The sequence below is a fragment of the Bradyrhizobium sp. CB1717 genome (genome assembly GCF_029714325.1).
Taxonomy (GTDB): domain Bacteria; phylum Pseudomonadota; class Alphaproteobacteria; order Rhizobiales; family Xanthobacteraceae; genus Bradyrhizobium.
In genome coordinates this window covers 225,807-450,630 of the sequence record NZ_CP121666.1, presented here as the reverse complement: position 1 = coordinate 450,630, position 224,824 = coordinate 225,807, and the positions used below count along the sequence as shown (strand labels likewise).

Below are 224,824 nucleotides of genomic sequence, written 5' to 3'. Positions count from 1 at the left end.
AGGATGCGCTGGAACTGCTTGGCGATCTCGCCGTCCATGCCGGGCAGAATGCGATCGAGGAATTCGACCACCATGACTTCGGCTCCGAGCCGGCGCCACACAGAGCCAAGTTCGAGCCCGATCACGCCGGCGCCAATGACCAGCAATCGGCCGGGCACCTTCTCCAGCGACAGCGCGCCGGTCGAGGACACGATGCGCTTCTCGTCGATCTCGATGCCCTTGAGGCGCGCGATGTCGGAGCCGGTGGCGATCACGATGTTCTTGGTCTCGACCACCTGCGACTTGCCGTCGGCGGAGACCTCGACCTTGCCGGTGCCGAGGATCTTGCCGGTGCCCTTGAGCACGTCGATCTTGTTCTTCTTCATCAGGAACTCGACGCCCTTGACGTTGCCGTCGATGCCCTGCTGCTTGAAATTCATCATCGACGGCAGATCGAGCTTCGGCGAGGAGACCGACACGCCCATCTTGGCAAAGGAATGCCCGGCTTCCTCGAACATCTCGGACGCATGCAGCAGCGCCTTGGAGGGCATGCAGCCGACATTGAGGCAGGTGCCGCCGAGCGTTGCGTTCTTTTCGACCACGGCGACTTTCATGCCGAGCTGGCTGGCGCGCACAGCGCAGACATAACCGCCCGGTCCGGTGCCGATGACGACGAGATCGTAGGTAGCCATGAGAGGAAGTCCCGTAGGTTTAGCGTGATGAGGATGTGTCAGCGTCCGCGCGGCGCGTCAGCGTCCGCCGGACACATCGAGAATGGCTGAGGTGACGTAGGAGGCCTCGTCCGACATCAGCCAGACGATGGCATTGGCGATTTCGTCGGCAGTGCCGACGCGCTTCATCGGCACCAGATGGGCCAGGCGATGGGCGCGGTCCGGCTCGCCGCCGGCAGCGTGGATTTCGGTGTCGATCAGGCCGGGGCGAATGCCGGCGACACGGATGCCTTCGTTTGCAACCTCGTAGCCGAGGCCGACGGTGAAGGAATCGATCGCGCCCTTGGACGCGGCGTAATCGACATAGGTGTTGGGTGCGCCGAGCCTCGCAGCAACCGATGACAGGTTGACGATGACGCCACCCTTGCCGCCATGCTTGGTCGACATCCGCTTCACGGCTTCGCGCGCGCAGAGGATGGAGCCGGTGACGTTGACCGCCATCACGCGCTGGATGCGCTCGGCCGACATCTCGTCGACGCGCACGCCGCTCTTGCCGACGATGCCGCCATTGTTGACGAGCGCGCCAAGCGTACCGAACTTGTCGGCTTCCTTGAACAGCGCGAGGATGTCGCTTTCCTCGGCGACGTCGCATTTCACCGCGATGGCCTTGCCGTTGCTGGCCTCGATCTGCGCGACCACCTCGTCGGCCGCGGTCTTGTTGCTGGCATAGCCGACCACGACGCGAAAGCCGCGCGCGGCCGCCGCAATGGCGGTCGCCCGCCCGATGCCGCGGCTGCCGCCGGTGATGACAACGACCTTATCCGTCACGCGCGCCTCCATGGTTCGACATGCGCCGTCGCGATTGGCGACGGCGCTCGCAGAGCGTCAGGGATCAGAGGTCCAGCACCAGGCGCGCCGGATCTTCCAGGCTCTCCTTGACGCGAACCAGGAAGGTGACCGCTTCCTTGCCGTCGATCACGCGGTGATCGTAGGACAGCGCCAGATACATCATCGGGCGGACCTCGATCTTGCCGCCGACGACCATCGGCCGCTCCTGGATCTTGTGCATGCCGAGAATGCCGGACTGCGGCGCGTTCAGGATCGGGGTCGACATCAGCGAGCCGTAGATGCCGCCATTGGTGATGGTGAAGGTGCCGCCCTGCATCTCGTCGATCTTGAGCTGGCCGTCACGGGCGCGGCGACCGAAATCGGCGATGCCCTTCTCGATGTCGGAGATCGACTTGTGGTCGCAGTCGCGCACCACGGGCACGACGAGGCCCTTGTCGGTGCCGACGGCGACGCCGATGTGATAGTAGTTCTTGTAGATCAGGTCGCTGCCGTCGATCTCGGCGTTGACCGCCGGGATGTCCTTGAGCGCCTGCACGACGGCCTTGGTGAAGAAGCCCATGAAGCCGAGCTTGGCGCCGTGCTTCTTCTCGAACGCGTCCTTGTAGTGGGCGCGCAGGGCCATGACGTTGGTCATGTCGACCTCGTTGAAGGTCGTCAGCATGGCCGCGGTGTTCTGCACGTCCTTGAGGCGGCGCGCGATGGTCTGGCGCAGGCGGGTCATCTTGACGCGCTCTTCGCGGGCGGCGTCATCGGCCGGCGACGGCGCGCGGACCTGCACGGCGGCGGCGGGCTGGTTGACCGGGGTCGGCGCGGACGCGGCGCGCTCGATCGCAGCGAGCATGTCGCCCTTGGTGACGCGGCCGTCCTTGCCGGAGCCCGGAACGGTCGAAGCGTCGATGCCGGTCTCGGCCGACAGTTTTCGCACGGAAGGCGCGAGCGGGGCGTCGGCCGGCGGAGCCTTCGCGGCAGCCGGAGCCGGCGCGGGAGCAGCCGCAGCAGCAGGAGCAGCAGCCTTGGCCGGCGCAGCGGCGGGCTTGGCAGCGCCGGCACCGTCGGTGATCTGGCCGAGCAGCGCGCCGACCGCAACGGTCGCGCCATCGGCGGCGATGATCTCGCTCAGCGTGCCGGCGGAGGGTGCGGGGACCTCGATGGTGACCTTGTCGGTCTCGAGCTCCACCAAGGGCTCGTCGACGGCGACGGGATCGCCGGCCTTCTTGAACCAGCGGCCGATGGTGGCCTCGGTGACGGATTCGCCGAGCGTCGGCACACGAATTTCAGTCATGGTCTCTTCCTTAAGGGATCGCCAGTAGCGGTCATGAATTCAGGTGTCATCGGCCTGCGAAAAGCAGGCCATCCAGCAAGCCGGGACGCTCGCATTCACGTCACGGCGACTGGATGCCCCGCCCCGGTGCGCTGGTTGCGCACAAGGCGGGACATGACGCAGTTCAAAAAGTTCAGCTCAGTGCTTCGTCCAGGAACGCCTTCAGCTGAGCCTGATGCTTGGACATCAGACCCGTGGCGGTCGCGGCGGAAGCGGCGCGGCCGACATAACGCGGACGCCGGCTCACGCCGTTCACCTGGTTCAGCACCCATTCCAGATAGGGCTCGATGAAGTGCCAGGCACCCATGTTGCGGGGCTCTTCCTGGCACCACACCATCTCGGCCTTCTTGAAGCGCGACAGCTCGGCCACCAGCGCCTTCAGCGGCACCGGATAGAGCTGCTCGACGCGCATCAGGTAGATGTCGTCGATGCCGCGCTTCTCGCGCTCCTCGTAGAGGTCGTAATAGACCTTGCCGGAGCACAGCACGATGCGGCGGATCTTCTCGTCCGGAACGAGCTTGATGGCCTCGTTCGGCAGCATCTGGGCGTCATCATAGAGGATGCGGTGGAAGGTCGTTCCCTTCGCCAGCTCCTCGAGACGCGACACCGCCCGCTTGTGACGCAGCAGCGACTTCGGCGTCATCATGATCAGGGGCTTGCGGATCTCGCGGTGCAGCTGCCGGCGCAGCGCGTGGAAGTAGTTCGCCGGCGTGGTCGGGTAGACCACCTGCATGTTGTCTTCCGCGCACATCTGCAGGTAACGCTCGAGGCGCGCCGAGGAGTGCTCCGGACCCTGGCCCTCATAGCCATGCGGCAAGAGGCAGACGAGGCCGGACATGCGCAGCCATTTGCGCTCGCCCGAGGAGATGAACTGGTCGAACACGACCTGCGCACCGTTGGCGAAGTCGCCGAACTGCGCTTCCCACAGGGTCAGCGTGTTCGGCTCGGCGAGCGAATAGCCGTATTCGAAGCCGAGCACGGCTTCTTCCGACAGCAGCGAGTTGATCACCTCGTAATGGCCCTGCTCGTGGCCGAGATGGTTGAACGGCGTGTAGCGGCTCTCGTCTTCCTGGTCGATCAGGACCGAATGGCGCTGCGAGAAGGTGCCGCGCTCCGAATCCTGTCCGGACAGGCGAACGTGATGGTTTTCGTTGAGCAGCGAACAGAACGCCAGCGCCTCGCCGGTCGCCCAGTCGATGCCGGCGCCGGTGTCGATCGCCTTGGAGCGGTTATCGAGGAAGCGCTGGATGGTGCGGTGGACGCGGAAGCCGTCCGGCACCTTGGTGATCTTGCGGCCGATATCCTTCAGCGTGGCAATGTCGACGCCGGTGACGCCGCGCCGTGCATCCTCTTCCTGGTCGGCGATCTTGAAGCCGGACCACTTGCCGTCGAGCCAGTCGGCCTTGTTCGGCTTGTAGGAGGTGCCGGCCTCGAACTCGGCATCGAGCCGCGAGCGCCAGTCGGCCTTCATCTTGTCGACCTCGCCCTCCGTGACCACGCCTTCGGCAATCAGGCGCTTGGAGTAGAGAGTGAGGGTCGAGGGATGGGCCGCGATCCGCTTGTACATGACCGGCTGGGTGAATGCCGGCTCGTCGCCCTCGTTGTGGCCGTAGCGGCGATAGCACCACATGTCGATGACGACGGGCTTGTGGAACTTCTGGCGGAATTCGGTCGCGACCTTGGCCGCGAACACGACGGCTTCCGGATCGTCGCCGTTCACGTGGAAGATCGGCGCGTCGATCATCTTCGCCACATCCGACGGATAGGGCGAGGAGCGCGAGTAACGCGGATAGGTGGTGAAGCCGATCTGGTTGTTGACGATGAAGTGCACGGAGCCGCCGGTGCGGTAGCCCTTGAGGTCGGAGAGACCGAAGCACTCCGCGACCACGCCCTGGCCGGCGAACGCGGCGTCGCCGTGCATCAGCAGCGGCATCACCGAGATGCGCATGTCAGGCGGATCGCCGTGCTGGTCCTGCTTGGCGCGGACCTTGCCGAGCACCACGGGATCGACGATCTCGAGATGCGAGGGGTTGGCGGTCAGCGACAGATGGATGCGGTTGCCGTCGAACTCGCGGTCCGAGGAGGCGCCGAGGTGGTACTTGACGTCGCCCGAGCCTTCGACCGCGTCGGGATTGGCCGAGCCGCCCTTGAACTCGTGGAACAGCGCGCGATGGGCCTTGCCCAACACCTGGGTCAGCACGTTGAGGCGGCCGCGATGCGGCATGCCGAGCACGATCTCCTTCACGCCGAGATTGCCGCCGCGCTTGATGATCTGCTCGAGCGCGGGGATCAGCGCTTCACCGCCATCGAGGCCGAAGCGCTTGGTGCCGGTGAACTTGGTGTCGCAGAACTTTTCGAAACCCTCGGCTTCGACCAGCTTCGTCAGGATGGCGCGACGACCTTCAGGCGTGAACGAGATCTCCTTGTCGGGTCCCTCGATGCGCTCCTGGATCCAGGCCTTCTGCGCGGCATTGCTGATATGCATGAACTCGACGCCGAGCGTCTGGCAGTAGGTGCGCTCGCAGATCGCGGTGATCTCACGCAGCGTGCCGTATTCGAGGCCGAGCACGTGGTCGAGGAAGATCTTGCGGTCGAAATCGGCTTCGCTGAAGCCGTAGGTACGCGGGTCGAGCTCTTCGCGGTTGCGCTGGGCTTCGATGCCGAGCGGATCGAGCTTGGCGTGGAAGTGGCCGCGCATGCGGTAGGAGCGGATCAGCATCAAGGCGCGGACCGAGTCGCGCGTGGCCTGAAGCACGTCGGTGGAGGAGATGTCGGCGCCCTTGGTCTGCGCCTTGGCGGCGATCTTGGCGCCGACCGCCCTCTCGACTTCGGCCCAGTTGCCGTCGAGCGCGGAGGTCAGATCATCCTTGGGCGTCAGCGGCCAGTTGTCCCGCTCCCAGGACGGGCCTTCCGCGTTCTTCCGGACGTCGGCGGGCTGGTCATTGAGGCTCTTGAAGAACTCCTGCCACTCGGCGTCGACCGAGGACGGGTCCTTCTCGTAGCGGGCGTAGATTTCGTCGATGTAGGTGGCGTTGGTGCCCTGCAAAAAGGATGACAGGGCAAAGGCTGCGTTCGCGTCCTGGCGAGACATACTTGAGTTCCTGGCGATTTCGGTTCGCGCATAACAAACGGCGCTGGCGCCGAGCTCCCCCGACAGGGCTCGACGCGACAGGCACCCTTTACCCTATTTGCTGCGAAACTTCGCCCGGAAAAGCACGAAGAAGTGAATTAGCCCTTCAATTTTTCGGCAAGCGTATGACCGAGGCGGGCGGGCGACGGGGACACTGTAATCCCTGCCGATTTCATCGCCTCGGTCTTGGAACCGGCGTCGCCCTTGCCGCCCGAGATGATCGCGCCGGCATGGCCCATGCGGCGGCCGGGAGGGGCGGTGACGCCGGCGATGAAGCCGACCATCGGCTTCTTGCGGCCGCGCTTGGCCTCGTCCTTGAGGAACTGGGCGGCGTCCTCCTCGGCGGAACCGCCGATCTCGCCGATCATGATGATCGATTCGGTCTTGGGGTCGGCCAGGAGCATTTCGAGGACGTCGATGAATTCGGTGCCCTTGACCGGGTCGCCGCCGATGCCGACCGCGGTGGTCTGGCCGAGGCCTTCCTGGGAGGTCTGGAACACGGCTTCATAGGTCAGCGTGCCCGAGCGGGAGACGATGCCGACCGAGCCGGTCTTGAAGATGTTGGCGGGCATGATGCCGATCTTGCACTCGCCGGCGGTCATGACGCCCGGGCAGTTCGGCCCGATCAGGCGCGACTTGGAGCCGGCCAGCGAACGCTTCACGCGGACCATGTCGATGACGGGAATGCCCTCGGTGATGCAGACGATCAGCGGGATCTCGGCGTCGATGGCTTCGCAGATCGCGTCCGCCGCGCCCGGCGGCGGCACGTAGATCACCGAGGCATCGGCGCCGGTCTTCTCACGCGCATCGCGCACGGTGTCGAATACCGGCAGGCCCAGATGCGTCGAGCCGCCTTTGCCCGGCGAGGTGCCGCCGACCATCTTGGTGCCGTAGGCGATCGCGGCCTCGGAGTGGAAGGTGCCGTTCTTGCCGGTGAAGCCCTGGCAGATGACCTTGGTGTTCTTGTCGATCAGGATGGACATGAGGTCTGCTTTCGCGAAACTAACAGAGTGAAGGGGTCAGTGGATGCGGCGGTAGACGCCGGTGAGGACGTCAGCCCAGCCTTCCGCGTCCGGCGAGAACTGGATCTTCAACGAGTAGGAATCCTCATTGAGGATCTCGTAGACGTGGCGCGCATTGCCGCGGAGCGAGCCGCGCACCAGCGTCAGGGTCTGGCCGACCCAACCGCCGGAGGCGGGCGAGGGCGGCGTGTAACCGAGCGAGTCGTACCAGAACAATTTGTAGGTCCGGTCGTCGCGGTCGAAGGTGAAGAGGCCGTGGGTGGCAAAGCTCTGCTTGCCGTCGCGGATCTGGACCGCGTCCTGGATCAGATAAAATCCATTGAGGTCCATGCGCGCGACGACGTGCGACGTTGCCGGCCCGCCCGCCGTCCAGCGCGACGGGAAGACCATCTCCTCACCATCCCATTCGCCGGCGAACGCGGCGAGGCGCGCGTGCTCGGGGAGCGGAGATGATGCGGCGAGATGGTCCTGGGTCATGGCCTTAGCCTCCCTTGACGGCCTTCACGATCTTCTGCGCGGCGTCGTCGAGATTGTCGGCCGGCACCACGTTCAGTCCGGACTCACGGATGATCTTCTTGCCGAGCTCGACATTGGTGCCTTCGAGGCGAACCACCAGCGGCACGCTGAGGCCGACCTCACGAACCGCAGCGGTGACGCCCTCGGCGATCACGTCGCATTTCATGATGCCGCCGAAGATGTTGACCAAAATGCCCTTCACGTTGGGATCGGCGGTGATGATCTTGAACGCGGCCGCAACCTTCTCCTTGCTGGCGCTGCCGCCGACGTCGAGGAAGTTCGCCGGCGCCATGCCGTAGAGCTTGATGATGTCCATCGTCGCCATGGCAAGACCGGCGCCGTTGACCATGCAGCCGATGTTGCCGTCGAGGGTGACGTAGTTGAGGTCGTACTTGGACGCCTCGATTTCCTTGGCGTCTTCCTCGGTCTCGTCGCGCAGCGCGAGCACCTCGGGATGACGGAACAGCGCGTTGTCGTCGAACGACACCTTGGCGTCGAGCACGCGGAGCTGGCCCTGCTTGGTCACGACCAGCGGGTTGATCTCCAGCATCGACATGTCCTTGGCGACGAAAGCGGCGTAGAGCTGCGCGGTGAGCTTTTCCGCCTGCTTGGCGAGATCACCGGAGAGCTTCAGCGCGTTCGCAACCGTGCGGCCGTGATGGCCCATGATGCCGGTCGCGGGATCGACCGAGAAGGTCACGATCTTCTCGGGCGTGTTGTGCGCGACGTCCTCGATGTTGACGCCGCCTTCGGTCGAAACGACGAAGGAGACGCGCGAGGTCTCGCGGTCGACCAGGAGCGAGAGATAGAACTCCTTGTCGATGTCCGAGCCGTCCTCGATGTAGAGGCGGTTGACCTGCTTGCCGGCGGGGCCGGTCTGGATCGTCACGAGCGTGGCGCCGAGCATCTGCTTGGCGAATTCGGAAACCTCCGCGGCCGACTTGGCGATGCGCACGCCGCCCTTGTCGCCGGCCGAGGCTTCCTTGAACTTGCCCTTGCCGCGGCCGCCGGCATGGATCTGGCTCTTCACCACATAGACCGGACCGGGCAGCGCCTTGGCGGCGGCTTCCGCGTCTGCGGCTTTAAGGACCGGGACGCCCTTGGAGATCGGCACGCCGAACTCACCCAGCAGCGCTTTGGCCTGATATTCATGGATATTCATATGGTCGCTCCCTGAACCCGCGGGCGGTGACCTCTTGGGCCCACCTCAGTCTTGTGGCTGGCATACCATATACCACAGGAACTGCAACCCGGATTCTTTGACTACGAGATCTCTGGACTATCGAGCCGGAACCCGTCCCGGCAACGGGGTCCCGGAAGTGAAACCGCCGAAGACCGGTTTTCGATCTTCGGCGGGGGTCTTGTTGGCGCCTTAGCGGCCGAGAAGATCGGGGGCGATCTTCTTGCAGGCGTCGACCAGGCCCTGCACGGCACCGACCGACTTGTCGAAGGCTTCGCGGTCCTTGCCGGCGAGCTCGATCTCGACGACGCGCTCGACACCCTTGGAGCCGATCACGACGGGCACGCCGACATACATGTCCTTCACGCCGTATTCGCCGTTGAGGTAGGCGGCCGAGGGCAGCACGCGCTTCTTGTCACGCAGATAGCTCTCGGCCATCGCGATCGCGGACGCGGCCGGGGCGTAGAAGGCCGAGCCGGTCTTGAGCAAATTGACGATCTCGGCGCCGCCGTTGCGGGTGCGGTCGACGATCTCGTCGAGGCGCGCCTGCGAGGTCCAGCCCATCTTCACGAGGTCGGGCAGCGGGATGCCGGCGACTGTGGAGTACTTCACCAGCGGCACCATGGTGTCGCCATGGCCGCCGAGCACGAAGGCGGTGACGTCTTCAACGGAGACGTTGAATTCGTCGGCCAGGAAGTAGCGGAAGCGCGCGGAGTCGAGCACGCCGGCCATGCCGACGACCTTCTTGTGCGGCAGGCCCGAAGCCTTCTGCAGCGCCCAGACCATCGCGTCGAGCGGGTTGGTGATGCAGATGACGAAGGCGTCGGGGGCGTACTTCTTGATGCCGGCACCGACCTGCTCCATGACCTTGAGGTTGATGGAGAGGAGGTCGTCGCGGCTCATGCCGGGCTTGCGCGGCACGCCGGCGGTGACGATGCAGACCTTGGCGTTGTCGAGCGCCTCGTAGGAGTTGGCGCCGGTGTAGTGGGCGTCGAAACCGTCGACCGGCGAGGACTGCGCGATGTCGAGCGCCTTGCCCTGCGGCACGCCCTCGGCGATGTCGAACATCACGACGTCGCCCAGTTCTTTCAGGCCGATGAGGTGAGCCAGCGTTCCGCCGATCTGACCGGAGCCAATCAAAGCAATCTTGTCGCGCGCCATGTGAACCTGTCCTTTAGACATCCGAAGGAGGGAAAACTGATGGGTGGTTATCCCTTTCGCTTCGCCCGTTCAAGTCGGTGGATGCCCATTTGTCGGGCTTGGCGATGCGCGGGGCAGGCAGCCCCGTCATTCCGGGGCGCGACGAGAGTCGCGAGCCCCGGAATGACACCGGATAGGACTTAAGTCTCCACCAGGCCCTTGGTGGAGCCGCTCGCGGTGGAATCCTTGCGGCCGTGAGGCAGTGCCAGATAGGATTCCGAGCTCATCTCGATCAGGCGTGATGCGGTCCGCTTGAACTCCATGGCCTCGTTGCCTTCGGTGGCGAGGTAGAGCGAGATCGGGTTGGCGTCGGCCGAGGCCATCAGCTTCACGGCATTGTCATAGAGCGTATCGATCAGCGTGATGAAGCGCTTGGCAGCGTTGCGCTGGGAGAAGTCCATCACTGGAATATGGTCGACCAGGATGGTGTGATAGTCGTGCGCCAGCCTGAGGTAGTCGGATGCACCGAGCGGCTTCTCGCAGAGATCGGCGAAGGAGAACCGCGCCACGCCGTGCGCCGAGCACGGCACGTGCAGGATGCGGCCCTTGATCGAGATGTCGCGCGGCCTGCATTTGGCGCCGCCCGACATTTTCGACCAGGCGCGGTCGAGCGCGGCATCCGCATCGCCATCGGCCGGCGTCAGCCACATCGGCACGCCCTGCAGCTTCTCCAGCCGGAAGTCGGTGCGCGCGTCGAGCCGCGCGACGTCCATGTGGTCGGTGATCTGCTTGATGAAGGGCAGGAACAGGGAGCGGTTGAGGCCGCCCTTGTAGAGATCGTCGGGCGCAACGTTGGAGGTCGCGACCACCACGGTGCCGAGCTCGAACAGCTTTGCGAACAGGCGTCCCAGGATCATCGCGTCCGCGATGTCGGTGACGTGGAATTCGTCGAAGCAGAGCAGCCAGCTCTCCTCGAAGATCGCCGTCGCCGTCAGCGCGATGACGTCGCCGTCGGCGATCTCGCCGCGCGCGATGCCCTGGCGATAGTCGTAGATGCGCTCATGCACATCCGCCATGAATTCGTGGAAATGCGCGCGGCGCTTGTGCTCGACGCTAGAGTGCTGAAAGAACAGATCCATCAGCATGGTCTTGCCGCGGCCGACCTCGCCATGGATGTAGAGCCCGCGCGGCGCGTCGTCCTTGTCGCTGCTGCTGAACAGGCGGCTGAGCAGCCCTTGCTTGCGCGCGGGCTTGTAACTTGCGAGCCGCTGGTCGAGCGCCGCATAGGCCTCGGCGACCTCGGCCTGCGCGGCATCCGGCTCGATCGCGCCGGACGCGATCTCGGCCTGGTATGCCTCGCGGAATGAGGAATTTTGGGTGGAGAGCATGGCCCCTTACGGCCAGAGATGGGCGGAAATTGCAAGCCGTGAAATGAGGTCAGAGCTATGCGCTTTCGTGTCCCGGACGCGCTGCAGCGCGTAACGCTGCTGCGCAGAGCCGGGACCCACTATTTCGTTCATCGCGGAACGCTGCGCCCCGGCTCTACGGCCGGGGCACGAGAGCGGAGCTACTCACACAGCTCGTAGGCGTCCTCGACGACATAGGGGCCGCCGCCCGTCGATGCGCGCGAGGAGAACAGCACGAAGCGTTCGGCCATGAACGCCTTGCTTGGAAAATAGCCGCGCAGCGACAGATAGTCGGCGACGTCGCGGTCGGAAGCGTCGTGCAAGCGCGCCAGCGTCACATGCGGGATGAACTTGCGTCCCTCGGGGTCGAGACCGATCCGCTGCATCATGCGCTCGAGCTCGGCCTGCAATTCCATCAGCGGCTTGCTCGGTGCAATCGTCGCAACGACCGCCCTCGGTTTGCGGCCGCCAAAACTGGTCAGCCCCTGCACCTTCACCTCGAACGGCTTGCGGTCGACGCGAAACAGCATCGAGGCGATCTCGTTGGCGTAGAGGCCGTCGATGTCGCCGATGAAGCGCAGGGTGACGTGATAATTTTCGGGATCGATCCACCGGGCGCCGGGAAGGCCGCCCCTGAGATTGGAAAGCGACTGGCCGATCTCGGCCGGAATTTCCAGACCAGTGAACAAACGCGGCATCGTTTCGCACTCCCGATGCTTGGGTACAGCCCTGAAGCAGAACCATATCCAAATTAGAGCCGGCGACGAATCACCGGTACCCTGATTCCTATCGCAGTTGTGTGACTCTGCGAAGCATCGCGCGGCCCACCCCGTGAAAACCCTGGGAATTAGGGTTAGCGTTGCCTGCTTTTCAACGCCGTTGCTCGGTTATCGTGCCAATGAATGCCTCCACCGTGGGCATGATGTTGCCGACGATGATGTCGACGCCGGCCGCGGTCGGATGGATGCCGTCGGCCTGGTTGAGCTTGGCGTCGGCCGCAACGCCCTCGAGGAAGAACGGATAGAGCGGCACGCCGAATTGCTTGGCCAGATCCGGATAGATCGAATTGAAGCGCGCCGCGTAGTCGGCGCCGTAATTCGGCGGCGCCAGCATGCCGCACAGCATCACTGGAATCTTCCGCGCCTTGAGCCGCTGCACGATGTCGGTCAGCGCCGTGCGCGTCAGGGCGGGATCGATGCCGCGCAGCGCGTCGTTGGCGCCGAGCTCGACGATGACGCCGTCGGTTCCGTCAGGCACAGACCAGTCGAGCCGGTCGCGGCCGCCGGAGGTGGTGTCGCCGGACACGCCGGCATTGGTCATGTCGACCGCTATGCCTTTGGCCTGCAAGGCTTTTTGGAGTTTTTGGGGGAACGCCTCCTGGGCCGGGAGGCCAAGGCCCGCGCTCAAGGAATCGCCGAGAACGACAAGCTTGACCGGCTTTGTCGCGTCCGCCCAAGCCGGGTTCGCAATTGTCATCAAGACGAGCATCAACACGGCTATGTGCATGAACAATCCGTAACGCCTCTCGACCGCGCTATCGGAGTTGCCATATGACCGGACCATGGACACCTATTCCTCTTCGCTCGCCACGACCGCGATGGACACCATCGCCATCTCCAACGTCAATCTCTCATTGGGCACGGGCGCGGCACGCGTTCACATCCTCAAGGATATCAGCCTGCGCGTCGCCTCGGGCGAGACGATCGGCCTGATCGGCCCGTCAGGCTCGGGCAAATCCACGCTGCTGATGGTGATGGCTGGGCTGGAGCGTCCTGATAGCGGAGAGGTGGTGGTCAATGGCACGCCTTTCAATGCCCTCGACGAGGACGCGCTAGCCCGCTTCCGCGGCCGCCAGGTCGGCATCGTCTTCCAGTCCTTCCATCTGATCCCGACCATGACGGCGCTGGAGAACGTCGCCGTGCCGCTCGAGCTTGCCGGCAATCCCGACGCCGCCAAGCGCGCGGCAGAGGAGCTGCGATCGGTCGGCCTCGGCGATCGCCTGCATCATTATCCGACGCAGCTCTCCGGCGGCGAGCAGCAGCGCGTTGCGCTTGCGCGCGCGCTGGCGCCCGATCCCGCCATCCTCGTCGCCGACGAGCCGACCGGCAATCTCGATGAGGCCACCGGAAAGCAGATCGTCGACCTGCTCTTCACCAAGCATGCCGAGCGCGGCATGACCTTGGTGCTGGTGACGCACGATTCCTCGCTGGCGCATCGCTGCGATCGCGTCATCCGTCTGCGCTCCGGGCGCATCGATACGCAGTCTGCGCCCGCATGAGCGCTGCTGCCGAACCGTTCGCGAAGCCGAACGCCGTCGCACTGTCGCTGCGCTACGCGCTGCGCGAATTGCGCGGCGGCCTGCGCGGCTTCTACGTCTTCATCGCCTGCATCGCGCTCGGCGTGATGGCGATCGCCGGCGTCGGCTCGGTCTCGGCGAGCCTGTCCGACGGGCTCGCCCGCGAAGGCCGCACGCTGCTCGGCGGCGACGTGTCGTTCGTGCTGTTCCAGCGCGAGGCCAAGCCCGACGAGGTCGCCTTCCTGCGCTCGCGCGGCACCGTCTCGACCGCCGCAACGCTGCGCGGCATGGCGCGCTCGGCCGATGGCAAGCTCGCACTGGTCGAGATGAAGGCCGTCGACGACACCTACCCGATGCTGGGACAGCTGACGCTGGCGCCACCACTGCCGATGGCCGACCTGCTCGCGATGCGCGACGGCGCGTTCGGCGCCGCCGCCGATCCGACGCTGCTGGCGCGGCTCTCGCTGAAGACCGGCGATCGCGTCACCATTGGATCTGCGACCTTCCAGATCCGCTCGACCGTCGAGGCCGAGCCGGACAAGCTCGCCGGCGGCATCGGCTTCGGCCCGCGCTTCCTGATCAGCGAGGAGGCCTTGCGCGCCACCGGGCTGATCCAGCCCGGCAGCCTGGTGCGCTGGGTGTACCGGGTGAAGCTGCCCGACAGCGCCAACAACGAGCGCGCCACCGAAGCCTTCATCGCGGACGCGCGTAATGCGGCGCCGCAGGCCGGCTGGGAGATCCGCAGCCGTTCCAACGCCTCGCCGCAGCTGGAGCGCAACATCAGCCGCTTCACCCAGTTCCTGACGCTGGTCGGCCTCGCCGCGCTGCTGGTCGGCGGCGTCGGCGTCGCCAACGCCGTCAAGAGCCATATCGACCGCAAGCTCGAGGTGATCGCGGCCTTCAAGGCCGTCGGCGCCACGGGCCGCGATGTGTTCGGGATTTATCTGGCGCAGGTTCTCCTGCTCGCCGCGATCGGCTCGGTGATTGGCCTCGCGCTCGGCGCCGCCATGCCCTTCGCCATCGTCGGGCTGTTCGGAAAACTGCTGCCGCTGCCGGTGGTGCCGGCCGTGCATGCCGACGAGCTCGCACTGTCCTTCGTCTATGGCCTGCTGACCGCGCTCGCCTTCGGCCTGTGGCCGCTCGGGCGCGTGCACGACGTGCCGGTGGCGGCGCTGTTCCGCGACACCATCAGCTCCGAATGGCACCGGCCGCGCCTCGGCTATCTCGTGTTCATGGGCGTCGTGATCGCCCTCCTCGTCGCGGTCGTGATCGGGCTCTCCTTCGACAAGCGCATCGCCGCGGTGTTCGTGGCCTCCTCCGTCGTCGTGTTCGCCCTGCTGCGCGGCATCGCCGCCCTGCTGATGACAGTCGCGCGGCGGTTGCCGCGGTCGCGGCTGCCGATGCTGCGGCTTGCGATCGCCAACATCCACCGGCCGGGCGCGTTGACGCCCTCGGTCGTGCTGTCGCTGGGCCTTGGGCTCGCCGTGCTCGTCACCATCACCCAGATTGACGGCAATCTGCGCCGGCAGTTCCTCGCGGCGCTGCCCGACCGCGCTCCGTCGTTCTTCTTCATCGACATCCCGAGCACGCAGGCCGAGCAATTCGACGTCTATCTGCGCCAGATCGCCCCTAGCGCGAAGGTCGAGGACGTGCCGATGCTGCGCGGGCGCATCGTCGCCGCGCGCGGCGTGCGCGCCGAGGAGCTCAAGCCCACCACCGATTCCGAATGGGTGCTGCAGAGCGACCGCGGCCTGACCTACACGGCCGAGATGCCGAAGGGGTCCAAGGTGGTCGAGGGCGAGTGGTGGAGCGCGGACTATGCCGGCCCGCCGCTGGTCTCGATGGAGAAGAAGATCGCCGACGGGCTCGGCCTCAAGCTCGGCGACGAGGTGGTGGTCAACGTGCTCGGCCGCGACATCCCGGCGAAGATCAGCAATCTGCGCAACATCGACTGGCAGGGGATGGGCATCAATTTCGTGCTGGTGTTCTCGCCCAACGCGTTCAAGGGCGCGCCCCACACCCATATCGCGACGCTGACGGAGACGGGCGGCGATGCCGCCGGCGACGGCAAGATCATCAAGCAGGTGGCCGACGCCTACCCCATGGTGACGAGCGTGCGCGTGCGCGAGGTGATGGAGACGGTCGGCTCGGTCGTGACCAATCTGGCGCTGGCGATCCGCGGCGCCAGCGCGGTGACCCTGATCTCGGCGATCCTGGTGCTGGGCGGGGCGCTCGCCGCCGGCCACCGTCACCGGGTCTATGATGCGGTAATCCTTAAGACCCTGGGCGCGACGCGGCTGCGGCTGCTCGGCGCCTATGCGCTCGAATACCTCCTGATCGGGCTCGCCACCGCCGTGTTCGGCGTGATCGCCGGCAGCATCGCGGCCTGGATGATCGTGACGCGGCTGATGACGCTCAGCTTCGTCTGGCAGGCCGGCAGCGCGGCCGGCGTGGTGGTGGCCGCCCTGATCGTCACGGTCGGGCTCGGGCTCGCCGGCACGCTGCTGGCGTTGAACAAAAAGCCCGCCACGGTGTTGCGGAATTTGTGACAAATGGTAGCGGGCAGCCGTGCGGTAGCGAAATCGCACGATTCCTGCGATTAACCACGCCCGCCCGTCTGGATTGCAGCCAAGGGCGACATTCAGCCGCGCGTGGACGGTTGCAGCGAATGTGTTAGTTTCCCACATATCGAATGGGTTCGGAGCCCCGATTGTTAGCCAAAATTTAGTCGGCAGGCAGCGGTATCCGAGATAGAGTTTGACGAACCGGCGGCATGGCGACCCTCGTGCCGGACCGGCCAACCAACGGGAATTCGACCATGTCGGACCTAGACCGTAACTACGCTTCTCCTTTCGGCAGGGCCGCCGGGCGTGTCGACGCCGCGACGGTCGATGCCGGCCTGCGCGCTTATATGCTGCGCATCTACAATTACATGAGCATTGGCCTCGCCATCACGGGCCTTGCCGCGCTCGGCGTCTACATGGCCGCCGTGACCGACGTCCCGACGGCGGACGCCGTCCGCGTCGGCAAGCTGTTCCTGACGCCGTTCGGCTACGCGATGTTCGTCAGCCCCCTGAAGTGGCTGTTCATGCTCGCGCCGCTCGCGATGGTGTTCGTGATCTCGGCGGGCATCAACCGCCTCGCCCCCTCGACCGCCCAGATCCTGTTCTGGGTGTTCTCGGCGCTGATGGGCATCTCGCTGTCGTCGATCTTCCTGGTGTTCACCCACACCTCGATCGTGCGGGTGTTCTTCATCACCGCGGCGACCTTCGGTGCGCTCAGCCTCTACGGCTACACCACCAAGCGTGACCTGACCGGCATGGGCTCGTTCCTGTTCATGGGCCTGATCGGCATCATCATCGCGAGCCTTGTGAACCTGTTCCTGGCGAGCTCGATGCTGCAGTTCATCGTGTCGGTGGTCGGCGTGCTGGTGTTCGCGGGCCTCACCGCCTGGGATACGCAGCGGCTGAAGAACGACTACATCTACGGCTACGCCTCGGCCGGCGGTGACATCGCAGAGCGTGCGGCCATCACCGGCGCGCTGTCGCTGTACCTGAACTTCATCAACCTGTTCACGCTGCTCCTGCAGCTCCTCGGCCAGCGCGACTGAGCTCCGAGACGAGAGAACGGACACGAACCCTGGCCGAGGGGCCGGGGTTTTTGTTTGGGGCGGGAGCGTCCCGTAGCCCGGATGGAGCGCAGCGCAATCCGGGAACGTCGGGTCCGCGGATAGACCTGCCCCGGATTTCGCTTCGCTCCATCCGGGCTACAAGGGCGGCCTCTCCTCGTCATTGCGAGGAGCCCTTGCGACGAAGCAATCCAGAGTCCTTCCGCGGATGCATTTCTGGATTGCTTCGCTGCGCTCGCAATGACGGGTGTGGAAGCGGAACAGCCTCTTCCAGCAGTCTCCGGAAGGCTCTAATCTTCCCCCATGTCCGCACCTGAAATCAGGCCCACCATCGAGGCCGACCTTCCCGCCATCACCGCCATCTACCAGCAGGCCGTCCGCGAGGGCACGGCGACGTTCGAGCTGGATCCGCCCGACCTCGCCGAGATGACGCGCCGCTATCGCGCGCTGGTCGACGGCGGCTATCCCTATTTCGTCGCGATCCTCGACGGGCGCGTGGCCGGATACGCCTATGCCGGCGCCTACCGGCCGCGGCCGGCCTACCGCTTCACCGTGGAGAACTCGATCTATCTCGATCCCTCCTTCCACCGCCGCGGCGTCGGCTCAAAGCTGCTGGAGCGGCTGATCACCGAATGCGAGGCGCGCGGCTTCCGCCAGATGATCGCGGTGATCGGCGATTCCGCCAACGCCGGCTCGATCGGCGTGCATACCAGGGGCGGCTTCAAGATGATCGGCACGCATCCCAATGTCGGGCTGAAATTCGGCCGCTGGCTTGATACGGTGATGATGCAGCGCGACCTCGGCGAGGGCGCGAAGACGGTGCCAACAAAGTAGGTCTCGTAGGGTGGGCAAAGCGATAGCGTGCCCACCATCTGCGGCGATCGAGGAAGGGCGTGGGCACGGCGCTGCGCGCCTTTGCCCACCCTACGGCGCCGTTCGTGCCGCTACACCACCGCCAGCTTGCGGTCGATCACCAGCAACACGCGGTCGAGCTCGTGGCCGCGGCGCAGGATCAGGCCCGTCGCCGAGATCACGCTGTACATGCCCTGCTTGCGTGCGAGGCGCGGGTCCTTCTCGATGCGATAGATCGGCACTTCCGAGGCGCGGCGATAGACCGAGAACACCGCGCGATCCCTGAGGAAGTCGATGGCGTAGTCGCGCCACTCGCCCTCGGCAACCATGCGGCCATAGAGATTGAGAATACGATGCAGCTCGAGCCGGTCGAAGGTGACCCGGTTCGACTGCGCGTTCGCAGCGGCGGGGCGCGCCGCCGCGCGCTGCCCGCTCGGATCGGCATCCTCCGGCGTCAGGCTCATGGGAAGCGCCTCCTCGTCGCACAACATGACCGCGTCCGCGAAAACCGTCCCCGGAGCCGCGGATCATGACAGTTGCATGATCGCGCCAACCGCTGTCCTCCGCAAGGGCTCTCGATGGAACTCGGGACAAAGCCCCAAAGAGTCTCCAAAGGGTCTTATGGCTCAACCGGTGGAATCGGGTACGAACCGGGCCACACGCAGGGGTGGAACTCTGTCGCGACGAACCGTCACGGGATCGTGCTCAAGAATCTTAGTCTCGCCGCTTTTCCGCCCAGCGCCTGCCGCCCTGCATTGCGAAAAGACTGATGTGCGTTGACCCGGTCCTTTCGGTTCCGGATTCCTCAGCCCCCAGCCCCCCGGGGTCGAACAGGATCGGGTCTGTACGCGCGACAAGGAGGGCCAACGCGAGTTGGTCCTTTTTTGTTTGTGCCCGGATGTTTCCGGCGCGACGCCGCTCCCTTCCACCGCTGCGCAAACTCTCTCCCATCATCCTGAGGGCCGCGCTCTTCGCGCGGCGTCTCGAAGGATCGAGGCCTGAGCTGCATCAGCGGGGCCCTTCATGGTTCGAGACGCGCGCAAGAGCGCGCTCCTCACCATGAGGAGCGAAAGCGAGTGCGACGCTAGAAAGAATCAGTGCAGCGACGTGTACGCCGCACCTAACATCGGGCCCGGCTTCTCGCGGCTGCCGTCCTGCACGTAGACCACTGCGCCGTCGACGCCGTCGCGCGTGAGGTTCTCGATCGGCACGGTCCAGCTTTCGGCACGGCCGTTCCAATCGCCGACCTTGAGCAGGTTGCGCACCACGTTGTGGTAGGTGATCTGCTGCCCGCGATTTTCGCCCTTGGCGATCGCGATCGGGACCGACTTGGCGATCGAGCAGATCCAGACCTCGCCATGCGAGACAGCCGGCTCATTGCTCGCGGCGACCGAGACGTTGATCTGCTTGCCCGCGAGCGACATCGTCACCGGAACGCTCATCACGCCGGTGCCCTTGTCGGTCTTGCCGATCGCGCTCTCGATGCCGGCGCGATCGCTGCCGATGACATGCGTCGAGCCGTTCACCACGACCTGCGGCGTGTAGACCTCGCGGTCACCGCGCATGCGTGAATAGGCACGCTGCCGTGCAGAGAAACGCGAATCCGCCAGCGTGTCCTTCCAGCCGAGATAGTCCCAATAATCGATCGGCATGCTCAGCGCGATGATCGAGGGATCGCTGGAGAGGTCGCCGATGATCTTGTCGGCGGGTGGGCAGGACGAGCAGCCCTGCGAGGTAAACAATTCGACAACGGCGCGGGGATCGGCGTGTGCGGGACGGATGACGGCGACGATTGCACAGATGCCGAGTGCTCCCGACCAGAGGGCACCGGACCAACGTGAAATCAGATGGGAAGCCGTCATTGTTGTCATGTCGAACGCCGCACACCAAAGCTCGTGGGAGGGGGAATCTTATCGATTGATGGTCACCGTAGTCTTACGGGGCGCGGCATGCTCAACCATCCAGGAAACCGTGCCAAGCCGATTTTCCGCCGGATGGGCCCATCCAAAACATGCCGCAAACGCGCGAAGGCGGCCTTGTGATAGGCCGCCTTCGTTTAACCTTCTACTCACGTCGCAGTGAGCCACCGTTCACAAATTCGCGCTTAGGCCGCGAGCTTGCGCAGCACGTAGTGCAGAATGCCGCCGTTCCGGTAGTAGTCGAGCTCGTCCAGCGTATCGATGCGGCAGAGCAGCGAAACGCGCTGCAACGAACCGTCGCCGGAGACGATCTCCGCAGTCAGCTTCTGGCGCGGCTTGAGGTCGCCGACGAGGCCGCGCAGCGTGACCTTCTCGTCGCCCTTGAGGCCGAGCGACGACCATGAGGTGCCTTCCTCGAAGGTCAGCGGCAGCACGCCCATGCCGACCAGGTTGGAGCGGTGGATGCGCTCGAAGCTCTGGCAGATCACGGCGCGAACGCCGAGCAGACGGGTGCCCTTCGCAGCCCAGTCGCGCGAGGAACCGTTGCCGTATTCGGCGCCGGCGAACACCACCAGCGGCACCTGCTCCTGCTGGTACTTCATCGCGGCGTCGTAGATCGACATCTGCTCGCCGTCCGGCCAGTGCTTGGTGAGGCCGCCTTCCGGAATGTTGCCGTCAGCGCCCTTGAGCATGAAGTTCTTGATGCGGATGTTGGCGAAGGTGCCGCGCATCATGACTTCATGGTTGCCGCGACGCGTGCCGTACTGGTTGAAGTCGGCCGGACGCACCTGGTGCTCGCTGAGATACTTGCCCGCGGGCGAGGTGAGCTTGATCGAACCGGCCGGCGAGATGTGGTCGGTGGTGATCTTGTCGCCGAACATGGCGAGGACGCGCGCCTCGACGATGTCGGTGACCGGCTCCGGCTCCTTCTTCATCCCTTCGAAATAGGGCGGGTTCTGCACGTAGGTCGAAGACATGTTCCAGCGATAGGTCTCGCTCTCGACCGTCTTGATCTTGCGCCAGTTGGTATCGCCCTTGAACACGTCGGCATACTTTTTCTTGAAGATCGACGCGGTCACGAACTTCTTCATGAAGGCGTTGATCTCCTTCGTCGTCGGCCAGATGTCCTTGAGGTACACCGGCTTGCCGTCCTTGCCTTCGCCGAGCGGCTCGACGGCGAGATTCTTCGTCACGCTGCCCGCGAGCGCGTGGGCGACGACGAGCGGCGGCGAGGCCAGGTAGTTCGCCTGCACGTCCGGCGAGACGCGGCCTTCGAAGTTGCGGTTACCGGAGAGCACGGCGGCGGCGACGATGCCGTTGTCGTTGATCGACTTCGAGATCTCCTCCGGCAGCGGACCGGAATTGCCGATGCAGGTGGTGCAGCCGAAGCCGACCAGGTTGAAGCCGACCTTGTCGAGATCCTTCTGCAGACCGGAATCGGCGAGATAGCCCGCGACCACCTGGCTGCCCGGGGCGAGCGAGGTCTTCACCCACGGTTTTGCCTTCAGGCCCTTGGCAGCCGCGTTGCGCGCCAGCAGGCCGGCACCGATCAGCACGCTCGGGTTCGAGGTGTTGGTGCAGGAGGTGATGGCCGCGATCACGACGTCGCCATGGCCGATCTCGAAATCCTTGCCCTCGACGGCGAAGCGCTTCGTCGGCTCCTCGGCCTTCTTGTACTCGGTGCCGAGCGCGACCGAGAAGCCTTCGGCGACCGACGGCAGCGCGATGCGGCCTTCGGGACGCTTCGGGCCGGCCATCGAGGGCACCACGTCGGCGAGGTCGAGCGTCAACGTCTCCGTGAACACGGGGTCGGCCGACTTGGCGGTGCGGAAGAGCCCTTGCGCCTTGGCATAGGCCTGCACCAGCGCGACGCGCGGTGCAGCGCGGCCGGAGGTCTTGAGGTAGTCGATCGCGGCGGCGTCGACCGGGAAGAAGCCGCAGGTCGCGCCGTATTCGGGCGCCATGTTGGCGATGGTCGCCTTGTCGGCGACCGAGAGATTGTCGAGGCCGGGGCCGAAGAACTCGACGAACTTGCCGACGACGCCGAGCTTGCGCAGCATCTGCGTCACGGTCAGCACGAGGTCGGTGGCGGTGACGCCTTCCTTCATCGCGCCCTTCAGCTTGAAGCCGACGACGTTGGGCAGCAGCATCGACAGCGGCTGGCCGAGCATGCAGGCTTCCGCCTCGATGCCGCCGACGCCCCAGCCGAGCACGGCGAGACCGTTGACCATGGTGGTGTGGGAGTCGGTGCCGACCAGCGAGTCGGGATAGGCGACCTCGAAGGTGCCGGTCTTCTTGCCGACCGTCATCTTCTCCTTCTTGGTCCACACCGTCTGGGAGAGATATTCGAGATTGACCTGGTGGCAGATGCCGGTGCCGGGCGGCACGACGGAGAAGTTCGAGAACGCCTTCTGGCCCCACTTCAGGAACTCGTAGCGCTCCTGGTTCTGCTTGTATTCCTCGGTGACGTTCTTGGCGAAAGCCTTGTTGTCGCCGAAGAAGTTCACGATCACGGAGTGGTCGATGACGAGATCGACCGGCACCAGCGGGTTGATCTTCTCGGCGTCACCACCGAGCTTCTGCATGGCGTTGCGCATTGCAGCCAGGTCGACCACGGCCGGAACGCCCGTAAAATCCTGCATCAGCACGCGGGCCGGGCGGAAGGCGATCTCATGCTCCAGCGACTTCTTGCGCAGCCACTTCGACACCGCGACGATGTCTTCCTTCTTGACCGAGCGGCCGTCCTCGTTGCGCAGGAGGTTCTCGAGCAGGACCTTCATCGAATAGGGGAGTTTCGAAATTCCCTTCAGACCATTCTTCTCGGCCGTGGGCAGGCTGTAATAGACATAGGTCTTGGCGCCGACCTTGAGGGTCTTTTTGCATTTGAAGCTGTCGAGCGAGGTCATGTAGGAAATCCCAATTGTTAGTTATACCCGGCAGGGTATTTTAACACCGTCAGCGTAGCAGGCTGGGTCGCTTGCAGGGGCAGGTTGAGTTGCTGCATCAAGTAGTTCCGGGCTTATAGAAGCTTTCTAACCGCACCGCCACAGCCACAATCGTGCCGCAGCAATTGCCGAGCCAAAAATTCCCATGCGCTACCCCAAGATTTCCTGAGGCCTGGCTTTGAGCGGACTGGATCAAGCCAAGATGCAACTGTCCGGACGCGGGGTCGCCTGCGTACGCGGCGGGCGCGAGGTGTTTTCCGGGCTCGATTTCGAGGCCGTCTCCGGCGAAGCCGTGGCGGTGACGGGTCGCAACGGGTCGGGCAAGACCTCGCTGCTGCGGCTGATCGCCGGTCTGCTCATTCCGGCTGGCGGCAGAATCATACTGGACGGGGGCGACGCCGAAATGACGCTACCCGAACAGTGCCACTATCTCGGCCATCGCGACGCCCTGAAGCCGGCGCTGAGCGTGGCCGAAAATCTGGCATTCTGGGCTGATTTTCTGGGCGGGGAGCGGGGCGACGGCGCCGCGAGCCTCGAGGCCGTCGGCCTCGACCACGCCACCCATCTGCCCGCCGCCTTCCTGTCCGCCGGCCAGCGCCGCCGGCTCTCGCTGGCCCGGCTGCTCACGATCAGGCGCCGGATCTGGTTGCTGGACGAGCCGACCGCCGCACTGGACGTGGCCGGCCAGGACATGTTCGGCGGCCTGATGCGGGAGCACCTCGCCCGCGGCGGCATGATCATCGCGGCGACCCATGCGCCGCTGGGGATCGATTCGCGGGAGCTGCGGATCGGGGGAATAGCATGAAGTTCGGGCACCCTCAGTTTTCCAAGCGGCCAGACTCGGCTCTCTCCGTTCCCTCCCCCCTTGTGGGGGAGGGGCAGGGAGGGGGTGCCACACGGCGTGCTCTATCGGCTCTAGCGTCTTGGAGAGGAGAGCTCCGTTGCTGGCGGCTCGCCTCGAACGAGCATCTCGCCCGGGGCTACCCCCCTCCCGCCCTCCCCCACAGGGGGGGAGGGAGCACAGTTTGCCTGGCGCGCGAGCCGGGCCCTCAAAGCCGCGTCGCCCCCGAAAGCGCCACCCCATGACCGCCCTCTCCGCTCTCATCCGCCGGGACATCCGGATCGCGCTCCGCGTCGGCGGCGGGGCGCTGATCGGGGTGCTGTTCTTCCTGACCGTGGTGGTGCTGATGCCGTTCGCGGTCGGGCCGGACCTGGCGCTGCTGTCGCGGCTGGGGCCGGCGATCCTCTGGCTCGGCGCGCTGCTGGCGAGCCTGCTCACCCTGGACCGGCTGTTCATGGCCGACCATGAGGACGGCTCGCTCGACCTGATCACGATGAGCCGGACCCCGCTGGAACTCGCCTGCGCCGCCAAGGCGCTGGCGCATTGGCTGGCCGCCGGCCTGCCGCTGATTGTCGCAACCCCCGTACTCGGCCTGTTGCTGAATCTCGACATGGTCGCGACCGGCGCGGTGGCGCTGACGCTGCTGGCGGGCACGCCGGCGCTGACGTTTACCGGCATGATCGGCGCGGGGCTGGCGGTGACGCTGCATCGCGGCGGGCTGCTCATGGCCGTACTGGTGCTGCCGCTGTCGATTCCCGTGCTGATCTTCGGCGTCGCGGCCTCGCAGGCCGCGATCGTCGGTCCCATGACGTTCGGAGCGCCGTTCTCGATCCTGTGCGCGCTGTCGCTGGTCAGCCTCGTGGTCGGCCCCTTCGCGGCGGCGGCGAGCCTGCGGCATGGACTGGATTGAGTTGGACTGGACTGACCTTGACCCCGATCAACTTTCGTGGCGCGCTTTTATGCTGATTGCGTGAGCATCAACCGGTGATTATCAGGATACCATGACGCTGATCGACCTCGCCAACCCCACGCGGTTCCTCGCGCTGACAGCGCGGGTGTTGCCATGGCTTGCGGGTGCGACCGTCATCCTGCTCGCCATCGGCCTCTATCAATCGGCGCTTGCGCCCGACGACTACCAGCAGGGCGCGACCGTCAAGATCATGTTCATCCACGTGCCCAATGCCTGGCTGTCGATGTTCGTCTGGGGCGTGATGAGCATCGCCTCGCTCGGCACGCTGGTGTGGCGGCATCCGCTCGCCGACGTCGCCGCGAAAGCCGCAGCACCGATCGGTGCCAGCTTCACTTTCCTCGCGCTGCTCACGGGCTCGCTGTGGGGCCGGCCAATGTGGGGCACCTATTGGGAATGGGACGCGCGGCTGACCTCGGTGCTGATCCTGTTCCTGATGTATCTCGGCCTGATGGCGCTGTGGCGTGCGGTCGACGATCCCTCGCGCGCGGCGCGCGCCGCGGCGGTGCTGACACTGGTCGGGGCGATCAACCTGCCGATCATCAAGTTCTCGGTCGACTGGTGGAACACGCTGCACCAGCCAGCCTCGGTGATGCGCGTGGGCGGCTCGACGCTCGACAAATCCTTCCTGATTCCGCTTTTGGTGATGGCGATCGGATTCACGCTGCTGTTCGTCACGCTGCATCTGGCGGCGATGCGCAACGAGATTTTGCGCCGCCGGGTCCGCTCGCTGCAGATGATGCAGGCGAGCCGCGTCGCGTTTTCGAACGAGGTGGGCACCGGTTCGCGTCAGGAAAACACGTCAAAAGGGGCGGCGTGATGATGTCGCTCGGTCCCTACGCCTCCTTCATCGTGACGTCCTATGCCGCTGCGGCCCTCGTGATCGTGATCCTGATCGGCTGGATCGTGCTCGACTATCGCAACCAGACCCGGCGCCTGCACGAGCTCGACCGTAGCGGCGTCACCCGCCGCTCGGGCCGCAGCGCGATGGACGCATCATGAGCGATCAATCGACCTCCGGCGCGCCGCAGCGCCGCACCTTCCTGATGGTGCTGCCGCTGATCGCCTTCATTGGATTGGCGCTGCTGTTCTGGTTCCGGCTCGGCAGCGGCGATATCTCCCGGATTCCCTCCGCGCTGATCGGCCGGCCCGCACCGCAGACCGCGCTGCCGGAGCTGGAGGGATTACAGGACAATGGCGCACAGGTGCCGGGGCTCGATCCCGCCGCCTTCAAGGGCAAGGTCAGCCTCGTCAATGTCTGGGCGTCCTGGTGCGTGCCGTGTCACGACGAAGCACCGCTGCTGACCGAGCTCGCCAAGGACAAGCGCTTCCAGCTCGTCGGCATCAACTACAAGGACGCAGCCGACAACGCGCGCCGCTTCCTGGGGCGCTACGGCAACCCGTTCAGCCGCGTCGGCGTCGACGCCAACGGCCGCGCCTCGATCGAATGGGGCGTCTACGGCGTGCCGGAGACGTTCGTCGTCGGGCGCGAAGGCACCATCGTCTACAAGCTGGTGGGGCCGATCACGCCGGACAATCTGCGGACGGTGTTGCTGCCGCAGATGGAGAAGGCGTTGAAATAGTCACCGTCATTCCGGGGCACGCGAAGCGTGAACCCGGAATCTCGAGATTCCGGGTTCGATGCTGTCGCATCGCCCCGGAATGACTCCAACAGCTACCCCTTCCTCACGTCCCCGGCCTCAGCCTCGCTGGTCTCCAGCGACGCGGGCTCGATCCCGTAGCGCTTGGTCAGCGGCATCTGGGCGACCGCGAAGATCATCGTGATCGGGGTGACGCCGAACACCTTGAAGTTCACCCAGAAATCCGTGCTCTGGGTGCGCCAGACGATCTCGTTCAGCACCGCCATGCCGGCGAAGAACAGCGCCCAGCGCAGCGTGAGGATGCGCCAGCCCTGCGGCGTCAAATTGAACATCTGGTCGAACATCACGGCGATGAACGAGCGGCCGAACAACAGGCCGCCGCCGAGGATCGCGGCGAACAGGCCGTAGATGATGGTCGGCTTGACCTTGATGAAGGTCTCGTCGTGCAGCACCAGGGTCAGCGTGCCGAACACCAGCACGATCACGCCCGTCACGATCGCCATGATCGGGATGTGGCGCGTCACCACGTAGGAGGCGGCCATCGCCACGACGATCGCGACCATGAAGGCGCCGGTCGCGGCGAACAGGTTGAACTTCGCATTGACGAAGAAGAACACGAGCAGCGGACCGAGCTCGGTCGCAAGCTTGAACAGCGGATGCGGCTGGGTCTTGTCCATCTCTAGCTTTCGATTCCGGCGATGGCGCGGGCGAAATCGCGCGCGGTGAACGGCGCGAGATCGTCGACGCCTTCGCCGACGCCGATGAAATGCACCGGCAGTTTGAACTTCTCCGCGAGCGCCACCAAAATGCCGCCGCGGGCGGTGCCGTCGAGCTTGGTCATCACGAGGCCGGTGACCCCGGCGGTGCGATGGAACGCCTCGACCTGCGACAGCGCGTTCTGGCCGACAGTAGCATCCAGCACCAGCAGCACGGCATGCGGCGCAGTGTCATCCACCTTGCGGATCACGCGCACGACCTTTTCGAGCTCGTTCATCAGCTCGGCCTTGTTCTGCAGGCGGCCGGCGGTGTCGATCAGCAGCACGTCGATGTTCTGCTCCTTCGCCGCGGTGAGCGCGTTGAAGGCAAGGCTCGCCGAATCCGAGCCTTGCGCGCCGGCGATGACGGGCGTCTTGGTCCGCTCGCCCCAGACCTTGAGCTGCTCGATCGCGGCGGCGCGAAACGTGTCGCCGGCGGCGAGCATCACCTTGCGGCCCTCGGATGCGAATTTTTGCGAGAGCTTTCCGATGGTGGTGGTCTTGCCGGAGCCGTTGACGCCGACGACGAGAATGACGAACGGCTTCCTGGCCGCGTCGATCTCGAGCGGCTTTGCCACCGGCGACAGCACCTTCTCGACCTCGGTCGCGACGACGTCCTTGACCTCGTCCGCCGAGATCGCCTTGTCGTAGCGCCCAGCGCCGACGGCATCCGCAATCCGCACCGCGACGGAGGTCCCGAGGTCGGCGCGCAACAGCACGTCCTCGATGTCGTCGAGCATGGCGCGGTCGAGCTTGCGCTTGGTGACGAGGTCGGCGACCGCGGTCCCGAGCGAGGACGAGGTGCGCTTCAGCCCGTTGGACAGGCGGCGCCACCAGCTCAGCTTGGGGGTTTCGGAGGTGGTATCGTTCATGGTGGCGTGTTAGCCGTTCCGGCTCGCAAACGAAAGCCTTGACCGAAAGTCTTGCAATTGCTCGATGTTCCCCAATTGACGGCCGATGAAATCCTGGCCCGCGTGCTCCATCGCGACGGGCTGATGCTGATCATCGACAAGCCGGCCGGCCTGCCGGTGCATCGCGGCCCCAAGGGCGGCGCCAATCTGGAGGATTCCTTCGACGCGCTCCGCTTCGGCCTGCCGCGGCCGCCGGTGCTGGCCCACCGGCTGGACAAGGACACCTCCGGTTGCCTCGTGCTCGGCCGCCATCGCAAGGCGACCGCATCGCTGGGCCTGCTGTTCAAGCATGGCAAGATCGGCAAGACCTACTGGACCGTGGTCGAGGGCGGCCCTGCCGAGGATGAAGGCACCATCGACATGCCGCTCGGCCGGCTCAATGCCGAGCGCGGCTGGTGGCAGAAGCCGGATCCGGACGGGCAGAAGGCCATCACCAACTGGAAGGTGATGGGCCGGGGCGACGGTTTCACCTGGCTCGCGATGGAACCGGTGACCGGGCGAACCCATCAATTGCGGGTGCATTCGGCCGAGAGCGGCTGGCCGATCTTCGGCGATAACATTTACGGCAACGGCCCGCGCTTCGGCGAGCCGCGGCTGCACCTGCACTCCCGCGAGATCGTGGTGCCGATCTCCCGGAACAAGGAGCCGGTTCGCGTGGTCGCACCGGCCCCGCTCCACATGCACGAGAAGCTCCGCGCCTGCGGGTGGAGCGGGGAGTAGTGGCGGCCCGGAGGCATGGTTTACGAAACGTTCAGTGCTCGCCTCTAATGATCACGGTTGCTTAGAACAAGCTTCCGTCAATCCGCTCAGGACGAGCCGCGCGTCATGCCCAAGGCCGAGCTATCGATCATCGACGAGGTCGAATCCGCACTTCGGATCGGCTCGCCAGAAAAGGGCCTGGAAACGGCGCGGCGCGTCACCGACCTGTTCCTGTCCTCCGCCGGCAGTTTCAGCGACAAGCAGATCGCGCTGTTCGACGACGTGCTCGAGCGCCTGATCGGCTCTATCGAGCTGCGCGCGATTGCCGACATGGGTGCGCGCGTGGCGCTGGCCGAGATCAGCATGCAGCTGGCGCCGATCGCGCAGGCGCCGCCGTCCGTGATCCGTCGCCTCGCCAACAATGACGAGATCCGCATCGCCGGCCCCGTGCTGCAGGATTCCGCGCGTCTCGACGATGGCGAGCTGGTGAGGATCGCCTCCAGCAAAAGCGAGCCGCATCTGCTCGCGGTCGCCGGCCGCTGGTGGCTGAAGGAGATCGTCACCGACGCGCTGCTGGCGCGGCGCTATCCCAGCGTCAGCCGGCGGCTCGCCGCCAATCCCGGCGCGCGCGTCTCCGGAAATGGATTCGCCGTCATCGTCGGCCAGGCCGAAAGCGATCCCGAGCTCGCCGTCAGCGTCGGCGTCCGTATCGACCTGCCGTCGGAGCTGCGCCGGCAGTTGCTGCGCTCGGCGACGGATGTGGTGCGCACGCGCCTGTTGTCGCGCGCGCCGCCGCATCTGTTCGAGGAGATCCAGAGCGCGATCGCCGCCGTCACCGTCGGCGTCGAGCGCGAGATGTCGGGCGTCCGCGATTTCGAAGGCGCCAAGCGCGCCATCGCGGGCCTCAAGGCCACCGGCCAGCTCAACGAGGCAACGCTGCTCGGCTTTGCCAGACAGCGGCGCTATGAAGAGACCGCCGCTGCCCTGGCGGCATTATCGGGATCGACCGTCGAGGTGATCCGTCCGCTGATGCAGAGCCTGCGCGAGGACGGCCTGCTGGTACCGTGCAAGGCGGCCCAGCTCAGCTGGGAAACAACAGTCGCCGTGCTCGAAAGCCGTTTTGCAACAGGCGCGATGAAGCCGGCCGACCTTGCCAAAGCGCAGGGCCATTACGCGCGCATGACGCCGGAGAACGCAGGGCGGACGCTGCGGTTCTGGCAGGTGCGGGCGTCGTAGGGCTACGCTGCGCACCAAGCTAACGGTGTCATCACCCGCGAAAGCGGGTGATCCAGTATTCCAGAGACTTTAGTGGAATACGGAAAAGCCGCGGCGTACTGGATCGCCCGGTCAAGCCGGGCGACGACACCTATCGTGTGACTAGCCGCTCACCATCGCTGCCGGCAATCATCAGCGGCACGACGCTTCCGACCCGCTCGCCCGCAATCGCCACCGGCAGATAATGCTCGGTGCGGCCCTGCCCCTCGCTCTCGATCAGCACTTCGCGCGTTGCGCCGATCTCGGCTTGCAGCCGCTGCCGTAGCGCCGCGTCTCCGGCTGCGCGCAGCCGCTTCGCGCGCTCCTTGATCACGCCGCCCGCCACCTGCGGCATGCGCGCGGCGGGCGTGCCGGGGCGCGGGGAATAGGGGAAGACGTGCAGGAAGGTCAGGCCGCATTCCTCGACCAGATCGAGCGAGCGCGAGAACATTTCTTCGGTCTCGGTCGGGAAGCCCGCGATGATGTCGGCGCCGAAGGCGACATCGGGACGCAAGCGGCGCACCTGATTGCAGAAGGTGATCGCATCCTGCCGCAAGTGCCGCCGCTTCATGCGCTTCAGGATCATGTCGTCGCCTGACTGCAGCGACAGGTGCAGATGCGGCATCAGGCGCGCATCCTCAGTGATGGCATCGAGCAGGTCGTTGTCGGCCTCGATCGAATCGATCGAGGATATGCGCAGCCGCTTCAACTCCGGCACATGCCGCAAAATCTGCTTCGTCAGCATGCCGAGTTTTGGTGCGCCGGGCAGGTCCGCACCGTAGCTGGTGAGATCGACGCCGGTCAGAACGATCTCGGCATGGCCGCGCGCCACGAGCGCGCGCACCTGCTCGACCACTGCACCCATCGGCACCGAGCGCGAATTGCCACGACCGAACGGGATGATGCAGAAGGTGCAACGGTGATCGCAGCCGTTCTGCACCTGCACGAACACGCGCGGCAGGCCGCTGGCATAGCCGTCGATCAGATGCGGCGCCATCTCCCTGACCGCCATGATATCGCTGACGGCGATCTTTTCGCTGGCGCCGATGTCGAACGCATCGCGCGTCTCGTGCCACACTTCGCTGCGCATCTTGTCGTCATTGCCGACGACGCGATCGACCTCGGCCATGTCGGCGAACATCTGGCTTTGCGTCTGCGCCGCGCAGCCGGTGACGACGATGCGCGCCTCGGGGCGCTCGCGCTTCAGCTTGCGGATCGACTGACGCGCCTGCGCCACCGCCTCGTTGGTGACGGCGCAGCTGTTGATGACGATGGTATCGGAAAGGCCGGCGCCTTCCGCTTTGCTGCGGATCACCTCGGCCTCGAAGGCGTTGAGGCGGCAGCCGAAGGTGACGATGTCGACGGCCATCAGCCGACCGGCGCAAACAGCGCCGGATCGAAATTGCCTTCATATTCGAAGGTCGCCGTGCCCGTCATCAGCACATGGTCGTCGCGCTCGCGCCATTCGATGCCGAGCTTGCCGCCAGGCAGCGTGATCTCGACCTTGCGCTCGGCGCGCTTCAGCCGCGCGGCCGCAACCGCCGTCGCACAGGCCGCCGAACCGCAGGCCCGGGTCAGGCCCGCGCCGCGCTCCCAGGTGCGGATCGTGATGTGCTGGGGATCAACGATATGGGCGAGCGTGATGTTGGCGCGCTCGGGGAAGATCGGATGATTTTCCAGCAGCGGACCGAAGCGGCCGAGATCATAGGCGTTGACGTCGTCCACCCAGAACACCGCGTGCGGATTGCCCATGCTCACCGCCGACGGCGAATGCAGGATCGGATTGTCGATCGGCCCGATCTGCAGTTCGATGTAGCGGGTGTCGCGAAACTCTTCCGCCAGCGGAATGTCCTGCCAGCCGAACTTTGGCGCACCCATGTCGACGGTGTAGAGATCGGGTGCAGGGCCTTGCCAGGCATTGAGCAGGCCCGCGGCGGTCTCGAAGGTCGCCGTGGTCTGTCCGGTCTTCTCGAAGATGCGGCGGACCACGCAGCGCATGCCATTGCCGCAGGCGCCGGCTTCGGAGCCGTCATTGTTGTAGATGCTGATGAAGGCCTCGGTGCCGTCGAGCCGCGGCTTCTGCAGCACCATGAGCTGGTCGTAGGGCACGCCGCCCTGCGCGGACGCCACGGCGCGGGCGTCGTCCGGCGTCACCTTTGCCGCGGAGTCGCGCATGTCGACAACGACGATCTCGTTGCCGATGCCGTTCATCTTGGCAAATGCGTGGTGGGCCAGCGCGCTCATGAAAATTCCCGAATTTCGCCCGCCTTATATGGTGATCCCAGGCTGCTTGGCCAGTGATTTGCCGCCGCGAGCAGGACATCTGCCATGACGCATCTGTCATGGGACGAATTCGGCGCTCGCGTGTTAGAACGGCGCGGTTCGCGCGAACCGGGACGCGCGGCCGGGTTAAGGCCTTGGTGGGTAAGGTCTTGATGAATTGAGGCCCTGGCGGACCGGGGGCCTTGGGGAGAATAAAATGACCAGTTTTCGTCGTCTCGCTCTGGCCGCGCTGATCCCGGCAGCGGCCTTGTCGCTTGGGCTATCAGGCGCTCTGGCGCAGTCCCCGAGCCCGGCGCCGGCTGCCTCGGCGAGCCCTTCAGCGACAAGCCCGGCGCCTGCACCGTCGGCCTCGCCCTCTCCGGCCGCGAGCGCGTCGCCCGCCCCTGTCGCGACGCCGTCGCCGGCGGCCAGCGCGTCACCCGCGCCGGCAGCTTCGCCATCGCCCGCAGCCAGCGCCTCACCCAGCCCGACGGCTCCGCCGGCTGCGGCCGCCACCCCGGCCCCGGTGCAGACCGCCGATCCCTTTGGCCTCGAGACCACGCTCGAGCCGAAGAAGGTCGTGATGGTCAAGGGCACTGCCAATTGGGATTCCGCCTTCGACACGCTGATCGACGCCTTCAAGGCGCTCAACACGCTGCTGGACAAGCAGGGCATCAAGCACGCCGGCAACTCGATGATCGTCTACACCTCGACGGATGACACCGGCTTCACCTTCCTCGCCGAGATCCCGGTCGAGCAGGATCCCAAGAACCTGCCCAAGGACATGAGCGTCGGCAAATCGCCGGAGGGCAAGGCGCTGAAATTCGTCCATCGTGGCTCGTACGACAACATGGACAACACCTACGAGGCGATCACCAATCACCTCGACGACAAGAGACTGGAAGCCAAGGACACCTTCATCGAGGAATACCTCACCGATCCCCTGAAGACGGCTGAGGACAAGCTCGTGATCAATGTTTTCGTGCCGCTGAAGTGAGAGTGATGAAAAAGTCTGCAGTACTCGCCGCCGTCCTTGCCACCACGCTGCTGGCCGCGCCCGCGCGCGCCGACGATTTTCCCGCCGCGATCTCAGTGAGCGGCGAAGCCACTGTGTCGGTGGCGCCTGATCTCGCGCAGATCGATGCGGGTGTCGCCAATGACGCCAAGACGGCGAAGGAAGCCTCCGATGCCAACAATGCCGCGATGGGCAAGGTGCTGCTGGCGCTGAAGGGTGCCGGCATCGCCGAGAAGGACTACCAGACCTCGCGCCTGTCGCTGCAGCCGCAATACGGCCAGAACAAATCCACCGGCGCCTCGCCCGTGGTCGGCTTCCGTGCCTCCAACCGCGTCACCGTGAAGATCCGCGACGTGACCAAGGTGCCAACCATCATCGACACGCTGGTCAGCGCCGGCGCGAACGACATCGGCAACATTTCGTTCGAGGTGACGCAGGCCTCGAAGCTGCTCGATGACGCACGCGAGCAGGCGGTGGCCGATGCGCGCCGCAAGGCCGAGATCTATGCCAAGGCCACCGGCGTCACGCTGGGCGCTCCGCTCAGTGTGTCGGAGGGTGGTGCGCCCGTGCCGCTGTTCAAGTCGCGGATGGCGACAGCACCGATGGCGGCTCCTGCGGCGGTCGCGCCGGGCGAGGAGACGCTGTCGGTAACGGTGAATGTGAGCTGGGCGATCAAGCAGGGGCAGTAAGAGGCACGCTGTTCGCCACAACAACGGTGTCGTCCCGGCCTAGTGCGCAATTGCGCACTAGGCCGGGACGACAGCGGAGGATGGAGCTAAATCTCCACCACCTGCCCCGGCTTCATCGCCACGAACCGCTCCTGCGGAATCTTCGCCGCATCGAGCGCTTCGACGAGTGCTTTCGCCGGCGCGTCGATCGCCTCGTCCGTGAGCTGGAATGTGCCGTGGTGATGCCCGAGCGCGGCCTCGGCGCCGCAATCGGCCAGCGCCTTCACCGCATCCTCCGGGTTCATGTGCTGGTCGCGCATGAACCAGCGCGGCTCGTAGGCGCCGATGGGGAGGATGGCGAGGCGCAGCTTCCCGTGCTTCTCGGCGACGCGGCGGAAATGCCGGCCGTCGCCATAGCCGGAATCGCAGACCACGTAGATTTTCCCTGCCGGCGTCTCCAACACGAAGCTCGCCCACAGCGCCTTGTTGCGATCGAACAGGCCGCGCGCGGTCCAGTGCCGGGTGGGCACCAGATGAACGGCGACACCTTCGCCGAGCTCGACGCGGTCGTGCCAGTCGAACGCTTCCGCCCTGATCGTGGGATCGACGCCGCGCATCGTGACGTCATTGCCGAGCGGGGTCACCACGCGCGGGCCAAAATTCTTGGCGAGGCGCGACAGCGTCGCCATGTCCAGATGATCGTAATGGCCGTGCGAAACCAGCACGACGTCGACCTTCGGCAGCTTCTCGAAGGCGATGCCGGGATCGTTGTGCCGTTTCGGTCCGGCCCAGCCGACCGGCGAGACCCGCGAGGACCAGACGGGATCAACCAGGATGTTGAGGCCGCCGGCCTGGATCAGCCAGCTGGCGTGACCGACGAAGGAGAGCCGCACCTTGTCGCCGTCGACCCGCTCCGGCGGCGTGTCGGCATGCGGGCTCGGAACCCACACGGGCCAGGCCGCCCGCTGGCGCTTGCCGCTGAACTGCCAGCGCAGCACCTCGCGAAGCGATTTCGGCGGCGCCCCGTCCGGATCGAAGAAGTGCAGGCCGTTGAAATGGTCGGAGGCGGGGCCGTCATAGGTCTTCATGCGGGACATCCAGAGGGAGGGGACGCCGACCAGAGCACCGGCTCCGGCAAGCAGTCCGAAAAGGCGGCGGCGGGTGACCGGCACGGGCGGGCTTCTAGGGTTGGTCGGGGCGGTAGGACATCACCGCCTATATGGGCGGGGCCGGCGGAAAAGGAACCCGCTGCAAAAAAGATCATACTTTCAGAGCCTTGCCCTCCGAAAGGTATGCCGGCGCCCTAACTTTCCTTGACTTTTGGGCGGGAGCGGCGTTTAACCCCGCCACTTTCTCGGAAAGGCTTTCTTTTCGACCCGCCGACCGGTCCTCGAGGCCGGAGGTCAACGCCCGACAGCGCTGTGCGCCCTCGGGCGTAAAGGTGTTTGGTTTTCTGCTCCCTCGCCCCGCTCTTGCGGGGAGAGGGTCGGGGTGAGGGGCTCGCTCCGCGCGTGGTGCGCGCAGTTGGTCCCGTACCCCCTCACCCGGATCGCAAAGGCGATCCGACCTCTCCCCGCAGGCGGGGAGAGGTAAAGAAGGACAACGGCATTGTTCGACAATCTGTCGGAACGGCTTGGTGGCATTCTCGATCGTCTGACGGGGCGCGGTGCGCTGACCGAAAAGGACGTCGACGCCGCGATGCGCGAGGTGCGCCGCGCGCTGCTGGAGGCCGACGTCGCGCTCGAAGTGGTGCGCAGCTTCACCGAGCGCGTGCGCGAGCAGGCGATCGGCGCCACCGTCGTCAAGTCGGTCACCCCCGGCCAGATGGTGGTCAAGATCGTCCATGACGAGCTGATCAACACGCTCGGCGCCGAAAGCCAGACCATCGACGTCAATTCCGTGCCGCCGGTGCCGATCATGATGGTCGGCCTGCAGGGCTCCGGTAAAACGACGACCACCGCAAAGCTCGCCCGCCGCCTGGTCCAGCGCGACAAGCGCAAGGTGCTGATGGCCTCGCTCGACGTCTACCGTCCGGCGGCGATGGAGCAGCTGGCCGTGCTCGGCCGCGACCTCGACATTCCGACCCTGCCGATCGTGGCGGGCCAGCAGCCGCCGCAGATTGCGAAGCGCGCGCTGGAAGCCGGCAAGCTCGGCGGCTACGACATCGTGCTGCTCGACACCGCCGGCCGCACCACGCTCGACGAAGAGATGATGGCGGAAGCCGCGGCGATCAAAGCCGCCGCCAATCCGCACGAAGTGCTGCTGGTGGCGGACTCACTCACCGGCCAGGACGCGGTGAACCTCGCGCGCTCGTTCGATCAGCGCGTCGGCCTTACCGGCATCGTGCTGACACGAGTTGACGGCGACGGCCGCGGCGGCGCCGCGCTGTCGATGCGCGCCGTCACCGGCAAGCCGATCAAGCTGATCGGCACCGGTGAAAAGACCGACGCGCTGGAGGATTTCCACCCCGATCGTATCGCCGGCCGCATTCTCGGCATGGGCGACGTGGTCTCGCTGGTCGAACGCGCTGCCGCCAATATCGACGCCGAAAAGGCCGCGCGCACCGCCGAGCGCATGCGCAAGGGTCAGTTCGACCTCAACGACATGCGCGAGCAGCTTTTGCAGATGTCCAACATGGGCGGCATCAGCGGCCTGATGGGCATGATGCCCGGCATCTCCAAGATGAAGAACCAGATCGCGGCGGCCGGCATCGACGACAAGATCTTGAAGCGCCAGGTCGCGATCATCGATTCCATGACGCGCGACGAGCGCCGTCATCCGGACCTGCTGAAAGCGAGCCGCAAGAAGCGCATCGCCGCCGGCTCCGGCCAGAGCGTCGAGCACGTCAACAAGTTGCTGAAGATGCACCGGAACATGGCCGATGTGATGAAGGCCATGGGCTCGGGCAAGCGCGGCCCGCTCGCCGGCATCGCGCAGGCGATGGGCTTTGGCGGCGGCATGAAGATGCCTTCGCCCGAAGAGATGAAGGCGATGCAGGAAAAGATGCAGGCCGGCGGCGGTGGCCTTCCGAATCTGCCGAAGGATCTGCCGGCGGGTCTTCGCCAAGGTCTGCCGAACCTTCCTGGACTGACCGGGCTGAGCGGCAAGCCGACGCTGCCGGGCCTCGGCGGGTTCCCGGGCAAGAAGAAATGAGGAATTCGTCGCACGGGATCGTAAGCGGTCTCGCGCGACGCGGAATACCAATCAACCGAACAAAACGTACTTTGCAAACCGTACTTCGAAGGAGAACTGAATGTCCGTCGTTATCCGCCTCGCCCGCGCAGGCACCAAGAAGCGTCCCGTCTATCACGTCGTCGTCGCCGACTCGCGCTTCCCCCGCGATGGCCGCTTCATCGAGCGTCTCGGCTATTTCAACCCGCTGCTGCCGAAGGACAACGAGACCCGCCTGAAGCTCGACATGGACAAGGTGAAGTCCTGGCTCGCCAAGGGCGCGCAGCCGTCGGACCGCGTGATGCGTTTCCTCGACGCCGCCGGCGTCAAGAAGCGCGAAGCGCGCAACAACCCCGAGAAGGCCGTGCCGCGCAAGGAGCGCAAGGCGCAGGCCGAAGCCGCCGCCAAGGGCTAAGGCTAGGACATGTCGGCGCTGGTCTGCGTCGCGCGGATCGGCGCCGCGCATGGGGTGCGCGGTGCGGTCAAGCTATGGACCTTCACCGAGGATCCGTTCGCCGTCAGGCGCTACGGTCCGCTTCTCGCCAGGGACGGCAAGCGCCAGTTCGAGGTCGCGACGGCGCGCGAGGCGAAAGATCATCTGGTCGCGACGTTCAAGGGCGTCACGACCCGCGATGAAGCCGAGCGCCTCAACGGCATCGAGCTCTACGTCCCGCGCGAAAAACTGCCCGCGACGGACGAGGACGAATATTACCACACCGACCTGATCGGACTCGCCGCCGTCACCACGGACGGCGAGCCGCTCGGCCGCGTGCTCGCGATCCATAATTTCGGCGCCGGCGACATCATCGAGATCGCACCGCTCAAGGGCGCGACGATACTGCTGCCGTTCTCCAACGCGGTGGTGCCGGAGGTCGACCTCAAGGGCGGCCGTGTCGTGATCGTGCTGCCGCAGGAGATCGAGGGCGACCGTGACCGGGACGAGGCTTCGTCGTCATAGCGGCGCGATAACAGCTCGCCAACACATCTCGCGAAATCTTCACTTGCCTCAAACGTCCGGCTGGTTCACGCTTGGGTTGCATCGCCCTCCCAAGCTGCTTCCGACCACCGGAGATTTAAATGCTGCGCCGCTGTCTTCTGGCAACGATGAGCCTGCTCGTGTCCATGAGCGTCCTCCACGCGCAGACGCCGCCGAGCCCGCCGCCAGCAGCCGAGGCGCCAACCGTCGAAGCCATGGAAGAGCCGCAGCTCGGCGACCATTGGACTTACGAGCTCCGCGACGAGATCACGGGCGATCTCAAATCGACGATGACGCACACCATTACGGATGTCACCGCCTCCGAGATCGGCATCCGCATTGCGCTGGTCGGCAAGAATGACACCGGCTTCCAGACCTATAATCGCTCCTGGGACATGATCGGCGGCCTCTGGCGTTTCACGCCGAACGACGGGATGGGTATTCGCGCCCCTCTGGAGGTCGGCAAGAGCTGGCCAGTGAAATCGACCGCGTTCAACAGCTCGAATGGCGCCAGCCTCAAGATCTCGGGGACCTCGAAGGTCATGGCCAAGGAGACCGTCACTACGCGTGCCGGCACGTTCGAGGTCTACAAGATCGAGACGTCGATCGAATCGCGAAACGGCAATGACGCGACCAAGAAATTCCTGACCGAGCAACAGACCTGGTACGCGCCGGCGATCGATCATTGGGTGAAGCGCTCGACCGTCAACCGCTTCGAAGGCCGGGTTCGCGACCGGGCCCAGATCGAGTTGGTGGAATACGGCCGCCGCTGAGCAGCCGGGCTGAGAACAAAGACATGTGGGGGACGTTCTGATGCTTCGTCAATCGATGATGGCGGCTGTTTGCCTGCTTGCTGCGAGCACAGCGACCTGGGCGGCCGGCGATGCGCCGGCCACGCCCGCCGCGCCTGCCGCCGCAAAGCCGGTCATCGCAATGGAGGAGCCTCAGCAGGGCGACTTCTGGACCTACGAGGTGCACGACGAGATCAGCGGAAAGGTGAACGCGGTCCGCAAGAACATCGTCACAGACGTCAGTCCGACGGAGATCGGCATCCGCTTTACGATCGACGGCAAGGACGGACAGGGCCTGCAGGTGTTCGACCGGACCTGGAATCTGAAGAATGCGGGTGAGTGGAAATTCCAGCCGGGCGACGGCAGCGGCGTTCGCTTGCCGTTGAAGGTCGGCACCAGCTGGAATTTCTCCGGCGACGACGTTAACAACAGCAAGGGCAACATCTGGAAGCGGTCCGGCCAGTCGAAGGTGGTGGGTCAGGAGACGATCACCACCAGGGCCGGCACGTTCGAGACCTACAAGATCGAAACGACACTCGTGAGGCGCCCGACCAACGATCCGACGCGCAAGAACGACATCACGTCCGTGACCTGGTACGCCCCCGCGATCGACCATTGGGTGAAGCGCACCTTTGTCTCACGGGGCAACGGGCATCTGCTCATCAGCAACACCCACGAGCTTGTCGAATACGGCCGCAAGAACTAGGCCTGCGGCCCCTCGACCTCCCGGCCGCAATGCCCTAACCAGCGGCCATGACCAATCCCTCACCCTGGCGCGCGACGGTGCTGACGCTGTTTCCGGAGATGTTTCCGGGGCCGCTCGGCGTGAGCCTGGCCGGCCGGGCGCTGGCTTCGGGGCTGTGGGAGATCGAGGCGCGGGACATCCGGGCCTCCGCCACCGATCGCCACCGCAGCGTCGACGACACGCCGGCCGGCGGCGGCCCGGGCATGGTGCTGCGAGCGGACGTTCTGGCCGCCGCCATCGATGCTGCCGAGATTGCCCCCGAACGGCCGCGCCTGCTGATGAGCCCCCGCGGTCGGCCATTGACCCAGGCCCGCGTCACCGAGCTCGCCCAGGGTCCCGGTCCGCTGATCGTCTGCGGGCGGTTCGAGGGGATCGACCAGCGAGTGATCGACGCGCGGGGGCTGGAGGAGGTCTCGATCGGCGATTACGTGCTCTCCGGGGGCGAAATCGCCGCTTTAGCCCTGATCGACGCCTGCGTCCGGCTGCTGCCGGGGGTGATGGGCAAGGAAGCCTCGGGAACCGAGGAGAGCTTTTCGGACGGCCTGCTCGAATACCCCCAGTACACCCGCCCCCAGCTGTTCGAGGGGGTTCCGATCCCGGACATCCTGACCTCGGGCGACCACGCCAAGGTTGCTAGCTGGCGGCGGGCGCAATCCGAGAGCCTGACAGAGGCCCGGCGGCCGGATTTATGGGCCCAAATCCCGCCCAAGCCCCCGAATCGGCCCCGTCGCCAAAAAACGCCAAAAAACAAGACAGACGGGTGACAAACGCTCCGGCTTGCCTTATAGGAGCGCCCACATCCGCAATAGCTGGATAGACGAATTTCGCGCAGCCCCCGATCTGCGGCTGGGCGCGCCGATGGAGATTACCCCATGAACCTGATCCAACAGCTTGAAAAAGAGCAGTTCGAGAAGCTCTCCGCCACCAAGGAGATTCCGGAATTCGCCCCTGGCGACACCGTGATCGTCAACGTGAAGGTCGTCGAAGGCGACCGCACCCGCGTGCAGGCCTATGAAGGCGTCTGCATCGGCCGTTCCGGCGGTGGCCTCAACGAGAGCTTCACCGTCCGCAAGATCTCCTATGGCGAGGGCGTCGAGCGCGTGTTCCCGCTGCTCTCCCCGATGATCGACTCGATCAAGGTGGTGCGCCGCGGCAAGGTGCGTCGCGCGAAGCTCTATTACCTCCGCAACCTTCGCGGCAAGTCGGCCCGCATCGTCGAGAAGCAGGACCGCCAGGCTGCCGTCGGCGAGTAAGCTTCGCCACCAGGCAAGTTACGAAAAGCGCGGGGCTCGGCTCCGCGCTTTTTTGTTTGGCCGGACGCCCTCCCCGACCTCGTCATTGCGAGCGCAGCGAAGCAATCCAGAGTCTTTCCGAAAAGGCAGTCTGGATTGCTTCGTCGCAAGAGCTCCTCGCAATGACGAGCTGAAACTCTCGCGCTTTTACCGCTGCATGCTATATAGCTTCTAGAATGTTTCCAGATCTGACCAGCTTCGCACCCGTCCAGCGCATCGTCATCGACGATCGCTCGCGGCTGCCTGGACGGTTCTTCGGACGCTTCGCGACCTCGGCAACGTCAGAACTTACGCGCGCAGCCTAAAAGCTGCGCTGACGATTTTGTTGCCCGCGCGCGAGGCGCGCTATCCGCTGACACAACATTCCCGGAGCTCAAGCTCATGTCCAAGCCGACCACCCTGTACGACAAGATCTGGAACGACCATCTGGTGCACGAAGCCGACGACGGCACCTGCCTGCTCTATATCGACCGCCATCTGGTGCACGAGGTGACTTCGCCGCAGGCGTTCGAAGGCCTGCGCACCACGGGCCGCAAGGTCCACGCCCCCGAGAAGACGCTCGCGGTCGTCGACCACAACGTACCGACCACCGACCGCACCAAGCCGAATCCCGATCCCGAGAGCATCGAGCAGATCAAGGCGCTGGCCGAGAACGCCAAGGAATTCGGCATCGAATATTACAACGAGTTCGACAAGCGTCAGGGCATCGTCCACGTCATCGGCCCCGAGCAGGGCTTTACCCTGCCCGGCACCACTATCGTCTGCGGTGACAGCCACACCTCGACGCATGGCGCGTTCGGCGCGCTCGCGCACGGCATCGGCACCTCCGAGGTCGAGCACGTGCTGGCGACGCAGACGCTGATCCAGAAGAAGGCCAAGAACATGCGTGTCACCGTCGACGGCCAATTGCCGGACGGCGTGACCGGCAAGGACATCATCCTGGCCATCATCGGCGAGATCGGCACCGCGGGCGGCACCGGCTACGTGCTGGAATATGCCGGCGATGCGATCCGCGCGCTCTCGATGGAAGGCCGCATGACGGTCTGCAACATGTCGATCGAAGGCGGCGCCCGCGCCGGCCTGGTTGCGCCCGACCAGAAGGCTTACGACTTCCTGCGCGATCGGCCGAAGTCGCCGAAGGGCGCGGCCTGGGACGCGGCGATGCGCTACTGGGAGAAGCTGCGCTCCGACGAAGGCGCGCATTTCGACCACGAGCTGCGCCTCGATGCGGCAAAACTGCCGCCGATCGTGACATGGGGCACCTCGCCTGAAGACGTGATCTCGGTCACCGGCATCGTGCCCGATCCCGACAAGATCGCGGACGAGGCCAAGCGTCTCTCCAAGCATCGCGCGCTGAAATATATGGGCCTGACCGCGGGCACGAAGATCACCGACATCAAGCTCGACCGCGTCTTCATCGGCTCCTGCACCAACGGCCGCATCGAGGATCTGCGCGCCGCTGCCAAGATTGCTGAAGGCAAGACCGTTTCGGCGAACGTCAACGCCATGGTCGTGCCGGGCTCCGGCATCGTGAAGGAGCAGGCCGAGGCTGAAGGTCTCGACAAGATCTTCATCAAGGCCGGCTTCGAATGGCGCGAGCCGGGCTGCTCGATGTGCCTCGCGATGAACCCGGACAAGTTGAAGCCGGAAGAGCGCTGCGCCTCGACCTCGAACCGCAATTTTGAAGGCCGCCAGGGCTTCAAGGGAAGGACGCATCTGGTGTCGCCGGCGATGGCGGCGGCAGCGGCGATCGCGGGTCACTTCGTCGACGTCCGGGACTGGCGCTAAGCCGGTTCCTGCAATTGTAGCGATCACGGCAAACCGCCGTTAATCGCCCACGACGACACTGCGTCCTCGCGACGGTTCGCGGGGACGCAAGCGATGGCCAACAAGCCCGAATATGTCGATCTGATCAGCGAAGCGACGCGCCAGCACAGGCGGCGCGCCCCACGCTTGCGCGTCGTCGCCAAGCCCGAGGTCGAGGAGACCTCGAAGCTCAGCCGCTGGCCGCCGGCGATGTTTCGACAATGGAAGGTCGAGAATTTGATGCGGTGGAAGTCGGCTTCGTGGAAGCTGAAGGATTGGCTTTAGGCCAATTGCACAAGGGGCGCCTTTGAGGCGCCCTTTTCATTTCGATCGTGCTCACCAATAGCGATACGGATAATGCCAGCGGTGCCAGCGGCAGATGCGGCGCGGGCCGTAATAGGTCCAGATGATCCGGCAGCGGCGCGGATAGTGGTAGTAGGGATAGTAGCCGCCGTAATAATAGCGCCGGTGGAAGTGGCGATAGCCGTAATGGGGACGATAGCCCCAGTGGCGGTGATAGCCGCCGTAATGACGAAATCCGCCGTAGCGAATGCCGCCGCCGTGAAAGGCCGGTGCGGCGCGGAAGCCGCCGCCATGAAAGCCGCCGCCGCGGAAGCCGCCGAAATGTCCGCCGCCACCGCGGAAGCCACCGCCGCCGTGAAAATGTCCGCCACCACCATGTCCGCCGCCGCCATGCCGGACCTGCGTGACGAGGTCATCGGCCGCAGCTTTCGTCGCGGGTGACGTCGCTGGATTGATCAAGGTGAGCGCTTCAGCGCGATGCGCGCTCCCGGCCGACAGCATCAGCGTCGTAGCGGCCGCAATCCCGAGCAAGCGCATCGGGCCTGCCCTGAGACGCAAACTCCTCAGCATGGATTCCTCCCTGTATGTGAACAGCGGCATTGTGGCGCAGTGTGTCGCGCCGCCGCTGTTCATTTGCAGTCGCTCCCGAGATTAAGTTACGGACAGCGGCGTGAATGCCTCATGAATGGGCGAGGTTTCCGAGCGGCACTACGGCGTAGCCCGGATGAAGCGCAGCGCAATCCGGGAACGGTGTCACACGCCGCACGAATCCCGGATTTCGCTACGCTCCATCCGGGCTACAGGATTGCGAAGGAATATTCGAAATGACCGTCTACGCGATTGCGCAATTGAAGATGACTGACCGCGCGGCCTATGACCGCTATCAGGCGCGGTTCTTCGACGTGTTCAGGAAGCACAACGGGCGGCTGCTCGCCGCGGATGAACATCCGCGCGTGCTCGAAGGCACTTGGCCGCACGACAAGCTCGTCATGATGTCGTTCCCGGACGAGGCCGCATTCCTCGCCTTCTCGAGCTCACCCGAATACGAAGACATCTCGCGCGATCGCAAGGCGGGCGCACAAGCGACGGTGCTGCTGGTGAAAGGATTTGCGCCCGGCTAGCGGATCACCAGAACGGCCCGTAGCCGAATACGAAGGGTGCGGGCACGCCGTAAGGATAAGGACGGTAGTAGACGGGCCGCGCGTAATAGCGTGGATCACGGCGCACGGCAGGCCGCACGATGTCAGGGGTTCGCGCGTGTCGCCGCGCATCGAAAACCGCGATTCCCGCCGAGGCCTCAGGTATCGCCACCCTGTGTGCAGCGGAAGCGCGAGGCAGGCCCGCGGCAAGCGCGACGGAAACGGCGGCCAGTGCAATCCATCTCGCCATGACGCCCCTCACGAGGTCTCCCCGCTGCCGGCGTCAGCCCCGGCGCCAGAAGCAGTGCATATGCGGCACGATCACCGTGCCGCTCGGCCGGTATTCCTGCACATAGGTGGCGTTGCACTCGCGGACCGCGTCGGGGCCTGGATTGTAGCGAGGATAGACGCCATCAGGGGTGTAATAGGGCGTGACGCGCAGACGCGCCGGGGGCCGCCTGCGCGGCGGGGGGACATCATCGGGCGAGGCCGCCTGGGCCAGCCGGATTTCGGGGGCAGCCATCTGCGCCTGGGCATTGGCCTCAGCGCCGACAAAAAAAGTCGAAAACAACCCCATGCACAGTAGAACCGGTACTGCTGTTCCCGCCCGCATCACATCACCACCGACCTCTGCCAACCCCTTGATGCGCCGTACGCTCCCCGTTTTCGCGCGCGACGTCAACGCTCCTTCTTGGCCCTATCCTATAAAGCCGGATGCATCGCCGCGGAACCCGCGTTAAGAGAGACCCATGTGGACAGAACTGAAAGCGCCCTCGCTCGCCGAGATGGAAGCGACGGCACATGACATCTTCGAGCGCCTGCCCGCGGAGTTTCGAAAGCTCTGCGAGGGCGTGATCCTCCGTGTCGACGACTTCCCGACCGAGGAGGTCCTCGACGAGATGGACTGCGAGAGCGAGTTCGACCTGCTCGGCCTGTTCCAGGGCGTCGGCCTGCCCCAGCAGAGTTTTGGCGACGTGGCGCGGCTGCCCAACATGGTCTGGCTCTACCGGCGGCCGATCCTCGACTACTGGGCCGAGCACGACGAAAGCCTCGGCCATATCGTCCGTCACGTCCTGATCCACGAGATAGGCCACCATTTTGGTCTTTCGGACGACGATATGGCGGCGATTGAGGCCAAGGCGGATCAGGACGCGGACTGATCCAGGCGCGGTGCAGAGACAAGCATCGTCAGCCGATAGTCGGACCATCCCGCGAGAGACAGTGACACCTGCTGATAGTGCAGCAGCCCCATGGTCGGATGATTGAACGCACGCTCGCCGCCTTCGCGCGCCAAAACCCCCTGCGTATCCCAGCAGCGTTCGAAGTCGGGGCTTCCCAGTCTGAGCTCCTCCACCAGTCGGCGAATCTCCGGATCATTGGAATACGCTGTCACCGCGGCGCGGAACTCTGCGACGACGCGACGGGCGCGAGAGGTCCAGTCAAGGATCAGGCTTCGCGCCTCAGGCCTGAGGAAGATGTAGCGCAGGAGATTCTTCTCGCCGTCGGCATCGAGCCATCCTGGAAACAGGACGGACGCTTTCGCATTCCATCGACGCGCACGCCACGTGCGATCGAGGATGTAGGCCGGTCCATCGATCGCATCGACGCAGGCCAGGATCTCGTCGGGCGGATCATCCCGGGTGCCGGGGCGTTCGGGATCGCGCTTGCCGGCGACCTCAAACAAATAGCTGCGCTCGGCCCGTGACAGGCGCAACCCGCTGGCGAGGCGCGCAAGCGCCGATGCAGAGACGGACACATCGCGGCCCTGCTCGATCCACGTGTACCAGGTGACGCTCAATCCGCAGAGCTGAGCGACCTCCTCACGCCGGAGGCCGGGCGTGCGCCGTCGCGGTCCGGCGACGAGGCCGAACTCCGCCGGAGACTGACGCTCCCGGAGCGCGCGCAGGAACGCACTGAGCGAGAGGGCCGGGGCGTCCAGGTCTTGTCCGATCATGGTGGTTTTTATACCAGCATAAGTTAGGCCATTAAACCGGTATTAGGCGCGTGCTAGCTTCCTGTCCAGACTTCGTCGCTGCGCAAAGGACGCACGGACATGGGCAAGCAATTCGCGAGCATCGAGCCCGAGCACAGGGCTTTCATCGAACGGCAGAAGATCTTCTTCGTTGCGAGCGCCCCGCCGAAGGGACGTATCAACGTGTCGCCGAAGGGCCTGTCCTCATTCCGGGTCCTCGGAGACAGCGATGTCGCCTACCTCGACTGCACCGGCAGCGGCAGCGAGACCCGCGCGCACCTGATCGCCTCCGACGACAAGCGGTTGACCATCATGTTTTGCGCCTTCGATGGCCCACCGATGATCCTGCGGCTCTATGGCCAGGGCCGCTCGCTGATGCGCGGCACGCCTGAGTACGCCGATCTCGCCCCGGAGTTCGAGGATATGACCGGGGCACGCCAGATCGTGCGCCTCTCGGTCGATCTCGTGCAGACGTCGTGCGGCATGGGCGTGCCCCTGTTCGACTACAAGCAGGAGCGCGGCAGCCTCGTGCGCTACTGGACGAAGCAGGGCGTCAACAATTTGCGAAAATATTGGGGCCTGAAGAACAGCAAGAGCATCGACGGCCTGCCGACCGGCTTTGTCCCCGACAGCATGGCTCCGCCAGTCTGACAGACCAAGATTGCCGAATCCGGCCTAGGATTTGAGCGCCAACCGGGCTAAACAGCCCTTCCCTGACTTCGAACCGGGAAGCCTGAAATGGACAAGTTCACCACGCTGGAAGGCGTCGCGGCGCCGCTGAAGATCATCAATGTCGACACCGACATGATCATTCCGAAGCAGTACCTCAAGACCATCAAGCGCACCGGCCTTGGCAAGGGGCTCTTCTCCGAGCAGCGCTACAAGGACGACGGCAGCGAGAACCCGGATTTCGTCCTCAACCAGCCCGCCTATCGCAACACGAAGGTGCTGGTCGCCGGCGACAATTTCGGCTGCGGCTCGAGCCGCGAGCATGCGCCCTGGGCGCTGCTCGACTTCGGCATCCGCTGCGTGATCTCGACCTCGTTCGGCGACATCTTCTACAACAACTGCTTCAAGAACGGCATTCTGCCGATCCGCGTTTCGCAGGAAGACCTCGACAAGCTGTTCGACGACGCCGAGCGCGGCGCCAATGCGACGCTGACGATCGACCTGCCGAACCAGGAGATCCGCGGCCCCGACGGCGGCAAGGTCAAGTTCGAGATCGACCCGTTCCGCAAGCACTGCCTGATCAACGGCCTCGACGACATCGGTCTCACGATGGAGAAGAAGGCCTCGATCGACAGCTACGAAGACAAGCTGAAGCGCGAACGCGCCTGGGCCTGATCGTAAGTTTTCGTCCGAGCCCCGGCGTTGCAAGCGCCGGGGCTTTTTCTTTGTCCGGCTAATCTCCTAGTTTGTGCGCATGCTGCCCGAGATCGTCACCTTCTGGCATGGCCCGATGGACGCACTGCGTCAGACCTGCCTGCGCTCGCAGTTAGCTGCCGGCCACAAGGTCACGGTCTACAGCTTCGACCCCATCCCCGGCCTGCCGGCGGGCGTCGAGAATGCCGAGGCCGAGGCCATCCTGCCGCATGCGTTCTCCGAGCGGCTGCGGCCGCCGCAGCCGGACGGTACCTGGCGCGACTGGACCACGCTGCAGTTCAGCGACTTCTTCCGCATGAAGCTGATGGCGAAGGGCCTCGGCCTCTGGCTCGACGCCGACGTGCTGCTCTTGAAGTCCGTCGAGATCGATCCGGCAAAACCCTACTTCGCCTGGGAGCGGCCGCGCCAGCTCGGCAATTCCGTGATCTACCTGCCGGCCGAGCACGGCATCGTCGCCGCCTTTGAAGAGCTGATGGAGCAGGAGGAGCTGACGCCGAACTGGCTGTCGGTGCGCCACCGCATCACCTTCATGATGCGCCGCCTGCGCGGCGGCTCGAATCGTCTCTCCGATATTCGCGTCGCGATCTACGGGCCCGCGGCACTCACCGCGCTCGCGCGCCGCACCGGCGAGTTGCAGAACGCGCTGCCGAAGCAGTCGTTCTACGCCGTGCACGCCGAGCCAAAGCTGTTCTTCGATCCCTCGAGCTATCTCGGCCTCGTCACCAACCCCGAGATCATCGGCCTGCACATCTCGCCCAAGGGGCGCGGCGGCGAGAAGCCGATTCCCGGCAGCCTGTATGCCTGGGCGGCGGAGAGGTTTAGCTGAGCTCTCTCTGCTGTCGTCCCGGCGACGGCTGCGATTGTCGCGACACTGTCGCACGCCTTTGGGGCACGAGACCGGTCTCCTCGACCCATTCTCAATTTGATCCAGCGCAACGCGCTCCTGCACCATTGTGCCTAATCTGGCTTCAATTCCACGACCCCAACGGAGCCTCGCATGAGCACCGCAAGCAGGCCTTATCCCATCGTTCAGGACCTCATCGAGTCCTTCGCAAACTGGCTGAAGCATCGCCGCGAGATCAACGAGATGCGGCAGCTCGATCGCGCCGATTTCGACCGCATCGCGAGCGATCTCAGGATCGCGCCTGATGATCTCGAAGAGCTGGTCCGTCACGGCAAGCACGCCGCCGACGAGCTGCCGAAGATGCTGGAGCAGCTCGGCATCAGCGCCGAAGGGCTCGGCCGCGCACAGCCGCTGCTGCTGCGCGACATGGAGCGGGTCTGCGCGCTCTGCAATCACAAGGGAGAGTGCGACCGCGATCTCGCCGAGGGCACCGCCGCGGAGAACTACCGCGGCTATTGCGGCAACGCCGCGACGCTGGAGTCGCTCGACCGCGCCGACCTCGCGCCGCGGTAATGCGCGTCCTTACTCGATCCAGCCCGGCGCGTGAGCCAGCTCCTCGCTCTGTGCCGTATCGTGATTGATCCAGATCTCGGCGTTCTCGACGCGAAGCAGATCGACCACCTTGGCCATGGATGCGACCGTTGCCTGCTGGTCGGCATTGAAGGACGGCACGCGCATGTGCCGGAGGTTCTCTCGATTGTGCGCGACGTCGCCGCTCAGCAGCACGGCGCCGCGCCGAGGCAGCTTCACCATCAGCGAGCAATGCCCGAGCGTATGGCCGGGCGTGAAGATCATGCGCACTGCGCCGTCGCCGAATATGTCGTGGTCACCATCGACGATCTCGTAAGGCCGCTCCTTCAACATCCTGTAGTGCTGAAGCGAGTAGCCGAATTCTTCGGGCTCCGGTCCGAACATGGCCTCGAACTCGGCCCGCTGAGCGATCCATCTTGCATTTTCGAACAGATCGACATTTCCGATATGATCGAAATGCGCATGGGATAGGAGGATCGTACTGACATCGCGGGGCCGCACCCCGATTTCATCCAATTGGTCCGCGATGGGACGGCGCACGATGCCGCGTATGCCATGCGCGATGATGCGCCCTTCCGGATGCTTCGCCAGTTCATCCTCTATGCCGGTGTCCCAGATCAGCCACTCGCCGCGATGACGGATGAGATAGGCATTGCAGCTCAACGTCATGGGGACGCCGACATTGATGCCCGGAGAATAGATCGAACCGTCTTCGACCTCCGCAATTCCTCCGTCGAGGATGTAGATCTTGTCAATCGTCGCCATTGGAGAACTCTTCAAGCCGCCGATTCAATACGCCGCTTCGTCTCGCGCATGTCACGCCCGGGCGGCATGCCGAACAGCCGGCAATATTCCCGCGTGAACTGCGTGACGCTTTCGTAGCCGACCAGATGCGCCGCCGTCGCGATCTGCGCGCCATCGGCCAGCATCGCGCGACGGGCTTCGATCAGGCGAAGCTGTTTCTGGAACTGGAGCGGGGTCAGTGACGTGACGCAGCGGAAATGCAGGTGAAACGCCGATTGGCTCATGCCTGCAGCCTTGGCGAGCCGGTCGATGCGCAGGGGTTTGGCATAGCCGGCGCGAATGATCGCGACCGCACGGCCGATCCGCTGCGCATGGCTGTCGGCAATGCCGAGCGCCCTGATGGCGCCGCCGTGCCGGCCGGCCAGCAGCCAGTAGTGCAGCTCTCGCACCAGCTGGCGTTGCAGGATCGGCAGGGATGAGGGACGGTCGATCAGGCGCAACAGCCGCAGCGCCGCGTCTGCAACCTCCTGCTCCGTCGGCTCGACGCGCAGCGGTTGGGACGGAACGAACGGGACCGAGCCCATCTCGACGACCAACCCCTCGATGACGACAGGATCGAGTTCGACGACGAGCGCCAGATAAGGCGCAGCGACTGTGGCGCGCGTGATCTGGCTGACCGTCGGCACGTCGCCCGCGATCACCAGTGAATCGCCTGCACCAAAGTCGAAGGACGTGGAGCCGGTCGCAACACGCTTGGCACCTTGCAGCACCAATGCGACCAGAGGCTTGGAGATCGCAAATTGAAGTGCGCTCGGCGCGGTCTCACGGATGATCGAGATGCCGGCGAAAGGCGTGGACGCAAGGCCTTTGTCGTCGGCGTGAGTTGCGGAATGACGGCTGGCGATCTGGAGCAGCGTTTCGGTCACCCGCCAATTCTAGGCCGGGCTCGGTGCGCGGGCAATCCGGGTCGGCGGATCGGGCCAAAAAACAGGAATTCTGGGCAAGCCGCCCGCGTCCGCATTCGGGAGGGTTGGGCAAGGCAATCCGAGAATCCGGCAACACCGGATGATCGATCGCCGGCAGAAGGACCTCACCGTAACTCTTCGAGGACCTACCGATGCCCACCATTTCCCTCGTCACCGGCGCCGGTCGCGGCCTTGGCCGCAACACCGCGATCGCCATCGCGCGTCATGGCGGCGATGTGATCGTGACCTATCGCAGCGGGGCTGCAGCTGCCCGCGACGTCGTCGCCGAGATCGAGGCGCTCGGCCGAAAGGCGGTCGCGCTCGAGCTCGACGTCACCTCCGTCTCGACGTTTCCCGCGTTCGCTGCAAGCGTTCGATCCGCGCTCGCCGAGCGTTGGGATACGGAGAGGTTCGATCACCTCGTCAACAATGCCGGTCAGGGTGAAATGGCAGGGATTGCCGAAACGACGGAGCAGCAATTCGACGCCCTGTTCGACACGCACGTCAAAGGGCCTTTCTTCCTGACGCAGGCCTTGCTGCCACTGCTTGCCGACAAGGGCCGGATCATCAACTTCTCGAGCGGGCTGACGCGCGTGTCCTTCCCCGGCTTCTCGGCCTACGCTGCCGCGAAGGGTGCCGTCGAGGTTCTGACCATCTACATGGCCAGGGAATTCGGCGGACGCGGCATCACCGCCAACGTCGTCGCACCGGGCGCGATCGAGACCGACTTCCTCGGCGGAGCCGTTCGGGACATGCCGGATTTGAACAAGCAGTTTGCGCAGATGACGGCGCTCGGCCGCGTCGGCCTGCCCGACGACATCGGGCCGATGGTCGCGAGCCTGCTCGGTCCCGACAACCGCTGGGTCACGGCACAGCGGATCGAGGTGTCCGGCGGACAGACGATCTGAGCGAGGCGGCGCTTGCGCACGTCGTCGTGATGCGGCGGGGTGCGCGAGCCCTCAGCCCTTCCCCATCACCGCGATCTCGCCGACGGCACCGGCGCCGCTAAATCGTGCCATTTCGCGCACAAGCATCACGCTGGGCAAATCCTTTCACGAGCTTTCGGCAGGCACGATAACGCTCTTCCATGCTCGTCCCACTGGCATTGCTCGGCGGGCTCGGTTCGGCCGCGCTTTCCTTTTTGGCGGCACGAGGCTGCGAGACTTTCTCGCGTTTGGTCGAAGGCTCGGCCTGCTCTGGTGCCGGCACAAGCTGCCAGACCGGACGAAGCTCGATGCTCGCGGTCTCTGACGGATCCTCCTTTTTGAAGGAAGACAGGGCCAAGACGTTCTTGTCCAGCTTGACCGTGACCGGCGTTCCATTGATGGAGAATTTATCGTTCTCGATATACTCCGCGAATACTTTGTACCCCGCCGCATCCTTCGCCCACGATTGTTTCGTGGGCGGCCCCCAGAGATAGTATCCCTTGGCCAAGCCCGTCGCGGAGACCTGCGTGACGATCAGCATGGCGTAGCGTCCCATGCCATTGGTCCACCCACGCTTGTTGGACCACACGCCGACAAACTTGGAATTGGCGTTGAGCGGATCGTTCTGATCGGGCGAGATGGTGAAGCTCGGCAATTCGAGTTTCTGAGCTGCCGCGATGGCAATGACTTTCTGGTTATCCTCCGGCGCAAATAGATTTCGGACGGCGGTCTTTACGTCAGCCCCTTTTGCGTCAGACCCTTTTGCGTCAGACCCTTTTACATCATATCCCTTTACATCAGATCCTTGGCGCCCGGTTGCGTCCGATTTCGGAGGGGCAGCCGGAGATGCGAGCGCCGCAACTTCGTTGGCCTTGAAATTCTTGATCCGCCGGCGCGCTTCTTCGGCATGACTGCTGCGGGGATATCTGGCCAGAAAATCCTCATAGAGACCTGCGACTGTCGACGTCTGGATCGCCAGCCAAAACTTCTCGTCTTCTGCGGGATTTGCCGGCGCCGGAGCCGACGCGGCCGGCGCCGGGGCGAACGCGACTGGCGCCGGAGCGCTCGCGGCAGGCGCCTTCAGGTAAATCTCGTCCTTCGACAGGGAGCCGTACACGAAGGGCTGCTGTTCGCGTTTGGTCGCTGCCATCACGTCGTCGCGGACCCGGCGAAACAGAAACGATATCTCGAGGCCCGGCGTTTCGATGTGGCGAAGCAGCGACGCGGTAAATGGGCTGTTCCGGCCATCACCGTCGCTCGCCGTGGTTCCGTCTCGGGCGGCGTACGCGATCAGGACGTTGTCGGACGGTTCGGTCGGCGCCAGTCCGCGAGCCACGGCCCTCGTGCTGATCGACCGCTTCATCTTCGCGGCAAAGGGATTGTTGCGGCATGCGTCGAGGATGACGAGACCCAGTTTCCGTGCCTTCGAGACCTGAAGGCTCACCGAACGCAGGCTGATGGCCTCGCTCTCGATGTCGGTGTCGCTGCGCAGCTCTGCGCTGATCGGAATCAACCAGTTCTCGCCGCCGACTTCCATGCCGTGCCCGGCGTAAAACACGACGGCGAGATCGGCCGCCTCGGCAGACCGGCCGAACTCGACGACGGCCTTTCTCATCTCTTGCGCGGTCACGTTCTTGACCTGGGTAACCTTGAAATCCAGCCGCTCCAGCGCGCGGCCGATATCGGCCGCATCGCGAGTCGGGTTCGGCAGCTCGGGCACCTTCTCGTAGGCGCCATTGCCGATGACAAGAGCAACCCGAGACTGCGCAAGGACCGGCTGAGTGAACAAAAGCGACGTGACGAGAAGGACGGCTGCCCCAAAAAACCGCATCAATGAATTGCCCGGACCTAATGATCTAATAACGGCTTGAGGGTAGCATCCCTGTTCACCACCGCAACGGGAAAAGACCCGACCATCTGCCGGACCGCTGATGGCAGCGTACAGCAGAGCACCCACCTTGCGCGCATCGCGGGTGGCAACGGGCGTTAATAGTATGACTGTTTGCGCGGCGAGGATGCGGGAAAGCTCACCGCAATTATCCGTGCTTGATCTCGACTATTAGCTCTGTTTGGATCGTTATCGTTCCGCAATTCGCATTTCGGATAATCATGGCGAATGAAACAGATGGTTCCCGTCGTTCATTGGGGGCTCGTTCAACAGAGGACACCGTGACTGCCCACCGCAAGGGCATCGGGAATCGGCTATTGGCGGCGCTGCCGCCGGCGGATCTCGCTTTACTTGCGCCCCACTTCCAGAAGGTCTCGTTCGAACCCGATGCCGTCCTGGTGCGATCGGGCGACGAGCTCGACCCGGTCTATTTTCCCCATAGCGGCGCCATCGCCTTCATGCTCGATATGCCGGACGGACAAACGGTCGCGACCACCTTGATGGGACGGGAAGGCGCTTTGGCCTCGTTCTCCGTGCTCGGTCCGTCGCCTTCATCCGTAACCGCGATCGCCCGCATAGCCGGCACTGCATCGGTGATCTCCGCCGCCAAATTTCGCGCTGCCCATGCGCAAAGCGCAGCCATCAGGAATGTCGTGCAGGTCCACGCCCGCGCCGTGCTGTTGCAGCTTCAGCACGTTGCCGCCTGCAACGCGCTGCACCGGGTGGATGGCCGCATGGCGCGGTGGCTCCTGCAGCTTCACGACCGCGTTCCCGAGAACCTGCTTCCGGTGACGCAGGAGGCGCTGGCGCAATTGGTTGGGGTGCGGCGGCCGACAGTGACTCTGACGATGAGCAAGCTGCGCGAGGCCGGCGCCATCCCGTCCGAGCGGCGCGGGTTTGTCGAGATCCATCGGACGCGGCTCGAGAGGATCGCATGCGATTGCTATGCGCTCATGCAGCGCAAGATCGATCGGATGTATTGCCAGGAATTGGCGGCGCCGCAGCCGACCCGTGCGCCGCTCCGGGAAAGCGCGATGACCGCCTGATCCTCCACTTGGACGGACAGAATATTTCCGCTTGGCGCGGAAAAGCGAAAATCGCGTTTTCGAGTTGTCGCCTCAGCCCTTCCCCATCGCGGCGATCGCATCCGCGATCTCGATCGTACGCCGCGCCATGTCGGCGTGCAGGCGTTCGACCATCGCACCATCGAGACGGATCGCGCCGCGCGAGGCGTTCTCCGGCAATTCGAACGCCGCAATGATCTTGCGCGCACGCGCGACTTCCTCCTCGGGCGGGGTGAAGATCGCGTTGCAGGCTTCGATCTGCGAGGGATGGATCAGCGTCTTGCCGTCGAAGCCGAGGTCGCGGCCCTGCGCGCATTCGGTGGCGAAGCCGTCGGAATTGGCGATGTCGCTGTAGGGGCCGTCGAGGATCTCGAGGCCGTGGGCGCGCGTCGCCAGGATGCAATGGGTGATCATCGGGATCATCGCGGCGCGGCCGGGCAGCATCCGGATGCGCGTCTCGCGCGAAATGTCGTTCGGGCCGAACACGAAACCGGACAGGCGGGTTTTCGGATCGCGGCCGGCGGCGGCGAGCTCCTCGGCATGCAGCACCGCGCGCGCGGTCTCGATCATGGCCCAGACCTTGACGGTGGGCGCGGCACCGAGCTCGGCGAGGCGGCGGCCGATGGCATCGAGATCTTCGATGCTTGAAACTTTTGGAACCAGGATGCCGTCGGGCGAGGCCTTGGCGGCCATGGCGACGTCATCGGCCCACCAGGGCGTATCGAGACCATTGGTGCGAATCAGGACCTCGCGCTTGCCGAACCCCTTGGCCGCGATCGCCGCGGCGATGCCGTCGCGGGCCACTGCCTTGGCCTCGGGGGCGACGGAGTCTTCCAGATCGAGGATCAGGCCGTCGGCGGAGAGATTTTTGGCCTTTTCCAGCGCGCGGGGGTTGGAGCCGGGCATGAACAGGTGGCTGCGGCGCGGGCGGGTCATGCGGTCGTTCCTTCCTGTTTCCTCGTCTGTCTTCTGACCGAAGCCGATAGCATCTGGCCTGCTCATTCGAAAGGCTTGTTCGCTCCCGGGCTCTATGGTTAGGCATAGGCCATGATCACATTCCCTGAGCATTTGCTGGAAGGCTACAAGGCCTTCGCCACCCAGCGGCTGCCGACCGAGCAGACCCGCTACCGTGAGCTGTCGGTGAAGGGGCAGTCGCCGGAAGTGATGGTGATCGGCTGCTGCGACAGCCGCGTCTCGCCCGAGGTGATCTTCGACGTCGGCCCGGGCGAATTGTTCGTCGTCCGCAACATCGCCAACCTCGTGCCGGTGTATCAGCCCGACGGCAACGCCCATGGCGTCTCGGCCGCACTGGAATATGCGGTGACGGTGCTGAAGGTGAAGCACATCGTGGTGCTCGGCCATGCGCAATGCGGCGGCATCCGCGCCTTCGTCGACAAGATCGAGCCGCTCACGCCCGGCGACTTCATCGGCAAATGGATGCAGATGTTCATCAAGCCCGGCGAGGTGGTCGAGCAGCGCGACCACGAGTCGATGGCGCAGTTCGTCGAGCGCATCGAGAAGGCCGCGGTGTTCCGCAGCCTGGAAAACCTGATGACCTTCCCGTTCGTCCGCAAGGCCGTGGATGCCGGCCAGATGCAGACCCACGGCGCCTATTTCGGCGTCGCGGAGGGATCGCTGTTCGTGCTGGACAAGGTCGCGAAGGAATTTCGGAACGCGCGCGGCGTGGCTTAGGCCGCTGCTCTCGTAGGGTGGGCAAAGGCGCGCAGCGCCGTGCCCACCATCTTTCCCGATTCAAACGCAGGTGGTGGGCACGCTCCGCTTTGCCCACCCTACGAGACCGAGTTCGTCGCTAGTAGGGCGGATTGGCGAAGCGTAATCCGCCACTGTTCATATCCGCAGAGGCAGAACAGGTGGATTACGCCTTCGGCTAATCCACCCTACGGCAGCGGAGTTACGCCGCCTTCTTCTTCGCGGTGATCAGCTTGCGGTTGATCAGCACTTCCGCGATCTGGATGGCGTTGAGGGCTGCGCCCTTGCGCAAATTGTCTGACACGCACCAGAGCACGAGACCGTTCTCCACGGTCGCGTCCTCGCGGATGCGGCTGATATAGGTGGCGTCCTCGCCGGCCGCCTCGTAGGGCGTCGCGTAGCCGCCGGGCTCCTGCTTGTCGATGACGAGGCAGCCGGGCGCCTTGCGCAGGATATCACGCGCTTCGTCCGCGGTGATCGGATTCTCGAACTCGATGTTGACAGCCTCGGAGTGGCCGACGAACACCGGCACGCGCACGCAGGTCGCGGAGAGCTTGATCTTGGGATCCAGGATCTTCTTGGTCTCCGCCATCATCTTCCACTCTTCCTTGGTGTAGCCGTCCTCCATGAAGACGTCGATGTGGGGGATGACGTTGAAGGCGATGCGCTTGGGGAATTTCTTCGCGACCAGCTCGTCATTGGTGTAGACGGCCTTGGTCTGCGAGAACAATTCGTCCATCGCGGACTTGCCGGCGCCCGACACCGATTGATAGGTCGAGACCACGACGCGCTTGATCGTCGCCTTGTCGTGCAGCGGCTTGAGCGCGACCACGAGCTGCGCGGTCGAGCAGTTCGGGTTGGCGATGATGTTCTTCTTGAAGCCTTCGGTCGCGGCCGCGTTCACCTCGGGCACGATCAGCGGCACGTCCGGGTCCATGCGCCAGGCCGAGGAATTGTCGATCACGACCGCGCCGGCGGCGCCGATCTGCGGCGACCATTCCTTCGACACCGAGCCACCCGCCGACATCAGGCAGATGTCGACGTCGGAGAAGTCGTAATGCTCGAGCGCTTTGACCTTCAGGGTGCGGTCGCCATAGGAGACCTCGACACCGACGCTGCGGCGCGACGCCAGGGCCACGACCTCGTCCGCGGGGAATTTGCGCTCGTCGAGGATGTTGAGCATTTCCCGTCCGACATTGCCGGTCGCGCCGACGACTGCGACTTTGTAACCCATCGTTCACTCTCCGATGAAAAAGCCCGTTCCTGAAGCTGACGCTTAAACAGGAAGAGCAGCGCTTCTATGCGAGAACCGGCCTCAAGACAACGTTGGACCATGCCCGAAGGCCGTGGATGCAGTCGCCTGAGGCCAGGACGGCCGTTAGCCCTACCCAGATCCATCTGACGCTCGCAGCCTTCGCCGACGAGGTCGTCGGCACGCTGGCGCGCCTGTTCGCCTATGTAGGGGCGCTGCTCCTGTTTGCCATCCTGGGCCTCGCGGCCCTCGGCCAGCTGCCTGAGCTGCACGACAACGAGCCCGCTTCGAAGCCGGGCTGGAGCATGGCCGACCGCTCGCATCCGGCCTTCGCCCTCAGCCGGCTCGATTCATCCGAGAAAACAGCATCTTACGCCATCCTCCGGCATCCCGATGGGGGCCGCAAGGACGTGATGCGCTGGACCGGCGAGGCGGACAAGCCGCTGGCCCAGCTCGAGATCTACCGGGAGGGCGGCGAATTCGACGTGGCCCGCCCGGCGACGGCCGACCTCGCCGTCCAGATGGGCCTGGCTACGGACGCTCCGTTCGAGCACGGCGGCCTGATCGACACAAAATTCGGCCCCGTTGCCCTGTTCCGGCCAACCGGCACGGCGCAGTCGGCCTGCCTTGCCTTTCTCAAGCGCAGCGAGGAGCCGGCGCTGCAGATCTCCGGCTTCTCCTGCCAGGGCGATACGCTGCCGGCCCGGCGCGCGGCGATCGCCTGCACGCTCAACCGGCTGACGCTGCTCACCTCCGGCAATGAGCCGAAGCTGGCGGAATTGTTCGCCCGCGCCGAGCTGAAGCGCCGGGGGTGCGAGCCCCAAGGATCGTCTCAGAACTCGCCGGACTGGCTGCTCGGCGCCGCGAACGCTCAATTGCGCGGGGCGCTTTGACCTGCATCAAGGATCTGCATCAAGCTCAAGTGGCTGGTTTGCATGCAACTTTTGCCGATCCGCCCGATTATTCCGGGCTGGTGTGACCCAATAGACCTAGTTGCAACCACCCCGGCCGGGCTAGTATGGGGCGAAATCGACTGGCGGCGTGCCGCCTGAAGGGGACGTGATGAGCTCGAATTTCTCTGCCGCGAACAAACTGGCGACGCTGCTTGCGGCGGGCGCCGCGATTGCCATTGCGTTCGCGACGCCGGCTGCGGCCGACACCAAGACCAAGCGCTATGACGAGCGCGGCCGGCCCTATTACGGCCCGAGCGGCCCCAACGCGGTCTATCAGCAGGGCCGCACCCGCATCTATGTGAGCAAGCGCTCCTGGCTCGACGGCGGCACCGAGGTCAATCCTGGCGACCGCAAGTTTACCGACTACGCCTTCCCGCCGGCGGTCGGCTATCCGTCCTTCGCCCGCGAGAACCTCAACCGCCCGATCGATCGCCAGCCGCTCTCCACGCCGGCCGATGTCGGCGGCTATCCGCAGAATTTCCCGCTGTACTGAGCGGGCGTCACGACCGAATCAAAAGGCCGGGCTCGCGCCCGGCCTTTTTGTTTCAGGGCTGGGCAAAGGCGCCCCTCGCGCCGTGCCCACCATCTCTCTCGGTCGGAAAAAAAAGCGTGGGCACGCTTCGCTTTGCCCACCCTACGATTCCTGTTGCTTGGATGAGATGCGTGCGCCTCACGCGTTCGCAGCCGGATCATACCGCCGGCAAAACTCCTCGATCGCTTCGGAGCGGAAATCGCCGAGCCGCTCGAAAATGAGCGCATCCGGCCAATCCCACCAGGCGATGCGGCGCAGGCTTGCCGCAACGGCATCCGGAAAACGCTTGCGAATGGGGCGCGCGGGAACGCCGCCGACGATGGTGTAGGGCTCGACGTCGCGGCTGACGACAGCGCCGGCGCCGATCACCGCGCCGTCGCCGACGCTCACGCCCGGCAGCAGAATCGCGGCGTGGCCGATCCAGACATCGTTACCGACGATCACGCGGTCGCCGCGGCGGTCGGCGAAGAAGTCGCGGTCGCGCGTCGCACTCGCCTCGTAATATTCAGGGCAATAGGTGAAGCGATGCTGGGACGGACGGCCCATCGGATGATTGGGCGCGCCGATCCGCACCGAATTGGCGATGGCCGTGAACTTGCCGATGGCCGCATCGGCGACCTCGCAATTCTCGCCGAGATAGGAATAGTCGCCGAGCGAGGCATATTCGATGCGGGTGTTGGCGAGGACTTCGCAACGCCGCCCGATCTGCGCCTCGCGCCGGCGCACCGTCTCATGGATGATGGTTTCCGCGATCTTGGGGCGGGGCGAGGCATCCATGAGGGAGCTCCGATGAAGGTGCCGTAGGGTGGGCAAAGGCGCTTTGCGCCGTGCCCACCATCTCTCTCTGATCGCAATCGATCGGTGGGCACGCTTCGCTTTGCCCACCCTACAAGAGCGGTGCGAGCCTTACGCGTGCAGCTTCTGCAATTCCTTCAAAATCGCTTCGCCCATCTGCGTGGTCGAGGCAGCCGTGGTGCCTTCCGACTTGATGTCGGCGGTGCGCAGGCCGCTCGCCAGCACGGCGGCGATCGCGGCGTCGACCTTGTCGGCGAGATCGCCCATGTCGAAGGAGTAGCGCAGCGCCATGCCGAAGGACGAGATCATCGCGATCGGGTTGGCGAGGCCCTTGCCGGCGATATCAGGCGCCGAGCCGTGCACCGGCTCGTACAGCGCCTTGCGCTTCTTGGTCTTGACGTCGACCTCGCCGAGCGAGGCCGAGGGCAGCATGCCGAGCGAGCCCGTGAGCATCGCCGCGATGTCGGACAGCATGTCGCCGAACAGATTGTCGGTGACGATGACGTCGAACTGCTTCGGCCACTTCACCAGCATCATGCCGCCGGAATCGGCGAGCTGATGCTCGAGCGTGACGTCGGGATATTCGCGCTTGTGGACCTGGGTCATGACCTCGTTCCAGAGCACGCCCGACTTCATGACGTTGCGCTTCTCCATCGACGTCACCTTGTTCTTGCGCTTCCGGGCAAGCTCGAAGGCAACGCGGCCGATGCGCTCGATCTCATAGGTGTCGTAGACCTGGGTATCGATGGCGCGCTTCTGGCCGTTCCCGAGATCGGTGATGGTCTTGGGCTCGCCGAAATAAACGCCGCCGGTGAGCTCGCGCACGATGACGATGTCGAGGCCTTCGACCGCCTCGCGCTTCAGGCTCGAGGCATCCGCCAGCGCCGGGTAGCACACCGCGGGGCGGAGATTGGCGAACAAAGCGAGATCCTTGCGCAGGCGCAGCAGGCCGGCTTCCGGGCGCACTTCGTAAGGCACCGCATCCCATTTCGGGCCGCCGACCGCGCCGAAGATGATGGCGTCGGCGGCGAGCGCCTTGGCCATGTCGCCCTCGGAGATCGACACCTTGTGGGCGTCATAGGCCGAGCCGCCAACAAGGCCGGTGTCTGTCTCGAACTTGGCGATCCCGGCCGAATTCAGCCAGTCGATCAGCCGCTTCACCTCGCCCATCACCTCCGGGCCGATACCGTCGCCGGGGAGCAGCAGCAATTTGTGGGTCGCCATGGTCGGATCCTCTCAATCTACGTCCGTCATTCCGGGGCGCGAGCACGGCGAGCGAACCCGGAATCCATCAGGCCACAGCGCAAGCGGGAAAATGGATTCCGGGCTCGCGCTTCGCGCGCCCCGGAATGACGGTTCGGCCGGAGTGCTAGAGCGGCGTTGCGCGCTTGGCAAGACACCATTGCCGGGGTGCGGCTGTGCAAGGCGGACGGGGCCTGCCACACTGCATAGGCCGGAGTTACCCCTTGCACGCCCCTGACCGCCCCCCGCTAGAGGCGCATCCCGCGCGGCTGATCCTGACCCTGTCGCTGGCCGCGACGGTCGGGCTCGGTATCGGCCGTTTTGCCTATGCGCTGGTGCTGCCCGATATGCGGGAGGACCTCGGCTGGTCCTACTCGGCGGCCGGTTTCATGAACACCATCAATGCCGTCGGCTATCTCGTGGGCGCCCTGGTGGCGTCCCGGCTGATCCGGCGCGTCGGCTGGTCGGCCGCGATCCGCGGCGGAACCCTGGCCTGCGTCGCCGCCCTCGCCACCTGCGCACTGACGGGCAATTTCGTCGCGCTGAGCCTTGCCCGCCTGGTGCTGGGCCTCGGGGCCGCGGCCGGCTTCGTCGCCGGCGGCGCGCTGGCCGCGGCGATCGCGCAGTCGCGCCCCGAACGGGCCAATTTCCTGCTCAGCCTGTTCTATGCCGGTCCCGGGACCGGCATTCTCGCCTCTGGGCTGATCGCCCCGTTCACGCTGCAATATTTCGGGCCGGGCTCGTGGTGGCTGGTGTGGTGGGCGCTGACGCTGCTGTCGGTCGCCATGACGATCCCGCTGTTCCTGATCCGCATCGAAAGCGGTGTGCGTTTCTCGGAAGGCGGCCACGCCGCCTTCGCGCTTCCGCCCGTGCTGATTTATCTGGCCGGCTATTTCCTGTTCGGCGCCGGCTACATCGCCTACATGACCTTCATGATCGCCTATGTGCGCGACGGCGGCGGCGGCGCCGCGGCGCAGGCGGCGTTCTGGAGCCTGATCGGCCTGTCCGCCTTCGTCACGCCCTGGGCCTGGCGCGGCGTGCTGGCGCTCGATCGCGGCGGCCTCGCCACCGCCATCATCCTCGGCACCAACGCGCTCGGTGCGGCCCTGCCGATGCTCGGCCATTCGCCGGCCTGGCTCGCGGTGTCGGCAATCGTGTTCGGCGTCGCCTTCTTCGCCGTGGTCGGCTCGACTACCGCCTTCGTCCGCTTCAACTACCCGCCGGAGGTGTGGCCGACCGCGATCGCGGCAATGACGATCTCGTTCGGAGTCGGCCAGACGCTCGGCCCGATCGTGGTCGGCGCGATCACCGATGCGCTGGGGAGCTTGAGTTACGCGCTGAATGTCTCGGCCGCGCTGCTGGCGCTGGGCGCGGTGGCGGCGCTGTGTCAGCGGAAGGTGGGACCAGCCAAATAACCGGTGCCGTAGGGTGGGCAAAGCGAAGCGTGCCCACCAACGCTGTATCCGTGGGCACGGCGCTGCGCGCCTTTGCCCACCCTACGGCAGCGGAGTTCGTCTCAGCTCCCGCTGAACGAATTATACCCCTGGTCTTCCCAGTAGCCGCCCTTGTAGTCGTTGGTGACTTCCATCGAGACCACGTATTTCGGGTTCTTGAAGCCGAGTTTCGTGGGCACGCGGATCTTCATTGGGAAGCCGTAGGCACGCGGCAGAATCTCGTTCGCGTATTTGAACGTCATCTGGGTCTGCGGATGCAGCGCGCTGCGCATGTCCAAGGGCGAGTTGTAGCCGTCCTTGTCGGCGCACTGGAACCAGACATATTTCGCTCGCGTGTCGGCGCCGATCAGTTTTAAGAAATCGCGCAAAGGCGTGCCGGTCCAGCTGCCGATCGCGCTCCAGCCCTCGACGCAGATGTGACGCGTGATCTGCGTCACCTGCGGCAGCTTGTAGAGTTCGTCGAGCGTCCAGGACTTCTTGTTGTCGACGAGGCCGCGCACTTCGAGCTTCCAGTCTTTGCCGTCGACATCAGGCGCGTCGTCGAGATCGTAATAGGCGTTGAACGGGAACGGCTTTGTGATCGCGCTTTCGGGGAAGGTCGGCGCCAGCGCGTCGGGATTGAAGATAAAGGCCTGCACCGCGTCGTTGAACTTCGAGACCTGCGACAGCAGCGTATCGGCCGAGGACGAGTCCACGACGTCGCAGCCGGTCAGCAGCGTCAGCGCACCTAAGCTGGCGCCGCCCGCAATGAAGCGGCGACGGGTAAAGTCCGGCATCGTCTTGATGGCGTCCTTGATGAGCAGACGCTTGTCGACGCCGGGGATCAGGAATGAGCGCTTGGCCATGATAATTCTCCTAATCAGCGGCCAATGATCATCGCACGCAGGCTCTTGGGCACCAGCAGCGCGAGCAGGACGTGAATGACGAGGAAGGCGCAGATCGCGGCCATGCAGAAGAAGTGCACGTAGCGCGCGGTCGGATAATCGCCGAACAGCATCACGAGATAATAGAGCTGCACCGGCTTCCACATCCCGAGGCCGGAGAGCACGATCAGCACGCCGACCACGATGATGCCGGCATAAAGCAGGCGCTGCACGTAATTGTAGACGGTGAGGTCGTCATGGCCGAGCTTGAAGGTCAGCGCTGCCCTGACGTCGTGCAGCACGCCGGACGGCGTGATCGGCAGCAGTTTTTTCCGGAAGCGGCCGGTGGCGAAGCCGGTGATGAGATAGGCGAGGCCGTTGACCATCAGCAGCCACATCGCCGCAAAGTGCCAGAGCAGGCCGCCGCCGAGCCAGCCGCCGAGCGTGTACTCGCGCGGGAAGCTGAAGCCGAACAGCGGCGAAGCGTTGTAGATCTGCCAGCCCGACAGGATCATCAGGATCATGGCGAGGGCGTTGATCCAATGCATGACGCGGACCCAGGCCGGCTGGATCACTTTGGTCGGGGTGGACCTGACCTGCTCGTCGGTGACTGTGAGGCTCGACATGGTGGTTCCGTCCTGAACGTCCTGTGACACCGAATATACGCCGATGCGCCGGCTTTCGTTACGCCTTCGCACGGCATCGACTCGATGCCCGCAGCCTATCATGGTCACAATAAAGCGAGCCGGGTGCCCCCGGCTCGCCGTCTCTGAGCACCCGGTCCGGGGATGAAACCGGGCTGCGCGGTGTTACGTCGCCGGCATCAGCACGGTGTCGACCACATGGATGACGCCGTTCGACTGGTTGACGTTGGAGATCGTCACCATCGAGGTGCCGCCCTTGGCGTCGACGATCCAGGTCTTGCCGTCCATCTTCTTGACCGTCAGCTCCTCGCCCTCGGCGGTCTTCAGCTTCTTGCCGTCGGTGAGGTCGGAGGCCTCGAGCTTGCCGGGCACGACATGGTAGGTGAGGATCTTGGTCAGGGTCGCCTTGTTCTCGGGCTTGACCAGGCTGTCGACGGTGCCGGCCGGCAGCTTGCCGAAGGCGGCGTTGGTCGGCGCGAACACCGTGAACGGACCCTTGCTTTCCAAGGTCGGCACGAGGCCGGCCGCCTTCACCGCCGCCACCAGCGTGGTGTGATCCTTCGAGTTGACCGCGTTCTGGACGATGTTCTTCGACGGGAACATCGCGGCGCCGCCGACCATCACGGTCTTTTCCTCGGCACGCACGGGTGCGACGACGGTCGCGGTGATGGCGAGGGCGCTGAAGGCGGCGGCAGCGAGATAGGCAATGCGCTTCGACATGGAGAGTCTCCCGATTGAATTTGACCGGCAATGGCCGGCGCTTGAGTTGGGCAACAACGGTGCTTGCGACCCCATGGCGTGAAGCAGCAGCGCCGTCGTTGGACCGAACTACGGGAGGGTTTGCGATGCGGTTTCGGAGAAAAATTCTTTGTGATGCGTGAAACTATGTGGGGGTGTGTTCGTGTGCTGACTCAGCCGTCATTGCGAGGAGCGAAGCGACGAAGCAATCCAGACTGTCTCCGCGGACACATTTCTGGATTGCTTCGCTTCGCTCGCAATGACGAGCTCGCGGCTACAACCTTGGCTAATCCCTGCTCAGCGGCGTCTGGATGAACCCGCGATTATGCGTCGGGCTGATCAGCAGCTCGTTGATGCAGACGCGCGGCGGCATCGAGGCGATGAAGGCGATGGTGCGTCCCAAATCTTCGGGTTGCAGCATCCTGGCCTGCTCCGCCTCGCTCGGCACCACCGGGCGCAGCTTCAGGATCGGTGTCGCCACCTCGCCCGGCATCAGGCAGCAGGCGCGCAGGCCGTTGACGCATTCGTCCATGTTGAAGGAATGAGTCAGCGCCAGCACCGCATGCTTGGTGGTGGTGTAGGCCGGACCCGGCATCTTCGAGACGTGGCGGCCGGCCCAGGAGGAGACGTTGATGATCGATCCGTCCTGCTGCTTGCGCATCGTCGGCAGCACCGCACGCATGCAGTAGAGCACACCGTTGAGATTGACCTGGACCAGCTTGTCCCAGCCCTCCTGTTCCATGTCGTTCCAGCTGCGCTTGGGAACATTGATGCCGGCGTTGTTGACCAGAAGGTCGATGCGGCCGTGCTTGGCGACGATCTGATCGGCCGCCTTCTGGGCTTCAGCCGCATTGGACACGTCCAGTGCAATGGCCTCGGCTGCCCCGCCCGCCCCCGTGATCTTCGCAACCACGGTATCCAGGGCGTCCTTGCGGCGGCCCGACACCACCACTGTCCAGCCGTCAGCAGCAAGCGCCTCGGCGCCGGCTTCCCCGATCCCGCTGCCGCCGCCCGTCACCCAGGCCACGCGTTTCCCGTTTTTTGACATGCAAACTGTCTCCGTTGCTTCATTGGGGCGGTTTTTGCTAATCCAGACCTCGGTTTTGACCGGCCTTGTCAGTCTTGCGGTCGAGGAAATCTTGCATGAACCACGCAGCCAACGCCAACCTGTTTTCCCGCCTGTTCGACGGCCTGGACGATCCCAAACGCCTCGCGATCGAGACGCAGGACGGCGCCCATATCAGCTATGGCGATCTGGTCGCGCGGGCAGGCCAAATGGCGAACGTGCTGGTTGCGCGCGGCGTGAAGCCGGGTGACCGCGTCGCCGTGCAGGTGGAGAAGTCGGTCGCCAACATCGTGCTGTATCTGGCGACGGTGCGGGCCGGCGCGGTCTATCTGCCGCTGAACACCGCCTATACGCTGAACGAGCTCGACTACTTCATCGGCGATGCCGAGCCGTCGCTGGTGGTCTGCGATCCCTCCAAGGCCGAGGGGCTCGCCCCGATCGCCGCCAAGGTGAAGGCCAAGGTCGAGACGCTCGGCGCTGACGGCAAGGGTTCGCTGACGGAGGCCGCCGACAAGGCGGGCAGCGAGTTCACGACCGTGCCGCGCGCCAGCGACGATCTCGCCGCGATCCTTTACACCTCGGGCACGACCGGCCGCTCCAAGGGCGCGATGCTGACGCACGACAATCTCGCGTCGAACTCGCTCTCGCTCGTCGGCTACTGGCGCTTCACCGACAAGGACGTCTTGATCCACGCGCTGCCGATCTACCACACCCACGGCCTGTTCGTGGCGACCAACGTGACGCTGTTCTCGCGCGCGTCGATGATCTTCCTGCCCAAGCTCGATCCGGACCTCATCATCAAGCTGATGGCCCGCGCCACGGTGCTGATGGGCGTGCCGACCTTCTATACCCGCCTGCTGCAGAACGCGGCGCTGTCGCACGAGACCACCAAGCACATGCGGCTGTTCATCTCCGGCTCGGCGCCGCTGCTCGCCGACACCCATCGCGAATGGTCGGCGCGCACGGGTCATGCGGTGCTCGAGCGCTACGGCATGACCGAAACCAACATGAACACGTCGAATCCTTACGACGGCGAGCGCGTGCCCGGCGCGGTCGGCTTTCCGCTGCCCGGCGTTTCCGTGCGCGTCACCGAGCCCGAGACCGGCAAGGAGCTGCCGCGCGAGGAGATCGGCATGATCGAGGTCAAGGGCCCGAACGTCTTCAAGGGCTACTGGCGCATGCCGGAGAAGACCAAGTCGGAATTCCGGCCCGACGGCTTCTTCATCACCGGCGATCTCGGCAAGATCGACGACAAGGGCTACGTCCACATTCTCGGCCGCGGCAAGGATCTCGTGATCTCCGGCGGCTTCAACGTCTACCCCAAGGAGATCGAGAGCGAGATCGACGCCATGCCAGGCGTGGTGGAATCCGCCGTGATCGGTGTGCCGCACGCCGATTTCGGCGAGGGCGTCACCGCGGTGCTGGTCTGCAACAAGGGCGCCGACGTCAGCGAGGCCTCGGTGCTGAAGGCGCTCGACGGGCGCCTGGCAAAATTCAAGATGCCCAAGCGGGTGTTCGTCGTCGACGAACTGCCGCGCAATACGATGGGCAAGGTGCAGAAGAACGTGCTGCGCGATACGTACAAGGATATTTACGCGAAGAAATAGATATCGCGTAGCTTCAAACGGCGCCACACACTCACCGTCGTCCTGGCGAAAGCCAGGACCCATTACCCCAGGGAGAAGTTGCAGCGCAAAGCTGGCAACCACGAGTCTTCGCCAAACCACTCCCTGGGGTAATGGGTCCTGGATCGGCGCTCGCTTCGCGAGCTTGTCCAGGACGACGATGGAGTTGGCATTGCGCGCTCTCTCAACAACGTCATTGCGAGGAGCTCTTGCGACGAAGCAATCCAGACTGCCTCTGCGGAGAGATTCTGGATTGCTTCGCTGCGCTCGCAATGACGGAGGGTGTGGCGTCTACTGCCCGCCCAGCAGGCTCAGCACAAACCGGCTGCCGACGATGAACAGATAGCACCCGAACGCGGCTTCCAGCGTCCGCTTCGACATCGCATGCGCGGCTCGCACACCGAGCGGCGCGGTGACGAGGCTCATCGGCATCACCAGCACGGCGCCGATCAGCGAGACGTAGCCGAGCGCGAAGGGCACTTGCAGCGCTGCGACGGCGGGATAGTTCGCCGCCGCCGGCCAGCCGGCATAGATGTAGCCGAGCGCGCCGGGGATCGAGATCAGCACGGCGAGGGCCGACGAGGTCGCGACCGCCTGGTGGATCGGACGGCTATAGAAGGTCATCAGCAGGTTCGAGAACAGGCCGCCGCCGATGCCCATCAGGGTCGACAGGATGCCGACGCAGAAGCCGTAGACGCGCATCAACGGCCCCTTCGGCAGATCGTCGCCGAACTTCCAGCCTTCGCGCGCGAAGATGAGACGAGCCGCCGCCGACCAGGCGACGCAGACGAACACGATCTTGAACAGCCGCTCCGGCGCGTAGCGCGCGACGACGCTCCCCGAGACGACGCCGATCACGATCGGCACCCACCAGACGCGCAGGATCGACATGTCCACGGCACCGCGCTTGTAATGCGCCTGGAACGAGCGGATGGAGGTCGGGATGATCACGGCGAGCGAAGTGCCGACGCAGAGCGGCATCCGCACCTCGAGCGGCACACCGGCGATACGGAAGCATTCGTAGAACACCGGCACCAGGATCGCGCCGCCGCCGATGCCGAACACGCCGGCCAGAAATCCCGAGAGCGCGCCGGTTGCGATCAGCAGCAGCGCGAGCTCGACGATCTCCTTGATATCAAGACCTGCAATCACCCCTGACCCGCCCCGGCGACCGGTCGCAGCGCCTCCGAAACGTGCGCTCGGAGTTTGCTGCGTGCCAAGCTGTAAGCGATCTGATTCCCGCGGTCGACACGCCGTGCCCCGCGGCTGGGGTGGAATGCAGGGTGCGCATATCCGGAGCGGATGAAAATTGGCTCGTGAAGAGGAGGTTTGCCGTGGGGAGAATTAAGGCCGGCAGCGCCTTTGGCCGATCTTTGCCCGGTTTGGACGGCATGGTCCGTTTAGAGGTGTTCCAATAGCAATTTCAACGCACCTAGGCCCTTTCGAAAACGATGAATCATTATTCTTTTCTTCGTTGGCAGACCGAGGGTCTGGTATACCAAGCCCCTGATTGGCCTTGTTTCATCAAGGCTGTAGAGCTGAACCCGGGTTCGATTTATGGCGATTTGGTGATTGCGCAGGCGAAATCGACTCCGTAAATAGAGCCGACCTCTCGCGATCCCCGCGCGCGCCCTCAAGGGCCGCCATACAACATCAAAAGCCCATGACCGCACGGATCGAACGACCGCTTTCACCACACATGCAAGTCTACCGCTGGACGCTGACGATGGCGCTGTCCATCGTCCATCGCGCCACCGGTATCGCCCTTTACGTCGGAACCCTGCTGCTGGCCTGGTGGCTGATCGCGGCGGCCTCCGGCCCCGCCGCCTATGCCCATGTCCAGGCCTTCACCGGCAGCATCATCGGCCGCCTGATCGTGTTCGGCTACACCTGGGCGCTGATGCACCATATGCTGAGCGGCATCCGGCACTTCGTCTGGGACCTCGGCTACGGCTTCAAGGCCAATGAGCGCGAAGCGCTGACCTGGGGCGCAGCGATCGGCGGCATCGCCCTGACGGTGCTGATCTGGATCATCGCCTACGCGATCGGAGGCGGACGATGAGCACTGCTGATACGCCCAAGCGCAGCATGCGCACCCCGCTCGGCCGCGTCCGCAATCTCGGCGCGGCGCATTCCGGCACGTCCGACTTCTGGCGCCAGCGCCTCACGGCGGTGGCGATGACGCTGCTGATGATCCCGGTGCTGGTGATCATCATGATGACGCTCGGCCGCAACCAGGCCGGCGCCAAGCAGATCCTCGGCTCGCTGCCGATCGCCGTCATCATGATGCTCTTCATCGTCGCCAGCGCCTGGCACATGAAGATCGGCATGCAGGTCGTGATCGAGGACTACGTTCACAACGAGAAGCTGAAGCTCACCGCGATCATGCTCAACAATTTCTTCTCGATCGCGGTCGCGCTCGCCTCGATCTACGCGATTCTCCAACTGTCATCCGGAGTGTAACCCATGGCCAATGCGACCAATGGCACGGGCAACAGCGCTCCCGCCACCAACGGCAAAGCCTATCCGATCGAAGACCACACCTATGACGTCGTCGTGGTCGGCGCCGGCGGCGCAGGCCTGCGCGCCGTCGTCGGCTGCAGCGAGGCCGGCCTCCGCACCGCCTGCATCACCAAGGTTTTCCCGACCCGCTCGCACACGGTCGCGGCGCAGGGCGGCATCTCGGCTTCGCTCGGCAACATGCACAAGGACGACTGGCGCTGGCACATGTACGACACCGTGAAGGGGTCGGACTGGCTCGGCGACCAGGACGCGATCGAATACATGGTGCGCAACGCGCCCGACGCGGTCTACGAGCTCGAGCATTGGGGCGTGCCGTTCTCGCGCACCGAGGACGGCAAGATCTACCAGCGTCCGTTCGGCGGCATGACCACCGAGTTCGGCAAGAGCCAGGCGCAGCGCACCTGCGCCGCCGCCGACCGAACCGGCCACGCCATGCTGCACACGATGTATGGCCAGTCGCTGCGCCACGCGGCCGAGTTCTTCATCGAATTCTTCGCCATCGACCTGATCATGGACGACCAGGGCACCTGCCGCGGCGTCATCGCGCTCAAGCTCGACGACGGCACGCTGCACCGCTTCCGCGCCCAGACCGTGATTCTCGCCACCGGCGGCTATGGCCGCGCCTACGCCTCCTGCACCTCGGCGCACACCTGCACCGGCGACGGCGGTGGCATGGTGCTGCGCGCAGGCCTGCCGATGCAGGACATGGAGTTCGTGCAGTTCCACCCGACCGGCATCTACGGCTCGGGCTGTCTCGTCACCGAGGGCGCCCGCGGCGAGGGCGGTTATCTCGTCAACTCCGAGGGCGAGCGCTTCATGGAGCGCTACGCGCCTTCAGCAAAGGATCTGGCCTCGCGCGACGTCGTCTCGCGCGCGATGACCATCGAGATCCGCGAAGGACGCGGCGTCGGCAAGAAGAAGGACCACATCTTCCTTCATCTCGACCATCTCGATCCTGCGGTGCTCGCCGAGCGCCTGCCGGGCATCTCCGAATCCGCCAAGATCTTCGCCAATGTCGACGTGACGCGCGAGCCGATCCCGATCGTGCCGACCGTGCACTACAACATGGGCGGCATCCCGACGAATTATCACGGCGAAGTCCTGACCAAGAAGGACGGCGACGACAACGCCATCATTCCGGGTCTGATGGCGATCGGCGAAGCCGCCTGCGTCTCCGTGCACGGCGCCAACCGCCTCGGCTCCAACTCGCTGATCGATCTCGTCGTGTTCGGCCGCGCCGCCGCGCTCCGTCTCGCCGAGAAGCTGACGCCCAACGCCAAGCAGCCGGAGCTGCCGGCGAACTCGGCCGAGCTCGCGCTCGGCCGCCTCGACCATTATCGCTACGCCTCCGGCGGCACGCCGACCGCGAAGCTGCGCGAAGGCATGCAGCACGTGATGCAGAACAACTGCGCGGTGTTCCGCACCGGCGAAGTCTTGAGCGAAGGCCAGAACCTGATCCAGAAGGTCCACAGCGGCATCACCGACATCGCCGTGTCCGACCGCTCGCTGGTGTGGAATTCGGACCTCGTCGAGACGCTGGAGTTCGACAATCTGATCTCGCAGGCGGTGGTGACGATGAACTCGGCCGCCAACCGCACCGAGAGCCGCGGCGCGCATGCCCGCGAGGACTTCTCCGAGCGTGACGACAAGAACTGGATGAAGCACACGCTGGCCTGGCTGGACGATGCCGGCAAGGTCAAGATCGAGTATCGCCCGGTTCACAACTACACCATGACCAACGACGTGCAGTACATCCCGCCGAAGGCGCGCGTGTACTGATCGAACAGCGAAGGCCCTATCGAAATGGTTGAATTCGCACTTCCGAAGAACTCCAAGATCACCGGCGGCAAGACCTGGCCGAAGCCCGCGGGCGCGACCGAGCTCCGCGAGTTCAGGGTTTATCGCTGGAATCCTGATGACGGCAAGAATCCGAGCGTCGACACCTATTACGTCGACACCCATGATTGCGGTCCGATGGTGCTGGACGGCCTGATCTGGATCAAGAACCACATCGATCCGTCGCTGACCTTCCGCCGCTCCTGCCGCGAAGGCGTCTGCGGCTCCTGCGCAATGAACATCGACGGCCAGAACACGCTGGCCTGCACCCGCTCGATGCACGACGTCAAGGACGGCGCGGTGAAGATCAACCCGTTGCCGCACCAGCCGGTCGTGAAGGACCTCGTCCCCGATCTGACGAACTTCTACGCGCAGTACGCCTCCGTCGAGCCGTGGCTGAAGACGACCTCGCCGACGCCGCAGAAGGAATGGCGCCAGAGCCACGAGGACCGCGAGAAGCTCGACGGCCTCTACGAGTGCATCCTGTGCGCCTGCTGCTCGACCTCGTGCCCGAGCTATTGGTGGAACAGTGACCGCTATCTCGGCCCCGCCGCGCTGCTCCAGGCCAACCGCTGGGTCTCCGACTCCCGCGACGAGGCCACCGGCGAGCGCCTCGACAATCTCGAGGACCCGTTCCGCCTCTATCGCTGCCACACCATCATGAACTGCGCCAAGGCGTGCCCGAAGGGCCTCAACCCGGCGGAAGCCATCGCCGAGCTGAAGCTCAAGATGGTCGAGCGGCAGATCTAGCATCGTCCATGCGATGAGCCCCGGCCGGTGTGTGAAGACAATATAGTTCTTTTTAGACAATAGAGTTCTTCTTAGACAAAATAGTTCTTCCACAGCTGCGGTCTGACGGAAAGCGGCGGTTGGAAGATCGCCGAGAAGGGCCGGGCGGTGCTGGAATTCCTTGAGGCTCGCCCTGGGACCCACCAGTTGCTCGAGGCGACCTCGGTCGAGACCGTTGCTGCGCCGGTGCCTGCCCTCCCGCAACCGGCGGATCGGGCCAAGCGGCGGCGCGAACGCCGCGAGCGTCGGCGCGAGGCGCGCGAATGAGCTCGGGCAAGCCCTTCCTGAACGGGTACGGCCAACGCATCTTGCGTTCGGACGACACTGCCAGGTCAAGGCCGGCCGTCGTCACGGCTTCCTCGGCTCCCCGCAGGAAACAAGAGGAACGAAGCGCACCTCCTCTATCCTGTCCTCGACGAAACGACCCTCCGGCCCGCGTGTCAGCTTCGTCAGCCACTGCACATCGTCAGGATCGCCGAGCGGGATGAGAAGTCTTCCCGACGGAGCCAGTTGAGCCTTGAGAGCCGCGGGTATCTGCGCGCCGGCGGCCGACACCACGATCACGTCGAACTCGCCGCCATCCGGCCATCCTGCAGTCCCGTCGCCCTGACGCAGATCCACGTTGCGGCAGCCGAGATGCCGAAGGCGAGATCGGGCGCGCTGCACCAATGCTTCATGGCGCTCGAGCGCGCAAACCTCCCGCCCGAGCTTGGCGGCGAGTGCCGCCAGATAACCCGAACCCGCGCCGATCTCCAGAACCCGGTCCGACTTGGCGATTGCGGCAGCCTCGAGCATCCTGGCGACGATGTAGGGCTGAGAGATGGTCTGCCCTTTCGGGATCGGTACCGCGCTGTCTTCGTACGCGGCTTCCGCGAACCGACGATCAAGGAAGATTTCGCGGGGGACCTGCCGCATCGCCAGCAGGACCCGCCTGCTGCGAATGCCGCGGCCGGCAATCTGCACGTCGACCATCGCGTCGCGGAGGAAGCGGGACCTCCTGGACCGTTTGCTCTCCTTGACCGCGCGCACGACCTCTCCATGCATGAACGATTTCGCTCCAGCAGATGGAAACTCGGAGGCCAGCGACTTGCTCCTTGACGCGAGGGTGGGTGCCGCTCGCGCCGACGACGAGGCCGGCTCCGCTGCCGAGCGAGATCGCGGAGCTGTAGTCAGAAACGCGCTTGCAGCGGAACGACCGCCTCCGGATCGAATTGAGCTCGCGGAAACCAGTCCGAAGAAAGCTCATGAAGTCGCTCGTCGGGTCTTCATGATTCCTGGGAGGAGACCCTATGAAATGGGTTGTGTCGGTGCTAGTTTTTGCACTTGTCGCCTCGACCTCCGCGGTTTCGGCTCAACCGGTGAGATGGACGACCTATTCCATCCCGCAGACCGGTACCTCAGTCGATTTCCCGGCCTCGATCTTTACCGAAGAAGTCGGCCGGCCGGATGGCTACGGACAGCGATTTCGGACGGCTGACGGCCGAGCCGACCTTACGATACAGGCCGCACCCAACGTCTCCAACGATTCGCCCGCTGCATTTCTCGCAAAGAAGCATCCGCCCGCGCGCATCCAGTACAAGCGAACGACGCCTCGGTTCTTTGCTGTTTCCAGCTACAAGGCCGACAAGGTCTGGTACAACCGCTGCAACTTCTCGAGTGGATTGATTCACTGCGTCCTGATCAACTACCCGGCGAGCGAAGAGCGCGAGTGGGACGACGTCGTAACGCGGATCAGTCTGTCGCTGCGCGGCAAATAAGTCGTGCGGGTGCGGGATGGAGATCGCGCCTGCCGGCGAAGGCGCGACACGAACGGCAACGGCCCGGGGACCTTGAGGCCGGCAAAGGCGCGTAGCTGCGAGAATACCGAGGTTGCGGAGAGACCGCCGCCTTTGGCTATCCTCGCGAGCGCTAGTTCTGAATAGCGGGTCGTGAGACCTTTGGCTATCCGCGACAGGCGCCGTAGTTCAACGGCGGGCGACAGTCCCTCCAGTTCAATAGTGTCGCAAGGCTATCGTTCCTCCGATCTGCCGCGGCTCGCCGATCCGTGGTTCACGCGGTAGCCGCTGCCCGCCCGGCGTCGGTGATGCGATACTTGATATCTCCGGATGGAAGCGGTTCGGTTTCCACCAGACCCAGTTACACCAGCCGCGCCACGATTTCGTGGTCGAACGTCGGCGGGCTGACCAGGATTCGCCGAGGAGCTTCCTCAGAAAATCGCGCTCCAATCGGTCAGCTCTATCCTCGAACTCCGCTCGCCGACTTCTTCCGGCGGGCATTGCGGCGCGTCATCCGACCCGGCCGCTCCATCCCTGGGAGATCAACATTTCGCCGCGGTCGCTGCCGGGAACGGAGGCATCGTGGCACCGTTGATTTCCGGAGACAACATCCAGGAGGTCAACCATGGCCATGGAAGATCGCGAGACGTTCAGCCTGATCGGCAGCGACAAGGTGGAGGGTACGAACGTGTACGGGGCCGACGGGGAAAAGGTCGGCTACATCGAGCGCGTCATGATCGACAAGGTCAGCGGCAAGGTGTCGTACGCGGTGCTCAGCTTCGGCGGGCTGCTCGGCATCGGCGACGATCATTATCCGCTGCCCTGGCAGGCGTTGAAATACGACACCAACCTCGGCGGCTACGTCACCGGTATCACCCAGGACCAGCTCCGCGGCGCCCCCAAATACGCCGACGAGAGCAGTTGGAATTGGAGCGACCCGGCGACCACGCGCTCCGTGAACGCCTACTACGGCGTGCCGGTGGCCTGAGGCAGGACGACACTCTGGCGTCTGGCTGCTCGACGCACCACGACCCGGTCGACGATCAGGCCTGATCGCCGAGGAGACTTGAAAGTGAGTGATTCCGTTCGAGTTCTGGTTGTGGAGGATGAGGCTCTCATCGCAAGCTTCGTCGAGGACGCGTTGTCCGACGTCGGTTTCGAGGCCTGCTCGGTCCATTCGGGGGAGGAGGCCATGTCCACTTTTTGCGATGGCCGCGAGGGATGTCGGGTCCTGGTGACGGACATCAACCTGGGTGACGGCATCAGCGGCTGGGAACTGGCGCGGCAGATCAGGGAAATCATCCCGGGCTTTCCTGTGGTCTACATGACGAGCGCCAGCGCGCCTGACTGGCAATCGCAGGGCGTCGACGGCAGCGTCCTGATTCAGAAGCCCTTTGCCCCGGCGCAATTGGCTGCCGTCGTCTCGCAGCTACTCGATACCGGGGCCTCACCGGCTTGAACCGGGACCGCCGTGAGTTTCGGATCCTTCGATCGAGCCCGTAAGGATGGCAGCGGATCGTCGCTTGCTCGCGCTATCCTTTAGCCGCGCGTTGTGGCCGCGGCGCGGCCAGCGGCGACCGTCATCCAGTCCCGCAGCAGGCCTCTGTCCTCTCTCGAAAAGGACGCTCGCCGCTTGAGATCGTCCAGTGTCTCACCGGGATGGCATCGCTCGAAATCCTCCTTGATCAGCGACTCGAGGTAGGTTCGATCCTCGGTGCTGCCTGAATCCAATTGCTGGCGCGAATCGGTCCTCATGGTTGTCCCCTCCGCGCACGCAGTCGAAGGCGGCCCGGATGCGGCACAACGGCAAGAGCGATCGTTAGTTCACGAACAGATTGGTCCGGATCGACCCGAGGGCTGCTCGGCGATCCCGCGGCCGCCGTGAGGGTGGTCGGCCGCTGAATCCGGCGCGGTCACTCCGGCTCCCGTATCCGCCCCTTGCCGCCGCACTTCGTGCAACGGCCCGGAAAGATCCTGCGACCAAGTTCGGTCTCGCGCGCTGGCTGGTGCCCAGCGCCATTGCAAGCGTCGCACTTGGCGTCGGCGGAGCCGCCTTTCCTCATGCCTCGCCCGGGCCGGCGAAGAGTGTCGCCGGCGGCGTGGTGCGCGGCGGCGGCAGGGGCCGGGCGCTCCCGCCGGGTTTGCTCTTGGCGTCGTACCTCTTGGCCAAGTCGAGCAGCCGTCTTCGTGTGAATGGGTCCGCTCTTTCCGCAAGATCGCGCGCCCGTTGCGCGAAGCCGCTGTAGAACTCTTCCATGACGCCACCCCACAACATCACCGAAGCTGGATTAGATTGGGTGGCGCGGTTCGCGTCAAGAGCTCGCTTGTGTCCGCGCGGCGATCGGGAATAGGCTAAGCGCGGCGGGGGAAGCCAGATGTCGTTGCAGCACCAAATCCGGAAGCCGTGCCCTCACTGCGGGCGGCCCATGAAGCTCGTCCGCGACGAGGTCACCAGAGGCGGGGAGCGCTACGTCTGCCCCGATTGCGACGACGATCCGCTGCACGATCCCGCCGCCCGGAAGTGGGTGGAGGGCCCGCTGCGGCCGCCGGCGAAGTAGTGGTCCGAAAGAAGTCGGCCCGGGGTGGTCCGGGCCACACGCACGGCCAGGACTGGCAAGTTCGTCGCGGGCGCACCAACTCCTTTGTAGATGCCAACATGGGGAGGCGCGATGTCGACCGTCGCAAAGCTGCTCGCGCGGAAGCAGGCGCTCCTGGAGCGACTGGAGAGCGATCCTGGGCCGAACGAGCGGGACGAAATCCAGGCATTGCTCGCCCAGATCGAGACCGCGCTGAACTTGCTCGAGCCGAGAGATGTTGTCGGTCCAAGCGACGAGTGAAGCGAAATCGCCGCCCGTCAGAGCGCGCTCAGATCGTCCGGCACCTCGCCGAACTTCCGGATCAGCTTGGCGTCGCCGAATTCGCCGCTGGACGGATCGCCGGTCCCCTAGAAGGCGACCGCGCCGGCGCAGCCGGGTTTTCGCGACAGCGCCTCGGCGAGCATGACGGCGGCGTTGGCGCTCAGGCATTCGACCGCCTCGCCGGGCGCGACGCCGTCGTCCGCCATCACGAACGGCAGTGCGACGTAGTAGGTGACGTCCATCGCAGTCACTCCTTGCGCTCATGCAGCAGGCCATGCCGCCCGCGCGAATATCCTTTCGACACCGCCGCGCGCAGTTCGTTGGCCTCGGCCTCGAGAAAATCGATGGCGACCAACAACGCCTTCACGGCCTCGCGGGCGTCCCCGCCGCAGGTCTGGATGGCTTGGTCGGCGGCCAGCTCGAGGTCGCGCTCAGCGGGCGTAGCGGGGTCGGGCGCAGCGGGCATGGCCTATGTTCCCTATTCGTTCCCAACGAGTCAAGCGGCCGTCCGCAGGTTTAATCTCCGATCGACCCGGGCTGGGGTAGGCTCGCGGGATGGACCTGCTGATGGCGCGACGACACCTCTCGGAAGCGGAGCGTCACGTCGCGCTTAGCGAAGGTCACGTCGCCCGGCAGCTCGCAATCGTCGAAGGGCTGGAACGCGCGGGACACCCGATAGGGCTGGCCAGCGACGTGCTGGACACGTTCCGGATGCTGTTGGCCTCGCACATCGACCACCGCGACCTGATCCGCCGGGAAATCGATGGCTAGTAGGCCATCTCGGAATGTCGGAACCTAGGCGTCCCGATCGTCTTGAATCCACGAGGTCCCGCGTATCTGGAGTTCTGCGTATCATGGCCCCGCGCGCCAACTGGAAAGGCTTCCTGCGTCTGTCCCTGGTGACGTGCCCCGTGGCGCTCTACCCGGCGACCTCGGAGAGCGAAAAGATCAGCTTCAACCAGCTCAACCGACAGACCGGACACCGCATCAAGTACCTGAAGGTCGATGCGGATACCGGCGACGAGGTCCCGAACGAGGACATCGTGAAGGGTTACGAACTCGACAAGGGCCAGTACATCGAGGTCTCGAAAGAAGAGCTCGAGGAGATCGCGCTGGAGTCGACGCGCACCATCGAGATCGACGAGTTTGTCGACAGGGCGGACATCGACCCGAGGTATCTCATCAGGCCCTACTACCTGCGTCCGGATGGCAAGGTCGGGCACGACGCCTTCGCCGTGATCCGTGAGACCATCCGCGAGATGAACAAGGTAGCGATCGGACGGGTGGTGCTGACCAACCCGAGCACATCATTGGGCTCGAGCCGTTGGACAAGGGGCTCGTCGGCACCCTGCTGCGCTACCCCTACGAAGTTCGGAGCGAGCAGGAGTATTTCGAGGACATCCAGCAGGTGAAGCTGACCAAGGACATGCTCGACCTCGCAAAGCACATCGTGAACCAGAAGGCGGGACGGTTCGATCCCGAGAAGTTCGAGGATCACTATGAGAGCGCGCTGGTGGAGCTCATCAACCAGAAGCGCGCCGGCAAACCGATCACGCGGAAGGAGTGGCCCGCTGCGAGAAACGTCGTCGACCTGATGGAGGCGCTGCGGCGGAGCGTCGGCGGCGCTGCGGCTGAGGCTCCGAAGAAGGCGACGAAGAAGCCTCGCAAGGCGGCAGCCGGACAGAAGGAAATGCTGATGCCGATCGTCGGCAAGAAGCCGGCAAAGGAGTCTGCGGCGAAGAAGCCGGCAGCGAGGCCGCAGCGGAAGTCCGCCTGACACAAGATTAGGAGAGCCGCATGGATATGAAAGAAGCTGCGGCGATGACGGAAGCCTCCGGGCTGATCGACGAACAGGGCGGCATTGAGCAAAGTCCCGATGCGCGCCGGGGACCGCTCCAATCGCCTTCGCAGGATGCAGCGATCCGGTGGGCCGATCGGCTGCGCGAGGTGACCGTAAAGGCCCCGTTGCAGTCGCTCCTCGTCGCGTTCCTGTTGGGGATCTGGGTCGCGCGTCGGCGCTAGGAGACCTGAGAGACTGAGAAGCGTCCGCGGCGCTTCGGCTGATGCCGCGGCTCCGAAGAGCGGCCGCAGCGGAGTCCGCCTAGCCATCGCGACGTTCCTTCCGGCGTTCCTGCGCCGAATGTCCATCGGGAAAATCTGGAAACTTTCGCTGCGAAGGTGAGTTGCCACCGGACAATGTCTTGTCGGAGCTTGAGCATGGCCGACGAAGTGCCGCTGCGAAAGGCGGTAGACACGGCATGGTCCGTCTACAGGGCGACCCACCGCGACGTCGATGCGGCGGACGGCCGTCGCTGCCTCCTCGAGCGCCACCTGCACAGGAAATGGGACTCGCGCGAAAGCGATGCCAAAGAGCTCGGACTCGCCTACCTCGAACGACTTCCTGAAGACGAATGTTGAGGCGGGTGGAAGGACTGGTCTGGCGGGTAGCTGCCGATAGCACCAATCCCGATTTGACGCTGCTCGCCATTTCATACCTCTTTTCGGCGGTGATCGTGCTGGCGTTGCGATCGGTCTCCGGGGCGTAGCGGACGGCCCCCATGCGCATCGCCCAACTTGCTCCTTTGGCCGAGAGCGTTCCCCCAAAATTCTACGGCGGCACGGAGCGGGTGGTCGCCTGGCTGGTGGATGAGCTGGTCGAACTGGGTCATGACGTGACGCTCTTTGCGACCGGGGATTCGCGGACGCGCGGCAAGCTTCATCCGGTGTGGCCTCGCGCGCTTCGCCTCGGACGAAAGGGTGTCGACCCGAATGCCGCGTGTACCCTCCTGCTGGAAGCGATTGCGAGAGGTGCAGCCGACTTCGACGTGATTCATTCCCACATCGACTGGCTGCCGCTTCCGCTGCTCAGCCGACTGGGAGTCCCCTTCCTCACGACGGTGCACGGGCGGCTCGACCTGGCAGGACTGCCCAACGTGGTTCGCCAATTTCCAGACGCCGGCTTCGTCTCGATTTCCGACCACCAGCGCCGGCCCCTTCCGGACGCGAATTGGTGCGGCACGATCCAGCACGGGCTGCCCATCGACCTGTTTCGGCCGTCGTACGGACCAGGATCGTACCTGGCGTTTCTAGGGCGCCTCGCGGCGGAGAAGGGACCGGAAGACGCCATCCGCATCGCCCGCGCCGCCGGAAAGCCGCTGCGCATCGCCGCGAAGATCCCGCGTGCCGAGACCGCCTACTTCAAGAAGCGCCTGGAGCCTCATATCGACGGCGAGAAGGTGCAGCTCGTCGGCGAGGTCGACGAAGGGAGGAAACAGCCGTTCCTCGCGGAGGCCGCGGCCCTGCTGTTTCCAATCGATTGGCCGGAGCCCTTTGGCCTGGTGCGGGACGCCCGTGATCGCTTATCGCTCGGGCTCCGTGCCGGAAGTGGTCGACGACGGCGTGACCGGATTCATCGTGGACAGCGAGGAGGAGGCCGTCAGCGCGGTCAGCGAAGTGGCTCGACTCGATCGAAAGCTTGTGCGCGCGCGGTTGGAGGAGCGCTTCTCCGCGCACCGTATGGGGCGGGAATACGAAGGTCTGTACCGGAAGATGATCGCCGCCGCCGGGGGCGTCGAGCGCGAGCAGGATCTGCAACCGTCGGCGCCATGAAGGGAAGCGGGACAGATTGGAACCAACCGGTTCGTCGGGCGTCGAATCCATGCCCCCGGCCCCCCAAAAGCCCCGCCGGCGGAAAACCTAACCCCTAGGTTGGCGGTCCGAATGCGCAACATAGCGCAAGGACCGTTTGCGCCCGAAGGAGGGAGCAATGAGCAATCGCACATCGGACCGGAGGATGCCGACCGCTGCCGAACGGGAAGCGCGAAAGGTGTTTCGCGACACGAGCGCGAAGGCGCCGGTCTCCGAGCATGAACGCGACCAGCAGGCATTCCATGCAAACCGGGAGCGCCTGAAGGCGGAGCGGCTGGCTCGCGAGGCTGCGGCTGCCAAAAGGGGTGCCGGAGTCACGCGCGACAAGCCAGGAAAACCATCCAAGGAAGCCGGCCGTCCGTAGTCCCGAAGTCGGCAATCTCAGGCCACGTTTTCGCCCGCGAGAAGGAGCATTGCGGGGTGGCCAGAGGAGCCGACGCCGAACGATGCTGACCCAGATCTACGAAGTTGCAACGCCCGCCGAAGCCGACGCGATATCCGCGATCGGCGTGGATCATGTCGGCGTGCTCGTCGGGGACGGCGCCTTCCCCCGCGAGCTTCCGGTCCATAAAGCAGCCGCTGTCATGAAAGCGATTCGCGCGCCGTCAGTGCCTTCAGCCCTGTTTCTTTCGGCGGACGTGGCTCTCATCGAACAGATGGCCAGCGAGCTTAACCCACCCATCGTGCACCTTGGCGCTTCGAGCGAATTGCTCACTCCCGATCACGTCGGGGCGCTCCGAAAGTCTCTGCCGAACATCAAGTTCATGCGCAGCGTACCCGTGACGGGACCAGAGGCGCTGCAGGTGGCGCGCGCATACGATGGGATCGTCGAATGGATCCTGCTCGACAGTCATCGCGTTGGCGATCCGCAAATCGGTGCGCAGGGCGTGACGCATGACTGGAGCATCAGTCGAATGATCGTCGAGACTGTTCGGACCCCGGTGATACTCGCTGGCGGACTAGGGCCTGACAACGTCAAGGAGGCCATCCGGTCCGTGCAACCTGCCGGAGTGGACTCAAAGACCAAGACAGACCGCGAGGACACCCACTCGAAAGACCTGGTGAGGGTCGAAGCTTTCTATCGCGCGGCCAAGAGCGGCTAGATCGCGTTCGCTTTTGCGGGCTAGTGCCCTGCAACGCCGGTCATCCGCTTAGCGAGACGCTCTCGTCTCGGATGCCCGAAGCCTCTCCAGCAGAGACTGCAGGGAAGATGGAAGTTCTCTCTCGACGCGCATCAGCGGCGCAGCCGTTCACCGATCTCCGCCGCAATGGCGCGGCTCTGGTTGGCATCGATCGAGACCGGGTTCCGCATGCTGTCTTCCTCGATCTTGCCAACATTCCGGCGCCGGATTGGTTGCGGCTCTGGCCAAAAGTTCACTTTTGAACATTTCCACGGAACGAATCGCTAAGGTTGTACTTTCTGCTTGGGGCCTGAATTTCCTGACAGCGCCTGTTGGAAGCGAGATGTGGCGGGACGCGAATATCTGAATCGACAGGCGGCCACCCTGCTCAAGTTCGCGAAGACGACCACCGATCCGATGGTCGCCTTGGGCTTGGTCGAGAAGGCCGCCGATCTCAAGGAGCAAGCCGAGGAGCCGCGAGCCGACGGCGGCGACGAGGCGTCCGATCTTGCCGGCGAGAGCTAGTCATCTTGGGGCCGCCCCCGAGCGAGTGCGAGCGAGCGCGTCGGCTGAAGTGGCGGAGGATGAATTTCGGGCCGTCGCTTTTGAACGCGGAAAGGTGCCCGTCTGACACGCCCAGACGGCTGGGGCGGAACTCAGAGCAACGCTAGGATCGCGACCACCGCGAGCAGACCCGTCGCGGTCACGCACCAGCACGACAGTTCAAGCACTCGCATAACCTGCCCTGGTTAGAGGGCCTGCCCTGCCGTCGACGCTATAGCGGGAACTCGGCGGGCGGAACCGCAACTTTTCATGGCCTCATATGTTCACGGCAGGGGCGCAGGATACGCGAGGCGTGCCGATGCCCCTGATGCCGATAGGTGATGTGTTTCTCACGGTGGCGATCATGACCCTTGCCTTCCTCGGCGAGGTCGCAGTGTTCGCTCTTCTCGGAATCTTCTGAGCGCTCCGGACGCGGCTCGCGCGAGAATCGCAGGGATCCGGAGTGCGTAGCGCACCGGATTGCTACGGACATCACTTCGCGGGATTCTTTACGATTTCGGCTTAAATTTCGGCTCGATGGACAGCGACTATGACCCCGAGCGCGAAGCCGAAGCGGCGATGAAGCTGGCCGCGGCAACCGATGGATTGGAGCGGCAACGCTGGATCAGCTTGGCGATGGCGTGGCAGGAAATCGCCCGCATGCGGCAGCCCTCGATGTTCGGCGCCGGCAGCGAAGAGGCCGCCTAGTCGGACTCCGGCGGGCACTCCGGGCAGGTGTCGCCGATGGAATTCAGGACATCGCGAATTTCAGCGGCGGCTTCGTCCGGAGAGAACCCGGTCGGGGGATACTGCGTGGCGATATCGAAGGCGCGCTCGCGGGCATGCGGGTCGGCCCGGTCCTGGGCCCAGCCGTGCTCCTCGCATTCCTTGATGGCGCCGGCCTCCTTCAGCACGCTGATCGCCCAACCACGCTGCGTCCGGATCGCCGGCTGTCTTTCCTTCGTCATCAGCATCGAGATCGCTCCTGCCGGGACGCATCCTACCGCCCGCCTGCTCGTTCCGAGCGCTTAGCACGCAGCAGGGATTCGCAATCGGCAGAGCTGGAGCTGTCCACGTGTTCCACCCGGCTCTGCTGGCTTGGAGTATTCGAGACGCCTTCCCGCGCGCTTCGCTTCAGATGTGCCGCTTTGGCCAATGATCAGCGAACATGCCGTTCAAGCTTTCCAGTTTCATCGGAAGAGCGGGACCCTCTGTTGTGAGGCCGAGATAGTAGGCGGCACGCGTGGCGCCGACGTACAGGTATTTGTCGAAAAGATCGGGCGCCCGCTCGGCGAGCCTGTCCACCCCAACAAAGAATACACCCTCGAACTCGAGTCCTTTGATGTGCTGGACGTCGAAGACCCGAACGTCGTTTTCCTGGCCTACGGACTGACCGCGAACACAAGCTACGGCGTGGAGATTCTTGTCGGCAAGTGCCGCATCGAGGGTTTCCGCAAGCGGTTCCACCTCAGCTTCTTCATTTACCAGCACCGCGATTGATGGCAGCGATCCCGTGAGGTTTTCGATTTCGCCGATACGATCGGCCAGCCAGACGCAAACGGCGCGACGATCGCGCAATCCGTTCGCGAGGACTGGACGCACGCCATCGTTGATTACATGTGCAGGGAGTTGAGTGTCGGGCGAAGTCCCAGAAAGCTGGGCGATACGGTTCGCGAACTCGTTGAGTTCTTTGCTGTGACGGTAACTGATGTTGATGGTCCGGACGTCGATGTCAGGGAAAACCCATTTCAGTTCGTCGATAGAACGACTGCCCCAGCTTGTTACACGTTGATTGAAGTCGCCGCACGCCAGAAATGACCGCGTCACCGGATCGCACAGGTTGGCCATGCATGCCAACTGCAACGGGGAGAAGTCCGTCGCCTCGTCGATCACGATCTGGTTGCGCAAAGCGTCTCGGAATGATTGTAAGGCCGGATGCTTTCCGGCGGCAACCTCGGCAGCAATCGTTCTGTTCGCGAAAAGTCCGTTGGCTGCACGCAACGTCGCGAGCAAAAGGACGTCGGCTTCCAGAGGAGAAAGGTCAGTCGCGGCGAATGGCTCCGAGCGATACCACCGATTTTCAGCCTGCCGTTCGCGACGGAATCGACGGTAGCGCGCCGGAACGCCAGAGATCAGACGCCGCATGGGGTTCGCGAACCGGCGAGCCGACGACTGGACCTGGAGACTTACGCCGATCGAGCGCAACTGGTCTGCGGCGGGCATCTTGCTGCCGAGCCAGTCGATGATCTTCCTGTTGCGGCTCTGTGCCGGGAGCGACCGGCCGACGGCCAAGGCGCGCGAGTGAGCTCGAATTGCCCGCATGTAGGCCTCGAAAGCGGCATTGCGAGCATCGGCCGGCGGCGTGGCGTCTTCATCCTCGTCCCCATCTGCATCGTCGGGCTCATCCGTCGTCTCGGTCATCGTCGCGAGGAACGCGATGAGCTGCGTGAGCAAGGTCGGATCCCGCCTCAATTCAACGGAGAACGCGTTCCTGATTGTGAGATCGGTCTGGGCCTTGATCTTGGCGATCAAGGCGCGGACGTCGTCCGCAGCTTCGCCGATCTCAATGAACTGTGCGGACGATGTATCCCCCGTTCCGTCCAGCGTCCGCGTCAAGCGCTTCCCGACCCGCGATGCCTCGGGATCGCGGTTGTCCGCGAGTATCTTTGCGTGTTGCGTGACCTCTGCCCAGAACGTCTGGATGTGCCAGTTCTCGAAATCCTCGAACCATGCGGTTTGGCGGCCGACGGTCTCCGTCAGCAGAGGGTCGAAAGCGGATTTGAGAACGAAGGTGCCCGACCCGAGGCCAGCGCGCAGAATGCCGAACCTGTTGCGCGCAAGTTCGCGCCGATAGTCGTCCCATGTCTGCAATCGCGCATCGGGCGCCGCGATACCTTCTCGCGCAAATGCCTCCTTGAGATAGAGTTTCAACAATTCCGTGGGAGTGAACATCAGCCAGCTTCCGGTATGACCGGCGGCTCCAGCGAACGAGCGCGCAATAAGCGCCTCTTCCTCCGCTTGCAGAAATTCGCGATCCAGCTTCAGTCCAAGCCTCTTGATCAGCGTGGTGGTCTTGCCGGTGCCGGGCGGCCCCAATATCACCAGCCGGCTGTCCAGCGGCAGGCGGAAGATCTCGTCCTGGTACTGATCGAGCAGGGGTTGATCCCGCAAACCCATCTTGAGGATGGCATTGCGGCGCAGGCCTTCCAGTACGTTGTCGGCTTCCCTGCCTTCGGCCAGAAGCGCATCGAGGATATCGGCGATTTCCGCCGCACCCGTGGACTTCAGAAGCTCGCGGAGAGAAGTAACCGTGATGGGACCATAGTTGGCACCTTGAAGTACAGTATCGTGAGAATCCCACTTCTTGTCTTTGATGTCCGGTTGCAAGACCGCGCGTTCGGCCACCTCGAAATTGCGCATGCCCTTCGACGTGCGCACATCCTGGTCGCCTCCGACGGGCAGCGACGCCATTCGTCCGATCGGTGAGCGATAGCTCGCCATGGTATGGCGGTCGTGGGGGAGCGTCCCGGCGCGCGCAATGAAGTAGACCTTCTCCTCGCCTTCCTCGTCACGGAGGACGAGACGCGCGATCGCAGGCTCCCGTGCGAGCTCGACGAGCTGCTGCCGCTGTTCCGACGTGATGTCGCTCATGTTTTGAACGGCATTGGCCCCGGTCAGCGTGTTGACAACAGCGAATGATTCCGCACCGGAAGCGCGGGCTTCGCCGAGCTTTGCGTTGGCGGCATCGGCGATGTCCGAAAAGAATCCGAGGGTGTCGTCGGCGATGGTCGAGAGTTGTTCTTTTTGGCTAGTTTTCCCGGTCCCCGACCTAACCGCCTTCGTCTTCACCGATGATTGCGCCATTCTCCCCCCGATTGTCGGCGATGGGCCGGCTCCGCCCGACCCGGTCATTTTGCCCGTCCAAGATATCGGCTTTCGGAGCAGAAACCGAACGAAAATTGCGGTTTTGGGCACCTGCTCGCCTTGATTGTGCAGAACTTTCCTTCGGGCGGCCATCAGTGCAGGGTCAGATCGGCCTGCCGAGTTGCAGGCCTTCAAGGGAGTCGTGCTGCAGAGACGAGAGCGAACCGCCGCGACCGTCGCCTCGCCTGCCAGTCACGTCACCAGTCCGGCTGGATCCTCCTTCACACCCCGCGCGACGATCCGGAGCGTCCCGTCCGGAAGGGGCCGCTGTAGCTTCAGGGCTTCCTCGAGGGGCGCGGTCATCCAAGTTTCAACCTCGTCGGGCGTCGTCAGGATCACTGGCATCGCCTTCGGATGGATCGCCCCGACTTCGGCGTTCGGCTCCGTGGTCAGGAATGCGTAGAGGTCGTTCGTCGTCTCGCCTTCCTTGACCTTCCTGACCGAGGTCCAGTTGGTCCAGATGCCGGCGAAGCACGCCAGCGGCCGGGTCTCGTCGAGCGCGAACCAGATGTCGCCGCCTTCGGCCTTGTTGAATTCTGAGAAGCTGTTGAACGGCACCACACAGCGGTTCTCCGGACCCAGCCACCTCGTCCAGTGCTTGGACTTCACGTTGCGGATATTGGTCGTGCCGCCGTCCGGCTCCATCCGCAGCAATTCCTTGAAATCAACCTCCTTGCCCTTGGCTTGCAGCTTCTCGGCCCGCTTTTTCGTCGCGTCCATCAGCGCCTTCGACGACGACGGCATGCCCCAGCGCGCCGGCGCGAGCTCGCGCCCATCCGGTCCTGTCCGGACGATCGGGGCCCGGTAGTCCGGAAACACGCCGGGCATCGGCTCCAGGTTGCCGACGTAGCGGTTGACGACTCGGAACAGCGCGCTGATGGCGGCCTGGTTGGTCGTGATCGAGTACAGATTGCAGATGTGGACGGCCCCCCCGCTTGTCAGGATTTTAGCAGACTTCTGGCCAGATCGCTTGCTATCAGATGTCCGGCCTGTTTGCGCGGACAAAGCCCGCTGGCCAAGATGGTGTTCGCTACGCACGCTCCAAGCACATAGGCGACATTCGTGATGCCAGTGTAATCTACGGAAGCTCGCGCGTATTGACCGATCGGTCCTTCCATCTACTGCGTCCTGCAAGTTCGTGGGTCATCCGGCGAGCAATCTCGGCCGGTACACTGAGTTCAGATCAGATGGGCATGGCGGCTACCGGCCGGTTGTACACGCCACCCGATATCATCAAGCGCCAGGCGATACGGGCGAACTTGTTGGCTAAGGCCACCGCGACTAACTTCGGCGGCTTTCGCTCCAGCAGCGAAGTGAGCCAGGGTGTCGGCTTATGACGGCCCTTTCGAATGTGCCTCAGCAGCGCGGTCGCGCCGACAATCAACGTCGATCGGAGCATTGAATCTCCGGCCTTTGTGATACCGCCATATCGTTGCCGGCCGCCAGTTGAGTGATCCTTGGGGGTCAGTCCGAGCCAAGCCGCGAAGTCGCGGCCTGATCTGAACGTCTCCGGCGGGGGCGCCTTCATGCTTAGCATGGACGACCCAATCGGACCGACGCCAGGAATCGTCGCGATCCGCCTGCTGACATCATCCTCACGATGCCACTTCATCAGCTTGGCTTCGATCTTTGCCAGGCGGGCTTCGACCGCGGCATACTCCTCCGCCTGAAGGCGGAAGAGATCCCGCGCCATTTCCGGTAAGTTGTCATCCTCGAGCACCCGCTTGATAAGTGCCGTGACGTTCTGCCGACCGGCGGGGCCAACGATGCCAAACTCAGCCGCATAACTCCTGAAGGCATTAGAAAGCTGCGACTTCACGCTGACCAGGCGTTCCCGCACGGTCATCAACATGCAGGCCGCTTGCCGTTCTTTTGACTTCACCGGTACAAACCGCATACTCGGCCGGGTGACCGCCTCGCACAGCGCCTCGGCATCGGCCGCGTCGTTCTTGCCGCGCTTTACGTAAGCCTTCACATATTGGGGCGGGATCAGCTTCACTTCATGACCAAACGACTGCAGCAGGCGCGCCCAGTGATGCGAACTGCCGCAGGACTCAATGGCGACGAGGACCGGCGGAAGGCGCTCGAAGTAGCGGATCATCTCGGCTCGCCGAAACTGCCGCCGGACGACTACTGCCTCGTTCTCGTCAACACCGTGAAGCTGGAAGACCGACTTGGAAGTGTCCATACCGATACGAATGGGAAGATTCATCAGACTTTCCTCTCATCTAGCTATGACGCCAGAGCGCCATAGAACCGTGGGGATGAGAGGCCGTCCACACCAGCACAAGGTCCTCAGGTCTCCGGATCCGGATGCCGGGCCCGCTGGGCCAGCTGCTGGACGACCTGTTCGAGACCAACTGGGAGATCTCGCGCGATGCCATCGCCAAGACGATGCGCCGAGATCTGCCCCCGGCGCCGGCGGTCGCAGTTGCCTGAAACCGAAAACCTCACGTTCGCTGCGCTCGACGGCATCGCTTTCGCCGCCGCGCGAAGCCGACTCGGCGACATGCCGGAATACGTCGCCGGCGACCTTGGTCCGCTGATCGAGATGGTCCAGCTTGCACGGACGGGGCTCCTGCCTCCTCCAAGCTCGGCGCCGTGGCTCCGCTTGAACGGGACCGAGACGGTCTTGCGCGCGGCCGGCGGCGGTTCTGAAGGATGGCCGTCTCCGCACGGCAGCGGCTCAGGCTTCTTCCGATGCGACGTGCTGCAGACCGAAGCGGCGAGATGGACCTCGTTCAAACTCGAAGCGCACAAGGCAGCGCTTGCCGCGGGCTTTCCCTCGCAAGCCGTCAGCCGTCTCATGGGCGCGATGGGGGAGATCGCGGACAACGTCCTGGAGCACTCCAACGCCGCTGCAACGGGCTTCGTCGTGTTCAGCGGCCGTCCGGGATCCTTCGAATTCGCAATCGCCGATGACGGTATCGGAGCGCTCGCCAGCCTGCGGTCGAATCCGGAGTACGCCCACCTGACCGACGAGGGCGACGCGCTGCAATGCGCCCTGACCGACGGCGAGTCGCGGTTCGGCAAGGCGGCGCAGCGGGGTACCGGATTCAGCACGCTGTTCCGAAGCCTAGTGAACATGAACGCCTCGCTTCGATTCCGGTCGGGCGATCATGCCCTCAGCATGCAAGGTACGTCGCCTACATTGGTCAATGCTCACGTCGCCAGGAAACCACGCGCATCCGGATTCATGGTCTCGGTGCACTGCGCTATTCGAGAGCCCAATGATGTACCGGGCGCCATCTGAAGGCACGCTCACACGACCTCGACCAACCCGATCAGTTCTGCAGAAAAGCTTCCTCCCTCGTCCAGCAGACCTTTCATCTTGAGTTCGCGCTCTAGCGCAGGCTCCAGAAACTCATGGAACACCTGGGAACGGGTTGAGATGGATAGCGCAGGACAGCCTTGTTCGGTTCTGAAGGTCTCTTCGACCTGCCGCTCAATCGATGGAATACGGGTCCCTGTAATAGCGTCTACTGCGATCGATTGAATCGAGGTCTTACGCTCGTTCTTCGCATTCGACGCTTCGACGACCCACATGGCCAGGAGCGCTGTATTCTCCCGTCCCTTCTTGACGCAGCTACCCACGTTAGCGGGATTCAGGTCGCGCCACTTCGCGAGTTCTGCTTCGACCAAAGGATGATCCAGGCCGACGAGTTCCAGATCTTCGCGATCGGCCGCCTTCGCACGGTCGGTCGTTAAGAAAGAAGTGCGCTTGCCGGCGTTGTCGACTACTTCGTAGAGGTCTTCCTCTTTGCGAACCAGTCGTCGCCCTTGATCTGGTAACGACGCCGCAAGGAAGTCGATCAGCCGCCTGAATCCATCGCTCACGTCTTCGAACGGGCGGTAGTCGTCGAGGCTGAACCCGTCCAAATCCTGGAAGAGATCGAACACGACCTCACGCGCCTCTTCGGCATTGGCCAATGCGATGTCGAGTTCGACCTGAGTACGCCGCAATTCGGGGTCCGACAGCGCTTCATGGTAGAGCTTCTCATAATTGAGACGCTCGGAGAGTTGTCCAAGAATCTGCGCGCGCAAGTCTTCGGCGACATTGCCTTGCTCGTCTAGCTTGCCCAGCGTGCGAGCAATTTCCTTCAGCTTGGCGTCGAGCAGCAGGAAGATGCGCCCCTCGATCGTGTCGGAAAGCACAAGGTTGAAGACCTGAGCTGTGTGGTTCTGCCCATACCGATGGATGCGACCGATGCGCTGTTCGAGATCCATCGGATTCCAAGGCAAGTCGAAATTGAACAGCACCCGTGCGAATTGCAGATTGATTCCTTCGCGACCCGCTGCTGTGCAAACCAGCACGCGCGGTCCATCCTTTTGTTTGAAACGCCTTTCAGCTGCCAGTTTGGCTCCGTGATCTCCCCCGCGAAGAACGACCACTCCCTGACCCGGATAGACCTTCTCGATTTCGCACGCGATCGCGTCGACGGTCCCGAGATACGTCGCGAACACAACGACCTTCTCCGACGAATTGTGGCGCCAAAGCGACCCAAGTCCATCGAGCAACTTTTGCACTTTGGTTTCACGCTTGACCGGGAAAACGGACAGGAGTTCTTTGATCCGGGTCCGCTCCTCCGGCAGAAATATCTTTACCGCGGTCGCGGCGGCATCTTCGGCAGCGGGCGAAGCGACCTCGGACGCGTATTCGTCGGCGAGATCCTCAAGCGCATCCTTGTCGAGAGACTTGACCAGGCGGAATTTGAGATCGGCGAGGACGCGATCCACTTCCGATCGGCCGATCGAATCGTGCGAGATCCCGACGTCGTCGTGGATCAGCGCACGCGCCTCTTCGAATAGCCTCTCGCGTCCGTCGATGTCCAACGCGCGGTCGCAAAGCAGAGCTTCATGGACCGTCAGGGTGAGCAAGCGACGCCGAAGAGTCCGTCGGACCGCCGCGAAACTGGATGCCGCGATCTTCTGGAATATGGCCATCAGGAAACCCAGCCCGCGTCCTTGGTTTCCCTGTCGCTTTGCCAGGTCGAATCCGTCCTCGAGGTAAGTCCGGAGCCCTTCGTAGAACTTCCGTTCATCGTCCTGCATGATGAACGATTCCGTGTGAACCCAACGGCGCGCAAAAAGGGGCGAGCCGTCCGGACGGCACGCGTCGGCCTTCGTCCTGCGGAACACCACGGCGTTTAGCCTATGGCGTTGCGCCACCATCTGATCCGCGCCGTCGAATAGCGTCGGATTCAGCAAGCGGATCAACATCCAGAAGCGGAAATGGTCTCCCTGATGTGGGGTTGCCGAGAGGAGCAGAAGATCACGGGTATGATCCCGCAGCGCCTCGGCGAGTTTGTAATTCTCCGTCTTCCGGACCTTACCTCCGGACCGCATGGCGGTGAGGTGGTGGGCTTCGTCGAAGACGACCAGATCCCATTCGGGCGCTTCGAGCAACTTCTTGATCCGGGACGGTCGCTTCAGCGTATCGACGCTCGCGATCAACCGATCATGCTTGGCGAAGGCGTTCGATCTTTTGTCGGTGACGTCACCTTCGCTTCCGAATACTTCGAAATTTAGATTGAAGACCTCGTTCAGTTCGCGCGCCCAATTGTTCACCAACCCGGCCGGCACGATCATCAAGGCTCGATTTAGTTCGCCGCGGCTGGCGAGCTCCCTCAAGGCCAAGGCCGTTTCGATGGTCTTACCGAGACCCACCTCGTCGGCGATTAAGAACCGCCTCGAAACGCTGCTCGCTATCCGATGGGTAAGAACGACCTGGTGCGGCAACAGGTCGATCTTCGCCGATGTGAGAGCCGGTGCGCTTGCGATGATAGGCAATGCATAGGATTCATAATGGAGCCACGCGTCCCGAAGGCGTGTGGCTTCGCCCGACAGCCCGCCAATCACGGCCTCGGCGCTCCACAATCCGGCGCTGACGGTCTCGATTGAAACACGACGTTCGCCCGTAGCGAAAAAAGCGCGGACGAATCCGTCTACGGGCGCCTCAATAACGACGCCGGCCCCGAATTGGGGATGCGTGATGCGCTGCCCCGGTCCGATCTGCGCTTGTGCCATCTATGCGATCCGGGACAGATGGAGTCCGATCCAAGCCTGCTTTCGATGGCCGCGGTCATCCTGCTCGGAAGCGACGATCTTGCCGGCATCCTTGTGAGCACCGCCAAACAGAGCCCGGGAAATCGAGAACGGCTCCTTTTTGAACGGCGGAGCAAACTCCCAGGAAAACGTATCGTCCAGGTTCACCAACTCGACGCGCTTTTCTCCGGTCGGCATCCAGAAGATCAAGGCGGCATCATCCGAATACTGCCTCTGGAATCTCAGCATCAATGGCTGCACCACCTCATCAAGCCAAGCTTCGGCGTCCGGAGGACTTATCCGATCAAGACATCCTTCGAGGCCTGTGACGACCAAAGCGTTTCCGTTGCTCGTTGGGAGCGTGTCAGGCCAGTTCGTGCAAACACGGAAGAGTTCCCGCATCGAGATTATCTCGGTTGTCGATCCACAGAGAAGACCGAGTGCAGTTGGACTCCAGAGGACCGTGAAACCCCGCCGCCTCCACACCTCATCTTCGATCTGGCGCATCACATCATCCAGTTCAAGCGAACATTTCTATTTGTTTTGCCACGACATCCTGATTCGTGTCGGCCCAAGCGTTGTAAATCGTTCCTGCGCGAACTGCAGCCTGCCTGGTCGCTGCGTCGACTCCGTTCCGGGAAAACCATTCCAACAGGGGCTTGAGCGCCGGATGGGGCTTGAAATTGTCGTTTCGAAGTTGCTCGGCGGCGTTGATTCCTGAACCGTCGTGGCATGCTCCGATGAGAAACCAAGCTTGGTCGTAATCATACGTGAGTGCTTTGCGCTGTCGTCCCTTCCAAAGAAGGGCAAATTCTGGTGGCGAGACCAGACTGAACCGTTTGGACTTCTCGACCGTCCAATTGTTGTCCGCGAACACCTCTGGGGAGACCCCTGTTCCCCTTAGAAATTTCTGCAATTGGTCGCGGTCGACCTCCCTCTTGCCTCGAAAGATGCGCAGTAGTTGCCTGGTCAACGGCTCTGAGTTCGGCGGGGGAAGGTCCGCCGCGACGTCGCTTTCTTCCTCGATCAGCTGATTGATGCCGACGAGCGCTTCAGAGACGGTAAGCGGCCTACCCTCCTCGACGAGAACTTTGCCGTAGTGTTGCGAGAAATACTCAAGCGCTTTCCCTCTCCGGATGACCTGAATGTCGGCCGCAGGTAGGCCTTCCTTGGCGTGGTTGGCCAGCAAGGACTCGATTTGCCTGACGTCCTGCAATACCTCACGGCGCATGCGCGCCCAACTCACCGCAGTCGGTTCGGCGGTGCGCTTACGGCAAACGTGGATGATGTCGTATTCGATCTTCTTCGATCCGAATTCGCCCTCTCCCTTAGTCTCGTCCGACCGTATGGGGAACGTCGCCTCGAGATAGAACCCGGCGTCGAATAGGGACTCCAGGACAGCTACCCACGGCTCGTCTTCGCTATGATGGAACGTGAAGGCCAGAATGCCGCCGGGTTTTAATACCCGAAATGCTTCGCGCCAACAAAGAGTCAGCAAGCGCTGATAGAAGCCATCGGAATCGTTTGGCTCCCGGGCCTTGTTCGCCACCACTTCGAGCGCCTTCGGAGCGAGATCCGGCTCGAAAACTTCTGGATAGCGCTCCTTGAGAACAAGCCGCAACCACACATAGAAGAAGTCCGACAGTTCGGAATAATGGAGTAGCCCCCCGAACGGAGGGTCTGTAATTACCAAGTCTTGAGATTGCGGGCCGACATTCGAAAGGTCGGTCGACGACCTTTGCACTATTTGAGCGCCCGACACGCGGTCGTTGGGTCGGACCTTCTCGCTCTTGCCGTTTAGTTGCTCAGCCAATTTTGGCGACGTGGACTTGAGATTGGCCCCGGTCACAATTTCCCAAGGGCTGGCTGCCCACTCCAGTCCATCCAGTATCCAGTTCTGTAAAGTCGTGAAATTGCCCGCTCCGACTTGAGAGAAAAGGTTACCTTCGAGCATGTTACTCTTCGGATAAAAGTTGTTGTTGGAGAAGTGCGGAATCAGCTTGTCGTATTGAGCCTGATAGATTGCGAACATGCAGTGATAGCGCAGAATCTGGATGTACGATCCGATTACGGCATCAATTGCGTCGCTCGAAAAGCCGCGTTGCTGAGCGGCAGCCAGCGCCTTGAACACCAAGCTATGGACCAAGAGCTGCCGCGGGTTGAACATCGTCCACCAGTGGGTGAAACCGTAGTTCGATCGGATGTCGCTATTGGCGATCGCCGTCATGAATCCGTACGGCACCTCCGACCGCGGCCAGAAAGGCGCCAAATCAGCATCTTTTCTTGCCTCCCACTCCGCCACGGCAGCGGAGTACTGTCGGGCAACAGGCTCGTCAAAAGGGGCAAAGAAACGCCCGCCGTACGGAGCATCATTGGCGGCACGATTTCGGGAAAATCCCTGGATCGCGTACGCCGCTGATTGGCCGCTCTTCCCGGTCGACTTGATAGAGGTCATGACGTCTTGGACGGTGCCGCAAGCTGCGCACGCGAACGCAGATCGCTTGGGAACGGTACCTCCGGCTTTTCCGGTATGGAATTGTCGTTTCGTTTCCGGGCAAACGACGGAGTCGGGCAGGGCACCTCTGGCTTCGAGCAGCTTAGATTTCTTCGCTCTATCGGCATTCCACCGCGCCGTCGAAACTGCGTCGTCCTGCGCTGCGCCGCCGAACGTTTCGCCATCGTCACCGCTTTTGGAGCTTCCCTTCAACCAGTCGGGGTGAACAAGAATGGTCAGCACGACCTTTTTGCTTTTCGCTTTTCCAAGTTTCTTGTTTTCGGACTTTTTGCAATGGGGGCAAATCACTCCGCTCTTCGGGTCCATTACCGCAAACGGCGGTTCTGAAGGCGCAACGTACAATGGTACGTCTGGCGCGATACGTGCTGAATTGGCTTCGATGTCGAAATTGCGTCCGCACTTGCTGCAGGTGTGCTCCCAGCATTTTACGGCGAGGATTTTCTCCGCGACGACGGGACTGCCCATGATCGGCGTACGATGCCCGCAGCCAGTGACTTGGCAGGGCCCGTGCTTGGCCCAAAACGTGTAGACTATCTCCGGGCCGACGTATTCGTATTCAGAACGCTCCGAAATGGCGATCGAAAGAGGGTCGAAGTCGGATTCCATGACTTCTCCGGACGGCTTGTGCGTCCATTGACCTTTCTCGCCATCTGGCCCGTCGCAATGGTAGAACGGGATTATCTGCGGCTTCACCTCGCTTTGAACGTAATCCAGCAGACGCTTGACCTCGTCGGCGTCCACCTTCGCGAACTCCTGCTTCACGACAAACCACGCGACGGGATTCAAATCATTCCCGGACATCTGCATGCCGAGACGAGATCCCTCCACGAGGGTCGTCCCCCCGCCCATAAAGATGTCGGTGACAGCTAGATCTTTGAATGCCCCCTTCTTTTGATGATTGCTGTAGTAATTGTCCCAGACCAACTTGGCGGCATGGGCGGGATCATCCGGCGCTTTTGTGGCCGCGGCTATCAACATCGAGCGGAATACGCTGGATCGGCGGCGAGCCCACCACTTGGACATCTGATATATCGGTTTTCCGGCGTTGCCTTCGACCATCGCAATCTGATTCACCGGCAAGATCGGAAAATCGATCTCGAGGCACGTTTTTGCTCGATTCGGATCGTCGAAGTTCACTGTTTCCAGTGCGACGGCTTTCCCAGCTCCGACTGCTCGCGACACGTCCTGCGCAAGCAATTCCTTTTTCGTAGCCACTGGCGTGTTCCTACTGAGTGATTTCGACGAAGGGAGACAAGACCTCGAACAGGGTCAGCCCGCCGTGGGTGAGCTTGGGAAAGCCGCCGGAGACCTTCCATTTGCGTCGACCAAGAGCCAGCCGGTATGGACCGCGCGGAGTGTCGAAGCGCATCACCAGTGGAGGAGATGCTTCGCCCAGTTCGCCGTCGCCCGCCAGGCTCCTTCGTGCCTTGAAATTATCGCGCAGAAATCCTGTCGGTCCATCGGGCAGTTCGTAGAACTCTCCCCCGGCGGCGTATCCGTGGTCGGACGTGATGATCAGTGAGCGACCCGTCGTCAGCTTTTTCACCAAACCCCAGAAATCGACCCCTTGGAAGGCGCTTGCCAGCTCCGTCGCTAGACGCCCGAGGGCGTCGCCGTCGTTTTCCAAAGAATGGATCCGATCGTCCGGCATCTGATGCCAGAGGATTATGTTCGGATCCGGCATCACCGCTTGAGCGCAGGACAGCCAATCCATGTCGGTCACGGTCGTTTTGGCGCCTGGAAAGAATTTCGACGTCGGCGCGTTCCGAAGGCTGCTGCGCGAGGCGAATCCGAGAGCGGCCGCGAACGGATCGGTTTCCGGCGGAAACTCCGACGCCGTCACGGTCTCCGATATCAGCTTCAACCCATGTGCTTCGGCACCCGAAATCAAATGCGGCAACTCGCGCAACGACAATCCGTCGAGGATCAAAATCGCCTTTCCATGCGCCGGCTTTTGCCAGAAGGTCTGGAGCAGGGCCGACGTTCGGGGGACGCCATCCTGAAACGTGTCCCAGAGATCCCATGCGCTTGTCGAAATCAGATCGTCGAGCTCTCCGACTTCACGCTCCCGTTCCCGGACGCTTCGGATCAGATCCTTATCGAACGGAGCGCGACAGATACTGTGAACGCGCTCGACAATTGCGCTCCAGGCGACGGAAGGAGTCTGCGTAAGAATTGTCGCCAGGACATCTCGATCGAGGGTCAATTGTCATCCTCCGCATCAAGTTGGAGTCCATACACCATGCCGTCAGGAAGCTTCTTTAGCAGGGCTTCGACCTGGGCGCCGGTCGCATCGGAAATGGTGACCGTGACGTTCTTGACGCGCGTGGCTGCCTTGACCTGCCACGTTTCGAGTTGCCCGACGAGGTTCAGGCTCGAAGTCGGGCTCTCGACGGCGCGAGGCCGGTACGGCTTCCCGACCGGCTGATCGGTCCCGAAGATGTTGACCGGGGGAGAGCTGGAGGCCGGTGCGGGCGTCGGCGACGTCCCGAACGTCGTCGGCGTTACAGCGGGCTGAGGAGCGGCCGGCTTGGGGGTCGTTTGAGCGCCCGGCGAAGCCTGCGGCATCGACAGAATCACGTTTTCCGGATTTTGGTGCGCGGTGCTGCTGACACGCGACTGAATGCGACGAAGAACGTCTTCCTCGCTTTCGCCGGCATTCGCCTGCAGCAGATCGCCGCGCACGTTGAGGGCGATATCGCCCTTGGCACAGATGTTCACGATGCGATCGATCATCTCGGTTTTGCCGAGCCAGATCACGCATTGCGCGCCGGCGGGCCGTGGGTTCATGAGATCGTCGAGCGCGCCCTTGAGCGTTTTGGACTCGGCGGCGGCGGTCAGCACGAAGGCATGCAGCGTCTCGGGCTCGAAGAGATCGCGTTTCACCTTTTCAGCGATCACCTCGGCGGCAGGCTTGCCGTTGAGCTCGATGACTTCCGTGGTAAATTCCGCTTCGTCGGCCTTCTGGAAATCCCATTTGGACAGAACCAGAACTTTGTTGATCAACTTCTTGATGCGAGGCTTCAGCTCCTTTTCGCGGTGGCGCTCGGCGAGACGCTTGTATTCGCCGTCCCATTTCACGCCCAGGACGTCCATGCGGGCGTAGAAGAGCATCTCCGGATCCGCGTAGATGTTTCCCGCGTCCTTCCTCGGCAAAAGGTACCGCGGCACGTTTCGGCCTGCCTTGAGATGATCTTTGATCCACGTACCCATAGTCGCATCAGGATCGCGCGGCGTTTCTGGCACCATCAAAATGGGAATCCTGTCGCCCCACCCCGTCGGCTGGTCATCAGGAGCCAGCGACGCCCAAGGGTCGCTGTTCCAGCTCTCCGGGAGCACGACCACGCGGTGCGTGCCACCGGCATCGTTTCCGGTGAGCACATGACGGATGATTTCCGCCAGGCGGAGCTTCTCCTCCCCATCCGCAAAGTTTTTGACGTTCCGAGCGCCGGCCTTGAGTTTGGCGTCCGGATTTTCCTCCTCCTTGAAGAGAAGGCGTCCGCCGACGTCGTGGAGGTTGAAGCTGTTTTCGACGATTAGCGCCATTTCCGCCGCGAAGGCGTTGTCGTCGATGGCTTTGCTCTTGGTGACATCGGCCTGAAGTAGCGAACTCAAGGCGCCCGGCTGATTGCCGGCCGAGATCGAGCGAAGCCAGATCGAGCTCATGATGTCGCGAAAATGAGGAACTTGGTTCGCGACCTCGGTCGATCCGATCGCATTCCTGACCGATTCGACGTTTCGCAGCGCGACGTCACGCAGGATGCGGTGTCTCTGGCTCGAAACGGAATCGAGGAGCGCGCCGATGCCCGTCTTCTCGTCGTCGATCCGGACGTCGCCGGCCGTCAGGATCTCGGTGTACTCGCCGCGACTCTTGAACAGGTTGGCTAGAATCCGAATTAAGTCGCGCGTCTCTTGGGCTTCGGTCGCGACGAGAATTTGATCCTCCAGTAGCCGGAGGAGCTCTGGGGAGTATGGCCAAGCCTCGAGATATAGAGCCCGACGCGTCGATTGCTCTGCCGCTGGCACATCGGTCAGGCGAACGAACTCGGAAAAGTGCGTGGCGATAAGATTGTCGATCGCGTGCGGATCGATGTTCCTCCGGTTCGAGAACAGCCGATGCAAAAGCATGCGCCGGCGATCCGCCTGAATCCGATCCGGAGTGCCCCCCGCTTTGAAGTCTATCTGTACCGGATTGACTCGATGGACCTGCCGGTACGATTCGGTGTCTCCGTTGCGGACCGAAACCACTAGGACGAGCAGTTCCGGATGCGAAGCGGCCACCTCCGATAGCATCTGAATGAAGTTGAAATTCCAAATCTGGCGAGGCGCCGCCTTCGTGTTCGTCAGGCCGTCGAACCATGTCTGGAATTCGTCGAGGATAAGCGCTGTCGGACACTTCTTCAGCGTCTCGATCACGGTTTCCTTCGGCGGAACGTCCGTCCGGCCGCCCCACGACCCCTCGAAGAACTGCGACGCCGGATGACCGCTGGTGAACAGGTCCCAAAGGTTTTTGATGCGGTGATTATGCAAGCTCTCCGTGACGACATGCATCTTCGCCGAGCGAAGCTTTATCGCGTCGAGTGTGGGCGGGTCGATCGTATCCTTCCAGCTTGCCAGCCACGACCGTACCGCTGCCGGGTCGTTCAGGGCATGATGAAGAACCGCGAGGATGTGGGACTTGCCCAGACCGCGCTCGCCGATAACCACGACGGGTCGGCCCTGACCTTCGTTCACGGCTTCGATAGCTTTCAGAACGTCGTGCGTGGGATACGTTATGTCGAGAAACGCCGGGGGCGCGACCTGAACGGCACCGGTGCTGCGCTCGTCGGTCAATTCAACGACGGTTCCCCTCAATCGCGCGGATCTAAACTCCTCGCGCAACGACAAATTCAGCATTCCGACCCTCCGCCCAAAATCTATCCCGCTGCGTTCGCGACGTCCCCGTCCCCTCGGGGCTTCAATTGCCGCTCGCCTCGCTACTTCTTTCCGTCCTGATGCCGGTCGAGCCACTCCCGGGAGATCTCTTCCAGCAACATCGACGCCGTCTTGTCGCGCAACGCCGCCGCGGCTTTTATCCGACGGATGACGTCCGGATCCATGCTCGTCAGGAATTGCTTTTTCTCGCCCTCCGGAGGCTTTCTGCCCCTGATGGCCCGCTTCCTGTCCGCCATTACCCCGACCCTGCCCGCGCGTTGTGCGACGGTTCGAATCGTCCCATGGGTTGCGGATGGGGGCAAGGGATTGGTCCGGCCGCTCGACTATTTTCCCCCGCAATCGGCCGCCTTTTGCTTGCTTTCAAACGCAGCATGCCTCTGAAATATTGGTAGATTCGCCGTAATGGAAGCTACCAAATATATCTATCCAATATAGGTCTACGTACGCCATTGACTTAGGTTATTCATATCCATTCAGAGTGCGATCACCTGCGCACCTCGACGAGAGGTAAGTTGCTTGCCAGCACCGCTCCGAAAGCAGAGGCCTGATGGATCGCTCTACTTCCGCCCGCCGGAGGTAGAGGCACAGCTAACGGCGTTGGAGCATTTGTCCCGTGATGAGCTCCTGAGGAGATGTCAGATCAGGGACCGGACGCACACGGATTATGTCAGAACCGAGTGCCTCGTTCATTTCATGCGGGCCTGCCATCGTGACAACAGCGAAGCTCGATTTGCGAGCCTATACAGGGTCCTCCTCGAACGCGCTGCGCGTTGCTTGCCGCGGTCCCAGAACACCGACCAAATCTCATCGGGCAAGGCCGAGATCACCGAGCTGGTCCTGGACGCGTTGAACATTCTTCTCTCCTGCGATCGGAACGAATACTCGGAGAAGCTCGATTTTTTCGAGATACGGTTCGACGGAGCGATGGCCAAGCTCCGCCTCGACGCGCAGCGGGCGGTATGGCGTCGACAGAACCGCAATATCTCCCCCGAGGACGCGGAAACCGGCGAAATCCGGCCAGACGTGGAGAAGGCGATCGGGAACTATAACCCCTTCGAGAACGCAAAAATCGAGACCCGGGATTACCGGTCAAGTCTGGACGCAGCGATTGATACTCTGCCCACCCTGCAACAGAGGATCGTTCAGATGCTCCGAAAGGATGTCCCGATCGACTCCAAGGACCCCTATGCCGTGACGATCTCGAAGACGTTGGGCAAGGTCGAAAAGACGATCAGGCTCAACCGGAACAAGGCGTATGCCGTACTGAAGCGCATCCTGGAAGGAGATCAGACATGAACTCCGTTCCTACTGAGGAAGACGTTCTCGACGCCTTCGCCGCCGAGCCGAACCACGACGCCGCGACCTTCCAAAGGTACCTAGAGGAGTACCCGCAGTTCGCGATCGCCCTTGTCGACCTTTCACGGGAGTTGTCGCGCGAGATCGCAGAAGATGAAACTCTCTCCGACAGAGAGATTGCCTGGATCGAAAAAGCTACGCGAAAGTATTCTGAAGGCTGGGTGTCCGCAGCTTTCGCCGACCCGACGCTTGAGCAACGACGTGCTGCGGCCAAGGAGCTCCGTGTTCCACGCCAGGTCATCACCGCGATACTCGAGTGCAAGGTGGCGGTCGAGACGATTTCACGACGCACCCGCCGAAGGCTGGCGCTTCAGTTCAACGCGACCGTCGATGGCCTCGTTCAGGCGCTTTCTGGGCCGCAATTGTCTGCCTCGAGAAGCTACAAGGCCAATGTCAGGCCCTCGACAGGAGAGAAGGTCTCTCTTGAGCAGGTCCTGCGGGAGGCCGGCGTATCCGAGGACATCATCGCCGACCTCGTCTCAGAGGATGATTGATCATGGATGCGGTCGAGCTCGGAAGGCAGAGGGCGGCTGCTCTTCACCGAGAGGCCGTGCAAGCCGGGAAAGATCCTTGGCGACCGTACGACTTCGCCGTGGCGGAGGCCAACCGCCGCGGCCTGGACGTCGAGAGGACCGCGCCTGGCGCTGCGGTTCTGGACGGCAGTCGCGCGACGCTTGTCGCGAAGGATGCCCTCATTCTGCACGAAAACGGTGGAAGCCTTTTCGAGCAGGCCTTCCTTGTGGTGCATGAAATCGCCCACGCCGATCTCGGCGATGCTCCCGAAGACGAAGTCCCGACCGAAATCGATCTGGCGCGCCCCGCGGAGGCCTCTCCGATGGGAGTCGACCGCGTGGTCGATTATGGACGGCGGCAGCGTCGCGAGGTCCAGATGGACCTCTTTGCGCGAGAATTCCTTCTTCCCAGGCCCGTGGCGCGGAAGCTGCACGTCGAAGACGGGATGACTGCTTCGGCGATCGCCGAAAAACTCGGCGCCCCGTTCGATGTGGTCGCGCAGCAGCTCCTGGATGCGCTGTTCTTGCCGTCGGTTGAAATATTACCGGAGGAAGCAAGACCGGATAGACCTCTGAACAAGGAGCAGGCCGATGCCGCCGCCAATCGCGGAGCGGCCTACTTGCTCGAGGCGGGACCGGGGACGGGAAAAACCCAAACCCTGACCGGCAGGATCGAGCTGCTTCTGGGAGACGGGGTGGACCCGCGGCGGATCCTGGTCCTCACGTTCTCGAACAAGGCCGCGGGCGAGATGGCGGGCCGACTGGCCCGCAAACATCCGACCGAAGCCTCGGCTATGTGGATCGGTACCTTCCACGCATTCGGCCTGGACATCATCCGACGCTTTCATCAGGAGCTCGGCCTTCCGCCCAACCCCAGGCTCATGGACAGGACCGAGGCGGTGGAGCTCCTCGAGAACGAGTTTCCCAAGCTGGGCCTTCGGTACTACCGCGACCTGTACGATCCCACGCAGAAGATCGCGGACATTCTGGCTGCGATCTCGCGCGCCAAGGACGAGGTGGTCGATGCCGAGGAATACGCCCGGCTCGCCGAGACCATGAAGAGCAGCGTCCCCGCAGCGCGTGCCGAAGAGGCGGAAAAGGCGCTAGAGGTTGCCGAGGTCTATCGCTGCTATGAGCGGCTGAAGCGGGACTCGCAGTGCGTGGACTTCGGAGACTTGGTCTCCTTGCCGGTCCGTCTTCTCGAGCGCAATGCCGCCCTCCGGGAGCACCTGAGGGTTACATACGATCACGTGCTGGTCGACGAATACCAGGACGTAAATCGAAGCAGCGTCCTTCTTCTGAAGGCGCTGTGCGGCGACGGCGAGAATCTCTGGGCCGTTGGCGATGCCAAACAATCGATCTACCGGTTCCGGGGCGCTTCGTCGTTCAACATGCGGCGCTTCGGAGGCGAGGATTTCCCGGGCGGCATGAGAGGCCGGCTGAGAAAGAACTATCGGTCCACGCCCGAGATCGTTGAATGTTGTTCGCGGTTCGCAGCGGATATGATCGCGGGCGGCTCCGGAAGCGCCTTGGAGTCGACTCGGGACTCCGTTGGCAGCGAGCCGGAGTTCCGGACGGTGAAAACGGCCGATCGGCAACCCACCGCCTTGGCGGACGCCATCCGCGAAATGACTGCCCTCGGATATGGCTTCAGAGCCCAAGCCGTATTGTGCACCGGCAACGAGAAGCTATCCGAGACGGGCCGGGATCTCGAGCGGCTCGGCATACCGGTGCTTTTCCTCGGCAGCCTATTCGAACGCCCGGAGGTCAAGGACCTTCTCGCGTTTCTCTCCCTCCTGACTGACCGTCGTGCGATGGGCCTGCTGCGCGTGGCGTGCTGGCCCGAGTTCGGGATGTCTATGGCCGATGTCGCGGGGCTACTGGGCGCGCTGCGGGAGGACGAGTGGGAGCCGCTAACGTGGCTCCGGGATCGCGCGATCACGACTTGCGTGTCGACGAAAGCAAGGGAGGCAACGAGCCGGCTGGCGGCCGCCCTCGATGGGTTCGAGATCGGGTCCAGTCCATGGGAGGTTCTCGCCAAGCTCCTCCTCGACCGGACAGGGATGGGAGCACGGCTCGCGTCGTCCTCGTCCGTGTCCGATCGCAGCGCCGCGATCGCGATATGGCAGTTCATGAATTTTGTGCGCGTCCAGCCCGCGGCGCAGGGCTTACCCGTCCGTCGGCTTCTGGACCGTGTCAGGAGGCTTCTCCGGCTCGGCGACGACCGGGACCTGCGCCAACTTCCCGCAGCGGCCCAGGGCATCGATGCGGTCCGCCTGATGACCATTCACGGATCCAAAGGTCTCGAATTCCCGGTCGTGCACCTGCCGGGAATGAACAGGAATACGCTGCCGCGGACCCCGCGGGCGCCGACCTGTCTGCCTCCGGACGGGATGATTGAGGGAGCGCGCGGGACCGCCCTGGACAATTTCCGGACGGGACAGGACGAAGAGCAGGAGTGCCTCTTCTATGTGGCCCTTTCGAGGGCGGAAGAGCGCCTCTTCATCTATGCCGCGACCGAAAACGCGAAGGGGCATCGACGGGAGCCTTCGGAGTTTGTCGAGCGGATTGGCCTCGCCCCGCGTCATCTGGGCGAACTGGCGGCGTGCCCAACGGCACCGGAGAAGAAGCCCATTCCTATCGAGATTGACGGCGCCGTCAGCGTGAGCGGCTTCCAGATCGGCCTGTATAACTCCTGCCAGCGGCGCTTCTTCTACACCCATATCCTGAACGTCGGCGGCCGACGCACCCAAACGCCGTTCCTGCAGGTGCACGAATCCGTCCGTGCCGTCCTCAAGGAAATCGTCTCGCGGGGAGCTTCGGCGCCGAGTCCGTCTGAGGTCGAAGCGCTCGTTGACCAGGCCCTCGCTGCGCGAGGCCTGACCGCGCACGGCTACGCCACGGGTTTCCGCGAGATGGCCCTGGGAATGCTCGACTACTTCGTGTCGCAGCGCGCTGGCTATTCGCCGGAGCAGCCCAGGCTACTTCGGTTGGCCATCGGCACCGGAGAGATCACGATCGCCCCCGACGATGTCCTCAACGGAAAGGACGGCAAACGGGTCTTATGGAGAATCCAGACCGGTCACTACCGTGAAGACGACGTCGACGAGATCGAGGCGGGAGCGTTCGCGCTGGCGGTGCAGCAGCACTTTCCCGGCGCGGAGCCGCAGGTCCTGCATCTGTCCGACGAGCGGACATCCCCGATCTCGATAAAGGGCAAGTCGCTGCAAACCAAGAGGAAGCACCTGGAGGCGGCGATCTCTGGAATCCGCGCCGGCGCCTTCGCGCCCGACGAGTCCCAGTACACCTGCCCGAATTGCCCGGCCTTCTTCGTCTGCGGCCCGGTGCCCCCGGGCCGCTTCCAAAAAAAGTTCGGCTGAGAATTACCGGTCAAGCTTTGCCGCACCGATTAGTGGGGTGAGGGCCGCAAGGCTCACCCAACCAATAGGTGAAAGCATGACGATCGACGACCCCTCCCGCTCGCCGGAGCACGGTAATCCGGTGGAACGTGCTCTGGAACACATCCACCACGCCGAACACGGCCTCGAAGAAGCGCACCAGCAAGAGCGGCGCGCCGAGCATGAGCTCACCGAAGCCGAACGCGAACTCGGGGAAGCGCTCCATCCGCGCCAGACCGTGATCATCGTGAACGCGCGCAAGCGGATCGTGAAGGGCGACGAGGTCAGCTTCGAAGAGATCGTGCAGCTCGCCTTCCCCGGCTCTCACGATCCGAACGTGGCGTTCTCGATGACTTTCCGCCACGCCGCCTCCGAACCCCATGCCGGCGAGCTCGGTCCCGGCGGTCATGTCACGGTGAAGAACGGGACGATCTTCAATGTCACAAAAACTATTCGATCGTAATCCCGACCTCCGCAGGCTGCGCGAGGAAGGCTACGCGGTGCGGATCCGCAGCGGCTTTCTCGTCATGCAGGTGCCTTACGTCGACGGGAAGGGTGAGGTCAGGTTGGGAAGCCTGATCTCGTCCCTTACCTTGGCCGGCGACGTCACCCAGCGCCCCGACACCCACGTCGTCCAATGGGACGGCGGCTATCCCTGCGGCAAGGACGGCAAGGAGATCGAGGCGCTTCGGCACGGTAGCGGCGACTTCAATCTCGGCAGCGGGTTGACGGCAAAGTTCACCTTCTCGTGCAAGCCATCCGAAGGCTACGCCGATTACCATGGCAAGATGACTACTTACGCCGGCGTCATCGCCGGCGCGGCCGCGGTGCTCAAACCGGAGCTCAAACTGCGTTCGTACGCGGCGCCGGAACCAGAAGAGACGACCGTCTTCAACTACACCGAGACCGCCTCGGATCGCGCCGGGATCGGCACCCTGGCGGACCTGCTCAGGAACGAACGCGTGGTCTTCATCGGCTTGGGAGGGACCGGCGCCTACGCCTTGGACCTCGTCGCGAAGACGCCAGTACCGGAGATCCGGCTGATCGACGGCGACGACTTCCTAACGCACAACGCCTTCCGGGCACCGGGCGCGGCGTCGTTGGATGAGCTGCGGCAGGTGCAGAAGAAGGTCGACTACCTCGCCGGTATCTATTCCAAGATGCACCGTAACATCGTTCCGCACCCGGTCGCCCTGGATCAGACCAACCTCCACCTGCTGGACGGCGCGACGTTCGCGTTCATCTGCATGGACGCGGGAGAGGCCAAGAAGCTTGCGATCGGGAAGTGCGAGGAGATGGGCATTCCCTTCGTCGACGTCGGTATGGGCCTGGAGCTCGTCGACGGTTCGCTCGGCGGCATCCTGCGGGTGACCGCGAGCACGCCCGAGATGAGGACGCACGTCCACGACGGCAGGATCTCTTTCGGCACCAGCGGCGACGAGCTCAACCCGTACTCCACCAACATCCAGGTGGCCGACCTCAACGCGCTGAACGCCGCCATGGCCGTCGTGAAATGGAAGAAGATCCGCGGCTTCTACCGCGATCTGGAGCGCGAACATCACTCCACCTACACCACCGACGGCAACATGCTGCTGAACGGAGATCAATCATGATCAAGATGAAGCAGCTTCGGCATCGATTCGTCGAGACGATGCCCGAAAAGATCGACCCTGGCACCCTGTACATCTCGATGGAATACGCGACCGCAGCACATCGTTGCTGCTGCGGTTGCGGCGAGGAGGTCGTCACTCCGTTCAGTCCCGCGCAATGGAAGATGACTTTCGACGGCGACGCTGTCTCGCTGTACCCCTCGATCGGCAACTGGAACCTGCGCTGTCGTTCGCACTACGTCGTCCGAGACGGGCGCGTGATCGACGCTGGCGGTTGGACCGACGAGGAGATCGAGGTCGGACGCGGGCGGGACAAGGAAGCAAGGACGAAGTATCTGGCCGACAAGACCGGAACGAAGACCATGCCGTCCACTTCACCTCCGGCCGGGCGGCGACGCAGTCGACTGGGCCGCCTGATCGACCTGTTCAAGTTGACGTTCGTGTGAACCTGGCGCGACCGGTTGCCGAATCTCTTCCGCTCTTCGGGTGGCGCGATCTCCGCCACCCCATTCAGATGAAGATCAAACACAGCAGAGAGTCCGAATGCTCGAGAGCCGTGCACACGAACCTCACATCACCTGTCCGAAATGCAACCATCGGATCCGGCTGACCGAGTCGCTGGCCGCTCCGCTACTTGAGGCAGAGCGCAGGCTCTTTCGGAGCCAGTTGGATTCCAAGGATGCCGAGTACCAGCAGAAGGCTGAGGAGCTGCGGCGCAAGGACGAAGCGCTAGACCGCGCACGCAGCGCCATGGACGCCGAAATCGCCCAAAGGGTTCAGGCAACGAGCGGACAGATCCGCGCGGTCGAGCAGAGGAGAGCGCAGGAAGCGGCCTCGGCCGAACTGGACGCCTCAAAGGCCCAGGTCGAAGAGATGCGGCAGACGTTGACGGTCTACAATGCCAAACTGGCCGAGGCTCAACAGGCGCAGGCGGAGGTGCTGCGCCGGCAGCGCGAGCTCGCCGAGCAGAAGCGCGAACTCGATCTCCTGATCGAGAAGCGGGTACAGGCGACGCAGACGGAAATCCACATCAAGGCGCGCCAACAGGCGGAAGACGAGCTCATGGCGCAGGTATCCCAGAAGGATGCTCAGATCGAATCCATGAGCAGAACCATCGAGGACCTGAAACGGAAGGCCTTGCAAGGATCGCAACAGACCCAAGGCGAGGCCCTGGAGCTCCAGCTCGAGGCGCTTCTGAGGAGCAATTTTCCGAATGACCTGGTCGAGCCCGTCGGAAAGGGCGAGTTGGGAGGCGACATCGTCCAGACGGTGAACGGGCAGCTTGGGAATGTGGCCGGAACGATCCTTTGGGAGCTCAAGGCGACGAAGAAGTGGAACGACGGCTGGCTCGCCAAGCTGCGAGAGGATCAGCGGAACGCGAAGGCCGACATCGCCCTCATCATTTCGCATGCCTTGCCGAAGGAAGTTGAGACTTTCGGTCTCGTCGATGGTGTGTGGGTTGCGCATCCGCGCTGCGCGATACCCGTCGCGATCGCGCTACGCCATTCGCTGACCGAGCTCGCTTCCCTGCGGAAGGCCCAGGTTGGGCAGCAGACGAAGATGGAGCACATCTACCAATACCTAGTGGGGCCGCGCTTCCGCCAGCGCGTGGAAGGACTCATCGAGAGGTTCGAGGAGCTCAAAAATGATCTCAGCAAGGAGCGCAAGTTCATGAACCGCATCTGGGCGAAGCGCGAAAGCCAGATACATGGCGTCATCGCAGCAACGGCGGGCATGTACGGCGATCTGCAGGGCATCGCTGGAACGGCATTGCCCGAGATCGACAGTCTGGACAGGCCGCTGCTGGAGGCGCAGATGGAGGGCGACGAAGATTGATGGCGGTGCTGAAAGACGCCTTCCCTGGATTGGCAGGTGATTCTTGACGCGAGTCCTTGCTTGGATTCAGATGGCCATGGTCGGCGTGCGCGGCGACCGTGGCAGACTGCTTCCCTGATTCCCGCCTCGCCTTGCTTTTTGTCGCCTGGAAATGGCAAGGATTCGCGGAGGAGCCGTGGCTGAGTCACTTACAAGAGCTCAGAAGCGAACGAGGGTCACTCTCGGCCGCAAGGTCAAGGACCTGAGACTTTCGCTCGAGATGACCCAGACCGATCTGGCTGAGGAGGCCGAAGTCCGCCGGGCGTTGGTCAGCGAGGTCGAACGAGGCGAGGCTAACCCGACGTTGGACACTATCGTGCGGATTGCAATAGCTCTGGGCGTCGACGCGGCTGAGCTACTTGGCTCGGACCACTGAGGCTGACGCGATCGAAAGACGTAGAGCTTTAGCGCGTTCGGGCAAACTTTCGATGAGTCCGAAGAGAGCTATGAGAGCCATAGCGCCGACGCAATTCTTTTGTACGCTATATAGTACGCAGAACGCGAGCCGAGCTGGCCCGATTGGCTGTTCAAGGCCGATTTCACATCAAAAGCAACCAAGAACTGCGGTCCCAAGCGAACGTTTGAAGCCATCTCGAGGATCGGCTTACCAAACGAGTGAGCACGCGTGCCCAATGCTGACGGCGAACCTCGCCCCAGTGAATGACGATTGTTTATCTAGGACAGAGAAAGGGATGCACATGATCGCGATGAGCACTGCCCAATTTCCAAAAGCTCGCTATCCTGTCGCGCGGCCGCTCCTTTTCACAAGTTGCAAATGCCGCGTCGCGATACCGGTGTACGACGCGCTTCTTCGCTATGCCTTAGAACAAGCTTCGTTGGATCCTTCAGTCCGCGAGATCCGCTATCGGACGGGAACCCAGATAGAGTGTCCACCCATGTCGTTGGCCGGTGTGGTGCTTCGTAGGGAAGACGGTACGTTTCTTCTTAGGGTCCATCAAGCACGTCCCGAGCGAAGCGATGAAGAGGACGCCCGCCTCCACTTCGTCTTGCAGCAACACGGCCTTCGCTTACTCGAGTGGGATACGAAACATATCCACCGCCAGCCGCTGTTTTCGAACGCGCGCACGGTTTGGTCACATGCAGGACGCCACGTGTCGCTGATTGACCGGTTGAGGCTCGCGGTATCACTCGAGCAGGGACCGCAGACCATCCACGAACTCGAGGAGCGTGCACGTCCCGGCTGCGACGTTGTTGCCGCGGTCTGTGCTCTCGCCTGCCAAAATTTGCTGCGGCTGGATATAGAAGGCACGCATCTTGGTCCCCAAACAATTGTGCTTGGGCCTTAAACATTGCTGTTCGCCTTTGGTACGGCCGGTTGGCACGCGACGTCCATTTGAACCCTTGGAATCGGGGAGAAGAGGGCTGCATATTTTCGCCAGGATCGGCGCGACGACGCTGGTTGACTCTTGCCCTCTGGGAGGCCGCCTTCGGCAAGATCTTTAAAGCTAACAGGAGGCGGAATGTTGAGAGTCACTGTTGAGCTGATACCTAGTGGATTCGAACCGATGCGACGACGCATCGCTATGATGCGCATCTCCAACACCAGCGACTTGACGGACATCTCGGATTATTTGGTCCAGGCGGCAGAAGGGGCCAACAAGCTGACCGGGGCTCCTGCACGCTTCGGCGAGTGCATGGTGCGCGGCCACGCGCGCAGGCAGCCGGTCTGGGTGCTGTTGGCGAAAGCGTGCGAGGAGATCATGAAGGCGGATTTCGTCGAGTTGTAGCGTGCAGACCTGGTGATTGGTCTGCGCTAAGGCGGCTGCATCACCAAACCGAATCCTTTCCGCCGCCGAGGGCGACGCGTTTCGTACACCGGACGTAACGCCGGCCGACGGTCCGATTTGGATCCGCCGCCCGCCCGGCGACGAGGCACGTCTCCTCAATTGATGTGTTTTGCTTTGATGCGCCGACACGCTGCCTGTCGTGAGGAGTAGTCGGATAAACCTCTTCGAAGATCCCGAATGGATTGTCTGCGGGCTAGTCCCGTAGCGCCTCTCGCTCCCAAATGCAGTTCGGAGCCAGCCGCCGAATCCCCCCCGAAACGCCCGAAGAAACCCTTCGCAGCCCCGAGACAACATATGGCCTGGGCATTTCAGTCCGTCTTAGTGACGAAACCTATTCCGATCGACAGCGCCGAAACTGAAAAGGCGCTTATCCACCTTACGCTTGACCGCAACGTCACGGCGATAGACCACTTCGACCAAATTCAGACGGGCGACACCATCATCAAAGCCGACGCCATCTTCGTCAGAGACCACAGGGGGCGTCACCTTCTAGATATCGAGTCCAAGCGACCCTCCGAACAGGTCGCCGAGGTTGCGAAGGAGTTCTTGATCCCTCTTTGGACAATATCGACGGCCTCCCTTCTGGAGGAGCCGCGCTCCGGCAACGAAAGCGAAGTATGGTCGCATCGCGACCATGCCGTGCCCGTGCATCTCCGCATGCAGATAGTAGCGGAGCTCGGCCGCAAGCGAGCGCTGGGCATGAGCGAGCTCAAGGCAGCAATCATCGGCTTCAAATCCATTAGACGATCGATACTGGCCCTCGCGTGCGCGCGTGTCGTTCAGATTGATCTCGAGGCGGCTCCCCTCGGACCCGGCTCGATAGTTCGTAAAGGACACTGGTGACAGGCAGAAACGGCTAACTCCCCGCATCTCGTTATAGCATTGGAAACCAATGAAGAGCGTGGAGGTCACCCCCGCAAGAAGATCAACCGTAAGTTTACGGTCCAACACTAGGCCTAAGATAGCACTTCGTTCGGCGGAATGACCCTGGGTGATTGTGTCGGTTGTCTTGCCTGGGGATCTTGATGGCTCGTGGACGCTACACTTGGACTGAGCAGCGCATCGCAAGATTTAAACGCGAAGGCCGAGGGATAGGAACCGGCGCCACGTACATCCCGTGGCTCAAGGTTTCTGATGTTCCATCCCTTGGCAGAAGTCGACGAGTATTCTGGTCGACTTCAGGTCGCAAGCACCACCTCCTCTCGGACATCGAATTTTACGCGTTTCTCCGCAAGTGTTACGACGACGCGACCTTGGACATCCGCGAGCAATTTCCTCTTCCGCGAGATGAAACATTAAAGATCGCTGAGCAGATCGGGGTCCGACATCCGCGTGCGAACGGTATCAACATCGTAATGACCACCGACCTGTTGGTCACGCAGACTTCGACTTACGGCCCCGTCGACCTCGCCTATGCAGTCAAACAGGATGCTGATCTCCGCGACAAGCGAACATTGGAGAAGTTGGAAATCGAACGACTTTTTTGGGAAAGCAGAAGCACGCGGTGGAACATCATCGTGGAGTCCAGCGTCCACGACAACGTTAGCTTTAATCTCGAATGGATGTTCGATTGCCAGCGCGATCCCGAAACGGAGGACGAACCGACCATTCGCGAGGCCCTCGTCGAGGCCCTTGATGACCTGAAGTCCTTTCCATTGCGTGCTGTTTGCAGCGTGATTGATTCGCGATTGGGACTTCGCGCTGGCCGCACTCTAAGGGTTGCTCGGAGGATGCTCAGCGAAAAGAAGCTCCGGGTCGATCTGAGGGCGCGCAGCCTTCAGGATCTTCCGGTTTCCAACTTCGCGGTTGCTGAGGCAATTTAGTGCCGGATTCTCCAGTTAAGAAACCTATCCTACTCGAGCGCATGCTTCTCAGAGAGCCTGGTCCTGAGGGCGCGCTGTTTCGCATCGTGCATGTGGACGATGATGGCGGAGGATTTTGGCTCTTTAACGTGGCGGAGATGGGTTGGCCAGAGCGTGTCCAGCGAGACCTCTTGGTAGACCGATTTGTCACAACTCCGCCCAGCTTCGCCATCGAATATGTCGGACCGTATCAGTTAAATTTGTCGGAGGAGGTGCAGGATAGTGCGGCAGCCCAAACCTCCGCACGCTACTGGAAAATCGTACTCCAACTGCAGGGCGACGATCGCGGCCGAGGTCTACTGTTTAAAATTCAGCGGAAGGCCAGAATAAAGAAGGCCGCCGAAGACGTGGGCGTCACGCGGCCGACGGTGGTCACCGCTATCATGCGATTTTGGCAACGTGGCATGAACCGCGAAGCGGTGCGGTCGGACTACGACAATTGCGGCGCACCAGGCAAGACAAGGAGTATCGAGAGTGGACGGAAGGTCGGGAGGCCGAGAACCATCGCAACCGGCGTTGGTATTTCGGTCAATGACGACCTACGGAGAAAGATGCGGGTCGGGGCCGACTATTACCTTAGCCTGCGAAAGCCTTCCCAAAAGCGTGCCCTGAACTACGTCGTTGAACTCTTCTTTTCACACCGTCAAGACGAGGCGGGTCGACCGAAGATCGTGCTGGACGATGATCGACCGACTCTAAAACAATTCAGCCATTACCTCTGCACCCACTTTCCCGAGAACGATAGATTCAAAGCTCGTCACGGTCAAAAGCGATATGACCTCGAAACGCGCGAGCTCCTCGGCAAGGCTGATCAGAATACAAAGGGGCCCGGAGACGAATTTCAAGTCGATGCCACTGTCGCCGACGTTTACCTGCGATCGCAGTTTGATCGGCGACGCATCGTTGGCCGACCGGTCATCTACTTCGTAATAGACGTTTGGAGTCGTTTGATCGTCGGCGTCTACGTCGGATTCGAGGGGCCGTCGTGGATCGGTGCGATGATGGCTCTGACCAACATGGTTACTCCGAAAGTGGAGTACTGTCGGCAGTACGGCATAGAAATCGATCACGAAGAATGGCCTGCACATCACGCTCCTCGTTCTATTCTAGCCGACCGAGGCGAACTGATGAGCGAAAAATTGGGGTCTCGCATCGTCGACACCCTCCGGATCCAGATTGGAAATACGACATCAGGACGTGGTGATCTCAAGGCGATCGTTGAATCGCGGTTCAAGATCGTTCCGATGCTATTCAAGCCGTTCATGCCGGGTTATGTCGAGCCGGATTTCGGAACCAGAGGAGCTCGCGACTACCGACTTGAATCCGCGATGGACCTTAATGATTTTACAGCGGCGGTCATACGCGCGGTCCTTCAGCACAATCGATCGAAGATTACCGGCATTTATACTCCCACCGAAATGACGACCGACGGCATGTCCGCCACTCCGCTGGCTCGTTGGACCTGGGGTATCGAGAATCGAAGCGGAGCATTGAGAGAGCTTAGTTATGACGAAGTTGCGTTGGCAGTCATGCCGCGTGACTCGGCTCGCATCACTGGTAACGGCATAAAATTCAGAGGCGGCTTCTATACGTGCGATCAAGCCGAAGAAGGTCGTTGGTTCTGGACGGCACGCAACAAAGGAGGATGGTCTGTCGAGGTATCGTACGATCCGCGAAGCTTAGACAAACTGTATCTTTGGAATCCAAAGGCGCCACGCGGATATGAAGCCTGTCGTCTGCTGCCCCCCTACCAAGAACTCGTTGGTAAAACACTGTTCGAATATGAGGAGAAGGAGCTCGCCGAGAAGTGCCTTGCTGCTTCCCAAGCGGGAAAACTTCAAGCGCAGGAAATTGAGACTGATGTCGCGCTGAGAGCGATCCAGGAAGGAGCACTCGCTAAGACGCGCGACGTGCAGGAGCGCAATACATCCAAGAGGGCTGAGGTGGCAGGCATAGGACGCAATCGAGCCGACGAGAAGGCGTTCCAGCGACCGATCGAGACAATCGATTTGGCCCCTCTCGCCGAGCCGCGCGCGAACTCTCCTGCGGTAGCGCCAACCATTGAGGACCCGCCGGATGCTTATGAAGATGACATGTTATCCAGGCTCGAGTCTCTTGAAGAAGCTGGTAACGCAGGCAAGTAGGAAACTCCGCAATGTACTCTTACCTCATTCCGGCCGACTACTTGCCAACCGCGCGACCCGAGGCCGCAGGAAATCCTCTTCTCGAGGCACTACCACCGTTGATGTCGGCCGATGATACGAATCTGCTTTTATCATTTGGTCGTCGGCCGACGTATTCGGATGACGAGCGCATGCTTTCCGCAGGCGAAAGGATGCTATGTGTCGGCCGCCTCAACGACTATCTGCTCATGATGGCCTCTCACGGGGAGATAATTGAGCAGATCGGCCTTATTCTCGATAGCGGCTACGTGCATCGCAACCCAGCACTCCCAGAGTTCCAAAGGTCCCTTGTCGAATTCTATCGTCAGCGATTGCAGGGTCGAATCACGCCGATCGAATCTTCCGGACCGTCGACGGCGCCGTCGTTCGCTCTCTTCGGCGTTTCCGGAATGGGAAAGAGTACTGTGGTCGAGCGGACGCTCTCATTTTATCCGAGAGCTCTAAGCCATGAAAAGTACGGCTTCTACCAGATTGTGTGGATGAAGATTGATTGCCCGATGGATGGCAGCCTAAAGCAACTGCTGCTTTCTATAGTCGCGAAGGTCGATTCGACTCTAGGCACCAATCACTCTAAGTCCGTCAATGGTCGCGTCCCGACCGACAAATTGATTCTTGATGTCGCGAAGATCGCCGCCCAGCACCATCTTGGCGTCCTTGTGATTGATGAAGTCCAACACTTGTTGGCCGCCAAGGGAGTCGGCATGGAGAAGTTGCTAAATTTCTTCGTGACGTTCACCAATGACGTGAAGGTGCCCATCATCGTTCTCGGCACTCCGAAGGCGAAGGTGCATCTGGAACAGCTTTTCCGAGAGGCTCGCCGCGTTGGTCAGTATGGCTCAGCGCTCTGGGACCGTATGGCTCTGGGACGCGAGTGGGACTATTTCCTTAAGGTGCTTTGGAAATATCAGTGGCTACAGAAGGCGGAAGACCTCTCTCCTGAGGTCTCGGAAGCGATGTACCACCAGACTCAGGGGATTACCGCCCTGGTCATCCGGCTCTTTCAGCTTGTCCAGTTGCAGGCAATTCGCGGGAAAAGCGAAAGGATAACGGTCAGCCTTATCAACAAAGTAGCGAAGGAGAAGTTCTCTCTCTTGCGGCCCGCACTCGATGCACTCAGGAGTGGCGATAATGATAGGATCGCCAAATTTGAAGATCTTATCTCGTCGGGCGTAACCACATTGAAGACTTTGACCACCCAACAGCAGGCGGTCCAGTCGATCAAGGTCGCAGAGAAGCGACTCAACGAAAGGCGCATCCAACTTACTTCAAACCTGCTTCATGCAGGAGCAAGTCCAAGCATTGTGGGCGCCTTGGTCGATGAAGTTCTGACGCCGTCGGGCACCACGACACCAGCGAAGAAAAGTCCGCCGAAGGTACCGAATAAGCTTATTGAAGCTCTTAGGAAAGCTGAAGCAGAGAATGCAGATCCCGTCGACGCGTTGAGAAGCGCCGGTCTGATAGACGATCTAGTTGGGCAGTAACATGCATCTGATGCTCCCGAAGCCGTATCAGGATGAATTGATATACTCAGTTATCGCGCGGCACTTCGCTTATATGCAGCCGATCGTCATCAAGAGCGCCCAAGAGACGATTGACGGCACCTCATGGTTCTCGACAAGATATGTAAGAAATGCGAACCGCCTTGCGGAAAAAACCCGGCCTATCTGGGGCCTATCAGGCCTGGAGATCCTCGACCGTCACACCCTCCTTCCGTTCAACGGTGCATTCCTTAAACCGGACGCACATTTGAAATGCACGGAATGCTTTCTAGAAACGAATCCCCATGGAGGATCGGTTGCCCTGGGCATGGGCAATTCCAGCGTCATTGAGCCGAAGCTCTTCAGGTTTTGCGTTCTTTGTCTTGAAGAGGATATGGACAGATTCGGTGAAACTTATTGGCGTCGGCAGCACCAGCTGTCTGGCACTCTCTTTTGCGTCAAGCATGGAGAGTTGCTGCGCAATTCGATGGCTCCAATGTCCCCTCTCGACAGGGCAACGATGGATGCGACGCATTATTGTAGAGCAGATGCCGAGCCAGTGGCAGTTCTGAGTGGCCGCGAAACTTCGTTAGCGCGGGAGATTGCGACAAGGTCCGCAGACATTTTGCATGGAATGCCTTCCCGTTGGCTAAGCCCAGATCCAAGCGAGCAGTATCAGACTGCTGCTGTTGAAGTGGGATACGGCTTCGGTATCACGATGCTTCAGACCCGTGCTTTTGGGGCGGATCTCATCGATTATTTTGGTGGTGAGTTGCTGGTTAAGCTTGGATGTCGGCTGAACGAGCGATCGCGATCAATCCGCAAAATATTCTACAAGGACGGCGCCAATCATCCCTTGTTGCATGTCTTGGTTCAACACTTTCTTGGAGAGCGGCAGAAGGCAACCCGCTCGACCTTGGAACGCCAAGGGCTGGACAACTCATTTAGGCAAGAGTGGAAGTGCCCGAACACATTTGCAAAGCATGAGGTAGGGTTCAGAATCCCTCAAGTTTATCTAAGACGAGCAAAAAGGGGCATGCGCGAGCATTATTTCCATGCCCGATGCACTTGTGGGTACGTATTCTGTTTCGAAAGACCCCGCGAGGGTGATCCTGCCATGCCGCTCGTCAAGATCGTAAACAACTACGGTCCCGCGGTAGAGACGGAGGTCAAGCGGTTATACGCGCAACACGGTTTCATAAAAAAAGTCTGCACCGAGCTAAAGATGCAGCACAAAACCGTGAGGCGGATTCTCGACGGCATCCGAGCTGGCTTTGAACCTTCGCCCGAGAAGATAGCTGCTCTGAGGAAGACCTGGCTGGAGAATGGCCGAGTAAAAAGAGGAACCACGTACCAAACTCTATTGAAATATGATCGAAAGTGGCTGGATAGCTTTCCTAGCCGTCGGGGAACTCGATCGCGAGTGCCCAAGCCCCAACCCAGGCACGCAGACGACGTCGCTTTGGCGAGTCAGATTGAGGCATCTGCGCGAGAGCTCCGTGAACAGGGCGGGTTGGTGACCGTGAATGGGCTTAGCCGCGTTTTGGGACGAAAGCTCAATGTGCGGGGTCTGAAACTGATGCCAAACGCAGCCTATATCCTCTGCAAGGAGATCGACGTTCCGAGCCAGGCGCTAGATCAAGTACGCCAGTACATCGCTAAGGCAAGAGGAGCACCGAGGGCGGAATAGTTCTGAAAGAACTTTATTGGATGAGCTTTTGGGTTACGCTCGAACCCTGAAAGAACTTTATTTTTAGCCGCCGATACTGCCGCACGAAAGACAAAGCAATTTTCTCGACTTTCCAAAGAACTTTGTTGTCTCAATACAGCCGGCGCGGCCGGGGCATGCCACGATCTGCATCAGTTTGAGTAGAATTTGCCACAACGCGCGTGGCGGGCGATTCGCCGGATCACAACCCAAGATTATCCCCACAAGCCGCTTCCTTCCCGGCGGGAAATTCAAGTAAGCTCACCGGTCAGGGACCGGAGCGACCGTGCAGGGAGCGCAACGCAATTCGCTGAGGCTTTTGCAGTGGATGATGGTTGCATCCCTGGCCCTGCCGATTGCGCTGTTCGCGATCGCCTCCACGATCTCCTACACCTCGACCAGGGACATCGCCGACCGCGAGATCGAGCGCACGCTCGATGTGGCGCATGAACATGCGCTCAAGGTGTTCGAGACCATCGATCGCAGCCTGTCCGAGCTCAACGAGGTCGTGCGCGGCCTTCCCGACGACGTCATCCGCGCACGCGAAGCCGCGCTGCACCGCCGCCTGAAGCGGCTGACCGATTCGCTGCCGCAGCTCAAATCGGCCTGGATCTTCGACGCGGATGGAAAAGCACTGGTCAACAGCCTGGTTTCGCCGCCGCCTGGTTTGGCCTTCGCGGACCGCGACTATTTCTACGTCCATGTCGACCAGGCCATCGGCACCGTCATCGGCATGCCGCTGACGCCGCGTCCGCCCTATCAGGGCGCGCGCTTCTTCGGCATGAGCCGCCGGCGCGACGCCGACGACGGCAGCTTCATCGGCGTGATCCAGGCCTCCGTGCTGCCGGAATATTTCGAGAGCTTCTATGCCAGGATCGGCTCGGATCCCGGCAGCTTCTTCGCGATGGGTCGCACCGACGGCGTGGTGCTGGCGCATTTCCCGCGGCTCGACCGCGACCTCCGGCTCGATCCGGGCGGACCGGTCGGCCGCGAGATCGCCGCGCACCCCGCGCAGGGGCTCATGACCATCGCCTGGCCCTCGGACGGGATCGAGCGCCGCATCGGCTACAGGCGCGTCGCCGAATATCCGATCTATGTCAGCGCCGGCTTCGAGACGTCGGCGATCCGCGCGCGCTGGTACGCCACCATCGGGCAGCATCTGGTGTTCGGCGTTCCCGCCACCGCGCTGCTGTTCCTGCTGCTGGCATTCGCCTTCCGGCGCACCCAGCATCTGCAGATGGAAGCCGCAAGGCGGCGCGAGGCCGAGGAGGCGCTCAAGCACAGCCAGCGCCTGGAAGCGCTCGGCCAGCTCACCGGCGGCGTCGCCCACGACTTCAACAACCTGCTGACCGTGATCCGCGCCTCGGTCGATCTGTTGAACCGTCCGCAGCTGAGCGAAGAGCGACGGCAGCGCTACATCACGGCGATTGCGGACGCAGTGGCGCGCGCGGCCAAGCTGACCTCGCAGCTGCTCGCCTTTGCGCGGCGCCAGACCCTGAAACCGGAAGTGTTCGACGTCGGCGAGCGATTGCAGTCGCTGCACGACATGCTCGCCACGCTGCTCGGACCTGCCATCGAGATCGCGATGCGGCTGCCGGCGGAGCCGTGTCTCGTCAATGCCGATGCCAGCCAGTTCGAGACCGCGCTGATCAACATGGCGACCAATGCGCGCGATGCCATGCAGGGCAAGGGCAGGATCAGCTTCACCGTCGAGAGGGCGACAACCCTTCCCGACACGCCGACGCAGGTCTCGCACAGTCATATCCCGGGACACCTCGGCTTCGTCGGCGTGATCGTCAGCGACACCGGCGTCGGCATTCCGGCCGCGCGGCTCGGGCGGATCTTCGAGCCGTTCTTCACCACCAAGCAGGTCGGCCACGGCACGGGTCTCGGCCTGTCCCAGGTGTTCGGTTTCGCCCGGCAATCCGGCGGCGAGGTGACGGTGACGAGCGAAGTCGGCCAGGGCAGCACCTTCTCGCTCTATCTCCCACGCGTGCCCGCGGACCTCTTGCCACAGCAGCAGGCGCCGAACACCGCGCCTGCGGTGGCCGGCAGCGGCATGTCGGTGCTACTGGTCGAGGACAATATCGAGCTCGCCAATTTCGCCGCCGATGGCCTCACCGCGCTCGGCTACAGCATCACGCTGGTCGACAATGCCGCCGATGCGCTGGCCGAGCTCGTCGTGGACGCCGATCGTTTCGACGTCGTGTTCTCCGACATCGTGATGCCCGGCATGACCGGGCTCGATCTGGCGCGGGCGATCCGCGATCGCGGCATCAAGGTGCCGGTCGTGCTGACCACCGGCTACAGCCAGGCGCTGTCGCAGGAAGGCAGCCTCGGCTTCGACCTCGTGCAAAAGCCCTATTCGATCGAGGAGCTGTCGCGCGTGCTGCACCGGGCTGCGCGGCTGCGGCGGGTGCGCGGCGGCGCCGCCGAATAGGGTATTCGGGAACCGACCGGAACCGGCTGATTTGTCTCGCGTTATCCGGCCATGCAAAAGGCAGCCGGGAAGCGCGACCAGGGCAAGACGCCACCCATTGTCGAGATCAAAGGCGAGAACGGCGACGAGGTGGCTGCGCCGCCGCCCGAGGTGCTCGAACCCGATCCCGAGCTCTCTCCCGAAGAGGCCGAGCAGGCCCGCAAGGATTATCTGCTGACCCGCTTCTGGATCAGCGCGCGCGGCTTCTGGGGCCGCAACGGCGATCGCCTCGCCTGGCCGTTCTCGATCGGTCTCGGCGCGTTGATCGTCCTCACTGTCGGGTTTCAATACGGCATCAATGTCTGGAATCGCGCGATCTTCGACGCGATCGAGAAGCGCGACGCGACGAGCGTCTTCCATCTCACCGCCATGTTCTTCCCGCTCGCGCTCGGCAGCATCGTGCTCGGCGTGGCGCAGGTGTTCGCGCGCATGGGCATCCAGCGGCGCTGGCGGGCCTGGCTCACCAGCAGCGTGCTGACGCGCTGGCTCACGAACGGGCGCTACTACCAGCTCAACCTCGTCGGCGGCGACCACCAGAATCCGGAATACCGGATCGCGGAAGACCTGCGCATCGCGACCGATGCGCCGGTCGATTTCCTCGCCGGCGTCAGTTCGGCGCTGCTGTCGGCCGCGACCTTCATCGTCGTGCTCTGGACCATCGGCGGCGCGCTTACCGTCACGCTCGGCGGCTCATCCATCACCATTCCCGGCTTCCTCGTGATCGCCGCCATCCTCTACGCCGCGATCGCATCCGGCTCGATCATGGTGATCGGCCGGCGCTTCGTGCAGGTCTCGGAGGACAAGAACCAGGCCGAGGCCGATTTCCGCTATACGCTGACACGCGTGCGCGAGAACGGCGAAAGCATCGCACTGCTCGGCGGCGAAGAGGAGGAGCGCGACGGCCTCGACCGCAACTTCGCCAGCGTCTTGCGGCAATGGGCGCGGCTCGCCGGCCAGCACATGCGCACCACGCTGGTGTCGCAAGGGTCGAGCCTCGTCGCACCGGTCGTGCCGCTGCTGCTCTGCGCGCCGAAATTCCTCGACGGCAGCATGACGCTGGGGCAGGTGATGCAGGCGGCCTCCGCCTTCACCATCGTGCAGAGCGCGTTCGGCTGGCTGGTCGACAATTATCCGCGGCTCGCCGACTGGAACGCCTGCGCGCGCCGCATCGCCTCGCTGATGATGTCGCTCGACGGCCTCGAACGCGCCGAGCAGGGCGACGGCCTCGGCCGCATCCAGCGCGGCGAGACGCACAACGAGGCGATGCTGGAGCTGCGCGATCTCTCCGTCACGCTCGACGACGGCACCGCGGTGGTCGGCGAGACCGAGGTGGTGATCGAGCCCGGCGAGCGGCTGCTGGTCGCCGGCGAATCCGGCACCGGCAAGAGCACGCTGGTGCGCGCCATTGCGGGGCTGTGGCCGTGGGGCGGCGGCAGCGTCAACTTCCATCCCGACCGGCGGCTGTTCATGCTGCCGCAGCGGCCTTACGTGCCCTCGGGATCGTTGCGCCGCGCCGTCGCCTATCCCGGGGCCGAAGAGGATTGGACCATCGGAGAGATCGGGGAGGCCCTGCACAAGGTCGGCCTCGACCATCTCAAGGAGAAGATCGAGGAAGAAGGCCCGTGGGACCAGACGCTGTCGGGCGGCGAGAAGCAGCGCCTCGCCTTCGCGCGGCTGCTGCTGCACAGCCCTGATATCGTCGTGCTCGATGAGGCGACCTCGGCGCTCGACGAGAAGAGCCAGGACAAGATGATGAAGATGGTCACCGACGAGCTGCCGAAAGCGACCATCGTCAGCGTCGCGCATCGCGTCGAGCTGGAAGCCTTTCACAGCCGCAAGATCGTGCTGGAACGCCGCAAGGGCGGCGCCAAGCTCGTCAGCGACGTCGACCTCATCCCGCGCAAGGGCCGGCGCAGGCTGCTCGGGCGATTCCTGAGGCAGCGGAAGAAGGCGGCGTGAGGCCCGCCGCTGCGTAGCCCGGATGGAGCGCAGCGTAATCCGGGAAGGTCGGTCCGTAGGGCAAGAACCCCGGATTTCGCTGCGCTCCATCCGGGCTACATTCTCTTCCCGCAGCGTTGGAGTCCCCGCCAAAACCGGCTATGCATGCGCCGCCTGCAACGAGGACCTGCTGCTTGACGCCCGACAATGCCCCTTCGTCCGCGCCGTTTGGCGCGTTTGCGCCGAATGCGGCGCAGGCCGCGATCATCCGCCTTGCGACGCGATCGGGGCTGAAGCGCGGCGCGTTCCGGCCCTGGCTGTCGCGGCTGGTCAATCTACTGCGCGGCGGCCCGATCGATGTACAGTATCAGGGCGCCTCGTTCCGCTTCTATCATCAAGGCAGCGCGACCGAGCGCGGCGCCCTGTTCAATCCCGACTACAATCTCGACGAGCTCGATTTCCTGCGACAGCACACGCCTGCGGGCGGCGTGTTCGTCGACGTCGGCGCCAATGTCGGCACGTTTGCGCTGGTGATGGCGCGGCAGGTCGGCACCCAAGGCAAGGTGGTCGCAATCGAGCCGCATCCGCTGACCTTCGGACGGCTCTCCTTCAACCACGCCGCATCGCAGGCAACGCAGGTGCGCCTGGTTCAGGCCGCCGCGGGCGACAGCGACGGCGAGCTGATGATCGAGAGCGGTGGCGGCAATCTCGGCGCGACGCATGTCGTGACCGGCGCGGCCAGCGCTGACGCCATCAAGGTGCCGTCGCTGCGCTTGACGCGCATTCTCGATGAGGCCGGCGTCGGCCAAGTCGATTCGCTCAAGATCGACGTCGAGGGCTTTGAGGACCGCGTGCTGATCGGCTTCTTCCGCGACGCACCGCAATCGCTGTGGCCGCGCGCAGTGGTGATCGAACATCTGTCACAAAACGAATGGCAGCAGGATTGTATTGCCGACATGGTCGCGCGCGGCTTTGCGGTCGCGCGCAAGACACGAAGCAATACGTTCCTGTCGCGCTGACAGGGACGAGCAAGGGAGGTTAGCGATGATCGACCATCTGGGTTTCTCCGTCTCCGATTACGAGCGCGCGAAAGCGTTCTATGCGAAGGCGCTGGCTCCGCTCGGCTACGGCCTGATCATGGAGGTCACGGCGGAGCAGACCGGTCACGCTGCGGCGGCCGGCTTCGGCGCCGACGGCAAGCCGGATTTATGGTTCGGCGGCGAAGGCGCGATGAACAAGCCGGTGCATATCGCGATCGCCGCCAAGGACCGCGCCACCGTGGATGCCTTCTACAAGGCGGCGATGGCAGCCGGAGGACGCGACAACGGGCCCCCCGGGCTCCGTCCGCATTATCATGCGAACTATTATGGCGCGTTCGTGCTTGATCCCGACGGCCACAACATCGAGGCCGTCTGCCATCTGCCCGAATAGGGCGCACTTCGAAACGATGCGAGGCGGAACATCGGCACGGCATCGTCGTTATCGTTCTCTGGACAACGATCTCGATGATGCCGATGCCGATCGAACCGCCCGAGATTCCACCGTCGACACCGGGCACTCCGACCGAGCCGCCGCCGGGAATTCCGCCGGGCAATCCGCAACCCGATATCACGCCGCCGGTGCGCGAGCCCGGCGAATCACCGCGGCCCGACGAACTGCCGGGCCACGTGCCTGAGGAGATTCCATCGCGCGGGCCGAACGGTCCGCTCACGCCCAATCCTGCGACGGACGCAATGCCGCCGCGCAATCGCATATGAGGCGAAGCATCACATGTGAGGCGATTGCAAGGAGCGTCTGAATGCGCAATGAACGTCGCCATAGTGAGATGATTTGCGTGCACAAATAAATCGGGCCGCGACCGCTTCGCCCGCCACAATGCGGCCTAACGCGTAGCTGTTCATCCCAACCACTTCGTCAAAGAACCTTCCGGGGAAGTTCACCACCATGACCAACCTTCGTTTCGTGCTGCTTGCGACGACGGCTCTCACCGCGATGCAATTGGCCAACACTGCATCGCATGCGCAAAGCGCTTCGCCGCTCGTGGTCGCGCAGGCGCAGCCGGCTCCGTCGCAAGAGACCGGCCCTGACGGAAAACCGAAGCAGCCGCCGAAGGGCCCGCCTGCGGCCACGCCGCCTGCCGCGCCCGCGCGCCCGGCTGCACCGCCGCCCGCCGCTGCTCCGCCCCACCCGCCCGCTGCGCCTCCGCCGGCTGCTGCGCCGCCGCGACCGGCAGCACCGCCTCCACCGCCGCCGCCTCCTGCGGCCCGTCCGGCTCCGCCGCCGCCACCCCCGCCGCCTGCCGCTCCGAAGCAGCCGTCGCCGCCTCCGGCCGCGGCCCCGCAGCAGCACGCCCCGACACCGCCGCCGCCAGCGCCGCCCGCGGCACGTCCGGCGCCCACGCCGCCGGCACCGCCTCCGGCCCCACCTGCGGCACGACCGACGCCGCCGGCACCGCCTCCGGCTGCCGCGCACCCGACTCCAACTCCTCCTCCGCCGCCTCCTGCAGCGGCACCCTCGGTGCGGCCCGCGCCTGCGCCTACGGCGACGCCCGCAGCCCCTCCACCCGGTGCACCTTCGGCCCGCCCGGGCTCGCCCGCGCCGGCAGCCACTCCTGCTCCGACTGCGACACCCGCACCGACCGCGACACCTGCGCCGACCGCAACGCCGGCTCCGGGCAGCACGCCCGGCGCACCGCCGGCTGGCCGCCCCGGCGCACTGCCGCCCGGCACCCGTCCCGGCGCGCCTCCGGCGGCGGGAACGCCAGCCCCCGGTGCTACGCCCGCTCCAACGGCAACGCCGGCCCCAGGTGGCGCCGCTGCGCCGCCGGCCGGACGTCCGGGATCGGCGACTCCGGCTCCCGGCACGACCCCTGCCCCCGGCGCGACTCCAGCCCCGACGGCGACGCCAACTCCCGGCCAACAGGGTGGAACGCCTCCTGCCGGCGCACCTGCTGCCGGAGCTCCGGCCGCGCCGCCCCAGGCCGGCACCCTGCCGCCCCGGCCCGCGGCGCCCGCCGGTGCTGCAGCTCCGACGGTCGTCCCCGGCTCCGCGGCTGCTACGCCGCCGCCCAACCGGGCCCAATACCGTCCGCCGACGGTTGCGCCGGCCTTCCAGGCCGCGCCGACGGTCGCGGCACCCTTGCCGCCGCCGCCGCGCCCGCCGCAGCGTGACCTGACGCCGCTCGCGATCGGTGCCGGTGTGGTGGCCGGTGCCGTGATCGGCGCGACCATCGCCGACCTCCACAACCAGCGGCGCGAGGTCGTCGAAGGCGGCCGCACCATCTACAACGAGCCGGACCGCATCATCATCCGCGATCCCGGCGGGCAGGCCTATGTCCGCGGCAACGATCTCTATCGCTTCCGCTACGGCGCCCGCGACATCCGCACTGACACGATCGGCGGCGAAACCCGCACCGTCGTGATCCGTCCCGATGGCAGCGAGGTGATCACCGTGGTCGGCCCGGACGGCTCGCTGCTGCGTCGAATTCGCCGGGACCCCGGCGGGCGCGAGATCGTCATCATCGACAACAGCTACCGCGATCCGCGGTCGGTCGGCGGCTTCTATGTCGACGTGCCGCCGCCGGTCGTGAACATCCCCTACGATCGCTACATCGTCGACGCGCAGGAGGCGTCGCCGGACGTGATCTACGCGACCATGCAGGCACCGCCGGTGCAGCGGATCGATCGCCGTTACTCGCTCGACGAGATCCGCTACAGCCCGAATGTTCGCATGCAGATGCCGAGCATCGACGTCAACACGATCAACTTCGAGACGGGATCGTGGACCATCCCGCCGGACCAGGCGGCCCGGCTGCAGGTGATCGCCGACGGCCTCAACCAGGCGATCCAGCGCAACCCGCGCGAGGTGTTCCTGATCGAGGGCCACACCGACGCGGTCGGCAACGAGGTCGACAATCTGTCGCTCTCGGATCGCCGGGCGCAGTCCGCGGCCGAATTGCTGACGCAGCAGTTCAATGTGCCGGCGGAGAACCTGACGTCGCAGGGCTATGGCGAGCAGTACCTGAAGGAGCAGACGCAGGGACCGAGCCTGATCAACCGGCGCGTCACGGTCCGCCGCATCACGCCGCTGCTCAACGGCGGCCAGGCCTCGCTGCCGCCGCCCCCGCCCGGCACCGCGCCGCCGCGGTAACGGCACGCACAAACGCAAATGGCCGGGAGCGATCCCGGCCATTTTTGTTTTCGGTGTTACACGCGACGTTGCGGCATATCGCGCAATCGTAGGGTGGGCAAAGGCGCGTGAGCGCCGTGCCCACCAATCATCTCGGTCGTGGAAGGATGGTGGGCACGCTTCGCTTTGCCCACCCTACGAGATTAGCCCTTGTCGCTCTCCAGGCGGAAGATCTGCGAGCCTTCGCTGCCCGACAGCAGGCCGGTGTCGCTATAGAGCTTCAGCTTCGTCCGCGTATCGGCGATGTCGAGATTGCGCATGGTGAGCTGACCGATGCGGTCGGCCGGCGTGAAGGCGGCGTCCTCCACCTTCTCCATGCTGAGCCGTTCCGGCGCATAGGTGAGGTTGGGGCTCTCGGTGTTGAGGATCGAATAGTCGTTGCCGCGGCGCAGCTCCAGCGTCACCTCGCCGGTAACGGCGCGCGCGACCCAGCGCTGCGCGGTCTCGCGCAGCATCAAGGCCTGCGAATCGAACCAGCGACCCTGATAGAGCAGGCGTCCCAAACGCATGCCGCTGATGCGGTACTGCTCGATGGTGTCCTCGTTGTGGATGCCGGTGACGAGGCGCTCATAGGCGATGTGCAGCAGCGCCATGCCCGGCGCCTCGTAGATGCCGCGGCTCTTGGCCTCGATGATGCGGTTCTCGATCTGGTCGCTCATGCCGAGACCATGACGGCCGCCGATCGCGTTGGCTTCGAGGAACAGCGCGACGGGATCGGAGAAGGTCTGGCCGTTCAGCGCCGTGGGCTGGCCTTCCTCGAAACGCACCACGACCTTCTCGGCCTTGACGGCGCAATCGTCGCGCCAGAACGGCACGCCCATGATCGGGTTGACGATCTTGATGCCGCTGTCGAGGCTCTCGAGATCTTTCGCTTCATGCGTGGCGCCGAGCAAATTGCTGTCGGTCGAGTACGCCTTCTCGGCACTCATCTTGTAGGCAAAGCCCTGCGCGGTCATGAACGCCGACATCTCGGCACGGCCGCCGAGCTCGTCGATGAACTGCTGGTCGAGCCAGGGCTTGTAGATCTTCAGGCCCGGATTGGTGAGCAGGCCGTAGCGGTAGAAGCGCTCGATGTCGTTGCCCTTGAAGGTCGAGCCGTCGCCCCAGATGTTGACGCCGTCTTCCTTCATGGCCGCGACCAGCATCGTGCCGGTGACGGCGCGCCCGAGCGGCGTGGTGTTGAAATAGGTGATGCCGCCGGTCGAGATGTGGAAGGCGCCGGACTGGATCGCGGCGATGCCTTCATGGACCAGCTGCGTGCGGCAATCGACGAGGCGCGCCTTCTCGGCGCCGAACTCCATCGCCTTGCGCGGGATCTCGTTGTAATCGGCCTCGTCGGGCTGGCCGAGATTGGCGGTGTAGGCGTAGCAGCGCGCGCCCTTCTGCTTCATCCAGAGCAGCGCCGCGCTGGTGTCGAGACCGCCCGAAAAAGCGATGCCGACTTTCTCACCCTTGGGCAGGCTTTTCAGGATCGTGGTCATGGGGCTTCCAATCGGGTCTCAAAGGGGTCTGATTTCGGGGCGAACCTGACCGCGCGAATATCAAATTTCGCAGGGCTCGGCACGCATTTAATGGCTCAAATCGACGGTGCGGGGTTGGTCTTGCGGCCGAACAGGCGCTGGCGGAGCCGGTAGGCGGGCATGTTCAGCCGGGTCAGGGCGGCATCCACCGCCTCGTCCGAGAACCGGGTCCGCGGCCAGCGGTAGATCAGCGCATAGGCGAACCAGATCACGACGAAGGTGACGAGGCCGGCGATCGAGACATCGGTAAAGAAGTGCCCGCCGAAGGCCATGCGGAGCCCTGACGTCACGGCGCCGAAGATAAGCGCGCCGGCATAAGCGAGCGGCCGCCATGCCGGCGGGGCCAATGCGGCGGGGGCCAGCGTCCAGAACGCGGTCGCGCCCTCGCCCGAGAAGAACGAGCAATTGCGCGCGCAGCCGCCGCGCGGATCCCACCACGGCACGAATTGCTGGTCGCCGGCAAACTCGGTCACCACCACCGGGCGCGGCCGGCCCCAATAAGTCTTGAAGGTGAGATTGGTGAGGATGCCGGCCGACAGGATGATCGTCACCAGCAGGAACACGATCGCGCGCCCCGACACCAGCAGCGGACGGTCCGGCCGGATCATCTTGACCACCAGCGCCACCAGCGAGGGCAGCACGAACGCCCAGGCGATCCACATCGCCGCGTCGCGCGCGAAGCCGGCCCAATCGATCAGCTTGAGCGGAAACGTCTTCGTCGCGGGGTCGAAGAACAGCGAGGCCAGCTTGAGATCGAGCTCGGGATAGAGGCCGAAAACGACGCCGATCACGAGCCACAGTGCCAGGGCAATGAAGAGTCCAGTCCGGTTCATGGCGCGCGGTTTAGCGGAGTGGGGCGGGGATGGAAACCCCGGAGACGGTCCCGGCGAGCGATGCGGGCGGGCATGACTTTGTTGAAACGCAATGCCTCCACACAGTCGTCCCGGCGAAGGCCGGGACCCGTACCTCCAGGGAGGAGTTTGGCGAAGACCCGTCATTCGGTACTCCTACCGATAGCCATCGATAGATTCCGCGGTATGGGTCCCGGCCCCCGTGCGCAATTGCGCACTAGGCCGCGACGACACCGAGTATGTGGCGAATTACTTCACCTCGCATCCGGCCGCGAATTCGCCGGCAACGGTGGAGGCGGCTTGCGCGGGGGCGGCGGGTTGCGCCAGGCGCCGGCGCTGCGGCCGGCGATCAGCCAGTAGACGACGCCGGCGACGATGCCGGCCCCCGTCATGATTTCCAGGTGACGCCGCACGATGCCTTCGAACTGCAGCGTGTCAGAATGGAAGGGAACGAGGCCGAGATAGCAGGCGAGCCCGACAAGGCCGCCGCCGACGGCATAAGCGAGTGCGCTGCGGATATAGAGCGCTTCGGTGATGGCGACGATCACCGCCGCCGGCACCAGCGCGAAGCCCGAGACGAAGATGAAGCCAAAGCCGAGCAGGATATCGATCGCGCCTTGATCGACGGGACCGGCGCCGAGATCGGCGAACTCCGGAAACAGCAGCGCCATGACCACGATCATGCCGCCGACGAAACAGGCGGCGAGAAAGCCGATGAAGATGACGATGAGGCGGCCGATCAGGGACATCTGGAAGAAGCCACCGTTGCCGTCATTGCGAGCGAAGCGAAGCAATCCAGAAATGCATCCGCTGAGGCAGTCTGGATTGCGTCGTCGCTACGCTCCTCGCAATGACGAAGCTGCGAGAGCGCGGGCATGACAAGCTAATCCGTCATCGCCATGGCGCGGAGCGCCTGGCGCTCGCGAGCGCTGAGCTTTTCAGTCTCCGACTTGAGCTGGCCGCAGGCGGCGAGGATGTCGCGGCCGCGCGGGGTGCGCACCGGCGAGGAATAGCCGGCGTTGAAGATGTATTCGGAGAACTTTTCGATCTGGTCCCAGTCCGAACACTCATAGGCGGTGCCGGGCCAGGGATTGAACGGGATCAGATTGATTTTTGCGTGAATGCCCTTGAGCATCTTCACCAGCAGCTTCGCATCGTCGAGCGAATCGTTGACGCCCTTGAGCATCACATATTCGAAGGTGATGCGGCGCGCGTTCGAGGCGCCGGGATAGTCGCGGCAGGCCTGCAAGAGCTCCTTGATCGGATATTTGCGATTGAGCGGTACCAGCTCGTTGCGAAGCTCGTCACGCACCGCATGCAGCGAGATCGCGAGCATGACGCCGATCTCCTCGCCGGCGCGCACGATGTTCGGCACCACGCCCGAGGTCGACAGCGTGATGCGGCGGCGGGAGATGCCGATGCCTTCATTGTCGCCGACGATCAGCAGCGCATCGCGCACCGCGTCGAAATTGTAGAGCGGCTCGCCCATGCCCATCATCACGATGTTGGTGACGCGGCGCGTGCCGTCCTCGCGATCGGCCCAGTCGTTCAGGCGATCGCGCGCGACCATCACCTGGCCGACGATCTCGCCGGCGGTGAGGTTGCGCACCAGGCGCTGCGTGCCGGTGTGGCAGAACGAGCAGTTCAGCGTGCAGCCGACCTGCGAGGAGACGCAGAGCGTGCCGCGGTCGGTCTCGGGGATGTAGACGCACTCGACTTCATGCGCCTTCTCGACATTGTCGCCGCTCGGCAGCCGCAGCAGCCATTTGCGGGTGCCGTCGTTGGAAATCTGCTCGGCCACGACTTCGGGACGGTCGACGGTGAAGTGCTGCGCGAGGTCGGCGCGGATGCCCTTCGAGATCGAGGTCATGTCGTCGAAGCTCTGGGCGCCGCGGAAATAGAGCCAGTGCCAGAGCTGCTGCACGCGCATCTTGCGCTGCGCCGGCGCGACCCCGATCTCGCCGAGGCGGTCGGCAAGCTCGCTGCGCGACAGGCCGATCAGCGACGGTTTGGCCGGCGGCACGTAGGTTTCGAGCGGAGTCTTCTCCACCAGGATTGCGTTGTGCGGCTCGGTCGTCGGTTGCATCTATGGGCCTAATTGCTGTGGTCGTTCCGGGGCAGCTCGAAGAGCCGAACCGGGAACCTCGAGATTCTCAAGGTGCCCAACTGGGCACCATAGTTCGATGCTGCGCATCGCCCCGGAATGACGAAAGAAATCTGGAACCGCCCCTATATAGCAACCGGAACCGCCGATTGCGACCTTATCGCCCTCAGCCTTAACGACTAGGCGTTATCGCCTACAATCCTGGGCGATCTTGTCGAGCGCCTGGGCGAGGCCCTTCAGCGAGAAGGTGTCGGTCGTCTCCGTCCCCTTGGCCGAGACGCCCTTGACCACGAGATCGGCGGATTTGCGCATGGCTTCGACCATCCGCTCCTCCTCGGCCGCGTTCTTGATCCAGAGGCCATCGCCCTGCGTATACATCGCAAAGGCGGCGCCGCCGACCTCGACCGAGGATTCCGAGCCCGGCTTCAGCGCGTAGCCGATCATGACCGAGACTTCGTTGTTCACCTTCTCCGCCGGCCGGGTCGAGACGAAGGCATAGGCGGGATCGCGCGGCCGATTCGGCGGGTTCGTCTTCGACGACGAGGGCTTTGCCAGCGCGAAGCAGACCTTCTTGCCGTTGGGTGTCGCCGAATAGGCGCCCCAGGTGCCGAACTGGCCGATCAGGGTCGGCTCCGCGCCGCCCGCAACCGCCGCGGCCGGGCCCGCCGGTTTGCTCTCGGGCTTTGCAGCGGTCTTTGCGGCCGTATTGGCCGCCGGCGCAGCCGCTTTCGGTGCAGCCTCTTTTGGTGCGGCCTCTTTTGGTGCGGCCTTGGGCGCCGGTTGCGCCCGCGCGGAATCAGGGATTCCCCACGCCACCCCGCCAGTCGTCAAAGCCAATAATAGCACCCGCCACATGCTGGAGTGGTTCCCTCAATATTGTGACTGGAAGATGGCCCGGCCGCGCTTTGTCCCCGGGTAGGGATAGCCGGGAAAGTTCAATTTGGGAAGGCAGTTAGCGGCAGCGGCGCGATCAGGCTTTGGATCGCGCGGCGCGCTGGGCGACCCATTGCGCGTCGGTCCAGCCGAGCAAATCCTCGGCGCCGGAACTGCGTAAATGCGCGCCGCCGTCGATCACCACCATCTCGCCGTTGATGTAGCCGGCACGGTCGGAGACCAGGAAGCTCGCGAGATCGGCGAACTCGCCGTGCTCACCGGTGCGGCCGAGCGGATTGCGCGCGGTCCAGCCCTCGTCGCGGCCCTCCGGGCGAAGCTGCCCCGATGCGCCGGCGGTGGGGAACGGCCCCGGCGCGATCGCGACGCAGCGGATGCCCTTCGGGCCCCATTCGACCGCGAGGCTCCTGGTCATTGCCAGCACCGCCGATTTCGCCATCGCCGACGGCACGGTGAAGGCGCGGCCGGTGATGGTCGAGGTCGAGAGGATCGAGAGCACCACGCCGCCATGCCTGCCCTCGATCCAGCGCCTGCCGGCGGCGAGCGTGCAATACATCGCGCCATGCAGCGTCGGCGCCAGGATCGCATCCGCGGCGCGGAAGGAGAGATGCTCACTCTGCGCGATGAACGTGGCAGCGGCGTTGTTGACGAGGATGTCGAGCGGCGCCTCGCGCCAGATTTGATCCATCATGCCGTCGACGGCGGCGCCGTCGCGGATGTCGCACGCAATGGTGGAGACCTTGCCACCGATCTGCGCGCGCATCTCGCTCGCCATCGCCTCGAGCCGGTCGAGCTTGCGGCCGCAGATCACGAGCTCGGCGCCGAGCGCGAGGAAACGGCGTCCCATCGCAGCACCGAGGCCCGAGCCGCCGCCGGTGACGAGGATGCGCTTGTCCTTGAGCAGACCCGTTTCAAACATCGTTTGAATCCTTCTTTTTGCTCTTGCTCCGTCATTGCGAGCGCAGCGAAGCAATCCGGACTTTTTCCGCGGCGCGGACTCTGGATTGCTTCGCTGCGCTCGCAATGACGAGGATAGGCCAGTGCATGGCTTCGGACAAAGAATCCGGATTGTCGCCCGTGCCTAAATCCGGCAAAACCGACCCAACTATAATTCCACTCGAAACGCCTCAAGGTGCTGCCATGAAAGCCATCCTCTGCTCGCAATATTGCCAGCCCGACGATCTCGTTCTGGCCGAGGTGCCGGATCCGGTGGCGGGCCCCGGCGAAGCCGTGATCGCGATCAAGGCGGCGGCGCTGAACTTCTTCGACATCCTGATGATCCAGGGCAAGTATCAGATCAAGCCGCCGTTCCCGTTCTCGCCGGCCGCGGAGGTCGCTGGCGTGATCGAGAGCATCGGCCCCGGCGTGACTGATCTGAAAGTCGGCGATCGCGTCGTCGCCTCCTGCGGCCACAACGGCGCGCGCGAGAAGATCGCGCTGCCGGCGGCGTCGATCGTGAAGATCCCCGACAATCTCGACTATGACCGCGCGGCCGGCATCATCATCATCTACGGCACCGCGCTGCATGCGCTGGAGGATCGCGCCAGCCCGAAGCCGGGCGAGACGCTCGCGGTGCTCGGCGCCGCCGGCGGCACCGGTTTAGCTGCCTGCGAGCTTGGCAAGCTGATGGGCCTGAAGGTGATCGCCTGCGCCTCGTCGGACGAGAAGCTCGAATTCGCGAAAGCGCATGGCGCCGAGCTCACGTTGAACTACGGCAAGGAGGATTTGAAGGAAGGCCTGCGCAAGCTGACGGGCGGCAAGGGCGTCGACATCATCTTCGATCCCGTGGGTGGTGCTTACGCCGAGCAGGCGCTGCGCTCGATCGCCTGGGAAGGCCGCTTCCTCGTGATCGGCTTTGCCGCCGGCGACATTCCGAAGATGCCGCTGAACCTCGCGCTGTTGAAGGGCTGCGATATCCGCGGCGTGTTCTGGGGTGCCTGGACCCGGCTCAACCCGGCGAAGAACCGCGCCAATCTCGAGAAGCTCGTGAAGTGGACCGCGGAAGGAAAGATTTCATCGCATGTCGACCGCACCTTCCCGCTGGCGCAAACGGCGGATGCGCTGAAGGTGCTGGCGGGCCGTCAGGCCATGGGCAAGGTGATCCTGCATCCGTGATCGCGATGTCATCGCGACGCTGTTTCAGCATGCTCAACTGTCGTCGCCCGGCTCGACCGGGCGATCCACTATTCCAGAGACGCCAGTGATTTAGCCGAGAAGCCGCGGCGTACTGGATGCCCGGTCGAGCCGGGGCATGACGGCGGCGGGCGTGGCAGACGGCGTCGATAACCGCGACATCGTAAGGTTGCGCACACCGGCCGCCCGGAAAAAAATCCCTCAACCAACGCGGGCAAAATTGCGGTGCATTTCGCCGCGCCGCCGCAATCAAACCCAAATATATCCAGATTCGCGCAAACCGCCGTCGTTTTTTGGGCTGAATCGGACGGCGATTTACCGGTTCCAGTTTGCGGGGCGCTTCTGGACAAAAACAAGAAGACTGAAGCCGGGACGGCCCCTGCGTTGCGTCAGTAATGGGGAGCATCACACCATGGAGACGACGGCCTACCGTCCGTCGAAGGAGTCGCACGCGCTCGACTCCAATCGATCTGCATCACATTCGTCCACCGCGGACTACATCCGTGCGCGGGCCAAACGTGCCGAACTTCCACAGGACGATCCAATTCCGCTGTTTCTGTCCGATCCGCGCGGAGCACCAGACCCACAGGAATATACGCCGCTGGCGCTCCGGCCCAGAACCAGGATCGCGCCGCTTGTCGCTGCCGGGCTTGCGATATCCGCCGCGGCGATCGCGGCCGTGCTGTTTCAGTCCGAGCTGCGTAGTCTCCTCGCCGACTATGCCGGCAGCGTGACAAGTGCAGCTCAGGCCAGTCTGCCGGCCGTACGCCAGGTCCCGCTCAAGGACCCCGGCCGCGTGACCGACACGACGCCGGCGAGCGCCGACAAGCAAGAGCTTCCGGTGCCCTCGACGCCAAGCCGTGAAGCGATTGCGACCGCTTACCAGACCGCGCTGCAAGCGCAAAGCCAAGTCCAAGGTCAAGTCCAAGGTCAAGTCCAAGGCCAAGTCCAAAGCCAAGTCGAAGCGCCAGCTCCGGCGCCCGTCGCGGCGCAGCCTGCGCCGCCCGAGCCTGCCAAAACGCTCGATGCCGACACGCTGGCGGGACTGATGACGCGCGCCAGACGCCTGATCAGCGTCGGCGACATCGCTGCCGCGCGCCTGCTGCTCGAACGCGCCGCCAACGCGAAGGACGCAACGGCCGCGCTGCTGCTGGCGCAGACCTACGACCCCGCGGTGCTCGGCACCAGCGACGCGCGGAGCATCATTCCCGACGCAGCCGCCGCGCGCGACTGGTACCAGCGCGCCGCCAGCCTTGGATCGGCTGAAGCGCGCAAGCGCCTCGCCCAGCTCTCGAACTAGACCATTTCAGAGGACATCATGCGCAACGTTTTAAAAATGGCGCTTGCCGCCATCACGACCATCTGCGCCTTCGCGGCTCATGCCGAGCAGGGCGAATACGATCCGGCCAAGGTCTCTGACAGCCTGAAGGCCATCTTCCAGTTCGGCTCGAACTCGACCAAGCAGTCGCTGAACGCCAACACCGTCACGCTGATCACGGGCACGATCGGCGGCACCTATGTGCAGTTCGGCGCCGACCTCGCCTCGGTGCTCGACGACGGCAACAAGATCCGCGTGCTGCCGATCGTCGGCCGCGGCTCGGTGCAGAGCGTCGCCGACATCCTGTTCCTGCAAGGTGTCGATCTCGGCGTCGTGCGCGCCGACACGCTCGACTATCTCGAGCGCAAGGGCTTTGCCAAGGACATCAAGAAACAGTTCACTTACGTGACCAAGCTCTACAATGAAGAGATGCAGGTCATCGCGCCGAAGTCGGTCGCGACGCTGAAGGATCTCGAGGGCAAGAAGGTCAGCGTCGATCTGCCCAATGGCGGGACCTTCGTCACTGCACTGACGGTGTTCGAGCGGCTCGGGATCAAGGCGAACTTCGTCTATGTCGAGCAGCGCATCGCCATGGAGAAGCTGAAGGCCGGCGAGATCGACGCCGTCATCGTGGTCGGCGGCAAGCCGTACAAGTCGGTCTCGACCTTCGGCAATGACGGCCGCTTCCATCTCGCCAAGGTCGACTACGCCAAGCCGCTGCAGAGCGACTATCTGCCGGCGACGCTGACGGCGAAGGACTATCCGAACCTGATCAAGGAGGGCGAGAGCGTCGACACCATCGCGGTGCCCGCGGTGCTCGCGGCCTATAATTGGGCGCCCAACACCGAGCGCTATCGCAAGCTTGCGCTGTTCGTGGACGCGTTCTTCACGAAATTCCCGGCGCTGCAGAACCCGCCCTTCCATCCCAAGTGGAAGGAGGTCTCGCTCGCGGCGCCGCTGTCCGGCTGGAACAGATTGCCGGTGGCGCAGCAATGGCTCGACAAGCACGGCGTCGAGCCGGTGACGCGACAGCGCTTCGAAGCGTTCCTGAAGCAGACCCCGACCGCCGCAAACGTGTCCGATGCGGACAAGGAAACGCTGTTCAAGCAATTCCAGGTATGGGACGCGGAGAAAGCGCGGGCGGAGGCGGGGAAGAAGTAGCTCTCCGGATGTCGTCCTGGCGAAAGCCAGGACCCATAACCACAGGGAGAGGTTTGACGAAGACTTGGAGTGAGCACCGCCCGCAACCATTGCCGGACGGGGTAATGGGTCCTGGCTTTCGCCAGGACGACATTAGTGGGTGTGGCTACGGCCGTGCCGCCAACGGCTACTCCGCCGCTTCCCCCTCCTCCACGCCGCGCTTCAGCGCGGCGCGGGCGGCTTCGCGGTGCTCGGTCGTGATGTGGGTGGCGACCATGCGGATGGCGGTGGCGAGCACGGCGGCGTCATCGGTGAAGCCGAGGATCGGCATCACGTCGGGAACGAAGTCGAACGGCAGGATGAAATAGGCGATCGCCCCAAGCAGCGACGCCTGGACATGGCGCGGCGTCTGCCGGTCGAAGGCGCAGTAATAGGCCGCGAGGAGATCCTCGGCGAACGGCAGTTGCGCGGCGACGCGCTTCAGCTTGCGCCAGAAGCGGCGGCGGACGCTCTCACGATCTTCCGCAAGCCGATCGGCCGGCTCGAAGCCGACGCTGTGCTCGGCAGCCATGCTCCAACTCCCCGTTCAGCGAGGGGCGGCGGATCGCCGCATGCCCTGCTGATCACAAGATGGGGATGCGGCCGGCCGCTGCAAGATGTCAGCCTGGTGTCAGCTAAGCCGTCAGCTTGGCGATCGCATTCATCGCCTTGGCGAGCTCGATGTCGAGCGCCGTGACGCCGCCGGCATCATGGGTCGACAGCACCACCTCCACGGTCTTGTAGACGTTCCGCCATTCGGGGTGATGGTCCATCTTCTCGGCGACCAGGGCCGCGCGGGTCATGAAGCCGAAGGCCTCGTTGAAATCCTTGAAGACAAAGGTTTTCGCGATTGCGTCGCGACCCCCGACCTCGCTCCAGCCGGGAATACCACCCAGTGCCTGCTTGCGTGCTTCCGCCGCCAGCCGTTCTGCCATGATCGTCTCCATGCTTCAGGGGAACTTTACCCTAACACCGTGCTTACGGTCAGGGTTCACATTGGGATTTCCTCCATCCGCTAACCATGACGGAGATGTAACCCCGCCGGACAAGAAATTTGCTACAATTGCGGGCCTAAATCGCCGGCCGAGATGAAGCTGAGCCTGAAACGCCTGTTTGGGAGATCGATGACCGGGGGTCTGGACCTGGCCGAAGCGCCCACTCCGCCTTCGCCGCGATCAGCGGCGCGGAAGACCGCGCTCGTGTCCCTCGCGCTGGTGCTTGCGATCATCGGCGCGCTCGTCGGCGGCTATTATTTCGCGATGCGTCCGGTGACGCTGAAGGTTGCGGTCGGCCCCGCCAACAGCGACGACGTCAAGGTCGTGCAGGCGCTGTCGCAGGCCTTCTCGCAGAACAAGAGTTATGTGCGGCTGCGTCCGATCCAGACCGACGGCGCCACCGCCAGCGCCGAGGCGCTCGCGGAGGGCAAGGTCGATCTCGCCATCGTGCGCGGCGACGTCGACGTGCCGAAGAACGCGCAGGCGGTCGCGACCCTGCGCAAGAACGTCGTGGTGCTGTGGTCCGTCCAGGGCAAGGGCAAGAAGAAGGGCGCCAAGATCACCAAGATCGCGCAGCTCGCCGGCCATCGCGTCGGCGTGGTCGGCCGCACCCAGGCCAACGTCAATCTGCTCAAGGTGATCCTGCAGCAATACGGCGTCGATCCCGCCAAGGTCGAGATCATCCAGTTTCCGGCCAACGAAGCCGCCGAGGCGATCAAGGCCCAGAAGGCCGATGCCTATCTCGCCGCCGGCCCCGTCAACAGCAAGATCACGGCGGAGGCCATCGCTGCCTCCACCAAGGATTTCGGCACGCCGACCTTCCTTGCCATCGATTCCGCCGACGCGATCGCGCAGAATCATCCGGTCTATGAAGCCTCCGAGATTCCCGCCGGCACCTATGGAGGCTCGCCCGATCGTCCCGACGACGAGGTCAAGACCATCAGCTTCTCGCACCACATCGTGGCGCGCAAAGCCGTGTCCGACACCACCATCGCGGCGTTCACGCGACAGCTGTTCGCCGTGCGGCAGCAGCTGGTGACGGAATTCCCGCTGGCGGCCAAGATCGAGACGCCCGACACCGACAAGGACGCGGTGATCCCCGTGCATCCCGGCGCCGCCGCCTTCGTCGACGGCGAGGAGAAGACCTTCCTCGACAAATACAGCGATTACATCTGGTGGGGCCTGATGGCGCTCTCCGCCATGGGCTCGATCGGCGCCTGGTTCGCCGGCTACCTGAAGAAGGACGAGCGCGACAACAACAGCCATCTGCGCGAGCGCCTGCTCGACATGATCGCGGCCGCACGCAAGAGCGAGACGACGGAAGAGCTCGACCAGATGCAGACCGAGGCCGACGAGATCCTGCGCGACACGCTGCACTGCTTCGATCACGGCGCGATCGAGGAAGGAGGGCTCACTGCCTTCAACATCGCGCTCGATCAGTTCCACGCCGCCGTCGCCGACCGCAAGGCGGTGCTGATGAGCCTGCCGCAAAACCTGCAACGCGCGGGTGCGCAATTCAGGGCCGCCGGCAACGCGTAAGGGTTTGCCCGCGTTATTGCTGCGTCACATTGTCTCAATATAGCTTCCACCGTCATTCCGGGGCGCGCAGGGCGCGTACCCGGAATCTCGAGATTCCGGGTCTGGTCCTTCGGACCATCCCGGAACGACAGCGCAAGATCGCCAGCCCGCGAGCCAGCCATGAACATCAAATTCTCCCGCCGCCGTTTCCTCACGACCGGCGCTGGCTCGCTCGGCGCCATCGCAATGCCCTATCTGTCGCGTGCAGCCGACCGGCCGGCGGTCACTCACGGCGTGCAGTCGGGCGACGTCACCGTCGACGGCGGGGTGGTGTGGGCGCGCGCCGACCGTCCATCGCAGATGCTGGTCGAGGTGGCGACGACCGAGTCCTTCAAGGACGTCCGCGCGCTGCCGCCGATCGCGGCGCTGCCCGAGAGCGACTTCACCGCGAAGATGCTGATCGAGAACCTGCCGGGCGGACAGGACATCTTCTATCGCGTCCGCTTCCGCGATCTCTCGCACAGCGCGGTCGAGGGCGAGTCCGTCGTCGGCCGCTTCCGCACCGCGCCGGCCGACCGCCGCGACGTCAGCTTCGTCTGGGGCGGCGACGTCGCAGGCCAGGGCTGGGGCATCAACCCTGACGACGGCGGCATGTTCACCTTCGCGGCGATGCGCAAGCACCGTCCCGACTTCTTCCTGCACTCGGGCGACACGATCTATGCCGACGGTCCCATTGCATCCGAGGTGAAGCTCGCCGACGGCAAGATCTGGAAGAACGTCACGGCTCCCGAGAAGGCCAAGGTCGCCGAGACGCTGGACGAGTACCGCGCCGCGCACAAATACAATCTCACCGATGACAATCTCCGTGCCTTCAATGCCGAGGTGCCGATCTTCGTGCAGTGGGACGACCACGAGGTGACCAACAACTGGTCGCTGTCGAAAGAGCTGCCCGCCGCCTACAAGGTGCGCGACATCGAGCTGCTCGCAGCTCGCGCGGGCCGCGCCTTCCATGAGATGTACCCGATGCGGGAAAGCATCAATGAGCCAGGCCGCGTCTACCGCCAGATCTCTTACGGACCGCATCTCGACGTGTTCGTGCTCGACGAGCGCAGCTATCGCGGCCCGAACGGCGCCAATCTCGAAACTGCCTACGGTCCCGCCAGCTACTTCCTCGGCCCGAACCAGATCGCCTGGCTCAAGCGCGGCCTTTTGAATTCGCGCGCGACATGGAAGGTGATCGCGTCCGACATGCCTATCAGCCTGATCGTCTCGGACACGCCGCAGGGCGGCTCGGAAGCCATTGCGCAGGGCGACGGACCGGTGCGCGGCCGCGAGTTCGAGATCGCCGACATCCTCCGCTTCATCAAGACGGCACCGATCAGCAACACGGTGTGGCTGACGGCGGACGTGCATTACGCCGCCGCGCATTATTACGATCCGAACAAGGCGCAATTCCAGGAGTTCGAGCCGTTCTGGGAATTCGTCTCGGGTCCGCTGCACGCCGGCACGTTCGGACCCAACGCGCTCGACAACACCTTTGGGCCCGAGGTGCGCTTCGTCAAGGCGCCGGGCAAGGACAGCCAGAACCTACCGCCGTCAGCGGGCATGCAGTTCTTCGGTCACGTCAGGATCGACGGCGCGTCCGGCCAGATGACGGTGACCTTGCGCGACCGCGCCGACGTCGCGCTGTGGTCGACCACGCTCGATCCAAAGCTTGCCTGACGGCCAATTTGAAGCCGGATGGCCGTGAACCATCCGGCCGGCCCGGACGACAATTGCAGGCGCCCGCGCATTTTCGAGGGCCTGATGCCGTCCGAGCCATTTTCGAGTTGCAGCCGTGCCGTTCAGCCGCCGAACGTTCGTGATCGCGCTCCTGCTGGGCGCAGCGTCCCCGACATGGGCGCAGAGCCAGGACAAGGCAACGCTGGTGCGCGAAGCCTTCGCCTCGCCCTATGGCAAGGCGCTGACCGCCGAACTTGGCAAGTCACTGCGCGCGAGCGCCGATCCGGCATGCCTGACGGACAAGGGGTTAGCTGCCGATCAGCTCGGACCGCGCGGCCGCGACATCGTCATCACATGGGGCACGCGCATGCTGGAAGGCGCATCGGCGTTCATCGACCGGCAGAACTCCGACAATCCATTTGCCGGCGCAGCCGAATTGGAAAGCCTTAAGAGCAATCCGGACGTGAAGCGCTATCTCGCGATGGAGGAGCCGATACGTCAGGCGAAGATCCTGGATTTGATCTTCGAGCATTTCGACCGCTACAACGTGATCGCGCGCGTGAAGCTTGGAGCGGTCTATCCATTGGAGACCGGCAACGAAGCCCTGCTCCGTCTCAATCCGACCGATGCAACTGAAGAACGGTTGGAGAGGTTCGCCGGCAAGGGTCGTTCGAAGGCGCTGAAACGTTTCCTGCAATTGTCCGATCAACAGGCGATTGCGCAGAGTGCGGCGATCAAGAAGGCCTCATCGCCGCCGCCGCTTCCGCACACATTCTTCAAGGGCGTCGAGAGTGACCTCGCCGAGCTCTGCATTCGCTCCGGCAAATAGGCCGTCAGGTACCCCGCACCTGTAGCGCCGCCTCCAGCGCGTCGCTCGAGCACGGCTTTTGCAGGCGCGGCTGGCCGGCGAATTCGGGCGGAATCCGCGCGTCGGCACCGTAGCCGGTGACGAAGACGAACGGAATCTTCAGCGCGACCAGCCGCTCGGCGATCGCAAAGCTCGTCTCGCGGATCAGCTCGACATCGAGCAGCGCAAAGTCGGGAGCGTGCTTTGCGATTGCCTCCAGCGCCTGCGTCACCGAGCCGACGCTCCGCACGCTCGTCACACCGAATCCGATGAGCCGATCCTCAAAATCGATCGCAATGATCGGATCGTCTTCGACGATCAGGACATCGGCGGGCCGGCCTGAGCCATTGGAAAGTGCGGGTGCCATGATCGCATCTTCTGCGTGAGGTTTTTTCGGATCAGGACTGCCGCGACACGATGCCTGCGCCCAGCGCATCGGAGGGTTCCCGGAACGAAACCCACCACATCGCCGTTCTCCAGTCTGTCCACTTGTGCACACAGGAAATGGACGGAACTCGCTAATGTGGAAAGGAGAACAGGGGTTCACGATGGATGCGCGCATCGACAAGACGAGCGAGGTCGAAAGCCGACCGGCCAACAATCTGCTGCGGCGCTTGAACCAGGCGGACTATGCGCTGCTCGCGCAATACGTCACCGTCGAAGACTCCGCCGCGAACCAGTTGCTCTACAATCCCGGCGATGACGTCCAGGTCGTCCACTTCCCCTGCGGACCGGCGCTCGCGACCTTTCTTGTGCCCAATGAGGACGGCCGCGACGTCGAGACGATCCTGGTCGGCCGCGAGGGTGCGGTGGGCGGCATCGTCAGCGAAGGTTTCCTGCCGGCCTACACCCGCATCTGCGTCAAGTTCGGCGGTCCGTTTGCACGCATCCATGTCGCCAAGCTCGAAGCAGCCAAGCTGCGCTCGGCGTCGCTACGCAACATTTTCGTCCGCTACGCCGACTGCATGCTGGCGCAGATCTTCCAGTCCACCGCCTGCAACGCCATCCACTCGATCGAGCAGCGCACGGCGAAATGGATTTTGGCTGCAATGGAGCGGACCGGCGACGAGAGCAGCGTGCCGTTGACGCATGAGCAGCTCGCGACGCTGCTCGGGGTCGGGCGCAGCTATGCGAGCCGCGTGCTCCAGTCGTTCAGGGCCGAAGGCGTGCTCGACACGCGGCGCGGATCGATCCTGGTCCGCAACCGCGACGGCCTGAAGCTGCGCGCCTGCCTGTGCAATGACGCCGTGAAGATGCATTTCGAGGAGGTGCTGCGCGGGGTGTATCCGACCGAGGAGCGGCAGGCCGGGTAGAGGCTGCGTGTTCTCCTTCTCCCCTTGTGGAAGAAGGTGGCGCGGAGCGCCGGATGAGGGGTCTCTCTCCGCACGGAAAACGCGGAGACAAACCCCTCACCCGAGCGCGCTAGTGTCTACCAGCGTCGCTGCCCTCTCCCGCAGGGGGAGAGGGCACAATAAGACGCAGCCACTCCATCGAACGTGACCGTGCTATACTGACCCCGGCATGAGCGGGGCTTTCCTTCACACTCTCTTCGACATCGCGGCGTGGCTGGCGGCGGCAGCGGCGCTCTCCTGGCTGTCACGACGCGGCTTGCGGTTTCCGGCACAATCGTTCGAGCTGCCCTATATCGCCGCGCTGGTGTTCGGCGCCGGGCTCGGCGCCTACCTGTTCGGGTCCGCCAATCTGTGGCTGTCGGGGCAGAGCGGCATTGCGCGCTCGGTGGAAGGCGCGCTTGCCGGGGGCATCGTGGCGATCGAGCTCTACAAATGGACCGCCGGGATCACGGTCCGAACCGGCGCGCGTTTCGCGCTGCCGCTGGCCGTCGGCATCGCGATCGGGCGGCTCGGCTGCTACTTCGCGGGCCTCGACGATTTCACCTATGGCACGCCGACAGCGCTGCCCTGGGCTCATGATTTCGGCGACGCCGTTCTCCGCCATCCCGTGCAGCTCTATGAGAGCGCGGCAATGGGCTTTTTCGCGTTTGCCTATGTGCTTGCGGTCTTGAACCGGAATACGTTCGCGATCACCAATGGATTCTATCTGGTGCTCGCCTGTTACGGAGCGCAACGCTTCCTGTGGGAATTCCTCAAGCCCTATGGCACGCTGATCGGCCCCTTCACCCTGTTTCACCTGCTGTCGCTGTCCATCCTGCTCTATGCCGCAATCATGCTGGCGACGGCGCCCAAAGCGAGACGCTTACAAAACGAGTCACTTGCATGAACGCACCGTTGCGTAAGCCGCGTCCCTACATCTTCTGGGGCCAGACCCAATCCCTCTGCGAGACCTGCCTGAAGCTGGTGCCGACCAAGATCCAGATCCTCGACAACGAGGTCTGGTACGAGAAGCGCTGCAAGGAGCACGGCGTGCAGTCGACGCTGGTGTCGACGGATGCCGCCTATTGGCGCCAGTGCAAGGACTTCATCAAGCCGGGCGACCGGCCGCTGCAATTCCAGCAGCGCACCGAATTCGGCTGTCCCTATGATTGCGGCCTCTGTCCCGACCACGAGCAGCATTCCTGCCTGGCGCTGATCGAGATCACCGAGCACTGCAATCTCACCTGCCCGGTCTGCTTCGCCGAATCCTCGCCGGCACGAACCAAATTCACCCCGCTCGCGACGGTGGAGAAGATGCTCGACGCGCTGGTCGCCAGCGAAGGCGAGCCCGACCTCGTGCAGATTTCCGGCGGCGAGCCGACGCTGCATCCTGACTTCTTCGAGATCCTGGACGCCGTGCGCGCCCGCCCGATCCGCCACGTCATGATCAACACCAACGGCCTGCGCATCGCCCGCGAAAAGGATTTTGTGGCGCGGCTCGCCGAGAACAGGCGCGGGCTGGAGGTCTATCTCCAGTTCGATTCGCTTCAGCGCGATGCGCTGATCAACCTGCGCGGCGCGGATTTGCGGAAAATTCGCCAGCAGGCGTTGGAGAATCTCGAGCATTTTGGCGTGTCGACCACGCTGGTCGCGACCATCAAGCGCGGCGTCAACGATGGCGAGATCGGCGACATCGTGCGCCATGCCCTCACCTGGAAGTGCGTGCGCGGTGTCACCTTGCAGCCGGTGCAGGATGCCGGCCGCAACGAGAGTTTCGACAAGACCACCGACCGCATCATGCTCTCGGAGATCCGCAAGCGCGTCGTCGAGACCGGCGTGTTCGGCGACAAGGACATGATTCCGCTGCCCTGCAACCCCGAAAGCATCTCGATCGGCTACGGCCTGCGCAATGGCGAGAAGGTGCTGCCGCTGACCTCGCTGATTCCGCAGGAACAGCTGGTTGCGGTGATGCCCAACACCATCAGCCCGGAAAAATATCCGATGCTGCGGGAGAAATTCATCGATCTGTTCTCGCTGTCGTCGGGGCCGCTGAACACGTCCGAGCGCGTCTGCGAATTGTTGTGCTGCCTGCCGAGCTTCCAGGTGCCGGAAGGGCTCTCCTACGAGAACGTCTTCCGCGTCACCATCGTGCAGTTTCTCGACCGCTTCAATTTCTGCGTCGGCAACGTCAAGCGCAGCTGCATCCATTTCGTGACGGAGCAAGGCGCGATCATTCCGTTCGACACCTACAATCTGTTCTACCGGAACGGTGCGATCGGCCGGATTCGCGCCGAGCTCGAAGGGCAGACTTATCGCGAGGCAAGGCAAAGCGAAGAGGCACCCCGATGAGCGACACGCCACCGCCGCTTCTGCCGCCCGTCCCGACGCCCGGCGAGGCACGCAGCGGCTGCCTCACCGCGCTCATGGTGATTTCGGGGGTGATCCTGCTGCTTCCGGGGCTCTGCGCCCTGCTGTTCGGCGGGGCCTCGGTGGTCGAGGGGGGCAAGATCGATTCCGACATCGCGCCGCTGGTCTTCCTGGGGCTGGTCGTCGGCATCGGGGGCGTCGTCCTGATCTGGGCGGCGATCAAGGGGCGAAAGGCCCCTACCCATCCCGGAACCCGGCCCTAAGCCCCGGGAATTCCCGGACAAAATTCAGTCAACCAAGGGCCAAAGAACACATTGTTTTTTGGCGGTTTTTGCATATATTGCGGCGCAAACGCGTAGGGTGCCCGGTCGAGCTGACCGGGCTTCCTTTTTGGGCGAAGCAGGCCCCGTTTTCCACGTTTCCAGCGTTGTCCGTGAAGAGGTCCCGGTCTGACCGGCGAGATCGCGCTTAACCCATTGTTCGACCGCAAAGAAGCCCACACATGAACCTTCGCAACGTCGCCATCATCGCCCACGTCGACCACGGCAAGACGACCCTCGTCGACAAGCTCCTCCAGCAGTCCGGCACGTTCCGCGAGAACCAGAAGGTGACGGATCGCGCCATGGACTCCAACGACCTGGAGCGTGAGCGCGGCATCACAATCCTGGCCAAGGCGGCCTCGGTGCAGTGGAAGGACACCCGCGTCAACATCGTCGACACCCCCGGCCACGCCGATTTCGGCGGCGAGGTCGAGCGCATCCTGAACATGGTGGACGGCGCCCTGGTGCTGGTCGACGCCGCCGAAGGCCCACTGCCGCAGACCAAATTCGTGGTCTCCAAGGCACTCAAGGTCGGCCTCAAGCCGATCGTGGTCATCAACAAGGTCGACCGCCCCGACGCGCGCCCGACCGAGGTCATCAACGAGGTGTTCGACCTGTTCGCGGCGCTGGACGCCAGCGAGGAGCAGCTCGACTTCCCCATTCTTTATGGATCAGCCAAGCAGGGCTGGATGGCCGAGAGCCCCGAGGGTCCGAAGGACAAGGGCATGGAGCCGCTGTTCGACCTGATCCTGCGTCACGTCGCGCCGCCCAAGGTCGAGGAAGGTCCGTTCAAGATGATCGGCACCATCCTGGAGGCCAACCCCTATCTCGGCCGCATCATCACCGGCCGCATCTCGTCCGGCGTGCTGAAGCCGAACCAGCAGGTCAAGGTGCTGAACGCCGAGGGCAAGCTGGTCGAGTCCGGGCGCATCACAAAAATCCTGGCGTTCCGCGGCCTCGAGCGCACCCCGCTCGATGAAGCCGAAGCCGGCGACATCGTCGCCATTGCGGGCCTGACCAAGGGCACCGTCGCCGACACCTTCTGCGACCCCACCGTCGAGGTGCCGCTGCCGGCGCAGCCGATCGATCCGCCGACCGTGTCGATGTCGTTCATCGTCAACAACTCCCCGCTCGCCGGCACCGAAGGCGACAAGGTGACGAGCCGCATGATCCGCGACCGTCTCTTGCGCGAGGCCGAGGGCAATGTCGCGCTGCGCGTCGTCGAGGCCGCCGACAAGGACGCGATGGAAGTGTCGGGCCGCGGCGAACTCCAGCTCGCGATCCTGATCGAGACCATGCGCCGCGAAGGTTTCGAGCTCTCGGTGTCGCGTCCGCGCGTCGTCTACCAGAAGGACGAAGCGACCGGCGCCACCATGGAGCCGATCGAGGAGGTCGTGATCGACGTCGACGAGGAGCATTCCGGCGTCGTCGTGCAGAAGATGAGCGAGCGCAAGTCCGAGCTGATCGAGATGAAGCCGTCCGGCGGCAACCGTCAGCGCCTGGTGTTCTACGCGCCGACCCGCGGCCTGATCGGCTATCAGGGCGAGCTGCTCACCGACACCCGCGGCACCGCGATCATGAACCGCCTGTTCCACGGCTATGCGCCGTACAAGGGCGAGATCCAGGGCCGCCGCAACGGCGTCCTGATCTCCAACGACCAGGGCGAGGCGGTGGCCTACGCCATGTTCAAGCTCGAAGACCGCGGCCCGATGATGATCGAGCCGGGCTGGAAGGTCTACAAGGGCATGATCGTCGGCGAGCACACCCGCGACAACGATCTCGAGATCAACGTGCTCAAGGGCAAGCAGCTCACCAACATCCGCACCACGTCGAAGGACGAAGCGGTGCGCCTGACCCCGCCGATCCGCATGACCCTGGAAAAGGCGCTCGCCTATATCGAGGACGACGAGCTCGTCGAGGTCACCCCGAAGTCGATCCGCCTGCGCAAGAAGCACCTCGACCCGAACGAGCGCAAGCGCGCGGAAAAGGCCAAGGAAGCGGTGGCGTAAGGCCGCCGCGCCTCAGTGCCGCAGGGTGGGCAAAGCGCAAGCGTGCCCACCACTTGATAGCCTCGTAGGCAACGGTGGCACGGCGCAAGAGCGCCTTTGCCCAGCCTACGAAACTCAACGACTGTCATGTCCCGGCTTGACCGGGGCATCCAGTACGCCGCGGCTTCTCGGCTCTATAACGACTGCCTCTGGAATACTGGATCACCCGCTCCAGTGCGCAATTGCGCACAAGGCGGGTGATGACAGCCGACTTGTGGTGGCTTTAGCGCACATTCCGAACGTGCTAGAGCCCGCCCATGACCTCCCTGCCCTCCTCCGTTGACGTCGCGATCATCGGTGCCGGTGCAGCCGGCCTCGGCGCCGCGCATGCGCTTGATGGCTCCGGCCTCTCCGTGATCGTGCTGGAGGCCCGCGATAGGCTCGGCGGCCGCGCCTGGACGGTGCAGGCCTCGCCCGAGGTGACCTTCGACGTCGGCTGCGGCTGGCTGCATTCCGCCGACAAGAATTCCTTCGTCGCAATCGCCAAGCAGCTCGGTTTCGAGCTCAACAAAGACCTGCCGCCCTGGCGCGAGCGCGCCTACGGCAATGCGTTTCCGCAAAGCGAGCGCGACGACTTCATGCGCGCGATGGATGCGTTCTACGAGCGCATGTGGAAAGCCGCGCAGAAGGGCAAGGACGAGCCCGCGAGCCTGAGCCTGGAGCCTGGCAATCGCTGGAATCCGATGATCGATGCGATCTCGACCTATATCAACGGCTGCGAGCTGAAGGATATGTCGACGCTGGACTGGGACGCCTATGAGGACACCAACCTCAACTGGCGCGTCCGTCGCGGTTATGGCGCGCTTGTTGCGGCCTATGGCGCGCCCTGCCCGCTGGCGCTGAGCTGCAACGTCACGCTGATCGATCATTCGGGAAAGCGCATCCGCATCGAGACGTCGCGGGGCACGCTGGATGCCGGCAAGGTGATCGTCACAGTGCCGACCAATCTCATGGCCGATGAGGCCATCCGCTTCTCGCCGCCGCTCCCCGCCAAGGTCGATGCCGCCGCCGGCCTGCCGCTCGGCGTCGACGACAAGGTGACGCTGGCGCTCGAGGATGCCGAAGCCTTCCCGAAAGAAGCAAACCTGCGCGGCGCCACCATGCGCACGGAGATGGGCACCTATCACATCCGCCCGTTCGGCCAGCCCTGCATCGAAGGATTCTTCGGCGGCAGCTTTGCCCGCGCGCTGGAAGATTCCGGCGAAGGCGCCATCGCCGCGCACAGCATCGACGAGATCGCGGGTTTCCTCGGCAACGATATCAGGCGCAAGCTAAAGCCGCTGTACGAATCGCGCTGGGCGAGTGATCCGTTTGCACGCGGCTCCTATTCGCACGCGCTGCCGGGGCATGCGGGAGATCGCGCGGTGCTGGCCGCGCCGGTGGATGGACGGCTGTTCTTCGCCGGCGAGGCGACGTCGCCGACCTTCTTCACGACAGCGCATGGCGCGCGGGATGGTGGTGAGCGGGCGGCGCGGGAGGTGCTGGCGGCTTTGAGCAAGCCGTAATCGCACACTCCGTCATTGCGAGCGCAGCGAAGCAATCCAGACTGCCGCCGCGGAAAAGAATTCTGGATTGCTTCGCTGCGCTCGCAATGACGGGCTACTCAATCACCCTTCCCCGCAAATCAGCATCAGGCACGAAGCACGCATCATACTTTCCAAAAATGCGATAGCGGTTGCGCGCGATGAGGTTGTAGATCGGGTCCCGCAGCGGCTTCGGCACGGCAAACAACGCGCGCACCCAGCCCCAACCGGGAAGCAGCGAGAGCACCGTTAGCGCGGCATCCGATTTCATGAACACTTCGCCGCCGTGAACGACGGCGTTGGTGTCGGGATCGCCGGGGTCGATGCCGAACGTCCGCGCCAAACGCGCCCCATAATCCGACTGGATCGGCGTGAAGCGAAAGCGCTTTGCCGTATCGCGCTTGGCGACGAACCGAATCCAGCGCGAGCAGAAGATGCAAACACCGTCGAACAGGATCACGTCGTCGTCGGGCCACTTACTCATCAGCGATTGTCCAGTATCAAGAGCGCGACCAGCATCAGCACGATCGCCGGCCCGGTCTTCACCAGCGCGCCAAGCGGCTCGATCCAGAGGTCGGGCGTGAGAATCGCCGCGCCGAGCATGTAGCCGAGCGAGGCGGCGATGCCTGCGACCAGCCCAATCGCGGCCGTGCGGCGGAAGGCGATCAGTAGGCCGATGCTCATGTCCATCAGGCTGGTGCCGATGGTGATGGGATCGACCAGCACGTGCGGAAAGTTGTGCGCGCTCAAGATGCCGGCGGCGGCGCGATAAGACACGAACAGCGCGATGAAGCCGGAGACGAGCCAGAATGCGACCAGGCTCGCGACAATCAGCGCCTTGACCAGGAACAGCCGCGCGAACCATTTGTCCTGGATCGTGGCGGGGTGGCGTCCGATCGTCTCAGCCAGCGTCTTCGGCACGATGCCTGTAGCGGCGATCCAGGCCGAGGGATCGCCCGTCACGCCGCGGCGGAGCTCGGCAATGGCCGTGGAGCGCATCGGCGGCATCCAGCCGAGACAACTGGCGAGATCGCCGGTTTTCGCACCGAGATCGAGCATGAAGGCCGGCATCGCGATGCGTGGCCAGCCGGCCGTGCCGAACGCATGGCGAAACTGCTTGATGACGCCGGCCATGGTGAGAGGCTCTGCCTGCATCAGGTCCCAGCTCACCGCTTTGACGGTGGCATCGTCGATGTCGCGCGCGGCAAGCCAGGCGATGATGGCCGAAATATCCTCGATCGCAACGGGCTGAAATGGCGTTGCCATCTCCTTGTCCGGCAGGTCGAGCGGAAAGGCAGCGAGCGCCCGCAGCATCGCGCTGCCGCCATAGGCTGATGGTGCGACCACGAAGCCGGGGCGCAGGATGGCGTAGGGAATGCCTGATACCGCGATCAGCCGTTCGGCCTCGCGCTTGGTCGTCGCGAAGGCTGTCCGATCGGCATCGGCGGTGCCGGGAATCGAGATGTGTACCATCCGGATCGTACGACCGCTGTCGGCAACAGCCTGAAGCAGCCGCGCGACAAAATCGCGATGCACGGCGCCTGTGTCGCTGCCCGGACCATCCTGGAGCACGCCGAGACAGTTCACGACGAGATCGACAGAGTGCTCGCTGAGCATGCGCGTCAGCCCGGTCGCGTCGAGCGAGAGGATCGGCAGCTCGATATCCAGCGCGCTCATTGTCTGCGACGGCGACAGCCTGCGAGCCACACCGACCACGCGAAAACCCCGCGCGCGCAGATCGTCCGTAACGAAGCGGCCGATCAGGCCGGAGGCGCCGAGCACGAGGATGGTTTTTGGGTTCATCACGTGTCTCAAAACGGTTTCGCAATCATCAACCACAGGATCGCCATCGTCGCACCGAAGCCCGGGAAGCCGAATGCGAACCAGCGGCGAAACAGGATGAAGTAACGCTCTGGCAAAGCGGCGCCCTGATCGGCGGCCTTGCGCGCGAGATCGCGCATCTCGATCTGCATGAACACCACGGGAATCCAGAACAGACCAGCAAAGACGTAAAGGGCGAGCGAAGCGAGAATCCAGCCTTCGGCGATCGACGTTGCCGAGAGCATCATCAATAAGCCGCCGCTGACCGGCTGGAGGATCACCGCCGACAGCGTGAAGATCGCATCCGCGATCACCACGACCGATGCGGTGCGCGCGATGAACTCTGCATCGTGCGTACGATGCGCCATCAGCATGAAGAAGGCGATGCCGGTCCCGGTGCCGAGGATGACGATGGCGCCGAGCACATGCAGATATTTGACCAGGAAATACAGCGTCATGGTTTCTTGGTCGCCATTGGCTTCGACGGGTTCAGCGCACGTTCGAGCTCGGCGGCTGCAGCTTTCACGCCGGCGTCAGTCTCGATCATCCCGTGCCCCTCGCCGCCGACCGCGGGCAATACGTGGAAATCGACTTTGCCGCCAGCGCCGCGGAAAGCATCTGCCAACGACTTCGAGACTGCCGGCGCAAAATAGCTGTCATTGTTGGCGACGAACCATGTGACGGGAATGCGCGCCGCTTTGCCGAATTCGGCTGCCACCGTCAGCAGCGCATGTGGCGAACAGATCCGGTTCGGCTCGTCATTAGCGTGGCCGCCACGCCCCGGCGCGAACGTGATGATGGCGGAGATCGCCTTTGGATCGGCATTCGCGAGCGACAGCGCGCCCCAACCACCGGCGGAATGCCCGATCACGATCGCGGCATCCTTGCGGACGAAATCCTGCTTTCGCAAATAGTCCAGCGCCAGTGAAATTTGTTCGGCCGTCGCGCGGCCGGAGCCCGCATAGTCCACCTCGTCGCAATCGCCCTGGTCCTCGACATAGCGGCCGCCGGTCGCACCATGGCCGAGCCGCTCCGGCACCAGCACGGCAAATCCGCGCGCCACGAGGAAGGCTGCGAGCGCGCGGTATTCCGGTTGCGGCATTTGCGCACGACGCAACGCGTTCTGCGTCGAAGCATGCGCGATGACCGCAAGCCGGAACGGACCGGCACCAACGGGGCGAAACAGCAGCGCATGCGCGGCGATAGCAGCATCCGGCGAGGGCACTCGCCACTCCTGCCGACGAAACGGCTCGCCTTCCGCGCCCGATGCACCGAACGTGACCTGAGCGCACAGAGGCGACGCGGTCAGCAGGGCCAGCAAAGGCAGGAGCGCTAGGTTATTGAAGAGCCGCATGAATGGCCAAAGGCGAGCACGGACAAGCGACCGCCAGACTAGTAGGAACGAATCATTCTGGGCGGACTTTCTGCGTTGCCATTGCCGTTCATTGGTTGCCGCGACGCAGTTTTGCACCGACGCATGAGCAGGCGGTTGCCCTTCAAGGCGGCGCCTTGTCCTCTTTCGGTACAACGTGGCCATAATACTGATGCAGAAAGTCCACAGGTTAACCGATAATTAACGATAGGTCTTGCCGCCGGCGCGGCGACTTGGTTTGATCGCGTCCATGAGCACAACCCTGATCGAGGTCCGGCCGGCCAAAGCCGCAGATGCAACTGCGGTGGCATCGACCCATGACGAAGCCTGGCGTTCGGCCTATCAGGGCATCATCCCCGGCGCCGAGCTGGAGAAGCTGATCAACCGCCGCGGTCCGCAGTGGTGGGACAGCGCGATCCGCAAGGGCAGCCGCGTCAGCGTGCTGGTGTTCGGCGACAAGATCGCGGGTTATGCGAACTATGGTCGCAACCGCGCGCGCAGCCTGCACTTCGACGGCGAGATCTACGAGCTCTATCTGCGTCCGGAATTCCAGGGCCTCGGCTTCGGCCGTCGCCTGTTCGCCGCCGCCCGCCGCGACCTGATGCAGAGCGGCCTGAAGAGCATGGTGGTGTGGGCGCTCTCGGACAACGATCCGGCGACCGAGTTCTACCGCGCCTTGGGCGGCCGCATGGTGGCGCGCTCCTCCGAGCGTTTCGGGCCGAAGTCGCTCGACAAGGTTGCCTTCGCCTGGACCAATTGAGCTGCTGAAGTCCAGCCGGCAGCGCTTTCCTTCCTTCGATACCGCCCGCCACTTGCGCCGGTGATCGCTGGATTCATTATTTCGCAAAAACACGATGGATTGGCGGGCCAAGCCCGCGTATGACAGCGCCAAAATCGCTGCCGGGCGCGATTTAACCTCGGCAACAACGGAGCCTTGAATGCGTATCGATGCTATCTCGATCGGAAAAAACGTCCCCCAAGACGTCAACGTCGTCATCGAAGTCCCCGTGGGCGGCGAACCGATCAAGTACGAGATGGACAAGGAGGCCGGCACGCTGGTGGTCGACCGCTTCCTGTACACGCCGATGCGTTACCCCGGTAATTACGGCTTCATCCCGCACACGCTGTCCGACGACGGCGACCCCTGCGACGTGCTGATCATCAACACCCGCGCCATCATTCCCGGCGCCGTCATGAGCGTGCGCCCGGTCGGCGTGCTGTTCATGGAAGACGAGGCCGGCGGCGACGAGAAGATCCTGGCGGTGCCGTCCTCGAAGCTGACGCAGCGCTACGACAAGGTGAAGTCGTACTCCGACCTGCCCGACATCACGCTGCAGCAGATCCAGCACTTCTTCGAGCACTACAAGGATCTCGAGAAGGGCAAGTGGGTGAAGATCCTGCGCTGGGGCGGCCCCGAGGAAGCGCACAAGCTGATCCTCGAGGGCATCGAGCGCGAGAAGAAGAAGAAGGGCTAGTTGTCGTTGCGCCTCGAAGAGGCGAACCCGGAACCTCGAGATTCCGGGTTCGATGCTGCGCATCGCCCCGGAATGACGACCAGCTACACCGCCGGCTTCGGTAGCCCGGCGATCGCGCAGGCCGCGCGGAGCGTATTCACCAAGAGGCACGCCACCGTCATCTGGCCGACGCCGCCCGGCACCGGCGTGATGGCACCGGCAACGCCAAGCGCTTCCTGATAGGCGACGTCGCCGACGAGGCGCGTCTTGCCATCCTCCTTCGGGATACGGGTGATGCCGATGTCGATCACGGTCGCGCCGGGCTTCAGCCAGTCGCCGCGCACCATCTCGGCCTTGCCGACGGCGGCATAGACGAGGTCGGCGCGCTTCACGAGGCCAGGCAGATCGCGCGAGCGCGAATGCGCGATCGTCACGGTGGCGTTCTCGTTCAACAACAATTGCACCAGCGGCCGGCCGACCAGGTTGGAGCGACCGATGACGATGGCGTTCATGCCTTCGAGCGAGGCATGGACACTCTTGGTCAAAATGATGGAGCCGAGCGGCGTGCAGGGCGACAGCGCTTCGAAACCGCCGGCGAGACGGCCGGCATTGTTCGGATGCAGGCCGTCAACGTCCTTGGCGGGATCGATGGCGTTGATCACGGCCTCGGTGTTCAGCCCCTTCGGCAGCGGCAGTTGCACCAAAATGCCGTGCACGGCGGGATCGCGGTTGAGCTTTGCGACGACGGCCAGCAAGTCCGCCTGCGAGACGTCAGCCGGCAGCTTGTGCTCGAACGAGGCCATGCCGGCCGCCTGGGTCTGGGTGCCCTTGGAGCGAACATAGACCTCGCTGGCGGGGTCGTTGCCGACCAGGACCACCGCAAGGCCCGGCACCAGATTGTGCTCGCGCTTGACCCGGGCGACCTCGTCGGCAACGCGGGCGCGGAGTTCCGCGGCGATGACTTTTCCATCGATGATCTTGGCGGTCATGTCAGTTCCTCAGTCTGTCGATTTGGCGTCTGCCGCTTTGGCTTGGACGAGCTGGCGCAGGGCTTCGCCCAGCCGCGCCGGATCGCCGTCGACCGCGATCTGCTTCAGCCGCGACGTCGCCCCCGACAGGAGCTTGACGCTGGCCTTGGGCACGCCAAGCGATTTCGCCAGCAGCATCAGAACGGCCTTGTTGGCCTCGCCGCCATCGGCAATGGCGCGCACCCGCACCTTGAGCACGCTGCGGCCGTCGGCCAACTGCTCGATCCCGTCGATGTCGTCGCGACCGCCGCGCGGCGTCACCCGCAGCGCGATGCTGATTCCCGAGGCCGAGTAACGCCAGGGTTCCTTGCCAGCCTCTTTCGCGACCAAGGCGCTCCAGCCTGCTCAGATCACGTTCGGGTAGATGTAGTACAGGATCACCCGCTCGATGAACATGATGATCAGGATCAGGATGATCGGCGAGATGTCGAGACCGCCGAGGCTGGGCAGGAAATTGCGAATCGGCGCCAGCAGCGGCTCGGTGATCCGGTACAGGAACTCCGCCACCGCCGACACGAACTGGTTACGCGTGTTCACGACGTTGAAGGCGATCAGCCAGGACAGGATCGCGGAGGCGATCAGCAGCCAGACGTAGAGGTCGAGCACGATGATGACGATGTCGAGAACGGCACGCATGGCTTTTGAGGCCTCTGGCTTATGAAAACTCTGGCTTCGGTCGGGAGTGACGCCTTTTGCTAGATATCGGTTCCCCCCGGCCCAAACAAGGGAAGTTCGGGCACCGAAATGGCTAAAACCGGGTTACACCCGTCCTTGACTTGACCTTGGCAGGGACTTAAATGGCGCCCGGTTGTCGGCCGCGTTTACCAGAGCGGCCAGCAAAGGGGCCATAGCTCAGCTGGGAGAGCGCGTCGTTCGCAATGACGAGGTCGGCGGTTCGATCCCGCCTGGCTCCACCAGCCTCCGCTCGCTTCGCGAGCTACGGCTAGGCAAGCTTGGGAAAGTCCATCGCAGCAAAGTGAGCGAAGGCTGCCCCGCCATAGCCCGAAGGGCGACGGCGGGCTCTGTCCGCAAATCTCCCCCTATCTCCCCGTAAACCTTGGCGGCCGCTTCTCCATAAAACTCGCCACCCCCTCGCGAAAATCGCTGCCGGCGAGCGCCACCATCATTTCCCTGTTGGCCTCGATCGTCGCTTCGGCCAGCGTCTGGAACGGCACCTCGTAGAGCTGGCGCTTGATCACGGCCATCGCGCTCGGCGAGACGAAATCGGCGAGGTCGCGCGCATAGGCGTGGGTCTCCTCGCGCAGTTTTTCGGGTGAGCACAGCCGGTTGACCAGTCCGATCCGCAGCGCTTCCTCGCTCGACACGCGGCGCGCCGAGAGCAACAGATCCATCGCATTGGCGTGGCCGACGATACGCGGCAGCATCCAGCTGATGCCGTGCTCGGCGATCAGTCCGCGCCGCGCGAACGCCGTGGTGAACACGGTGTTGTCGGCGGCAAAGCGCAGGTCGCAATAGAGCGCGTGAACGAGGCCGATGCCGGCGGTCGCGCCGTTGAGCATGGCGATGACGGGCTTTTTGATCGACGGATAGAAACCGTAGCGCGTCTGCCAGTCCGGCCGGCGGTTCATGTCGAACGGCGGCAGGTTCGTTGCGCGTCTGACGTCGTCGGGATCGAGCCCCTTCAGTGCATCCATGTCGGCGCCGGCACAGAAGGCGCGGCCCGCGCCTGTCAGCACGATGACACGGACGTTGTCGTCGGCGCTCGAGGCTTCCATCGCATGACGCACGTCGCGCTCCATGATCGGCGTCCAGGCATTCATGCGATCGGGGCGATTGAGCGTGATGGTCGCGATCCTGTCGCTCACCTCATAGAGAATGTGTTCGTAGGCCATGACGCTCTCCCTTTGTCTGCCGGCGCAACTTCTCGCGCGCTCGTTAGGAAAGAGCCTAGCATATCAAGGGATGAGGCAAGGACTTGCGCCAAGGATCTGCGCCAAGGACTTGCGCGAAGGACCTGCGCGAAGGCGCGAGTTACTCGGCGGCTTGTGCCAGCACCGGCCGCCGCGCCAGCCAGCCGTCGATGAAATGATCGAGCCAGGCGCGTTCCGCCGCGTCATAGACGGCACGGTCCGCAAAGTGATGATGCCGGTCGCGCGCGCCGGGCGCGCTGAGGCCGTCATAGCCGCGCGTGGTCCAGCAATGCATCATCGCGTAGGTCACGTCAGGATGAAACTGCACGCCGAAGGCATTGCCGGCGCGATAGGCCTGGATCGGAAAATCATCGCCTTCCGCAAGCAGTTCGGCACCGACGGGCAACGTGAACCCCTCGCGGTGCCAGTGATAGACCTGCGCCGGCCAGTCCGGGCAGAGCGCCTGTCCAGCAGCCGTGGGACGAATTGGGTAATAGCCGATCTGGGTCAGCGCCTCCGCATGCGGCGCGACGCGGGCCCCGAGCTGCATCGCCAGCATCTGCGCGCCCAGGCAGATGCCGAGGAACGGCCGCTGTTCGCGGAGCGGAATTTCGATCCAGTCGATCTCGCGGCGAATGTAGTCGTCGGGATCGTTGGCGCTCATCGGGCCGCCGAAGAACACGGCGCCGGCATGCTGGCCGAGGGTCTCGGGCAGGGGATCGCCGAAGCGGGGACGGCGGATGTCGAGGCGATGGCCGAGCGCGCGGAGCGCATTGCCGACGCGGCCGGGTGTCGAGGATTCCTGGTGCAGGACGATCAGGACCGGCAACCGGTTTTCGGAGGCGGCGGCGCTCGGCGCCTTCCTTCGGAAGGGCACCACTTCTGCGCCACCAAACCTGTCCGTCCGGAACGACATGGCCTCTGCGAGTGCTATCGGTTCAAGCCGCCAGCATAGCTAAGCGATGGTTAACATCGTGTGAGTTTGCGCACACACGCTCCTAGACTGAAGCAAGCTCCGGGCCACTACGGACGTTCAGAACTGCTTTCAGCGTCGCTGCCGCTGGAACCGGCTGGTGGCCGACAGGATGAAGCCGCGCGGAAAGAACCGCAGCGCGAGCGGCACAATCTTGATGCCGAGACCGGGCAGCACTGCCCGTTTGTTGGCCATCAGGCCGTGATAGGCCTGCCTGGCAACATCGGGAGCCGAAACGTTGAGAAGCGCCGTATTGTGCCCGGACCCGACACCGGCGCGCGCCTGGAATTCGGTGGGCACCGGCCCCGGGCAAAGCACAGTGACACGAACGCCGCGCGGCGCGAGCTCCGCACGCAAGGCCTCGGTGAGGGAAATCACATAGGCCTTGGAGGCGTAGTAGACGGCCATGCCGGGGCCGGGCAGGAAGCCCGCGACCGATCCGACATTCAGAAGACCGCCCTTGTTCCTGATGAGCTGATCGGCAAAGCGCAGCGACAGATCCGTCAGCGCCCGCACGTTGACATCGACGATGCCGACCTGCTCGGCGCGGTCGCACTCGATGGCATCGCCGAACACGCCGAAGCCGGCATTGTTGACGAGATGATCGAGCTCGACGCCCTCTGCTTTGAGCGCTGCGGCGATCTTGTCGCCGGCGCCGGCGTCCTGAAGATCGCAGGCGATCACGATCGGCTTCTTGCCGCCCTTGGCGGCGAGCTCACTCGCGAGCGCCTCCAGCCGGTCTGCCCGTCGCGCCGTCAGCGCGAGACGGTGTCCGTTGGCGGCGAACACGCGCGCCAGCTCCGTGCCTATGCCCGCCGAGGCACCGGTGATCAAGGTTACCCGCTCAGTCACGATCGATGTCTCTTGAATTGAAGTTTTTTGGTCCCGCAATGGCGGAACGAGAGCATAGGCCGTGCGCGACAGGCAAGCGGCGCCGGCCGCATAGCCGCTTGAGCGGACATCAGGGAAAGCAGAAAACCCGGGAATTTACGGGCGAATCCGGGGGGCGATCGCCCACATTAAAGTTTCGTCATGTGATCAGCACAACCGGCCGTCGGCCGGCTTGCGCGGATCAACCGCCGACGGCGCTGTCCTGCACCTGCCCACCGGCACGCTCGGCAACGGCATGCTTGAGCTCGATCCGGTCGCGCTGCGAGATCCCGAGCAGGTCGGAGGCGCGCCAGACGACGTTGTCCTCGAACTCGGAGACCTGGCCGTCGGCATAGACCAGCTCCCACATCATCTGCACGATGCGCTTGCGGCCCGCTTCGTCGAGCGAGCGCATGATGACGCTGGTGAAATGGTAGAGATCGACGGCGTCGCCCTCGACCTGGGTGGCATCGGCGATCAATCGATCAGCCGTGCCGTGATCGAGCCCGAAATGGCTTTCGATCAGGCTGTGCAGCTTGCGCTGCTCGGCCGCGCTCGGCTGGCCGTCCAGCGAGACCACGTGGACGAGCAACGCAGTCGCCGCGAGCCGATAATCGCTGTCGCCGAATGCGCGATCCTGCGCCTGGGGGGCAACAATGTCGGCGATGAACTGGCGCAGGCCGTCGAGCATAAGGTCCTACCGAAATCGATGCTGCCGCGGGGTGCGGCAGCTACCAGCATTATATGAGCGGGAAACTCAACCGGCGCAACGTGCGTCAGTTCGGCGCGCATATTACGTTTCGGCAATCTGGGCGGGCCTTCGGCCACCATGGCCGGGCCTGACCAGGCAATGAAGATGGAGGATACAACACCCGTCTGCCTCCACATCGTCATTGCGAGCGCAGCGAAGCAATCCAGAATCTTTCCGCGGAGGCAGCCTGGATTGCTTCGTCGCATCAGCGCAAAATTGCTACGCAATTTTGTCGCGAGCTCCTCGCAATGACGGAGAGTGTGGCAATCTCCTCCCGTCCCTCACGGTATCTCGTACACCACCATCTTGTCAGCGATGCCGCGCAGCGCGGCCTGTTTCTGGATCGGCTTGATCTCGCGCTGCTGGAGGATTTCGGCGACCGCCGGCGCATCCGCCACCGGGCCGGTGATGTGGATCTCCTGCGCGGTCGACAGGCTCTGCACGCGCGCGGCGATGTTGACGGTCTGGCCGAAATAATCCTGCCGTTCGTTCAGCATCACCGCGAGGCACGGACCTTCGTGGATGCCGATCTTGACGATGAGGTCGGCGGTGCCGCGCTTATTGTTGAGCTCGCCCATCGCCGCGCGCATCCGCAGGCCCGCGACGATCGCATGCTCGGGACGGACGAAGGTCGCCATCACGGCGTCGCCGATCGTCTTCACCACCGCGCCTTTCTCGGAGGAGATGATCTCGAGCAGCGCGTGGAAATGCGCGCGCACGAGATCGAACGCGGCAAGATCGCCGACGCGCTCGTAGAGCGCGGTCGAGCCCTTCAAATCGGTGAACAGGAAGGTGAGCGAAGTGATCTGGAGCCGCTGGTCGAGGCTGAGATTGTCCGCCTTGAACACATCGCGAAAGGTCTGGTTCGACAGCATCCGCTTGGCGGTGAGGAACGGCTTGCGCTTGCCGATCAGATGATGAAGCGCCTCGGCCGCGATGAACACCGACGGCAGCACGCGCACGCCGGCCTGGTTCTCCATCGACAGCCGCAGCGGGCCCGGCCGCATGGTCGTGGTCCCGGTCGGCGCCTGCACCTTGTTGTACATGATGGCGAGCTGCTGGCGGTCCTTGGTCGGCTCGCCCTGGACGTCGATGAAGTGGGCGGCGTGCGTCACCGGCTCGAAGATGATGACGAAGTCGCTCGGCAATTGCAGCGACATGGTCGCCTTCTCGCCGGCCGGCAGCTCCATCGTGTCCAGCGTGACTTCGTTGGCGAGCGTCGCAAACGACTCCTTGTTGAAGTCGACGCCGGAACTCCAGAACACCTGCTTGAAATACTCCCACACCGGAAGCGTGTCAGGATCGTGCGCCGCGATGCGCCGCACGCGCGGGTTCACGGTGAAGGAGACCTCGACCTGGTCGTCGACGGAGGCCTTGTAGCCGCAGGCGCAGAGCGCGCAGTGATAATCGTCGGGCTTGAGCGCCTTCAGGGTCGAGTGCGCCCCGAGCACGCCGCCGCAACCAGGGCACAGCACGTTCCAGCCGAGATCGAACAGCCCGAGCCGCGCCGAATGCAGGAAGGCCGAAATCACGTGCTCCTCGTCGAGACTGTGCTGCGTGGAGAAATCGAGCACGTTGACGCGGTTGAGCTCGTGATCCTCGCCATGCTCGATGAGATCTGCAATCGCATCGACCACCTTCGCATCGGCGGTCTGCTTCAAAACGGAGAACTGGGCCTGGATGTCGCTCATGGCGGGGCTCTATCTTTGTTGAATCACGCAATCGACCAGGCAATCGCCTGTCATCGACGCGTGATGCGGAACATGGGTGAGTGACCGGGCTGGGTCGTGACGACGCCATGCGGAATCACGGGAGTCTGGTCGGCCAGCTCGACGCGGAAGGCGCCGGTCAGCCGGGCCAGCGCCAGCACGGATTCGGCCTGCGCAAACGGCGCGCCGATGCAGACGCGCGGGCCCGCGCCGAACGGCAGATAGGCGAAACGGTCGGGCGCCTCGGTCGACATGAAGCGCTTGGGAATGAAGGCGTTCGGCTGATCCCACAGCTTCTCGTGCCGGTGCAGCAGCCAGGGCGCGATCATGATGATGTCGCCCTTGCCGATCTCGACGCCGGCCGCATTGTCCTTCTCGCGTGCGGCCCGCGCGACCAGGAACGCGGGCGGATAGAGCCGCATCGTCTCCTCGATCACGGCGCGGGTGAATTTCTGGCGATCGATATCGGCCATGCTGTCGAGATGCTCGCCCCGCGTCTCGGAGGCGACTTCCTCCTGCGTCTCCGGATCGAGCGCGAGCAGATAGAGCGCCCAGAACAGCGCCGTCGCCGTGGTCTCGTGACCAGCGAGGATCATGGTCGCGACCTCGTCGATGAGCTGCGCGTCGGAAAAGCCTTTGCCGGTTTCAGGATCGCGCGCCTCGTCCATAAGATCGAACAAATCGCGCGGCGGCGCGCCGTCCTTCTTGCCCATTTTGCGCCGCTCGGCGATCAGCATCGAAACGAACTCGGTCCAGCGTTTGCGGAAGCGGGCGCGGGCACGATCCATCGGGGTCGGCCAGGACACCGGCAGCAGCATGTCGAGGAAGTACGCCCGGCCGAGCCGCTCGCCATATTCCATCACGAAATTGCGCAAGGTCGCGCCGTGCCGGTCCATGCCGAACGAGAACATCGTGCGGCCGGCGATCTCGAGCGTCATGCGCTGCATGATCTCGCGCAGGTCGACCAGCTCGCTTACGCGCGCATCGAGCTTGGCGATGGTCTCGTCGAGCACCGCGGTCATGTGCGGGACGAGGTTCGCCGTCGCGCGCGGCGTGAACGCCGGCGCGAGCGTGCGGCGCTGAAACGTCCAGGAGTGCCCCTCCGCGATCAGGAGGCCCTCGCCGAGCACCGGACGCAGCATGCGAATGCCGGCCGGCGTGCGCGTGTAGTTCTCGTAATTGGTGAGCAGGACATGCCGGATCGCGTCCGGACGATTCAGGATAAAACTGTTGCGGAAGACGAAGCGGCCCGGGATGACCTCTTCCTCGTAGGCACGCTGCCCCCAGGTCGCGATCATGTTGCGCCGGATCACGGCGAGCTTGCCGAGAAACGACATGTTGTCGGGCGCACGCGGCGGGGCCGGGGGGATGATGGGCCGACGCACACTGGCGATATTCATGGCTCGCTCCCGCAGTACTGGCGCAGCTCAATAGCTAGTAAGTCAGCTCGGCAATCGCAATCCTGTCCTCGGCGGCCGGCCAGAGGCGTGCCACAATCCGCTCTTCGCCGAACTGGGCGACGATGTTACGCCCGATCTCTGCGGCCGGAAGCCGCAATGTTGCTGCCGCATCGGTGGGCACGCCGGACTTGACGTCGGCCGGCTCCTTGCCGTCGAACAGCACCACATCCCGCGGCAGGCCGAAATAGCCGCGCGGACGCGACATGATCACGATCGCACCGGCGTCCTTGTCCGCCGGCCCGAGCGGGCGCGCGGGCCGGAGGTGCACGACGTCGGACGAGCGCGGGAAGGGCGAACGATAGATGTGCGTGGTCGGCGCATCCGGCGCCGCCAGGACGAATTCGAGTGACCAGGACGGCTCGACCTGCGCCGGTCCCCAACGGCCGTCGGCGCCGGTCTTCGCGCTGTGCACGGCACTGCCCTTGCGCTCACCGGTATCAGGGTCGACGCGAAATATCTCGACGGTTGCGCCCGCGACCGGGCGATTGGTCGATACTCCGCCGGGCGTGCCGGTAACGAGGCCGCTCAGGCGGACGCTCTGCTCCGGCACGATCGCAATTCGCTGGGGCTCGCGGCCGGCGATGAACTTGTAGATCTCGCGGAAGGCGCGCGGGTGGAACGCCACCTCGCGATGGTCGAGCGCGCCGAGCACGAGATTGGTGGCACCCTTCAACTCCGGCCCCTCATTGGTGACGCCGGTCGGCGTGCCGGCTTTGCCGATGAAGCGGCCGTCGCTCTGCGCATATTTGTCCATGCCGTCGCTGCGCAGGGTGAGGAAGGCGACCCCTGGCGTCACCTCGCTCTCCCCCTCGTTCAAACCGCGCAGGAACGGCCCGCGGCCATTGAACTCGTTTCCAAGCTGGTCGTCGGTCGCGAACACACCGTGATTGGGCGTGCCGCACAGCACGGCGTGGCTGACATCGCCGGCACCGCCGTTCCTGATGACGTTGCGGATCGCATTGCCGCCGCGCGAGCTGCCGACCAGGGCGACGCGCGCCGCACCGGTCCGGCGCTTCAGCTCAGCGATGGCAGCAGCGAGCTCGCGGCGCTGATCCTCGGTCGAGGAGCGGTTCGCCTGCTCGACCTTGTCGTCGCCGCGCGCCAGCGGATCGGTGAAATTGATCGCCATCATGCGATCGCGCGCGATGCCGTTGGATTCCATCCGCCACAGCGTCGTCATCCAGAGCGCGTCGTAGTCGCCATTGCCGTGGACGAACAGGATCGGCGGCACTTCCGCGTTTTGCGCTGCGGGCGCCGTCTGGGCCAGCGCGCCCGTTCGCAAGCTCGCAAGCGCGAAAGGCAAGCTGCCCGCCCCCAGCAGGATCGTCCGTCGCGACAGCCTCATCTGTTCCTCCCCGGCAATACCATCTTTGCACCGCTTATACCGGCCTAACCACTGGACAGCGAAGGACTTTCGCGGGCATCACTGACTTTGCCGGAATCACCCAAAGACCACTTCTGCCAGCCCATATGGAAGGGGATATGACCGAGCAGCCGAACCGTCAGAAATTCGCCGGCGAGGGCATCGCCGCCCCGCTGCGGTTCACCGTATTCCGGCGCATCTGGCTTGCCAGCCTGCTCTCCAATCTCGGCCTCCTGATCCAGGGCGTGGGCGCGGCCTGGGCGATGACGCAGATGGCGGCCTCGGCGGACAAGGTGGCGCTGGTGCAGACCGCCCTGATGCTGCCGATCATGCTGATCTCGATGCCCGCCGGCGCCATCGCCGACATGTATGACCGCCGCGTCGTCACCCTGGTCTCGCTCGCGATCGCGTTGACCGGCGCGAGCGCGCTGACGATCCTCGCCGGCCTCAAGCTCATCACGCCGGAAGCGCTGCTCGCCTTCTGCTTCGTCGTCGGCAGCGGCAACGCGCTGTTCGGGCCGGCATGGCAATCCTCGGTCAGCGAGCAGGTGCCGCCGGAAGCCCTGCCGTCGGCGGTCGCGCTGAACGGCATCAGCTACAACATCGCGCGCAGCTTCGGCCCCGCGGTCGGCGGCGTCATCGTCGCTGCGCTCGGCGCAGTCGCCGCCTTCGCCTGCAATGCAATCCTCTATCTGCCGCTGCTGGTGGTGCTGCTGCTCTGGCGCCGCTCTGTCGAGCCGTCGCGCCTGCCGCGGGAAAAGCTCAACCGCGCCATGGTCTCGGGCTTCCGCTACATCACCAATTCGCCGCCGATCAAGATCGTGCTGTTGCGCACGCTGGTGATGGGCCTGATCGGCGGCGCGATCATGGCGTTGATGCCGCTGGTCGCACGCGACCTCCTGCATGGCGGCGCGCAGACCTACGGCATCATGCTCGGCGCCTTCGGCATGGGTGCGGTGGTCGGCGCGCTCAACATCCACGAACTCCGCAAGCGCATGAGCGGCGAGGCCGCGATCCGCGCCTGCACCATCTCGATGGCGTTCGCGATGGCCGCTCTCGCCGTGAGCACCGAGCCGGTGCTGACGGCCACCGCGCTGGTGCTCGCCGGCGCGGTCTGGATGGCGGCGGTCGCGCTGTTCAATATCGGCGTGCAGCTGTCGGCGCCGCGCTGGGTCGCGGGCCGCTCGCTCGCGGCATTCCAGGCCTCGATTTCCGGCGGCATCGCGATCGGCGCCTGGGGCTGGGGCCATCTCACCGACTATGCCGGCGTCGAGGTCGCGCTTCTGGTCGCCGCCGGCCTGATGCTGCTCTCGCCGCTGCTCGGTATCTGGCTCGCGATGCCGCGCGTCGGCGCCCGCAACGAGGATGCCGAGGTGCTCGCTGATCCCGAGGTGCGGCTGTCGCTCACCGGCCGCAGCGGGCCGCTGGTGGTCGAGATCGAGTATCGCGTCGCCCAGGAGAACGCGCGCGCCTTCCACAATGTGATGCAGGACGTACAGCTCTCACGGCAGCGCAACGGCGCCTATGGCTGGTCGATCGCGCGCGACATCGCCGACCCCGAATTGTGGACCGAGCGCTATCACTGCCCGACCTGGTTCGATTACTTACGCCAGCGCAACCGCTCGACCCTGTCCGAACGCGCGCTGCATCAGCAGGCGATCGATTTCCACATCGGGCCCGAGCCGGTGCGCGTCCGCCGCATGCTGGAGCGTCCGTTCGGCTCGGTGCGCTGGAAGGACGAGACGCCGGATCGCGCGGGCGGCGAGGTGCTGCCGGTGGTCGCAACCGCAGCAGGGAGCAGCACGTAGGTATTGTGAATTCGTAGCCCGGATGGAGCGCAGCGCAATCCGGGGCAGTCTCGCCGCAGGAAGAGAATCCCGGATTTCGCTGCGCTCTATCCGGGCTACGGAATCACTACTGCCCGTGCTCCGTCAGCACCTTGTCGCAGGCCTTGCTGAGGCGGGTGCGGTTCTGCTTCAGGCACGCCAGCACGGCGCCGTCGCCATTGTTCATCACGGCGCGGCAGAAGCGGCTGACATCGCGCGCGCAGGCATCGTGGCCAGGCTGCTGTTGCGCGGACGCGGCGGTCGCGCACAGGAGCAAGGAAATAACGAAAAGAAATCTGGTCATCGCGTAATGCCTCTTACCCGGAAGAATGTGCGGGCGAAGCTAGTGCGACGATCCCTGAGCTGCAACGGCTTTATTGGCAGGCTGCATGACACCGCCGCGTGGCCCCGGCTTGACGCCGGGGCGCATCGCGAGGGGAGCTAACCGACGCAACGATCGCAGTGCAGCTTACTGTTTGTCCTGCGCGTCAGCGACCTTGCGTGAAGCGCCCTTGGCGAGGTCCTTGTCCATCACCGCACGGCAGCCGGCGCTCAGATCCGAGCGATGCTTGATCATGCACGCGGTGATCTTCGGGATGTTGGGGATCTCCGACGAGCACAGGCGGAAGGCATCGCCGGTGCACATCTGCTGCGCTTCGGCCGTGAAGGCGAAGCTCGACGTGGTCGAGACGATCGAGACGAGGGCGGCAAAGCCCAGAGCCAGGCCGGTAGCGCGGATCTTGCTACTCAAGGATTTGGTAGAGAACGACGTGGTCATTTGAAGCTCCCATTGGCGCCGCCATAGCGGGCCCGTTGTTAATGGGAACTACGATGCTCCCGCAAAACCGTTTCCACTGTGATGACGGTCACGAGCGACCCACCTTCTGTGACATCGGTCACTTTGGCGCACCTTGCTGAAATTCCTCCGCATCCGCCGTCGTGTTGGTGTCACGTTAACTGTTCCTTCGCATTAATGGCTCGTCGCGCGGGAAATTCCGCCGGTTTGGTTGCGTAATTGGAAAGAGTAGCGATGCGTAATGCGTTGGGCCTGATGCTGGCCAGTGTAGTTGCGGCGGTCGTGATCGCCGCCGGCGGTTGGTTTTATTATTCCGCAAGCGCCGATCAGGGCGCCCCCAAGACAGTTGCCGCCCGTGCCGCCGACCCGTTGCCGGCACAGGCGAAAATCGCCGCCAGGGACGACGTCGCGACCACCGCGACGATCGCGGCGAAACCGACGGCCGTTGCCCAGGCACCCGCGCCTGCACCCGCACCGGTCGCGCCAGTTCAGCCGAAGCAGGCCTGCGCCAATCCGAACGCGCTGGGCGTCGCCCGCGTGGTCGAGATCGACACGACAGGCGGTCCGGGCTTCGGCTTCGAGCATTTCAAGCAGTTCGACTTCCTGACCGACAAGGAGGTCGTGCTGACCTTCGACGACGGTCCGTGGCCGGTCAACACGCCCGCCGTGCTGAAGGCGCTCGCGGATGAATGCACCAAGGGCCTGTTCTTCTCGGTCGGCAAGCACGCGACCTACCATCCGGAGATCCTGCGCCAGGTGCTGGCCCAGGGCCACACGGTCGGCACGCACACCTGGTCGCATGTCAATTTGAACAGCAAGAAGATGACGGAGCAGCAGGTCAAGGACGAGGTCGAGAAGGGTTTTAGCGCCGTGCGGTTCGCGCTCGGCACCAACCCGGCACCGTTCTTCCGCTTCCCGCAGCTGCAGCACAATCCGGCGATGGTGACCTATTTCGGTACCCGCAACGTCGCGATGTTCTCGACCGACATCGACTCCTTCGACTTCAGGAAGGGCGCGACGCCGGAGAAGATCGTCGAGACCGTAATGACCAGGCTCGACAAGCTCGGCAAGGGCATCATCCTGATGCACGACTTCCAGAAGCACACCGGTGAAGCCATGCCGGCGCTGCTCGCACGGCTCAAGGCCGGCGGCTACAAGGTCGTGCAGATGAAGGCCAAGACGACGTTCCAGACGCTGCCGGAATATGACGAGGCGCTGATGAAGGACATGAAGGTGCCGACCGCGGGCACGAACACGCGTCCGATCGGAAGCGTGGTGCAGACGGTCTCGCAGTAAGCGGTCGAAGCACGTCCTCAAGACATCATGGCCGGGCTCTGCCCGGCCATTTGCTTTTGGAAGGGGAGGAGGTGCCTACCAGTAGATGCCGTGGCTGCGGTCGCCAGCCTGGGCAGATGCAGAAGCCAGGACCATGGCGGCGACCAGAATGATTTTGCGCATGTGAATCTCCCCCTGTTTGGCGTGACCGGGACATTACGGGGCGGGCGCGAGGTTATGTGGCACACGTCACGCAAACATGGGGCCGCATGCAACGCGCGGTCATGCGAGCCGGCTGCCGTCGGCATACGTTTTCATGGCGGTCTGTTGAAACAAGGCGCTGGTGCCGCAAGAGGGATTCGAACCCCCGACCCCGTCATTACGAATGACGTGCTCTACCGACTGAGCTATTGCGGCAGCCCTGCCAGGACCAAAGCGATGCCGGTCCCGATACGCGCGCTCCTGATATCGGGCATGGCCCGAATTGGCAAGGACAAGCGGGGCCCGAAATGCGCCTCACGCGCCCCAGCGGGACCAGAATCCGCGCCAGCCGCCGGCCTGGGCCTTTGCATGGGGCTTGGGCGTGCCGATTTGTTCCGTAAATTCATCGCTCGGGCCCTCGTCATCGATCCCGGGATCATCAGGGGCACGGACGATCGGGATGACGGCGGGGATCGGGGCGGGCTTGCCGAGATCGGCGCGGGTCCGGAACACCGGCGTTGCCGCCGGCGGCGATGATTCGGCCGGGTCGGGGGCCGGTTTGACCGGCTCGGCAGGTGCCACCGCCGGCTCCTCCGTGGCGGTTTCCGCGACGGCTTCCTTGACCGTTTCCTTGACCGTTTCCTTGGCGGTTTCCTTGGTCTCGGGGGGAGAATTGTCCTGGGCGGCGGGTGCCGGCGCCGGACCCGTCACGACCGGTTCCACCGGGCTCTCGCTCGGAGCCGCCGTCACCCGCTTCGGCGGCGGGGCGGCCAGCATGGCTTCCTCGAAGGCCGAGGATTCGATCGTGGTCGCCTTGTCCGAGGGCAGGCTGGCGACCGGCGTCTGCCACTGGAAGGCGTCGAGCCGGCCGGTGACCGGGGAGACCGGGCGCCAGCGGTCGCTGACATAGCCGTCCGCGGTCCAGGCCGGATCGTGGCGGGCGCGCACCGCGCGCAGGGTCCAGGCGCGGGCACGGCCGCTATCGCCATGCTCGGCGCGCTCGATCTCGGCCATCAACAGCGCCACGCGCTGGGTCGGATCGTTGATATAGGGCGCGAGCACCTGGCGTGCGCGGGCGAACTCGGAGGCATCGATCGCCGCGCGCGCGATTGCGAGCTGGCCCTCGACATGGCCGGGCTTGTCGGGGTGCGTCTTGGCCGCGAGCGTCTCGACCCGCTGCAGGCGCTGCCGCGCGGAATCGCCGAGCTTCACATGCGCATAGGCATCTGCGAGATCGGGATGCGGATTGGCGAGCCAAGCGGTCTCGACCAGCTTCATGGCGCGGCGCACCTGATGCGCCTCGCTCTCGAATTTCGCGGCGAGCACTGCTGCCGGCACCAGGGTCGGCGCGAGCTTGATCGCCTCCATCACGCTCTCGCGCGCGACGTCGCGGTCCATCTTTTCCAATTCGAGCGCACGCGCCGTGAGCAGCACGCCGCGCTGGCGGCGATAGGCCGGCTTGTCGATCAGGCCGGCGGACAGATTCGACTCGAGGATCGCGAGCGCGCCGCTCCAGTCGCCGCGGGCGCAGCGGAAGCCGAGCACCGCATGCGAGGCCCAGGTCGAGGACGGCGACAGCTTGATCGCTTCCTCCGCGATCATCACGGCGCCGACCGCATCGTCCGCGCGCTGCGCCTCGATGAACAGGCCGCGCAGGCCGAGCAGCCGCGTATCCTCGCGCTCGGCCATGGCGCGGAAGACGCGCTGCGCCTCGTCGCGCTTGCCTTCGAGCTGGGCCGATTGCGCATGCAGGAGAAGCGCGAGCGGATCGTTCGGCGCGTGCCGCCGTGCCGCTTCGGCGTGCCGGCGGGCGAGCGCGGTGTCGCCGTGTCCGATCGCGAGCAGGCCGTGGGTGATGGCGTGGCGGCCGCGCGCGTGACGCTTCTCGTGACGACGGCGGCGCATGCGGCCCGGCGTGCGCCAGATCATCGTCACGATGCTCCAGAGCAGGACAACGGCCGCGGCAAAGAGGCCAAGCAAGAACACGAACCTGGGCAACGTCGTCGAAGCCCGGAAGCTCCCCGCGGTCAGGACGAGATCGCCGGGCTGGTCGGCAACCCAGGCCGCGCCGGCCGCCGCCAGTGCAATCAGGACAAGGAAAAGGACGATGCGAAGCATGGCGATCCCTATTACGCGCTGATTGTTGCGCGAATCTTATTGAGCAGATTTGGCGAGATCCGCCATGGCATCGTCGGCGAATTTGCGGGACGCGGCGAGCGCGGCGTCGCGGGCATCGGCCTTCTCGAGCCAGGCCTGCGCCGGCGCCCGATCGGCCTCGGGCAGCGTCTTCAGCTCCCGCCGCGCCTCCACGAAATCGTTGCGAAGCGCCGCGGCCGTCACGCGGGCAACGATGGCGCCGCGATCGTTGCCGACGCCGTCGGTGCGCTCGATGCGCACGAGTTTCGACGCCCCTGCCTGCAGGCGCTCGACGATGCCGGCATTCGCGGCCGGGGCTTCCGCCGGCGGCGACAATTTCGGCACGATGGCGAGCAGCTCGCGGCTCAGCGCGACCGGGGTCGGAATGCCTGACGATGCAAACATGTCGAGCGGCTTCAGCATGTCGGGCTTGGCGGCGAGCGAACGCGCCGCGGACAGCTGTGACTGGTAGGGATCGCCATGGCGAACGGCGACATCGAGCAGGGTCGCAGCCACCACAAAGCGCAGCGGCTTGTCATCCATCACTTTTGCGTCGGCGATCTTCTCGCCTTGCTGCGCGAGCTCGGCGCGTTCGGTCTTGCTGGCGCGCTCGAGCTGCGTGATGCGGTCGGCGAGCGCGGCAATATCTGGCGCAGCAGCGCGCGGTGCGGATTTGCTATCGTTCAGCGCGCTCGCGGTCTTGTCGGACTGCGCGCGCAGATTGGCGATGTCGCTGCGCAGCGCGCTCGCCGATTTCTCCAGCGCGTCGATCCGCGCCACCATGGCCGGATCGGCGGCGGGCTTGCCGGCCTTGGCCTCGACCGCGGCGACGCGACCGCTGAGCGCATCGACCGTCGCGTTCGTGACTTGCGGCGCGGGCGGCGGCGCCTGCACTGCGGGCCAGCCCAGCATCCAGCCGACCCCGATCACGAGCGCCGCCGCCGCCGCACCGGAGAACGGTGCAATGACCCAGGGGGAAACCGGCCGCGAAGCGGACGCGGGCGCAATGGAAGGCTGCTCCTCGGCTGACTCGGGTTGAGGCTCGGGCTTGGTCTCCTCGACCTTTTCCTGTTCAGGCGCGGCCTGCTCGGCCGTCGGCTCGGCCTCGGGCTCGCCCGCCACCTCCTGCGGCTGGGTCGAGACTTCGGTTGCCTCGAGGTCGATGGTGGGCGGGGTGCGCTTGGCACGACCGGTGTCGGGAGCCAATCCTGCGTCTTCAGGCTTGTCGTCGGCCATCGTGACGGTTCCTCACACTTCCATACCTTGCACAGATCCCTAGCATAGATCCCTAAACGGACCCGATCGCGCCGGATTCGGCCCGACCTCTTACGCCAAACGGGTACGCAAAGCACGCTCCAAGGTGTCAAATAAGGCATTTTCGTCCGGCGTCGCGGCGACCAGAACCTGCGACGCACCGGCATCGCGCAGCACGCCGGCGACCGTTTCGGACAGGCAGCATTGCGGGATCGCCAGCGCCGAAATTTCGACGCCTTCGTCCCGCGCTGCGTCCAGGAACGCCCGCGCGCTGCGCCGGGAGTAGTGCAGCACCGCCTCGACCCAGTGGGCGGCAAAGCCCTCGCAGACCTCGCGCGGCAGATGCTTGACCGGCGCCATGCGATAGGTGGTCTGCGTCACCACGTTGAATCCTTCCGCACCGAGCTCGCCGCCGAGATCGCGCGACAGATCGGCGCCGGCAAGATAAAGCAGCGTGCTTTTCTTCTTCAGCACCTTGTCGCGCGCGCTTTGCACGACCTTGTCGCGCAAGGCCGCAGCATCGCCGCCGGCGACGATGACCTCGCCAAAGCCGGCGTCGCGCGCGGCAGACGCGGTGTGCTCGCCGACCGCAAACAGCGGCAGCTCCAAAAGGCCGAGGTCCCGCAATTGCGGCGCGACGGCGCGGATCGCATTGGCCGACGTGACGATGACGGCGCCATAGCCCGCTTCGCTCTCGTCATGGAAAGCGACCGGCTCGAACTTGAGCACCGGCGCGAGCAGCACCACATGCCCCCGCGCGCGCAGATTGTCCGCAGTTGCCTCATTGTCGGGATGCGGCCGTGTGACAAGAATGGACATCGCTGGTGTTCCCGAACCGCGTGACGGTGACGCATTCGCCGGGATCGCTGCGCGTGACGATTGCGCAATCTGGCCCCGGAATGCTACCGGACTTACCAGAACTCTGCTTTATGGATCAGTGCAAGGGCGCAAATTGGATAACGATTCGCCAATGCTGGTATTGGGCATCGAAACCACCTGCGACGAGACCGCCGCGGCGGTGATCGAGCGCGCGCCTGACGGCAGTGGCAAGATCCTGTCCAACATCGTGCGCTCGCAGGTCGAGGAGCATGCCCGCTTCGGCGGCGTGGTGCCGGAGATCGCGGCGCGCGCGCATGTCGACGTGCTCGACGGGATCATCGACCGCGCCATGCACGAAGCCGGCATCGACTATGCCCAGCTCGACGGCGTCGCAGCGGCCGCAGGGCCCGGGCTGATCGGCGGCGTGATCGTCGGACTCACCACCGCGAAGGCGATCGCGATGGTGCATGACACGCCGCTGGTCGCGGTGAACCATCTGGAGGCGCATGCGCTGACGCCGCGCCTCACCGACGGAATCGATTTTCCCTACTGCCTCTTCCTCGCCTCGGGCGGCCATACCCAGATCGTGGCAGTTACCGGCGTCGGCCAGTATGTGCGACTCGGCACCACCGTTGACGACGCCATCGGCGAAGCCTTCGACAAGGTCGCGAAGATGCTGGGGCTGCCATACCCCGGCGGCCCGCAGGTCGAACGCGCGGCGGGTAACGGCGATGCCACGCGCTTTGCGTTCCCGCGGCCGATGCAGGGACGTCCCGATGCCAATTTCTCGCTGTCCGGATTGAAGACGGCAGTCCGCACCGAAGCGAGCCGGCTCGCCGAGATCACGCCGCAGGACATCAGCGATCTCTGCGCGGGCTTCCAGGCCGCGGTGCTGGATTCGACCGCCGACCGCCTGAACGTCGGCCTCAAACTTTTCCGCGAGCAGTTCGGCGCGCCGCGCGCGCTCGTGGCCGCCGGCGGCGTTGCCGCCAATCAGGCGATCCGCGGCGCGCTGCATGACGTCGCGCGGCAGGCCGGGACGGAGCTGATCCTGCCGCCGCCCGCGCTCTGCACCGACAATGGCGCGATGATCGCCTGGGCCGGCGCCGAGCGCCTTGCGCTCGGAATGACCGACACGATGGAGGCGCAGCCGCGCGCACGCTGGCTGCTCGACGCCAATGCGACGGCGCCAGCGGGCTACGGCAAGACGCGGGCGGGATACTAGATGACCGCGTTCCAATCCATCGCGGTGATCGGAGCGGGCGCCTGGGGTACGGCGCTGGCGACGGTGGCGGCGCGGGCAGGGCGGAACGTGACGCTCTGGGCCCGCAACGCGGAGCATGCGACGCGGATTGCATCGACGCGCGACAATCCGCGACTGCCCGGCGTGCGGCTTGCTTCGGAGATTGTCGTCACGAGCGATCTCGCGGAGGCGTCGCGCGCGGAGATGCTGCTGATCGCAACGCCTGCGCAGCATCTGCGCGGCGCGGTCAACATGCTGGCCGCGCACATCACGAAGCCGGTACCGATCATCGCCTGCGCCAAGGGCATCGAGCACGGCACCCACAAGTTCATGACCGACGTGATCGCGGAAGCCGCGCCGCACGCGCAGCCGGCGATCCTGTCGGGTCCGAGCTTTGCCGACGACGTCGCGCGCGGCCTGCCGACGGCGGTGACATTGGCGGCCAAGGAGGAAGCGCTGGCGAGCAGCCTGGTGCAGGCGCTGGGCTCGCCGACATTCCGCCCCTATCACTCCACCGACATTCGCGGCGTCGAGATCGGCGGCGCCGCCAAGAACGTGCTGGCGATCGCGGTCGGCATTGCGGTCGGGCGCAAGCTCGGCGCCTCGGCCCAGGCGGCGCTGACGACCCGCGGCTTTGCCGAACTGACGCGCCTCGGCCGCGCGCTCGGCGCCCGCAGCGAGACGCTCACCGGCCTGTCGGGCCTCGGTGATCTGATCCTCACCTGCTCGAGCCCGCAATCGCGCAATTTTGCGCTCGGCCTCGCGCTCGGGCGCGGCGAGCAGCCGTCCGCCGGCAAGCTTGCAGAAGGCGAATTCACCGCGCCGGTGCTGATCGAACTCGCAGCTTCGCAAAACATCGAGATGCCGGTATCAGAAGCGGTCGCGTCGATCCTGAGCGGCCGCAGCACGATCGACGGCGCGATCTCGGGGCTGTTGACGCGGCCCTTCAAGGCAGAGGAATGAGCATGGCGTACTGGCTGGTGAAATCCGAACCGTCGGTGTGGTCCTGGGACCAGCAGGTGGCGAAGGGCGCCAAGGGCGAGGCCTGGACCGGCGTGCGCAACTACACCGCGCGCATCAACCTCGTGAACATGAAGAAGGGCGACAAGGCGTTCTTCTATCATTCCAACGAAGGCAAGGAGATCGTCGGCATCGCCGAGATCATCAAGGAGGCCTATCCCGATCCGACCGACAAGACCGAGAAATTCGTCTGCGTCGACATCAAGGCCGACAAGCCGTTGAAGACACCGGTGACGATGGCCGCGATCAAGGCCGAGAAGAAGCTCAAAGACATGGCGCTGGTGAAATATTCGCGCCTCTCGGTGCAGCCGGTGACGGCAGAAGAGTGGAAGCTCGTCTGCAAGATGGGCGGGATGTAGGCGCTGCCGTAGCCCGGATGGAGCGCAGCGTAATCCGGGCTACGATGTCCGGTTCTGCGTCTCCGGTAGCGCAAACACCTCGCAAGGCGCGGCAATGCCGCGCAGCGAATGCGATCCGAGCGCGATCAGCGGCATCTCCGTCTCGGCGGCGAGTGCACCCGACACCAGCACCGTCCTGCCGAGCGGCTTGCACAATCCCTCGAGCCGGCTGGCGAGATTGACGGCGGGCCCGATCGCGGTGAAGTCGAGCCGGTTGGCGGCGCCGATATTGCCCCAGAGCATCTCGCCGAGATGGAGCGCGGCACCGAACGCGAGCGGCGGCGAGCCTTGAGCTTGGCGCTCGGCGTTGAGATAGGCCATGCCGGCTTCGGCCGCACTTGCCGCGCGGAGAGCGGCATCGCAGGCGCGGCGCGGCGATGCCTCGAGCACCGGAAAGATCGCGAGCACGCCGTCGCCGATGAATTTCAGCACCTCGCCGCCGAAGGCGTGAACGGCGCCGGCGATGCGATCGAACCATGCATCGAGCGCCGCGATGACCTGGGCAGGCGGCGTGGTTTCCGAGAGGATCGTGAAATTGCGCAGGTCTGCATAAAGCAGCGCGGCCTGGATGGTCTCGCCGAGATCGCGGCGCAGAGGCGCCGCCAGCACCCGTTCCGCGCTGCGCTTGCCGAGGTAAGCATCGAGCGTCGCCCGCAACGTGGCACGCGCGGCAAGCACGGCAAGGGGCGTCGCCGCGAAGCGAGCAGCCTGGCGCAATTGCTCGATCTCATCCGCCGTGAACGGACGCGGCCCGATCCAGCCGAGCAGCGGCCCATCGGCCCGTCCAACGACATCCTCATGCACCTCGCCGCCTGCGATGTCGCGCAACCAGCGGCGACCGGCATCGTTGGGCGGGTCGGGCGCAAGGCCGCCTGGCGCGAAGCCGAGCGCTTCGATGACGCTGCCAGTCTCGGCGCGCCACAGCCAGGTCCGCTTCGCGATCAGCGGATGCGGCACCTCCAGCGTCAGGGCGCCCGCCGCAAGCGGCACGCCGTCGGCGATCAGATGCGCACCGAGTTCCGCCAGCAGGCGGTCCGCTCCGGGGCAATCCGAGGCGGCATCGACGAGCCAGGCGAGGGGCGGGGACAAATGCATGGCCCGATGATGGCGAAGCAAGGCCGTCTTTGTCACGGGCAATCCTTGACGGAGCGCAGGGCCGCCGCCATGTCCCATCGTCAGACCAGGGATGATCGCCGATGACCGAGCCGTTCATAGTGCGACGCGAGACCCAGATCGCCGCCCCGCGCGCCACCGTCTTTGCCTATCTCACCGACCCCGAGAAGATCCTGAGTTGGATGGGGTCGGACGCAACCACGGAACCGCATCCCGGCGGGCTCTATCTTCTGAAGGGCATCGGTCCGCGCGGCGCCGCGGCCCGCGGCGCCTTCCGCGAGGTCGTGCCGGTGCATCGCCTGGCCTACACGTTCGGCTGGGAGGGCGGTCAGGAAGTGCCGCCCGGCTCGAGCCTGATCGAGATCGATTTGATCGAGCGCGACGGCGGCACGCTGCTGCGCATGACCCATAGCGGGCTGCCGAATGCGGAACAGGCGGCGGCACATGCGAAGGGATGGGCGCACTACCTGGAACGGCTCACAAGCGTAGCGGCTGGCGGCGATCCCGGTCCGGACAGGGGTGTGTCCGACAAGACGTAGCTCTCGTACGGTGGGCAAAGGCGCGCTCTTCGCGCCGTGCCCACCACCTTTCACCATGAGCAATGGTGGGCACGGCGCTACGCGCCTTTGCCCACCCTAAGGCAGCGTCGCTACACCGCCGCGGTCGCCACCACCTGCGCCAGCAGCTGCTCGCGCCTTGCCTGCGAACGCTGGCCCTTCATCGTCGCAGCAAAACGCTCGAGGATGCCATCCTCGAACGCGGTGACGATGGTGTCGTGGACGTAGCTCTTGCGGCAGATCGCCGGCGTGTTCGAGAGCTTGTCGGCCGCGGCGCGGATCGCGTCCAGCACCTGCTTCTTGCGGCCGCGCTGGCTGGTCGCCGGCGTGATCCGCGACAGCGATTCCACCACGACGGCTGACGCCATCAGCGTGCGAAAATCCTTCAGCGAGATCTTGATGCCCGCGATCTCGCGCAAGAACGCGTTCACCTGCGTGGTGTTGACCGCGCGGACGATGCCGTAGGCGTCGCGATACTGGAACATGCGCTTGCCGGGAACGCCGCGCAGAATGCCGATGGCGCGCACCAGCTTGGCCGCGTCGCATTCCTTCCGCACCGCCTTGCCGCCCTTGGCCTTGAAGGTCAGCACGAAGCTATCCTCTTCGAGCGTGACGTTGGCCTTGAGCAGCGTGGTGGCGCCGCGGGTGCCGTTCAGACGGGCATAGGATTCATTGCCCGGGCGGATCGCGGTGCGCGCGATCAGCTCGATCACGGCCGAAAGCGCGAATTCGCGCGTCGGCTCGTCGCCCGACAGGAACGCCGAGACCTTGCGCCGTATCTTCGGCAGCGCGCCGACGAGCTTCTCCAGGCGATGCGCCTTGCGGTGCTCGCGGACCTTCTCCCAGTCGGCGTGATAGCGGTATTGCAGCCGGCCTGCGGCATCGCGACCCACGGCCTGGAGATGCGAGCTCGGATCGGCCGAATAACGCACCTCGCGGTAGGCCGGCGGCACCGCCATGGCGTGCAGCCGGCGGATGGTGCGGGCGTCGCGGATATGGGCGCCGTTGGGGCGCACGAAGGAATAGCCCTTGCCGCGCCTGATGCGGCGGATGGTCAGCTCGTTCTGGTCGCCGAGCCGCAGGCCCAGCTCCCTGGCGAGCGCCTCGACGGCCGCCGGAGATGCTGAATCGAACACCTTTTTCGGGCTGGGACGGGTGGAACCGGCCGGTTTCGGCCATTGTCCGAGGGCTTTGGCCAGCGCAATAGCGGCAGGATCGGCTGAAGCGGGCCGCAACCTCCCGAGATTCTGCTGATCCATCATAGCCTTACGCCTTAGCCCTGCCTGTTATCGGTCAATGCCGCTGTTCTGATTTTTGTTCCACGGGGTCTCTTCGGACCCGGGTTGGCCATTTAGGGTGTTCCGAACCGTATTGCGAGTCCCGAATCAGTGAAGGGCGGTTCCTAAATACCTCCAGCCAGCGCATGGGGGCTCTGCAGGGGCCTATTCCGCGGTTTGGGTAAAGAGCCGAAAGGCGCCCCGTCGGCCTGTTTCAGATTTGCGACAGCCAACCTGGCTGACCTTGACCCTCCGCATGGTCGGCGGCCCGCCGAAGGTCCAGCTTGTGCTCCTTGTCGGGTCCGGTTAGCCCGACGCATAATCCGTCAAATGATGCTGTCGGCATGGCCTGAGCTTGCCGCATGTGGAGGGAAATATGTCCGAGAAGATCTATGACGTGCCGGCGGAATGGGCGAAGCGCGCCTGGGTCGACCAGGCCAAGTACAAGGACATGTACGCCCGCTCGATCTCGGACCCGAGCGGCTTCTGGGCCGAACAGGCCAAGCGCATCGACTGGATGAAGACGCCGACTAGAATCGAGAACGTCTCCTTCGCGCCCGGCAACATCTCGATCAAATGGTTCGAGGACGGCGTCCTCAACGTCGCCCACAACTGCATCGACCGGCACCTCCACACGCGCGCCAACCAGACCGCGATCATCTGGGAAGGTGACGATCCCTCGCAATCCCGCCACATCACCTACAAGGAGCTGCACGACGAGGTCTGCCGGATGGCAAACATCCTGCGTACCCGCAACGTCAAGAAAGGCGACCGCGTCACCATCTACCTGCCGATGATCCCCGAGGCCGCCTATGCGATGCTGGCCTGCGCGCGGATCGGCGCGATCCACTCCGTGGTGTTCGCGGGCTTCTCGCCCGACAGCCTCGCCCAGCGCATCAACGACTGCCAATCCAAGGTGATCATCACCGCGGACGAAGGCCTGCGCGGCGGCAAGAAGGTGCCGCTGAAGGCCAATGTCGACGCAGCGCTCGCCAAAGCCGACGGCGTCGACTGGGTCGTCGTGGTCAAGCGCACCGGCGGCAAGATCGACATGAACCCGACGCGCGACCTCTGGTACCACGAGGCCGCGGCGATGGTGACGACGGAATGCCCGGTCGAGCACATGCATGCCGAGGATCCGCTGTTCATCCTCTACACCTCGGGTTCGACCGGCCAGCCCAAGGGCGTGCTGCACACCACGGGCGGCTACCTCGTGTTCGCCTCGATGACGCATCAATACGTCTTCGACTATCACGACGGCGACATCTACTGGTGCACCGCCGATGTCGGCTGGGTCACCGGCCACAGCTACATCCTCTACGGACCGCTCGCCAACGGTGCGACCACGCTGATGTTCGAGGGTGTGCCGAATTACCCGGATAATTCGCGGTTCTGGAACGTCATCGACAAGCACAAGGTCAACATCTTCTACACCGCGCCGACGGCGATCCGCGCGCTGATGCAGAGCGGCGACGAGCCGGTGAAGAAGACCTCGCGCGCTTCGCTCCGCCTGCTCGGCTCGGTCGGCGAGCCCATCAATCCCGAAGCCTGGGAATGGTATCACCGCGTCGTCGGCGACGACCGCTGCCCGATCGTCGACACCTGGTGGCAGACCGAGACCGGCGGCATTTTGATCACGCCGCTGCCGGGCGCGACGAAACTCAAACCGGGCTCTGCGACGCAGCCGTTCTTCGGCGTGGTGCCTGAAATCGTCGACGCCGACGGCAAGGTGCTGGAAGGCGAGACCACCGGCAATCTGTGCCTGACGCGGTCATGGCCGGGCCAGATGCGCACGGTCTATGGCGATCACGCGCGCTTCGAGCAGACCTACTTCTCGACCTACAAGGGCAAGTATTTTACGGGCGACGGCTGCCGTCGCGATGCCGACGGCTATTACTGGATCACCGGCCGCGTCGACGACGTCATCAACGTGTCCGGCCATCGCATGGGGACCGCGGAAGTCGAGAGCGCACTGGTCGCGCATGAGAAGGTGTCGGAGGCCGCCGTGGTCGGCTTCCCGCACGACATCAAGGGCCAGGGCATCTACGCCTATGTCACCCTGATGGCCGGCGTGCAGCCGACCGACGATCTGCGGAAAGAACTCGTGACCTGGGTGCGCAAGGAGATCGGCCCGATCGCCTCGCCCGACCAGATCCAGTTCGCGCCGGGCCTGCCAAAGACCCGGTCGGGCAAGATCATGCGCCGCATCCTGCGCAAGATCGCCGAGGACGAGCCGGGCAGCCTGGGAGACACCTCGACCCTCGCCGATCCCGCCGTGGTCGACGATCTCGTGAAGAACCGGCAGAACAAGAAGTCGGCGTAAGCCGCTCTCGTGCCCCGGACGCAGCGCAGCGCGCACTTGCGGTGCGCTGCAGAGCCGGGGCCCATGCAACGGCGGATCGTGCGGCCTCCTGGGTCCCGGCTCTGCGTCGCGTCACTTCGTGCCGCGCCTTGTCCGGGACACGAACCATTTGCATTCCGTCGCGCCGTCGCACGCCCCCTAAAACAACAGCCATTCACATCCTCACGCTCTTGTCAGGGCGCGCGGCGGCGCGGCTGCATCTTTCCCTCCGACTGTTGTTTTCAGGTCATTTACTTTATTTCGAACATTTCCTTTGTTCCCCCTGCCGGCTGGCCCTCGGTGGCCGTGCTTGGAAACCATCCGGTTAACGGGCGCGGTTAATACTGTGTGGGCGAGCGGGCCATTGCCGGGTTTTGCGTAGATTGGGACGACCCGTTCGGGGCAACGGAAGGGAAGCATTGATGTCGATGAGGATTGCGGTGGCACTGGCCGCCACCATCGGGGCAGGAGTCATGATGTCGTCCGCGGCCGAGGCGCGGCCGGAAATGGTGGGTGCGCATCCGGGCGACTATTCGCCGGGCACCATCGTGGTGAAGACCAACGAGCGCAAACTCTATCTCATTCTCGATAGCGGCCACGCCGTGCGCTACCCGGTCGGCGTCGGCAAGTCCGGCAAGCAGTGGGCCGGCACCACCCGCATCGACGGCAAGTACCGCAACCCGGCCTGGTCGCCGCCCGCCGAGGTCAAGCGCGACAAGCCGCAGCTACCCGACGTCATTCCCGGCGGCTCGCCGCGCAACCCGATGGGCGTTGCCGCCATGACTCTGGCCGGCGGTGAATATGCCATCCACGGCACCAACGTGCCGGGCTCGGTCGGCGGCTTCGTCTCCTATGGCTGCATCCGCATGCTCAACGACGACATCACCGATCTCTACAGTCGCGTCTCGGTCGGCACCACGGTGGTCGTGACGCGCTGATCGCTAAATCGCAAGAGAATCGAAAAGGCCGCGTCATTCGACGCGGCTTTTTTGTTACCAGAAGCGCCTGCTCCGCGCGCACCAGCCGTCGCGATGGCCGCCATCGTAGCTCCGCGCGTAGCCGCCGGCGAGCAACGCTGCGGACACGTTGGCGGTGCGCCTGGTGGCGACGTCGGCGAGAACGCGGCCATATTTGTCAGCTCCGAGATTGCTGATGGTCACGTCACCCTGGCCGAGCAGATCGCGCAGCGCGGCGGTCGCGGCCTTGGCCTTGTCCAGTTCATCCTGACAGGATGCTTTCATCTCCGGCGCGTCAATGCCGCGCAGGCGAACCCGCACGACGAGATCGCGGCCGTTGCGCTGGAGCACGCGCGCGAGAAAAGTATCGCCGTCAACGGTGCGGATGACATCGACCGGCTGGCGTGCATTGGCGTTGCCGGACTGCTGCAGGACGATCTCGGTATCTTTCGCCCGTCCTTCGGCGTCATGCGCAGCAGGCCAGTTCGTTCCGTGCCGGGAGACGAGCACCAGAGCCGTCGCGGCTCCGACCACGAACATCCACGGCAACAGCCCCGAGAAGCGCCGGCCGAACGGCGAGCGTCTGTAGTACGGCCGGTATGGGCGACTGGGCTCGAAGCGCGGCATCCGTGCACGCTAGGGCTGAGTCGGCTGAACCGGCAAGATGCCTCAAGAGGAGAGTATGTAGGAAGGCGAGGGTATGCCGGACCTGCAGCTCAAAAATCCGACGCAATGCCCTTGCGCTCCCAATCCCCGTAACGGGTGGGCTCAGGCCCCTTCGGTCCCTGCAATTCCTTGGGACCCGCTTCGGCATGAGCCGCAGCAGCAGCCTGCCGGCGCGCTTCGGCTTCGGCCAACGCGCGCTGGGCAGCCGGCGGGAGCTGCTTGCGATCAGGAACGGAGGGCTGGTCACTCATGTCGGCGCTCCTAGCGCAAGATCACGGGGCATGCGAGGTCCAATATCGCATTGCTGAAATGGTCATGGCGGGCTGCAAAGGCGAGAGACCATTCTTACATTTGGCATATTCGCGTGCCACAGATCGAATTCTCTAGGCATGCGCCCATTGCGGCGGAACTGCCGCTCGCTCAGAACCTTGCTTCCGCATGCCATCTCAACGTTTCGCCCCACCATCCGAAGTGCCTGGTCTCGCGGCGCGGCGGATTGCCGCCGACATCGTCGACGGCGTCCTGCACAAGCACCGCACGCTTGACGACCAGCTCGACGGCGGCGGCGCCCATCCCGGGCTGAAGACGCTGGCCGACCGCGACCGCGCGCTGATGCGCCGCCTGGTTGCGACCGTGCTGCGCCGGCTCGGCACGCTCGGCCATGTCCTGTCCCGCCTGCTCGACAAGGGCATTCCCTCCGACGCACCGCGCGCGCAGAGCGCGCTCCTGATCGGCGCCGCCCAGATCCTCTGGATGGACGTGCCCGATCACGCCGCCGTCGATCTCTCCGTCCGCCTCGTGCAATCCGACCGACGCGCCGCCCGTTATGCGGGCCTCGTCAATGCCGTGCTGCGCCGCTGCGCGCGCGAGGGCAAGGCGCTGGTCGACGAGGTCGCGACGCAATCGCTCGATCTGCCGCCCTGGCTGCTTTCGCGCTGGAGCGCGCATTATGGCGAGAGGGCCGCAAGGGACATGGCGCTGGCGCTCGGCCATGAGCCGTCGCTCGATCTGACCGTGAAGTCGGACGCCGAACAATGGGCGAGCCGCCTGCATGGCGAGACGCTGCCGACCGGGACGGTGCGGATGCTGCTGCACGGCTCGGTGACGATGCTGCCCGGCTTCGCCGAGGGACAATGGTGGGTGCAGGACGCCGCCGCCGCACTGCCGGCCCGGCTGTTCGGTGACATCAAGGGCAAGTCCATTGCCGATCTCTGCGCCGCGCCCGGCGGCAAGACCGCGCAACTGGCGCTATCAGGCGCGCATGTCACGGCAATCGACCGCTCGCCCGCCCGTGTGGCGCGGCTGCGCGAGAATCTGGCGCGGCTGTCGCTCCAGGCCGAGACCGTCGTCGCCGACGCCGTGGAGTGGGCCGGCCCGCCTGAAGGTTTCGACGGCATCCTGATCGACGCGCCTTGTACCTCGACCGGCACCATCCGCCGTCATCCCGACGTCGCCTGGCTCCGTCAGGAATCCGACATCGCCGCCCTGACCGCGCTCCAGCAGCGGCTGCTGAAGAAATCCGTCTCGCTGCTCAAGCCGGGCGGCACGCTGGTCTACTGCACCTGTTCGCTGGAACCCGAGGAAGGCGAGCAGGCCGTGGCCGCGCTGCTGGCCGCCGAGCCCGCGTTTCGGCGCGTGCCGATCGAGGCGTCGGAGGTCGCGGGCCTCGCCGAAATCATCACCGGAGACGGCGACCTGCGCACCCTGCCGAGCCATCTGCCGAACGCCGATCCCAAGCTCGGCGGGCTCGATGGATTCTTCGCAAGCCGGCTCGTTAAATCCTGATTTTGCACTGGTTTTTGCAATCCCGACGCTGATTCGCGCCGTTCAGGGTGGTGTCAGCCGGTCGATTTTGGGATTAATAAGGATTCGTCGGAATCCTCTCTCCCCCTTCAAGGCAAGGCGTGTCGGTCGCTCAACGCAGACGTATCTCGACGCTGGTCATGAACCGCTTCGCGCGGAACATGCTCGCGCGCGCGAGCGGCGGTTCTGTTGCGCTGTCGCGGGTGTGGCCCAGCCGCACCGACCGGCTGATCATCGCGCCGCATGACTTACGCACCGCGGATGCGACCCGCGCCGCCGAGATCTATGCCGGCCGCTTCGTCTTCGCCGGCAAGATCGTCAATTGCCACGGCCGCTCGATCTTCGATCTCGAGCCGCCGTCGGAGGATTGGGAGGTCGCGCTGCTCGGCTTCGGCTGGCTGCGCCATTTGCGCGCCGCCGACACCGCGCTGACACGGGCCAATGCGCGCGCGCTGGTCGAGGACTGGATCGCCAACCCCGCCAACAAGCGCCGCCCCGTCGCGCGGCGCGCCGACGTGCTGGCGCGGCGCGTGATCTCGCTGCTGTCGCAGGCGCCGCTGGTGCTCAACGACACCGACAACAAGTTCTACCGCCGCTATTTGCGCGCGCTCGCGCGCGAGATCCGCTTCCTGCGCTACACCATGGTCGACATCCCCGACGGGGTGCCGAAGCTGCAGGTGCTGATCGCGCTGTGCTATTCGGCGCTGTGCCTCGCCAACCAGGCGCGCCACATCCGCAGCGCCTCGAAAAAGCTCTCGGACGAATTGCAGCGGCAGATCCTGCCCGACGGCGGCCACATCTCGCGCAATCCGGGCGCGCTGATCGAATTGCTGATCGACCTCTTGCCGCTGCGGCAGACCTTCGCCGCGCGCAACATCGCGCCGCCGCCGGCGCTGCTCAACGCCATCGACCGCATGATGCCGATGCTGCGTTTCTTCCGGCACGGCGACGGCAATTTCGCGCTGTTCAACGGCATGAGCGCGACACCTTCCGACCTGCTCGCGACGCTGCTCGCCTATGACGACACCCACGGCGCGCCGATGGCGAACATGCCGCATACCGGCTTCCAACGGCTCGATGCCGGCCAGACCACTTTGATCATCGACACCGGCCCGCCGCCGCCCGCCGGCGTCAGCCACGACGCCCATGCCGGCTGCCTGTCGTTCGAACTGTCCTCCGGCATCAGCCGCATCGTCACCAATTGCGGCATGCCGACCACGGGCCGCGACAATTGGCGACCGTTCGCGCGTGGCACCGCGGCGCATTCGACGCTGACCTATCATGACACGTCGTCATGCCAGTTCGTGGAGATGTCGGCGATGAAGCGGCTGTTGCACGGCTCGCCCGTCACCAGCGGTCCGGTCGAGGTCGAGAGCTATCGCGAGGTCGTGCAGAACGGGACGCTGCTCACGACATCGCATGATGGCTATCTCTCCAAATTCGGAGCGATCCATCGCCGCGTGCTGATGATCGCCAATGACGGCGCGCGCATCGACGGCGAGGACACGCTGTCGCCGCCGCAGGGCGGACGCTTCAAGGGCACGGACGCCGATTTCGCGCTGCGCTTCCATCTGCATCCGGCGGTGAAGGCGAGCCGGCTGTCGGATGCCCGCGGCGTCATGCTGGTGCTGCCGAACCGCGACGTCTGGACCTTCGAGGCGCTCGACGACAAGGTGGATCTCGAGGACAGCGTGTTCCTGGCCGGCAATGACGGCCCGCGCCGCACCGCGCAGATCGTGATCCGGCAGGATGCGCGGCAGGCCCCTTCGATCCGCTGGAGCTTTATCCGCTCCACGGCATCGCCAGCGGTCACCAATGCCCGCCGCAACGCCAGGCGCGAGCCGGAACTTCCGCTGTAACCAGGCGCAATCCGGTCCTATCTAGCCGTTGAGACGCGCGCCAAAAGCTGCTATCGAGCCCTCGCTCGCGCGACTGGCGACCTTGGATGGAGCACCATCGGGAAGCGCGGGACATATCCGCCGCGCGCCTGGGCATAGACACTCCCTTAGCAGAGGATCTTGCTCATGACTGACCATCCCCGCCGCGTCACCCGCGCCCTTCTCTCCGTCTCCGACAAGACCGGCCTGATCGAGTTCGCCAAGGCGCTCGCCGCGCATGATGTCGAGCTGGTTTCCACCGGCGGCACCGCCAAGGCCATCGCCGCCGCCGGCCTCAAGGTGAAGGACGTCTCCGACCTCACCGGCTTCCCCGAGATGATGGACGGCCGCGTCAAGACGCTGCATCCGAAGGTGCATGGCGGCTTGCTCGCGATCCGCGACAACAAAGAGCATGCGGAGGCGATGAAGGCGCATGGCATCGCGCCGATCGACCTGCTCGTCGTCAATCTCTATCCCTTCGAAGCGACGGTCGACAAAGGCGCGGGCTTCGAGGATTGCATCGAGAACATCGACATTGGCGGCCCCGCGATGATCCGCGCCGCCGCGAAGAATCATGACGACGTCGCCGTCGTGGTCGAAGCTGACGACTACAAGGCCGTGCACGACGAGCTCGCCGCCAACAACGGCGCGACCACGCTGAAGCTGCGCCGGCGTCTCGCCGCAAAGGCCTACGCGCGCACCGCGGCCTATGACGCCGCGATCTCGAACTGGTTCAACCGGCAGCTCGAGATCGACGCGCCCGACTTCCGCGCCTTCGGCGGCAAGCTGATCCAGTCGCTGCGCTATGGCGAGAACCCGCACCAGACTGCCGCGTTCTACGCGACGCCGGACAAGCGCCCGGGCGTCTCGACCGCGCGGCAGCTGCAGGGCAAGGAGCTCTCCTACAACAACATCAACGACACCGATGCGGCCTATGAGTGCATCGGCGAGTTCGACGCCAAGCGCACCGCCGCCTGCGTCATCGTCAAGCATGCCAATCCCTGCGGCGTGGCAGAAGGCTCCAACCTCGTCGAGGCCTATCGCAGGGCCCTGGCTTGCGATTCCACCTCGGCCTTCGGCGGCATCATCGCGATGAACCGCGCGCTCGACGCCGACACCGCGCGCGAGATCACGAAGATCTTCACCGAGGTGATCATCGCGCCCGATGCGAGCGAGGAGGCGATCGCCATCATCGGCGGGAAGAAGAACCTCCGCCTGCTGCTCGCCGGCAGCCTGCCCGATCCGCGCGCCCCGGGCCTCACCGCCAAGACGGTGGCGGGCGGCCTCCTCGTGCAGAGCCGCGACAACGCCGTGGTCGACGACATGACCTTCAAGGTCGTGACCAAGCGTGCGCCTGATGACGCGGAGATGCGCGACCTCAAGTTCGCATTCCGGGTGGCAAAGCACGTCAAGTCCAACACCATCATCTACGCCAAGGATCTCGCCACCGTCGGCATCGGCGCGGGCCAGATGAGCCGGGTCGATTCAGCGCGGATCGCGGCGCGCAAGGCGCAGGATGCCGCCAACGAGCTGAAGCTCGCCGAGCCGCTGACCAAAGGCTCGGTCGTGGCGTCGGATGCGTTCTTCCCGTTCGCCGACGGCATGCTCGCCTGCATCGAAGCCGGCGCCACCGCCGTGGTGCAGCCCGGCGGCTCCATGCGCGACGACGAGGTGATCAAGGCCGCCGACGAGCACGGCATCGCCATGGTGTTCACGGGCACGCGGCACTTCAGGCACTGAGCCGATCGGCGGAGCGGGCTGCAAAAGCTACGACGTTTCTATCGACCTCGTCATTGCGAGCGCAGCGAAGCAATCCAGAATCTTTCCGCAGAGGAAGTCTGGATTGCTTCGTCGCTTCGCTCCTCGCAATGACGGGGTGAGATCGCGTAGTGTGGCTAATCCCGCACCCGCATCAATAGCCCCAGCCCCGCAACGAAAAACACTACCAGCACCGCCATGCCGGCCTTCTGGCTCGCGGTCGCGGCGGTGATCATCCCGATCAGCAGCGGGCCGATGAAGGACGTCACCTTCCCGGTCAGCGCGAACAGGCCAAAATACTGCGCGATACGATCCTTGGGCGCGAGGCGGATCAGCAGTGTGCGCGAAGCGGCCTGAAGCGGGCCGCCGGCGGCGCCGATGAGACAACCCAGCAGGAGATAGGCGCGCTCGGCCGCGCTCGAGAACAGCGGCGCGCCTGCTTGCGGCGGCGCCACCTTGACGAACAACACGCTGTCCTTGTCGACCAGAAGGATCGCCGCCACCGACAGCAGCAGGACCAGCAGGCTGCCGGCAATCACGCGCTTCGGCCCGAGACGATCGTCCAGCTTGCCGCCGAGCCATGCGCCGAACGTGCCGGCAATCGCGAGCATGATGCCGAAGCTGCCGATCTGGATCGTGTGCCAGCCGAACGTGCCGGCGGCATAGATGCCGCCGAACGCGAACAGCGACACCAGGCCGTCGGTATAGATCATGTTGGCGAGCAGGAACGCCGCGAGCGACTTCTGCTGCGGCAGACTCTTGATCGATTGCTTGAGCTCCAGCAGGCCCTCGCGCAGTGCCTCACGCACCGGCAGCTTCGCCGGATAATCCGGCGTGAACAGGAACAGCGGCGTCACGAAGATGATGAACCACAGCCCGGTGAGCGGTCCCACGATGCGATCGCCCTGATGACTGACGGGATCGAGCCCGAACAGCGGCGCAAATCCGAGCAGCGTGCGGCCGGTCTCGGGATTGGCGGCGAGGAAGCCGAGCACGATGATCAGGCTGACGATGCCGCCGATGTAACCCGTGGCCCAGCCGGTGCCGGAGAGCCGGCCGATGCGCTCCGGCGGCACCAGGGTCGGCATCATCGCATTGTTGAAGACGGTGGCGAATTCCGCACCGACGCTGGCAAGCGCGACCGCAGTGAGCAGCGGCGGAATGACCGAGGGATCGCCGGGCTTGCCGATCCACAGCGTGCAGGACGCCAGCACCAGCAGCGCGCCGAACCCTGCGATCCAGGGCTTCCTGCGGCCGGACGCATCCGCGATGGCCCCGAGCACCGGCGACAGCAGCGCGATGGCGAGACCCGCAGCCGCCATTGCAAAGCCCCACAGCGATTGGCCCGTGGCAGCATCTGGCGCAACACTGGTCGCGAAATAGGGCGCGAACACGAAGGTCGTTATCAGCGTGAAATAGGGCTGCGCAGCCCAGTCGAAGAAGATCCAGCTGACGACAGCCGCGCGCGGCGGATAGGTCCGCTGCACGCCGGCCATGCGTACATCGGGGGCGATTGTCGTCATTCCGAAGTCCTTATCACGAACAGTTTTGTCCCTCTTAGCGCAAACGGTATAGCATTAAGGAGAGGCGTGTGAACCGGCCCGAGGCCACGGCGGAAATTTGATAATGTCGTCATATTGGACCCGGCGGACATTTGTCGCCTTCCTCGCCACTCTGGCGTTTGGACTTGCGCCTGCGACCGCGCAGGATGCCCGGCGGGCCTATGTTCCGCCGCCGCTCGATACGGTGCACGCCGTTGCCGCCGAGCACGGCATGGTGGTGGCGCAGGAGAAGATCTCCGCGCAGGTCGGCGCCGACATATTGCGACGGGGCGGCAATGCGGTCGATGCCGCGGTCGCGACCGGCTTTGCCATGGCGGTGACCTATCCGCGCGCCGGCAATATCGGTGGCGGCGGCTTCATGGTGATCCATTCCGCCGAGCGCAACGAGGACGTCGCGATCGACTATCGCGAGACTGCGCCGGCCGCGACCACGCCGCAGATCTTCCTCGGTCCCGACGGCAAGCCCGATGCCGCGAAGTCGCGCGATTCCGCGCTCGGCGTCGGCGTGCCCGGCACCGTCGCAGGCCTCGCGCTGGCATTGGAGAAATACGGCTCGGGCCAGTTCACGCTGGCGCAACTGCTCGAGCCTGCGATCGCGCTCGCCCGCGACGGATTCGTCGTCAGCGACGACATCGCCGACAGCCTGCCGGGCTGGCACCGGCGCCTCGCGCGCTGGCCTTCCTCGGCGAAGATTTTTTCACGCCCTGACGGCAGCTCGCTCGGCGAAGGCGATCGGCTGGTGCAGGGCGATCTTGCCGACACGCTGTCGGCCGTCGCGGCACAGGGGCCGCGCGGCTTCTACGAGGGCCCGGTTGCGGAGAAGCTCGCCAAGGCACTGTCCGATGCCGGCGGCATCATGACGGCGGCCGACCTGAAGGCCTATCAGCCGGTGATCCGGACGCCGGTGCGCGGCGCCTATCGCGGCTATGACATCGTCTCGATGCCGCTGCCGTCCTCCGGCGGCGTGGTGCTGGTGGAGACGCTCAACATCCTCGAAGGCTTTCAGCTCGCCGATTTGAAGCAGGGATCGCCGGCCTCGCTGCATCTCCTGATCGAGGCCATGAAGCGCGCCTATGCGGATCGCGCGCGCTATCTCGGCGATCCCGCCTTCGTCAACGCGCCGATCGAGACCCTCACGTCGAAGGACTATGCGGCCAAGCTGCGTGCGGGCATCTCCGCCGACCGCGCCACGCCGTCGAAGCAGCTGGCGTCCGCTGCCGACGCGCCGCGCGAGGGCAGCAACACCACGCATTTTTCGGTCGTCGACAGCCGCGGCAATGCGGTCAGCAACACCTACACGCTGAACTTCAGCTACGGCGTCGGCCTCGTCGCCGAGGGCACCGGCGTGCTGCTCAACAACGAGCTCGACGATTTCACCGCGGCGGTCGGTGCTTCCAACGCCTACGGCCTCGTCGGCTACGAGCCCAATCTGCCCGGCCCCGGCAAGCGTCCGCTGTCCTCGATGTCGCCGACCATCGTTCTGAAGGACGGCAAGCCGGTGCTGGTGACGGGTTCGCCCGGTGGCAGCCGCATCATCTCCACCGTGCTCCAGGTGATCGTCAACGTGCTCGATTACAAAATGGACGTCGCCGCCGCCGTGGCCGCGCCGCGGCTGCATCATCAATGGCTGCCGGACGAAGTGCGCATCGAGCGCGGCTTCTCCGATCAGGTCCTATCCGAGCTGAAGGCCATGGACCACGTCATCGTCGAGCCGATGGGACAGACCTCCGCCAATTCGATTCTCGTGACGCCGAACGGACCGCTCGGCGCCCCCGATCCGCGCACGCGCGGCGCGGAAGCGGCGGGACAGTAACCCGCCGCTGCATGGCATGGCAGCGCGCACCGGCTTGCTCCGGCCGGCGCGCGTGCTACCACCGCGCAGCTTTGAAGAAACTGCCGGGGAAACGCACATGACCACAGCCGATCCGAACCAACGCATCGAGCGCGCAGAGATCGAGGACACCAGCCTTCTCGCGTTCTATCGCGACATGAACACGCCGGAACGGCGGACGTTCTGGGCCTGCGCTGCGGGCTGGGCGCTCGACGGCATGGATTTCATGATCTACCCGCTGGTGATCGGTACCATCATCGCGCTGTGGAAGGTCGACGCGGCTTCCGCAGGCCTCGCCGGCACAGTGACGCTGCTGGCGTCCGCCATCGGCGGCTGGCTCGGCGGCTATCTCTCCGATCATATCGGACGGGTCAGAACGCTGCAGATCACCATCATCTGGTTTTCGTTCTTCTCGCTGGTCTGCGCCGTCGTGCAGAATTTCGACCAGCTCCTGATCGCGCGCGCCGTACTCGGCCTCGGCTTCGGCGGCGAATGGGCTGCGGGCGCCGTGCTGATGGGCGAGGCGATCCGGCCGCAATATCGCGGGCGCGCGGTCGGCTCGGTGCAGTCGGGCTGGGCGGTCGGCTGGGGCCTCGCGGTGCTGTCGCAGGCGATCCTGTTCTCGATCCTGCCGGCGGAGACGGCCTGGCGCTGGATGTTCGTGATCGGTGCGCTGCCGGCGCTGCTGGTGTTCTATATCCGCCGCTCCGTCACCGAGCCGGAGATCGCGGCCGAGGCGCGCGCCAGGCAGGCTGCGAGCGGCGATCGGCCGGCGCTCTGGGAAATCTTCTCCGGCCCGATCCTGAAGACCACGATTTTGGCATCGCTGATGGCGACGGGCTGCCAGGGCGGCTACTACGCCGTCACCTTCTGGGTGCCGCAGTTCCTGACCAAGGAGCGGCATCTGTCGATCGTCGGCTCGACCGGCTATCTCTCGACGCTGATCATCGGCTCCTTCATCGGCTACCTCACCGGCGCCTGGCTCGCCGACCGGATCGGACGGCGCAATCTGTTCCTGATCTTCTCGATCGGCGCCATGGCGGTGGTGCTGCTCTACACGCAGTTGCCGCTGACGAACGAAATCCTGTGGGTGCTCGGTTTCCCGCTCGGCTTCTTCGCCTCGGGCTATTTCTCGGGGATCGGCGCGTTCCTGACAGAACTCTATCCGACGCGGCTGCGTGGCTCCGGTCAGGGCTTTTGCTACAATTTCGGCCGCGGCATCGGCGCGCTGTTTCCGTTCCTCGTCGGCGCACTGTCGGCGACGACGTCGCTCGCGAACGCCATCGCGATCTTCGCGGTGGTGGCCTATGCGGTGTTCTTCATCGCAGCGTTCGCATTGCCGGAGACGCGCGGACGCGTGTTGCACGCGGATTAGTAAGGCGCCGTCATCCCGGGGCGGCTCGAAGAGCCGAACCCGGGATCTCGAGATTGTGGCGCGAGATTCCGGGTTCGGTGCTGCGCACCGCCCCGGAATGACGGAAGAGTGGCTTACCGCCCCACCTGATACGGCCCACCCTTCTCCAGCGCACGCGCATAGGCGGGCCGCGCGTGGATGCGTTCCAGGAACGCCATCGCCTCGGGATGGCCCTGCTCGAGACCGCCGCGCGCTTGCGCGGCTTCCAGCGGGAAGCTCATCTGGATGTCGGCCGCGGTGAACTCGTTGCCGGCGAACCACTCGCTCTTCGCAAGCTCGCCTTCCCAGTAATCCATGTGCTGCTTGAGCTGCGGATTGACCAGCGCCGTCAGCGCCTGGTTGCAGACCTTGCGCACCAGCGGACGCAACAGCGCCGGCGCGCGCTTCGGCATCAGCGTGAACAGCAGCTTCAGGAGCAGCGGCTGCATCGCCGATCCCTCCGCATAGTGCAGCCAATAGGTGAAGCGCAGCCGCTCCGGCGTGTTCGGCGGCGGGATCAGCCGGCCGTTGCCGTAGGTGGCGATGAGATATTCGATGATCGCGCCTGACTCGGCGATGGTGTTGCCGTTGTCGGTGATGACAGGCGACTTGCCGAGCGGATGGATCGCGCGCAGCTCCTTCGGCGCGCGCATGTCCGGCTGGCGCTGATAGCGCACGATCTCGTAGGGCACGCCCAGCTCTTCGAGCAGCCACAGCACGCGCTGTGAGCGCGAATTGTTGAGGTGGTGAACGGTCAGCATCGTGGGGTCCCCGGGCTAGGCGTGATCGGCCGTTCGTGCCAGCCCGGGAACACAATGTCGAGCCGTCGGTATGGATATTTTCACCCGGGTATATTGACGCCTGGAATTTACCCGGGTATTAAGCGCGCCAACGCTGTTCAATATGGCAATGATTCCAATGCAGACGATTTTCACCGCTTTTCAGGGACAACGCCGCCTGGTGTCCGGGCCGGCAGGAGAGGTCGCGCTGGTCGTCAAGCGGGTGGCGCCGCGGCCGGACGAGCCGATCATCATCTTCGAGGATGCCACGGGCCGATCGATCGACTTCGATCTGCGCGGTGGAGATCGCGAGGTGCTGGCGCGCCTGGCGAAGCTTGTCCCGCCCCCTGTTGAGGAGACCGCAGAACCGGCCGAGCCGCGTGGACGCGGCCGGCCGAAGCTCGGCGTGGTCGCACGCGAGGTGACGCTGCTGCCGCGGCACTGGGAATGGCTCGGCGCGCAGCCGGGCGGCGCCTCGGTCGCCCTGCGAAAGCTCGTCGACGAGGCGCGTCGCGCAAGCGGCGACAAGGACCGCGAGCGGCAGGCGCGCGATGCGGCCTATCACTTCATGTCGACCATGGCGGGCAATTTGCCGCAATTCGAGGAAGCCTCGCGCGCATTGTTCGCGGATGACCGGCGACGCTTCACCGGACTGATCGCCGAATGGCCGACTGATATCCGCGACCACATCGTCAAGCTCGCCTACAGCGACCGCGCTTAGGGGTAGCGCTTCTCTCTCAACCCCATCGACGGCCGAGCCGCGCGCGTCGCGCGGCAACGGCTTCGCACGCCCTGATGAAAGGCACATCCATGTCTGCTCCGAAACCACTCTGGACCACGTTCCTCCGCTTCCTCGCGCCGCTGATGCTGAGCAACGCGCTGCAATCGCTGTTCGGCACCGTCAGCAATGTCTATCTCGGCCAGATGATCGGCGTCGACGCACTGGCGGCGGTGTCGGCGTTCTTCCCGGTGATGTTCTTCCTGTTCGCCTTCGTCATGGGCCTCAGCACCGGCGCCACCGTGCTGATCGGCCAGGCCTTTGGCGCGGGCGAGCACGGCAAGATTGGAAGCGTCGCCGGCACGACGCTCGCGGTCGGCCTGCTGCTGTCGATATCGGTCGCGCTGGTCGGCGGGATCTTCAGCCGGCAATTGATGATGATGCTCGCGACGCCCGCTGACATTCTCGACCAGACCAGCGCTTATGCCCGCATCATGCTGCTCACCATGCCGCTCGGCTTCGTCTTCCTGCTGATGACGGCGATGATCCGCGGCGTCGGCGATGCGCTGACGCCGTTGTTGGCGCTGGCCTTGTCGACGACTATCGGCCTGATCCTGACGCCGATGCTGATCCGCGGTGCGTTCGGCATGCCCGTGGCTGGCATCGCCAGTCCGGCATGGGCGGCGGCAATCGCCAACGCGCTGACGCTGATCGCGCTCGCCGTTTATTTGCTGCGGAAGAAGCATGCGCTCGCACCGGACACTGCGTTGCTGGGTCATGTCCGGCTCAACAGAGCCATGCTCGGAAAAATCCTCGGCATCGGGCTGCCAAGCGCGATCGGCATGGTGGTGATGGCGGTCGCCGAGCTGGTGCTGCTCGGCCTCGTCAACGGCTTCGGCTCGAATGCCACCGCGGCTTATGGCGCCGTCAACCAGGTGATGGGCTATACGCAGTTCACGGCGATGTCGATTTCGATCGCGGTCTCGATCCTCGGCGCCCAGGCCGTCGGCGGCGGCGACAAGGCACGGCTCGACGGCATCGTGCGCACCGGTCTTGCGTTCAACATCGTCCTGACCGGCGGGCTGGTGGCGCTGATCTACCTCGCGCCACGCGCCGTGCTCGGCATCTTCATCACCGACGACGCCGTGCTCGATCTGGCAAAGCGACTGCTCGACATCGCCTTGTGGAGCTCGGTGCCGTTCGGTCTGGCCACGGTGTTTTCCGGCGCGATGCGCGCTGGCGGTGTCGCCTTTACGCCGATGCTGCTGTCGATCTTCGCCATTGTCGCGATCGAGCTGCCGGCTGCGGTCATCCTCAGCCGCACCGTCGGCCTCGAGGGCGTGTGGGCCGCCTATCCCATCGTGTTCTGCGCCATGTTCGTTTTGCAGATGGGCTATTACCTTCTGGTGTGGCGCAAGCGGGCAGTCCGGCGCCTGATCTGACCGTCAAAGTATTATGACCGTCATTAAACGATGGACCTGTGGCGCGGCCTGCGCCACAATGAGGAAAAGCTAGATCAGGGAGAACGAATTTGACCCGCACAGCCCCGCAATTCCTGTTCGATTTCGGCAGCCCGAACGCCTATCTCAGCCATCTGGCAATCCCGGCGATCGAGCAGCGGATCGGCGTCAAATTCGAATATATGCCGATCCTACTCGGCGGCATTTTCAAGTCGACCAACAACAAGTCGCCGGCCGAGACGCTCGCCGGCATCAAGAACAAGCGCGAATTCCAGCAGATCGAGACCGAGCGCTTCATCAAGCGCTTCAAGGTCCAGCCTTACGTCATGAACCCCTTCTTCCCGGTCAACACGTTGAACCTGATGCGCACCGCGATCGCAGCGCAGCTCGAGGGCGTGTTCGAGAAATACGTCGACGCCGCGTTTCACCACATGTGGCGCGAGCCGAAGAAGATGGACGACCCTGAAGTCGCGGCGAAGGCGCTGGCGTCGTCTGGCCTCGACGCGCAAAAGCTGTTCGCCCGCGCTCAGGAACCGGAAGTGAAGGCCAGACTGATCAAGAACACCGAGGAGGCGGTCGCCCGCGGCGCGTTCGGCTCGCCGACCTTCTTTGTCGGCAACGAGATGTTTTTTGGCAAGGAGCAGTTGCGCGAGGTCGAGGAGATGGTGTCGGGGACGTAGTCCCTTCATCGCCCGGCGACAGAATGTGATCGCGGCAGCATTCTGGATTGCTTCGCTTCGCTCGCAATGACGACTATAGATGGACCGCCAATAGCAACAAAAAGGAATATCCCATGCGTATCCTCGTGGTCGGCGCCGGCGCCATCGGCGGCTATTTTGGTGGCAGGCTGTTGCAGGCCGGCCGCGACGTCACCTTCCTGGTCAGGCCGCGCCGCGCCGGCGAGCTGGCGAGCGCAGGCCTCGTCATCAAGAGCCCGAATGGCGACGTGACCTTGAAAAATCCGCCGACCGTGCAGGCCGACGCGCTCAAGGACAAGTTCGACGTCGTGCTGCTCAGCTGCAAGGCGTTCGACCTCGACGACGCCATCAAATCGTTCGCGCCCGCGGTCGGGCCGAATACGGCGATCATCCCGATGCTCAACGGCATGAAGCATCTCGACATCCTCGACCAGAAATTCGGCAAGGAGCGCGTGCTGGGCGGGCTCTGTGCCATTGCTGCGACGCTGAACGAGAAGCGCGAGGTGGTGCAGCTGCAGCCGATGCAGTCGCTCAATTACGGTGAGCGCGACGGAAAACTGTCGGACAGGGTCAAGGCCATCGACGAGGCCTTCAAGAGCGGCATCAATGGCGCCACCGCCAGCCAGAACATCATGCAGGACATGTGGGAGAAGTGGGTGTTCCTCTCCTCGCTCGCCGCAAGCACCAGCCTGATGCGCACCTCCGTCGGCAACATCCTCGCCGCGCCCGGCGGCCAGGACTTCCTGCTCGGCATGCTCGATGAGACCAGCGCCATCGCCACGGCGTCCGGCTATCCGCCGGGTGGCCCGTTCTTCGAGCGCGTCAAAGGCAATCTCACCGCCGAGGGATCGCCGATGACGGCGTCGATGTTCCGCGACATCAAGGCGGGCCTGCCGGTCGAAGCCGACCACGTCATCGGCGATCTCATCGCCCGCGCCGACACCGCCAAGGTGCCGGTGCCGAAGCTGCGCATCGCGTACACGCATTTGAAAGCGTATGAGAAGCAGCTGGCGGGGTAGCTCGCGCTCCACACACGATGTCGTCCGGCCTGGCGCGCAATTGCGCGCCGCAACAGCCTCGCTGCTATTTGAAATTCGCCAGATAATGCGAGACCGCGGTGATCTCCTCGTCGCTCATGTGATAGGCGACATCGGCCATCGCCGCGACGCCGCCGCCGATGCGCGCGCCGGCCTTGTAGTCGTGCAGCGCCTTGACGAGATATTCCTCGCGCTGGCCGGCGAGCCGCGCCACGGCCTTGGTGCCGGCAAAGCTGTCGGTGTGGCATGAGGCGCAGCGGCGGCCGACGGCAACCTGCGCGCCCTTTTTCGACAGGTCCGGGTCGTTGTCCTCCGCTCCCTTCGGCGGCGTCATTTGCGAGAAATAGGCGCCGAAATTACGGATGTCCTCGTTGGTGATCTCTTCCGCGATCGGCTGCATCTGGTCGTTCTTGCGCGAACCCGCGCGGAAGAACACCAGCTGCCACTGGATGAATTGATCGGGCTGGCCGGCGAGCGATGGAATGTTTTCCGTCTGCGAAATGCCGTTCTCGCCGTGACAGCCGGAGCAGACGGATGCCTTGTCCTTGATCGCTGGATTGTCGGCGGCCTGGGCTGGGATGAATGCGAGCGACGCGAGCGCAAACAGAATTCCGAACCGAACGACCCGCATCACTGATTTCTCCGGCTGTCATTGCCGGCTTGACCCGGCAATCCATCCCTTTTGCAAAGTTTTCTCGTTTGATGGATGCCCGGATCAAGTCCGGGCATGACGAACGCGTTCCATTGCAGGTCGGTCACAAGCAAAAGAGGCTGCGGCCATCGCGCGGTCGCAGCCTCTTCTCGTGTCGCGCTACTTCTTGCTGTAGCTGATGCGATAGATTGCGCCGGCCCAGTCGTCGGCGACGAGGATCGAGCCGTCCTTGGCGAGGATGATGTCGTTGGGACGGCCGAGATAGCCCTGGTCACCCTCGAGCCAGCCGGATGCGAACACTTCCTGCTTGGCGTTCTTGCCGTCGGGCCCGACGATCACGCGCATGATGCGGGCGCCCTGGTACTTGTGCCTGTTCCAGGAGCCGTGCTCGGCGATCAGGATGTTGTTCTTGTACTCGGCGGGGAATTGGTCGCCGGTGTAGAACTTCATGCCGAGCGGAGCGACGTGTGCGCCGAGATTCAGCACCGGCGGCGTGAACTCGGAGCATTTGTGGCCCATCGCGAACTTCGGATCCGGCAGGTCACCCTGGTGGCAATAGGGATAGCCAAAATGCTCGCCGATCTTCGAGATCATGTTCAGCTTGTCTGAGGGCAGATCGTCGCTGACCCAGTCGCGCGCATTCTCGGTGAACCAGAATTTGCCGGTGCGCGGATCGACGTCGCCGCCGACCGAGTTGCGGACGCCGAGCGCCCAGATTTCGGCGTTGCCGGTCTTGGGATCGACGCGGCGGATCTGCGACACGCTGGTCGGGGGAATGCCGACATTGAAGGGCGGACCGAACGGCAGGAAGAACCAGCCCTCCTTGTCGACCGCGATGTACTTCCAGCCATGCGCGGCATAGGAGGGCATGTCGTCATAGACGACCTTGCCATCGCCGAGCTTGTCGAGATTGGCCTCGGCGTTGTCGTAGCGGATCAGCTTGTCGACCGCGATGACATAGAGCGCGCCGTCCTTGAAGGCGAGACCGGTGGGCATGTTCAGCCCTTTGAGGATGGTCTTGACCTCCTTCTTTCCGTTGTTGTCCTTGATGGCATAGACGTTGCCGAGGCCGAATGAGCCGACGAACAGCGTGCCCTTGTCACCCCAGGCCATCTGCCGCGCGGCGAGAACGCCGGGCGCATAGACCTCGATCTTGAAGCCCGGCGGCAGCTTGATCTTCTTCATCATCGCCGCGAGCTCCGCCTCCGACGCGCCGGTCGGCGGACCCGAGGGCGGCGCGAGCCCCTTCTGCGCCTCGGTCTCGTCGCCGAGGAACCAGTCATCCGGCGGATGGGTCCAGAATTCCTTGGTGCCGGATTCGTATTTCTTCAGTGTCCGGTTCTTGTCCTGTTGCTGCGCATTGACAACGCTGGTCCCGGCAAGAAGGGCAACCGCTGCAAGCGCCAACACGGATCGATGGAACATCGATGTCATCGCGTCACTCCCCTAAGGCAGCCGTCAGGGCTGCACGTTCTTTGTTTTGCTGTTTGAGTAGGCGAAGCTCGGAGTCTGTCAGGACGACAGACACAAAAAGGTTAGCACATCTGCGGGCGGTGAGAAGCGCACCGCGTGTGCTGCGGTTGCGCTCAATAAAAATTGAGACGGATTTGCTGCCCGCGCCAGCGCAGCAACGATAACAATCTCGCTGCAACGCGGAATCAGAAAGATGCCCAGCTCAATTTGCAGGCAGCGGGAAGGGCCCACACAAAAAGTGCGAGAACAACCCCATGCACAGTAGAATGCCTCAGGCCAATTTGCGCCCGGCGACACCGCGCAGGCGTTTGACACGTCGAGCAAAACTGCGAAAGCGGTGATCAGGAGGCGACGGGGTAAGGCCCGCCGTCGAAAACCGCCTCATGATAGCCTTTCGACCCGACTTCGCGCGCCAGCGTGCTACGAAAATCCTGGCCCGCACGCAGGCACTGCAGCACATGCGCGAAGTCGAATTCGGGCCGCCAGCCCAATTCGCGCCGGGCGCGCGCGTTGACATAGACGCGGTCGATCTGCGGAAACAGGCGCCAGCCGCGCGCCGCATAGAGCTGCGCACAATCCGGATAGAGCGCGCGCACGACGCCTGCCGCGTCATCCGCCAGCGCCGCGAGATGATGCGGCGCGAACGGGCTCGTGGCCGAAACGATGTAGCGCGCGAAACCGATCTTTGGCGCGCGCTCGACGGCGAGCAGATGGGCGCTGACCGCGTCCGCTATATCCAGCCGGCGATAGAGCAGCTCGTTGGCCTGCGCGTTGTCCAGCGGATAGGCCGACCGCATCGCCGGATCGTCGTCGTCCTCCGGAAAGAAACGCGAGGTCCGCAAGACGACGACCGGAAGCCTGCGCTCGCGAAAGAACAGCTCGCACAGATTCTCCGCCATCAGCTTGGTCGTGCCGTAGATGTTCTTCGGGACGGGCGGCAGCTCCTCGGTGACCCACACCGCCGCCTGCCCGGCTTCGGGGCGAAGCTGCGAGCCGAACGCGCTGGTGGTGCTGGTGAAGACGAAGCTCTTCACGCCGGCGCTTGCAGCAGCCTCGAGCAGGTTGAGCGTGCCGGTGACGTTGGTGTCGACAAAATCCTGCCTGGAGTGGGTCGCCACATGCGGCTTGTGCAGCGTCGCGGTGTGGATCACGGCAGAGACGCCGTCCATCTGGCACCGCACGAAATCGGGATCGACGATCGAGCCGACGGCATCGGTGAAGGGGGAGGGCTTCAGATCGATCCCGCGGACAGGCAAGCCGCGCCGGCGGAGCGTCCGCAAAAGGGCCTCGCCGAGGTGGCCTGCGGTGCCGGTGACCAGAATTGTCATTGCAAACCCAATACAGCCGCCAGCGGCGTGGAAGACCACGGCCCGGTCCGGTTTGGCTGGATGCTCTGGGAAAAATTGGAGCGGGCGAAGGGGCTCGAACCCTCGACCCCGACCTTGGCAAGGTCGTGCTCTACCACTGAGCTACACCCGCATCCTGTGTCGGTCGCGTGACGCGCCGGCAACGGCTGTCGTATGCCAAAAGCGGGAGGGGAATGCAACAGCTACCGGCAGCATAGATTCGCAATTGCGGGCCCTAAATAGACACCGAATGCGGCCAAACGCCCCGAAAACACCCCGGAACCGGCGAATCGGCCCCGACGGATTGAAATTCGGCCCATTCGGCCCAATTTAGGAGCCGACAACAAGCATAGGCGTTGGCGACGTGCTAAAGAGCCGCCATTCCAGACATCAGACGAGGGGATCCCGTGACGATCATCGACCAGGGTAACGGAGCGGCGGGCCCGGCTGCGGCCGATCTGATCAAGGACACCACCACCCAGACCTTCGTGAAGGACGTCATCGAGGAATCGAAGCGCCAGCCGGTGCTGATCGATTTCTGGGCGGAGTGGTGCGGCCCCTGCAAGCAGCTCACCCCCGTGCTGGAAAAGGCGGTCAAGGCGGCCAAGGGCAAGGTCAAGCTGGTCAAGATGAACATCGACCAGCACCCGGCGATCCCGGGCCAGATGGGCATCCAGTCGATCCCGGCCGTGATCGCCTTCGTCAACGGCCAGCCGGCCGACGGCTTCATGGGCGCGGTGCCCGAAAGCCAGCTCAACGCCTTCATCGAAAAGCTGACCAAGGGCGTCACCGCCCCCGGCGAGGTCAATGTCGCCGAGATCGTGCAGGAAGCCGATGCCGTGCTCGCCGAGGGCGACGCCGCAGCCGCCGCGCAGATCTATGCCGAGGCGCTGCAGCATGATTCGACCAACATCGCGGCCCTGGCCGGCCTTGCCAAATGCTACGCCGTCTCCGGCGCGATGGAGCAGGCCAAGCAGACGCTGGCCATGGTGCCGGAATCCAAGCGCAACGATCCCGCGGTGAAAGCCGTGCAGACGACGATCGATCTCGCCGAGCAGGCGGAGCAGCTCGGGCCCGTGGCCGAGCTGGAACAGAAAGTTGCCGCAAACCCGCTCGATCATCAGGCCCGCTTTGATCTTGCGACCGCGCTCAACGCGCAAGGCAACCGCGCGGCCGCCACCGAGCAGCTGCTCGAGATCGTCAAGCGCGACCGCAAGTGGAACGACGACGGCGCCCGCAAGCAGCTCGTGCAGTTCTTCGAGGCCTGGGGCGGCACGGATGATGCAACCGTCGAGGGACGAAAGCGCTTGTCGACGATCCTGTTTTCGTAAGGCAACGTACAAGCGTCAGCGGGGACAAGATGCCGATCAACATCGAATATCGCGGACCCGCCGACCTTCCCGAGATCATTCCGGTGTTTCCGCTGCCGGGTGCGCTCTTGCTGCCGCGCGGCCAGATGCCGCTCAACATCTTCGAGCCGCGCTATCTCGCGATGGTCGACGATTCCTTCCGCGACGGCCATCGCCTGATCGGCATGATCCAGCCCGACGTGGCGCATTCGCCGAAGAATTCCGACAAGCCGGCACTGTTCCGCGTCGGCTGCGTCGGCCGCATCACCCAGCTCGCCGAATCCGGCGACGGCCGCTACATCCTCGAGCTCACCGGCGTCGCGCGCTTCAAGGTGCTCGAGGAGCTCGAGGTGCTCACCGCCTACCGGCAGTGCAAGGTGGATTTCTTCGCCTTCGTCGATGATTTCACCGCGCGCATGGGCGAGGACCAGGTCGACCGCGAGGCGTTGCTGTCGGTGCTCGCCGACTTCCTGAAGGCCAACAATCTCAAGGTCGACTGGGAGGGCGTCGAGAGCGCGCCCAACGAGGCGCTGGTCAACGCACTGGCGATGATGTCGCCCTATGGCCCCGCCGAAAAGCAGGCCATGCTGGAAGCGCCCGACCTGAAGACCCGCGCCGAGATCCTGATCGCGGTCACCGAGATGGACCTCGCCAAGAAGCGCACCAGCGGCGACCCGCCGTTGCAGTGAGGGTCTAATGGCTCACGCCGCGCGGATGGCTGCTGCGGAACCTCGCCGCAGCATTCTGGCGACGTCGGATGCAGGCATCGGCCGGCTGAAATAATAGCCTTGCGTTTCGCCGCATCCTTCCTCGCGCAGGATGTCGAGCTGCTCCTTCGTTTCGACGCCTTCGGCGGTCGTCGTCTTGCCGAGGCTGACTGCGAAACGAACCACTGCGCGCGCCAGGTGGCGCGCCTCGGCCCGCGGGCTGGAGAGTTCGCCCACGAAGCTGCGGTCGATCTTGACCTTGTCGAACGGGAATCTCTGCAGGAAGCTCAGCGATGAATAGCCGGTGCCGAAATCGTCCAGGGCAATTCGCACGCCGAGCTCGCGCAGCTCGGCGAGCACCGCAAAGACGGCTTCGCTGTCATGCATGATCACCGTCTCGGTGACCTCGAGCTCGAGCCTGTGCGGCGCAAGTCCTGAACTCGCCAGCGCGCCGACGATGACCGGAACGAGCTCCTTGCTCCTGAATTGAGCGGGAGACAGGTTGATCGCGATCCTGACATGTGCAGGCCATGTGGCGGCTTCCGCGCAGGCGGTCCTCAAGACCCATTCTCCCAGCGGCACGATCAAGCCGGTCTCCTCCGCAAGCGGGATGAATTCGCCCGGCAGGACCATGCCTCGCTGCGGGTGATGCCAGCGCAGCAAGGCCTCGAAGCCACAGGTCTTTCCGGTCGCGGCGTTGACGAACGGCTGATAGTGAAGCTCGAATTGACGCCCCGCGAGTGCAGCCCGCATGTCGCGCTCCAGATTGCGTCGCGCATGCATGAGCTCGTCGAGCTCCGGCTCGAAGAAGCGGAATGCACCACGTCCGCCGCTCTTGGCCGAGTAGAGGGCGAGATCCGCGCTCTTCAGGATCACGTCCGAATCGTTGCCGTCGCGCGGCGCGATGGCAATGCCGATGCTGGTGCCCACCGTGACCCGGTGATCGCCGAGATCGAAGGGCTCGCAAAGCGCCTTTCTGATGTTCTCGGCGAGGGCGGCGGCCTCCACGGCCGGGTTGGTCACGTAATCGATCACCGCGAACTCGTCGCCGCCCAGCCGGGCGATCAACGCGGTTTCCGTGACGCATTCGCGCAGACGCGCAGCGACGGCGCGCAGCAGGGCATCGCCCGCCGGATGTCCAAGCGTGTCGTTGACTTCCTTGAAGCGATCGAGGTCGAGCATGAGCACGGCCAGATCGAGGCCGCCATTGCGCGTCACCGCAATCGCATGCTCCATCCGTTCCCTGAGCAGCACGCGATTTGGCAGGTCGGTCAGCGCGTCGTGTTGCGCCATATGGGTGATCTTGGCCTCTGACCGGCGTTGCTCGGTCACATCGAGATGCGTGGCCACCCATCCGCCGCCGGCCATTGGCTGCCGTGTCACGCAGATCAGCCGGCCATCCGCAAACTCGTCGATCCTGCTCGAGACGGCATCGAACGGCAAGGCCGCCAGTTTCGAGATGAACTGCTCGGCAGCGCCTTCGCTGGAATCGCCCTTGAGAATGCCCTTCGCGATACGATGCCTGATGATGTCGGTATGCGATGTCCCGGTCCTCAGCAGTTCCGGCGGCAACTGATAGAGTCGGGCATAACGCTCGTTGCAGACGACAAGCCGTTTTTCGGCGTCGAACATGCAAAGGCCCTCGACCATGTGATTGATCGCCGTGTCCAGCCTGAGCGTCTGTCCCTGTAGTTCCTGCTGCGAATCTTCGAGCTGCTGCCGGGCGACCGAAAGCTGGCTGATGATCTCTTCGAACCTGGCGGTTCGGCTTGCCAGGCGACGATCGGCCAGCACGCCGATCAGGCTCATCCCCAGCACGGAAAGCGCGACACCGGCGATGGCAAGCGCGAGGAACGCAGGAGACAGCGAAAGCGTATCCGTCGCGAGGGTGGGATCCGGCGTGATCTGCACGGCACCCATGGCCGTGAAGTGATGCGACACGATGGCGAGTGTGAGCAGGACGGCCGCTGCCAGCGTGCCTCGATAGCCCTGGTAGGTGAGGGCAACTGACAGCGCGGCGTAGCCGAGACACATGCCGAGAATGATCGAGACGAAGACGAGGTCCACTGACCAGGAGACCCGGCCGGGCACTTCGAGGGCCCACATTCCCAGATAGTGCATGCTGGCAATGCCGCCGCCGATGATGATCCCCCCTGCCATCGCGCCCCAGCGGCCGGCCGCGCCGACCGCAACGCCGAAGCCGACCGAGGTCAAAAGCATTGCCGCAGCGAGCGAAAACGCGGTCAGCACGAGGCCGTAGCCAGTCGTGACGCCGGGCTCATAAGCGAGCATCGCGACGAAATGCGTCGCCCAGATGCCGTATCCGATGGCTGCGCCGGCAATCGCGATCCAGATCCACCGCCTTCGCGCGCGCGTCGCGATCGCACGGTGAAAGATGCTGGCCGCGACGATGCTTGCGACGAAGCAGACGAGGCCTGCGAGGACAACGAGCCGCCAATCGTGCTCGGCCGTAAGACAGGAAAAAACGCGGAACATTCAATATCGCTCCCTCGTCAATACTATCGAGGATTGAGCCGATCAGACTTTCTCCGCGTTAATTTTCTGCAATGCCCAGTTGCATGCCTATCGCGAGGTAAATGCTTGCCGGCAAATGACGCCAGTTGGGCGTAGTTGTGCGGGTTACGATGGTTCCGCCCCGTGAAACTACGCGGTTGAGCGGGCCTGTGGTTGCTTGGGAACTCAGCCGGTTCCGCTTAGGGATAATGCCGGATGCGCTTGCGGCCGGTGATCATCGCGCGGATCAGGTTCTCGCGCTGAAGCAGTCCCATCAGCAGCACGCCCACGACGTGCAGCACGACCAGCACGATGACCGCGTCCGATGAATAGTGGTGGGTGTCCTCGACCCACCAGAGGCCGAAGAAGGTCACGGTCACCGACATCGCGCCCGTGATCGCCGAGACGGCGACCGCCAGCAACAGCGCCACCAGCATCAACGTGCCGGCGGGATTGAGCCCGATATAGCGGCCGGTGATGCCGCGGCGCAGGTTCCAGAGATAGCGCGGCGCGGCACGCAGCCTTACGCCGACCATGCGGAAGCGCGAGTAGCGACTGCCCCAAAAACCCCAGACCAGACGGAAGGCGAGAAGCCCAAGCACCGTGTAGCCGACGATGCGATGGACCCGGTCATAGACGGTGGGCGTGAACCACGCGGCGAGGATGCTGGCCGCGAAAGCCCAGTGCCAGAGGCGCAGCGGCAGATCCCAGACTGCGACCGTCCGCGAAGCGCTTCGATCCGCGGGGGTCCTGTCGGACGCCCCGCGCGCTTCTGGCACCGCTTCTTCGATCAAGCTGGGACCACCCTCAAGCCTCACTCTGCGCGGACGATCTCGCGCAGTTCAACTGGCAAGTTTACTTGGCAAGTTTGCTTGGCAGCCTTACTTGGCAGCCTTACTTGGCAATCGTGTGCTTCAGGCTGAGATCTTCCGGGCTGTAGAACAGCTCGTAGAGCTTGCCTTCCTTGACGCCGTACACCTCGTAGCACGAGCCTTCGATCTTGGAGCGACGCACTTCGTAGCCCAGCGCCTTGGCCTTGGCTTCAGCTTCGCTGGCCGGCTTCCACGACGCCTTGTCGAGCTTGGTGCAGTCCTTGAAACCGTCGGCCATGGCGGTCGATCCCGCGCCAATCCCGACCGTCAGTGCAATGGCAACAACACGAATGACCTTCACGAACTTCTCCTCCTCTGTCGTGGTCGCTGCGCGGAGCCGCGAGCGGGACCGAAGGAAGCAAAGGGGGAGGTGAAGTCAATCGGGTTCGGGCATGGATCGCTTTAGATAAGTTCTAACATCCGCCAAAAGCTGAGTGCTCTCCGTGCGCAGTGCAGATTTGGCGCGCCTCTGCGGCCTTACGCCTCACGCGCAGCTAGTAGCCCGCAACCGCCAGCACGACGACCGCGCTGAGCATCATCCAGCCGAAGTGCCGGCCGCGCGTCGCCCACGCATTGGCGAGAGCGGAGAAGCCGAACACAAAGGCCATGGTCGCGACGATCCAGTGGCGCGCCGGCTCCGAGCCCATCCAGGGCGTCGCGATGAGGAGCACGCCACCGCCGATCCAGGCGACGGTCGAAGCCTGCCAGACCAGGCGGATCAGGGTGCGCAGCCGTTCCGGCTCGATGCGGGCGTGGACGAACACCTTGGCCTCGCCGAGGTAGCCGTGGATCAGGGCCACGACGATGGTCAGCACACCGGCGCACTGGAGCAAGAGATCACGCATCGTCATGGCTCCCGAAGGTTCGTCCATACATCTGTGTATGGTGAGATAAGCGCTGGTCCGCGACCTGTCAATACACTAGTGTATGGTCTGATCCCGGGAACTGATATGATCGAACAGCTCTCCGCCGAGGACTGGACCAGCCAGGGCCTGAAGACGCTCGCCAGACACGGCTTCACCGCGTTGAAGGCCGATCCCCTCGCCAGGGCCATGGGTGTTTCGCGCGGCAGCTTCTATTGGCATTTTGCCGATCTCGGCGCATTCCACGCCGCGGTGCTGAAGCGCTGGCGCGAGATCGCGGCGGAACAGATCATCGCCGACGTCGAGGCGGCCGGCGACGAGCCGCTGAAGGCGCTGCTGCGCCGGTCGTTCGGCGCGCGGCTCGACCTCGAGCGCGCAGTGCGCAACTGGGCGGCGTTCGATGCGGGCGCGCAAGGAGCCGTGCGCGCGATCGACCGCCGCAGGCTCGACTACATCGAGCAGCTGCTGGTGATGCGCGGGCTTGCCCCGGTGGCGGCGCAGGCCCGCGCGCAGATCCTCTATTGGGCGTTTCTCGGCTTTGCCCTGTCCGGGGCGCCGGTGCCGGCGGCGCGGCTCGAGGCCCTGCTGGACGAGCTTCTGCAAATGGTCTCCGCGTGACTGACGCGATGGGCGGGGGCGGATTTCTGTGCTAGAGGCAACCGACCGCCGGAGACAATGATGAACGCGCCTACCGAACGCCCCGAAGCCAGTGTCGATCCGAAACTGCTGGAGATTCTGGTCTGCCCGCTGACCAAGGGCCCGCTGGAGTTCGATTCTGCAAAGCAGGAGCTGATCTCGCGCAGCGCCAAGCTCGCCTATCCGATCCGCGACGGCATCCCGATCATGCTGCCGGAAGAGGCGCGCAAGATCGATTGACGTTTTCGTAGCCCGGCTGGAGCGTAGCGAAATCCGGGATCTTTGTGCTGACACAGCGGCCCCGGATTGCGCTTCGCTCCATCCGGGCTACGAGGTCTGGTCGTTTTGCGCGACGACCGCGCAATACACCCGGTGTCGTCCTGGCCTAGCGCTGCGCGCGGGGAGCCAGGACCCATAACCACCAAATTGCGTTATTGTGCGAGCTGGTCACTCCGGGTCTTCGCAAAACTATTGCTGCGGCATATGGGTCCCGGATCTGCGCGCGCTTGAAGCGCGCTTGTCCGGGACGACGACCCGAGTTTAGAGCGACGAAATTTCCTACAACGCCTCGCCCTTCAACAGCCGCGGCACCTCGCCGGTGAGGCCGGCGGCCTGGCGGATGAAGAGGTTCTTCAGCGGCGGGGCGCGGTCGACGAGGCCGAGGCCGATGTCGCGCACCGTGCGCAGCAGGGTCGACTGGTTGGAGAACAGGAAGTTCAGCGAGTTGGTGGCAACGCCCATCGCCATGGTGTCGAAGCGGCGCCAGCGCTGGTAGCGCTCGAGCACGTCGGCGCCGCCGAGATCCATGCCGAGCCGCGCGGCATCGACGACGACCTCGGCCAGCGCGGCAACATCCTTCAGCCCCATGTTGAGGCCCTGGCCCGCGATGGGGTGGATGACGTGGGCTGAATCGCCGACCAGCGCGAGGCGCTCGGCGATGAAGGAGCGCGCGACGAAATAGGACAGCGGAAACGCGCGCGGCTTGTCGAGCGCCTTCACCTCGCCGAGATGCAGGCCGAAGCGCTGCTCGAGCTCGCTGTGAAAATCCTCGTCACTGAGCGCAATGATACGCGCGGCCTCGGCCCGGCGCTCGGTCCATACCAGCGACGAGCGTTTTCCGGTGAGCGGCAGGATCGCGAAGGGGCCCGCGGGCAGGAAGTGCTCCTCGGCGCGGCCCTCGTGATCGCGCTCGTGGCCGACGGTGACGACGATGCCGGACTGGTCATACTCCCAGCCATGGGTGACGATGCCGGCACGCTCGCGCAGCTTCGACCGCGCGCCGTCGGCGGCGACCAAAAGGCTCGCCGCGATCACGCTGCCATCGCCAAGCGTCACGTCGATGCCCTCGGTGCGCGCATCGTAGGACGCAACCGTGGTGGCGCGAAGATCGATGCCCTCGGCGTCGGCACGCACCACCAGCGCATCGATCAGGCGGCGGTTCTCGACCATGTGGGCAAAGGGCTCGCCCGGCGCGACGTCGCCGGCGAAATTCAGGAACGCGGGACGCGTGGCGTCCTCCAGCTTGGAATCCGTGACGACCATGTCGAGGATCGGCTGCGCCTCGCCCCTGACGTCGTCCCAGGCGCCGATCGCCTCGAACAGGCGGCGGCAGGCGGCGACGATCGCGGTGGCGCGTGGGTCCCGGCTCGGCCGCGTGCTGAGCGCGGGATCGGCGACGATGACGTCAATCTCCGGCCCGAGCCCCTGGCGCAACGCCAGCGCCAGCGCGAGGCCGGCAAACGCGCCGCCGCCAATGACAATGCTTCCCTGTACCGACATACCAAGCTTCCCGGTCAATTCTCGGACTTGCTAGCAGACTTGAGCTGGGCGAAACAGTGCGGTGAAACAAGGGCGGAACGGCCCCATTCCGTCATTCCGGGGCGCGCCCCAGCGCGAACCCGGAATCCAGAGGTTATCAGCTCGGGATTCCGGGTTCATCGCTGACGCGATGCCCCGGAATGACGGGTGTTTTCGAGAGCATTCCATGTCCAAAAGCCTGATCGACCTGATCTCGATCCTCGACCTCGAGCAGCTCGAGGTGAACCTGTTCCGCGGCAACAGCCCGAAGACGAGCTGGCAGCGGGTGTTCGGCGGCCAGGTGATCGGACAGGCGATGGTGGCGGCCTGCCGCACCGTCGAGGGCCGGCTGCCGCATTCGCTGCATTGCTATTTCATCCTGCCGGGCGATCCGCAGATCCCGATCATCTACCAGGTCGAGCGCCTGCGCGACGGCAAGAGCTATTCGACGCGGCGCGTCACCGCGATCCAGCACGGCAACGCGATCTTCTCGATCATGGTGTCGTTCCACGCCGACGAGGAAACCGCGTTCGATCATCAGGACAAGATGCCCGACGTGCCGCCGCCGGAAAAGCTCACGGCGGAGGAAGTTGCGAAACAGCCGATGTTCCGCGAGATGCCGGAGTTCATCCGCCGCTATTACGAATCCGACCGCCCGATCGAGCTGCGCCCGGTCGAGCTCGGCCGCTATTTCGGCCAGAAGATCGACGACGGCCGCATCCACGTCTGGATCAGGACCGCGGCAAAGCTGCCTGACGACCCGGCGCTGCACATGTGCGCGCTCGCCTATGCCTCGGACTTCTCGCTGCTGGATGCGATCATGGCGCGCTACGGCCGCACGCTGTTCGACAAGCGCATGATGCCGGCGAGCCTCGATCACGCGATGTGGTTTCACCGCCCGTTCCGCGCCGACGAATGGCTGCTCTACGCCCAGGATTCGCCGAGCGCGCAATCAGGACGCGGCCTGACCCGCGGCTCGATCTTCAAGCCCGATGGCACGCTGGTCGCCTCCGTCGCGCAGGAAGGCTCCGTGCGCGAGCGGAGGTAGCGCTCAATAGGCGCGAGCGGCCGCTCCGCGATCGACCAGTGCGAATTGCGACACGAACCAGCGGCCGTACCAGCGCAGCATCCACGGAATCGGGATGATGAAGCTGCACGCCAGCGAGAACACCACCGATCGCCACAGAACCTGCCAGCCGCTGCCGTTGAAGACGACCTCGCGCCGCGTGCCCTCGATGTTGCGGCAATTCCAGCGCATCCAGAACGCAATCACCCAGGCCCAGCCGATGATTGTGATGGTCGAGATCATCATCAGCAGGTACCAGCCGACATAGCCGATCGCGCTGCCCTGGAAGGAGAGCGGCAGACGCTCGCCGTTCGAGGTGAGGTTGGCGATGATCCAGCGCAGGATCACCCAGGCGAGGAACGCATTGGCGATCACGGCCAGCAGCGGCGCGAACGAGATGCCGGTCGCGCCGGCGTAGGTCAGGAGCGCGTTGAGCATCAACGCCCACCAGATGTCCATCGGCTGGCCCGCGAAACCGAAATTCGGGCGGCCCGGCACCTGGATGTGCGACGTGATGTATTTGTAGAACCAGACGGTGACCCAGGGTGCGGGGATCACCAGCAGGATGCCGATCACGAACACGATGCTGCGGCCGAGCAGACCGAACGGGCTGAAATCAGCCGTCAACGATCCGGCGGCCGCGCCGCCGTAACCACCGCCGCCCATCATCGGGGGGCCGCCGGCCGGAACCATCGGAGGTCCGCCGCCGCCGACCAGGCCGGGAATTTCGACGGCCTTCTGCCAGCCGGCCATGCCCTCGGTCCACACCAGCGTATCCGGGCGGACGACGCCTTGGGCGATCAGATCGCGGAATTGTCCTTCCGGAAAGGGCCCCTGCTGCTTGCCCTCGGATGCGTAGAACCAGCTCGCCATGAAACGTCCCCCTCGAACATACTTATGTACCGGCCAAGGCGCTTAGGTTCACCGCTTCGGTTCACCGCATCCATGCCAAAAATGCATTGTGAAGGATGAACAGCTGCCCTGTACAGAGGCGGCCATTCACATGACCGCCCTTGGCCAAACGTTTTTCCGCTTCAATCTGCAACATTTTTATGCCATTTGCCCGAAAAGATGCCAGATTGACGCGGCGCCGGGGACATACGGCGCGGCGCATCCCGGGGAATAGGCCTGACCATGAAACTCGTCGTCGCGATCATCAAACCCTTCAAGCTCGATGAGGTCCGCCAGGCCCTGACGGCGATCGGCGTCCACGGCATGACCGTGACCGAGGTGAAGGGCTATGGCCGCCAGAAGGGCCATACCGAGATCTATCGCGGCGCCGAATATGTCGTGAACTTCCTGCCGAAGCTGCGCATCGAGATCGCGGTCGCCTCCGACGTCGCCGACAAGGCGGTGGCCGTGATCACCGCGACGGCCCGCACCGGCCAGATCGGCGACGGCAAGATCTTCGTCACGCCGATCGACCACGCGCTGCGCATCCGCACCGGCGAGACCGACAGCGACGCGCTCTGAATTAAACACGAAAGTTTCGATCGCACCGGGCAACGACGCCACAGCGTGCGACGTAATTTCTATGCTGGGGGAAACGACATGGCGGGATTGTTGCGCCGCGCGGCTGCTGTGGCTGCGCCGATCGGGCTTGCGTCGATCATGGCTTCGCCGGCGCACGCCGCCTCCGAGATCAACACCGCCGACACCGCCTGGATGATCGTCGCCACCGCGCTGGTGCTGATGATGACGATCCCGGGTCTGGCGCTGTTCTATTCCGGCATGGTGCGCAAGAAGAACGTGCTGGCCACCATGGCGCAGAGCCTCGCCGCGGTGACGATCATCTCGATTCTCTGGGTCGCGTTCGGCTATTCACTCTGCTTCGTCGGCGACGGGCCGTGGATCGGCACGCTCGACCGCTGGTTCCTCGCCGGCATGACGCTCGACAGCGTCAACCCGGCGGCGAAGACGATCCCGGAAGCATTGTTCATGCTGTACCAGATGACGTTTGCGATCATCACGGTGGCGCTGGTCGCGGGCTCCGTCGCCGACCGCATGCGGTTCTCCGCCTATCTGTTGTTCTCCGTCGCCTGGTTCATCTTCGTCTACATTCCGCTGGCGCATTGGGTCTGGGGCGGCGGCTTCCTCGCCAGCATGGGCGTGATGGATTTCGCCGGCGGCCTCGTGGTGCATCTGTCGGCCGGCACCGCCGGCCTCGTCGCCGCCAAGGTGATGGGACGCCGTCACGGCTACGGCACAGAAAATCTCTCGCCGTTCGATCTCTCGCTCGCGGTGATGGGCACCGGCCTGTTGTGGGTCGGCTGGTTCGGCTTCAACGGCGGCTCGGCGGGCGCGGCCAATTCGCGCGCGGTGATGGCGATCATCGCGACACATCTTGCAGCCTGTTCCGGTGCGCTGACCTGGGGCGCGATCGAATGGTCGACCCGGCGCAAGCCCTCCGTGCTCGGCATGATCTCCGGCGCGGTCGCCGGTCTCGGCACCATCACGCCCGCCTCGGGCTTCGTCGCACCGTGGCATGGCATCGTGATCGGCATCATCGCCGGTGCGGTCTGCTACTGGGCCTGCACCTGGCTGAAACACCGCTTCAACTACGACGACTCCCTCGACGTGTTCGGCGTCCACGGCATCGGCGGCCTGACCGGCACCCTGCTGGCCGGCGTGTTCGCGACCAGCGCGATCGGCGGCACCGCCGGCCTGATCGAGGGCCATCCGCAGCAGCTCCTGATCCAGCTCTACGGGGTCACCGTCACCTTCGTCTGGGCCGCGGGCGTGAGTTTCGTGCTGCTCAAGCTGGTCGGCCTGTTCGTGCCCTTGCGCGTATCCCGTGAGCACGAGCTCGAGGGACTGGATATTTCGCAGCACGGCGAAGCCCTTCAATAATCGAGGCTTGCGCAACACATAAGTAAATGCTTATGTGTCGGCATGATCGAAGCCAACATCTTCAAGGCACTGGCCGACCCGACGCGCCGAAAGGTCTTTGAAAAGCTCGCGGGCGGAAGCCTGAATGCCAGCGCTTTGCGCGACGGTTTGGAGATCAGCCAGCCGGCGATGTCGCAGCATCTTTCGGTGCTGCGCGCGGCAGGCCTCGTGCGCGAACAGCGGCAGGGCCGCTTTGTGAATTACGAAGTCGACCCGGACGGAATCGTGGCCATCGGGGCATGGCTTGCGCGTTACCGCGCCTATTGGCCGAAGCGCATGGAAGCACTCTCCGATCTCCTCAAGGACATGGATCAATAAGGATCTGGATCAATGAGCGACGCAGCGAAACCTGATCCCTCCGACGCAGAACTGGTGCTCGAATATGAATTCGACGCGCCGCCGGCAAAGGTCTGGCGCGCCGTCACCATTCCGGCGCTGCGCGAACGCTGGCTACCGGATTGCGACCTTGCCGGGACCGAGCCGGAATCGTCGATCGCGGGCGAAGAGGTGCGCTACCGGCTTCGCGATTCCGAACCGCCGTTTCGCGAAAGCCACGTGATCTTCCGGATCGAGCCGAACGAGGACGGCGGCACGCGCTTTCGCATCATCCAGCAAGCCTGCGACGACCTCGCGAAACTGCCGCAGCCGGCCAACAGCAATCGCTGCATGATGCGCGCGGCGGCCTAGAGCATGATCCGGACCCGAAGGGCCGCGCAGCGCAAAGTGTGAAGCGGTTTTCCGAGAAGATCATGCTCAAGTAAGAGCACCAAACAGACTTCATCACCTGCAAACATGGAGGTCGCCAATGCGCGACATGCTTCAGCTCGTCCCTATGGTTGTCGAACAATCCGCCCGCGGCGAGCGATCCTTCGACATCTATTCGCGGCTCCTGCGCGAGCGCATCATCTTCCTCAACGGCGAGGTCAATGATGCGATGTCGGGCCTCGTCTGCGCGCAATTGTTGTTCCTGGAAGCGGAGAATCCGAACAGACCGATCAATCTCTACATCAACTCCTATGGCGGCGTGGTCACCTCCGGTCTCGCCATGTACGACACCATGCAGTTCATCAAGGCGCCGGTTCATACGCTGTGCATGGGCACCGCGCGCTCGATGGGCTCGTTCCTGCTGATGGCCGGCGAGCCAGGTCACCGCGCCGCGCTGCCCAATGCGAGCCTTCACGTGCATCAGCCGCTCGGCGGCTTCCAGGGCCAGGCGTCCGACATCCTGATCCATGCCAACGAAATGCAGGAGACCAAGCGGCGCATCATCCGGCTCTATGCGCAGCATTGCGGGCGCACCGAGGCGGAGGTGGAACGCACCCTGGACCGCGACCACTTCATGACCGCGCAGCAAGGGGTCGAATGGGGATTGATTGACCGGGTCTTTGCGCAGCGCGAGGCCGCCTGACGGTCCAGGCCGGTTGCGCGCATCCCGTGAGCACGCCGAGGGCCGATTCGATATTTCGCGGGGCGGTGGGCCCCCTTATCAGGCCTCTTCTGTAATTAAATACCTTCTTGCTGCCCGACGCGTGAGCAGCAATTGTGTCGGCAGCCTGTCATGCCTGCTTTTTGATCAGATATGACCACGTTTTGAGCGCGACGTAATAGCGCACTGCACCGCAATACGCGCCAGGCACGAAAACACCCGTTTTCATAGTCCGTTAGGCAACCCGCCAGATCTGGCACGGCATTTGATTCTAGGGGTCCGGCTGTGCCCGCGTAGTGAAACTTCTCCCTCGTGGCGAACCAGTCGAGAAACGCCCGGCCACGTCCGGACCGGGCCCAAGCGGGGATAGGACCCATGAAAATTGTTATGGCGATTATCAAGCCATTCAAGCTGGAAGAAGTCCGTGACGCCCTGACCGCCATCGGCGTTCACGGTCTCACGGTGACGGAAGTCAAGGGGTATGGCCGCCAGAAGGGCCATACGGAAATCTATCGCGGCGCCGAATATGCCGTGAGCTTCCTGCCCAAGATCAAGATCGAGGTCGCTGTCGCCTCCGACCAGGTCGACAAGACCATCGACGCCATCACGTCCGCTGCGAAAACCGGACAGATCGGCGACGGCAAGATCTTCGTCATCAATCTCGACCATGCGGTTCGCATCCGCACCGGCGAGGCCGATGCCGCGGCCCTTTGATTTCGCGATCAACCTTATCCAATCAGGAGTAAATAATATGACGTTCAAGCGTCCCTATGGCGCGGGATTGGCGGCTCTCGCAGTCGGCCTGTTCGCTGCGACCGCAGCCTACGCCGAGCCAACGGTCAACAAGGGAGACAACGCCTGGATGCTGACATCGACAGTGCTCGTGCTGTTGATGACGATCCCCGGCCTCGCGCTGTTCTATGGCGGCCTCGTCCGCTCCAAGAACATGCTCTCCGTTCTGATGCAGGTGTTCTACACCGTCTGCGTCGTCACCGTGATCTGGGCCGTGTACGGCTACAGCCTCGCCTTCACCGGCGGTTCCGACTTCATCGGCGGCTTCTCCAAGGCCTTCATGATGGGCGTCACCACCGACTCGAAGGCCGCGACCTTCTCGGTCGACGCCAACATCTCGGAGCTCATCTACATGTGCTTCCAGATGACCTTCGCGGCGATCACGCCCGCCCTCATCGTCGGCGCCTTCGCCGAGCGCATGAAGTTCTCGGCGATCGCTCTCTTCATCCCGCTCTGGGTCACGCTGATCTACTTCCCGATCGCGCACATGGTCTGGTACTGGCCGGGCCCGGACGCGATCCAGGACGCTGCCAAGGCTCTGGCTGCGGCGGGTGATGCGGCGGCCAAGACCGCGGCGCAGGCCAAGCTCGACGAGATCAACGCCGACGCCGGCTGGATCTTCAAGGCGGGCGCGATCGACTTCGCAGGCGGCACCGTGGTGCACATCAACGCCGGCATCGCAGGTCTCGTCGGCGCCCTCCTGATCGGCAAGCGCGTCGGTTACGGCAAGGAGCTGATGGCCCCGCACTCGCTGACCATGTCGATGATCGGCGCCTCGCTGCTCTGGGTCGGCTGGTTCGGCTTCAACGCCGGCTCCAACCTCGAGGCCAATGGCGGCGCTGCCCTCGCCATGACCAACTCCTTCGTCGCCACCGCAGCCGCCGCGCTGTCGTGGATGTTCGCGGAGTGGATCGTGAAGGGTCATCCGTCGGTGCTCGGCGTCATCTCCGGCGCTGTCGCGGGTCTCGTGGCCGTCACGCCTGCCGCCGGCTTCTCCGGTGTCATGGGTGCGATCGTCCTCGGCCTCGTGGTCGGTGTGGTCTGCCTGTTCTTCTGCACCGTCGTGAAGAACGCGATCGGCTACGATGACAGCCTCGATGTGTTCGGCGTGCACTGCATCGGCGGCATCGTCGGCGCCATCGGCACCGGCATTCTCGTCAACCCCGCCCTCGGCGGCGCCGGCATCATCGACTACACCGCGATCCCGCCGAAGGTTGCCGACTACGACTTCGCGGCGCAGATGATCTCCCAGCTCAAGGCCGTCGGCACCACGCTGGTGTGGTCGGGCGTCGGTTCGGCGATCCTCTACAAGGTCGTCGATGTGATCGTTGGCCTCCGCGCCAATGTCGAGAGCGAGCGTGAAGGCCTCGACATCACCGAGCACACCGAGCGCGCCTACAACATGTAACCTCTCCTCCTGGGCGCGGTCTCCTCGGGGACCGCGTCCACAACTACGGTTTGGGCACATACCCGGCAATGCCCCGACCGTTGAGGGGCTCCAGCGCAAGTTGGAGCCCCTTTCTTTTTGTAGATTTTCTTTTTGACCAGGTGCCGAAGAAAAAGATTGCCATTCCAGATTGCCGGCGCAGAAATACCGACCACAACGAAAAACAATCGGGAGGTCGTCATGCGTTTGGAAGGCGGATGCTATTGCGGCGAAGTGCGCTATCAAGCCGAGGGCGACCCGATGATGCAGGCGCAGTGTCATTGCCGCGAGTGCCAGTACATCTCGGGCGGTGCGCCCAACACCTTCATCGCGATGCCGGCGGCCGGCTTCAGCTACGTCACCGGACAGCCGAAGCAATTCACGCGCAAGGACCTCGAACGCGCCGTGACGCGCGAGTTCTGCGCCGAATGCGGCACGCATCTGGTGACCAAGGTTCCGGGCCTGCCCGCCGCGATCCTGAAGGTCGGCACGCTGGACGAACCGGAAAAATTCAAGCCGCAGATGGCGATCTACACCTGCGACATGCAGGAGTTCCACGCGATCCCCGCGGGCATGAAGACATTCGAGAAGCTGCCGGGGCACTGAAGTTTGAATCGAGCCAGGGTGACGGTGCGCTCCCTCTCCCGCTTGCGGGGGAGGGCTGGGGTGGGGGTATCTGCGCGGGCGAGAACCCCCAAGAGGAGAGAACCCTCACCCGACGCTTCGCGTCGACCTTTCACGCAAGCGGGAGAGGTGACGACCCCGCCATGCATCCCGTTGTTATCCGGCCCCATTTTTCCCGCTCTGGACGGGAGCGGCGGCCGATGGTTAATCGCGTCTTAACCTCGCCCTATCTATGGTGAACTGAACCGCTTCCCGCCGGCGCCTTGGTGCGACCGGCCGTTCCAAGAGTACTGGCGCCCAACGAATGGCTCTGACCGCTTCATCCCGTGCGCCGCAGGGCGGTAATGGCTCCGATTCCGCACGCTCGCCCTTCGTCCGGCTGAACGAGCTTTTGGCCCCGCATCAGCCCGGCAAGCCCTTGATTTCGCTCGCGGTCGGCGAGCCCCAGCATCCCGTGCCAGACTTCGTCGGCCCGGTCCTGGCCAAGCACATCGCCGATTTCGGCCGCTACCCGATGAACCAGGGCACCGAGCCGTTCCGGAACTCTGCGAGCGCCTGGTTGTCGTCGCGCTTCAAGCTGCCACGGCAGCTCGACCCCAAGAGCGAGATTCTCGTCCTCAATGGCAGTCGCGAGGGGCTGTTCCTCGCCGCGATCGCAGCCGCCCGCTATGTCGGCCCGCGTCCGGGCAAGCCCGCGATCCTGATGCCGAACCCGTTCTATCCGGTCTATGGCGCCGGCGCCCTCGCGGCCGCCTGCGAGCCGGTCCATCTGCCGACCACAGTCGAGAACGGCTTCCTGCCCGATCTCGACGCGATCGACGAGGCGACGCTGGCGCGCACGGTGGCGTTCTATCTGGCCTCGCCCGCCAATCCGCAGGGCTCGGTCGCCAAGCCCGACTATTTCAAGCGCTTGAAGCAGCTCGCCGATCGCTACGGCTTCGTGATCCTCAGCGACGAGTGCTATTCGGAGATCTACACCCGCGAGGCCCCGGGCAGCGCGCTGGAATGCGCCGGCCCCGATTTCACCCGCGTGGTCGCGTTCCAGTCGCTGTCGAAGCGCTCCAACCTGCCGGGCCTGCGCGTCGGCTTCGCCGCCGGCGACAAGAGGCTCATCGGCATGTTCCTCGAGCTGCGCAACATCGCGGCGCCCCAGGTGCCGGTGCCGCTCCAGCATGTCGCGACCGTCGCCTATGGCGACGAGGCGCATGTCGAGGAGAACCGCAGGCTGTACCGGATCAAGTTCGATCTCGCCGACCAGATCATCGGCAATCGCTACGGCTACCGCCGGCCCGATGGCGGCTTTTGCGTCTGGCTCAACACCTCCGAGATCGGCGACGATGTGTCGGTGACGCTGAAGCTGTTCAAGGAAGCCGGCGTGCGCGTGGTGCCCGGCAGCTTTCTGGCGCGACAGCAGCCTGACGGATTCAATCCCGGCGCAGGCTACATCCGCCTCGCGCTGGTGCAGGATGGCGAAACGACGGCGCAGGCGCTGCACCGTCTGGTCGAGACTCTGGGTTAGGCGGGGCCCGTGAGCATGTCGGCAATCGAACGTGTCATTCCACTCGTCGGCCATCTGCCGCCCTCGATCCGCGAGGGGCTGACGCGGCGCATCCGCGAGCTCACCGGCCTCGGCCTTATCGCGCTGTCGGGCGTCGCCTCGGCGGCGCTGATGACCTGGTCGGTGCAGGATCCCAGCCTCAGCCACGCGACCTCGCGGCCGATCCGCAACATCCTCGGCTATGCCGGCGCCATCGGCGCCGACCTCGCGATGCAGATCCTCGGGCTCGGCGCGATCATGCTGGTCCTGACCGTCGCGGTCTGGGGCTGGCGCATGATGACGCATCGCCCGTTCGACCGCGAGGCGCTGCGGCTCGGCTCCTGGGTCCTCTGCACGGTCATCGCGGCCGGCTTCGTCAGCTGCTGGCCGCATGGCGGCGCCTGGCCGCTGCCGACCGGACTCGGCGGCGTGGTCGGCGATGCCCTGGTGCGCGCGCCCGCGGTGATCTTCGGACCGCCCGGCACGATCTATCGCATGATCCTCGGCACGATCCTGTTCGCCGCGATGACCGCGACCTTCCTGATCGCCTGCGGTCTCGGCGCACGCGAGCACGACGAAGAGCTTGCCGAGATCGAGGATGACGACAAGCCGCTCGACGAGGACGAGGGGAGCGATCGCGGCTCGGTGTCGCTGGGCTGGCTGTTCCATGCTGTGATGAGCACGAAGGCAAGGCTGATCTGGCTGCTTGGCGCGGCCTATCGCTCGCTAGTCTCGAGCGGACCCAAGACCAAGGCCGTCAGCTTCAGCCGCCAGGAGCCGAATCTCGGCGGCGGCCGCGCCGCGCCGTCGATCTCGCCGCAGTCCGAGGACGAGGATTACGAGGACGAGCACGAGGAAGAAGCGGAAGACGAGGAGGAGGAAGAGGAGGAGCCCGCCGCGCGCGCCCCGAAGAAGAAAGCCGCGCCGAAAGCCGCTTCCAAGAAATCCGACAAGTTCGAGCTTCCGTCCGTCTCCGTGCTGGCCGCGCCCAAGGCCGGCGATCGCCAGCCGCTCAGCAAGGCCGAGCTGGAAGCCAATTCGCGCTCGCTCGAAGGTGTGCTGCAGGATTTCGGCGTGCGTGGCGAGATCGTGAAGGCCAATCCGGGCCCCGTGGTCACGCTGTACGAATTGGAGCCGGCGCCCGGCATCAAATCGTCGCGCGTGATCGGCCTTGCCGACGACATCGCGCGCTCGATGAGCGCACTGTCGGCGCGCGTCGCCGTCGTGCCCGGCCGCAACGCCATCGGCATCGAGCTGCCGAACGCGCATCGCGAAAAGGTCTATCTGCGCGAGCTGCTGATCGCGAAGGAAGCGACCGACACGGTTGCAAAACTGCCGCTCTGCCTCGGCAAGACCATCGGCGGCGACCCCGTCATCATCGACCTCGCGCGCACGCCGCACATGCTGATCGCCGGTACCACCGGCTCCGGCAAGTCGGTCGCCATCAACACCATGATCCTCAGCCTGGTCTACCGGCTGCGCCCCGATCAGTGCCGCCTGATCATGGTCGATCCGAAGATGCTCGAACTCTCCGTCTATGACGGCATCCCCCATCTGCTCACGCCCGTCGTGACCGACCCCAAGAAGGCGGTGGTCGCGCTGAAATGGGCCGTGCGCGAGATGGAAGAGCGCTACAAGAACATGGCCAAGCTCGGTGTGCGCAACATCGACGGCTACAACACGCGCCTGCTCGAATTGAAGGCCAAGGGCGAGGAGCCGACGCGCACAGTGCACACCGGCTTCGACAAGGAGACCGGCAAGGCGATCTACGAGGAAGAAAAGCTCTCGCTCGATCCGTTGCCCTATATCGTCATCATCGTCGACGAAATGGCCGACCTGATGATGGTCGCCGGCAAGGACATCGAAGGCGCGGTGCAGCGCCTGGCGCAGATGGCGCGCGCCGCCGGCCTGCATGTGATCCTGGCGACGCAGCGTCCGTCGGTGGACGTCATCACCGGTACCATCAAGGCGAACTTCCCGACCCGCATCGCCTTCCAGGTCACGTCCAAGATCGACAGCCGCACCATCCTCGGCGAGATGGGCGCCGAGCAACTGCTCGGCCAGGGCGACATGCTCTACATGGCGGGCGGCGGCCGCATCAGCCGCGTGCACGGCCCGTTCGCTTCCGACGAGGAAGTCGAGAAGGTCGTGCGTCACCTCAAGACGCAGGGCCAGCCGGAATACCTCGAAGCGGTTACGGCCGAAGAGCCGACCGAGGACGAGGACGGCGCGGTGTTCGACGCCACCGGCATGGGCGCCGATGGCGGCGGCGATTTGTTCGCGCAGGCGGTTGCGATCGTCAAACGCGACCGCAAGGCCTCGACCAGCTACATCCAGCGCCGCCTGCAAATCGGCTATAACCGCGCCGCATCGCTGATGGAGCGGATGGAACTGGAAGGCATCGTCGGTCCCGCCAACCACGCCGGAAAGCGCGAGATTCTGGTCGAGGAAGAAGACAGCCATATGTGAGGCGGGGGGCCTCAAATCATTATTTCACGCGAAATCGTTATCTGCTTTTGCCCGAAATCACGCTAAAAAGGCGCCCAGCCACACAGGACGACGCGTTGATCAGACATAAGGACATTCGATTCGCTGCCACCATCGCTGCGCGTAGCGCGCGGGTAGCGGGCGTGCTTCTCGTCACCGCCGCGATGGTGACTGCGTCGTCCTTTGCGCAGACCGTGCCGGTGCCGAAGCCCGCGCCGAAGGGCCGTGATGGTGGTAACTCCGCCGGGGGGCCGGCTGTCACCGGCGCGACGCAGGCGCCGCCGAATCCTGTTATCCCGGATCCGCGTCGCAACGTGCCGAGCAGCATCTTCCAGACCTTCGATGCTAACCAGAAGGCGCAGGCCGCCAAGGTCAGCGCCTATCTGTCCTCGCTGCAGACGCTGGTCGGGAATTTCGTCCAGGTCGGCCCCGACGGCAGCAAGACGCAGGGCGATTTCTACATCCAGAAGCCCGGCAAGATGCGCGTCGAATATGACGCGCCGAGCCCGATCGACATCGTCGCCGATGGATCGTCGCTGGTGGTGCGCGACCGCAAGCTCGCGACGCAGGACGTCTATCCGCTGTCGCAGACGCCGCTGCGCTTCCTCTTGTCCGACCGCATCGACCTGATGAAGGACACCAACGTCATAAGTGTCACTGCCGACGACCTCTTCATCAGCGTCACCATCGAGGAGAAGCAGGCGCTGGTCGGCACCAGCCGCCTCCTGCTGATGCTCGGCGCCAAGGACGGCCAGCTCAAGCAGTGGACCGTCACCGATCCGCAAGGCTACGACACCACCTTCGCGGTTTATAATCTGGACACGAGCAAGAAGCTCGATCCGGGCATGTTCAAGATTGATTTCACGAACTACGGCCCGTCGCCGGGTTGACGGTGCGTAGGGTGGGTTAGCCGAACGCTCCGCTGCCGTAGGGTGGGCAAAGGCGTACTTGCGCCGTGCCCACCATCTCGTCCTCGTGGCAGACAACGTGGGCCCGCTCCGCTTTGCCCACCCTACGAGAGCTCGCTGTGGACAAGCATTTTCCCCGCGCCAATCCATGCTAAGACGCATTCCCCATGCGTCTTTCCCTGACAACCTGGAACATCAACTCGGTGCGGCTGCGCATCGACCTGGTCGCGAAATTCCTCAAGAGCGCGCGGCCGGAAGTGCTGTGCCTGCAGGAAACCAAGTGCATCGACGACGCTTTTCCGCTGAAGCGCTTCAAGCGGCTCGGTTACGAGCATGTCGCGCTGAACGGGCAGAAGGGCTATCACGGCGTCGCCATCGTCTCGAAGATCCCGTTCGAGTCGAAGGACATCCGCACCTTCTGCGACAAGATGGATTCGCGGCATATCTCGGTGTCGTTCGGCGAGAAGGCCGGCATCGCAAAGCCGATGGTGCTGCATAATTTCTACGTGCCTGCGGGCGGCGACATTCCCGATCCCGCGCTGAACGAGAAATTCGATCACAAGCTCCGCTTCCTCGACGAGATGACGGCGTGCGAGCCGCTGCATCCGCGCGGCGAGGATCGCCATGTCCTGGTCGGCGATCTCAACGTCGCCCCGCACGAGAACGACGTGTGGTCGCACAAGCAGCTTCTGAAGGTCGTCTCGCACACGCCTGTCGAAACCGAGAAGCTGAAGGCCGCGCTCGCCGCCGGCGAATGGGTCGACGTCGCGCGCGAGCGCATTCCGATGTCGGAGAAGGTGTATACGTGGTGGAGCTACCGCTCCGCCGACTGGACCGTCGGCGACCGCGGCCGCCGGCTCGATCACATCTGGGTCTCGCGCGCGCTGAAGGATGCGGTCAGCGATTTCAAGATTCTGCGCGATGCGCGGAGCTGGGAGCGTCCGTCGGACCATGTGCCTGTCACGGTGACGCTGGAGGTTTGAGGCCCCGTAGCCCGGATGAAGCGCAGCGAAATCCGGGACAGTCTTTCCGCAGGCGGGAATCCCGGATTGCGCTTCGCTCCATCCGGGCTACGAAGCGTCAATATCTCAGCTCGTCAGCTTCGCGCCCGCCATCAGGATATCGCTGGCGATCTGGCTGGAGCGGACCGCGAATTCGTCGCGCAGGCGCACGGCGGCGGCGGGATCGCTTTCGAGCACGCGCTGGAACAGGCTGCGCGCAACGCGAATGACGGAGGAATGCTCCAGCGCAATCGCGCTCGACGGCCGCTTCATCGGCACCACCAGCGCGAGCTCGCCGATCAGCGCGCCGGGACCGGCGATCATCTCGGCGCCGGCGCCGTCCTCGACCCGGAAGGCGCCGCGCTGGACCACGTAGCCGGCATCGGCGTCGTCGCCGAGATTGAACAGGACGTCGCCGCGGACGAAGTCACGCTGCTCGGAACCGATCGCCAGCATGCGCAACGAGGCGTCTCCCAACAGGCGCAATGTCGGGACACGCTCGAGAAGCGCTACGTCGTCGTCGATTGACATTCAGGTCCGAGGCTCAAAGGCACGCCATCTAAAACGATTCGCGCGCCCCTGAAGCGTATCACGGCACCAGCTTGTAGCCACCGGCTTCCGTGACCAGGATCTCCGGGTTGGCGGCGTCCTTCTCGATCTTCTGGCGGAGGCGGTAGATGTGGGTTTCCAGCGTGTGCGTGGTGACGCCGGAATTGTAGCCCCAGACCTCCTGGAGCAGGGTCTCGCGCGACACCGGCATCTGGCCGGCGCGGTAGAGAAAGCGGAGGATCGCCGTTTCCTTCTCGGTGAGCCGCACCTTGCGGGCATTGGCCGCGGTCAGCATCTTCGAGCCTGGGCGGAAGGAGTAGGGGCCGACCGAGAACACCGCGTCCTCGCTGGCCTCATGCTGGCGAAGCTGGGCGCGGATGCGGGCCAGCAGCACGGCGAAGCGGAACGGTTTTGCCACGTAGTCGTTGGCGCCGGATTCCAGGCCCAAAATCGTATCGGAGTCGGTGTCATGCCCGGTCAGCATGATGATCGGCGCCTTGAAGCCGCCCTTGCGCAACGAGCGGACAACTTCGCGGCCATCGGTGTCGGGCAGGCCGACATCCATCAGAACGAGATCGGGGGAATTGGCCTTTGCGGCGCTCGCGCCCTTGGCGCCGGTATCGACGGCGGAGGCTTCAAATTCTTCGTGCAGCGATAATTGCTCCACCAACGTATCGCGCAGATCGGTATCGTCATCCACGATCAGGATCTTGCGGGCATTGGCCATGGGGTATCATCCTTTTGGAGTCCGGCTCGGCGCGCATGCATGCCGCGCCCGGCCGCGAGGGGAAGTTTAGGGGTCGCCGTTATTATTGTTGTTCGTGTTGAAGTAGTGGGCTGTTACCGATTCTCAAGGCAGAACCACTCTAACCCAGAATAGCAGGGCGCCTTGATGAATGTCCTGTAATGAATTCGACATTGCACGTTCACATGAAAAACAACGTCTCTTCAGTGACTTACACCAGAAATCGAAGCTCCGGACCGCTGTCGGCGATCCGCGTTAAGCCTGCTGCCGGCAATCCGCGCCGGGGCTGGCTGATGGCCGGGCCGCTGACCATTCCGGTGGCGCTGGGGCGGGGCGGCATTCTCGCCAACAAGCGCGAGGGCGACGGCGGTACTCCAAGGGGTAGCTTCCGTCCCAAACGCCTGTGGTGGCGCGGCGACCGGCACAGCCGCCCGCAGACATTCCTGCCGGCGCGGATCATCGCCGGCGAGGACGCCTGGTGCGAGGATCCCAACGACCGACACTACAATCAGGGAATCCGGCTCGGCGAGGGGCAGGGCGGTGACCGGCTCAAGCGCGCCGACCATCTCTATGACTTCATCATCGAGATCGATCACAACACGAGGCCACGCATCGCCGGCCGCGGCAGCGCCGTGTTCCTGCACCTGGCCCGCGACAACTTCGGCCCAACCGCGGGCTGCGTCTCGATGACCAAGGCGGCGATGCTGCAATTGCTGCGGCGGCTGGGACCAAGAACGAGAATCATCATCGGGTGAGGGCACATGCTCGACAAGGATCAGATCGCCGCCGCATCGCGCGTCCTCTTTGAGCATTGGCGCGACGGC

The 224,824-nt window shown here is 64.2% G+C and carries 219 protein-coding genes, 3 tRNA genes, 4 pseudogenes and 1 riboswitch (2 of these 227 only partly in view); of the genes and pseudogenes, 129 read left to right on the top strand and 97 right to left on the bottom strand.

Features of this window, described 5'->3' with window-relative positions; translation table 11 throughout:
• From lpdA to QA649_RS02125, 11 genes are all read right to left on the bottom strand, one after another.
• Positions 1-671, bottom strand: partial view of a dihydrolipoyl dehydrogenase gene (gene lpdA, locus QA649_RS02175; protein ID WP_283022758.1) — the 5' end (the start) only. 730 nt of this gene lie to the left of the window's left edge; the window shows 671 of its 1,401 coding nt (coding positions 1-671); its start codon is at positions 669-671; its stop codon lies off the left edge, out of view.
• Between the two features lie 57 nt (positions 672-728).
• On the bottom strand, positions 729-1,490 hold the full coding sequence (locus QA649_RS02170) for an SDR family oxidoreductase (protein ID WP_283022757.1): 762 nt from the start codon (positions 1,488-1,490) through the stop codon (positions 729-731).
• 52 nt (positions 1,491-1,542) lie between these two features.
• A complete protein-coding gene (gene odhB, locus QA649_RS02165; protein ID WP_283022756.1) occupies positions 1,543-2,781 on the bottom strand; it encodes a 2-oxoglutarate dehydrogenase complex dihydrolipoyllysine-residue succinyltransferase in 1,239 nt (412 codons plus the stop codon).
• Positions 2,782-2,953: 172 nt separating this feature from the next.
• Entirely contained in the window at positions 2,954-5,911 is a 2,958-nt protein-coding gene (locus QA649_RS02160) for a 2-oxoglutarate dehydrogenase E1 component (RefSeq protein WP_283022755.1), read from the bottom strand.
• A 137-nt stretch (positions 5,912-6,048) separates the two neighbouring features.
• On the bottom strand, positions 6,049-6,933 hold the full coding sequence (sucD, locus tag QA649_RS02155; RefSeq protein ID WP_035702902.1) for a succinate--CoA ligase subunit alpha: 885 nt from the start codon (positions 6,931-6,933) through the stop codon (positions 6,049-6,051).
• 36 nt (positions 6,934-6,969) lie between these two features.
• Positions 6,970-7,449, bottom strand: coding sequence for a DUF1579 family protein (locus QA649_RS02150; RefSeq protein WP_283022754.1), 480 nt, complete (start codon positions 7,447-7,449; stop codon positions 6,970-6,972).
• Positions 7,450-7,453: 4 nt separating this feature from the next.
• Entirely contained in the window at positions 7,454-8,650 is a 1,197-nt protein-coding gene (sucC, locus tag QA649_RS02145; protein WP_018643900.1) for an ADP-forming succinate--CoA ligase subunit beta, read from the bottom strand.
• Between the two features lie 210 nt (positions 8,651-8,860).
• Positions 8,861-9,829 carry a malate dehydrogenase gene (gene mdh / locus QA649_RS02140; RefSeq protein WP_008145224.1) on the bottom strand — a complete coding sequence of 323 codons (969 nt, stop codon included), beginning with the start codon at positions 9,827-9,829 and terminating at the stop codon, positions 8,861-8,863.
• 179 nt (positions 9,830-10,008) lie between these two features.
• Positions 10,009-11,196, bottom strand: coding sequence for a cell division protein ZapE (zapE, locus tag QA649_RS02135; protein WP_283022753.1), 1,188 nt, complete (start codon positions 11,194-11,196; stop codon positions 10,009-10,011).
• A gap of 179 nt (positions 11,197-11,375) precedes the next feature.
• Complete coding sequence (thpR, locus tag QA649_RS02130) at positions 11,376-11,912, bottom strand: RNA 2',3'-cyclic phosphodiesterase (protein ID WP_018643902.1); 537 nt, start codon at positions 11,910-11,912, stop codon at positions 11,376-11,378.
• Between the two features lie 172 nt (positions 11,913-12,084).
• Positions 12,085-12,720 (bottom strand): arylesterase, encoded by a 636-nt coding sequence (locus QA649_RS02125; protein ID WP_283026235.1) that lies wholly within the window; start codon positions 12,718-12,720, stop codon positions 12,085-12,087.
• A 55-nt stretch (positions 12,721-12,775) separates the two neighbouring features.
• Between QA649_RS02125 and QA649_RS02120 the strand changes: the two genes are divergently transcribed.
• The 4 genes from QA649_RS02120 (at position 12,776) to QA649_RS02105 (ending at position 17,972) form a co-directional block, all read left to right on the top strand.
• Positions 12,776-13,492, top strand: a complete 717-nt coding sequence (locus tag QA649_RS02120; protein ID WP_283022752.1) for an ABC transporter ATP-binding protein — start codon at positions 12,776-12,778, stop codon at positions 13,490-13,492.
• Positions 13,489-16,059 carry an FtsX-like permease family protein gene (locus QA649_RS02115; RefSeq protein WP_283022751.1) on the top strand — a complete coding sequence of 857 codons (2,571 nt, stop codon included), beginning with the start codon at positions 13,489-13,491 and terminating at the stop codon, positions 16,057-16,059. Before QA649_RS02120 ends, QA649_RS02115 begins: the two co-directional genes overlap by 4 nt.
• Before the next feature lie 269 nt (positions 16,060-16,328).
• Complete coding sequence (locus QA649_RS02110) at positions 16,329-17,120, top strand: Bax inhibitor-1/YccA family protein (protein WP_026312126.1); 792 nt, start codon at positions 16,329-16,331, stop codon at positions 17,118-17,120.
• A gap of 321 nt (positions 17,121-17,441) precedes the next feature.
• Positions 17,442-17,972, top strand: a complete 531-nt coding sequence (locus QA649_RS02105) for a GNAT family N-acetyltransferase (protein WP_283022750.1) — start codon at positions 17,442-17,444, stop codon at positions 17,970-17,972.
• Between the two features lie 110 nt (positions 17,973-18,082).
• Here the strand turns inward: QA649_RS02105 and QA649_RS02100 are convergent, their stop codons facing one another.
• The 3 genes from QA649_RS02100 to acnA all read right to left on the bottom strand — a co-directional run bounded on the left by QA649_RS02100 (position 18,083) and on the right by acnA (position 22,815).
• Positions 18,083-18,454: a DUF2794 domain-containing protein gene (locus tag QA649_RS02100; RefSeq protein ID WP_283022749.1), complete on the bottom strand. Its 372-nt coding sequence runs from the start codon at positions 18,452-18,454 to the stop codon at positions 18,083-18,085.
• A 630-nt stretch (positions 18,455-19,084) separates the two neighbouring features.
• Positions 19,085-19,861 carry a DUF1223 domain-containing protein gene (locus QA649_RS02095; protein ID WP_260387481.1) on the bottom strand — a complete coding sequence of 259 codons (777 nt, stop codon included), beginning with the start codon at positions 19,859-19,861 and terminating at the stop codon, positions 19,085-19,087.
• 233 nt (positions 19,862-20,094) lie between these two features.
• On the bottom strand, positions 20,095-22,815 hold the full coding sequence (gene acnA / locus QA649_RS02090) for an aconitate hydratase AcnA (RefSeq protein ID WP_283022748.1): 2,721 nt from the start codon (positions 22,813-22,815) through the stop codon (positions 20,095-20,097).
• Positions 22,816-23,056: 241 nt separating this feature from the next.
• Here acnA and ccmA point away from each other — a divergent pair, with 241 nt between their 5' ends.
• From ccmA to QA649_RS02065, 5 genes are all read left to right on the top strand, one after another.
• On the top strand, positions 23,057-23,659 hold the full coding sequence (ccmA, locus tag QA649_RS02085) for a heme ABC exporter ATP-binding protein CcmA (RefSeq protein WP_283026234.1): 603 nt from the start codon (positions 23,057-23,059) through the stop codon (positions 23,657-23,659).
• Positions 23,660-23,936: 277 nt separating this feature from the next.
• Positions 23,937-24,605, top strand: coding sequence for a heme exporter protein CcmB (gene ccmB, locus QA649_RS02080; protein ID WP_130362890.1), 669 nt, complete (start codon positions 23,937-23,939; stop codon positions 24,603-24,605).
• Positions 24,606-24,696: 91 nt separating this feature from the next.
• Positions 24,697-25,482, top strand: coding sequence for a heme ABC transporter permease (locus QA649_RS02075; RefSeq protein ID WP_283022747.1), 786 nt, complete (start codon positions 24,697-24,699; stop codon positions 25,480-25,482).
• Positions 25,479-25,664 (top strand): heme exporter protein CcmD, encoded by a 186-nt coding sequence (gene ccmD, locus QA649_RS02070; RefSeq protein ID WP_283022746.1) that lies wholly within the window; start codon positions 25,479-25,481, stop codon positions 25,662-25,664. Before QA649_RS02075 ends, ccmD begins: the two co-directional genes overlap by 4 nt.
• A complete protein-coding gene (locus QA649_RS02065; protein ID WP_283022745.1) occupies positions 25,661-26,245 on the top strand; it encodes a DsbE family thiol:disulfide interchange protein in 585 nt (194 codons plus the stop codon). The genes ccmD and QA649_RS02065 overlap by 4 nt, the downstream gene beginning before the upstream one ends.
• Before the next feature lie 92 nt (positions 26,246-26,337).
• Here QA649_RS02065 and QA649_RS02060 read toward each other — a convergent pair whose 3' ends face one another.
• Positions 26,338-26,940 (bottom strand): septation protein A, encoded by a 603-nt coding sequence (locus QA649_RS02060; protein ID WP_283022744.1) that lies wholly within the window; start codon positions 26,938-26,940, stop codon positions 26,338-26,340.
• A gap of 2 nt (positions 26,941-26,942) precedes the next feature.
• The gene (ftsY, locus tag QA649_RS02055) at positions 26,943-27,890 is read right to left on the bottom strand and encodes a signal recognition particle-docking protein FtsY (protein WP_211405264.1); all 948 of its coding nucleotides are present in this window, start codon (positions 27,888-27,890) and stop codon (positions 26,943-26,945) included.
• 57 nt (positions 27,891-27,947) lie between these two features.
• Between ftsY and QA649_RS02050 the strand changes: the two genes are divergently transcribed.
• Together QA649_RS02050 and QA649_RS02045 are read left to right on the top strand one after the other, a co-directional pair.
• Positions 27,948-28,649, top strand: coding sequence for an RNA pseudouridine synthase (locus tag QA649_RS02050; RefSeq protein WP_283022743.1), 702 nt, complete (start codon positions 27,948-27,950; stop codon positions 28,647-28,649).
• 105 nt (positions 28,650-28,754) lie between these two features.
• Complete coding sequence (locus QA649_RS02045) at positions 28,755-29,864, top strand: DUF2336 domain-containing protein (protein ID WP_283022742.1); 1,110 nt, start codon at positions 28,755-28,757, stop codon at positions 29,862-29,864.
• 130 nt (positions 29,865-29,994) lie between these two features.
• On the opposite strand, the gene mtaB is transcribed toward QA649_RS02045, so the two are convergent.
• Both mtaB and dapF read right to left on the bottom strand, forming a co-directional pair.
• Positions 29,995-31,251 carry a tRNA (N(6)-L-threonylcarbamoyladenosine(37)-C(2))-methylthiotransferase MtaB gene (mtaB, locus tag QA649_RS02040; RefSeq protein ID WP_283022741.1) on the bottom strand — a complete coding sequence of 419 codons (1,257 nt, stop codon included), beginning with the start codon at positions 31,249-31,251 and terminating at the stop codon, positions 29,995-29,997.
• On the bottom strand, positions 31,251-32,126 hold the full coding sequence (dapF, locus tag QA649_RS02035) for a diaminopimelate epimerase (RefSeq protein ID WP_283022740.1): 876 nt from the start codon (positions 32,124-32,126) through the stop codon (positions 31,251-31,253). The genes mtaB and dapF overlap by 1 nt, the downstream gene beginning before the upstream one ends.
• Positions 32,127-32,361: 235 nt before the next feature.
• On the opposite strand from dapF, the gene QA649_RS02030 reads away from it, so the two are divergent.
• Positions 32,362-33,141: a GyrI-like domain-containing protein gene (locus QA649_RS02030; protein ID WP_283022739.1), complete on the top strand. Its 780-nt coding sequence runs from the start codon at positions 32,362-32,364 to the stop codon at positions 33,139-33,141.
• 5 nt (positions 33,142-33,146) lie between these two features.
• Positions 33,147-33,848, top strand: coding sequence for an SIMPL domain-containing protein (locus QA649_RS02025; RefSeq protein WP_283022738.1), 702 nt, complete (start codon positions 33,147-33,149; stop codon positions 33,846-33,848).
• A gap of 86 nt (positions 33,849-33,934) precedes the next feature.
• Here the strand turns inward: QA649_RS02025 and QA649_RS02020 are convergent, their stop codons facing one another.
• Positions 33,935-34,999: an MBL fold metallo-hydrolase gene (locus tag QA649_RS02020; RefSeq protein ID WP_283022737.1), complete on the bottom strand. Its 1,065-nt coding sequence runs from the start codon at positions 34,997-34,999 to the stop codon at positions 33,935-33,937.
• Positions 35,000-35,435: 436 nt separating this feature from the next.
• Between QA649_RS02020 and ffh the strand changes: the two genes are divergently transcribed.
• The 9 genes from ffh to QA649_RS01975 all read left to right on the top strand — a co-directional run bounded on the left by ffh (position 35,436) and on the right by QA649_RS01975 (position 42,893).
• On the top strand, positions 35,436-36,980 hold the full coding sequence (gene ffh / locus QA649_RS02015; RefSeq protein ID WP_283022736.1) for a signal recognition particle protein: 1,545 nt from the start codon (positions 35,436-35,438) through the stop codon (positions 36,978-36,980).
• 100 nt (positions 36,981-37,080) lie between these two features.
• On the top strand, positions 37,081-37,413 hold the full coding sequence (gene rpsP, locus QA649_RS02010) for a 30S ribosomal protein S16 (protein ID WP_018643926.1): 333 nt from the start codon (positions 37,081-37,083) through the stop codon (positions 37,411-37,413).
• A gap of 9 nt (positions 37,414-37,422) precedes the next feature.
• Positions 37,423-37,956, top strand: coding sequence for a ribosome maturation factor RimM (gene rimM / locus QA649_RS02005; RefSeq protein ID WP_283022735.1), 534 nt, complete (start codon positions 37,423-37,425; stop codon positions 37,954-37,956).
• Between the two features lie 119 nt (positions 37,957-38,075).
• Entirely contained in the window at positions 38,076-38,747 is a 672-nt protein-coding gene (locus QA649_RS02000; protein WP_283022734.1) for a hypothetical protein, read from the top strand.
• Between the two features lie 40 nt (positions 38,748-38,787).
• The gene (locus QA649_RS01995) at positions 38,788-39,471 is read left to right on the top strand and encodes a hypothetical protein (RefSeq protein ID WP_283022733.1); all 684 of its coding nucleotides are present in this window, start codon (positions 38,788-38,790) and stop codon (positions 39,469-39,471) included.
• Positions 39,472-39,518: 47 nt separating this feature from the next.
• Entirely contained in the window at positions 39,519-40,274 is a 756-nt protein-coding gene (gene trmD, locus QA649_RS01990) for a tRNA (guanosine(37)-N1)-methyltransferase TrmD (RefSeq protein WP_283022732.1), read from the top strand.
• A gap of 108 nt (positions 40,275-40,382) precedes the next feature.
• Entirely contained in the window at positions 40,383-40,763 is a 381-nt protein-coding gene (rplS, locus tag QA649_RS01985) for a 50S ribosomal protein L19 (protein ID WP_018643929.1), read from the top strand.
• Between the two features lie 420 nt (positions 40,764-41,183).
• Entirely contained in the window at positions 41,184-42,590 is a 1,407-nt protein-coding gene (leuC, locus tag QA649_RS01980; RefSeq protein ID WP_283022731.1) for a 3-isopropylmalate dehydratase large subunit, read from the top strand.
• Between the two features lie 93 nt (positions 42,591-42,683).
• Positions 42,684-42,893, top strand: a complete 210-nt coding sequence (locus tag QA649_RS01975) for a hypothetical protein (RefSeq protein ID WP_283022730.1) — start codon at positions 42,684-42,686, stop codon at positions 42,891-42,893.
• Positions 42,894-42,944: 51 nt separating this feature from the next.
• On the opposite strand, the gene QA649_RS01970 is transcribed toward QA649_RS01975, so the two are convergent.
• Positions 42,945-43,481, bottom strand: coding sequence for a hypothetical protein (locus QA649_RS01970; RefSeq protein ID WP_283022729.1), 537 nt, complete (start codon positions 43,479-43,481; stop codon positions 42,945-42,947).
• 254 nt (positions 43,482-43,735) lie between these two features.
• On the opposite strand from QA649_RS01970, the gene QA649_RS01965 reads away from it, so the two are divergent.
• Positions 43,736-44,032 (top strand): DUF1330 domain-containing protein, encoded by a 297-nt coding sequence (locus QA649_RS01965; protein ID WP_283022728.1) that lies wholly within the window; start codon positions 43,736-43,738, stop codon positions 44,030-44,032.
• A gap of 4 nt (positions 44,033-44,036) precedes the next feature.
• Here QA649_RS01965 and QA649_RS01960 read toward each other — a convergent pair whose 3' ends face one another.
• Positions 44,037-44,300, bottom strand: a complete 264-nt coding sequence (locus QA649_RS01960) for a hypothetical protein (RefSeq protein ID WP_283022727.1) — start codon at positions 44,298-44,300, stop codon at positions 44,037-44,039.
• Between the two features lie 33 nt (positions 44,301-44,333).
• Entirely contained in the window at positions 44,334-44,627 is a 294-nt protein-coding gene (locus QA649_RS01955; RefSeq protein ID WP_283026233.1) for a hypothetical protein, read from the bottom strand.
• Positions 44,628-44,799: 172 nt separating this feature from the next.
• On the opposite strand from QA649_RS01955, the gene QA649_RS01950 reads away from it, so the two are divergent.
• Positions 44,800-45,210, top strand: coding sequence for a metallopeptidase family protein (locus tag QA649_RS01950; protein WP_283022726.1), 411 nt, complete (start codon positions 44,800-44,802; stop codon positions 45,208-45,210).
• Here QA649_RS01950 and QA649_RS01945 read toward each other — a convergent pair.
• Positions 45,195-46,004 (bottom strand): helix-turn-helix transcriptional regulator, encoded by an 810-nt coding sequence (locus tag QA649_RS01945; RefSeq protein ID WP_283022725.1) that lies wholly within the window; start codon positions 46,002-46,004, stop codon positions 45,195-45,197. The genes QA649_RS01950 and QA649_RS01945 overlap by 16 nt on opposite strands.
• A 99-nt stretch (positions 46,005-46,103) precedes the next feature.
• Here QA649_RS01945 and QA649_RS01940 point away from each other — a divergent pair, with 99 nt between their 5' ends.
• The 4 genes from QA649_RS01940 (at position 46,104) to QA649_RS01925 (ending at position 48,822) form a co-directional block, all read left to right on the top strand.
• Positions 46,104-46,673, top strand: a complete 570-nt coding sequence (locus QA649_RS01940) for a pyridoxamine 5'-phosphate oxidase family protein (protein WP_283022724.1) — start codon at positions 46,104-46,106, stop codon at positions 46,671-46,673.
• Positions 46,674-46,760: 87 nt separating this feature from the next.
• On the top strand, positions 46,761-47,366 hold the full coding sequence (leuD, locus tag QA649_RS01935) for a 3-isopropylmalate dehydratase small subunit (RefSeq protein ID WP_283022723.1): 606 nt from the start codon (positions 46,761-46,763) through the stop codon (positions 47,364-47,366).
• 79 nt (positions 47,367-47,445) lie between these two features.
• Positions 47,446-48,231: a hypothetical protein gene (locus tag QA649_RS01930; protein ID WP_283022722.1), complete on the top strand. Its 786-nt coding sequence runs from the start codon at positions 47,446-47,448 to the stop codon at positions 48,229-48,231.
• A 171-nt stretch (positions 48,232-48,402) separates the two neighbouring features.
• On the top strand, positions 48,403-48,822 hold the full coding sequence (locus QA649_RS01925) for a hypothetical protein (RefSeq protein ID WP_283022721.1): 420 nt from the start codon (positions 48,403-48,405) through the stop codon (positions 48,820-48,822).
• 9 nt (positions 48,823-48,831) lie between these two features.
• Here QA649_RS01925 and QA649_RS01920 read toward each other — a convergent pair whose 3' ends face one another.
• Both QA649_RS01920 and QA649_RS01915 read right to left on the bottom strand, forming a co-directional pair.
• Complete coding sequence (locus QA649_RS01920; protein ID WP_283022720.1) at positions 48,832-49,605, bottom strand: N-acyl homoserine lactonase family protein; 774 nt, start codon at positions 49,603-49,605, stop codon at positions 48,832-48,834.
• 11 nt (positions 49,606-49,616) lie between these two features.
• Complete coding sequence (locus QA649_RS01915; protein WP_283022719.1) at positions 49,617-50,510, bottom strand: AraC family transcriptional regulator; 894 nt, start codon at positions 50,508-50,510, stop codon at positions 49,617-49,619.
• 191 nt (positions 50,511-50,701) lie between these two features.
• Between QA649_RS01915 and QA649_RS01910 the strand changes: the two genes are divergently transcribed.
• Complete coding sequence (locus tag QA649_RS01910) at positions 50,702-51,457, top strand: SDR family oxidoreductase (RefSeq protein WP_283022718.1); 756 nt, start codon at positions 50,702-50,704, stop codon at positions 51,455-51,457.
• A 97-nt stretch (positions 51,458-51,554) separates the two neighbouring features.
• Here the strand turns inward: QA649_RS01910 and QA649_RS01905 are convergent, their stop codons facing one another.
• A complete protein-coding gene (locus tag QA649_RS01905) occupies positions 51,555-53,306 on the bottom strand; it encodes a caspase family protein (RefSeq protein WP_283022717.1) in 1,752 nt (583 codons plus the stop codon).
• Positions 53,307-53,644: 338 nt separating this feature from the next.
• On the opposite strand from QA649_RS01905, the gene QA649_RS01900 reads away from it, so the two are divergent.
• Positions 53,645-54,409, top strand: coding sequence for a Crp/Fnr family transcriptional regulator (locus QA649_RS01900; RefSeq protein ID WP_283026232.1), 765 nt, complete (start codon positions 53,645-53,647; stop codon positions 54,407-54,409).
• 72 nt (positions 54,410-54,481) lie between these two features.
• Here the strand turns inward: QA649_RS01900 and QA649_RS01895 are convergent, their stop codons facing one another.
• Positions 54,482-55,363 carry a CoA ester lyase gene (locus QA649_RS01895; protein WP_283022716.1) on the bottom strand — a complete coding sequence of 294 codons (882 nt, stop codon included), beginning with the start codon at positions 55,361-55,363 and terminating at the stop codon, positions 54,482-54,484.
• A gap of 111 nt (positions 55,364-55,474) precedes the next feature.
• Here QA649_RS01895 and QA649_RS01890 point away from each other — a divergent pair, with 111 nt between their 5' ends.
• Positions 55,475-56,119 carry a carbonic anhydrase gene (locus tag QA649_RS01890; protein ID WP_283022715.1) on the top strand — a complete coding sequence of 215 codons (645 nt, stop codon included), beginning with the start codon at positions 55,475-55,477 and terminating at the stop codon, positions 56,117-56,119.
• Positions 56,120-56,339: 220 nt separating this feature from the next.
• Here the strand turns inward: QA649_RS01890 and QA649_RS01885 are convergent, their stop codons facing one another.
• The gene (locus QA649_RS01885; RefSeq protein ID WP_283022714.1) at positions 56,340-57,371 is read right to left on the bottom strand and encodes an aspartate-semialdehyde dehydrogenase; all 1,032 of its coding nucleotides are present in this window, start codon (positions 57,369-57,371) and stop codon (positions 56,340-56,342) included.
• Between the two features lie 116 nt (positions 57,372-57,487).
• On the opposite strand from QA649_RS01885, the gene QA649_RS01880 reads away from it, so the two are divergent.
• Both QA649_RS01880 and QA649_RS01875 read left to right on the top strand, forming a co-directional pair.
• Entirely contained in the window at positions 57,488-58,282 is a 795-nt protein-coding gene (locus QA649_RS01880; RefSeq protein ID WP_283022713.1) for a hypothetical protein, read from the top strand.
• A gap of 169 nt (positions 58,283-58,451) precedes the next feature.
• Positions 58,452-58,835: a hypothetical protein gene (locus QA649_RS01875; protein ID WP_283022712.1), complete on the top strand. Its 384-nt coding sequence runs from the start codon at positions 58,452-58,454 to the stop codon at positions 58,833-58,835.
• Positions 58,836-59,012: 177 nt separating this feature from the next.
• On the opposite strand, the gene QA649_RS01870 is transcribed toward QA649_RS01875, so the two are convergent.
• Positions 59,013-59,651, bottom strand: a complete 639-nt coding sequence (locus tag QA649_RS01870) for a DapH/DapD/GlmU-related protein (protein ID WP_283022711.1) — start codon at positions 59,649-59,651, stop codon at positions 59,013-59,015.
• Between the two features lie 129 nt (positions 59,652-59,780).
• Positions 59,781-60,893, bottom strand: a complete 1,113-nt coding sequence (gene leuB, locus QA649_RS01865; RefSeq protein WP_018645157.1) for a 3-isopropylmalate dehydrogenase — start codon at positions 60,891-60,893, stop codon at positions 59,781-59,783.
• Between the two features lie 242 nt (positions 60,894-61,135).
• Between leuB and QA649_RS01860 the strand changes: the two genes are divergently transcribed.
• The gene (locus QA649_RS01860) at positions 61,136-62,326 is read left to right on the top strand and encodes a YbfB/YjiJ family MFS transporter (RefSeq protein ID WP_283022710.1); all 1,191 of its coding nucleotides are present in this window, start codon (positions 61,136-61,138) and stop codon (positions 62,324-62,326) included.
• A 101-nt stretch (positions 62,327-62,427) separates the two neighbouring features.
• On the opposite strand, the gene QA649_RS01855 is transcribed toward QA649_RS01860, so the two are convergent.
• The 4 genes from QA649_RS01855 to QA649_RS01840 all read right to left on the bottom strand — a co-directional run bounded on the left by QA649_RS01855 (position 62,428) and on the right by QA649_RS01840 (position 65,658).
• Positions 62,428-63,210 carry a molybdopterin-binding protein gene (locus QA649_RS01855; RefSeq protein WP_018645156.1) on the bottom strand — a complete coding sequence of 261 codons (783 nt, stop codon included), beginning with the start codon at positions 63,208-63,210 and terminating at the stop codon, positions 62,428-62,430.
• A gap of 14 nt (positions 63,211-63,224) precedes the next feature.
• On the bottom strand, positions 63,225-63,854 hold the full coding sequence (locus QA649_RS01850) for a cytochrome b/b6 domain-containing protein (RefSeq protein ID WP_283022709.1): 630 nt from the start codon (positions 63,852-63,854) through the stop codon (positions 63,225-63,227).
• Between the two features lie 183 nt (positions 63,855-64,037).
• On the bottom strand, positions 64,038-64,592 hold the full coding sequence (locus QA649_RS01845) for a fasciclin domain-containing protein (protein WP_283022708.1): 555 nt from the start codon (positions 64,590-64,592) through the stop codon (positions 64,038-64,040).
• A 304-nt stretch (positions 64,593-64,896) separates the two neighbouring features.
• Positions 64,897-65,658: an SDR family oxidoreductase gene (locus QA649_RS01840; RefSeq protein WP_283022707.1), complete on the bottom strand. Its 762-nt coding sequence runs from the start codon at positions 65,656-65,658 to the stop codon at positions 64,897-64,899.
• Positions 65,659-65,753: 95 nt separating this feature from the next.
• On the opposite strand from QA649_RS01840, the gene QA649_RS01835 reads away from it, so the two are divergent.
• Positions 65,754-67,283 carry a malonyl-CoA synthase gene (locus tag QA649_RS01835; protein WP_283022706.1) on the top strand — a complete coding sequence of 510 codons (1,530 nt, stop codon included), beginning with the start codon at positions 65,754-65,756 and terminating at the stop codon, positions 67,281-67,283.
• A gap of 309 nt (positions 67,284-67,592) precedes the next feature.
• On the opposite strand, the gene QA649_RS01830 is transcribed toward QA649_RS01835, so the two are convergent.
• On the bottom strand, positions 67,593-68,453 hold the full coding sequence (locus QA649_RS01830) for a sulfite exporter TauE/SafE family protein (protein ID WP_283022705.1): 861 nt from the start codon (positions 68,451-68,453) through the stop codon (positions 67,593-67,595).
• A 511-nt stretch (positions 68,454-68,964) separates the two neighbouring features.
• On the opposite strand from QA649_RS01830, the gene sdhC reads away from it, so the two are divergent.
• From sdhC to QA649_RS01805, 5 genes and pseudogenes are all read left to right on the top strand, one after another.
• Complete coding sequence (gene sdhC / locus QA649_RS01825; protein WP_027561807.1) at positions 68,965-69,363, top strand: succinate dehydrogenase, cytochrome b556 subunit; 399 nt, start codon at positions 68,965-68,967, stop codon at positions 69,361-69,363.
• Complete coding sequence (gene sdhD / locus QA649_RS01820; RefSeq protein ID WP_283022704.1) at positions 69,360-69,764, top strand: succinate dehydrogenase, hydrophobic membrane anchor protein; 405 nt, start codon at positions 69,360-69,362, stop codon at positions 69,762-69,764. Before sdhC ends, sdhD begins: the two co-directional genes overlap by 4 nt.
• A 3-nt stretch (positions 69,765-69,767) precedes the next feature.
• Positions 69,768-71,603: a succinate dehydrogenase flavoprotein subunit gene (gene sdhA / locus QA649_RS01815; RefSeq protein WP_283022703.1), complete on the top strand. Its 1,836-nt coding sequence runs from the start codon at positions 69,768-69,770 to the stop codon at positions 71,601-71,603.
• Between the two features lie 24 nt (positions 71,604-71,627).
• Positions 71,628-72,410 (top strand): succinate dehydrogenase iron-sulfur subunit, encoded by a 783-nt coding sequence (locus QA649_RS01810; RefSeq protein WP_283022702.1) that lies wholly within the window; start codon positions 71,628-71,630, stop codon positions 72,408-72,410.
• A gap of 108 nt (positions 72,411-72,518) precedes the next feature.
• Positions 72,519-72,716: pseudogene (locus QA649_RS01805) on the top strand (hypothetical protein); the annotation flags it as partial.
• 81 nt (positions 72,717-72,797) lie between these two features.
• On the opposite strand, the gene QA649_RS01800 reads toward QA649_RS01805, so the two are convergent.
• Positions 72,798-73,478: a protein-L-isoaspartate(D-aspartate) O-methyltransferase gene (locus QA649_RS01800; RefSeq protein WP_196236600.1), complete on the bottom strand. Its 681-nt coding sequence runs from the start codon at positions 73,476-73,478 to the stop codon at positions 72,798-72,800.
• Positions 73,479-73,738: 260 nt separating this feature from the next.
• On the opposite strand from QA649_RS01800, the gene QA649_RS01795 reads away from it, so the two are divergent.
• The 3 genes from QA649_RS01795 to QA649_RS01785 all read left to right on the top strand — a co-directional run bounded on the left by QA649_RS01795 (position 73,739) and on the right by QA649_RS01785 (position 75,683).
• Positions 73,739-74,206 (top strand): hypothetical protein, encoded by a 468-nt coding sequence (locus QA649_RS01795; protein ID WP_283022701.1) that lies wholly within the window; start codon positions 73,739-73,741, stop codon positions 74,204-74,206.
• A 643-nt stretch (positions 74,207-74,849) separates the two neighbouring features.
• Positions 74,850-75,212: a PRC-barrel domain-containing protein gene (locus tag QA649_RS01790; protein WP_027574697.1), complete on the top strand. Its 363-nt coding sequence runs from the start codon at positions 74,850-74,852 to the stop codon at positions 75,210-75,212.
• A gap of 84 nt (positions 75,213-75,296) precedes the next feature.
• Positions 75,297-75,683, top strand: coding sequence for a response regulator (locus tag QA649_RS01785; RefSeq protein WP_283022700.1), 387 nt, complete (start codon positions 75,297-75,299; stop codon positions 75,681-75,683).
• 80 nt (positions 75,684-75,763) lie between these two features.
• Here the strand turns inward: QA649_RS01785 and QA649_RS01780 are convergent, their stop codons facing one another.
• Positions 75,764-75,979, bottom strand: a complete 216-nt coding sequence (locus QA649_RS01780) for a hypothetical protein (RefSeq protein WP_283022699.1) — start codon at positions 75,977-75,979, stop codon at positions 75,764-75,766.
• Between the two features lie 304 nt (positions 75,980-76,283).
• Positions 76,284-76,481, bottom strand: coding sequence for a hypothetical protein (locus tag QA649_RS01775; protein ID WP_283022698.1), 198 nt, complete (start codon positions 76,479-76,481; stop codon positions 76,284-76,286).
• Between the two features lie 169 nt (positions 76,482-76,650).
• On the opposite strand from QA649_RS01775, the gene QA649_RS01770 reads away from it, so the two are divergent.
• Positions 76,651-76,782 (top strand): hypothetical protein, encoded by a 132-nt coding sequence (locus QA649_RS01770; protein ID WP_283022697.1) that lies wholly within the window; start codon positions 76,651-76,653, stop codon positions 76,780-76,782.
• A 111-nt stretch (positions 76,783-76,893) separates the two neighbouring features.
• The gene (locus QA649_RS01765; RefSeq protein ID WP_283022696.1) at positions 76,894-77,061 is read left to right on the top strand and encodes a hypothetical protein; all 168 of its coding nucleotides are present in this window, start codon (positions 76,894-76,896) and stop codon (positions 77,059-77,061) included.
• Between the two features lie 17 nt (positions 77,062-77,078).
• On the opposite strand, the pseudogene QA649_RS01760 reads toward QA649_RS01765, so the two are convergent.
• A pseudogene (locus QA649_RS01760) lies at positions 77,079-77,324 on the bottom strand (hypothetical protein).
• Between the two features lie 5 nt (positions 77,325-77,329).
• Complete coding sequence (locus QA649_RS01755; RefSeq protein ID WP_283022695.1) at positions 77,330-77,548, bottom strand: hypothetical protein; 219 nt, start codon at positions 77,546-77,548, stop codon at positions 77,330-77,332.
• 89 nt (positions 77,549-77,637) lie between these two features.
• On the opposite strand from QA649_RS01755, the gene QA649_RS01750 reads away from it, so the two are divergent.
• The 10 genes and pseudogenes from QA649_RS01750 to QA649_RS01705 all read left to right on the top strand — a co-directional run bounded on the left by QA649_RS01750 (position 77,638) and on the right by QA649_RS01705 (position 83,102).
• A complete protein-coding gene (locus QA649_RS01750; protein WP_283022694.1) occupies positions 77,638-77,853 on the top strand; it encodes a hypothetical protein in 216 nt (71 codons plus the stop codon).
• Between the two features lie 83 nt (positions 77,854-77,936).
• Positions 77,937-78,859 (top strand): annotated as a pseudogene (locus QA649_RS01745) (Ku protein).
• 20 nt (positions 78,860-78,879) lie between these two features.
• Positions 78,880-79,104 carry a hypothetical protein gene (locus QA649_RS01740; protein WP_283022693.1) on the top strand — a complete coding sequence of 75 codons (225 nt, stop codon included), beginning with the start codon at positions 78,880-78,882 and terminating at the stop codon, positions 79,102-79,104.
• Between the two features lie 195 nt (positions 79,105-79,299).
• Positions 79,300-79,500 carry a hypothetical protein gene (locus QA649_RS01735; protein WP_283022692.1) on the top strand — a complete coding sequence of 67 codons (201 nt, stop codon included), beginning with the start codon at positions 79,300-79,302 and terminating at the stop codon, positions 79,498-79,500.
• Positions 79,501-79,640: 140 nt separating this feature from the next.
• Positions 79,641-80,691 (top strand): annotated as a pseudogene (locus QA649_RS01730) (glycosyltransferase family 4 protein).
• 157 nt (positions 80,692-80,848) lie between these two features.
• Positions 80,849-81,094, top strand: coding sequence for a hypothetical protein (locus tag QA649_RS01725; RefSeq protein WP_283022691.1), 246 nt, complete (start codon positions 80,849-80,851; stop codon positions 81,092-81,094).
• A gap of 82 nt (positions 81,095-81,176) precedes the next feature.
• Positions 81,177-81,833, top strand: coding sequence for a phosphoribosylanthranilate isomerase (locus tag QA649_RS01720; RefSeq protein WP_283022690.1), 657 nt, complete (start codon positions 81,177-81,179; stop codon positions 81,831-81,833).
• A gap of 107 nt (positions 81,834-81,940) precedes the next feature.
• The gene (locus QA649_RS01715) at positions 81,941-82,114 is read left to right on the top strand and encodes a hypothetical protein (RefSeq protein ID WP_283022689.1); all 174 of its coding nucleotides are present in this window, start codon (positions 81,941-81,943) and stop codon (positions 82,112-82,114) included.
• Positions 82,115-82,196: 82 nt separating this feature from the next.
• Positions 82,197-82,376, top strand: coding sequence for a hypothetical protein (locus tag QA649_RS01710; RefSeq protein ID WP_283022688.1), 180 nt, complete (start codon positions 82,197-82,199; stop codon positions 82,374-82,376).
• A gap of 555 nt (positions 82,377-82,931) precedes the next feature.
• Entirely contained in the window at positions 82,932-83,102 is a 171-nt protein-coding gene (locus QA649_RS01705; RefSeq protein WP_283022687.1) for a hypothetical protein, read from the top strand.
• On the opposite strand, the gene QA649_RS01700 is transcribed toward QA649_RS01705, so the two are convergent.
• The 4 genes from QA649_RS01700 to QA649_RS01685 all read right to left on the bottom strand — a co-directional run bounded on the left by QA649_RS01700 (position 83,099) and on the right by QA649_RS01685 (position 88,530).
• Positions 83,099-83,368, bottom strand: a complete 270-nt coding sequence (locus QA649_RS01700) for a hypothetical protein (protein ID WP_283022686.1) — start codon at positions 83,366-83,368, stop codon at positions 83,099-83,101. The two genes, QA649_RS01705 and QA649_RS01700, sit on opposite strands and share 4 nt — an antisense overlap.
• 160 nt (positions 83,369-83,528) lie before the next feature.
• Positions 83,529-86,258 (bottom strand): ATP-binding domain-containing protein, encoded by a 2,730-nt coding sequence (locus tag QA649_RS01695; RefSeq protein ID WP_283022685.1) that lies wholly within the window; start codon positions 86,256-86,258, stop codon positions 83,529-83,531.
• Between the two features lie 252 nt (positions 86,259-86,510).
• On the bottom strand, positions 86,511-87,236 hold the full coding sequence (locus QA649_RS01690; RefSeq protein WP_283026231.1) for an SOS response-associated peptidase family protein: 726 nt from the start codon (positions 87,234-87,236) through the stop codon (positions 86,511-86,513).
• A 265-nt stretch (positions 87,237-87,501) separates the two neighbouring features.
• Entirely contained in the window at positions 87,502-88,530 is a 1,029-nt protein-coding gene (locus QA649_RS01685; protein WP_283019331.1) for an IS110 family transposase, read from the bottom strand.
• Positions 88,531-88,631: 101 nt separating this feature from the next.
• On the opposite strand from QA649_RS01685, the gene QA649_RS01680 reads away from it, so the two are divergent.
• Positions 88,632-88,757: a hypothetical protein gene (locus tag QA649_RS01680; protein WP_283022684.1), complete on the top strand. Its 126-nt coding sequence runs from the start codon at positions 88,632-88,634 to the stop codon at positions 88,755-88,757.
• Positions 88,758-88,827: 70 nt separating this feature from the next.
• Positions 88,828-89,571 (top strand): hypothetical protein, encoded by a 744-nt coding sequence (locus QA649_RS01675; protein ID WP_283022683.1) that lies wholly within the window; start codon positions 88,828-88,830, stop codon positions 89,569-89,571.
• An 8-nt stretch (positions 89,572-89,579) separates the two neighbouring features.
• On the opposite strand, the gene QA649_RS01670 is transcribed toward QA649_RS01675, so the two are convergent.
• The 6 genes from QA649_RS01670 to QA649_RS01645 form a co-directional block, all read right to left on the bottom strand.
• Entirely contained in the window at positions 89,580-92,345 is a 2,766-nt protein-coding gene (locus QA649_RS01670) for an SNF2-related protein (protein WP_283022682.1), read from the bottom strand.
• Entirely contained in the window at positions 92,346-92,870 is a 525-nt protein-coding gene (locus QA649_RS01665) for a hypothetical protein (protein ID WP_283022681.1), read from the bottom strand.
• Positions 92,871-92,883: 13 nt separating this feature from the next.
• Positions 92,884-96,093 (bottom strand): DUF1156 domain-containing protein, encoded by a 3,210-nt coding sequence (locus tag QA649_RS01660; RefSeq protein ID WP_283022680.1) that lies wholly within the window; start codon positions 96,091-96,093, stop codon positions 92,884-92,886.
• 10 nt (positions 96,094-96,103) lie between these two features.
• Entirely contained in the window at positions 96,104-97,084 is a 981-nt protein-coding gene (locus tag QA649_RS01655; protein ID WP_283022679.1) for a hypothetical protein, read from the bottom strand.
• Positions 97,081-99,774 (bottom strand): DUF499 domain-containing protein, encoded by a 2,694-nt coding sequence (locus QA649_RS01650; RefSeq protein ID WP_283022678.1) that lies wholly within the window; start codon positions 99,772-99,774, stop codon positions 97,081-97,083. Before QA649_RS01650 ends, QA649_RS01655 begins: the two co-directional genes overlap by 4 nt.
• Positions 99,775-99,854: 80 nt before the next feature.
• Entirely contained in the window at positions 99,855-100,049 is a 195-nt protein-coding gene (locus QA649_RS01645; protein ID WP_283022677.1) for a hypothetical protein, read from the bottom strand.
• 280 nt (positions 100,050-100,329) lie between these two features.
• Between QA649_RS01645 and QA649_RS01640 the strand changes: the two genes are divergently transcribed.
• From QA649_RS01640 to QA649_RS01540, 21 genes are all read left to right on the top strand, one after another.
• Entirely contained in the window at positions 100,330-101,109 is a 780-nt protein-coding gene (locus QA649_RS01640) for a DNA-binding response regulator (protein ID WP_283022676.1), read from the top strand.
• Positions 101,106-101,663: a hypothetical protein gene (locus QA649_RS01635; protein ID WP_283022675.1), complete on the top strand. Its 558-nt coding sequence runs from the start codon at positions 101,106-101,108 to the stop codon at positions 101,661-101,663. The genes QA649_RS01640 and QA649_RS01635 overlap by 4 nt, the downstream gene beginning before the upstream one ends.
• A 2-nt stretch (positions 101,664-101,665) precedes the next feature.
• Positions 101,666-105,061, top strand: coding sequence for a UvrD-helicase domain-containing protein (locus QA649_RS01630; protein ID WP_283022674.1), 3,396 nt, complete (start codon positions 101,666-101,668; stop codon positions 105,059-105,061).
• 76 nt (positions 105,062-105,137) lie between these two features.
• Positions 105,138-105,542, top strand: a complete 405-nt coding sequence (locus QA649_RS01625; RefSeq protein ID WP_283022673.1) for a multiubiquitin domain-containing protein — start codon at positions 105,138-105,140, stop codon at positions 105,540-105,542.
• Entirely contained in the window at positions 105,517-106,692 is a 1,176-nt protein-coding gene (locus QA649_RS01620) for a ThiF family adenylyltransferase (protein ID WP_283022672.1), read from the top strand. The genes QA649_RS01625 and QA649_RS01620 overlap by 26 nt, the downstream gene beginning before the upstream one ends.
• Positions 106,689-107,135, top strand: a complete 447-nt coding sequence (locus QA649_RS01615) for a DUF6527 family protein (RefSeq protein WP_283022671.1) — start codon at positions 106,689-106,691, stop codon at positions 107,133-107,135. Before QA649_RS01620 ends, QA649_RS01615 begins: the two co-directional genes overlap by 4 nt.
• A 97-nt stretch (positions 107,136-107,232) precedes the next feature.
• Positions 107,233-108,525: a DUF2130 domain-containing protein gene (locus tag QA649_RS01610; RefSeq protein WP_283022670.1), complete on the top strand. Its 1,293-nt coding sequence runs from the start codon at positions 107,233-107,235 to the stop codon at positions 108,523-108,525.
• A gap of 175 nt (positions 108,526-108,700) precedes the next feature.
• Positions 108,701-108,940, top strand: a complete 240-nt coding sequence (locus QA649_RS01605; protein ID WP_283022669.1) for a helix-turn-helix transcriptional regulator — start codon at positions 108,701-108,703, stop codon at positions 108,938-108,940.
• A gap of 316 nt (positions 108,941-109,256) precedes the next feature.
• Entirely contained in the window at positions 109,257-109,871 is a 615-nt protein-coding gene (locus QA649_RS01600) for a hypothetical protein (protein WP_283022668.1), read from the top strand.
• Positions 109,872-110,090: 219 nt separating this feature from the next.
• Positions 110,091-110,312 (top strand): hypothetical protein, encoded by a 222-nt coding sequence (locus QA649_RS01595; protein ID WP_283022667.1) that lies wholly within the window; start codon positions 110,091-110,093, stop codon positions 110,310-110,312.
• Positions 110,313-110,666: 354 nt separating this feature from the next.
• Positions 110,667-111,215 carry a hypothetical protein gene (locus QA649_RS01590; RefSeq protein WP_283022666.1) on the top strand — a complete coding sequence of 183 codons (549 nt, stop codon included), beginning with the start codon at positions 110,667-110,669 and terminating at the stop codon, positions 111,213-111,215.
• 182 nt (positions 111,216-111,397) lie between these two features.
• Positions 111,398-112,195, top strand: a complete 798-nt coding sequence (locus tag QA649_RS01585) for a TnsA endonuclease N-terminal domain-containing protein (RefSeq protein ID WP_283022665.1) — start codon at positions 111,398-111,400, stop codon at positions 112,193-112,195.
• Positions 112,196-112,236: 41 nt separating this feature from the next.
• The gene (locus tag QA649_RS01580) at positions 112,237-114,378 is read left to right on the top strand and encodes a Mu transposase C-terminal domain-containing protein (RefSeq protein ID WP_283022664.1); all 2,142 of its coding nucleotides are present in this window, start codon (positions 112,237-112,239) and stop codon (positions 114,376-114,378) included.
• An 11-nt stretch (positions 114,379-114,389) separates the two neighbouring features.
• Positions 114,390-115,898 carry an AAA family ATPase gene (locus tag QA649_RS01575; protein WP_283022663.1) on the top strand — a complete coding sequence of 503 codons (1,509 nt, stop codon included), beginning with the start codon at positions 114,390-114,392 and terminating at the stop codon, positions 115,896-115,898.
• 1 nt (position 115,899) lies between these two features.
• Entirely contained in the window at positions 115,900-117,585 is a 1,686-nt protein-coding gene (locus QA649_RS01570; RefSeq protein ID WP_283022662.1) for a TnsD family Tn7-like transposition protein, read from the top strand.
• Positions 117,586-117,889: 304 nt separating this feature from the next.
• On the top strand, positions 117,890-120,043 hold the full coding sequence (locus tag QA649_RS01565) for a hybrid sensor histidine kinase/response regulator (protein WP_283022661.1): 2,154 nt from the start codon (positions 117,890-117,892) through the stop codon (positions 120,041-120,043).
• A gap of 51 nt (positions 120,044-120,094) precedes the next feature.
• Positions 120,095-122,041 carry an ABC transporter ATP-binding protein/permease gene (locus QA649_RS01560; protein ID WP_283022660.1) on the top strand — a complete coding sequence of 649 codons (1,947 nt, stop codon included), beginning with the start codon at positions 120,095-120,097 and terminating at the stop codon, positions 122,039-122,041.
• A gap of 173 nt (positions 122,042-122,214) precedes the next feature.
• Complete coding sequence (locus tag QA649_RS01555; RefSeq protein WP_283022659.1) at positions 122,215-123,039, top strand: FkbM family methyltransferase; 825 nt, start codon at positions 122,215-122,217, stop codon at positions 123,037-123,039.
• A gap of 25 nt (positions 123,040-123,064) precedes the next feature.
• The gene (locus tag QA649_RS01550; protein ID WP_260387437.1) at positions 123,065-123,451 is read left to right on the top strand and encodes a VOC family protein; all 387 of its coding nucleotides are present in this window, start codon (positions 123,065-123,067) and stop codon (positions 123,449-123,451) included.
• Positions 123,452-123,534: 83 nt separating this feature from the next.
• Positions 123,535-123,777: a hypothetical protein gene (locus tag QA649_RS01545; RefSeq protein ID WP_026312326.1), complete on the top strand. Its 243-nt coding sequence runs from the start codon at positions 123,535-123,537 to the stop codon at positions 123,775-123,777.
• Between the two features lie 187 nt (positions 123,778-123,964).
• The gene (locus tag QA649_RS01540; protein WP_283022658.1) at positions 123,965-126,169 is read left to right on the top strand and encodes an OmpA family protein; all 2,205 of its coding nucleotides are present in this window, start codon (positions 123,965-123,967) and stop codon (positions 126,167-126,169) included.
• Between the two features lie 182 nt (positions 126,170-126,351).
• Here the strand turns inward: QA649_RS01540 and argG are convergent, their stop codons facing one another.
• The 6 genes from argG to QA649_RS01510 form a co-directional block, all read right to left on the bottom strand.
• Entirely contained in the window at positions 126,352-127,689 is a 1,338-nt protein-coding gene (gene argG / locus QA649_RS01535; protein ID WP_131874242.1) for an argininosuccinate synthase, read from the bottom strand.
• Between the two features lie 95 nt (positions 127,690-127,784).
• The gene (locus QA649_RS01530) at positions 127,785-128,561 is read right to left on the bottom strand and encodes a phosphatase PAP2 family protein (RefSeq protein WP_283022657.1); all 777 of its coding nucleotides are present in this window, start codon (positions 128,559-128,561) and stop codon (positions 127,785-127,787) included.
• A 272-nt stretch (positions 128,562-128,833) separates the two neighbouring features.
• On the bottom strand, positions 128,834-129,328 hold the full coding sequence (locus QA649_RS01525; RefSeq protein WP_283026230.1) for a hypothetical protein: 495 nt from the start codon (positions 129,326-129,328) through the stop codon (positions 128,834-128,836).
• A 134-nt stretch (positions 129,329-129,462) separates the two neighbouring features.
• Positions 129,463-130,665 carry a 23S rRNA (adenine(2503)-C(2))-methyltransferase RlmN gene (gene rlmN, locus QA649_RS01520; RefSeq protein WP_283022656.1) on the bottom strand — a complete coding sequence of 401 codons (1,203 nt, stop codon included), beginning with the start codon at positions 130,663-130,665 and terminating at the stop codon, positions 129,463-129,465.
• A gap of 204 nt (positions 130,666-130,869) precedes the next feature.
• Positions 130,870-131,538: an invasion associated locus B family protein gene (locus QA649_RS01515; RefSeq protein ID WP_283022655.1), complete on the bottom strand. Its 669-nt coding sequence runs from the start codon at positions 131,536-131,538 to the stop codon at positions 130,870-130,872.
• Positions 131,539-131,653: 115 nt separating this feature from the next.
• Positions 131,654-132,493: an SDR family oxidoreductase gene (locus tag QA649_RS01510; RefSeq protein WP_283022654.1), complete on the bottom strand. Its 840-nt coding sequence runs from the start codon at positions 132,491-132,493 to the stop codon at positions 131,654-131,656.
• Between the two features lie 221 nt (positions 132,494-132,714).
• On the opposite strand from QA649_RS01510, the gene QA649_RS01505 reads away from it, so the two are divergent.
• From QA649_RS01505 to QA649_RS01495, 3 genes are all read left to right on the top strand, one after another.
• A complete protein-coding gene (locus QA649_RS01505; RefSeq protein WP_061880125.1) occupies positions 132,715-133,689 on the top strand; it encodes an NADPH:quinone oxidoreductase family protein in 975 nt (324 codons plus the stop codon).
• Positions 133,690-133,825: 136 nt separating this feature from the next.
• A complete protein-coding gene (locus tag QA649_RS01500) occupies positions 133,826-135,007 on the top strand; it encodes a hypothetical protein (RefSeq protein ID WP_283022653.1) in 1,182 nt (393 codons plus the stop codon).
• Between the two features lie 18 nt (positions 135,008-135,025).
• A complete protein-coding gene (locus tag QA649_RS01495; RefSeq protein ID WP_283022652.1) occupies positions 135,026-136,186 on the top strand; it encodes a TAXI family TRAP transporter solute-binding subunit in 1,161 nt (386 codons plus the stop codon).
• A gap of 166 nt (positions 136,187-136,352) precedes the next feature.
• Here QA649_RS01495 and QA649_RS01490 read toward each other — a convergent pair whose 3' ends face one another.
• Together QA649_RS01490 and QA649_RS01485 are read right to left on the bottom strand one after the other, a co-directional pair.
• Positions 136,353-136,736 carry a YkvA family protein gene (locus QA649_RS01490; protein ID WP_283022651.1) on the bottom strand — a complete coding sequence of 128 codons (384 nt, stop codon included), beginning with the start codon at positions 136,734-136,736 and terminating at the stop codon, positions 136,353-136,355.
• Between the two features lie 103 nt (positions 136,737-136,839).
• A complete protein-coding gene (locus QA649_RS01485) occupies positions 136,840-137,139 on the bottom strand; it encodes a 4a-hydroxytetrahydrobiopterin dehydratase (RefSeq protein WP_026312322.1) in 300 nt (99 codons plus the stop codon).
• 153 nt (positions 137,140-137,292) lie between these two features.
• Between QA649_RS01485 and QA649_RS01480 the strand changes: the two genes are divergently transcribed.
• The 3 genes from QA649_RS01480 (at position 137,293) to QA649_RS01470 (ending at position 141,268) form a co-directional block, all read left to right on the top strand.
• Positions 137,293-138,738, top strand: a complete 1,446-nt coding sequence (locus tag QA649_RS01480) for a TAXI family TRAP transporter solute-binding subunit (protein WP_283022650.1) — start codon at positions 137,293-137,295, stop codon at positions 138,736-138,738.
• A 159-nt stretch (positions 138,739-138,897) separates the two neighbouring features.
• Entirely contained in the window at positions 138,898-140,439 is a 1,542-nt protein-coding gene (locus tag QA649_RS01475) for an alkaline phosphatase D family protein (protein ID WP_283022649.1), read from the top strand.
• 115 nt (positions 140,440-140,554) lie between these two features.
• On the top strand, positions 140,555-141,268 hold the full coding sequence (locus QA649_RS01470; RefSeq protein ID WP_283022648.1) for a hypothetical protein: 714 nt from the start codon (positions 140,555-140,557) through the stop codon (positions 141,266-141,268).
• Positions 141,269-141,272: 4 nt separating this feature from the next.
• Here QA649_RS01470 and QA649_RS01465 read toward each other — a convergent pair whose 3' ends face one another.
• The gene (locus QA649_RS01465; RefSeq protein ID WP_283022647.1) at positions 141,273-141,653 is read right to left on the bottom strand and encodes a response regulator; all 381 of its coding nucleotides are present in this window, start codon (positions 141,651-141,653) and stop codon (positions 141,273-141,275) included.
• A gap of 181 nt (positions 141,654-141,834) precedes the next feature.
• Here QA649_RS01465 and QA649_RS01460 point away from each other — a divergent pair, with 181 nt between their 5' ends.
• The 6 genes from QA649_RS01460 to QA649_RS01435 all read left to right on the top strand — a co-directional run bounded on the left by QA649_RS01460 (position 141,835) and on the right by QA649_RS01435 (position 148,857).
• Positions 141,835-142,599, top strand: coding sequence for a Crp/Fnr family transcriptional regulator (locus tag QA649_RS01460; protein WP_283022646.1), 765 nt, complete (start codon positions 141,835-141,837; stop codon positions 142,597-142,599).
• Between the two features lie 208 nt (positions 142,600-142,807).
• Positions 142,808-143,524, top strand: coding sequence for a prolipoprotein diacylglyceryl transferase family protein (locus QA649_RS01455; protein WP_283022645.1), 717 nt, complete (start codon positions 142,808-142,810; stop codon positions 143,522-143,524).
• On the top strand, positions 143,521-144,966 hold the full coding sequence (locus QA649_RS01450) for a radical SAM protein (protein ID WP_283022644.1): 1,446 nt from the start codon (positions 143,521-143,523) through the stop codon (positions 144,964-144,966). The genes QA649_RS01455 and QA649_RS01450 overlap by 4 nt, the downstream gene beginning before the upstream one ends.
• Entirely contained in the window at positions 144,963-145,247 is a 285-nt protein-coding gene (locus QA649_RS01445) for a hypothetical protein (RefSeq protein ID WP_283022643.1), read from the top strand. Before QA649_RS01450 ends, QA649_RS01445 begins: the two co-directional genes overlap by 4 nt.
• Before the next feature lie 239 nt (positions 145,248-145,486).
• Entirely contained in the window at positions 145,487-147,313 is a 1,827-nt protein-coding gene (gene typA, locus QA649_RS01440) for a translational GTPase TypA (RefSeq protein WP_018645122.1), read from the top strand.
• Between the two features lie 296 nt (positions 147,314-147,609).
• Positions 147,610-148,857 (top strand): NAD(P)/FAD-dependent oxidoreductase, encoded by a 1,248-nt coding sequence (locus tag QA649_RS01435; RefSeq protein ID WP_283022642.1) that lies wholly within the window; start codon positions 147,610-147,612, stop codon positions 148,855-148,857.
• 94 nt (positions 148,858-148,951) lie between these two features.
• Here QA649_RS01435 and QA649_RS01430 read toward each other — a convergent pair whose 3' ends face one another.
• From QA649_RS01430 to QA649_RS01415, 4 genes are read right to left on the bottom strand one after another with little or no spacing between them, the layout of a single operon-like run.
• On the bottom strand, positions 148,952-149,359 hold the full coding sequence (locus tag QA649_RS01430) for a thiol-disulfide oxidoreductase DCC family protein (RefSeq protein ID WP_283022641.1): 408 nt from the start codon (positions 149,357-149,359) through the stop codon (positions 148,952-148,954).
• Positions 149,359-150,678 (bottom strand): SDR family oxidoreductase, encoded by a 1,320-nt coding sequence (locus tag QA649_RS01425; RefSeq protein ID WP_283022640.1) that lies wholly within the window; start codon positions 150,676-150,678, stop codon positions 149,359-149,361. The genes QA649_RS01430 and QA649_RS01425 overlap by 1 nt, the downstream gene beginning before the upstream one ends.
• Positions 150,679-150,686: 8 nt before the next feature.
• A complete protein-coding gene (locus QA649_RS01420; protein ID WP_283022639.1) occupies positions 150,687-151,154 on the bottom strand; it encodes a DUF2269 domain-containing protein in 468 nt (155 codons plus the stop codon).
• On the bottom strand, positions 151,151-152,050 hold the full coding sequence (locus QA649_RS01415; RefSeq protein WP_283026229.1) for an alpha/beta fold hydrolase: 900 nt from the start codon (positions 152,048-152,050) through the stop codon (positions 151,151-151,153). Before QA649_RS01415 ends, QA649_RS01420 begins: the two co-directional genes overlap by 4 nt.
• A gap of 268 nt (positions 152,051-152,318) precedes the next feature.
• Between QA649_RS01415 and QA649_RS01410 the strand changes: the two genes are divergently transcribed.
• Together QA649_RS01410 and ppa are read left to right on the top strand one after the other, a co-directional pair.
• On the top strand, positions 152,319-152,828 hold the full coding sequence (locus tag QA649_RS01410; protein WP_008136728.1) for a GNAT family N-acetyltransferase: 510 nt from the start codon (positions 152,319-152,321) through the stop codon (positions 152,826-152,828).
• Between the two features lie 178 nt (positions 152,829-153,006).
• The gene (ppa, locus tag QA649_RS01405) at positions 153,007-153,543 is read left to right on the top strand and encodes an inorganic diphosphatase (protein ID WP_018645116.1); all 537 of its coding nucleotides are present in this window, start codon (positions 153,007-153,009) and stop codon (positions 153,541-153,543) included.
• An 83-nt stretch (positions 153,544-153,626) separates the two neighbouring features.
• Here ppa and QA649_RS01400 read toward each other — a convergent pair whose 3' ends face one another.
• Genes QA649_RS01400 through QA649_RS01390 form a run of 3 tightly spaced genes read right to left on the bottom strand, consistent with a single transcriptional unit; the run spans position 153,627 to position 155,186 of the window.
• Positions 153,627-154,511, bottom strand: a complete 885-nt coding sequence (locus QA649_RS01400; RefSeq protein ID WP_283022638.1) for a bifunctional methylenetetrahydrofolate dehydrogenase/methenyltetrahydrofolate cyclohydrolase — start codon at positions 154,509-154,511, stop codon at positions 153,627-153,629.
• Between the two features lie 9 nt (positions 154,512-154,520).
• Positions 154,521-154,880 (bottom strand): DUF167 domain-containing protein, encoded by a 360-nt coding sequence (locus QA649_RS01395; protein ID WP_283022637.1) that lies wholly within the window; start codon positions 154,878-154,880, stop codon positions 154,521-154,523.
• 15 nt (positions 154,881-154,895) lie between these two features.
• Positions 154,896-155,186 carry a YggT family protein gene (locus QA649_RS01390; protein ID WP_018645113.1) on the bottom strand — a complete coding sequence of 97 codons (291 nt, stop codon included), beginning with the start codon at positions 155,184-155,186 and terminating at the stop codon, positions 154,896-154,898.
• Between the two features lie 205 nt (positions 155,187-155,391).
• On the opposite strand from QA649_RS01390, the gene QA649_RS01385 reads away from it, so the two are divergent.
• Positions 155,392-155,467, top strand: a tRNA-Ala gene (locus tag QA649_RS01385).
• Positions 155,468-155,590: 123 nt separating this feature from the next.
• Here the strand turns inward: QA649_RS01385 and QA649_RS01380 are convergent.
• From QA649_RS01380 to QA649_RS01350, 7 genes are all read right to left on the bottom strand, one after another.
• Complete coding sequence (locus QA649_RS01380) at positions 155,591-156,403, bottom strand: enoyl-CoA hydratase (RefSeq protein ID WP_283022636.1); 813 nt, start codon at positions 156,401-156,403, stop codon at positions 155,591-155,593.
• A 139-nt stretch (positions 156,404-156,542) separates the two neighbouring features.
• On the bottom strand, positions 156,543-157,337 hold the full coding sequence (locus QA649_RS01375) for a glutamine amidotransferase (protein WP_283022635.1): 795 nt from the start codon (positions 157,335-157,337) through the stop codon (positions 156,543-156,545).
• A 129-nt stretch (positions 157,338-157,466) separates the two neighbouring features.
• Positions 157,467-158,246, bottom strand: coding sequence for an SDR family oxidoreductase (locus QA649_RS01370; RefSeq protein WP_283022634.1), 780 nt, complete (start codon positions 158,244-158,246; stop codon positions 157,467-157,469).
• 220 nt (positions 158,247-158,466) lie between these two features.
• Entirely contained in the window at positions 158,467-158,955 is a 489-nt protein-coding gene (locus QA649_RS01365) for a TerB family tellurite resistance protein (RefSeq protein ID WP_283022633.1), read from the bottom strand.
• A gap of 341 nt (positions 158,956-159,296) precedes the next feature.
• The gene (locus tag QA649_RS01360) at positions 159,297-160,706 is read right to left on the bottom strand and encodes an adenylate/guanylate cyclase domain-containing protein (RefSeq protein WP_283022632.1); all 1,410 of its coding nucleotides are present in this window, start codon (positions 160,704-160,706) and stop codon (positions 159,297-159,299) included.
• 50 nt (positions 160,707-160,756) lie between these two features.
• Complete coding sequence (locus QA649_RS01355) at positions 160,757-162,124, bottom strand: cytochrome P450 (protein ID WP_283022631.1); 1,368 nt, start codon at positions 162,122-162,124, stop codon at positions 160,757-160,759.
• Between the two features lie 34 nt (positions 162,125-162,158).
• Positions 162,159-163,529 (bottom strand): hydrolase, encoded by a 1,371-nt coding sequence (locus QA649_RS01350; RefSeq protein ID WP_283022630.1) that lies wholly within the window; start codon positions 163,527-163,529, stop codon positions 162,159-162,161.
• A gap of 137 nt (positions 163,530-163,666) precedes the next feature.
• Here QA649_RS01350 and QA649_RS01345 point away from each other — a divergent pair, with 137 nt between their 5' ends.
• Positions 163,667-165,355, top strand: a complete 1,689-nt coding sequence (locus QA649_RS01345; protein WP_283022629.1) for an MFS transporter — start codon at positions 163,667-163,669, stop codon at positions 165,353-165,355.
• 106 nt (positions 165,356-165,461) lie between these two features.
• Here QA649_RS01345 and QA649_RS01340 read toward each other — a convergent pair whose 3' ends face one another.
• Together QA649_RS01340 and QA649_RS01335 are read right to left on the bottom strand one after the other, a co-directional pair.
• Positions 165,462-165,677, bottom strand: coding sequence for a cysteine rich repeat-containing protein (locus QA649_RS01340; RefSeq protein WP_018645104.1), 216 nt, complete (start codon positions 165,675-165,677; stop codon positions 165,462-165,464).
• A gap of 165 nt (positions 165,678-165,842) precedes the next feature.
• Positions 165,843-166,151: a hypothetical protein gene (locus tag QA649_RS01335; RefSeq protein WP_283022628.1), complete on the bottom strand. Its 309-nt coding sequence runs from the start codon at positions 166,149-166,151 to the stop codon at positions 165,843-165,845.
• A 252-nt stretch (positions 166,152-166,403) separates the two neighbouring features.
• Here QA649_RS01335 and QA649_RS01330 point away from each other — a divergent pair, with 252 nt between their 5' ends.
• Positions 166,404-167,465, top strand: a complete 1,062-nt coding sequence (locus tag QA649_RS01330) for a polysaccharide deacetylase family protein (RefSeq protein ID WP_283022627.1) — start codon at positions 166,404-166,406, stop codon at positions 167,463-167,465.
• A gap of 320 nt (positions 167,466-167,785) precedes the next feature.
• On the opposite strand, the gene QA649_RS01325 is transcribed toward QA649_RS01330, so the two are convergent.
• The 4 genes from QA649_RS01325 to QA649_RS01310 form a co-directional block, all read right to left on the bottom strand.
• Positions 167,786-167,861 (bottom strand) — tRNA-Thr (locus QA649_RS01325).
• A 99-nt stretch (positions 167,862-167,960) separates the two neighbouring features.
• Positions 167,961-169,763: a heme biosynthesis HemY N-terminal domain-containing protein gene (locus tag QA649_RS01320; RefSeq protein WP_283022626.1), complete on the bottom strand. Its 1,803-nt coding sequence runs from the start codon at positions 169,761-169,763 to the stop codon at positions 167,961-167,963.
• A 36-nt stretch (positions 169,764-169,799) separates the two neighbouring features.
• Positions 169,800-171,017, bottom strand: a complete 1,218-nt coding sequence (locus QA649_RS01315) for a hypothetical protein (RefSeq protein WP_283022625.1) — start codon at positions 171,015-171,017, stop codon at positions 169,800-169,802.
• 90 nt (positions 171,018-171,107) lie between these two features.
• Positions 171,108-171,854, bottom strand: a complete 747-nt coding sequence (locus QA649_RS01310) for a uroporphyrinogen-III synthase (protein WP_283022624.1) — start codon at positions 171,852-171,854, stop codon at positions 171,108-171,110.
• A 151-nt stretch (positions 171,855-172,005) separates the two neighbouring features.
• Between QA649_RS01310 and tsaD the strand changes: the two genes are divergently transcribed.
• From tsaD to QA649_RS01295, 3 genes are read left to right on the top strand one after another with little or no spacing between them, the layout of a single operon-like run.
• The gene (gene tsaD / locus QA649_RS01305) at positions 172,006-173,079 is read left to right on the top strand and encodes a tRNA (adenosine(37)-N6)-threonylcarbamoyltransferase complex transferase subunit TsaD (protein ID WP_283022623.1); all 1,074 of its coding nucleotides are present in this window, start codon (positions 172,006-172,008) and stop codon (positions 173,077-173,079) included.
• Positions 173,080-174,060: an NAD(P)H-dependent glycerol-3-phosphate dehydrogenase gene (locus tag QA649_RS01300; protein WP_283022622.1), complete on the top strand. Its 981-nt coding sequence runs from the start codon at positions 173,080-173,082 to the stop codon at positions 174,058-174,060.
• Between the two features lie 2 nt (positions 174,061-174,062).
• A complete protein-coding gene (locus QA649_RS01295) occupies positions 174,063-174,476 on the top strand; it encodes an EVE domain-containing protein (protein WP_283022621.1) in 414 nt (137 codons plus the stop codon).
• Between the two features lie 39 nt (positions 174,477-174,515).
• Here QA649_RS01295 and QA649_RS01290 read toward each other — a convergent pair whose 3' ends face one another.
• Entirely contained in the window at positions 174,516-175,610 is a 1,095-nt protein-coding gene (locus QA649_RS01290) for an adenylate/guanylate cyclase domain-containing protein (RefSeq protein ID WP_283026228.1), read from the bottom strand.
• 101 nt (positions 175,611-175,711) lie between these two features.
• Between QA649_RS01290 and QA649_RS01285 the strand changes: the two genes are divergently transcribed.
• Complete coding sequence (locus QA649_RS01285) at positions 175,712-176,167, top strand: SRPBCC family protein (protein ID WP_018645094.1); 456 nt, start codon at positions 175,712-175,714, stop codon at positions 176,165-176,167.
• 110 nt (positions 176,168-176,277) lie between these two features.
• On the opposite strand, the gene QA649_RS01280 is transcribed toward QA649_RS01285, so the two are convergent.
• Entirely contained in the window at positions 176,278-177,447 is a 1,170-nt protein-coding gene (locus QA649_RS01280; RefSeq protein WP_283022620.1) for a DNA topoisomerase IB, read from the bottom strand.
• A 391-nt stretch (positions 177,448-177,838) separates the two neighbouring features.
• Between QA649_RS01280 and acs the strand changes: the two genes are divergently transcribed.
• Complete coding sequence (gene acs, locus QA649_RS01275; RefSeq protein ID WP_283022619.1) at positions 177,839-179,785, top strand: acetate--CoA ligase; 1,947 nt, start codon at positions 177,839-177,841, stop codon at positions 179,783-179,785.
• 440 nt (positions 179,786-180,225) lie between these two features.
• Positions 180,226-180,741 (top strand): L,D-transpeptidase, encoded by a 516-nt coding sequence (locus QA649_RS01270; protein ID WP_283022618.1) that lies wholly within the window; start codon positions 180,226-180,228, stop codon positions 180,739-180,741.
• Positions 180,742-180,795: 54 nt separating this feature from the next.
• Here the strand turns inward: QA649_RS01270 and QA649_RS01265 are convergent, their stop codons facing one another.
• Positions 180,796-181,386 (bottom strand): thermonuclease family protein, encoded by a 591-nt coding sequence (locus tag QA649_RS01265; RefSeq protein WP_283022617.1) that lies wholly within the window; start codon positions 181,384-181,386, stop codon positions 180,796-180,798.
• An 89-nt stretch (positions 181,387-181,475) separates the two neighbouring features.
• Positions 181,476-181,676 (bottom strand): DUF1674 domain-containing protein, encoded by a 201-nt coding sequence (locus QA649_RS01260; RefSeq protein WP_018645089.1) that lies wholly within the window; start codon positions 181,674-181,676, stop codon positions 181,476-181,478.
• Between the two features lie 187 nt (positions 181,677-181,863).
• Here QA649_RS01260 and QA649_RS01255 point away from each other — a divergent pair, with 187 nt between their 5' ends.
• The 3 genes from QA649_RS01255 to purH all read left to right on the top strand — a co-directional run bounded on the left by QA649_RS01255 (position 181,864) and on the right by purH (position 186,845).
• The gene (locus QA649_RS01255) at positions 181,864-183,210 is read left to right on the top strand and encodes an RsmB/NOP family class I SAM-dependent RNA methyltransferase (RefSeq protein ID WP_283022616.1); all 1,347 of its coding nucleotides are present in this window, start codon (positions 181,864-181,866) and stop codon (positions 183,208-183,210) included.
• A gap of 158 nt (positions 183,211-183,368) precedes the next feature.
• Positions 183,369-185,087, top strand: coding sequence for a heparinase II/III family protein (locus tag QA649_RS01250; protein ID WP_283022615.1), 1,719 nt, complete (start codon positions 183,369-183,371; stop codon positions 185,085-185,087).
• 59 nt (positions 185,088-185,146) lie between these two features.
• Positions 185,147-185,228, top strand: a riboswitch (ZMP/ZTP riboswitch).
• 24 nt (positions 185,229-185,252) lie between these two features.
• Positions 185,253-186,845, top strand: coding sequence for a bifunctional phosphoribosylaminoimidazolecarboxamide formyltransferase/IMP cyclohydrolase (gene purH, locus QA649_RS01245; protein ID WP_283022614.1), 1,593 nt, complete (start codon positions 185,253-185,255; stop codon positions 186,843-186,845).
• Between the two features lie 155 nt (positions 186,846-187,000).
• Here the strand turns inward: purH and QA649_RS01240 are convergent, their stop codons facing one another.
• Complete coding sequence (locus QA649_RS01240) at positions 187,001-188,386, bottom strand: MFS transporter (protein ID WP_283022613.1); 1,386 nt, start codon at positions 188,384-188,386, stop codon at positions 187,001-187,003.
• Positions 188,387-188,489: 103 nt separating this feature from the next.
• Here QA649_RS01240 and ggt point away from each other — a divergent pair, with 103 nt between their 5' ends.
• Positions 188,490-190,238 (top strand): gamma-glutamyltransferase, encoded by a 1,749-nt coding sequence (gene ggt / locus QA649_RS01235; protein ID WP_283022612.1) that lies wholly within the window; start codon positions 188,490-188,492, stop codon positions 190,236-190,238.
• 97 nt (positions 190,239-190,335) lie between these two features.
• Positions 190,336-191,631, top strand: a complete 1,296-nt coding sequence (locus tag QA649_RS01230) for an MFS transporter (RefSeq protein WP_283022611.1) — start codon at positions 190,336-190,338, stop codon at positions 191,629-191,631.
• 113 nt (positions 191,632-191,744) lie between these two features.
• On the opposite strand, the gene QA649_RS01225 is transcribed toward QA649_RS01230, so the two are convergent.
• Positions 191,745-192,410 carry a glutathione S-transferase gene (locus QA649_RS01225; protein WP_283022610.1) on the bottom strand — a complete coding sequence of 222 codons (666 nt, stop codon included), beginning with the start codon at positions 192,408-192,410 and terminating at the stop codon, positions 191,745-191,747.
• A gap of 157 nt (positions 192,411-192,567) precedes the next feature.
• On the opposite strand from QA649_RS01225, the gene QA649_RS01220 reads away from it, so the two are divergent.
• From QA649_RS01220 to panE, 4 genes are all read left to right on the top strand, one after another.
• Positions 192,568-193,149: a DUF2239 family protein gene (locus QA649_RS01220; RefSeq protein WP_283022609.1), complete on the top strand. Its 582-nt coding sequence runs from the start codon at positions 192,568-192,570 to the stop codon at positions 193,147-193,149.
• An 89-nt stretch (positions 193,150-193,238) separates the two neighbouring features.
• Positions 193,239-194,588, top strand: coding sequence for an MATE family efflux transporter (locus QA649_RS01215; protein ID WP_283022608.1), 1,350 nt, complete (start codon positions 193,239-193,241; stop codon positions 194,586-194,588).
• Positions 194,589-194,677: 89 nt separating this feature from the next.
• A complete protein-coding gene (locus QA649_RS01210) occupies positions 194,678-195,286 on the top strand; it encodes a 2-hydroxychromene-2-carboxylate isomerase (RefSeq protein ID WP_283022607.1) in 609 nt (202 codons plus the stop codon).
• 113 nt (positions 195,287-195,399) lie between these two features.
• The gene (gene panE / locus QA649_RS01205; RefSeq protein ID WP_283022606.1) at positions 195,400-196,323 is read left to right on the top strand and encodes a 2-dehydropantoate 2-reductase; all 924 of its coding nucleotides are present in this window, start codon (positions 195,400-195,402) and stop codon (positions 196,321-196,323) included.
• 64 nt (positions 196,324-196,387) lie between these two features.
• On the opposite strand, the gene QA649_RS01200 is transcribed toward panE, so the two are convergent.
• The 4 genes from QA649_RS01200 to QA649_RS01185 all read right to left on the bottom strand — a co-directional run bounded on the left by QA649_RS01200 (position 196,388) and on the right by QA649_RS01185 (position 199,945).
• Positions 196,388-196,972: a c-type cytochrome gene (locus tag QA649_RS01200; protein WP_283026227.1), complete on the bottom strand. Its 585-nt coding sequence runs from the start codon at positions 196,970-196,972 to the stop codon at positions 196,388-196,390.
• Positions 196,973-197,152: 180 nt separating this feature from the next.
• Complete coding sequence (locus QA649_RS01195) at positions 197,153-198,427, bottom strand: PQQ-dependent sugar dehydrogenase (protein WP_283022605.1); 1,275 nt, start codon at positions 198,425-198,427, stop codon at positions 197,153-197,155.
• A 380-nt stretch (positions 198,428-198,807) separates the two neighbouring features.
• The gene (locus tag QA649_RS01190) at positions 198,808-199,794 is read right to left on the bottom strand and encodes an NAD(P)-dependent oxidoreductase (protein WP_283022604.1); all 987 of its coding nucleotides are present in this window, start codon (positions 199,792-199,794) and stop codon (positions 198,808-198,810) included.
• Positions 199,795-199,870: 76 nt separating this feature from the next.
• Positions 199,871-199,945, bottom strand: a tRNA-Gly gene (locus QA649_RS01185).
• Between the two features lie 274 nt (positions 199,946-200,219).
• Here QA649_RS01185 and trxA point away from each other — a divergent pair.
• Together trxA and QA649_RS01175 are read left to right on the top strand one after the other, a co-directional pair.
• The gene (trxA, locus tag QA649_RS01180) at positions 200,220-201,143 is read left to right on the top strand and encodes a thioredoxin (protein ID WP_283022603.1); all 924 of its coding nucleotides are present in this window, start codon (positions 200,220-200,222) and stop codon (positions 201,141-201,143) included.
• 29 nt (positions 201,144-201,172) lie between these two features.
• Positions 201,173-201,850, top strand: coding sequence for an LON peptidase substrate-binding domain-containing protein (locus QA649_RS01175; protein WP_283022602.1), 678 nt, complete (start codon positions 201,173-201,175; stop codon positions 201,848-201,850).
• 12 nt (positions 201,851-201,862) lie between these two features.
• Here the strand turns inward: QA649_RS01175 and QA649_RS01170 are convergent, their stop codons facing one another.
• The 4 genes from QA649_RS01170 to QA649_RS01155 form a co-directional block, all read right to left on the bottom strand.
• Positions 201,863-204,364 (bottom strand): EAL domain-containing protein, encoded by a 2,502-nt coding sequence (locus QA649_RS01170; RefSeq protein WP_283022601.1) that lies wholly within the window; start codon positions 204,362-204,364, stop codon positions 201,863-201,865.
• A gap of 218 nt (positions 204,365-204,582) precedes the next feature.
• On the bottom strand, positions 204,583-205,176 hold the full coding sequence (locus QA649_RS01165; protein WP_283022600.1) for a cytochrome b/b6 domain-containing protein: 594 nt from the start codon (positions 205,174-205,176) through the stop codon (positions 204,583-204,585).
• 100 nt (positions 205,177-205,276) lie between these two features.
• Positions 205,277-205,555, bottom strand: coding sequence for a PepSY domain-containing protein (locus QA649_RS01160; RefSeq protein ID WP_018648269.1), 279 nt, complete (start codon positions 205,553-205,555; stop codon positions 205,277-205,279).
• A 193-nt stretch (positions 205,556-205,748) separates the two neighbouring features.
• Positions 205,749-206,099, bottom strand: coding sequence for a hypothetical protein (locus QA649_RS01155; protein ID WP_283022599.1), 351 nt, complete (start codon positions 206,097-206,099; stop codon positions 205,749-205,751).
• A gap of 105 nt (positions 206,100-206,204) precedes the next feature.
• Between QA649_RS01155 and QA649_RS01150 the strand changes: the two genes are divergently transcribed.
• Positions 206,205-206,735, top strand: a complete 531-nt coding sequence (locus tag QA649_RS01150; protein WP_283022598.1) for a TetR/AcrR family transcriptional regulator — start codon at positions 206,205-206,207, stop codon at positions 206,733-206,735.
• Between the two features lie 60 nt (positions 206,736-206,795).
• A complete protein-coding gene (locus QA649_RS01145) occupies positions 206,796-206,993 on the top strand; it encodes a Trm112 family protein (protein ID WP_007598651.1) in 198 nt (65 codons plus the stop codon).
• 318 nt (positions 206,994-207,311) lie between these two features.
• Here QA649_RS01145 and QA649_RS01140 read toward each other — a convergent pair whose 3' ends face one another.
• Positions 207,312-208,532 (bottom strand): ubiquinone biosynthesis hydroxylase, encoded by a 1,221-nt coding sequence (locus QA649_RS01140; RefSeq protein WP_283022597.1) that lies wholly within the window; start codon positions 208,530-208,532, stop codon positions 207,312-207,314.
• A 205-nt stretch (positions 208,533-208,737) separates the two neighbouring features.
• On the opposite strand from QA649_RS01140, the gene tesB reads away from it, so the two are divergent.
• Positions 208,738-209,598, top strand: coding sequence for an acyl-CoA thioesterase II (gene tesB / locus QA649_RS01135; RefSeq protein ID WP_283022596.1), 861 nt, complete (start codon positions 208,738-208,740; stop codon positions 209,596-209,598).
• 3 nt (positions 209,599-209,601) lie between these two features.
• On the opposite strand, the gene QA649_RS01130 is transcribed toward tesB, so the two are convergent.
• Positions 209,602-210,489: a DUF4339 domain-containing protein gene (locus QA649_RS01130; protein WP_283022595.1), complete on the bottom strand. Its 888-nt coding sequence runs from the start codon at positions 210,487-210,489 to the stop codon at positions 209,602-209,604.
• Positions 210,490-210,750: 261 nt separating this feature from the next.
• Here QA649_RS01130 and QA649_RS01125 point away from each other — a divergent pair, with 261 nt between their 5' ends.
• From QA649_RS01125 to QA649_RS01070, 12 genes are all read left to right on the top strand, one after another.
• Entirely contained in the window at positions 210,751-211,089 is a 339-nt protein-coding gene (locus QA649_RS01125; protein ID WP_008142802.1) for a P-II family nitrogen regulator, read from the top strand.
• Positions 211,090-211,167: 78 nt separating this feature from the next.
• Positions 211,168-212,466 (top strand): ammonium transporter, encoded by a 1,299-nt coding sequence (locus QA649_RS01120; RefSeq protein ID WP_283022594.1) that lies wholly within the window; start codon positions 211,168-211,170, stop codon positions 212,464-212,466.
• Positions 212,467-212,508: 42 nt separating this feature from the next.
• A complete protein-coding gene (locus tag QA649_RS01115; RefSeq protein ID WP_283022593.1) occupies positions 212,509-212,823 on the top strand; it encodes a metalloregulator ArsR/SmtB family transcription factor in 315 nt (104 codons plus the stop codon).
• A gap of 12 nt (positions 212,824-212,835) precedes the next feature.
• Complete coding sequence (locus QA649_RS01110) at positions 212,836-213,192, top strand: hypothetical protein (RefSeq protein WP_283022592.1); 357 nt, start codon at positions 212,836-212,838, stop codon at positions 213,190-213,192.
• 118 nt (positions 213,193-213,310) lie between these two features.
• The gene (locus QA649_RS01105; RefSeq protein ID WP_283022591.1) at positions 213,311-213,913 is read left to right on the top strand and encodes an ATP-dependent Clp protease proteolytic subunit; all 603 of its coding nucleotides are present in this window, start codon (positions 213,311-213,313) and stop codon (positions 213,911-213,913) included.
• Positions 213,914-214,306: 393 nt separating this feature from the next.
• On the top strand, positions 214,307-214,645 hold the full coding sequence (locus QA649_RS01100) for a P-II family nitrogen regulator (RefSeq protein WP_008142813.1): 339 nt from the start codon (positions 214,307-214,309) through the stop codon (positions 214,643-214,645).
• Between the two features lie 37 nt (positions 214,646-214,682).
• Positions 214,683-216,131, top strand: a complete 1,449-nt coding sequence (locus QA649_RS01095) for an ammonium transporter (RefSeq protein ID WP_026312461.1) — start codon at positions 214,683-214,685, stop codon at positions 216,129-216,131.
• A 219-nt stretch (positions 216,132-216,350) separates the two neighbouring features.
• A complete protein-coding gene (locus QA649_RS01090; RefSeq protein WP_283022590.1) occupies positions 216,351-216,755 on the top strand; it encodes a GFA family protein in 405 nt (134 codons plus the stop codon).
• A 322-nt stretch (positions 216,756-217,077) separates the two neighbouring features.
• Positions 217,078-218,292, top strand: coding sequence for an aminotransferase class I/II-fold pyridoxal phosphate-dependent enzyme (locus tag QA649_RS01085; RefSeq protein WP_283022589.1), 1,215 nt, complete (start codon positions 217,078-217,080; stop codon positions 218,290-218,292).
• A gap of 9 nt (positions 218,293-218,301) precedes the next feature.
• Positions 218,302-220,779, top strand: coding sequence for a DNA translocase FtsK (locus tag QA649_RS01080; RefSeq protein WP_283022588.1), 2,478 nt, complete (start codon positions 218,302-218,304; stop codon positions 220,777-220,779).
• 182 nt (positions 220,780-220,961) lie between these two features.
• Positions 220,962-221,687: an outer membrane lipoprotein carrier protein LolA gene (locus QA649_RS01075; RefSeq protein WP_349254092.1), complete on the top strand. Its 726-nt coding sequence runs from the start codon at positions 220,962-220,964 to the stop codon at positions 221,685-221,687.
• Between the two features lie 185 nt (positions 221,688-221,872).
• Positions 221,873-222,688, top strand: a complete 816-nt coding sequence (locus tag QA649_RS01070) for an exodeoxyribonuclease III (RefSeq protein ID WP_283022586.1) — start codon at positions 221,873-221,875, stop codon at positions 222,686-222,688.
• Between the two features lie 105 nt (positions 222,689-222,793).
• On the opposite strand, the gene QA649_RS01065 is transcribed toward QA649_RS01070, so the two are convergent.
• On the bottom strand, positions 222,794-223,237 hold the full coding sequence (locus tag QA649_RS01065; RefSeq protein WP_035703221.1) for a cyclic nucleotide-binding domain-containing protein: 444 nt from the start codon (positions 223,235-223,237) through the stop codon (positions 222,794-222,796).
• A gap of 58 nt (positions 223,238-223,295) precedes the next feature.
• The gene (locus QA649_RS01060; RefSeq protein WP_008142830.1) at positions 223,296-223,982 is read right to left on the bottom strand and encodes a response regulator; all 687 of its coding nucleotides are present in this window, start codon (positions 223,980-223,982) and stop codon (positions 223,296-223,298) included.
• 203 nt (positions 223,983-224,185) lie between these two features.
• On the opposite strand from QA649_RS01060, the gene QA649_RS01055 reads away from it, so the two are divergent.
• Both QA649_RS01055 and QA649_RS01050 read left to right on the top strand, forming a co-directional pair.
• Positions 224,186-224,755, top strand: coding sequence for a L,D-transpeptidase family protein (locus QA649_RS01055; RefSeq protein WP_283022585.1), 570 nt, complete (start codon positions 224,186-224,188; stop codon positions 224,753-224,755).
• A gap of 6 nt (positions 224,756-224,761) precedes the next feature.
• A protein-coding gene (locus QA649_RS01050; RefSeq protein WP_283022584.1) for a fumarylacetoacetate hydrolase family protein crosses the window boundary here: on the top strand, positions 224,762-224,824 show its 5' portion. 723 nt of this gene lie beyond the right edge of the window; the window shows 63 of its 786 coding nt (coding positions 1-63); it begins with the start codon at positions 224,762-224,764; the stop codon falls past the right edge of the window.

What these genes read in the sequence shown, in the direction of transcription:
- QA649_RS02170 (WP_283022757.1), bottom strand. Translation starts at nt 1,490, where the DNA reads ATGGAGGCGCGCGTGACGGATAAGGTCGTTGTCATCACCGGCGGCAGC.
- odhB (WP_283022756.1), bottom strand. Translation starts at nt 2,781, where the DNA reads ATGACTGAAATTCGTGTGCCGACGCTCGGCGAATCCGTCACCGAGGCC.
- QA649_RS02160 (WP_283022755.1), bottom strand. Translation starts at nt 5,911, where the DNA reads ATGTCTCGCCAGGACGCGAACGCAGCCTTTGCCCTGTCATCCTTTTTG.
- sucD (WP_035702902.1), bottom strand. Translation starts at nt 6,933, where the DNA reads ATGTCCATCCTGATCGACAAGAACACCAAGGTCATCTGCCAGGGCTTC.
- QA649_RS02150 (WP_283022754.1), bottom strand. Translation starts at nt 7,449, where the DNA reads ATGACCCAGGACCATCTCGCCGCATCATCTCCGCTCCCCGAGCACGCG.
- sucC (WP_018643900.1), bottom strand. Translation starts at nt 8,650, where the DNA reads ATGAATATCCATGAATATCAGGCCAAAGCGCTGCTGGGTGAGTTCGGC.
- mdh (WP_008145224.1), bottom strand. Translation starts at nt 9,829, where the DNA reads ATGGCGCGCGACAAGATTGCTTTGATTGGCTCCGGTCAGATCGGCGGA.
- zapE (WP_283022753.1), bottom strand. Translation starts at nt 11,196, where the DNA reads ATGCTCTCCACCCAAAATTCCTCATTCCGCGAGGCATACCAGGCCGAG.
- thpR (WP_018643902.1), bottom strand. Translation starts at nt 11,912, where the DNA reads ATGCCGCGTTTGTTCACTGGTCTGGAAATTCCGGCCGAGATCGGCCAG.
- QA649_RS02125 (WP_283026235.1), bottom strand. Translation starts at nt 12,720, where the DNA reads ATGCACATAGCCGTGTTGATGCTCGTCTTGATGACAATTGCGAACCCG.
- QA649_RS02120 (WP_283022752.1), top strand. Translation starts at nt 12,776, where the DNA reads ATGGACACCTATTCCTCTTCGCTCGCCACGACCGCGATGGACACCATC.
- QA649_RS02115 (WP_283022751.1), top strand. Translation starts at nt 13,489, where the DNA reads ATGAGCGCTGCTGCCGAACCGTTCGCGAAGCCGAACGCCGTCGCACTG.
- QA649_RS02110 (WP_026312126.1), top strand. Translation starts at nt 16,329, where the DNA reads ATGTCGGACCTAGACCGTAACTACGCTTCTCCTTTCGGCAGGGCCGCC.
- QA649_RS02105 (WP_283022750.1), top strand. Translation starts at nt 17,442, where the DNA reads ATGTCCGCACCTGAAATCAGGCCCACCATCGAGGCCGACCTTCCCGCC.
- QA649_RS02100 (WP_283022749.1), bottom strand. Translation starts at nt 18,454, where the DNA reads ATGAGCCTGACGCCGGAGGATGCCGATCCGAGCGGGCAGCGCGCGGCG.
- QA649_RS02095 (WP_260387481.1), bottom strand. Translation starts at nt 19,861, where the DNA reads ATGACAACAATGACGGCTTCCCATCTGATTTCACGTTGGTCCGGTGCC.
- acnA (WP_283022748.1), bottom strand. Translation starts at nt 22,815, where the DNA reads ATGACCTCGCTCGACAGCTTCAAATGCAAAAAGACCCTCAAGGTCGGC.
- ccmA (WP_283026234.1), top strand. Translation starts at nt 23,057, where the DNA reads ATGCAACTGTCCGGACGCGGGGTCGCCTGCGTACGCGGCGGGCGCGAG.
- ccmB (WP_130362890.1), top strand. Translation starts at nt 23,937, where the DNA reads ATGACCGCCCTCTCCGCTCTCATCCGCCGGGACATCCGGATCGCGCTC.
- QA649_RS02075 (WP_283022747.1), top strand. Translation starts at nt 24,697, where the DNA reads ATGACGCTGATCGACCTCGCCAACCCCACGCGGTTCCTCGCGCTGACA.
- QA649_RS02065 (WP_283022745.1), top strand. Translation starts at nt 25,661, where the DNA reads ATGAGCGATCAATCGACCTCCGGCGCGCCGCAGCGCCGCACCTTCCTG.
- QA649_RS02060 (WP_283022744.1), bottom strand. Translation starts at nt 26,940, where the DNA reads ATGGACAAGACCCAGCCGCATCCGCTGTTCAAGCTTGCGACCGAGCTC.
- ftsY (WP_211405264.1), bottom strand. Translation starts at nt 27,890, where the DNA reads ATGAACGATACCACCTCCGAAACCCCCAAGCTGAGCTGGTGGCGCCGC.
- QA649_RS02045 (WP_283022742.1), top strand. Translation starts at nt 28,755, where the DNA reads ATGCCCAAGGCCGAGCTATCGATCATCGACGAGGTCGAATCCGCACTT.
- mtaB (WP_283022741.1), bottom strand. Translation starts at nt 31,251, where the DNA reads ATGGCCGTCGACATCGTCACCTTCGGCTGCCGCCTCAACGCCTTCGAG.
- dapF (WP_283022740.1), bottom strand. Translation starts at nt 32,126, where the DNA reads ATGAGCGCGCTGGCCCACCACGCATTTGCCAAGATGAACGGCATCGGC.
- QA649_RS02030 (WP_283022739.1), top strand. Translation starts at nt 32,362, where the DNA reads ATGACCAGTTTTCGTCGTCTCGCTCTGGCCGCGCTGATCCCGGCAGCG.
- QA649_RS02025 (WP_283022738.1), top strand. Translation starts at nt 33,147, where the DNA reads ATGAAAAAGTCTGCAGTACTCGCCGCCGTCCTTGCCACCACGCTGCTG.
- rpsP (WP_018643926.1), top strand. Translation starts at nt 37,081, where the DNA reads ATGTCCGTCGTTATCCGCCTCGCCCGCGCAGGCACCAAGAAGCGTCCC.
- rimM (WP_283022735.1), top strand. Translation starts at nt 37,423, where the DNA reads ATGTCGGCGCTGGTCTGCGTCGCGCGGATCGGCGCCGCGCATGGGGTG.
- QA649_RS02000 (WP_283022734.1), top strand. Translation starts at nt 38,076, where the DNA reads ATGCTGCGCCGCTGTCTTCTGGCAACGATGAGCCTGCTCGTGTCCATG.
- QA649_RS01995 (WP_283022733.1), top strand. Translation starts at nt 38,788, where the DNA reads ATGCTTCGTCAATCGATGATGGCGGCTGTTTGCCTGCTTGCTGCGAGC.
- trmD (WP_283022732.1), top strand. Translation starts at nt 39,519, where the DNA reads ATGACCAATCCCTCACCCTGGCGCGCGACGGTGCTGACGCTGTTTCCG.
- rplS (WP_018643929.1), top strand. Translation starts at nt 40,383, where the DNA reads ATGAACCTGATCCAACAGCTTGAAAAAGAGCAGTTCGAGAAGCTCTCC.
- leuC (WP_283022731.1), top strand. Translation starts at nt 41,184, where the DNA reads ATGTCCAAGCCGACCACCCTGTACGACAAGATCTGGAACGACCATCTG.
- QA649_RS01975 (WP_283022730.1), top strand. Translation starts at nt 42,684, where the DNA reads ATGGCCAACAAGCCCGAATATGTCGATCTGATCAGCGAAGCGACGCGC.
- QA649_RS01970 (WP_283022729.1), bottom strand. Translation starts at nt 43,481, where the DNA reads ATGCTGAGGAGTTTGCGTCTCAGGGCAGGCCCGATGCGCTTGCTCGGG.
- QA649_RS01965 (WP_283022728.1), top strand. Translation starts at nt 43,736, where the DNA reads ATGACCGTCTACGCGATTGCGCAATTGAAGATGACTGACCGCGCGGCC.
- QA649_RS01960 (WP_283022727.1), bottom strand. Translation starts at nt 44,300, where the DNA reads ATGGCGAGATGGATTGCACTGGCCGCCGTTTCCGTCGCGCTTGCCGCG.
- QA649_RS01955 (WP_283026233.1), bottom strand. Translation starts at nt 44,627, where the DNA reads ATGGGGTTGTTTTCGACTTTTTTTGTCGGCGCTGAGGCCAATGCCCAG.
- QA649_RS01950 (WP_283022726.1), top strand. Translation starts at nt 44,800, where the DNA reads ATGTGGACAGAACTGAAAGCGCCCTCGCTCGCCGAGATGGAAGCGACG.
- QA649_RS01945 (WP_283022725.1), bottom strand. Translation starts at nt 46,004, where the DNA reads ATGATCGGACAAGACCTGGACGCCCCGGCCCTCTCGCTCAGTGCGTTC.
- QA649_RS01940 (WP_283022724.1), top strand. Translation starts at nt 46,104, where the DNA reads ATGGGCAAGCAATTCGCGAGCATCGAGCCCGAGCACAGGGCTTTCATC.
- leuD (WP_283022723.1), top strand. Translation starts at nt 46,761, where the DNA reads ATGGACAAGTTCACCACGCTGGAAGGCGTCGCGGCGCCGCTGAAGATC.
- QA649_RS01930 (WP_283022722.1), top strand. Translation starts at nt 47,446, where the DNA reads ATGCTGCCCGAGATCGTCACCTTCTGGCATGGCCCGATGGACGCACTG.
- QA649_RS01925 (WP_283022721.1), top strand. Translation starts at nt 48,403, where the DNA reads ATGAGCACCGCAAGCAGGCCTTATCCCATCGTTCAGGACCTCATCGAG.
- QA649_RS01920 (WP_283022720.1), bottom strand. Translation starts at nt 49,605, where the DNA reads ATGGCGACGATTGACAAGATCTACATCCTCGACGGAGGAATTGCGGAG.
- QA649_RS01910 (WP_283022718.1), top strand. Translation starts at nt 50,702, where the DNA reads ATGCCCACCATTTCCCTCGTCACCGGCGCCGGTCGCGGCCTTGGCCGC.
- QA649_RS01905 (WP_283022717.1), bottom strand. Translation starts at nt 53,306, where the DNA reads ATGCGGTTTTTTGGGGCAGCCGTCCTTCTCGTCACGTCGCTTTTGTTC.
- QA649_RS01895 (WP_283022716.1), bottom strand. Translation starts at nt 55,363, where the DNA reads ATGACCCGCCCGCGCCGCAGCCACCTGTTCATGCCCGGCTCCAACCCC.
- QA649_RS01890 (WP_283022715.1), top strand. Translation starts at nt 55,475, where the DNA reads ATGATCACATTCCCTGAGCATTTGCTGGAAGGCTACAAGGCCTTCGCC.
- QA649_RS01885 (WP_283022714.1), bottom strand. Translation starts at nt 57,371, where the DNA reads ATGGGTTACAAAGTCGCAGTCGTCGGCGCGACCGGCAATGTCGGACGG.
- QA649_RS01880 (WP_283022713.1), top strand. Translation starts at nt 57,488, where the DNA reads ATGCAGTCGCCTGAGGCCAGGACGGCCGTTAGCCCTACCCAGATCCAT.
- QA649_RS01875 (WP_283022712.1), top strand. Translation starts at nt 58,452, where the DNA reads ATGAGCTCGAATTTCTCTGCCGCGAACAAACTGGCGACGCTGCTTGCG.
- QA649_RS01870 (WP_283022711.1), bottom strand. Translation starts at nt 59,651, where the DNA reads ATGGATGCCTCGCCCCGCCCCAAGATCGCGGAAACCATCATCCATGAG.
- leuB (WP_018645157.1), bottom strand. Translation starts at nt 60,893, where the DNA reads ATGGCGACCCACAAATTGCTGCTGCTCCCCGGCGACGGTATCGGCCCG.
- QA649_RS01855 (WP_018645156.1), bottom strand. Translation starts at nt 63,210, where the DNA reads ATGGCCAAGCGCTCATTCCTGATCCCCGGCGTCGACAAGCGTCTGCTC.
- QA649_RS01850 (WP_283022709.1), bottom strand. Translation starts at nt 63,854, where the DNA reads ATGTCGAGCCTCACAGTCACCGACGAGCAGGTCAGGTCCACCCCGACC.
- QA649_RS01845 (WP_283022708.1), bottom strand. Translation starts at nt 64,592, where the DNA reads ATGTCGAAGCGCATTGCCTATCTCGCTGCCGCCGCCTTCAGCGCCCTC.
- QA649_RS01840 (WP_283022707.1), bottom strand. Translation starts at nt 65,658, where the DNA reads ATGTCAAAAAACGGGAAACGCGTGGCCTGGGTGACGGGCGGCGGCAGC.
- QA649_RS01835 (WP_283022706.1), top strand. Translation starts at nt 65,754, where the DNA reads ATGAACCACGCAGCCAACGCCAACCTGTTTTCCCGCCTGTTCGACGGC.
- sdhC (WP_027561807.1), top strand. Translation starts at nt 68,965, where the DNA reads ATGACCGCACGGATCGAACGACCGCTTTCACCACACATGCAAGTCTAC.
- sdhD (WP_283022704.1), top strand. Translation starts at nt 69,360, where the DNA reads ATGAGCACTGCTGATACGCCCAAGCGCAGCATGCGCACCCCGCTCGGC.
- sdhA (WP_283022703.1), top strand. Translation starts at nt 69,768, where the DNA reads ATGGCCAATGCGACCAATGGCACGGGCAACAGCGCTCCCGCCACCAAC.
- QA649_RS01810 (WP_283022702.1), top strand. Translation starts at nt 71,628, where the DNA reads ATGGTTGAATTCGCACTTCCGAAGAACTCCAAGATCACCGGCGGCAAG.
- QA649_RS01795 (WP_283022701.1), top strand. Translation starts at nt 73,739, where the DNA reads ATGAAATGGGTTGTGTCGGTGCTAGTTTTTGCACTTGTCGCCTCGACC.
- QA649_RS01790 (WP_027574697.1), top strand. Translation starts at nt 74,850, where the DNA reads ATGGCCATGGAAGATCGCGAGACGTTCAGCCTGATCGGCAGCGACAAG.
- QA649_RS01780 (WP_283022699.1), bottom strand. Translation starts at nt 75,979, where the DNA reads ATGAGGACCGATTCGCGCCAGCAATTGGATTCAGGCAGCACCGAGGAT.
- QA649_RS01775 (WP_283022698.1), bottom strand. Translation starts at nt 76,481, where the DNA reads ATGGAAGAGTTCTACAGCGGCTTCGCGCAACGGGCGCGCGATCTTGCG.
- QA649_RS01770 (WP_283022697.1), top strand. Translation starts at nt 76,651, where the DNA reads ATGAAGCTCGTCCGCGACGAGGTCACCAGAGGCGGGGAGCGCTACGTC.
- QA649_RS01765 (WP_283022696.1), top strand. Translation starts at nt 76,894, where the DNA reads ATGTCGACCGTCGCAAAGCTGCTCGCGCGGAAGCAGGCGCTCCTGGAG.
- QA649_RS01755 (WP_283022695.1), bottom strand. Translation starts at nt 77,548, where the DNA reads ATGCCCGCTGCGCCCGACCCCGCTACGCCCGCTGAGCGCGACCTCGAG.
- QA649_RS01750 (WP_283022694.1), top strand. Translation starts at nt 77,638, where the DNA reads ATGGACCTGCTGATGGCGCGACGACACCTCTCGGAAGCGGAGCGTCAC.
- QA649_RS01740 (WP_283022693.1), top strand. Translation starts at nt 78,880, where the DNA reads ATGGATATGAAAGAAGCTGCGGCGATGACGGAAGCCTCCGGGCTGATC.
- QA649_RS01735 (WP_283022692.1), top strand. Translation starts at nt 79,300, where the DNA reads ATGGCCGACGAAGTGCCGCTGCGAAAGGCGGTAGACACGGCATGGTCC.
- QA649_RS01725 (WP_283022691.1), top strand. Translation starts at nt 80,849, where the DNA reads ATGAGCAATCGCACATCGGACCGGAGGATGCCGACCGCTGCCGAACGG.
- QA649_RS01720 (WP_283022690.1), top strand. Translation starts at nt 81,177, where the DNA reads ATGCTGACCCAGATCTACGAAGTTGCAACGCCCGCCGAAGCCGACGCG.
- QA649_RS01715 (WP_283022689.1), top strand. Translation starts at nt 81,941, where the DNA reads ATGGAAGTTCTCTCTCGACGCGCATCAGCGGCGCAGCCGTTCACCGAT.
- QA649_RS01705 (WP_283022687.1), top strand. Translation starts at nt 82,932, where the DNA reads ATGGACAGCGACTATGACCCCGAGCGCGAAGCCGAAGCGGCGATGAAG.
- QA649_RS01700 (WP_283022686.1), bottom strand. Translation starts at nt 83,368, where the DNA reads ATGCTGATGACGAAGGAAAGACAGCCGGCGATCCGGACGCAGCGTGGT.
- QA649_RS01695 (WP_283022685.1), bottom strand. Translation starts at nt 86,258, where the DNA reads ATGGCGCAATCATCGGTGAAGACGAAGGCGGTTAGGTCGGGGACCGGG.
- QA649_RS01685 (WP_283019331.1), bottom strand. Translation starts at nt 88,530, where the DNA reads ATGAATCTTCCCATTCGTATCGGTATGGACACTTCCAAGTCGGTCTTC.
- QA649_RS01680 (WP_283022684.1), top strand. Translation starts at nt 88,632, where the DNA reads ATGCCGGGCCCGCTGGGCCAGCTGCTGGACGACCTGTTCGAGACCAAC.
- QA649_RS01675 (WP_283022683.1), top strand. Translation starts at nt 88,828, where the DNA reads ATGCCGGAATACGTCGCCGGCGACCTTGGTCCGCTGATCGAGATGGTC.
- QA649_RS01670 (WP_283022682.1), bottom strand. Translation starts at nt 92,345, where the DNA reads ATGGCACAAGCGCAGATCGGACCGGGGCAGCGCATCACGCATCCCCAA.
- QA649_RS01665 (WP_283022681.1), bottom strand. Translation starts at nt 92,870, where the DNA reads ATGCGCCAGATCGAAGATGAGGTGTGGAGGCGGCGGGGTTTCACGGTC.
- QA649_RS01650 (WP_283022678.1), bottom strand. Translation starts at nt 99,774, where the DNA reads ATGCTGAATTTGTCGTTGCGCGAGGAGTTTAGATCCGCGCGATTGAGG.
- QA649_RS01645 (WP_283022677.1), bottom strand. Translation starts at nt 100,049, where the DNA reads ATGGCGGACAGGAAGCGGGCCATCAGGGGCAGAAAGCCTCCGGAGGGC.
- QA649_RS01635 (WP_283022675.1), top strand. Translation starts at nt 101,106, where the DNA reads ATGAACTCCGTTCCTACTGAGGAAGACGTTCTCGACGCCTTCGCCGCC.
- QA649_RS01630 (WP_283022674.1), top strand. Translation starts at nt 101,666, where the DNA reads ATGGATGCGGTCGAGCTCGGAAGGCAGAGGGCGGCTGCTCTTCACCGA.
- QA649_RS01625 (WP_283022673.1), top strand. Translation starts at nt 105,138, where the DNA reads ATGACGATCGACGACCCCTCCCGCTCGCCGGAGCACGGTAATCCGGTG.
- QA649_RS01620 (WP_283022672.1), top strand. Translation starts at nt 105,517, where the DNA reads ATGTCACAAAAACTATTCGATCGTAATCCCGACCTCCGCAGGCTGCGC.
- QA649_RS01615 (WP_283022671.1), top strand. Translation starts at nt 106,689, where the DNA reads ATGATCAAGATGAAGCAGCTTCGGCATCGATTCGTCGAGACGATGCCC.
- QA649_RS01610 (WP_283022670.1), top strand. Translation starts at nt 107,233, where the DNA reads ATGCTCGAGAGCCGTGCACACGAACCTCACATCACCTGTCCGAAATGC.
- QA649_RS01600 (WP_283022668.1), top strand. Translation starts at nt 109,257, where the DNA reads ATGCACATGATCGCGATGAGCACTGCCCAATTTCCAAAAGCTCGCTAT.
- QA649_RS01595 (WP_283022667.1), top strand. Translation starts at nt 110,091, where the DNA reads ATGCGACGACGCATCGCTATGATGCGCATCTCCAACACCAGCGACTTG.
- QA649_RS01590 (WP_283022666.1), top strand. Translation starts at nt 110,667, where the DNA reads ATGGCCTGGGCATTTCAGTCCGTCTTAGTGACGAAACCTATTCCGATC.
- QA649_RS01585 (WP_283022665.1), top strand. Translation starts at nt 111,398, where the DNA reads ATGGCTCGTGGACGCTACACTTGGACTGAGCAGCGCATCGCAAGATTT.
- QA649_RS01580 (WP_283022664.1), top strand. Translation starts at nt 112,237, where the DNA reads ATGCTTCTCAGAGAGCCTGGTCCTGAGGGCGCGCTGTTTCGCATCGTG.
- QA649_RS01575 (WP_283022663.1), top strand. Translation starts at nt 114,390, where the DNA reads ATGTACTCTTACCTCATTCCGGCCGACTACTTGCCAACCGCGCGACCC.
- QA649_RS01570 (WP_283022662.1), top strand. Translation starts at nt 115,900, where the DNA reads ATGCATCTGATGCTCCCGAAGCCGTATCAGGATGAATTGATATACTCA.
- QA649_RS01560 (WP_283022660.1), top strand. Translation starts at nt 120,095, where the DNA reads ATGCAAAAGGCAGCCGGGAAGCGCGACCAGGGCAAGACGCCACCCATT.
- QA649_RS01550 (WP_260387437.1), top strand. Translation starts at nt 123,065, where the DNA reads ATGATCGACCATCTGGGTTTCTCCGTCTCCGATTACGAGCGCGCGAAA.
- QA649_RS01545 (WP_026312326.1), top strand. Translation starts at nt 123,535, where the DNA reads ATGCCGATCGAACCGCCCGAGATTCCACCGTCGACACCGGGCACTCCG.
- QA649_RS01540 (WP_283022658.1), top strand. Translation starts at nt 123,965, where the DNA reads ATGACCAACCTTCGTTTCGTGCTGCTTGCGACGACGGCTCTCACCGCG.
- argG (WP_131874242.1), bottom strand. Translation starts at nt 127,689, where the DNA reads ATGACCACGATCCTGAAAAGCCTGCCCAAGGGTGAGAAAGTCGGCATC.
- QA649_RS01530 (WP_283022657.1), bottom strand. Translation starts at nt 128,561, where the DNA reads ATGAACCGGACTGGACTCTTCATTGCCCTGGCACTGTGGCTCGTGATC.
- QA649_RS01525 (WP_283026230.1), bottom strand. Translation starts at nt 129,328, where the DNA reads ATGTCCCTGATCGGCCGCCTCATCGTCATCTTCATCGGCTTTCTCGCC.
- rlmN (WP_283022656.1), bottom strand. Translation starts at nt 130,665, where the DNA reads ATGCAACCGACGACCGAGCCGCACAACGCAATCCTGGTGGAGAAGACT.
- QA649_RS01515 (WP_283022655.1), bottom strand. Translation starts at nt 131,538, where the DNA reads ATGTGGCGGGTGCTATTATTGGCTTTGACGACTGGCGGGGTGGCGTGG.
- QA649_RS01510 (WP_283022654.1), bottom strand. Translation starts at nt 132,493, where the DNA reads ATGTTTGAAACGGGTCTGCTCAAGGACAAGCGCATCCTCGTCACCGGC.
- QA649_RS01505 (WP_061880125.1), top strand. Translation starts at nt 132,715, where the DNA reads ATGAAAGCCATCCTCTGCTCGCAATATTGCCAGCCCGACGATCTCGTT.
- QA649_RS01500 (WP_283022653.1), top strand. Translation starts at nt 133,826, where the DNA reads ATGACGGCGGCGGGCGTGGCAGACGGCGTCGATAACCGCGACATCGTA.
- QA649_RS01495 (WP_283022652.1), top strand. Translation starts at nt 135,026, where the DNA reads ATGCGCAACGTTTTAAAAATGGCGCTTGCCGCCATCACGACCATCTGC.
- QA649_RS01490 (WP_283022651.1), bottom strand. Translation starts at nt 136,736, where the DNA reads ATGGCTGCCGAGCACAGCGTCGGCTTCGAGCCGGCCGATCGGCTTGCG.
- QA649_RS01485 (WP_026312322.1), bottom strand. Translation starts at nt 137,139, where the DNA reads ATGGCAGAACGGCTGGCGGCGGAAGCACGCAAGCAGGCACTGGGTGGT.
- QA649_RS01480 (WP_283022650.1), top strand. Translation starts at nt 137,293, where the DNA reads ATGAAGCTGAGCCTGAAACGCCTGTTTGGGAGATCGATGACCGGGGGT.
- QA649_RS01475 (WP_283022649.1), top strand. Translation starts at nt 138,898, where the DNA reads ATGAACATCAAATTCTCCCGCCGCCGTTTCCTCACGACCGGCGCTGGC.
- QA649_RS01465 (WP_283022647.1), bottom strand. Translation starts at nt 141,653, where the DNA reads ATGGCACCCGCACTTTCCAATGGCTCAGGCCGGCCCGCCGATGTCCTG.
- QA649_RS01460 (WP_283022646.1), top strand. Translation starts at nt 141,835, where the DNA reads ATGGATGCGCGCATCGACAAGACGAGCGAGGTCGAAAGCCGACCGGCC.
- QA649_RS01455 (WP_283022645.1), top strand. Translation starts at nt 142,808, where the DNA reads ATGAGCGGGGCTTTCCTTCACACTCTCTTCGACATCGCGGCGTGGCTG.
- QA649_RS01450 (WP_283022644.1), top strand. Translation starts at nt 143,521, where the DNA reads ATGAACGCACCGTTGCGTAAGCCGCGTCCCTACATCTTCTGGGGCCAG.
- QA649_RS01445 (WP_283022643.1), top strand. Translation starts at nt 144,963, where the DNA reads ATGAGCGACACGCCACCGCCGCTTCTGCCGCCCGTCCCGACGCCCGGC.
- typA (WP_018645122.1), top strand. Translation starts at nt 145,487, where the DNA reads ATGAACCTTCGCAACGTCGCCATCATCGCCCACGTCGACCACGGCAAG.
- QA649_RS01435 (WP_283022642.1), top strand. Translation starts at nt 147,610, where the DNA reads ATGACCTCCCTGCCCTCCTCCGTTGACGTCGCGATCATCGGTGCCGGT.
- QA649_RS01430 (WP_283022641.1), bottom strand. Translation starts at nt 149,359, where the DNA reads ATGAGTAAGTGGCCCGACGACGACGTGATCCTGTTCGACGGTGTTTGC.
- QA649_RS01425 (WP_283022640.1), bottom strand. Translation starts at nt 150,678, where the DNA reads ATGAACCCAAAAACCATCCTCGTGCTCGGCGCCTCCGGCCTGATCGGC.
- QA649_RS01420 (WP_283022639.1), bottom strand. Translation starts at nt 151,154, where the DNA reads ATGACGCTGTATTTCCTGGTCAAATATCTGCATGTGCTCGGCGCCATC.
- QA649_RS01415 (WP_283026229.1), bottom strand. Translation starts at nt 152,050, where the DNA reads ATGCGGCTCTTCAATAACCTAGCGCTCCTGCCTTTGCTGGCCCTGCTG.
- QA649_RS01410 (WP_008136728.1), top strand. Translation starts at nt 152,319, where the DNA reads ATGAGCACAACCCTGATCGAGGTCCGGCCGGCCAAAGCCGCAGATGCA.
- ppa (WP_018645116.1), top strand. Translation starts at nt 153,007, where the DNA reads ATGCGTATCGATGCTATCTCGATCGGAAAAAACGTCCCCCAAGACGTC.
- QA649_RS01400 (WP_283022638.1), bottom strand. Translation starts at nt 154,511, where the DNA reads ATGACCGCCAAGATCATCGATGGAAAAGTCATCGCCGCGGAACTCCGC.
- QA649_RS01390 (WP_018645113.1), bottom strand. Translation starts at nt 155,186, where the DNA reads ATGCGTGCCGTTCTCGACATCGTCATCATCGTGCTCGACCTCTACGTC.
- QA649_RS01380 (WP_283022636.1), bottom strand. Translation starts at nt 156,403, where the DNA reads ATGGCCTACGAACACATTCTCTATGAGGTGAGCGACAGGATCGCGACC.
- QA649_RS01375 (WP_283022635.1), bottom strand. Translation starts at nt 157,337, where the DNA reads ATGTCGTTCCGGACGGACAGGTTTGGTGGCGCAGAAGTGGTGCCCTTC.
- QA649_RS01365 (WP_283022633.1), bottom strand. Translation starts at nt 158,955, where the DNA reads ATGCTCGACGGCCTGCGCCAGTTCATCGCCGACATTGTTGCCCCCCAG.
- QA649_RS01360 (WP_283022632.1), bottom strand. Translation starts at nt 160,706, where the DNA reads ATGAGCGACATCCAGGCCCAGTTCTCCGTTTTGAAGCAGACCGCCGAT.
- QA649_RS01355 (WP_283022631.1), bottom strand. Translation starts at nt 162,124, where the DNA reads ATGAATATCGCCAGTGTGCGTCGGCCCATCATCCCCCCGGCCCCGCCG.
- QA649_RS01350 (WP_283022630.1), bottom strand. Translation starts at nt 163,529, where the DNA reads ATGAGGCTGTCGCGACGGACGATCCTGCTGGGGGCGGGCAGCTTGCCT.
- QA649_RS01345 (WP_283022629.1), top strand. Translation starts at nt 163,667, where the DNA reads ATGACCGAGCAGCCGAACCGTCAGAAATTCGCCGGCGAGGGCATCGCC.
- QA649_RS01340 (WP_018645104.1), bottom strand. Translation starts at nt 165,677, where the DNA reads ATGACCAGATTTCTTTTCGTTATTTCCTTGCTCCTGTGCGCGACCGCC.
- QA649_RS01335 (WP_283022628.1), bottom strand. Translation starts at nt 166,151, where the DNA reads ATGACCACGTCGTTCTCTACCAAATCCTTGAGTAGCAAGATCCGCGCT.
- QA649_RS01330 (WP_283022627.1), top strand. Translation starts at nt 166,404, where the DNA reads ATGCGTAATGCGTTGGGCCTGATGCTGGCCAGTGTAGTTGCGGCGGTC.
- QA649_RS01320 (WP_283022626.1), bottom strand. Translation starts at nt 169,763, where the DNA reads ATGCTTCGCATCGTCCTTTTCCTTGTCCTGATTGCACTGGCGGCGGCC.
- QA649_RS01315 (WP_283022625.1), bottom strand. Translation starts at nt 171,017, where the DNA reads ATGGCCGACGACAAGCCTGAAGACGCAGGATTGGCTCCCGACACCGGT.
- QA649_RS01310 (WP_283022624.1), bottom strand. Translation starts at nt 171,854, where the DNA reads ATGTCCATTCTTGTCACACGGCCGCATCCCGACAATGAGGCAACTGCG.
- tsaD (WP_283022623.1), top strand. Translation starts at nt 172,006, where the DNA reads ATGCTGGTATTGGGCATCGAAACCACCTGCGACGAGACCGCCGCGGCG.
- QA649_RS01300 (WP_283022622.1), top strand. Translation starts at nt 173,080, where the DNA reads ATGACCGCGTTCCAATCCATCGCGGTGATCGGAGCGGGCGCCTGGGGT.
- QA649_RS01295 (WP_283022621.1), top strand. Translation starts at nt 174,063, where the DNA reads ATGGCGTACTGGCTGGTGAAATCCGAACCGTCGGTGTGGTCCTGGGAC.
- QA649_RS01290 (WP_283026228.1), bottom strand. Translation starts at nt 175,610, where the DNA reads ATGCATTTGTCCCCGCCCCTCGCCTGGCTCGTCGATGCCGCCTCGGAT.
- QA649_RS01285 (WP_018645094.1), top strand. Translation starts at nt 175,712, where the DNA reads ATGACCGAGCCGTTCATAGTGCGACGCGAGACCCAGATCGCCGCCCCG.
- QA649_RS01280 (WP_283022620.1), bottom strand. Translation starts at nt 177,447, where the DNA reads ATGATGGATCAGCAGAATCTCGGGAGGTTGCGGCCCGCTTCAGCCGAT.
- acs (WP_283022619.1), top strand. Translation starts at nt 177,839, where the DNA reads ATGTCCGAGAAGATCTATGACGTGCCGGCGGAATGGGCGAAGCGCGCC.
- QA649_RS01270 (WP_283022618.1), top strand. Translation starts at nt 180,226, where the DNA reads ATGTCGATGAGGATTGCGGTGGCACTGGCCGCCACCATCGGGGCAGGA.
- QA649_RS01265 (WP_283022617.1), bottom strand. Translation starts at nt 181,386, where the DNA reads ATGCCGCGCTTCGAGCCCAGTCGCCCATACCGGCCGTACTACAGACGC.
- QA649_RS01260 (WP_018645089.1), bottom strand. Translation starts at nt 181,676, where the DNA reads ATGAGTGACCAGCCCTCCGTTCCTGATCGCAAGCAGCTCCCGCCGGCT.
- QA649_RS01255 (WP_283022616.1), top strand. Translation starts at nt 181,864, where the DNA reads ATGCCATCTCAACGTTTCGCCCCACCATCCGAAGTGCCTGGTCTCGCG.
- QA649_RS01250 (WP_283022615.1), top strand. Translation starts at nt 183,369, where the DNA reads ATGAACCGCTTCGCGCGGAACATGCTCGCGCGCGCGAGCGGCGGTTCT.
- purH (WP_283022614.1), top strand. Translation starts at nt 185,253, where the DNA reads ATGACTGACCATCCCCGCCGCGTCACCCGCGCCCTTCTCTCCGTCTCC.
- QA649_RS01240 (WP_283022613.1), bottom strand. Translation starts at nt 188,386, where the DNA reads ATGACGACAATCGCCCCCGATGTACGCATGGCCGGCGTGCAGCGGACC.
- ggt (WP_283022612.1), top strand. Translation starts at nt 188,490, where the DNA reads ATGTCGTCATATTGGACCCGGCGGACATTTGTCGCCTTCCTCGCCACT.
- QA649_RS01230 (WP_283022611.1), top strand. Translation starts at nt 190,336, where the DNA reads ATGACCACAGCCGATCCGAACCAACGCATCGAGCGCGCAGAGATCGAG.
- QA649_RS01225 (WP_283022610.1), bottom strand. Translation starts at nt 192,410, where the DNA reads ATGCTGACCGTTCACCACCTCAACAATTCGCGCTCACAGCGCGTGCTG.
- QA649_RS01220 (WP_283022609.1), top strand. Translation starts at nt 192,568, where the DNA reads ATGCAGACGATTTTCACCGCTTTTCAGGGACAACGCCGCCTGGTGTCC.
- QA649_RS01215 (WP_283022608.1), top strand. Translation starts at nt 193,239, where the DNA reads ATGTCTGCTCCGAAACCACTCTGGACCACGTTCCTCCGCTTCCTCGCG.
- panE (WP_283022606.1), top strand. Translation starts at nt 195,400, where the DNA reads ATGCGTATCCTCGTGGTCGGCGCCGGCGCCATCGGCGGCTATTTTGGT.
- QA649_RS01200 (WP_283026227.1), bottom strand. Translation starts at nt 196,972, where the DNA reads ATGCGGGTCGTTCGGTTCGGAATTCTGTTTGCGCTCGCGTCGCTCGCA.
- QA649_RS01195 (WP_283022605.1), bottom strand. Translation starts at nt 198,427, where the DNA reads ATGACATCGATGTTCCATCGATCCGTGTTGGCGCTTGCAGCGGTTGCC.
- QA649_RS01190 (WP_283022604.1), bottom strand. Translation starts at nt 199,794, where the DNA reads ATGACAATTCTGGTCACCGGCACCGCAGGCCACCTCGGCGAGGCCCTT.
- QA649_RS01175 (WP_283022602.1), top strand. Translation starts at nt 201,173, where the DNA reads ATGCCGATCAACATCGAATATCGCGGACCCGCCGACCTTCCCGAGATC.
- QA649_RS01170 (WP_283022601.1), bottom strand. Translation starts at nt 204,364, where the DNA reads ATGTTCCGCGTTTTTTCCTGTCTTACGGCCGAGCACGATTGGCGGCTC.
- QA649_RS01155 (WP_283022599.1), bottom strand. Translation starts at nt 206,099, where the DNA reads ATGCGTGATCTCTTGCTCCAGTGCGCCGGTGTGCTGACCATCGTCGTG.
- QA649_RS01150 (WP_283022598.1), top strand. Translation starts at nt 206,205, where the DNA reads ATGATCGAACAGCTCTCCGCCGAGGACTGGACCAGCCAGGGCCTGAAG.
- QA649_RS01145 (WP_007598651.1), top strand. Translation starts at nt 206,796, where the DNA reads ATGAACGCGCCTACCGAACGCCCCGAAGCCAGTGTCGATCCGAAACTG.
- QA649_RS01140 (WP_283022597.1), bottom strand. Translation starts at nt 208,532, where the DNA reads ATGTCGGTACAGGGAAGCATTGTCATTGGCGGCGGCGCGTTTGCCGGC.
- tesB (WP_283022596.1), top strand. Translation starts at nt 208,738, where the DNA reads ATGTCCAAAAGCCTGATCGACCTGATCTCGATCCTCGACCTCGAGCAG.
- QA649_RS01130 (WP_283022595.1), bottom strand. Translation starts at nt 210,489, where the DNA reads ATGGCGAGCTGGTTCTACGCATCCGAGGGCAAGCAGCAGGGGCCCTTT.
- QA649_RS01125 (WP_008142802.1), top strand. Translation starts at nt 210,751, where the DNA reads ATGAAACTCGTCGTCGCGATCATCAAACCCTTCAAGCTCGATGAGGTC.
- QA649_RS01120 (WP_283022594.1), top strand. Translation starts at nt 211,168, where the DNA reads ATGGCGGGATTGTTGCGCCGCGCGGCTGCTGTGGCTGCGCCGATCGGG.
- QA649_RS01115 (WP_283022593.1), top strand. Translation starts at nt 212,509, where the DNA reads ATGATCGAAGCCAACATCTTCAAGGCACTGGCCGACCCGACGCGCCGA.
- QA649_RS01110 (WP_283022592.1), top strand. Translation starts at nt 212,836, where the DNA reads ATGAGCGACGCAGCGAAACCTGATCCCTCCGACGCAGAACTGGTGCTC.
- QA649_RS01105 (WP_283022591.1), top strand. Translation starts at nt 213,311, where the DNA reads ATGCGCGACATGCTTCAGCTCGTCCCTATGGTTGTCGAACAATCCGCC.
- QA649_RS01100 (WP_008142813.1), top strand. Translation starts at nt 214,307, where the DNA reads ATGAAAATTGTTATGGCGATTATCAAGCCATTCAAGCTGGAAGAAGTC.
- QA649_RS01095 (WP_026312461.1), top strand. Translation starts at nt 214,683, where the DNA reads ATGACGTTCAAGCGTCCCTATGGCGCGGGATTGGCGGCTCTCGCAGTC.
- QA649_RS01090 (WP_283022590.1), top strand. Translation starts at nt 216,351, where the DNA reads ATGCGTTTGGAAGGCGGATGCTATTGCGGCGAAGTGCGCTATCAAGCC.
- QA649_RS01085 (WP_283022589.1), top strand. Translation starts at nt 217,078, where the DNA reads ATGGCTCTGACCGCTTCATCCCGTGCGCCGCAGGGCGGTAATGGCTCC.
- QA649_RS01075 (WP_349254092.1), top strand. Translation starts at nt 220,962, where the DNA reads ATGGTGACTGCGTCGTCCTTTGCGCAGACCGTGCCGGTGCCGAAGCCC.
- QA649_RS01070 (WP_283022586.1), top strand. Translation starts at nt 221,873, where the DNA reads ATGCGTCTTTCCCTGACAACCTGGAACATCAACTCGGTGCGGCTGCGC.
- QA649_RS01065 (WP_035703221.1), bottom strand. Translation starts at nt 223,237, where the DNA reads ATGTCAATCGACGACGACGTAGCGCTTCTCGAGCGTGTCCCGACATTG.
- QA649_RS01060 (WP_008142830.1), bottom strand. Translation starts at nt 223,982, where the DNA reads ATGGCCAATGCCCGCAAGATCCTGATCGTGGATGACGATACCGATCTG.
- QA649_RS01055 (WP_283022585.1), top strand. Translation starts at nt 224,186, where the DNA reads ATGAAAAACAACGTCTCTTCAGTGACTTACACCAGAAATCGAAGCTCC.